This window comes from Meridianimaribacter sp. CL38, from assembly GCF_004328055.1.
GTDB classification, from domain to species: Bacteria; Bacteroidota; Bacteroidia; order Flavobacteriales; family Flavobacteriaceae; genus Gaetbulibacter_B; species Gaetbulibacter_B jejuensis.
Window position 1 is genome coordinate 115,344 of sequence record NZ_QKWS01000003.1, and the last position, 230,686, is coordinate 346,029.

201 protein-coding genes and 1 tRNA gene (2 of these 202 only partly in view) are annotated in these 230,686 nt (G+C 33.0%); 116 read left to right on the plus strand and 86 right to left on the minus strand.

Translation table 11 applies throughout. From position 1 onward, the window contains the following. Positions 1–230, minus strand: partial view of a DUF4870 domain-containing protein gene (locus tag DMZ43_RS08445; protein ID WP_131507419.1) — the 5' portion only. It extends 109 nt beyond the left edge of the window; only the first 230 of its 339 coding nucleotides appear in the window; it begins with the start codon at positions 228–230; the stop codon falls past the left edge of the window. A gap of 131 nt (positions 231–361) precedes the next feature. Here DMZ43_RS08445 and DMZ43_RS08450 point away from each other — a divergent pair, with 131 nt between their 5' ends. After that, positions 362–1,360 (plus strand): metal-dependent hydrolase, encoded by a 999-nt coding sequence (locus DMZ43_RS08450; protein WP_131507420.1) that lies wholly within the window; start codon positions 362–364, stop codon positions 1,358–1,360. Positions 1,361–1,399: 39 nt separating this feature from the next. Here DMZ43_RS08450 and DMZ43_RS08455 read toward each other — a convergent pair whose 3' ends face one another. The 16 genes from DMZ43_RS08455 to DMZ43_RS08530 form a co-directional block, all read right to left on the minus strand. Further along, positions 1,400–2,815, minus strand: coding sequence for a rhodanese-like domain-containing protein (locus DMZ43_RS08455; protein ID WP_131507422.1), 1,416 nt, complete (start codon positions 2,813–2,815; stop codon positions 1,400–1,402). A gap of 63 nt (positions 2,816–2,878) precedes the next feature. Further along, positions 2,879–3,673 carry a sulfite exporter TauE/SafE family protein gene (locus DMZ43_RS08460; RefSeq protein WP_131507424.1) on the minus strand — a complete coding sequence of 265 codons (795 nt, stop codon included), beginning with the start codon at positions 3,671–3,673 and terminating at the stop codon, positions 2,879–2,881. A 98-nt stretch (positions 3,674–3,771) separates the two neighbouring features. Then, positions 3,772–6,501, minus strand: coding sequence for a PQQ-dependent sugar dehydrogenase (locus DMZ43_RS08465; RefSeq protein ID WP_131507426.1), 2,730 nt, complete (start codon positions 6,499–6,501; stop codon positions 3,772–3,774). Between the two features lie 166 nt (positions 6,502–6,667). After that, complete coding sequence (locus tag DMZ43_RS08470; RefSeq protein WP_129760686.1) at positions 6,668–7,639, minus strand: type IX secretion system membrane protein PorP/SprF; 972 nt, start codon at positions 7,637–7,639, stop codon at positions 6,668–6,670. 41 nt (positions 7,640–7,680) lie between these two features. Then, entirely contained in the window at positions 7,681–15,900 is an 8,220-nt protein-coding gene (locus DMZ43_RS08475; protein ID WP_131507429.1) for a T9SS type B sorting domain-containing protein, read from the minus strand. Positions 15,901–15,970: 70 nt separating this feature from the next. After that, positions 15,971–18,472, minus strand: coding sequence for a PorP/SprF family type IX secretion system membrane protein (locus DMZ43_RS08480; RefSeq protein WP_131507431.1), 2,502 nt, complete (start codon positions 18,470–18,472; stop codon positions 15,971–15,973). Position 18,473: 1 nt separating this feature from the next. Next, entirely contained in the window at positions 18,474–19,937 is a 1,464-nt protein-coding gene (locus DMZ43_RS08485) for a gliding motility-associated C-terminal domain-containing protein (protein ID WP_131507433.1), read from the minus strand. Positions 19,938–20,068: 131 nt separating this feature from the next. Beyond that, complete coding sequence (locus tag DMZ43_RS08490) at positions 20,069–21,373, minus strand: hypothetical protein (protein ID WP_129760682.1); 1,305 nt, start codon at positions 21,371–21,373, stop codon at positions 20,069–20,071. Between the two features lie 279 nt (positions 21,374–21,652). Then, a complete protein-coding gene (locus DMZ43_RS08495) occupies positions 21,653–22,102 on the minus strand; it encodes a hypothetical protein (protein ID WP_129760681.1) in 450 nt (149 codons plus the stop codon). A gap of 149 nt (positions 22,103–22,251) precedes the next feature. After that, positions 22,252–23,016, minus strand: coding sequence for a family 16 glycosylhydrolase (locus DMZ43_RS08500; RefSeq protein ID WP_131507435.1), 765 nt, complete (start codon positions 23,014–23,016; stop codon positions 22,252–22,254). Next, positions 23,013–25,316 (minus strand): beta-glucosidase BglX, encoded by a 2,304-nt coding sequence (bglX, locus tag DMZ43_RS08505; RefSeq protein WP_131507437.1) that lies wholly within the window; start codon positions 25,314–25,316, stop codon positions 23,013–23,015. The genes DMZ43_RS08500 and bglX overlap by 4 nt, the downstream gene beginning before the upstream one ends. Positions 25,317–25,319: 3 nt before the next feature. Continuing rightward, complete coding sequence (locus DMZ43_RS08510; protein WP_131507439.1) at positions 25,320–26,951, minus strand: glycoside hydrolase family 16 protein; 1,632 nt, start codon at positions 26,949–26,951, stop codon at positions 25,320–25,322. A gap of 11 nt (positions 26,952–26,962) precedes the next feature. Next, positions 26,963–29,071: a PKD domain-containing protein gene (locus tag DMZ43_RS08515; protein WP_131507441.1), complete on the minus strand. Its 2,109-nt coding sequence runs from the start codon at positions 29,069–29,071 to the stop codon at positions 26,963–26,965. 11 nt (positions 29,072–29,082) lie between these two features. Beyond that, positions 29,083–30,561 carry a RagB/SusD family nutrient uptake outer membrane protein gene (locus tag DMZ43_RS08520; RefSeq protein ID WP_131507443.1) on the minus strand — a complete coding sequence of 493 codons (1,479 nt, stop codon included), beginning with the start codon at positions 30,559–30,561 and terminating at the stop codon, positions 29,083–29,085. A 12-nt stretch (positions 30,562–30,573) separates the two neighbouring features. Next, positions 30,574–33,600 carry a TonB-dependent receptor gene (locus tag DMZ43_RS08525; RefSeq protein WP_131507444.1) on the minus strand — a complete coding sequence of 1,009 codons (3,027 nt, stop codon included), beginning with the start codon at positions 33,598–33,600 and terminating at the stop codon, positions 30,574–30,576. 241 nt (positions 33,601–33,841) lie between these two features. Next, positions 33,842–36,655, minus strand: coding sequence for a LuxR C-terminal-related transcriptional regulator (locus tag DMZ43_RS08530; protein ID WP_238155802.1), 2,814 nt, complete (start codon positions 36,653–36,655; stop codon positions 33,842–33,844). 197 nt (positions 36,656–36,852) lie between these two features. On the opposite strand from DMZ43_RS08530, the gene DMZ43_RS08535 reads away from it, so the two are divergent. From DMZ43_RS08535 to DMZ43_RS08555, 5 genes are read left to right on the plus strand one after another with little or no spacing between them, the layout of a single operon-like run. Then, positions 36,853–37,353 carry a GbsR/MarR family transcriptional regulator gene (locus tag DMZ43_RS08535; protein ID WP_131507446.1) on the plus strand — a complete coding sequence of 167 codons (501 nt, stop codon included), beginning with the start codon at positions 36,853–36,855 and terminating at the stop codon, positions 37,351–37,353. 4 nt (positions 37,354–37,357) lie between these two features. Continuing rightward, positions 37,358–38,497, plus strand: a complete 1,140-nt coding sequence (locus DMZ43_RS08540; protein WP_131507447.1) for an efflux RND transporter periplasmic adaptor subunit — start codon at positions 37,358–37,360, stop codon at positions 38,495–38,497. Between the two features lie 28 nt (positions 38,498–38,525). Beyond that, a complete protein-coding gene (locus tag DMZ43_RS08545; protein ID WP_131507448.1) occupies positions 38,526–41,663 on the plus strand; it encodes an efflux RND transporter permease subunit in 3,138 nt (1,045 codons plus the stop codon). A 4-nt stretch (positions 41,664–41,667) separates the two neighbouring features. Continuing rightward, positions 41,668–43,077: an efflux transporter outer membrane subunit gene (locus DMZ43_RS08550; RefSeq protein WP_131507449.1), complete on the plus strand. Its 1,410-nt coding sequence runs from the start codon at positions 41,668–41,670 to the stop codon at positions 43,075–43,077. A 2-nt stretch (positions 43,078–43,079) separates the two neighbouring features. Continuing rightward, positions 43,080–43,682 (plus strand): TetR/AcrR family transcriptional regulator, encoded by a 603-nt coding sequence (locus DMZ43_RS08555; protein ID WP_131507451.1) that lies wholly within the window; start codon positions 43,080–43,082, stop codon positions 43,680–43,682. A 50-nt stretch (positions 43,683–43,732) separates the two neighbouring features. Here DMZ43_RS08555 and DMZ43_RS08560 read toward each other — a convergent pair whose 3' ends face one another. The 7 genes from DMZ43_RS08560 to DMZ43_RS08590 all read right to left on the minus strand — a co-directional run bounded on the left by DMZ43_RS08560 (position 43,733) and on the right by DMZ43_RS08590 (position 53,045). Further along, complete coding sequence (locus tag DMZ43_RS08560) at positions 43,733–45,166, minus strand: cell wall anchor protein (protein WP_202865198.1); 1,434 nt, start codon at positions 45,164–45,166, stop codon at positions 43,733–43,735. A gap of 2 nt (positions 45,167–45,168) precedes the next feature. After that, entirely contained in the window at positions 45,169–47,133 is a 1,965-nt protein-coding gene (locus DMZ43_RS08565) for a T9SS type A sorting domain-containing protein (protein ID WP_131507453.1), read from the minus strand. 33 nt (positions 47,134–47,166) lie between these two features. Beyond that, positions 47,167–47,640, minus strand: coding sequence for a response regulator (locus DMZ43_RS08570; protein ID WP_131507455.1), 474 nt, complete (start codon positions 47,638–47,640; stop codon positions 47,167–47,169). A gap of 32 nt (positions 47,641–47,672) precedes the next feature. After that, the gene (locus DMZ43_RS08575; RefSeq protein ID WP_161566743.1) at positions 47,673–48,476 is read right to left on the minus strand and encodes a PAS domain-containing protein; all 804 of its coding nucleotides are present in this window, start codon (positions 48,474–48,476) and stop codon (positions 47,673–47,675) included. Further along, the gene (locus DMZ43_RS08580; protein ID WP_131507458.1) at positions 48,463–48,882 is read right to left on the minus strand and encodes a hypothetical protein; all 420 of its coding nucleotides are present in this window, start codon (positions 48,880–48,882) and stop codon (positions 48,463–48,465) included. The genes DMZ43_RS08575 and DMZ43_RS08580 overlap by 14 nt, the downstream gene beginning before the upstream one ends. 3 nt (positions 48,883–48,885) lie before the next feature. Further along, complete coding sequence (locus DMZ43_RS08585; protein ID WP_131507460.1) at positions 48,886–49,299, minus strand: hypothetical protein; 414 nt, start codon at positions 49,297–49,299, stop codon at positions 48,886–48,888. Between the two features lie 191 nt (positions 49,300–49,490). Further along, a complete protein-coding gene (locus tag DMZ43_RS08590; protein WP_131507462.1) occupies positions 49,491–53,045 on the minus strand; it encodes a PAS domain S-box protein in 3,555 nt (1,184 codons plus the stop codon). A 346-nt stretch (positions 53,046–53,391) separates the two neighbouring features. Between DMZ43_RS08590 and DMZ43_RS08595 the strand changes: the two genes are divergently transcribed. The 10 genes from DMZ43_RS08595 to DMZ43_RS08640 all read left to right on the plus strand — a co-directional run bounded on the left by DMZ43_RS08595 (position 53,392) and on the right by DMZ43_RS08640 (position 60,147). Beyond that, positions 53,392–53,937: a carboxymuconolactone decarboxylase family protein gene (locus DMZ43_RS08595; RefSeq protein ID WP_131507464.1), complete on the plus strand. Its 546-nt coding sequence runs from the start codon at positions 53,392–53,394 to the stop codon at positions 53,935–53,937. Positions 53,938–54,005: 68 nt separating this feature from the next. Beyond that, entirely contained in the window at positions 54,006–54,455 is a 450-nt protein-coding gene (locus DMZ43_RS08600; RefSeq protein ID WP_187347853.1) for a hypothetical protein, read from the plus strand. Between the two features lie 87 nt (positions 54,456–54,542). Beyond that, positions 54,543–54,959, plus strand: a complete 417-nt coding sequence (locus tag DMZ43_RS08605) for a nuclear transport factor 2 family protein (protein WP_131507466.1) — start codon at positions 54,543–54,545, stop codon at positions 54,957–54,959. Between the two features lie 21 nt (positions 54,960–54,980). Further along, positions 54,981–56,009: a hypothetical protein gene (locus tag DMZ43_RS08610; RefSeq protein WP_131507468.1), complete on the plus strand. Its 1,029-nt coding sequence runs from the start codon at positions 54,981–54,983 to the stop codon at positions 56,007–56,009. 15 nt (positions 56,010–56,024) lie between these two features. Further along, positions 56,025–56,912, plus strand: a complete 888-nt coding sequence (locus DMZ43_RS08615; protein ID WP_131507470.1) for an AraC family transcriptional regulator — start codon at positions 56,025–56,027, stop codon at positions 56,910–56,912. A gap of 80 nt (positions 56,913–56,992) precedes the next feature. Beyond that, complete coding sequence (locus DMZ43_RS08620; RefSeq protein WP_131507472.1) at positions 56,993–57,844, plus strand: AraC family transcriptional regulator; 852 nt, start codon at positions 56,993–56,995, stop codon at positions 57,842–57,844. Positions 57,845–57,935: 91 nt separating this feature from the next. After that, positions 57,936–58,328 carry a DUF5367 family protein gene (locus tag DMZ43_RS08625; protein ID WP_131507474.1) on the plus strand — a complete coding sequence of 131 codons (393 nt, stop codon included), beginning with the start codon at positions 57,936–57,938 and terminating at the stop codon, positions 58,326–58,328. Further along, positions 58,325–58,810 carry a DUF1772 domain-containing protein gene (locus DMZ43_RS08630; protein ID WP_131507476.1) on the plus strand — a complete coding sequence of 162 codons (486 nt, stop codon included), beginning with the start codon at positions 58,325–58,327 and terminating at the stop codon, positions 58,808–58,810. Before DMZ43_RS08625 ends, DMZ43_RS08630 begins: the two co-directional genes overlap by 4 nt. A gap of 12 nt (positions 58,811–58,822) precedes the next feature. After that, complete coding sequence (locus tag DMZ43_RS08635; RefSeq protein WP_131507478.1) at positions 58,823–59,662, plus strand: NmrA family NAD(P)-binding protein; 840 nt, start codon at positions 58,823–58,825, stop codon at positions 59,660–59,662. A 95-nt stretch (positions 59,663–59,757) separates the two neighbouring features. Then, the gene (locus tag DMZ43_RS08640) at positions 59,758–60,147 is read left to right on the plus strand and encodes a DUF6122 family protein (protein WP_131507480.1); all 390 of its coding nucleotides are present in this window, start codon (positions 59,758–59,760) and stop codon (positions 60,145–60,147) included. A gap of 20 nt (positions 60,148–60,167) precedes the next feature. Here DMZ43_RS08640 and DMZ43_RS08645 read toward each other — a convergent pair whose 3' ends face one another. From DMZ43_RS08645 to nhaA, 10 genes are all read right to left on the minus strand, one after another. After that, positions 60,168–60,998 carry a universal stress protein gene (locus DMZ43_RS08645; RefSeq protein WP_131507482.1) on the minus strand — a complete coding sequence of 277 codons (831 nt, stop codon included), beginning with the start codon at positions 60,996–60,998 and terminating at the stop codon, positions 60,168–60,170. A 150-nt stretch (positions 60,999–61,148) separates the two neighbouring features. Then, entirely contained in the window at positions 61,149–61,535 is a 387-nt protein-coding gene (locus DMZ43_RS08650) for a hypothetical protein (protein WP_131507484.1), read from the minus strand. A gap of 16 nt (positions 61,536–61,551) precedes the next feature. Beyond that, positions 61,552–61,971: a hypothetical protein gene (locus tag DMZ43_RS08655; RefSeq protein WP_129760652.1), complete on the minus strand. Its 420-nt coding sequence runs from the start codon at positions 61,969–61,971 to the stop codon at positions 61,552–61,554. 8 nt (positions 61,972–61,979) lie between these two features. Then, positions 61,980–62,399 carry a GreA/GreB family elongation factor gene (locus tag DMZ43_RS08660; RefSeq protein WP_129760651.1) on the minus strand — a complete coding sequence of 140 codons (420 nt, stop codon included), beginning with the start codon at positions 62,397–62,399 and terminating at the stop codon, positions 61,980–61,982. A 22-nt stretch (positions 62,400–62,421) separates the two neighbouring features. After that, positions 62,422–63,726, minus strand: coding sequence for a Glu/Leu/Phe/Val dehydrogenase (locus DMZ43_RS08665; RefSeq protein WP_131507486.1), 1,305 nt, complete (start codon positions 63,724–63,726; stop codon positions 62,422–62,424). Positions 63,727–63,767: 41 nt separating this feature from the next. Further along, positions 63,768–63,899 carry a hypothetical protein gene (locus DMZ43_RS15090; RefSeq protein WP_255421387.1) on the minus strand — a complete coding sequence of 44 codons (132 nt, stop codon included), beginning with the start codon at positions 63,897–63,899 and terminating at the stop codon, positions 63,768–63,770. A 22-nt stretch (positions 63,900–63,921) separates the two neighbouring features. After that, positions 63,922–64,098, minus strand: a complete 177-nt coding sequence (locus DMZ43_RS14850; RefSeq protein ID WP_161566744.1) for a hypothetical protein — start codon at positions 64,096–64,098, stop codon at positions 63,922–63,924. A 188-nt stretch (positions 64,099–64,286) separates the two neighbouring features. Then, positions 64,287–65,612 carry a sigma-54 dependent transcriptional regulator gene (locus tag DMZ43_RS08670; RefSeq protein WP_131507488.1) on the minus strand — a complete coding sequence of 442 codons (1,326 nt, stop codon included), beginning with the start codon at positions 65,610–65,612 and terminating at the stop codon, positions 64,287–64,289. A gap of 7 nt (positions 65,613–65,619) precedes the next feature. Further along, positions 65,620–66,717 (minus strand): sensor histidine kinase, encoded by a 1,098-nt coding sequence (locus DMZ43_RS08675; RefSeq protein WP_131508003.1) that lies wholly within the window; start codon positions 66,715–66,717, stop codon positions 65,620–65,622. Positions 66,718–66,780: 63 nt separating this feature from the next. Further along, the gene (gene nhaA / locus DMZ43_RS08680) at positions 66,781–68,085 is read right to left on the minus strand and encodes a Na+/H+ antiporter NhaA (protein ID WP_131507490.1); all 1,305 of its coding nucleotides are present in this window, start codon (positions 68,083–68,085) and stop codon (positions 66,781–66,783) included. Between the two features lie 302 nt (positions 68,086–68,387). Here nhaA and DMZ43_RS08685 point away from each other — a divergent pair, with 302 nt between their 5' ends. The 12 genes from DMZ43_RS08685 to DMZ43_RS08740 all read left to right on the plus strand — a co-directional run bounded on the left by DMZ43_RS08685 (position 68,388) and on the right by DMZ43_RS08740 (position 80,622). Next, positions 68,388–68,960 carry a sugar O-acetyltransferase gene (locus tag DMZ43_RS08685; protein WP_131507492.1) on the plus strand — a complete coding sequence of 191 codons (573 nt, stop codon included), beginning with the start codon at positions 68,388–68,390 and terminating at the stop codon, positions 68,958–68,960. A gap of 80 nt (positions 68,961–69,040) precedes the next feature. Further along, positions 69,041–70,480, plus strand: a complete 1,440-nt coding sequence (locus DMZ43_RS08690; protein ID WP_131507494.1) for an SDR family oxidoreductase — start codon at positions 69,041–69,043, stop codon at positions 70,478–70,480. Between the two features lie 22 nt (positions 70,481–70,502). After that, positions 70,503–71,099, plus strand: coding sequence for a hypothetical protein (locus DMZ43_RS08695; protein WP_131507495.1), 597 nt, complete (start codon positions 70,503–70,505; stop codon positions 71,097–71,099). A 21-nt stretch (positions 71,100–71,120) separates the two neighbouring features. Further along, positions 71,121–71,525, plus strand: a complete 405-nt coding sequence (locus DMZ43_RS08700) for a hypothetical protein (RefSeq protein ID WP_131507497.1) — start codon at positions 71,121–71,123, stop codon at positions 71,523–71,525. 55 nt (positions 71,526–71,580) lie between these two features. Then, entirely contained in the window at positions 71,581–72,801 is a 1,221-nt protein-coding gene (locus tag DMZ43_RS08705) for an aspartyl protease family protein (protein ID WP_131507499.1), read from the plus strand. Between the two features lie 78 nt (positions 72,802–72,879). Further along, entirely contained in the window at positions 72,880–74,676 is a 1,797-nt protein-coding gene (locus DMZ43_RS08710) for a helix-turn-helix domain-containing protein (RefSeq protein WP_238155803.1), read from the plus strand. Between the two features lie 109 nt (positions 74,677–74,785). Beyond that, complete coding sequence (locus DMZ43_RS08715) at positions 74,786–75,868, plus strand: serine hydrolase (protein ID WP_131507501.1); 1,083 nt, start codon at positions 74,786–74,788, stop codon at positions 75,866–75,868. Positions 75,869–75,877: 9 nt separating this feature from the next. Continuing rightward, entirely contained in the window at positions 75,878–76,744 is an 867-nt protein-coding gene (locus tag DMZ43_RS08720) for an SDR family oxidoreductase (RefSeq protein ID WP_131507503.1), read from the plus strand. Further along, positions 76,741–77,358: a CatB-related O-acetyltransferase gene (locus tag DMZ43_RS08725; protein ID WP_131507505.1), complete on the plus strand. Its 618-nt coding sequence runs from the start codon at positions 76,741–76,743 to the stop codon at positions 77,356–77,358. Before DMZ43_RS08720 ends, DMZ43_RS08725 begins: the two co-directional genes overlap by 4 nt. 196 nt (positions 77,359–77,554) lie before the next feature. Further along, a complete protein-coding gene (locus DMZ43_RS08730) occupies positions 77,555–78,199 on the plus strand; it encodes a hypothetical protein (protein ID WP_131507506.1) in 645 nt (214 codons plus the stop codon). 36 nt (positions 78,200–78,235) lie between these two features. Beyond that, positions 78,236–79,360 (plus strand): serine hydrolase, encoded by a 1,125-nt coding sequence (locus DMZ43_RS08735; RefSeq protein ID WP_131507508.1) that lies wholly within the window; start codon positions 78,236–78,238, stop codon positions 79,358–79,360. 5 nt (positions 79,361–79,365) lie between these two features. Then, positions 79,366–80,622 carry a S41 family peptidase gene (locus DMZ43_RS08740; protein ID WP_238155804.1) on the plus strand — a complete coding sequence of 419 codons (1,257 nt, stop codon included), beginning with the start codon at positions 79,366–79,368 and terminating at the stop codon, positions 80,620–80,622. Here the strand turns inward: DMZ43_RS08740 and DMZ43_RS08745 are convergent, their stop codons facing one another. Beyond that, positions 80,623–80,979 carry a DUF983 domain-containing protein gene (locus DMZ43_RS08745; RefSeq protein ID WP_129760646.1) on the minus strand — a complete coding sequence of 119 codons (357 nt, stop codon included), beginning with the start codon at positions 80,977–80,979 and terminating at the stop codon, positions 80,623–80,625. 92 nt (positions 80,980–81,071) lie between these two features. On the opposite strand from DMZ43_RS08745, the gene DMZ43_RS08750 reads away from it, so the two are divergent. The 3 genes from DMZ43_RS08750 (at position 81,072) to DMZ43_RS08760 (ending at position 83,766) form a co-directional block, all read left to right on the plus strand. Beyond that, the gene (locus DMZ43_RS08750) at positions 81,072–81,944 is read left to right on the plus strand and encodes an AraC family transcriptional regulator (protein ID WP_131507510.1); all 873 of its coding nucleotides are present in this window, start codon (positions 81,072–81,074) and stop codon (positions 81,942–81,944) included. Between the two features lie 124 nt (positions 81,945–82,068). After that, positions 82,069–82,824: an SDR family NAD(P)-dependent oxidoreductase gene (locus DMZ43_RS08755; protein ID WP_131507512.1), complete on the plus strand. Its 756-nt coding sequence runs from the start codon at positions 82,069–82,071 to the stop codon at positions 82,822–82,824. A 24-nt stretch (positions 82,825–82,848) separates the two neighbouring features. After that, positions 82,849–83,766: an AraC family transcriptional regulator gene (locus DMZ43_RS08760; protein WP_131507514.1), complete on the plus strand. Its 918-nt coding sequence runs from the start codon at positions 82,849–82,851 to the stop codon at positions 83,764–83,766. Positions 83,767–83,857: 91 nt separating this feature from the next. On the opposite strand, the gene DMZ43_RS08765 is transcribed toward DMZ43_RS08760, so the two are convergent. The 9 genes from DMZ43_RS08765 to DMZ43_RS08805 all read right to left on the minus strand — a co-directional run bounded on the left by DMZ43_RS08765 (position 83,858) and on the right by DMZ43_RS08805 (position 96,668). Next, complete coding sequence (locus DMZ43_RS08765) at positions 83,858–87,034, minus strand: M1 family aminopeptidase (protein WP_238155805.1); 3,177 nt, start codon at positions 87,032–87,034, stop codon at positions 83,858–83,860. 2 nt (positions 87,035–87,036) lie between these two features. Beyond that, positions 87,037–87,909, minus strand: coding sequence for an ABC transporter ATP-binding protein (locus DMZ43_RS08770; protein ID WP_131507516.1), 873 nt, complete (start codon positions 87,907–87,909; stop codon positions 87,037–87,039). Between the two features lie 22 nt (positions 87,910–87,931). Beyond that, positions 87,932–89,167: an alpha/beta hydrolase-fold protein gene (locus DMZ43_RS08775; protein WP_131507518.1), complete on the minus strand. Its 1,236-nt coding sequence runs from the start codon at positions 89,165–89,167 to the stop codon at positions 87,932–87,934. Continuing rightward, positions 89,164–89,889 carry a DUF4386 domain-containing protein gene (locus tag DMZ43_RS08780; RefSeq protein ID WP_131507519.1) on the minus strand — a complete coding sequence of 242 codons (726 nt, stop codon included), beginning with the start codon at positions 89,887–89,889 and terminating at the stop codon, positions 89,164–89,166. The genes DMZ43_RS08775 and DMZ43_RS08780 overlap by 4 nt, the downstream gene beginning before the upstream one ends. Before the next feature lie 122 nt (positions 89,890–90,011). After that, positions 90,012–91,130 (minus strand): type 1 glutamine amidotransferase domain-containing protein, encoded by a 1,119-nt coding sequence (locus DMZ43_RS08785; protein WP_131507521.1) that lies wholly within the window; start codon positions 91,128–91,130, stop codon positions 90,012–90,014. Positions 91,131–91,291: 161 nt separating this feature from the next. After that, positions 91,292–92,269: an AraC family transcriptional regulator gene (locus DMZ43_RS08790; protein WP_131507523.1), complete on the minus strand. Its 978-nt coding sequence runs from the start codon at positions 92,267–92,269 to the stop codon at positions 91,292–91,294. A gap of 336 nt (positions 92,270–92,605) precedes the next feature. Then, positions 92,606–93,901, minus strand: a complete 1,296-nt coding sequence (locus DMZ43_RS08795) for a DUF885 domain-containing protein (protein WP_131507525.1) — start codon at positions 93,899–93,901, stop codon at positions 92,606–92,608. Positions 93,902–94,076: 175 nt separating this feature from the next. Continuing rightward, positions 94,077–95,444, minus strand: coding sequence for a serine aminopeptidase domain-containing protein (locus tag DMZ43_RS08800; protein ID WP_161566745.1), 1,368 nt, complete (start codon positions 95,442–95,444; stop codon positions 94,077–94,079). Between the two features lie 120 nt (positions 95,445–95,564). Next, positions 95,565–96,668 (minus strand): DUF2911 domain-containing protein, encoded by a 1,104-nt coding sequence (locus DMZ43_RS08805; protein WP_131507529.1) that lies wholly within the window; start codon positions 96,666–96,668, stop codon positions 95,565–95,567. Between the two features lie 142 nt (positions 96,669–96,810). On the opposite strand from DMZ43_RS08805, the gene DMZ43_RS08810 reads away from it, so the two are divergent. Beyond that, complete coding sequence (locus tag DMZ43_RS08810) at positions 96,811–97,800, plus strand: helix-turn-helix domain-containing protein (protein WP_131507530.1); 990 nt, start codon at positions 96,811–96,813, stop codon at positions 97,798–97,800. A gap of 45 nt (positions 97,801–97,845) precedes the next feature. Here the strand turns inward: DMZ43_RS08810 and mnmE are convergent, their stop codons facing one another. Further along, on the minus strand, positions 97,846–99,237 hold the full coding sequence (gene mnmE, locus DMZ43_RS08815; protein WP_131507532.1) for a tRNA uridine-5-carboxymethylaminomethyl(34) synthesis GTPase MnmE: 1,392 nt from the start codon (positions 99,235–99,237) through the stop codon (positions 97,846–97,848). A gap of 146 nt (positions 99,238–99,383) precedes the next feature. Here mnmE and DMZ43_RS08820 point away from each other — a divergent pair, with 146 nt between their 5' ends. Further along, positions 99,384–100,523 carry a TlpA disulfide reductase family protein gene (locus DMZ43_RS08820; protein WP_131507534.1) on the plus strand — a complete coding sequence of 380 codons (1,140 nt, stop codon included), beginning with the start codon at positions 99,384–99,386 and terminating at the stop codon, positions 100,521–100,523. Between the two features lie 53 nt (positions 100,524–100,576). Here the strand turns inward: DMZ43_RS08820 and DMZ43_RS08825 are convergent, their stop codons facing one another. Next, complete coding sequence (locus DMZ43_RS08825) at positions 100,577–101,227, minus strand: rhomboid family intramembrane serine protease (RefSeq protein ID WP_129760598.1); 651 nt, start codon at positions 101,225–101,227, stop codon at positions 100,577–100,579. Between the two features lie 62 nt (positions 101,228–101,289). Between DMZ43_RS08825 and DMZ43_RS08830 the strand changes: the two genes are divergently transcribed. Beyond that, positions 101,290–102,180, plus strand: a complete 891-nt coding sequence (locus DMZ43_RS08830; RefSeq protein WP_131507536.1) for a lysophospholipid acyltransferase family protein — start codon at positions 101,290–101,292, stop codon at positions 102,178–102,180. Here the strand turns inward: DMZ43_RS08830 and DMZ43_RS08835 are convergent, their stop codons facing one another. Together DMZ43_RS08835 and glmM are read right to left on the minus strand one after the other, a co-directional pair. Continuing rightward, positions 102,181–103,677 (minus strand): aminotransferase class V-fold PLP-dependent enzyme, encoded by a 1,497-nt coding sequence (locus tag DMZ43_RS08835; RefSeq protein WP_131507538.1) that lies wholly within the window; start codon positions 103,675–103,677, stop codon positions 102,181–102,183. It lies immediately after the preceding gene. A 53-nt stretch (positions 103,678–103,730) separates the two neighbouring features. Next, positions 103,731–105,119: a phosphoglucosamine mutase gene (glmM, locus tag DMZ43_RS08840; RefSeq protein ID WP_131507539.1), complete on the minus strand. Its 1,389-nt coding sequence runs from the start codon at positions 105,117–105,119 to the stop codon at positions 103,731–103,733. A gap of 75 nt (positions 105,120–105,194) precedes the next feature. Between glmM and DMZ43_RS08845 the strand changes: the two genes are divergently transcribed. The 4 genes from DMZ43_RS08845 to DMZ43_RS08860 all read left to right on the plus strand — a co-directional run bounded on the left by DMZ43_RS08845 (position 105,195) and on the right by DMZ43_RS08860 (position 108,653). After that, positions 105,195–105,800: an ACP phosphodiesterase gene (locus DMZ43_RS08845; protein ID WP_131507541.1), complete on the plus strand. Its 606-nt coding sequence runs from the start codon at positions 105,195–105,197 to the stop codon at positions 105,798–105,800. Further along, on the plus strand, positions 105,797–107,500 hold the full coding sequence (ggt, locus tag DMZ43_RS08850; RefSeq protein WP_131507543.1) for a gamma-glutamyltransferase: 1,704 nt from the start codon (positions 105,797–105,799) through the stop codon (positions 107,498–107,500). The genes DMZ43_RS08845 and ggt overlap by 4 nt, the downstream gene beginning before the upstream one ends. Positions 107,501–107,579: 79 nt before the next feature. Beyond that, positions 107,580–108,278, plus strand: a complete 699-nt coding sequence (locus DMZ43_RS08855) for a hypothetical protein (RefSeq protein ID WP_131507545.1) — start codon at positions 107,580–107,582, stop codon at positions 108,276–108,278. Next, a complete protein-coding gene (locus DMZ43_RS08860; protein ID WP_131507547.1) occupies positions 108,279–108,653 on the plus strand; it encodes a hypothetical protein in 375 nt (124 codons plus the stop codon). A gap of 7 nt (positions 108,654–108,660) precedes the next feature. Here the strand turns inward: DMZ43_RS08860 and DMZ43_RS08865 are convergent, their stop codons facing one another. The 3 genes from DMZ43_RS08865 to DMZ43_RS08875 form a co-directional block, all read right to left on the minus strand. Next, positions 108,661–109,188, minus strand: a complete 528-nt coding sequence (locus DMZ43_RS08865) for a hypothetical protein (RefSeq protein WP_131507549.1) — start codon at positions 109,186–109,188, stop codon at positions 108,661–108,663. Between the two features lie 189 nt (positions 109,189–109,377). Further along, positions 109,378–110,838, minus strand: a complete 1,461-nt coding sequence (locus DMZ43_RS08870) for a potassium/proton antiporter (RefSeq protein ID WP_131507551.1) — start codon at positions 110,836–110,838, stop codon at positions 109,378–109,380. Between the two features lie 14 nt (positions 110,839–110,852). Next, a complete protein-coding gene (locus DMZ43_RS08875; RefSeq protein ID WP_131507553.1) occupies positions 110,853–111,689 on the minus strand; it encodes a peptidylprolyl isomerase in 837 nt (278 codons plus the stop codon). Positions 111,690–111,901: 212 nt separating this feature from the next. On the opposite strand from DMZ43_RS08875, the gene uvrA reads away from it, so the two are divergent. The 8 genes from uvrA to DMZ43_RS08915 all read left to right on the plus strand — a co-directional run bounded on the left by uvrA (position 111,902) and on the right by DMZ43_RS08915 (position 127,100). After that, positions 111,902–114,733: an excinuclease ABC subunit UvrA gene (gene uvrA / locus DMZ43_RS08880; RefSeq protein ID WP_131507555.1), complete on the plus strand. Its 2,832-nt coding sequence runs from the start codon at positions 111,902–111,904 to the stop codon at positions 114,731–114,733. A 26-nt stretch (positions 114,734–114,759) separates the two neighbouring features. Beyond that, entirely contained in the window at positions 114,760–115,449 is a 690-nt protein-coding gene (locus DMZ43_RS08885; protein WP_129760586.1) for a TIGR00730 family Rossman fold protein, read from the plus strand. A 26-nt stretch (positions 115,450–115,475) separates the two neighbouring features. Beyond that, the gene (locus DMZ43_RS08890) at positions 115,476–116,747 is read left to right on the plus strand and encodes a hypothetical protein (protein WP_131507557.1); all 1,272 of its coding nucleotides are present in this window, start codon (positions 115,476–115,478) and stop codon (positions 116,745–116,747) included. Beyond that, entirely contained in the window at positions 116,744–119,575 is a 2,832-nt protein-coding gene (locus tag DMZ43_RS08895) for a metalloprotease (protein WP_131507559.1), read from the plus strand. The genes DMZ43_RS08890 and DMZ43_RS08895 overlap by 4 nt, the downstream gene beginning before the upstream one ends. A gap of 155 nt (positions 119,576–119,730) precedes the next feature. Then, positions 119,731–122,142, plus strand: a complete 2,412-nt coding sequence (locus DMZ43_RS08900) for a thiamine pyrophosphate-dependent enzyme (protein WP_131507561.1) — start codon at positions 119,731–119,733, stop codon at positions 122,140–122,142. Between the two features lie 101 nt (positions 122,143–122,243). Next, positions 122,244–124,988: a T9SS type B sorting domain-containing protein gene (locus tag DMZ43_RS08905; RefSeq protein WP_131507563.1), complete on the plus strand. Its 2,745-nt coding sequence runs from the start codon at positions 122,244–122,246 to the stop codon at positions 124,986–124,988. A gap of 31 nt (positions 124,989–125,019) precedes the next feature. Then, a complete protein-coding gene (locus DMZ43_RS08910) occupies positions 125,020–126,627 on the plus strand; it encodes a class I SAM-dependent methyltransferase (protein WP_131507565.1) in 1,608 nt (535 codons plus the stop codon). Then, on the plus strand, positions 126,624–127,100 hold the full coding sequence (locus tag DMZ43_RS08915; protein WP_131507567.1) for a hypothetical protein: 477 nt from the start codon (positions 126,624–126,626) through the stop codon (positions 127,098–127,100). Before DMZ43_RS08910 ends, DMZ43_RS08915 begins: the two co-directional genes overlap by 4 nt. Here DMZ43_RS08915 and holA read toward each other — a convergent pair. Continuing rightward, complete coding sequence (gene holA / locus DMZ43_RS08920; protein ID WP_131507569.1) at positions 127,097–128,101, minus strand: DNA polymerase III subunit delta; 1,005 nt, start codon at positions 128,099–128,101, stop codon at positions 127,097–127,099. The genes DMZ43_RS08915 and holA overlap by 4 nt on opposite strands. Positions 128,102–128,127: 26 nt before the next feature. Here holA and DMZ43_RS08925 point away from each other — a divergent pair, with 26 nt between their 5' ends. From DMZ43_RS08925 to DMZ43_RS08935, 3 genes are all read left to right on the plus strand, one after another. Beyond that, a complete protein-coding gene (locus DMZ43_RS08925; protein ID WP_131507571.1) occupies positions 128,128–128,574 on the plus strand; it encodes a type I restriction enzyme HsdR N-terminal domain-containing protein in 447 nt (148 codons plus the stop codon). Then, the gene (locus DMZ43_RS08930; protein WP_131507573.1) at positions 128,571–129,551 is read left to right on the plus strand and encodes a glycosyltransferase family 2 protein; all 981 of its coding nucleotides are present in this window, start codon (positions 128,571–128,573) and stop codon (positions 129,549–129,551) included. Before DMZ43_RS08925 ends, DMZ43_RS08930 begins: the two co-directional genes overlap by 4 nt. A 105-nt stretch (positions 129,552–129,656) precedes the next feature. After that, complete coding sequence (locus tag DMZ43_RS08935; protein ID WP_131507574.1) at positions 129,657–130,517, plus strand: OmpA family protein; 861 nt, start codon at positions 129,657–129,659, stop codon at positions 130,515–130,517. A gap of 51 nt (positions 130,518–130,568) precedes the next feature. On the opposite strand, the gene DMZ43_RS08940 is transcribed toward DMZ43_RS08935, so the two are convergent. Next, positions 130,569–131,189, minus strand: coding sequence for an L-threonylcarbamoyladenylate synthase (locus tag DMZ43_RS08940; RefSeq protein WP_131507576.1), 621 nt, complete (start codon positions 131,187–131,189; stop codon positions 130,569–130,571). A gap of 148 nt (positions 131,190–131,337) precedes the next feature. Between DMZ43_RS08940 and DMZ43_RS08945 the strand changes: the two genes are divergently transcribed. Together DMZ43_RS08945 and DMZ43_RS08950 are read left to right on the plus strand one after the other, a co-directional pair. Continuing rightward, the gene (locus tag DMZ43_RS08945; protein WP_131507578.1) at positions 131,338–132,297 is read left to right on the plus strand and encodes a hypothetical protein; all 960 of its coding nucleotides are present in this window, start codon (positions 131,338–131,340) and stop codon (positions 132,295–132,297) included. Continuing rightward, the gene (locus DMZ43_RS08950) at positions 132,294–133,253 is read left to right on the plus strand and encodes a hypothetical protein (RefSeq protein ID WP_131507580.1); all 960 of its coding nucleotides are present in this window, start codon (positions 132,294–132,296) and stop codon (positions 133,251–133,253) included. The genes DMZ43_RS08945 and DMZ43_RS08950 overlap by 4 nt, the downstream gene beginning before the upstream one ends. On the opposite strand, the gene DMZ43_RS08955 is transcribed toward DMZ43_RS08950, so the two are convergent. After that, positions 133,254–135,566 carry an ATP-dependent helicase gene (locus DMZ43_RS08955; protein ID WP_131507582.1) on the minus strand — a complete coding sequence of 771 codons (2,313 nt, stop codon included), beginning with the start codon at positions 135,564–135,566 and terminating at the stop codon, positions 133,254–133,256. Positions 135,567–135,713: 147 nt separating this feature from the next. Here DMZ43_RS08955 and DMZ43_RS08960 point away from each other — a divergent pair, with 147 nt between their 5' ends. From DMZ43_RS08960 to DMZ43_RS08970, 3 genes are read left to right on the plus strand one after another with little or no spacing between them, the layout of a single operon-like run. Beyond that, positions 135,714–136,982: an amidohydrolase gene (locus tag DMZ43_RS08960; protein WP_131507584.1), complete on the plus strand. Its 1,269-nt coding sequence runs from the start codon at positions 135,714–135,716 to the stop codon at positions 136,980–136,982. 2 nt (positions 136,983–136,984) lie between these two features. Then, a complete protein-coding gene (locus DMZ43_RS08965; protein ID WP_131507586.1) occupies positions 136,985–138,556 on the plus strand; it encodes an FMN-binding glutamate synthase family protein in 1,572 nt (523 codons plus the stop codon). Positions 138,557–138,571: 15 nt separating this feature from the next. Beyond that, on the plus strand, positions 138,572–139,093 hold the full coding sequence (locus tag DMZ43_RS08970; protein WP_129760571.1) for a hypothetical protein: 522 nt from the start codon (positions 138,572–138,574) through the stop codon (positions 139,091–139,093). A 7-nt stretch (positions 139,094–139,100) separates the two neighbouring features. Here DMZ43_RS08970 and DMZ43_RS08975 read toward each other — a convergent pair whose 3' ends face one another. After that, positions 139,101–139,985, minus strand: a complete 885-nt coding sequence (locus DMZ43_RS08975) for a patatin family protein (protein ID WP_129760569.1) — start codon at positions 139,983–139,985, stop codon at positions 139,101–139,103. A gap of 85 nt (positions 139,986–140,070) precedes the next feature. Between DMZ43_RS08975 and recG the strand changes: the two genes are divergently transcribed. The 6 genes from recG (at position 140,071) to DMZ43_RS09005 (ending at position 145,586) form a co-directional block, all read left to right on the plus strand. Then, positions 140,071–142,203 (plus strand): ATP-dependent DNA helicase RecG, encoded by a 2,133-nt coding sequence (recG, locus tag DMZ43_RS08980; RefSeq protein WP_131507588.1) that lies wholly within the window; start codon positions 140,071–140,073, stop codon positions 142,201–142,203. Between the two features lie 278 nt (positions 142,204–142,481). Continuing rightward, the gene (locus DMZ43_RS08985; RefSeq protein ID WP_131507590.1) at positions 142,482–142,985 is read left to right on the plus strand and encodes a hypothetical protein; all 504 of its coding nucleotides are present in this window, start codon (positions 142,482–142,484) and stop codon (positions 142,983–142,985) included. A gap of 110 nt (positions 142,986–143,095) precedes the next feature. Beyond that, positions 143,096–143,593 (plus strand): hypothetical protein, encoded by a 498-nt coding sequence (locus DMZ43_RS14955; RefSeq protein ID WP_187347854.1) that lies wholly within the window; start codon positions 143,096–143,098, stop codon positions 143,591–143,593. A 121-nt stretch (positions 143,594–143,714) separates the two neighbouring features. Then, positions 143,715–144,383, plus strand: coding sequence for a lysoplasmalogenase (locus DMZ43_RS08995; RefSeq protein WP_131507594.1), 669 nt, complete (start codon positions 143,715–143,717; stop codon positions 144,381–144,383). Between the two features lie 62 nt (positions 144,384–144,445). Next, on the plus strand, positions 144,446–144,940 hold the full coding sequence (locus tag DMZ43_RS09000) for an RNA polymerase sigma factor (RefSeq protein ID WP_129760564.1): 495 nt from the start codon (positions 144,446–144,448) through the stop codon (positions 144,938–144,940). A 4-nt stretch (positions 144,941–144,944) separates the two neighbouring features. Further along, on the plus strand, positions 144,945–145,586 hold the full coding sequence (locus tag DMZ43_RS09005) for a hypothetical protein (RefSeq protein ID WP_131507596.1): 642 nt from the start codon (positions 144,945–144,947) through the stop codon (positions 145,584–145,586). 40 nt (positions 145,587–145,626) lie between these two features. On the opposite strand, the gene DMZ43_RS09010 is transcribed toward DMZ43_RS09005, so the two are convergent. Both DMZ43_RS09010 and DMZ43_RS09015 read right to left on the minus strand, forming a co-directional pair. Then, complete coding sequence (locus DMZ43_RS09010) at positions 145,627–146,424, minus strand: 1-acyl-sn-glycerol-3-phosphate acyltransferase (RefSeq protein ID WP_131507598.1); 798 nt, start codon at positions 146,422–146,424, stop codon at positions 145,627–145,629. A gap of 46 nt (positions 146,425–146,470) precedes the next feature. Continuing rightward, positions 146,471–147,112 carry a CoA pyrophosphatase gene (locus DMZ43_RS09015; RefSeq protein ID WP_129760561.1) on the minus strand — a complete coding sequence of 214 codons (642 nt, stop codon included), beginning with the start codon at positions 147,110–147,112 and terminating at the stop codon, positions 146,471–146,473. Between the two features lies 1 nt (position 147,113). On the opposite strand from DMZ43_RS09015, the gene DMZ43_RS09020 reads away from it, so the two are divergent. The 4 genes from DMZ43_RS09020 to DMZ43_RS09035 all read left to right on the plus strand — a co-directional run bounded on the left by DMZ43_RS09020 (position 147,114) and on the right by DMZ43_RS09035 (position 150,974). After that, a complete protein-coding gene (locus DMZ43_RS09020; protein WP_131507600.1) occupies positions 147,114–147,824 on the plus strand; it encodes a peptidylprolyl isomerase in 711 nt (236 codons plus the stop codon). Positions 147,825–147,886: 62 nt separating this feature from the next. Beyond that, positions 147,887–150,049, plus strand: coding sequence for a M3 family metallopeptidase (locus DMZ43_RS09025; protein WP_131507602.1), 2,163 nt, complete (start codon positions 147,887–147,889; stop codon positions 150,047–150,049). A gap of 77 nt (positions 150,050–150,126) precedes the next feature. Beyond that, the gene (locus DMZ43_RS09030) at positions 150,127–150,603 is read left to right on the plus strand and encodes a hypothetical protein (RefSeq protein ID WP_131507604.1); all 477 of its coding nucleotides are present in this window, start codon (positions 150,127–150,129) and stop codon (positions 150,601–150,603) included. A gap of 14 nt (positions 150,604–150,617) precedes the next feature. After that, positions 150,618–150,974: a VOC family protein gene (locus DMZ43_RS09035; RefSeq protein WP_131507606.1), complete on the plus strand. Its 357-nt coding sequence runs from the start codon at positions 150,618–150,620 to the stop codon at positions 150,972–150,974. Positions 150,975–150,982: 8 nt separating this feature from the next. Here DMZ43_RS09035 and DMZ43_RS09040 read toward each other — a convergent pair whose 3' ends face one another. Continuing rightward, on the minus strand, positions 150,983–151,597 hold the full coding sequence (locus DMZ43_RS09040; protein ID WP_131507608.1) for a trimeric intracellular cation channel family protein: 615 nt from the start codon (positions 151,595–151,597) through the stop codon (positions 150,983–150,985). Next, positions 151,597–152,340 carry an RDD family protein gene (locus DMZ43_RS09045; RefSeq protein WP_131507609.1) on the minus strand — a complete coding sequence of 248 codons (744 nt, stop codon included), beginning with the start codon at positions 152,338–152,340 and terminating at the stop codon, positions 151,597–151,599. The genes DMZ43_RS09040 and DMZ43_RS09045 overlap by 1 nt, the downstream gene beginning before the upstream one ends. Before the next feature lie 23 nt (positions 152,341–152,363). Between DMZ43_RS09045 and DMZ43_RS09050 the strand changes: the two genes are divergently transcribed. From DMZ43_RS09050 to DMZ43_RS09075, 6 genes are read left to right on the plus strand one after another with little or no spacing between them, the layout of a single operon-like run. After that, complete coding sequence (locus DMZ43_RS09050) at positions 152,364–153,341, plus strand: stage II sporulation protein M (protein WP_131507611.1); 978 nt, start codon at positions 152,364–152,366, stop codon at positions 153,339–153,341. Further along, on the plus strand, positions 153,328–154,272 hold the full coding sequence (locus tag DMZ43_RS09055) for a hypothetical protein (RefSeq protein ID WP_131507613.1): 945 nt from the start codon (positions 153,328–153,330) through the stop codon (positions 154,270–154,272). Before DMZ43_RS09050 ends, DMZ43_RS09055 begins: the two co-directional genes overlap by 14 nt. Beyond that, positions 154,265–155,008, plus strand: coding sequence for a hypothetical protein (locus DMZ43_RS09060; RefSeq protein ID WP_131507615.1), 744 nt, complete (start codon positions 154,265–154,267; stop codon positions 155,006–155,008). The genes DMZ43_RS09055 and DMZ43_RS09060 overlap by 8 nt, the downstream gene beginning before the upstream one ends. Continuing rightward, the gene (locus DMZ43_RS09065; protein ID WP_131507617.1) at positions 155,005–156,204 is read left to right on the plus strand and encodes a DUF4350 domain-containing protein; all 1,200 of its coding nucleotides are present in this window, start codon (positions 155,005–155,007) and stop codon (positions 156,202–156,204) included. The genes DMZ43_RS09060 and DMZ43_RS09065 overlap by 4 nt, the downstream gene beginning before the upstream one ends. 2 nt (positions 156,205–156,206) lie before the next feature. Then, positions 156,207–157,277 carry a MoxR family ATPase gene (locus DMZ43_RS09070; RefSeq protein WP_131507619.1) on the plus strand — a complete coding sequence of 357 codons (1,071 nt, stop codon included), beginning with the start codon at positions 156,207–156,209 and terminating at the stop codon, positions 157,275–157,277. Beyond that, positions 157,277–158,611 carry a DUF58 domain-containing protein gene (locus DMZ43_RS09075; RefSeq protein WP_131507621.1) on the plus strand — a complete coding sequence of 445 codons (1,335 nt, stop codon included), beginning with the start codon at positions 157,277–157,279 and terminating at the stop codon, positions 158,609–158,611. The genes DMZ43_RS09070 and DMZ43_RS09075 overlap by 1 nt, the downstream gene beginning before the upstream one ends. 13 nt (positions 158,612–158,624) lie before the next feature. Here DMZ43_RS09075 and DMZ43_RS09080 read toward each other — a convergent pair whose 3' ends face one another. Genes DMZ43_RS09080 through DMZ43_RS09090 form a run of 3 tightly spaced genes read right to left on the minus strand, consistent with a single transcriptional unit; the run spans position 158,625 to position 162,419 of the window. Then, positions 158,625–160,922, minus strand: coding sequence for a TonB-dependent siderophore receptor (locus DMZ43_RS09080; protein ID WP_131507623.1), 2,298 nt, complete (start codon positions 160,920–160,922; stop codon positions 158,625–158,627). Then, on the minus strand, positions 160,919–161,848 hold the full coding sequence (locus DMZ43_RS09085; protein WP_131507624.1) for a FecR family protein: 930 nt from the start codon (positions 161,846–161,848) through the stop codon (positions 160,919–160,921). Before DMZ43_RS09085 ends, DMZ43_RS09080 begins: the two co-directional genes overlap by 4 nt. Before the next feature lie 58 nt (positions 161,849–161,906). Beyond that, complete coding sequence (locus DMZ43_RS09090; protein ID WP_131507626.1) at positions 161,907–162,419, minus strand: RNA polymerase sigma factor; 513 nt, start codon at positions 162,417–162,419, stop codon at positions 161,907–161,909. A gap of 132 nt (positions 162,420–162,551) precedes the next feature. On the opposite strand from DMZ43_RS09090, the gene DMZ43_RS09095 reads away from it, so the two are divergent. Next, complete coding sequence (locus DMZ43_RS09095) at positions 162,552–163,997, plus strand: hypothetical protein (RefSeq protein ID WP_131507628.1); 1,446 nt, start codon at positions 162,552–162,554, stop codon at positions 163,995–163,997. Positions 163,998–164,076: 79 nt separating this feature from the next. On the opposite strand, the gene DMZ43_RS09100 is transcribed toward DMZ43_RS09095, so the two are convergent. Then, complete coding sequence (locus DMZ43_RS09100) at positions 164,077–164,556, minus strand: Dps family protein (RefSeq protein ID WP_131507630.1); 480 nt, start codon at positions 164,554–164,556, stop codon at positions 164,077–164,079. A 103-nt stretch (positions 164,557–164,659) separates the two neighbouring features. Between DMZ43_RS09100 and DMZ43_RS09105 the strand changes: the two genes are divergently transcribed. Then, positions 164,660–165,619, plus strand: a complete 960-nt coding sequence (locus DMZ43_RS09105; RefSeq protein ID WP_131507632.1) for a LysR substrate-binding domain-containing protein — start codon at positions 164,660–164,662, stop codon at positions 165,617–165,619. A gap of 18 nt (positions 165,620–165,637) precedes the next feature. Here the strand turns inward: DMZ43_RS09105 and DMZ43_RS09110 are convergent, their stop codons facing one another. From DMZ43_RS09110 to DMZ43_RS09145, 8 genes are all read right to left on the minus strand, one after another. After that, the gene (locus DMZ43_RS09110) at positions 165,638–166,585 is read right to left on the minus strand and encodes a transporter (RefSeq protein ID WP_131507634.1); all 948 of its coding nucleotides are present in this window, start codon (positions 166,583–166,585) and stop codon (positions 165,638–165,640) included. Continuing rightward, entirely contained in the window at positions 166,560–167,609 is a 1,050-nt protein-coding gene (locus DMZ43_RS09115; RefSeq protein ID WP_131507636.1) for a cytochrome-c peroxidase, read from the minus strand. The genes DMZ43_RS09110 and DMZ43_RS09115 overlap by 26 nt, the downstream gene beginning before the upstream one ends. Positions 167,610–167,664: 55 nt before the next feature. Next, positions 167,665–168,465: an MbnP family protein gene (locus DMZ43_RS09120; protein ID WP_131507638.1), complete on the minus strand. Its 801-nt coding sequence runs from the start codon at positions 168,463–168,465 to the stop codon at positions 167,665–167,667. A gap of 75 nt (positions 168,466–168,540) precedes the next feature. Beyond that, positions 168,541–168,870, minus strand: a complete 330-nt coding sequence (locus DMZ43_RS09125; protein WP_131507640.1) for a hypothetical protein — start codon at positions 168,868–168,870, stop codon at positions 168,541–168,543. A gap of 141 nt (positions 168,871–169,011) precedes the next feature. Then, positions 169,012–169,209 carry a hypothetical protein gene (locus DMZ43_RS09130; RefSeq protein WP_129760530.1) on the minus strand — a complete coding sequence of 66 codons (198 nt, stop codon included), beginning with the start codon at positions 169,207–169,209 and terminating at the stop codon, positions 169,012–169,014. Between the two features lie 161 nt (positions 169,210–169,370). Beyond that, complete coding sequence (locus DMZ43_RS09135; RefSeq protein WP_129760529.1) at positions 169,371–170,171, minus strand: TIGR00266 family protein; 801 nt, start codon at positions 170,169–170,171, stop codon at positions 169,371–169,373. A gap of 185 nt (positions 170,172–170,356) precedes the next feature. Continuing rightward, entirely contained in the window at positions 170,357–171,013 is a 657-nt protein-coding gene (locus DMZ43_RS14960) for a hypothetical protein (protein ID WP_187347855.1), read from the minus strand. A gap of 11 nt (positions 171,014–171,024) precedes the next feature. After that, positions 171,025–171,480 (minus strand): DUF4442 domain-containing protein, encoded by a 456-nt coding sequence (locus tag DMZ43_RS09145; RefSeq protein WP_131507642.1) that lies wholly within the window; start codon positions 171,478–171,480, stop codon positions 171,025–171,027. 144 nt (positions 171,481–171,624) lie between these two features. Between DMZ43_RS09145 and DMZ43_RS09150 the strand changes: the two genes are divergently transcribed. The 7 genes from DMZ43_RS09150 to DMZ43_RS09180 all read left to right on the plus strand — a co-directional run bounded on the left by DMZ43_RS09150 (position 171,625) and on the right by DMZ43_RS09180 (position 178,382). Then, a complete protein-coding gene (locus DMZ43_RS09150; RefSeq protein WP_129760525.1) occupies positions 171,625–172,071 on the plus strand; it encodes a DUF4870 domain-containing protein in 447 nt (148 codons plus the stop codon). Between the two features lie 57 nt (positions 172,072–172,128). Further along, positions 172,129–172,467: a PadR family transcriptional regulator gene (locus DMZ43_RS09155; protein ID WP_129760523.1), complete on the plus strand. Its 339-nt coding sequence runs from the start codon at positions 172,129–172,131 to the stop codon at positions 172,465–172,467. Further along, a complete protein-coding gene (locus DMZ43_RS09160; protein WP_131507644.1) occupies positions 172,467–174,242 on the plus strand; it encodes a PspC domain-containing protein in 1,776 nt (591 codons plus the stop codon). Before DMZ43_RS09155 ends, DMZ43_RS09160 begins: the two co-directional genes overlap by 1 nt. A gap of 90 nt (positions 174,243–174,332) precedes the next feature. After that, positions 174,333–174,842 (plus strand): DUF4440 domain-containing protein, encoded by a 510-nt coding sequence (locus DMZ43_RS09165; RefSeq protein ID WP_131507646.1) that lies wholly within the window; start codon positions 174,333–174,335, stop codon positions 174,840–174,842. 21 nt (positions 174,843–174,863) lie between these two features. Further along, entirely contained in the window at positions 174,864–175,586 is a 723-nt protein-coding gene (locus DMZ43_RS09170; protein ID WP_131507648.1) for a head GIN domain-containing protein, read from the plus strand. 111 nt (positions 175,587–175,697) lie between these two features. Continuing rightward, positions 175,698–176,540, plus strand: coding sequence for a GIN domain-containing protein (locus tag DMZ43_RS09175; protein WP_131507650.1), 843 nt, complete (start codon positions 175,698–175,700; stop codon positions 176,538–176,540). A 21-nt stretch (positions 176,541–176,561) separates the two neighbouring features. Then, entirely contained in the window at positions 176,562–178,382 is a 1,821-nt protein-coding gene (locus DMZ43_RS09180) for a M2 family metallopeptidase (RefSeq protein WP_131507652.1), read from the plus strand. A 72-nt stretch (positions 178,383–178,454) separates the two neighbouring features. On the opposite strand, the gene trxB is transcribed toward DMZ43_RS09180, so the two are convergent. Beyond that, on the minus strand, positions 178,455–179,435 hold the full coding sequence (gene trxB, locus DMZ43_RS09185) for a thioredoxin-disulfide reductase (RefSeq protein ID WP_131507654.1): 981 nt from the start codon (positions 179,433–179,435) through the stop codon (positions 178,455–178,457). Between the two features lie 195 nt (positions 179,436–179,630). Here trxB and DMZ43_RS09190 point away from each other — a divergent pair, with 195 nt between their 5' ends. Then, positions 179,631–180,101 carry a hypothetical protein gene (locus tag DMZ43_RS09190; protein WP_131507656.1) on the plus strand — a complete coding sequence of 157 codons (471 nt, stop codon included), beginning with the start codon at positions 179,631–179,633 and terminating at the stop codon, positions 180,099–180,101. Between the two features lie 35 nt (positions 180,102–180,136). On the opposite strand, the gene DMZ43_RS09195 is transcribed toward DMZ43_RS09190, so the two are convergent. Continuing rightward, positions 180,137–180,211 (minus strand) — tRNA-Pro (locus tag DMZ43_RS09195). 94 nt (positions 180,212–180,305) lie between these two features. Here DMZ43_RS09195 and DMZ43_RS09200 point away from each other — a divergent pair. The 15 genes from DMZ43_RS09200 to DMZ43_RS09270 all read left to right on the plus strand — a co-directional run bounded on the left by DMZ43_RS09200 (position 180,306) and on the right by DMZ43_RS09270 (position 194,193). Next, the gene (locus DMZ43_RS09200) at positions 180,306–181,412 is read left to right on the plus strand and encodes a PQQ-dependent sugar dehydrogenase (RefSeq protein ID WP_131507658.1); all 1,107 of its coding nucleotides are present in this window, start codon (positions 180,306–180,308) and stop codon (positions 181,410–181,412) included. Continuing rightward, positions 181,409–181,825, plus strand: coding sequence for a cytochrome c (locus tag DMZ43_RS09205; RefSeq protein ID WP_131507660.1), 417 nt, complete (start codon positions 181,409–181,411; stop codon positions 181,823–181,825). Before DMZ43_RS09200 ends, DMZ43_RS09205 begins: the two co-directional genes overlap by 4 nt. Positions 181,826–181,871: 46 nt before the next feature. Continuing rightward, positions 181,872–182,477: a uridine kinase gene (gene udk / locus DMZ43_RS09210; protein ID WP_131507661.1), complete on the plus strand. Its 606-nt coding sequence runs from the start codon at positions 181,872–181,874 to the stop codon at positions 182,475–182,477. 6 nt (positions 182,478–182,483) lie between these two features. After that, entirely contained in the window at positions 182,484–182,813 is a 330-nt protein-coding gene (locus DMZ43_RS09215; protein WP_129760500.1) for a septum formation initiator family protein, read from the plus strand. Beyond that, complete coding sequence (locus tag DMZ43_RS09220; protein WP_131507663.1) at positions 182,803–184,176, plus strand: methylmalonyl-CoA mutase subunit beta; 1,374 nt, start codon at positions 182,803–182,805, stop codon at positions 184,174–184,176. Before DMZ43_RS09215 ends, DMZ43_RS09220 begins: the two co-directional genes overlap by 11 nt. Positions 184,177–184,186: 10 nt before the next feature. Further along, positions 184,187–184,855 (plus strand): hypothetical protein, encoded by a 669-nt coding sequence (locus tag DMZ43_RS09225; RefSeq protein ID WP_129760496.1) that lies wholly within the window; start codon positions 184,187–184,189, stop codon positions 184,853–184,855. Next, positions 184,836–185,477, plus strand: coding sequence for a hypothetical protein (locus DMZ43_RS09230; RefSeq protein WP_131507665.1), 642 nt, complete (start codon positions 184,836–184,838; stop codon positions 185,475–185,477). The genes DMZ43_RS09225 and DMZ43_RS09230 overlap by 20 nt, the downstream gene beginning before the upstream one ends. Then, positions 185,477–187,633: a methylmalonyl-CoA mutase gene (scpA, locus tag DMZ43_RS09235; protein WP_131507667.1), complete on the plus strand. Its 2,157-nt coding sequence runs from the start codon at positions 185,477–185,479 to the stop codon at positions 187,631–187,633. Before DMZ43_RS09230 ends, scpA begins: the two co-directional genes overlap by 1 nt. A 37-nt stretch (positions 187,634–187,670) precedes the next feature. Continuing rightward, on the plus strand, positions 187,671–188,828 hold the full coding sequence (locus DMZ43_RS09240; RefSeq protein WP_129760490.1) for a hypothetical protein: 1,158 nt from the start codon (positions 187,671–187,673) through the stop codon (positions 188,826–188,828). A gap of 134 nt (positions 188,829–188,962) precedes the next feature. After that, entirely contained in the window at positions 188,963–189,727 is a 765-nt protein-coding gene (locus tag DMZ43_RS09245) for a ParA family protein (protein WP_131507669.1), read from the plus strand. Beyond that, a complete protein-coding gene (locus DMZ43_RS09250) occupies positions 189,727–190,626 on the plus strand; it encodes a ParB/RepB/Spo0J family partition protein (RefSeq protein WP_131507671.1) in 900 nt (299 codons plus the stop codon). Before DMZ43_RS09245 ends, DMZ43_RS09250 begins: the two co-directional genes overlap by 1 nt. Continuing rightward, positions 190,616–191,233, plus strand: coding sequence for a DUF5683 domain-containing protein (locus tag DMZ43_RS09255; protein ID WP_131507673.1), 618 nt, complete (start codon positions 190,616–190,618; stop codon positions 191,231–191,233). The genes DMZ43_RS09250 and DMZ43_RS09255 overlap by 11 nt, the downstream gene beginning before the upstream one ends. 29 nt (positions 191,234–191,262) lie before the next feature. After that, the gene (gene dapB / locus DMZ43_RS09260; RefSeq protein ID WP_131507675.1) at positions 191,263–191,961 is read left to right on the plus strand and encodes a 4-hydroxy-tetrahydrodipicolinate reductase; all 699 of its coding nucleotides are present in this window, start codon (positions 191,263–191,265) and stop codon (positions 191,959–191,961) included. 57 nt (positions 191,962–192,018) lie between these two features. Continuing rightward, on the plus strand, positions 192,019–193,554 hold the full coding sequence (gene lepB / locus DMZ43_RS09265) for a signal peptidase I (RefSeq protein ID WP_131507677.1): 1,536 nt from the start codon (positions 192,019–192,021) through the stop codon (positions 193,552–193,554). Positions 193,555–193,569: 15 nt separating this feature from the next. Next, on the plus strand, positions 193,570–194,193 hold the full coding sequence (locus DMZ43_RS09270; RefSeq protein ID WP_131507679.1) for a WbqC family protein: 624 nt from the start codon (positions 193,570–193,572) through the stop codon (positions 194,191–194,193). 1 nt (position 194,194) lies between these two features. On the opposite strand, the gene DMZ43_RS09275 is transcribed toward DMZ43_RS09270, so the two are convergent. The 8 genes from DMZ43_RS09275 to DMZ43_RS09310 all read right to left on the minus strand — a co-directional run bounded on the left by DMZ43_RS09275 (position 194,195) and on the right by DMZ43_RS09310 (position 200,583). Beyond that, complete coding sequence (locus DMZ43_RS09275; protein ID WP_131507681.1) at positions 194,195–195,217, minus strand: endonuclease/exonuclease/phosphatase family protein; 1,023 nt, start codon at positions 195,215–195,217, stop codon at positions 194,195–194,197. A 6-nt stretch (positions 195,218–195,223) separates the two neighbouring features. Then, entirely contained in the window at positions 195,224–196,093 is an 870-nt protein-coding gene (locus DMZ43_RS09280) for a rhomboid family intramembrane serine protease (RefSeq protein WP_131507683.1), read from the minus strand. After that, positions 196,094–196,846 (minus strand): rhomboid family intramembrane serine protease, encoded by a 753-nt coding sequence (locus DMZ43_RS09285; protein WP_131507685.1) that lies wholly within the window; start codon positions 196,844–196,846, stop codon positions 196,094–196,096. Positions 196,847–196,849: 3 nt separating this feature from the next. Further along, complete coding sequence (mutL, locus tag DMZ43_RS09290; protein ID WP_131507687.1) at positions 196,850–198,712, minus strand: DNA mismatch repair endonuclease MutL; 1,863 nt, start codon at positions 198,710–198,712, stop codon at positions 196,850–196,852. Continuing rightward, on the minus strand, positions 198,712–198,993 hold the full coding sequence (locus DMZ43_RS09295) for a riboflavin synthase subunit beta (RefSeq protein WP_129760470.1): 282 nt from the start codon (positions 198,991–198,993) through the stop codon (positions 198,712–198,714). The genes mutL and DMZ43_RS09295 overlap by 1 nt, the downstream gene beginning before the upstream one ends. A 14-nt stretch (positions 198,994–199,007) precedes the next feature. After that, positions 199,008–199,226: a hypothetical protein gene (locus tag DMZ43_RS09300; protein WP_129760468.1), complete on the minus strand. Its 219-nt coding sequence runs from the start codon at positions 199,224–199,226 to the stop codon at positions 199,008–199,010. A 107-nt stretch (positions 199,227–199,333) separates the two neighbouring features. Beyond that, positions 199,334–199,813 (minus strand): 6,7-dimethyl-8-ribityllumazine synthase, encoded by a 480-nt coding sequence (gene ribH, locus DMZ43_RS09305; RefSeq protein ID WP_131507689.1) that lies wholly within the window; start codon positions 199,811–199,813, stop codon positions 199,334–199,336. Between the two features lie 5 nt (positions 199,814–199,818). Further along, complete coding sequence (locus tag DMZ43_RS09310) at positions 199,819–200,583, minus strand: tetratricopeptide repeat protein (protein WP_129760464.1); 765 nt, start codon at positions 200,581–200,583, stop codon at positions 199,819–199,821. A gap of 134 nt (positions 200,584–200,717) precedes the next feature. On the opposite strand from DMZ43_RS09310, the gene DMZ43_RS09315 reads away from it, so the two are divergent. The 3 genes from DMZ43_RS09315 to DMZ43_RS09325 are packed head-to-tail and all read left to right on the plus strand — an operon-like array spanning position 200,718 to position 202,512. Beyond that, positions 200,718–201,797 carry a DNA replication/repair protein RecF gene (locus tag DMZ43_RS09315; RefSeq protein ID WP_131507691.1) on the plus strand — a complete coding sequence of 360 codons (1,080 nt, stop codon included), beginning with the start codon at positions 200,718–200,720 and terminating at the stop codon, positions 201,795–201,797. After that, complete coding sequence (locus tag DMZ43_RS09320) at positions 201,794–202,216, plus strand: hypothetical protein (RefSeq protein WP_131507693.1); 423 nt, start codon at positions 201,794–201,796, stop codon at positions 202,214–202,216. The genes DMZ43_RS09315 and DMZ43_RS09320 overlap by 4 nt, the downstream gene beginning before the upstream one ends. After that, on the plus strand, positions 202,216–202,512 hold the full coding sequence (locus tag DMZ43_RS09325; protein WP_129760459.1) for a DUF721 domain-containing protein: 297 nt from the start codon (positions 202,216–202,218) through the stop codon (positions 202,510–202,512). The genes DMZ43_RS09320 and DMZ43_RS09325 overlap by 1 nt, the downstream gene beginning before the upstream one ends. A gap of 49 nt (positions 202,513–202,561) precedes the next feature. Here the strand turns inward: DMZ43_RS09325 and DMZ43_RS09330 are convergent, their stop codons facing one another. Next, positions 202,562–202,981, minus strand: coding sequence for a nucleoside-diphosphate kinase (locus tag DMZ43_RS09330; RefSeq protein ID WP_129760457.1), 420 nt, complete (start codon positions 202,979–202,981; stop codon positions 202,562–202,564). A gap of 88 nt (positions 202,982–203,069) precedes the next feature. Between DMZ43_RS09330 and DMZ43_RS09335 the strand changes: the two genes are divergently transcribed. The 3 genes from DMZ43_RS09335 to DMZ43_RS09345 are packed head-to-tail and all read left to right on the plus strand — an operon-like array spanning position 203,070 to position 205,861. After that, on the plus strand, positions 203,070–204,089 hold the full coding sequence (locus DMZ43_RS09335; protein WP_131507695.1) for a bifunctional oligoribonuclease/PAP phosphatase NrnA: 1,020 nt from the start codon (positions 203,070–203,072) through the stop codon (positions 204,087–204,089). Continuing rightward, positions 204,082–204,627: a gliding motility-associated peptidyl-prolyl isomerase GldI gene (gene gldI / locus DMZ43_RS09340; protein WP_131507697.1), complete on the plus strand. Its 546-nt coding sequence runs from the start codon at positions 204,082–204,084 to the stop codon at positions 204,625–204,627. Before DMZ43_RS09335 ends, gldI begins: the two co-directional genes overlap by 8 nt. Before the next feature lie 10 nt (positions 204,628–204,637). Next, on the plus strand, positions 204,638–205,861 hold the full coding sequence (locus tag DMZ43_RS09345) for a peptidylprolyl isomerase (RefSeq protein WP_131507699.1): 1,224 nt from the start codon (positions 204,638–204,640) through the stop codon (positions 205,859–205,861). A 69-nt stretch (positions 205,862–205,930) separates the two neighbouring features. Here DMZ43_RS09345 and DMZ43_RS09350 read toward each other — a convergent pair whose 3' ends face one another. Beyond that, entirely contained in the window at positions 205,931–207,394 is a 1,464-nt protein-coding gene (locus DMZ43_RS09350) for an aminoacyl-histidine dipeptidase (RefSeq protein ID WP_131507701.1), read from the minus strand. 72 nt (positions 207,395–207,466) lie between these two features. On the opposite strand from DMZ43_RS09350, the gene DMZ43_RS09355 reads away from it, so the two are divergent. From DMZ43_RS09355 to DMZ43_RS09425, 15 genes are all read left to right on the plus strand, one after another. Next, the gene (locus DMZ43_RS09355; protein WP_131507703.1) at positions 207,467–208,534 is read left to right on the plus strand and encodes a DUF3810 domain-containing protein; all 1,068 of its coding nucleotides are present in this window, start codon (positions 207,467–207,469) and stop codon (positions 208,532–208,534) included. Between the two features lie 84 nt (positions 208,535–208,618). Then, positions 208,619–211,603, plus strand: a complete 2,985-nt coding sequence (locus DMZ43_RS09360; protein ID WP_131507705.1) for an amidohydrolase family protein — start codon at positions 208,619–208,621, stop codon at positions 211,601–211,603. A 12-nt stretch (positions 211,604–211,615) separates the two neighbouring features. Continuing rightward, positions 211,616–212,926, plus strand: coding sequence for an amidohydrolase family protein (locus tag DMZ43_RS09365; protein WP_131507707.1), 1,311 nt, complete (start codon positions 211,616–211,618; stop codon positions 212,924–212,926). Positions 212,927–213,015: 89 nt separating this feature from the next. Beyond that, entirely contained in the window at positions 213,016–213,816 is an 801-nt protein-coding gene (locus tag DMZ43_RS09370) for an RNA methyltransferase (protein WP_131507709.1), read from the plus strand. Positions 213,817–213,830: 14 nt separating this feature from the next. Beyond that, positions 213,831–215,063, plus strand: coding sequence for a M48 family metallopeptidase (locus DMZ43_RS09375; protein WP_131507711.1), 1,233 nt, complete (start codon positions 213,831–213,833; stop codon positions 215,061–215,063). Between the two features lie 97 nt (positions 215,064–215,160). Next, the gene (locus DMZ43_RS09380; RefSeq protein WP_131507713.1) at positions 215,161–217,371 is read left to right on the plus strand and encodes a bifunctional (p)ppGpp synthetase/guanosine-3',5'-bis(diphosphate) 3'-pyrophosphohydrolase; all 2,211 of its coding nucleotides are present in this window, start codon (positions 215,161–215,163) and stop codon (positions 217,369–217,371) included. 25 nt (positions 217,372–217,396) lie between these two features. After that, complete coding sequence (locus DMZ43_RS09385) at positions 217,397–217,843, plus strand: Fur family transcriptional regulator (protein ID WP_129760439.1); 447 nt, start codon at positions 217,397–217,399, stop codon at positions 217,841–217,843. A 16-nt stretch (positions 217,844–217,859) separates the two neighbouring features. Continuing rightward, complete coding sequence (locus DMZ43_RS09390; RefSeq protein WP_131507715.1) at positions 217,860–219,134, plus strand: adenylosuccinate synthase; 1,275 nt, start codon at positions 217,860–217,862, stop codon at positions 219,132–219,134. A gap of 129 nt (positions 219,135–219,263) precedes the next feature. Beyond that, a complete protein-coding gene (locus DMZ43_RS09395) occupies positions 219,264–221,057 on the plus strand; it encodes an OstA-like protein (protein ID WP_370450274.1) in 1,794 nt (597 codons plus the stop codon). Between the two features lies 1 nt (position 221,058). Then, positions 221,059–222,237 carry an aspartate aminotransferase family protein gene (locus DMZ43_RS09400; protein WP_131507717.1) on the plus strand — a complete coding sequence of 393 codons (1,179 nt, stop codon included), beginning with the start codon at positions 221,059–221,061 and terminating at the stop codon, positions 222,235–222,237. 171 nt (positions 222,238–222,408) lie between these two features. Then, the gene (locus DMZ43_RS09405) at positions 222,409–223,812 is read left to right on the plus strand and encodes a tetratricopeptide repeat protein (RefSeq protein ID WP_131507719.1); all 1,404 of its coding nucleotides are present in this window, start codon (positions 222,409–222,411) and stop codon (positions 223,810–223,812) included. 46 nt (positions 223,813–223,858) lie between these two features. Then, entirely contained in the window at positions 223,859–224,779 is a 921-nt protein-coding gene (locus tag DMZ43_RS09410; RefSeq protein ID WP_131507721.1) for a DUF368 domain-containing protein, read from the plus strand. 2 nt (positions 224,780–224,781) lie between these two features. Next, on the plus strand, positions 224,782–225,801 hold the full coding sequence (locus tag DMZ43_RS09415) for a DUF368 domain-containing protein (RefSeq protein WP_131507723.1): 1,020 nt from the start codon (positions 224,782–224,784) through the stop codon (positions 225,799–225,801). Then, on the plus strand, positions 225,794–226,531 hold the full coding sequence (locus DMZ43_RS09420; RefSeq protein ID WP_131507725.1) for a shikimate dehydrogenase: 738 nt from the start codon (positions 225,794–225,796) through the stop codon (positions 226,529–226,531). Before DMZ43_RS09415 ends, DMZ43_RS09420 begins: the two co-directional genes overlap by 8 nt. 87 nt (positions 226,532–226,618) lie before the next feature. After that, entirely contained in the window at positions 226,619–228,619 is a 2,001-nt protein-coding gene (locus DMZ43_RS09425) for a DUF349 domain-containing protein (protein WP_131507727.1), read from the plus strand. Positions 228,620–228,811: 192 nt separating this feature from the next. On the opposite strand, the gene mazG is transcribed toward DMZ43_RS09425, so the two are convergent. From mazG to def, 3 genes are all read right to left on the minus strand, one after another. Then, complete coding sequence (gene mazG / locus DMZ43_RS09430; protein ID WP_131507729.1) at positions 228,812–229,585, minus strand: nucleoside triphosphate pyrophosphohydrolase; 774 nt, start codon at positions 229,583–229,585, stop codon at positions 228,812–228,814. A gap of 102 nt (positions 229,586–229,687) precedes the next feature. Further along, the gene (locus tag DMZ43_RS09435; protein WP_129760430.1) at positions 229,688–230,113 is read right to left on the minus strand and encodes a DUF5606 domain-containing protein; all 426 of its coding nucleotides are present in this window, start codon (positions 230,111–230,113) and stop codon (positions 229,688–229,690) included. A gap of 63 nt (positions 230,114–230,176) precedes the next feature. Then, a protein-coding gene (gene def / locus DMZ43_RS09440; protein ID WP_129760429.1) for a peptide deformylase crosses the window boundary here: on the minus strand, positions 230,177–230,686 show its 3' portion. The gene runs 81 nt beyond the window's last position; only the last 510 of its 591 coding nucleotides appear in the window; its start codon lies off the right edge, out of view; its stop codon occupies positions 230,177–230,179.

Genomic DNA, 230,686 nt, shown 5'->3' on the forward strand with positions numbered 1-230,686 from the left:
CCTAATATACCTAATCCGAAAGCTAAAATTAAAGGAATGCATAATAAAGCATAAAGGATCATGCTAATTTGAAAGTTTACTATGTTTTTTCCATGAGCATCCATTTGAAATACTTTCTCTTTTTGAGTTATCCAAATTACAAGCGGAACAATTAAACTTCCAAAACCAGTAATAAAACACAATAATTGACTTAAATGTGTTATCACTATAAGTTGTCTATCTTCTCTCATGATGGTGTAAATTTTGATTGATACTTATTTGACGCTGAAAAATCAAGAATGTTACACCTTTAATATAAAAAATATTATTGACCCATTTTGTATAAAGACAATCCAATTTTAAATAGTTTTGTGATAATATTATGGACTCACTTACTCAAATAGTTTTAGGTGCTGCTGTTGGTGAAGCAGTTTTAGGAAAAAAAGTTGGAAACAAAGCTATGCTTTACGGAGCAATTGCTGGCACTATTCCTGACTTGGATGTATTGGCTTCAAATTTTACCGACACAGTTTCAGCTTTAGAAATTCATAGAGGGTTTACACACTCCATAGTATTTTCTATTGTATTTGCACCTATTTTTGGTTGGCTGGTTTCAAAAATCGAATCCTTTAAAAGCTTTAAATCTTGGTCATGGTTGTTCTTTTGGGCTTTTATAACACACCCTTTACTAGATGCACATACCACTTGGGGAACCCAATTATTTTGGCCTTTTGATTTGCGGCTTGCTTATAAAAACATTTTTGTAGTAGACCCTATCTACACTTTACCTTTTTTAGTGTGTTTACTCTTAGCACTTTTCAGCAGAAGAACTAATCCTAAACGGCAATTTTTTAATAGACTTGGGTTAATTTTAAGTTCAACCTACCTTGTTATTACTTTATTCTTAAAATGGGCTGCATTTTCCCAATTTAAACAAGCATTGAACAATCAAAATATTGATTATATAGATATTGATACAAGACCGTCGCCTTTAAACACGATCCTTTGGAATGCTAATGTAGATACTAAAGATGTTTATTTATTGGGAGACTATTCGTTTTTTGACTCACAACCAATCTCGTTTTCTATATATGAAAAAAATCATCATTTAATTGATGACTTAAAACATAATGAGAAAGTACAACGAATGATTGCCATTACTGAAGGTTGGTACAGCATTTCTCAAAAAAACGGAAACTTATATTTTAATGATTTACGATTTGGACTATTGAATTTAAAACCAGAATCGGACGATTTTGTGTTTCAATTTTTAATAGAAAAACATACAGATGGGACTGTAAATTTTATTGAGCAACCAAGAGACAGAAGTGATGCTAAAGGTATGCTCAATGCATTATGGCAACGCATTAAAGGAAATTAAAATCGGTATAGCATATTACCATACCGATTTTAATTTTTTCTATTTTTTTAATGTACTAGGGCAAACCTCATCAGTTACTGGAATTCCTGATTTTTTTATTGCTCCAAATCCACCAGCTACATCAACTAAATTATGAATACCTCTACTCTTTAAAATTGAAGCTGCTATAACAGATCGATACCCTCCTGCACAATGTACATAAAAGGTCTCTTCGTTAGGAAATTCTGCTAAGTGCTGATTTAGATAATCTAAAGGTGTAAAATGTGCAGTTGGTAAATGCGATTTTAAAAATTCGCCTTCTTTTCTAACATCAAAAACAGGAATGGTATTCGCTTCCATTCTATTTTTAAATTCATCGGCAGAAATAGATTCTATAGAATCTGTTTCTTTTCCTGCTGCTTCCCAAGCTTCATAACCACCTTCTAAATAGCCTAAAGTATTATCAAAACCAACACGAGATAAACGTGTCACAGTTTCTTCTACTCTATCTTTATCAGCAACAATAAGAATTGGTTGCTCAACATCAGCAATAAGTGCTCCAACCCAAGGTGCAAAACCGCCATCAATACCTATAAAAATTGAACGTGGGATGTGGCCTTTTACAAATTCTGATTGATGACGAACATCTAAAACGATTGCTCCTGTTTCGTTTGCCAAAACTTCAAAGGCATTAGGAGACAATGCTTTTGTTCCTCTTTTTATAACCTCATCAATATCATCATAGCCTTCTTTATTCATTTTTACATTTAAAGGAAAATATTGAGGTGGAGGTAATAAACCATCAGTCACTTCAGCAATAAACTCTTCTTTAGTCATATCAGCACGTAAAGCATAGTTCATTTGCTTTTGGTTTCCTAAAGTATCAACAGTTTCTTTCATCATGTTTTTACCACATGCTGAACCTGCTCCATGAGCTGGATAAACAATAACATCATTAGCTAAAGGCATGATTTTGTTTCTTAAACTATCAAACAAGAAACCTGCTAAATCTTCTTTTGTAATATCACCTGCTTTTTGAGCTAAATCTGGTCTACCTACATCACCTAAAAATAATGTATCACCACTAAAAATCGCATGGTCTTTACCGTTTTCATCTTTTAATAAATAGGTTGTACTCTCCATGGTATGCCCTGGAGTATGTAGAGCAATTATTGAAATATCTCCTATTTTAAACTCCTGATTATCTTCAGCAATTATTGCATCAAAAGCAGGATTTGCAAGCGGTCCATAAACTATTGGAGCTCCTGTTTGTTTAGAAAGTGTAACGTGACCGCTAACAAAATCGGCATGAAAATGTGTTTCAAAAATGTACTTAATCTTTGCATTATCCTGAGCTGCCTTTTTAATATATGGACTCACTTCTCTTAAAGGGTCTATAATAGCAGCTTCACCATTACTTTCTATATAATAAGCACCTTGTGCTAAACAACCTGTATATATTTGTTCTATTTTCATAGTCTTTACGTTTTAATGTCTTTAAATATTTTACAGTTTTGCAAAAATAACATTTGCTGTCTATTACTTTGCAAACTCTTTTATAATTATATAAACAGCCATGATAAGTACAAACCAACCAAAGCTCTTTTTTAGTTTTTTATTAGATACATACTTTGAAAAATAGCCTCCAAGTAAAATTCCTGCAATAGTTACTAGAGAGAATGTAATAAGAAATTTCCAATCAATTACTAGCGTTTGCATATCTCCAAGAAAACCTATCAACGAATTTATTGCTATGATTACTAATGATGTTCCTACTGCTTTTTTCATGGACAACCCAGACCACAACACTAACGCAGGAACATATAAAAAACCTCCTCCTGCTCCTATTAATCCGGTTACAGTACCAATTACCAATCCTTGAATAAAGGTTTTATAATACGGTTGAGGCACAAATTCGGTTTGAGTATCTCTTCTATTTTTTATCATTGAAATAGCTGCAAACAACATTACCAAAGCAAAAAACACCATTATGAGCATATCTTTAGTAATTGAAAAACTACTAGTACTAAAAATAACGTCTGGAATATTAGGTACTAAAAATCTTCTAGAAACATAAACTGCCAAAAACGAAGGAAAACAAAAGAGTAATCCTGTTTTAAAATCTACTTGCTGTTTTTGATGTTTTTGTATTACACCTACTACTGAAGAAGAACCAACAACAAACAAAGAGTATGCTGTTGCTACAACTGGGTTATAGCCTAATAAATAAACTAGAAGAGGCACTGTTAATATTGAACCTCCTCCACCAATTAAGCCAAGTATAAGACCAATAACTAGTGCTCCAAAGTATTCAAAAAACAATAACAAATCCATATCTTATTAATATGAGACAAAAATAAGATAGATATATTAGTTTATTGGCAACTAATGTTACAAAAGCGAAATGATGAATATGTACTAATAGTTTTGTTTTATTCTATCACTAGTTTTTTAACACTAGTAGAGTTTTCAGTTTTTATCTTAACTAAGTAAAGACCAAGAGGAAGTTCTAATTGTATTGGAACATTATTAGCTATTTCAGACTCAAATACAGACTGACCTGTTAAGTTATATATTTCAATTTTGCCATTAGCCTTCAGTCCTTTAAAAAACAGTTTTCCGTCTGTAGGATTTGGATACATTACAACTTGCTCCTGCGCTGCAGGATTAATTGCTAAGGTCTCTTCAATTGTATACGTTGCTTGGACATTAACCGAGTTTCCGCAATCATCAGACAAAGTAAATGTTACAGTTTCAGATGCATTACAACCAAGTGTGCCATCACTATCATGAGTCACAGTTGCGCTACTACAGTTGTCGGTTCCAGAAAAACTAGCTAACCAAGATTGAAAATCAGCATTAGCACTAGCTGAACATTCTACAGTAACATTAGCTGGTGTCGAATCCCATTGAGGGTTTGTGTTATCTTCAATAGTAAAAGTCGCGTCTTTAGTTATGCTATTTCCACATTCATCAGACAATGTAAATGTAACAGTTTCTGAACCTGTTGCTCCACATAAGTCACTTAAGCTTGTACTATTATGAGTTATAGTTGCAGCTCCACAAGACACTGTACCAGAAAAACTACTAAGCCAAGTCGCAAATGCGTCTCCAGGATCTGAAGTTCCATCGCAGGCAAGTGTCATATCAGTTGGTTCATTTGTCCATTGAGGTGCAACAAATGTAATTCTACGCAACTCTCCTATGTAAATATTAACATAATACACAAAACCATCTAAAGGGTTTTGATACATATGTACAATTCCTAAACCTGTATTTAATGGTGCTAATTCTGAAATATCGCTTATCCAGTTTTGGGAGCCATCAGTTAATGTTGCAGTGTTAATCCAGTTTCTTACATAGTCCGTGAACAAAAACTTACCATTCATAGAACTCCCAAGTACGTCTCCTTGAATATAAACACCTGTTATGGCAGTATTTCCTCTAAACTGAACTCCAGTTGTAGGAGCTCCTGTAGTCCCTACTCTAGGATCAGTTGGAGTTGTTCCATTAAACCATGGCACACGTGCATCATTTGTACTACCATGTCTCCAAACTACTTCTGGTCTGTCATGTACAAAACGTCTCATTGCTGGATCAGCGTTATCAGTCCAATTGGTTGGTTGAGGGCAGTTACTTACAAAAAGAGCATTACCTTCATCAGGATTTGTAGCTCCACTATTATAATAACTATTAAGTTGTGTTTGTCCTTCATACAAAGGCCAACCACCATTTAAGCCTCCTTTATCAAAAATGTGTAACTCTTCCCATGTGTTCCAACCAACATCAGCAACAAATATGGTTCCAGGATTACCATCAGCAGAATTAGTGCTTCCGCTTCCTGGTAAAAGTGACATTCTAAATGGATGACGTAACCCCATTGCCCACATTCTAGATTCTGGTGCTCTAGGATTTGAAGCATTAAAATGAGGGTTAGAAGGCACTCCATCTCCTGTAGCAGGATCTAAACGTAATACTTTTCCGCAAAGTGAAGTAATCATTTGACTTCTGAAAGCTCCAACATTTTCTTCTGGACGCATAATACCATCATTTATAGCTTGCTGATAATATGTTTCGCTAGCACTTCCAACATCAGTATTTGAGTAACTTGCATTATCTCCTGTTGACACTAATAAAGTTCCATCATCAGCAAAAATAACTGTCCCTCCAGCATGCGACTCATGTGTTAATGGTACTCCAGTAGAAACCGATTCACCTAAAAGCACAGTTCTTGATGTATAATCAGTTGTTAATGGGTTACTTCCTATATTTAATTGATAGCGTGTTAATCGGCTTATAGTGGCTTCATAATAATCATTATCGTTTGGATCGTAACTTGGAGTTCCGAAATTCATAAGATGCTCTCTGTCTACCATATAATACATATACACTAATCCATTAGTATCAAAATCTGGATCCAAGCAAAAACTTTGAAATCCAAAATCTCTCCAATCTCCTACTTCATCTGAAATGTCTAAAACTGGGGTTGCTTGTTTTACATAAGTAGAACCATTCCAGTTAGACACATAAACATGCCCTCTTTTTTCCCAAACAAACATTTTAGTACCATCATTATTAAACACTACTCCCATAATGGTATTGTAGCCTGTTTGCACTGTCTCGTGATAGTAAGTAGGTGTTGGTGTATTTGAATACAATTGTACTTCTGATAATTGAATACTATTATCAGAACCACATTGTGTAGTGAAATTTATTCTATAGTATTGATAGTATGTTGAATTTGTAAAATTAAATGTTCTTTGATGAAATCTAGTTCCTACACAAGGAATGGATCCTGAAGCGATTTGTGTAAAGTCAGTTCCATTATTTGAACCTGAAACAGTATAATTTTGAGGATCTCTATTAGGAGAATCGTTTGCAGTAGTAATCGATATTGATGATGCAGCTTTTGGGTTTGCACCTAAATCAACTGTAAAGCCCATACCATCGGCATAATTAAAATCTAAAAACTTAGTGGATGTTGAACCATCAATAATATTTTCTACAGTTTCATTTGCTGGAGAATTTACAGAGCCTAATTCTGTAACTGTCATGGCTGGTGAAAAAATAGGCGTTTGCGAAAATGAAAAGCTAACAAGTAAGAAAAAGAAGCTTAAAAACGGAATAGTCTTAGAATAAGACTTAATATAATAGCAAAACATGTCTAGTGACTTTAAGTTAAAATAAAATGATTTGCTATTAATCTTAATCCAAATGTAGGGATAAAAAATTAAGGAAAATAAATAATCTCGATAAGTCGTTTAAATAGGCTTTAAACAACCACATTTTAACAATAATTCACTAATTTACAACACATAACACCTAACGTTAATGTACAGGGTTTTGTGCACATGGACAGTTACTAATTCCTTGTAGAAAATCAAACCCAACAGTTATACTGTGTGTCCCTGAATTATAACCAGCCAAATCATTAATTGTAAACTGATAGGAATACGCAAAATAAAACTTTGACTTCATGATACCTGCCATAGGACCAATATTTAAAGGTTTAAAAAACTGGTCGTTAAGAAACCTATAGGATGCTCCAACCCAATAATAATCTTCATTTCTATTATACTTTCGGTATTTGAAGTTAATATCAGTACTTGAACGCTTATCACTATTGAATAGTTGATAGTAAACAGACGGTTCAAACTCTACTCTTTTATTTTGCTTACTCTGAATGATTAAACCTGAATATAATTGAAAGTTTAAAAGTAAACTTGGTTCTATTCCAACAAAATCATCAATTTCTTTTTCAAGAATATTGTTAGCATTTAAGCTAAAATAAAATCCTTTATATCTATATAAAGCTCCAATATCAAAGTTATTGTTATTAATTGCTCTATCATCAGTGATACTTGGATCTACAATAGGAATTTCGTAAGTAGGTTCAAAATTTTCAATATCAATTCTAAAGCTATTAATATTATAAGAAACACCAAATGACAGGTATTGCTTAGATTTATAATCTAAAATAAGGTGATGCGCAAAAGAGAATTTAACTCCTTTTTGACGTGTATTTCCGTTTTTATCATTGTATAACGACAAACCAACTCCTGAACGATCAGCAATTCTAAAATCGGCATAAAGTGCTTGATTATCTGGAGCATCTTTAATACCAACCCATTGTGTTAATCCGTTGGCTCTAATTCTAAAGTTATCTCCAATTCCTGCATAGGTTGGTGAGATAACAAAACTATTGTCGGCTAAATACTGTGTCCAAACTGGCAAATTCAACTCTTGGCCATAACCATTTATGACTACTAAAAACAGAATGTATTTTATAATTTTTTTCATGAAGTTTCTTTTTTATTAAAAGACCATTTAGACCTTAGCCATTATCTGTAAAGTGTAAAGTGTCCTACAAAATCTCTATCATCTACTGAACTATTTAACCTAACCACATACCAATAGTCTCCTGTTGGTAACTCGGTATTATTATATCTACCATCCCAATATTGTCCTTGTCTATAGGTACCTACTTTACGACCATAGCGATCAAAAATGTCGAACTCTAGATTAGGATAATTTTGAGTACATCCTGGAGCCCAATAATCGGTAACTCCATCTCCATTTGGTGTAAAGTAATTTGGAATACATATATCTATATACTCCATTACTATAGTAGCCGTTGCAGTACATCCACTACTATCAGTTACAACTACTGTGTATTCACCAGTTTCCATAATGATAAACGTATTAACATCACCATAATCTTCATCATTAAGTGAGAATTGATAATCTCCTGTCCCTCCAGAAGCCACAGCTATTATTTCATTTATTTCTCCTTGATTTAAAACCAGAGTTAATGGCTCATAGCTTTCAATATCGAAAAGTTCAGTAGTTTGAATACATCCATTAGTGTGTCTTACATCTACATAATTACCAACTCCTGAAGGTACATCTACAAAGATGTTACTTGTTTGGTATGGTCCGTTGTTTAATGAATAGTCCAAATCAGCAGGATCAACATCTCCTGTAACTGTAACAATAACACTATTTGAAGACGCATTGTCTACACACGCATATTCAACTTCTACTGCTGGTTCAAAACTTATAGCTTCAGGGAAAGTAATATTCCATTCAGATTCGCAACCTTGACTATCTCTTACAAAAACAATATGGTCGCCTCCATTTAAATCAGTAAAATCAAATTCTGTTTGAGTTGCTGTTCCTGTAGTGTATGGACCATCATAATCATCTAAGCTCACACTGTAAGGCGCTGTACCACCTGAAATTTCAATACTGAATTCTCCATTAGCATCACCTTCACATAGTTCAGGGAACATAGAATCTGGAACAATACTAATAATTACAGGTATTGGCTCTTCAATGGTGAAATTGTAAGTTAAATAACAACCTAATTCATCTTGCACAATAACATCATAAGTTCCAGGAGCTAAATCATCAAAAATATTCGTTTCAAAAAACTGATTAAGTTGAGGCGAAATCGCATACATGATAACTCCTGTTCCTCCTGTTGCTGTTATTTCTAAAACACCATCATTTGCTCCTGTACATGTTACATCGGTCACTGTAAACGTCGCGTCTAACATTTGAGATGGTTCTGTAATTGTTATTGGTGCAGAAACTGTACTACAATCACCACTTTCAACACTAACTACATATGTTCCAGCAACAAGTTCGGTAAACACTCCTGGTGTATTTTGAGTTGCAGAAATTGGGTTACCAGAAGTATCTTGTAACGTGTATACATAGTTTCCTAGACCTCCTTGAGCAGTGGCAAAAATATTACCTGTGTTATCTCCAGCACAATTTATAGTTGGATTGGTAGAATATAAATCAATCTCTAAATCTAGAAGAGGGTCAATTGTAATTTCATTAGACACATTAGCTACACAACCATTAGCGTCCATAACATAATATTGATATGTTCCTACTGGAACTGAAAATGTTGTAGAGGTTGTAAACGTTCCTAATATTGTGGTAAAAGTACTATCGTTACTGTAGCTGTATGTTCCTGTTCCTCCTGTAGCACTTAATGTTAATGTTGACTCTATTAAACAAGTTTGAGTACTAGCTGTCACCAAACTAGCTTGTATAGGTGTTGGTTCATCAATTACTATATCTAGCGAAGTCATTTCACAATTATATCCATCGTTTATAACTATTGAATATGTACCAGCTCCTAAATTTGAAAACACATTAGACGTTTGCGGTCCTGATGAGCTTGGAGTTGGTAAAATAGTGTTTAAAGTATATGTGTAATTACTTCCTTGACCACCAGTAACATTTGTTACTGTAATTGTAGCGTTTTGATCTCCAAAACAAGACAGTACTGTTGTACTTGGCGTAAACGTTGCATTAATAGGTGTTGGTACTTCTAGTGTAATAGTTTCAGAAGCTATACAACCTCCAGCATCCATTACATTTACTGTATACGTACCTGCAGAAAGATTTTCAAACATTCCGTTTGGAGAATAGGCAACTGTTGCTGCTCCTGTTAGTTCATACTCATAACTTCCCCATCCACCAGTAGCGATAGCAGTAATAGTACCTAGGTTATCATCACAAGTTACATTTGAGGTTTCTGAAACTGTTAGTGTTAACGCTTCTGAAGGTGAAGAAATAATCACACTCTCAGTTGCACTACAAAACGGACTTTCAGTTTCTGTGATAACAACAGTGAAAGTTCCTGCAGTCATTCCTGTGACAGTTAATGGGTTTGTAGCTGTATTAGCATTAACTGCTCCAGTTACTGAAGTTCCAATGCTATCAAACACTTCATAAGTATATGTTCCTGAATATCCATTAACATTAATATCAAAACTTCCTGAAGTATCTCCAAAACAGGTTACAGCAGTTGGCGTTGTTGTAAATGTAGGTGCTATTGCTTCAGGTAACGATACTGTAACTTCTTCAGTACAAGAGGTAACTGTATCAGTTACTGTTACTGTATAAACTCCAAAAGGGAGTCCTGAAATTACATCTCCAGCAATACTCGCAGAAGCAGGATTAGGACTTATGGAATAGGTATAAGAACCTGATCCTCCTGATACTGACATTGTAATTTCACCATCATCATTATTACAGGTAGGAACCGTATTTACTGTTGGCGTTAATCCTAAAGGTGGCTCAATTGTTACTGAAACTAAGTTTCCACAACCATTGACATCGTTTATTTCAACAGTATGTGTTCCTGAGTATAAATTTGAAATTGTAAATGGAGCTGTTAGTGTTTGAAATGCACCTCCATTAATACTATAACTATAAGGAGCAATTCCTGCAGTTGTTAGTGCTACTTCTATTTCAAAATTACCTTCTTCTGTTGTACATTGATCACTTAATGTTGCTGTAATTACAGGAGAAGAATCCATAGGTAACACAACAACAGGACTTGTTACTACACAACCATAAGCATCAATAACATGTACATAGTAACTTCCTGCATCCATATTAAATGTACTTACTGAACTCCATGAAGAATCGTTAGCAGCTGGAGCAGTTGCTGTTGTTGTAATTTGATATTGATAAGGCGCTGTTCCGTCATGACCAATAGCACTAATAACACCTGAACTTGGGTTACAGTTAGCGTTTTGATCTACTGAAGTAGTTAAACTTAATGGAATTGCAGATTCAGTAATATTAAAAGGAGCAGTTACCACACTACAGCCTGCATTGACTCCTGAAGTTTCAGTAATTAACACATAGTAGTTTCCAAATGGTAAAGGCCCTAAGTTTGTAACATTTAGCGAACCTCCTGCTGTAACTGTTCCAGAACCTGTTATTCCTGTATTTTGTTGTGATAAGGCATCATATATTGTATAATCTACTGCTACATCAGTCCCATAAATACTGTTTACAGTAAACGATACATTACCATCGTCACTTCCTGTACAAGTTATATTATTAAAACTCTCAGCACTTATTGACAAGGTTGAATTTGTAGGTATAGGTGCTGTTGCAGGTTCATAATAACTACACATAGTAGAGGCATCATATACAATAAAAGTATAGGTAACTCCAGGTGTTAATCCAGTAAATGTAGCTGATTGACTTCCTGGTGAATCTTCAGGAATCCACGTTCCTGCAGGATTAGGATATACCGAAGTAGGTCCTTGGTAAATACTGAAAAAGAATGGACCAAGACTTGGTAAACTAGAACCAATACTTACTACTGCTTCTCCTCCTAATGCACAATCTACCGAAGTACTAATTACAATATCTAAATCTGTAGGTGGAGACGCTACTAATACATCTTGATGTAAAACCGAACAACCATTAGCATCGACTACATTAATTTCATATAAACCAAAATCAACCACATCAAAACTTACCGAAGTTGATCCAGTAGCATTCAATTCAGAATTTGAATAACCATTAGTTCCTGTTACAAAATAATTGTAAGGAGCTGTACCACCTACAACGCTATCAATAATAATAGAACCTTGAGACACTCCTCCTGCTGTACACGTAATATCAATGGTATGATAATCTACTACAATTGCATCAGGCTCATTTATAGTAATGGTTTCAGTGCCTGTACAAGAATTAGCATCAGTAATAGTAATAGTGTAAGTTCCTGCTTCTAATCCTGAAGTTTGCGTACCATAATCTGTAGCTGTTGTATCATTAAATACATTTATTGTAAAAGGAGGCGTTCCTACTGAAGGATCAATTGTAATATCAATTGCTCCATTAGTATCTCCATGACATAAAATAGACTGAGTTTGAACCACAGCACTTATTGCAGGAGGAACAATTGGTGCTACAGTATGAATTACAGATTGAGCTGTACATCCATTAGCATCAGTAATTTCAAATTGATAAGTTCCTGGAGTTGCAGTTGTATATGTAAATGTTGTTCCTGTTGCTCCTAAATCACTAAACGCTCCACCATCAATAGATACTGCATAAGTAAATGGAGCTACTCCACTTGATATTGTCCCTTCAATTACAGCATCAGGTGTTGCTGTACAATCAAGACCTTCAACTAAAACTGTATTTACCGAAACTACAGGTAAAGGATCTATAGTATAAGATTCTGAATATTCACAGTCATTTTCGTCTCTTACTTGAAATGTATATGTTCCTGGAGCTAAACCTGAAAATACATTTGACGTTTGGTAAGATGTTGCATAAGAAGCTGGAGCAGTAATTTGATATTCTAAAGTTCCTGTTCCACCTGTTACACTTGAAATAGTAACAGTTGATTCATTTGTTGGACAAGTTAATGGTGTATGACTAAAGGTTAAATCTGTTGGAGGATTCAACGCGTCAATTGTAATTGTATTAGTAATAAAAGTACATCCACTTGCATCTTGAATAGTTACAGTATACGTTCCACTAGTTAATCCACTAAAAGTATTACCTGACTGAAAATTAACACCATCAATACTATAAGTATAAGGTGGTGTTCCGCCTGTAACTCCTGTAACTGTAATTGTTCCGTTTGTTGTACAGGTATAAGATGCTGATAATTCTGCTGTACCATCAATAGCGTCTGCTGAAGTAATTGTTACCGTTTGAGGATCAGTTAAACAAACCGAAGTTCCTACCGTATATTGAACAACTACATCATAATCTCCTTCTGAAAGTCCTGAAAATACTGAAGAGTTAGAAAAAGTCGTTCCACCATCAATACTGTATTGTAAACTGTTACCATTAGTATTGGTCACATTTATGGTAATTGTTCCATTTGACGAACCTGAGCAAGAAATATCTGTTGTTGCAATGGTAAAATCTGGAGCAGGAATAGCATCTACAGTAATAGTTGTTTCTGCTGAACAGTTGTTAGAATCTATTACTAAAATATCATAAACTCCTGGTGAAGTCACTACAAATTCAGGTACAGTTTGGAAATCTGTTATACTATTTATAAAATAAAAATATGGAGCTGTTCCACCTTCTGGATAAATAGTTATTTCTCCATCACTACATGTTAAAGGTACGGTTACTGCTGCAGTAACAGTTAATAATGGTGGCTCGATAATTTCTATATCTTCAGTATGAAAACAACCATCTTCAGTTTCAATATTAACCGTGTAGATTCCTGGGTTTAAATTTGCAAACGTATAGTTGTTTTCGGTAATAGGACCTACACTATTTACTAATGTTCCTCCATTATATATTGAAAAGAAGTATTGAGGATCAACATCATTAGCAGCTAAGTGTACACTTCCTAAATCACCATGACACAAAGGTTGTGTTACTAAAGTTGAAACTGTAAAATCACGTTCTAAAATTTGAACATCTGGCACAGTAAACACACATGGATTTGTCGATACTCCAATTTGTCTTATATATACAGTATAAAGTCCAGGAGTTGTTACTGAAAACACATTGCTTGTTTGATAATTTACATCATCTAAACTATACTCATAACCATTTGGCACATCTAAAACCGTAATACTTCCTGGTGTTGTACAAATAATATCAGTCGCAATTACCGAAGGGCTTAAAAGATTTTGATATACATTGAAATAAAATTGCACAAAACAACCACCTTCATAATTAATAGTTAACCTAAATTGACCTGCTGTGTTTGCTGTAAAGTCTGAACCTGTTGCTACTTGATTCCAAGTACAAGCATCGTTTTCGTTAGCGCAATCGTCATCAGTTACAGGAGCACAACTCGATTCATCTAATTGTTCCCAAATTATTGAAGTGGCTCCAGCAATATCAGTTTCAATTTCTCTAAAATCATTTGCTCCACATAAAAATATATTTGGTAATAATTTTCCATCGTTTGGACAAGTCACCACCTCATCAGCATAAGGAATAACAGGGTTTGTTAAGTTATTACCTCCATAAAGCCCAACAACATATTCTTGCTCAATAGATTGACAAGGTGCTAATGCAGTATTAAAAGAATAATACGTACCTGTGTTTGTAACAGTAATGGTTTGTGTAGTGCCTATTACAGGAGTTCCTGTTGGACTTGTTGACCAAGAGTACGAATCATAACCATCAGCTGCAGTAAGTTCAACACTATCACCACATAACACTATGTTTTGTGTAAACGTACAATCTAAATCTGCTAAAAAATTTGTGGCTTGAGGAGTGATTAAACATCCTGTATTACTACTTAAACTTGGGTCATCTGTAATTGTGAAATTAGGGTTAAAAAACCCACTGTAAGACGCAAAAGCTTGATTACTTACAATGTTTGAACACGCATCAGCCAACTCATTACAAGTATCTACAACTTGAACTTCAATTCTAATTTCGTAAACTGGATCATTTTCTTCAACTAGATAGTCTTCAATATCAAATATAATTTCTCGAGTAGTAGGATCGTAACTTACAACTGTAACTCCTGGAGGTAAAACCAAATCCTCTGGGTAATTGAAAATAATATTTACCGGAAGAATATCTCTTATTTGAAAATTTGTAGCATTATCATTTCCTGTATTTTGAAAACCGATAACATAATTTAAGGACGCTCCTAAACCAACAGTTTGTCCTCCAATGTTGTTTCCTGAATTGTCCTCTACAATTTTTGTAAGTACAATATGTGGCTCAATAATTTCTACTGCAAATGCGAAAAAGTAAGGAAAATAAGTATCACCACTTGTTTCTAACCTAATTACTGCAGATGTAGCATCGTTAGCAATTACTGTATTTCCAGGATTAGGAACAGTCATTACACCTGTGTCAAATCCTAATGTATTGGTACTATTAGGAACTCTATTATTTACAGGTGTTGCATCTAGTTGCGTTACAGAACTATTAAAAAAGTTACCTACTGGTCTATCTGCAGTAGATAATGGCACACCATTAAGTAACAAACGGTCTCCTAAAATAGGCTTATCTCCTTCTAAAGTTGCAAAAGCAAAATTTGCTCTTACAGGAGCAGGTGCTGGAATAGTTCTAAATCCACTAACAGGAATATCAAGATTTGGATTACCTCCTGCAACACTAATTGCACTAAAACCGTCAAAACTGGTAATTGATTTACCAGGTAGTGTTGGGTCTTCATACACAACAAAAAGTGACCATCCAGCAGATTCTCCGGTTCCATTATATGGACTATAATCAGACGATTCTCCCTCAGCTGATGACACATTTGCTACAGTATAAGTTCCCAAATCGACACCAGTTCCAAAACTTGTTACAATACTGGTTACATCAGCAAAACAAGCATAAGAAAAGCTGTCTCCTCCATCAACCGAACTACCATTTGCATCATAAATTACTGTACCAGTAATATCATTATAACCTCCAACAGGACCTCTTAGCTTAACATTTGTAATTGGTTCGTCACCAGGATTTACTGCTCCCCAATATAAACCAGCATAAATAATTTGGTAACAGTTTGGGTTAGGAATTTCTAAATCAGCACTCGAAGAAGAAAACGTTGTTGGGTCTCCATCAATATCAATATAAGTCATATTAACATTGTGGTTATACACCGAGTTATTATTAAACGCATTATTATTTGGTCCAAGAATATTGTTACCTATAAGCACAATATCACCTTTTAAATCTTCATTGAATCTTGGTGTAAAAGGCTCGTAGTTTTGGGCATAACATTGTAGGCCTAAAAACAATAATGAAACTAAGGTTGCTAGTTTAGAAAAAGTAGGTTTTTTCATGGTATTCAATTTTTTTAATTCTGAGTTCAAAAAGGGGCATAATTGAACCTAGAATTGGCCTATTATTTTATTAGTTTTCTATTTTCAAGAGTGATGCTTTTGCTTTATATGGTTTACTTTCTTTAGCTTCCAGTGCTGCATTTGCAGCTTGAATGCTTTCAAAACTTTCGTAATAGATGTAATACTTACTTGTCTTAACATCGTAGAAGAAATTAATATTCTTCTCACCTGAAGCTACTGCTTTAGCTAAGAAATCATCTCTCTTTTCTACATCAGTATGTACTGCAACTACTAAATAATATCCATTTTCTACATTTTGAACATTCTTAAGAATTTGGATATTGCCACTTAATTCTTCTCCAAAATCAAACTCTTCTTCAGGAATTGGACTTATGCTAAGTGGTGTGTTTTGCTTAATACTATTTAACCTCGCTTTATCTTGAGCATATCTATCTTCTTCATTATCATAAAGTGCGCGTTTAATTCTTCGTTTTCTTTCAAAGTCAGTTGCTAAGTTTATATCTTCCAACCTACTTTCTAAATCAGATTTAGCTTTAATAGCAGCCGCTTGTTCGGCTTTTAAAGATTTAAGTGCTTTTTGATAGTATAAGTACACTTCATCCATTGCTACGGTTTCTATTTGCTGTCTTTGATTGTATAAAGACTCTAATTCGTTGATTTTATCACTTGTAGTTTTAATCGCATTATCTAAATCTGTTCTAATTGCTTCAAGAGCAGCATTTTCAGCAGTAATACTCTTAAATGGTTTAGGCTCCATATAAATACCTTTTTCACTTAAATCGTTTTCCTCTTTTAAGTCTTTAAGGTCTTGGTCTTTTACATCAATAGCATCTAAAAACTTCTTTAATAAAGCTTCTTGCTCTTTCTTAGACGCTTCAGTGGACTCAGATATTTCGTTCATAGACTTACCAAGATTATCAGTTGCTTCTGGCGGTGTATCTTTCTCTTCATCAACCACTTCATCCTCTTGACTTTCTTCTAATTCCTGCTGAGCTTTTGCCTTAGCTTCTGCTTCTTGTCGTGCTTGCTCTTCTGCTACTGCTTTTGCTCTTGCTTGCTCTTCTGCTGCTGCTTTGTCTCTTGCTTCTTCCTCAGCTTTTTGTTGTGCTTCAGCTTGGGCTTTTGCCTCAGCCTCTGCTTTGGCCTTAGCTTCTGCTTCTTGTCGTGCTTGTTCCTCTGCTGCTGCTTTGGCTCTAGCTTCCTCTTCAGCCTTTTGTTGTGCTTCGGCTTGGGCTTTTGCATCAGCTTCTGCTTTAGCCTTAGCTTCAGCCTCTTGTCGTGCTTGCTCTTCTGCTGCTGCTTTGGCTCTTGCTTCCTCCTCAGCTTTTTGTTGTGCTTCGGCTTGAGCTTTTGCCTCAGCCTCTGCTTTGGCCTTAGCTTCTGCTTCTTGTCGTGCTTTCTCTTCTGCTGCTGCTTTTGCTCTAGCTTCCTCTTCAGCTTTTTGTTGTGCTTCGGCTTGGGCTTTTGCATCAGCTTCAGCTTTAGCCTTAGCTTCCGCCTCTTGTCGTGCTTGTTCCTCAGCTGCTGCTTTCAATTTACGTTCGGTAGCTTCTGCTTTAGATAGTTTAACAACAGGCTTTCTTTTTCTTGTTGGAGAAATTAAAGCACTTACTTCATCTTCGCTACTATAATCATAGTTTGTGTTGTTCTTAAATTTGTAGGCCAGTGTAATTTCATGTGATGGACCAAAATCTGTTAAATCACCTAGCGCTTTTTCAAAGTTGTATTCAATTGAAATTTGATTCGTGATATTAAGTCCTAAACCTGCTGAACCACCATACAGAGTGTTATAACCAACTTGTGCCCAAATACCTTTAGGTACCATCACCATAGCTACACCAGAAATAACTGTTTTATCTTTTTTAAATTCTGAACGCAATAAACCTGTAAACTTACTTTCATCAAAAAAACCACGACTATCCATATAACCTGTATACATCATGTGTGCTTGAATAGCTTGTTCTGGATTATCTTCTATAAGTTGAGAACTATTGAGATTATATAAGACTAGGTTGTTTATTGATAACCCAAAGTCTAAAAATGCTGTTCCATAGTTTATTCCTGGATTAACGGTAAGCATAAAGTTTGAAGGAATATTGTCTAACGAAGGGTCTGGGAAATTGGTAACGACATTTCCATCGTTAACTCCACTTTTATAAGCACCAACGTTAAGACCAAACGTTAGGTTATTATCAGTATTTAGCCTAACGTTATAGGCAAAATTAGCAAGTCCACCAAAAGTAGTTAGTACTCCGTAGTTTTGTTGAAATACACCTACTCCAATACCAATATTTTCTTTAAACCTTCCTGAAAAACTCACTAAGTAGGTTTGTGGCGCGTCTTCAAACTGAACCCATTCTCTTTTATTAGTTAAACTTATGTATTTATTTTGTTCTCTAACAAAGCTAAATGTTGGATTAATAACATATCTGTTGAACTTTAAAGAGTTTCGTACTGGTAGCGCAAGAGCAACTACTCCATCATCTTCTTGAGAGTAGGACATCTGTGTAGAACAGATAAATAACGCTATTATTAGTACAAAAAGTTTCATTTCATTTTACTACTGTTATTGAACCTTTTTTGGGTTTCTGATTAGGGATTGTGATGATATAATAGTAAACTGGATTTATGCTTTTAAAATCCAATTGATTTTCAGGCCAATTGTTTTGGTAATCATTAGTTTGCAACACTACTTTTCCTTGGTTTGTCATAATAATAACTTCGGCATTTGTACCACTAACATATTGTGGTGGTATTACCCAAGTATCATTAACACCATCTCCATTAGGACTAATAAGATTAGGTATGTTTGCTACATCAGGAAATTGCTCTATTGGTGCAGAAATTGAAAACAGAAATTCGCTAGACACAATACAACCTGAAGTTTGAGAAATAACAACTCTATAATCTCCATAAGCTGTTGCTTGATAGGAGTCTTCGGTTGCTCCTGTTATTAAATTGTTATTGAAATACCATTGAAATTCTGGGTCAATAGCTGTTGTTGTTAAACTCACCCATAAGGTTTCGCCTTCTTCCATAGTATTTTCTTCAGGAACATCAATAGTGCTTGTAAAGCTTTCACTCACTAAATCTATGGAACCTGAAGCTTCACAACTTCCTAAATCTACTTGAACAGAAAACACTCCAGATTCGTTTGTTTGATACATTTGCTCTGTAGCATCTGGAATTATATTTCCATCTTTATACCATTGGTAACTATTTCCGCCAATAGTGCTTAATGTTGTCATTCCTTGATCTGGACAAAACGGATTTCCTAAACTAGATACTATTGATGCATTAGCTTCTCCTGAAGTTGCCTCACTAATAGTAACTCTGTTTGAAAATGAATTAGAGGTACAAGTACCATAATTAGTTTCAACAAAATAAGTTCCTTCTTCAGTAACCTCTAGAGAGTTTCCTTGAGCTACAAATACTGAAGTTGTTGGACCTGTTTCTTTATACCAATTAAATGTAAGAGATGGATAGTTTAAAGGAGAATCGTTTGAACCTGTTCCTGGATTATCAATAGTCAACAAATAACTACCTCCAGTACAATACGCTCCTGTAGATACTAAATTATTAATAGTAAACGGACTATCCTGTGCTTTATAATAAGCTGCAAAAGTTGCTGAGCCAGAGCTAGTAGCTACAGGAGCAGTACTTTTAATTCTTATTCTGTAACCTTCACCTGAAGTTGTTTCAGGTAAAGAAAAGCTTAATGTTGCTGGTGAAGTTGTAACTTCTCCTGCATTTGATGTAAATACAATTGTTGGATCTGAAAAGCTTCCATCAGCGTCAGACATTTCAATGATAAATTGGTTTGAAGCGCTCAAAGCAGATTCTGGTGAAAATACAAATGTTGTGTTATACGTATTGAACGACTCACTTGCGCATGCTTGACTGAATCCTAAATTTGGCGTACCAATAACTATTTGAGCGTTTGATTTTTCTGTTGAAAGAAAAGCCAACAAACAAATTCCGAAAAATAGGGCTTTAAGGATGGTAGTTTTTTGCATTCAGTTCTGTTTTTTAATTCCCTTTTTTATTCTCAATGTTAACTCTTAAAAGAGCTTCTTAATTGATTAATCAAAAAGAACACGCAATTCATTATGAATAGAGTGTTTAAAAAATTACATGAATCTATCTATTAGTCTTCGTAGGCGTTAGAAGCTATAATTTTGTTAATACGTAATCTGTAATCAGGACGTCTCGTGCTTGTTGCATCAATAAATGTTTCAGAGTCGTCTCCTTTAGAATACACATTAAAAAATACACTGTTTCCGTACCAATTCTCTAAGTCTTCGTTATTGGAGTTATTTTTAGTAAAAATGTTTCCGTTGCAGTTGTTGAAATACATTTCACTAAATCTTATCTTTTTGAGATTTTCGCTATTTACTTTGATATTGTCATCTAAAATAACCGCTGGATTAAACCCAGAAATTACACTTTTGTTCATTCTCAATGAGGCATCTTGATCGATATAAAGTGCTTCTTTTACCAAACCAACTTTTATATCAGCTTCTAAATTATCACTAATATTTACTAATGTTAAGTTTTCAGCATTAACAAAAGTTCCAGGTTTAGTAAAATCTACTTCATCTTTTTTATCATAAGAAGCAATGTGCATACATATTGAACCATCAGCTCCTGAAATATAAGGAGATCTAATTGCTAGAGAATTTGAAATATTACATAATGTTCCATAATTAAACTCATAGTCATTACTACTTGTTCTATATGAAATCATCTTATTTAAATTTACTTCACCTCCAAGAATATTGAAAGAGTTTCCTTCGCAATAGCTAACCATAACATTTTCAATAATGGTTTGGTTTCCAACTCCTGCTAAAGTAAGTGCGTTAAAATAACCAAAGTCTTTAGTTCTTTTACCTGCGAATTCAATTCTTACATATTTTAAAATACCTGAATTACTTTCAGTATTGTCACCACCATAACTAATATTTTCATAAGATGAAGGTCTTAATCCGTATTCAACTGAAGAACCATTTCCATACTTATTAATTGGTGCATCTCCCAATACAAAAACACCTCCCCAATCTCCTTGTTTTTTTACGCTTCTGTTTGAAGTGAAAATAATTGGATCGGTTTGGGTCCCTTCTGCAATAATTTTACTGCCTTTACTAATGGTAAGTGATCCATTAGTATCAAAATCTCCAAGTATTACTGTACCTGGTTCAATTGTAAGTGTAGTACTATCAGTAACAAAAACACTTCCTAATAAAAGGTAAACATCTCTTTTATTAAGTTTTGTATCTTTTGTGATGTTTCCGGTTAAAATTTGTGTTGGCTCACCATAATCAGTATGATTTGGTTTAAACTCTGTCCAATTATTCAACCAGTTATTTGCTCCTATTATTCCCTTTTCCTGTTGGGCAAAAATGTTGCCAACAACAAAAAGTAATACACATAAAATTTGAGTAGAGTTTTTCATAGTAGGTAAATTTGTAATTAGGTTTGGGGTTCATTTTTATACTATTAGACCAAACATATTAACTTTTCCTATGAAATACAAATAATATCGGCAAAATACATTTTTTTAATATAAAAGACAGTTTATTCCTACAAAAATTAAGATAATTTGACTATTTTTTAATGAAGAAGAAATACTAATTAACAAGAAAACTCCTATTTATCAGAAAAATAAAAGATTACAAATAAAAAAACCTCAACTTATTAGGTTGAGGTTTTTATAAAAACAATACCAAATTGTTTAGTTATTAAATTCGTTATAAGTATGTAGCGATTTTAGTGTTTGTTCATAAAAAAGAATGGCTGCAATTAAATTTGATTTATCTGAATAAGGCAACACCTTTTTTTGAAATTCAATTGTACTATCAAAGTAAATTTTTGAGGCGTTTTTATTATCCTCTAATGCTTTTCTATTATCCTTAGTGTCTGGAATTCCTAAAGACGTCATTGTAATACCAGGCTTCGTTGCAAAAGCAATATTAGGGAGAATGTTAACAATGACTTCTATACGTTCGGTATACAAATCCAACAACTCTCCTTTTTGCATCTTTTCTAAATCTTCACGATCATGATACTTAGTTATTGAAACTTTACCGCTTATAATATTTTGAGCCTCATCCTTTTTTTGAGCAAATCCGTTACTCATAGCTAGGAAAAAAACCATCATAAGTATAGTAAATTTAGTTTTCATAGTTTAGATTTAAGGGGTTCAATATCGCAAATTTATGTAATTAAACGAAAAAAACAAGCGTTTTGTCGATTTTTTAAGGAATTTACGAAAAAAAAATTGTAAAAAATTAACAAATAGGGCTTTAGAAGACATTTTATGATTAAACCATCTTATTTATAAACCTTTACATAATCTACAATAAACTCTTGAGGAAAAATTGAATCATCTACTTCTGGACCTCCAAAATTACCTCCAATAGCCATGTTTAGTATAATATAAAACGGTTTATCAAAAGGCCATGTTTTATCGTTTTTAACTTCTGGATTAAAAGTGTAAACCAAAGTATCATCAATAAAAAACTCAATAAAATCTTTAGTCCAATTACATTTATAGATATGAAAGCCTTCTTCTATTTTATTGTTTGTTGTAATTTTAGTGTTTTTAGATTGACCATAACTATCAGGAGTATGTAATGTTGTGTGTACTTCATGTGGTGCTTTACCAACATATTCCATAATATCAATTTCTCCACATGCTGGCCAACCTTTGTCACCAATATCAGAGCCTAACATCCAAATTGCAGGCCAAATACCTTGTCCTTGTGGCAACTTAGCTCTAACTTCAACTGTTCCGTATTGAAATTCAATCTTTTTTGCTGTAGTAATTCTTCCTGACTCGTAAAGCGTACTATCTTTTGTTGCTTTAATATATAACAAACCATCTTTTACTGAAACATTGTGCTTGGTATAAGTCTGTCGTTCATTATTGCCCCAACCACAGAGGTTAGGGCAACCATCTCCTAATTCGTAATTCCAAAATGATTCGTTTAATGAACTTCCTGTAAAGTCTTCTTCAAAAATTAATTCTTTTTTTGATGCTTTGTCACAAGATGTAAAAGCAATACACAATAATGCTATTAAAAAACTATTTCTCATTCTAACGTAAATTTAGCTTCTAATGTTGTATTTGAACTTCCTCCAACATACACTTTAAAGTCTCCTGGTTCAAGTAAAAATTTTCCTTCGTTGGAATAAAACCCTAACTCATTTTTAGACAACGTAAAGTTAATTGTTTTTGACTCGTTAGGGTTTAGCTCGACTAATTCAAAACCCTTTAACTCTTTTACTGGTCGTGTAACACTTGCAAATAAGTCTTGCATATATAATTGCACTACTTCTTTACCTTTTAGCTTACCAGTATTAGTCAGTTTAACACTTACCTCAACTGTGTTGTTAGAAACTACGTTAACCTTTAAATTGGTATAATTAAACGTAGTGTAGCTCAAACCATATCCAAAAGGATATAACGGTGTATTGCTTACATCTGTATAATGAGACCAAAATACCTCGCCTGGTGAAGGCATATTTGGTCGTCCTGTACTTTTACTGTTGTAATATAATGGTAATTGACCTACGCTTCTTGGAAAAGTCATTGGTAATTTACCACTTGGGTTATAATCTCCATACAACACTTGTGCAATAGCATTACCACTTTGTGTTCCTAAATGCCACGCTTCAACAATTGCTGGTATATGCTCATCAGCCCAATTAATGCTTAACGGTCTTCCATTATTAAGCACTAAAACAATGTTTTTATTTACTTTATAAACCTCTTCAAGTAATTCTTGCTGAACTCCAGGTAAATCAATATCTGCTCTACTTCTTCCTTCTCCACTTTGAAACCCATGCTCTCCTAATACCATAATAACAACATCTGCTTGTTTAGCAACTTGTTTAGCTTCAGTAAACCCACTTTTATCAGATACATTAATATCTAATTCTCGTGCAAAAACAGTCTGTCCATATACCAAATCTGCTCCTTTAGCATAGGTAATTTGATTTCCAGAATATGCTTTTAACCCTTCTAAAACTGAAACTGCCGTTCCATCATCGGCTCCAATTCTCCAGCTACCCAACGGACTTGTTTTATCATTAGCTAAAGCTCCAATAACTGCTATTTTTTGTCCTTCCTTTTTTAAAGGCAAAACATTGTTTTCATTTTTTAATAACACTATAGATTTTTTAGCCATATCCAACACTGCATCTTGAATTTCCTTACTACCTGTTACGCTTTGCTCTCGCTCTTCATTGCAATACTTATAAGGGTCATCAAACAATCCTAATTCAAATTTTACTCTTAAAATTCTTCTCGCAGCATCAGTGATTAATTGCTCGTCTACTTTACCTTCTTTTACTAAAGTGACTAACTCATTAACATAAAGGTTGGATTCCATATCCATATCAGAACCTGCATTAACCGCTAATTCTGTAGCATGAGTACCATCTTTAGCATGACCATGTGCAATCATTTCTGCAATTGATCCCCAATCTGATACTACAAAACCTGAAAAACCCCATTGATGTTTAAGAATTTCTCTTTGTAAATATTTATTACCAGTAGCAGGCACACCATTAAGCTCGTTAAAGGAATTCATAAAGGTTCTTACACCTGCTTCATTTGCTGCTTGAAATGGTGGGAAAATAGTATTGTAAAGTGTTGAAGTACCAACATCTACAGTATTATAATCTCTACCAGATTCGGCAAAACCATAACCAGCAAAATGCTTTGCACAAGCTGCAATAGTGTTGTGAGCTGAAAGGTCTTCGCCTTGAAACCCTTTTACACGCGCTACAGCTATTTTACTTGATAAATAGGTATCCTCTCCAGATCCTTCCATCACTCTTCCCCAACGTGCATCTCTTGAGATGTCGACCATTGGAGCAAAGGTCCAATTTATACCAGCAGCTGCAGCTTCTTCAGCTGCAACTTCTGCTGATTTTTTTATGGCTTCTAAATCCCAACTAGCTGACTCAGCTAATGGAATAGGGCTAATCGTTTTATAACCATGAATAACATCAAACCCAATAATTAACGGAATACCTAAACGTGTTTCTTCAACGGCTATTTTTTGAACAGCTCTCACATCCTTTACGCCTCTCACATTAAGCATTGACCCTACTAACCCTTTTCTTAAATCATCGTATTTTTTTGCGGCATCACCATTTTCAGGCACTGGACCAGTAACATCCCAAAACCCATTGTACTGGTTCATTTGCCCAATTTTCTCTTCTAAAGTCATTATAGCTAAAAGGCTATCTACTTTAGACTCGATGGTAGTATTAAGATTAGTATTGACAGTATTTATTGCCAATTTTTTCTCATCAGTTTGGTTGCATGAAACCAATAATAGTCCTATACAGACGAGCTGCAGATACGTTTTTATATAGTTTTTCATTTCTTACTGGTATACTCTTACATAATCAACTTCCATAGTATCTTCGGTAAATGCAGGATCAATTGTTCCTCCTAAAGTTCCTCCCATTGCAACGTTTAAAATCAAAAAGAAATCACTGTTGAAAGGTAAACCTGCATTATTACTTACAGTATGGAAGACAGTATCATCAACTAAGAAAATAATTTCGTCTGTTCTCCACTCAACAGTATAATTATGAAATTCTGTTGTTGAAGTTGGCGCACTTGTACTAGAAGAATCTCCAGCTCCAGGAGATACTGCAGGATGATGAACTGTTCCTAGAACTACATTTTTGTCTTGCCCTGTTTGTTCCATAATATCTATTTCACCACATGCTGGCCATGTATTAGTTTGGTAATCTTCTCCTAACATCCATATTGCTGGCCAAGTCCCTTGTGAAGCAGGTAGTTTTGCTCTTACTTCAACTCTACCATAAGTAAACTCATATAAGTTTTCGGTTTTTAATCTAGCAGAAGTATAACTTCCACCATCAGCTTTTGCAGTTATTTTTAGTAAACCATCTTCAACAATAACGTTATCAGATGCGTTTGTATAAGTTTGGGATTCGCCATTTCCCCAGCCACCAGCACCTAAATCATAGGTCCATTTTGTAGCATCAGGAGCTCCATTAACATCAAAAGCATCTTCCCAAACTAAATTATCAAAGTCCGTTTCGAAAGGATCTTGTCCTGCTCCTTCTTCTTCTGAAGTAATAATGAACCACCAATCGAACTCTCCATTTCCATCAGTAGTTTTTAATAAAATTTCATTTGGAACAGAGCGATCTACAATTTGATAATTATGGTTACCTCCACAGTAATAACTTATAAATGCTAATCCTGATAAGCTTAAGGTTTCTTGTCCTCCAGGAGCAATAAGCGTCCAAGTCTCAGAATAATCATTATAAGGGAAGTTTTCAACATCAGCTCCATTAATTGTTCCTGTACCACTTCCTAATTCACTTACAAGACCATCACGACCAAAAATGGTTCCTGTTGGATCGTTTGTAGGATCATCATTAGTATTATTGGTAATATGAGTGAAAGTTCCATCTGCATTAAATATAAAACGATCGTCATACATTCCTACTCCAACTTTTTCATTAGCTGCAGCTCCATACCATTCCGCTGGAATTTGTCCTCCTACTGGACCCAAGCCAAAATGTCCTGGTTGTTCAGATTTCATTCTCCAAGTTTTAGAGCCATCACCTACTAGCAGTTCTAATAAATCTTCAGGTGGCGCATAAGTTGCTAAAACTTCTACAGTAACTAATGTAGAACTTGATGTTCCGCCAGCACCATAAGCTATAACAACAATGTCATAGGTATTAATGCCTAAGTTAGAAAAATTCATTGCTACCTCTCCAATTGGTGAGTTTGCAGCAACCGAACCGTAAACAAACTTAAAGTTGATAGCATTATCTGCTGTAGCTTTAAAATTAACTACACCACTTCCATCACCATAAGGATTATCGGTATCCTGCCCTACAATTTCGGTAGTTACAACAATATTTGATGGAGCTACTATATCTCCAAAACTTGCATCATCATCTTGACAAGAAGTAGCTACAAAAGCTATTGCCAAAAGTGATGCGAAAATATATCTTAATTTCTTCATAGTCTTATTTTTTAAATTTTTACAAGCTTATACTGCCAGAAAACTCCAGCTCCAGCTTCAATAGAAACATTAATTGTATTACTGTCAATAAACGTTACACTATATGTAATTGATGATGGCGCATCTGCTGGATCGCTTAACTCACCTGAATTATTTGCTTTAGGCACTCCTATAAAAGCGCCTAAACCATTTAGTGTTACAGTTCCTGCTCCTTCATCATATGTATAAGTTGCTGGATTAGATCCATCATGAGGAGCTACTGGAGCTCCACATGCATCTCCTCCACCTTGCCAACCTTCAACCCAAGTATCTGCTCCAAGAACATTACTGAACGATCCATCAGCTCCAAAAACATATTGGTCATCATAGTAACAAGCTCTATCAGTTACACAAGCAGCATCACAATTCCACCAGCTAGTATCTCCAGGTGCTGGACCAACTCCTAAAGCTCCTGCTTCCTGAGCGACTTGCCATGTTCCTGCTAATGGAGATACTGGCTCTGATTCTTTTACTAAATGAAATTGCCAGAATACGCCTGCTCCAGCTTCAATAGATACTGTCATTTCAGTGTCGAAATTAGAAAGCTCTACATTATAAGTAATAGATGCTGGTGCATCAGCTGGATTACTCAATTCACCAGAGTTATTGGCTTTAGGCACTCCAATATAAGCTCCTACTCCATTTAATGTTATTGTACCATCTATATCATTGTAAACAAAAGTTGCAGGATTAGATCCATCATGAGGTGCTACTGGAGCTCCACATGCATCTCCTCCACCTTGCCAACCTTCAACCCAAGTATCAGCACCAAGAACATTACTAAAAGTTCCATCAGCATTAAAAATATACTCATCGTCAAAGTAACAAGCTCTATCAGTTACGCAAGCTGCATCACAGTTCCACCAGCTAGTATCTCCAGGTGCTGGACCAACTCCTAATGATCCTGGAGCAGTAGATAACTTCCAAGTTCCTAAAACACCTGTTGGTGTTGCTGATGGTGTTTTCCAGAAATAAATATTATCAATAAACACTGTTCCAGCAGCCCATGGTTCGCCTACAAACTTTAGTTGAAAAATCTCAGTTACTGTTAATCCTTGATCGATATAATCTGAAATAGGAATTTCAATACTTGTCCAGCTATTAGCATTTAATGCTACTGTTACTGGAGCTTCAGTAACTGTACCTGATGCGTTATTAATTAGTGATACTTCAATATCAGTCACTGCATCAGCAGTCCAAACATCTAAATGAAGAGATTCCATGTTAGAAACGTCTACCGAAGTTCCATCGGCTAAGGCAATACCTTGATAGCTTAAATTTACATATTGTAGCATTTGGTCTCCTCCTAAATCAAACATAGCCCAACCACTGCCTTGACCTCCTTGTCCCCAATCTGGGAAATAGTTTGTATCAGGAACGTCATTATAAACACTACTAAATATTGATATTACATCTTCTTCAGCTCTTGAAGGTGGTGTTGGTGCCGATGCTAATGGTTGTAAAATAGCTGTAACTTCAAAGTCTTCTGAATATGTAGTTGTTTCAATAGCTGCTCCCATTGCTTCAATAGTAATGGTATAAATACCGGCTTCTTGGTAAGTGTAAGAAATAGTTTCACCTATATTAGCTGAAGATGGCTCAATTGAATCATCTTCTCCAAAATCAACTTCATAAAACATTGCATAATCTGCAGTAACAGTTACGTTAACTGTTTTTGATAATGCTGGATCGTTTTCTATAATAACTTCTAAAATCTCTGGAGCTTGAAATGACACTACAATTTGTTGTGTGATAGTCGTTGATAAGCCATTAAGTCCGTTAGCAGTTATTGTTGCTTCGTAAGTTCCTTCTTCGTAAACATGGTCTACACTTCCTCCTGGTAGGATAACTCCTGAAGGTTCTGAATTATCACCAAAACCAATGTTAAAGGTTGTCACACCTTCTGCTAAAGGTGTTATGGTAACTAATCCTGTGTTGTCTTGTGTTACTCTTACAGATGCCGAAACATTTGTTGGTGCTTCAATTTGATTGACAAAATCTGTATTATCATCATCACTAGTACATCCAAATAATGTAAGGACAATGAGCGATAAGCCAAGTGTGTACTTTAAAATTTTCATAGTCTTATATTTTAGTATCCTGGGTTTTGTTCCCAATTTCCGTTTGAGAATTGAATCTCTTGTAATGGAATAGGAAATAATTCGTTCTTATTAGCTGTAAATCCTGGTATTTCAGTACCTCTTCCTGTTCTTACCAAATCAAAGAAGTGATGCCCTTCACCTATTAATTCTACGCGTCTTTCATGATAAATAGCTTGTGTTAAAGCGTCTCCTGTTGCTGTAACATTATGCTCTGTATCACCAAAGGCTCTTTGTCTTACTCTATTAAGGAAATTTTGAGCTTTAGTATCATTGATATTTCCTCTGTTAAAAGCTTCTGCAGCCATTAATAACACATCAGCAAAACGAATTGCTCTGTAATTATTAGGGTTTGTTAGGTTTAAATCTCCTGCTGCTTCAGTACTTCTAGTTCTAGGTAAATACTTTCTATTGAAATAGCCTGTATGCTCATAACCTGTACCATAAGTAGCTCCTGTTTCATCTGCCCATGCTTGGATATCTAAAATTGCAACGTCTTTTCTTAAGTCACTATCTTCAAACTCGTCAACAGCTTCTTGAACAGGAACATTAAAGCTAAATCCAGGTGTAAACAGTGGGCCACTATAGTTTCTTACTCCGCTAAAACCAACTGCTACATTACCTTCGCTACACTGTAAACAATCGAATCCTGCTCCTTCAACATCAGTATATTGAACTTCAAACACTGACTCAATTCCGTTTTCGCCTTCCATCTCAAAAATGGTATCATAGTCGGTAACCAAATCATACGGTCCATCCATAATTAAAAGGTCTAATACATTTGCTGCTTCTGGAAACTTATCTTGATATAAATACACTTTTCCTAATAATGCTTGTGCTGAACCTTTAGTTGCTCTTCCTGTTTGTGGTGCAGTGTAAGTAAGATTATTTACTGCGTAGATTAAATCGGTTTCAATAAGTGCATAGACATCTTCAACTGGTGACCTTGGTATTGTAGTTTCATCACCTAATTGAAATCTTGATTCCTTAATTGGAATGGGACCAAACCATTTTACTAATTCAAAATTGAAATAAGCTCTTAAAAATCTTGCTTCAGCAATTATTGTTTCTCTACCTTCAAAATCGGTTTTATCTTGAAATTCTAGAATATAATTTGCACGATTTACACCTGCATACATCCAGTTCCATATATCTCTTAGGTTACTGTTTACAGGTGTATGAATCATATCGTCAATTTGTTGCCACCCAACAACGTCAGTAGCACTCTCTCCTCCACATAAAGTATTATTAGAAGCTATTTCTCCTAAAATAACATTAGCATAGGTAGATTGAAGTATATCGTAAACTGCTATTAAGGCATTGTAATAATCGTCTTCTGAATTGAAATAGTTTTCAGAATCTATGTTATATGTCGATACATCTTCTAAATAGTCGTCACCACAAGCATTAATGGCTAAACCCATAACGATTAAAAGTGACAGTTTTTTAATTTTTCTTAAGTATGTTTTCATTTTAATCATTTTTTATAGTGAAAGATTTAACCCTAATAAATACTGTCTTGATATTGGGTAAAACCCGTAATCGATTCCTCCTCCAATTGCATCTCCAGAAGTAGCTGCAGGATCATACCCTGAGTATTCAGTAAATGTAAATGCATTGTTTACCGCTGCATAAATTCTGAATTTACTCATTCCTATTTTTTCTAAAACATTATCAGGTAATGAGTATCCTAATTGGATGTTTTGAATTCTCAAGAATGATGCATCTTCCACATAAAAATCAGAGAATAACCTGTTAGTTGTTGAGGCAGTTGTAACTCTAGGTACTGTATTACTAGTACCTTCACCTCTCCATCTATTAAGGTATAAATTAGAACGGTTTACATTAGGTTGAGACCTCTCATAGTTTCTAACCATTTCTTTTCCAACTTCAGCATACATATAGGTTGCAAGATCAAAATTCTTGAAGTTTACACTTAAATTCAATCCCATGTAATAGTCTGCTTGCGGTTTTCCTAAATAAGTTCTATCATCAAAATCGATAACTCCATCACCATTAACATCAGCATAACGAATATCTCCTGGAGCAGCTTCGGCTCCTAATGCCAATTGTGAAGGATGTGCTTCAACTTCAGCTTGATTTTGAAATATTCCATCTGTTTTTAATCCATAAAAATATCCTATTGGCTGTCCTACTTCCATTCTTGATGGTGCTAATTGCCCCACACCAAAAGCGCCTCCTTCAGGAATAACATCTCCATTGATTGAAATTACTTCTCCTTTTACATTAGTAAAGTTGAAATTAGCAGCAAAACTTAAGTTATCAGAAAAGTCATCTTTATAACCAATACTAAATTCAAACCCCTTACTACGTGTTGTTCCTGCATTAACCGTTGGGTTTCCTCCTCCTGGAGCAGCAGTTCCTAAAATACCTGAAACTGGTAAACCTCCTATAAGCAGATCTTCTCTATCTTCAACAAAATAATCCGCTGTAATGTCTACTTTGTTGTTAAGTAATGTAATATCAAAACCTACATCTAGCTTTTCTGCTGTTTCCCATTGTGCATTAGGATTTGGTAATCTACCATTTGCAACTCCTGTTACTAAAGCTCCATCCATTACATAAGTAGCTTCACCATTTAATAAAGCTCGGTATAAATCGGCTCCAACGTTATTACCAAGTGTACCATAACTAGCTCTTAATTTTAAGAAATCTATTACTTCAGAATCTTCCATAAATGGCTCATCAGAAATTTTCCAACCAGCAGTTACAGACTTAAAGTAGTCTACTCTATTTTCTGGAGAAAAATCTGAAGCAGCATCTCTACGAACCATTGCAGACAATAAGTATTTGCCCATATAATCGTATTGCAGTCTTCCAAAGTAAGATGTTAGCCTGTTATCGTAAACATAAGAAGCATTTGATTTTGCATCACTTAATCCTGGTGTTAAACTTATATCTGCAAATTCCCAAGAGTTATTTGGTACATCAAATCCGCTTGCGCTTAAACCATCTCCCCAATTTCTTTGAGCACTTGTACCCAATGTTACTGTTGCGTGGTGCTTATTGGCAAATGTTTTATCGTAATTAATGAATGTTTCCCAAGTATAAGAGTTGTAGTGGTTTCTCGATTGGTCAACTCTACTTCTAGGATTGTTAAATACTTTTCCTGTTCCATACTCAACAATTGGAGCAAACGATTTTCCTTTATCAGAATATACTTTGTATCCAATTCTTGAGGTTACGGTCAATTCTTTTAAAGGTTTATATTCTAACTGAAAATTACCTTCAATATTAGTTCCGTTGTAACTGTTATAAGTATTTCTTATTTGTGACAGAGGATTAATAACTTCGTTTCCTAAAGTACCATTCCAATCTTCTTCATCTACATTAAAAGTTGGCGCATAGTTTAAAGCATTGAATAATACCGAACCTAAAGCGTTCTCTGAAAACCCTCTACTTGATGCTGTAAAATAATTGGCATTAGTTGTAAACTTGAATTTTTTAGAAATATCTATTCCTAGGTTAATCTTGATATTGTTTCTAACAAAATCAGATTTATCTCTAGCTACTATACCATCTTGCTCCAAACGCGAAGCTCCAACATAGTAAGTAATTTTTTCACCACCACCAGACAAACTAACATTATGGTTAGTAATAGGTGCATTACTAAATACTTCGTCTTGCCAATCAGTTCCGGCTCCTAATCCTGAAACATTAGGATAAGGTAACGCTTGCCCATTAGCAGCATAACTTTCATTTAGTAATAAAGCATATTCTGTAGCATTTAAGTAAGGAAGTGTACGTGTTGTCTCTTGAGTTCCTGTATATGCATTATATGAAAACTTTGGTGCTGAATTTTTCTTACCAGACTTTGTAGTAATTAAAACGACACCATTTGCTCCTTTAATACCATAAATAGCTGCTTGAGCATCTTTTAACACTGTTATCGATTCAATATCATTTGGACTTATAGTGTTAAAGGATGACACCTCATAACCATCAACAATGTAAAGTGGTTTGTTACTACCATTAGAGCTAATACCTCTAATTATAATATTAAACTCAGCTCCTGGAGAACCCGAAGGCGAGTTAACAGTAACACCAGAAGATGTACCTTGAAGTGCTATTGCTGCATCTACAGGTTTTAAATCTTCTAAAGTTTCAGATGATACTAGAGACACAGCTCCTGTTACATCTTTTCTCTTTTGTGTTCCGTAACCAATAACCACTACCTCGTCTAAAGATTCGGCATCTTCAACTAAAAGGATTGAGATTTCTTGACTACTTGTTACAGTTACTTCTTGAGTTTGATACCCTAAATAAGTAATTACTAAAATTGAATTAATTGGCACATCGTTAATTGAGAAATTTCCATCAAAATCGGTCGAAGCACCTTTTGCTGTGTTTTTAACAACAATATTTACACCTGGTAGTGGTGCATTTGTTGCTACATCTTTTACATTACCTTTTACGTTAATTGTTTGCGCATAAGAAAATGCGGAAAACATAAATAAGGCAATAAAAGCAATGAAGTATGTTTTTTTCATATAGATTGAATATTAGTTGTATGGTAAAATTATCACATTACACTAATAAATTATCAAAAACGCACGCTACAAAAAACATACAAATCAAAAAAAATCACATTTTTTTACGAATTTGATAAAAAACCCTTGCTGTTGTTAGGTTTTAGAAGCATTACAAAACACCAAACTACATCGTTGTAGATTAGCTATTTGCATAAAATGTTGTGGTAATGTATAGGTATTTTAACTATTTGTTTGGGTGTTATAAATCCAAGATATAATTTGTTAAGCTCACATCATGCTCTAATTCCATTTTTTTGCGAAGCCTGTATCGTTTTACTTCTACACTTCTAGGAGAAATATTTAGTAAAGGAGCTATTTCTTTTGAACTTAAATTTAGTCGCAAATAAGCACATAATCTTAAATCGTTTGGAGTAAGTGATGGGTGTTTAGCTTTAATCTTCTTAAGAAAATCTTTATCAGCATTATTAAAGGCTTCCTGGAAGAGTTTCCAATCGTCTGTATTATTAAGGTTTTTATCAATGATTTTAATAACAGGTTTTAAACCCTTTCCTTCTTGGGCAGCTTTAAGTTCATCTTTAATACTATTTAAAAACTCATTTTTCTTTATCAAACTCATTGTAGAAATAGCCAGCTCTCGGTTTTTATTATCAATGTCTTGTTGTAGCTTTTCGTTTTCAAAAGCCATAAGCTGTTGTTCATTTTCTAATTTCTTAAGATCTAATTCGCGTTGAGTTCTTTCTAATAGTTTTTCACGTTGCTTTTTGTAATAGTTTTTATATACATTATGCATAAAGAATGAAAACAGCGCAACACCCAACACATATAAAACAATCATTGTATTGGTTATGTACCAAGGCTTTGCAATTGTAAAATTATAAGACGCTACATTAGTTGTAATAGTATTACCTACTCTTCCTCTTACATTAAAAGTATAGTTTCCGTAGGGTAAGTTTTTGAAAGACTCTTCAGAATGGTTACTCCACGAACTCCAATTATCGTAAATTCCCTTAAGCTGATATTGATACTCTGCCTCAGAATAGCGATTAAATTCAGAGATACTATACGAGAATGTTAAGTTGTTTTCTTTATTTTCAAAATTTCCTGACACAGATTTATCTATAGCACTTTGATCTCCATCAAGAGCACTCATTTTTATTGTGTTGATGTCTATTTTAAACTTTCGTTCTTTAAGCTTTTCTAAATCAACTACAATATATCCTGATGAAGACCCTAAAAGGTATTTTTGACCATACAAGTAAGATATATTCTCATAACCTGTCATTTCATTTCTCAAAGAACTTGGTAAAGCAATTGAATGTATTTCTGGGATATGACTTAATTTCCCAGGTGTAAGATAGTTAAGTTCCTTATCAGAAAAACTCCAAAGCCTATTCGTATTTTGATGCGCAATCAACTTACCTGAAGTGTAGTTTTGTTCATTAAATAACTTACTGTATATAGAATCTCTTTGAAATGTACTGTTTTCAGAATCATATTTAAAAACTCCTTTTTTGTATGCGTAAAAAATAGAATTGTTAAATTTTACTAGACTAGAATTATAGCCTTTATCTACAGTACTATCTTTTGTGAGTTTAATAACTTTAGTTAAGGCTTCGTCAACTTTTATTTTAAAAACTCCTTTGTACTCATGACTTACTAGAATCTCATTATTTTGTGATTGCTCAAAATACTTAGATGAATTATTAAATCCTTCTATTTTATTCCTGAAAGTCCAACCTAATGATGTTTTCTCTAAAATGTTCAACCCATTATAATTTCCTTGTAACAGTAGGTTTTCAGCATCTTTAATAGGTTGAATATCCCAAGTACCTTGCACATTGGAAACTAATTGTGCTGAATCATTTTCTACTACATAAGTTCCTATATTATGACCACAAAATAATTGTTCATTTACAACTCTTAAACACCAAACCTGTCCTTTAGTACCTTTAATAAATTTAAACGCTTCGCTGCTATCTTCTTTTTTGTAGAAAAGCCCTTGATTAGTTCCTAAATAAAGGTTTCCGTTGTAAACTGCAGAACAATACACTGTTCCTAAATCGCCTTTTATATCATTGTAAATTCTAAACGGAGAAGTAATATTAACACAGTTAACACCATTATCTAGACCAAGCCATATATTGTTATCCACATCTTCCATTAAAGATAATACAGTATTATTGCCCAAACCATCTTCGTGACTTATGGAATAATTAATTATACCATCTTCGGTTAAATGCAATAAACCGTTTGATATTGTTCCTAAAGCAAAACTGTTATCCTTAAGCTGAATGCTACTATAAATCGTGAAATCTGATAATTGAACGTTGGCAGGAATATTCCATTTTCTCAATTCATCATTACTGTAAACAAATAATCCTTCTGATTGCGTGTGTATCAACAATGATTGCCCTTGTTGAAATACATTTACTATCCTACTACTCTTCAATACTTCGTGATTACTTACTAATTTAGGTAAGCCGTTTTCTAACTTGAATAAACCTTTGCCATACTTCTGAAAGTAAATACTGTTACCTACCTTGTACATTTTAACAATTTCAGTTTCACATTCAATAACCTTTATTGTTTGGTTTGAAATATTATAAATATAAATTCTATTTAAAGACTGAAACAATACCCAATCATCAACTCCTATGATGTTCCAAAACTGTTCGTCTTCAATAAGTGGTTGCTGTAAGGTTTTAGATATTGAGGTATAATCTAAAGTTCCAAATTGATTATGCGACCAATAACCAAATTCCATATAACAACCAGTATAAATACGCTCATTAATAGCTTTTACTGAACGCATAACAGTTTCGTTAGGTGAATTATAAAGTGTCCATACTGCTCCATTAAACTCTAGAAGACCTTTATTATTTGCTACATATACATATCTATTATCTGCTTGGGTGATTGACCAGTTTTGGTTTCCAGCATTGTAATCTTTGGTAGTAAATACTTCAATTGGAGGCAACTCATCTTGAGAAAAGCAAACACTAAACTGTATAGCTATAAGAAAAAAAGAAAGTATATAGGTTTTAATTTTCACTCCAATTTATATTATTAGTTACACAAGTATACAAATAAAAAAACACAACTCTCAAATTACACAATCATTGGTCAATGCTATACTTGTCAAGTTATTTTAACAACTCTATAATTTATTTAACAATTGTTTAACTTCGTTTGGTTCGGATTGTTCCGAACTTAATATATTTTTGCATCATAATTTTTTAAAATAGTATTATGACGAAAGATATATGTAGCAAAAAAATGGCACTAGTTGAAAAACTTGGTGTACACTTAGAAAGTCGCGAAAAACTTGCTCCAGTTGCTGCGCGTATAATGTCGTACGTGATTTTAACTGGTAAACGAGGTTCTACTTTCGATGAGATGGTAGAAGTATTATGTGCAAGTAAAAGCACTATTTCTACTCACCTAAATCACTTACAAGATTTAAAAAAGATTGAATACTTCACTAAAACTGGTGACAGAAAAAAGTATTTCATCATTAATAAAGATTCTGTTTTACATCATATTAATGAAATGATTAAAGAATGGGAAGAAGTTGCTACACTTCATAAAGAAATGAAAGCATACAAAGAAACAATTAACGAGCATATTACAGATGAAGATGAAAAATTTGACCTAACCTTTCATAATGATTATTTAAGATTCGTTCAAGATGCTTCAGCTTCGATAGAAATTTTAAAAGAAAACCTAATTAAACATAAATTTAACCTTTAAGACAATGAAAACAAATAAAATAGCATCAATATTAACCTTAGCCAGTGTGTTTCTAGTCATGGTTAGCTGTGGTAATAAAGACAATACCCAAGCAGCTGCACCACAACAGCAACAAGCTTTACCATTTCCAGTAACGCAAATTCAAACGCAAACGGTAGAAGGCTATAATGAATACCCTGTAAACATAGAAGGTATTGTAAACAGTGATGTGCGTGCGAAAACTTCAGGTTACGTTCAAAAAGTATTGGTAGACGAAGGTTCTAGAGTACGTAAAGGTCAACCTCTTTTTAGATTAGAAACACAATCTTTAAGTCAAGATGCCGAGGCAGCAAAAGCACAAGTAAATGTAGCTCAAGTTGAAGTAGACAAACTTAAACCTTTAGTTGAAAAGAACATTATTAGCTCAGTACAATTAGAAACCGCTAAAGCCAATTTAGCTCAAGCCAAAGCTAATTATAGCAGCATTGTAGCTAATATTAGTTATGCAACCGTAAAGAGTCCAGTAGATGGTTACGTAGGTTCAATCAATTTTAGAGAAGGTGCTTTAGTAAGTGCTGCTGATGCAACACCATTAACAACGGTTAGCGATATTAGTAAAGTATATGCGTTTTTCACTTTAAACGAAGCACAATACATAGACCATTTAAAGCGAATGAAAGGTCAAACAAAAGCTGAGCGTATTAAAAATTCGCCAGATGTAAGTTTAGTATTGGCAAATGGTGATATATATTCTGAAAAAGGTCGCATTCAAACCAGTACTGGTCAAATTAGTGAAACAACAGGTACCATTAAAGTAAGAGCTGCTTTTAATAATCCAAACGAGCTATTAACCAATGGAAATAGTGGTAAAATACGTATTCCTTCAACTTATGACAATGCTATAGTTGTACCACAGTCTGCAACTTATGAGCAACAAGGAAAAGTAATGATTTACACTTTAAGTGAAGACAACAAAGTGAGCAGTAAAATTATTGAAATTGAAGCCAAAGTAGATAACTTATATGTAGTTAAATCTGGTATAGATGCTAATACAAAAATTGTAGCTTCTGGTGTTTCAAAATTACGTGATGGTATGGCAATAGCGCCACAAGAAATTCCATTTAGCGAAGCCACAAAAAAAGTAGCTACCTTATTTAAAAACTAAAATCATTTTATAAACATATTTATTAGTTATGTTAAAAACATTTATTGAAAGACCTGTCCTTTCAACAGTAATCTCTATTATTATAGTTGTGCTCGGTGTTATCAGTATAACATCCCTTCCAATAGAGGAATATCCAGATATTGCACCTCCAACTATTAAAGTTACAGCAAACTATACAGGTGCCAACGCTGAAACCGTTTTAGAGAGTGTTATTGTGCCTATTGAAGAGCAAATTAATGGTGTAGAAGGTATGACGTACATTACCTCTACAGCATCAAATAACGGTACAGCCGAAATTACTGTGTATTTCGACCAAACTATGGATGCTGACATTGCTGCGGTAAACGTTCAAAACCGTGTAGCTCGTGCAAATCCGTTATTACCATCAGAAGTTATCCAAACTGGTATTGTAACGCAAAAGCAAGAAACCAGTGCATTAATGTTTATTGCTATGTATTCTGATAGCGAAGATTACGATGCTACTTTTATTCAGAATTACTTAAAAATAAACGTAATTCCTGCTATGCAGCGTATTAAAGGTGTTGGTGATGTATCTGTATTTTCGCAACAAGATTACGCAATGCGTGTTTGGTTAAAACCTGAAAAATTAGCAGCTTATAACTTAATTCCATCAGATATTACAGCTGCTTTAAACGAGCAGAATATAGAAGCTGCAGCTGGTGCTTTAGGTGAAAATAATGGTGAATCGTTCTCTTATATTTTAAAGTATAGTGGTCGATTTAAACAAGAAAGTCAATATGCAGATATTATAATTAAAGCCTTAGGAAATGGCGAATATTTACGATTGAAAGATGTCGCAGATATTGAGTTAGATGCACAATCCTATTCATCTAACGCTACAAGTTTAGGACATCCAGCAGTATTTATGGGAATTTTCCAAACCAAAGGATCTAACGCTGCCGAAATTATTGAAAACATAAAAACCACTTTAGACGATGTTGAACAAGGTTTGCCTGAAGGTTTAAACTTCTTTGTGCCTTACGATACAAGTTTATTCCTTAACGCATCTATAGACAAGGTAATTAGCACACTTTTAGAAGCCTTTTTACTGGTGTTCTTAGTGGTGTTTATCTTCTTGCAAGATTTCCGTTCTACATTAATTCCTGCAATTGCAGTACCTGTTTCTATTATTGGTACTTTCTTTTTCTTGAATGTCTTTGGCTATTCCATAAACCTATTAACACTTTTCGCATTAGTGTTGGCTATTGGTATTGTGGTAGATGATGCTATTGTTGTGGTAGAAGCCGTACACGCCAAAATGGATGAAGGTGAGAAAAAACCAATGAACGCCACTCTTAAAGCCATGAACGAAATTTCGGGTGCTATTATTTCAATTACATTGGTAATGTCTGCTGTATTTATTCCAGTAACCTTCATAACAGGTCCTACAGGTGTATTTTACGAGCAGTTTGGTGTTACTTTAATTATAGCCATTTTAATTTCAGCAGTAAACGCCTTAACGTTAAGTCCTGCATTATGCGCATTGTTATTAAAAGAACATAAAGACGATGAAGAATTAAAAGGAAAAAACGCACTTCAAAAATTCTACACGTTATTTAACAGAGGATTTGACGCGACTGTAAATAAATATGGCAAATCATTGCAGTTTTTATATAAAAACAAGTTTGTATCTGTGATGCTATTAATCATTGCTGGTGTAGGTATTTATTGGGCTGCAACAACAACACCAACAGGATTTGTGCCAAATGAAGATAGAGGAATTATTTTTGCTAACATAGAATTACCTGCAGGTGCATCATTAGACCGTACCGATGCAGTAACTAAAGAATTATATGCAAAAATTAAAGACATTGATGGTGTTACAGATGCTAGTTTTGTTAAAGGACGAAGCTTAATTAGTGGTGCTGGTAGTAACTTTGGTATTGGTTTCGTGAAGTTAGACGATTGGTCTGAAAGAGAATCTGAAGCCTTATCTGCACAAGCCATAACCGGAAAATTATTTGGTATTGCGGCTACTATTCCAGAAGCAAAAATTATTTTCTTCTCGCCACCAAGTATTCGTGGTTTTGGTAACTCAGCTGGTTTTGAGGTGAATTTATTAGACAAGTTTGGTGGTGAGTTTACCGATTTAGATAAAGCAAACCAAGAATTTGCAGCAGCCTTAATGAGTCATCCTGAAATTCAGTATGCGCAATCAGCATTCAATACTAATTATCCGCAATACGAAATGGAAGTTAATGTGCCTTTAGCTAAAGAAAAAGGTGTGGCTATTAACAGCATTTTCGGTACGCTTCAAGGTTATATCGGTGGAATTTACGCTTCAGATTTTAGTCGATTTGGTAAACAGTATCGTGTATACATTCAATCGCTACCGGAAGATCGAGCAGATGAAAACGACCTTAACAGTATGTATGTGAGAACAAGTTCTGGTGAAATGACGCCAATTACACAGTTTGTAACCTTAAAACGTGTGTATGGTCCGCAATCGGTAACGCGTTTCAACCTATTTAATTCAACAAATATAACAGGCGCAACTAATCCTGGATTTAGTACAGGTGATGCCATTAGAGTGATTGAAGAAGAAGTAGCAAAATTACCAAGTAATTACACCGTTGCATATTCTGGTTTAACACGAGAAGAGGTAAATGCAGGTAACCAAACCACGTTTATTTTCATCTTAAGTATTCTGTTTGTGTATTTCTTATTAAGTGCGCAGTACGAGAGTTATATTTTACCATTTTCGGTGTTATTATCGTTACCATTTGGTGTATTTGGTGCGTATATAAGCACGAAATTCTTCGGGTTAGAAAACAACATTTACTTCCAAATTGCACTGATAATGCTGGTTGGTCTGTTGGCTAAAAACGCCATACTTATTGTTGAGTTTGCATTGCAACGACGCAAACAAGGCGAAGGTATTGTAGATGCAGCTATCCATGGTGCCAAAGCACGTTTACGACCAATTTTAATGACATCATTCGCCTTTATACTTGGGTTAATGCCGCTTGTATTAGCCAAAGGTGTTGGTGCCGAAGGAAACAATTCTATTGGTACAGGTGCAGCTGGTGGTATGTTAATAGGAACCATTTTAGGTGTATTTGTTATCCCAATTTTATTCATCTTTTTCCAATGGTTACAAGAAAAAGTATCGCGTAAACCAGAAGTAGAAACAATTGAAGCTTAAAAAAATGAAATCAACTATAAATAAAAATTTTAGTAAAGGCGCATTAGTTTTAATGCTGGCGTTAACACTGCAAAGTTGTTTTGTGGCAAAGGATTACACACGTCCTGAATTAGATGAAACAGAACATTTGTACAGAACTGATAACTTACCACAAGATAGTTTGTCTATGGCAGATATATCATGGAAAGATATGTTCTCTGACACTTACTTAAAACAATACATTGAAGAAGGTCTTCAAAACAACTTGGACATTCGTGTGGCTATTCAACAAATAGCTGCTGCTGAAGCTTACATGAAACAAGGTAAAGCTGGTTATTTTCCAACATTAAACGCAAATGCACAGGTAACCCATCAAGAGTTATCTGAAAACAGTCAGTTTGGTGGCTTGTTTTCTTCTTTAGATCAATATGAACTTTCAGCAAACTTATCTTGGGAAGCTGACATTTGGGGAAAAATAAGAAGTAATAAACGTGCTGGCGAAGCTAGCTATTTACAAACAGTTGCAGCTCATCAAGCTGTTAAAACACAATTAGTTTCAGCTATTGCTTCAACCTACTACCAATTGTTAGCTTTAGATGCTCAATTGGAAATTACAAATCAAACTATTGCAACAAGAGATAGTAGTGTGTACACCATAAAAGCGCTTAAAGATGCTGGACAAGTGACTCAAGTTGCAGTGGACCAAAATATAGCACAATACAATAATGCAAAAGCACTAAAAGTAGATTTGGAAGCTGCTATTTTTAAAACTGAAAATGCTTTTAATTTATTATTAGGAAGACCAGCAGAAACTGTTAACCGAAGTGCATTAACTCAACAGCAGTTAAATGCTGATATTAAATTAGGTGTTCCTGCTACTCTACTTAGCAACAGACCTGATGTTATTGCTGCCGAATACAGCTTAATTAATGCCTTTGAATTAACCAATGTTGCTAGAAGTAATTTTTACCCATCGCTAACCTTAACAGCAAGTGGCGGATTTCAAAGTTTAGAATTAGATGAACTATTTAATGCCAATTCATTGTTCGCTACTCTTGTTGGAGGATTAACACAGCCAATATTTAACAAGAGACAAATTAAAACTCAGCATGAAGTAGCTATTTCTCAACAAGAACAAGCCTTATTAAACTTTAAAAAGACTTTACTAACAGCTGGTAACGAAGTATCAAATGCATTATACGATTATGATGCTGAAACTGAAAAATTTGAATACAGACAAAATGAAGTTGAAGCGCTACGACAAGCTGAAGCAAATTCTGAGGAATTACTTAAAAATGGTTATGCAAATTACTTAGACCTATTAACTGCAAGAGAAAGCGCTTTAAATGCTGAATTGAATGTTATTGATAATAAACTACAGCAGTTATTAAGTGTTGTTAATTTGTATGAAGCACTTGGTGGTGGCTGGAAATAGTAATGATAAGTAAAGAAGAACTTTTGGAATGTTCGGTGGCTAATTTTACCACCTTTGGAAGCAAGCGTTTTACTATGGACGAGTTGGCGCACTGTTTGGGTATTTCAAAAAAAACTATTTACAAATATTACAGTAGTAAAGAGGAGCTTGTTATAGCTAGTGTTACGTGTTTGATAGACTCTTTTAATGAAAATATAAAGGAAATAATAGCTAAAGAACAAGACCCTCTTTCTTGTATTATACTATTGTACAAACGAGGGTTTGAGTATTTAAAACACTTTAAACCTTCGTTTATTTTTGGCTTAAAAAAATACTACCCTGAAGCCAATAAAGTCTTTGATGATTTTAGGGATGAGTTTGTTAACGAAATTGTTTATGGGCTACTACAAAAAGCTCAAGTATTTAAGTTTATTAGTAGTGATGTGAATATAAAATTGTTTTGCGAGTTGTATTTTAAGAGGTTTGAAGAAATTGCTTTTAAAGACAATACGCTTTTTGACACTTACAGTAATGATGAGCTTTTAAATCATTTTGTGATTTTTAGTTTAAAAGGAATTATTAATTCTAATTACGAAAATCCTCATTTTAAAAAAGCCTCCTTTTAATACAAAAAGGAGACTTCTCTACTAATCAATTCAAAAAAACACTTACTTTATTATTGAGCTATTAGGTTTAAAGAAACCACAAGCAAACTACCTCCTCCAGAGAATTTTTCTGCCCAAACCTCTATGTAATCGCCTTGAGACAATTCAACTGAACCCACAACAGACACAGCTCCTACATCATTATTTGCTCCAATTTCTCTATAAACTTTGGTATCTTCTAAAACACTTCCATTTTTTGCTATATAGAAGATATAAATTGAGTTATTGTTATCACCTTGAAAAGAAATACTAGATGATATGTGAAAGTTTCTAGTCTTAACACCATCATAAACAATTCTATTATCAACAGGAGCACTAAATCTAAATAAGTTATTAGATGTTGAGGTTCCTACAAGCTTTGTCTCAACTCCTGATCCTATTGATCCAAAATCTGTTTCAAAGCCACTACCAATTGGTGCATCTAGGTGTATATCTCCACTTGCTACATTATCAGTTTCTAATTGAATTCCTGGACAATCCACATCCCAAGCTGTAGTGAAGTTATAACCAGGATATGTTCCTACTGTATATGGGTTTACTCTTGTTCCTGCACCTGTAAAACTTATTTCAGAAAGCGAAGCAGAAATATTAATTGTAGGGTTTGCACTTAAATCAATTCCTGTTTCTCCAGAATCTGCTACAACTCTTCCATTAGCCAATTGCAAATTATCAAAAGCACCTGAAAGAGTTAAAAAAGTACCTGAATTAGTATCAGTCCAAAACACTTTATCCATATACAAAGACGTGATATTTGAAGCATCAATACCATCACTAGAGTTAATGAGCTGAAACACCTCAAAATATACTATACCTAAGTTACTTAATGTTCCTATTGAAGATGCTCCATTAATAATTACACTATATCCAACAACACTTTCTGCTCCAGACCCTGTGATATCAAAAACTTGTTGTCCATTACCACTAATCACAACATCTTTAATACGTCCACCTTTACTACCACTAAACAAAGCTGAACCTGTATTATTTACAAGAATATCTTCTCCTGTGTCATGTCCTTCAATATATGCTCCATTTAAATCTATTGGGTTATCTATTAGTATTGTTCCGTTGATTTCATATAAGTAATTTTCGTTTAAAACATATTTTCCACCTGATAATTCATCAGATAAATCAGCAACACTTTTAACCAACTTATAATTAGTTCTAGTTTCTGCTCCCTCTAATGGCAACCAACTTCCTCCATTATAAAAATAAAACACATTTTCATCGGTATCGAATACCAAAAGCCCTTCAGCTGGACTAGAAATTGCAGTTCTTTGAGTAGTGGTCATTCGTGGAGTTAACATTCCTTTTTCCGTAGAGCTTATATCTAACATTGAAGAAGGATCAGGATTGGTTGTTCCTATTCCAACTTGAGAAAAACCGTTGTAATTAAAACCTATGCTTAAGGTTATAATAGAGATTATAAATTTTATTTTTTTCATAACTAGTAGTTTAAGATTTTTTGGGTGTGTTTGCTATTAATTGTTTCTATCTGTACAATATAAACTCCATCACTTTCACTAAATGGAATTGATATGTTTGTTTTATTATTAAGGTTCTTATTTAAGGCTAATATTTCTTGACCTAATACATTAAATACTTTTATAGATTTAAGCTCTACTCTATTTGCATTGCTTATAATTATATGCTCATTACCATCATAATAAATTTTGACATTTTCAATATCGTTGTCATTATTTGATAAAGTTGCTTGCGGCATAAATACTATTGAAAATCTATCTAAATATTCGCCTATTGGTAAATTAACACTGTAGCTAGACTCGGTTAAATTATGAGTAGTGTTTAATACATTATCTTTTAAATAAACATTATCAGAAAAGTTTTCAAGAGCATCAATCATGATATTATGTGTTCCATTTTCAGAAATTAAAATACCTATAGGGAACTCTAACGTATTTTGATAATCATCTAAACCTTGAATTGCATATTTTTTAGTTAAGTCGTTATCAATAATAAAAAACATATCATCTTCTCTATGTCTATTTAGCAGTGCATCATAACCAAAGTTATAGTTTATATCAGCTGGTGAGTTTGGTAAAAAACCAAGTAGTAATTGCCTGTGAAATCCTTCTGGATCTTCGTAACCTAGTCTAATGTATTGTTTAACTGATTCTTGTTGGTTACTATCTGTTGTACTATAAAAAACAGACTCTTCAACTATTTCAGACTTAAATGCTCTTTGAGAGTTATTAAACACAATAGAACCTGTACCATAAGCTTCAACAAAAAAGCCCTGACCAACTGGCACATATTGTTTTGGAGGTGTTACACTACCTGAGCTACCTAAACCACTAATTAAAGGTGACGCTATTGAAGGAGTTGTGCCTCCTGTTAAATTTCTTATTGCATATCCTCCTAAATAATCAGTTAAAGCGTGAGAAGTTGATCCTCCATCAACCCAAAAGTAAAGTGCATCTAGAATTAAAATATTATCATTGATAAACTTTTCAGAATCTAGTGCAGAAGGATACGGATTCCCTAACAATGATTGCTCTCCTGAGTTTATTGCAAACGAATAATCTCCATTATTTGGCGCACCATAATACACATAATTTTGTTCTGACAATAGAGTGTTTGTCCCTTTCATGGTATAACCTTGTCCAGGGTTTAAAGTGCTGTTTTCATCTAAACTTACCCAATCAGAATATGCTCCTGTACCTTGCATGTATTGATACAACCAATAGGTATTAATGGTCAAAGGTGTAATTACATTATCAGATCCATCAACTACTGATGGCAAACCATTGTATGGCGAACCAGAATTAAATGAAGCTTGTTGTGGATTAAATGAATTAATACTAGAATCTGTACCATCAAACTTTCCTCCTAATAGTGAAAATGTACCACCATTATTAATTGGAGACGACCAATAGTTAAACTTATAGGCTGATGAGTATCCTTGCTGGTCAATTAACAACTTTCCTGATGTAATTGTATTAGCATCAACACCAGAGTGCGCTTGGATTAGTTGTGCTTCTCCTACAAGTCTAATATCTCCACTTGTAAAATTTACAGCATTTTCTACATTTAAAGCAAATCCATCGTTTACTGAAAGTCCTTTAGTGTTAGTTGCTGTTACATCAACTTCTAGATTATAAAAGTTAATTTCATTAGATAATCCTGAAATGCTTAACAAAGGATTACTCGCACTTTTAAAATAAGTAGTTCCTGAAGTGGAGGTTGTAGTTCCGTTGTTTACAAAGTTGTTGTTTAGGTATAAATTACCATCGTTGTTATGAGTTCCTGTTGTTTTATTAGTGTATTCATTTTCAAAATAAACATCAGTTGATGCTGAGATTTCAAATACTCCTTCATTTGAGATTTGCGAGTACCCAAACGAAAAGCAAAAAAGAGCAAGAAAACATATTTTAGTGTAGTTTTTCTTCATAAAAAAAGGCTATAGTTAATAAAGTAGATTGGGTTAAGGTGTAATTCTTAAAGCATCAGAGTTATAATTTTCTTTGTGATATTTACAGTTACTTGAATAGGTTTCAATTTTAGAAAACACCTTATATAAATGATCTTTTCTTAAAGGCTTGTAGATTAAATCTTCACAGAGTAATTCGTTTTTTGCCTTTATAACATCTTTTAGGTTAGTTGTAGCTGAGAGCATAAAAATTTTAATCTCTTTCCTTTTAGGCTTCTTTAATTTTTTAAATTCTTCTAAAAATTGAAAACCATCCATAAAAGGCATACTAATGTCTAGTAAAATGATGTCTGGTAAGGAAAGCGTTGGGTAAACAGTTTTACCGTCTAGAATTTGCAAAAACTTAAGCGCAGAATTTGCGTTAACAAAGGTTCGCACATTGCAATCTGGCACAACCTTTTCAATTGTTTTTTGACTAACAAATAAATCAATTTTATTATCGTCAATTAACATAATGTTCAACTTCATAAGTAGGGAGTTTTAAAGTTAATTATTTAGGGTTAAAGAGATGAGTACTCCTTTGGGGTTTTTAAAGTACTTACTCCTAATTTTTCTATTTCATTTATAATATTTTTTTTAAGGTTTTGTTTTATAATTAAAGTTGCCGAAACTACAATTCCTAGTTCATTAAAATTTGGAGAAACTAGTGTAGAATAGTTTATTTTTTTTCCATTTGCATCAAGGTCATAACTTTCAAATTCACTTAAAGTCTTGTTAATGAATACGTAATCAATATTTCTCTTAAAAACTTCAAAAAAATCAATGTTAATATAGTCATAAATATATGTATTTATCAAATCTTGAATGCTTTTATTGTAACATTCTTTACTAACATTTAATATTTTTCCGTGTTTAGTAATTGTAAAAACATAAACAGGCATATTGTTAAAAAGTGTTTTGCTTTTTATGTTTTCTTCTTTTAAGTTTTTATTGTCTAACTTATATTGGGTAACGTCATTATATATTGCTAAATACCTTGTATGTTTTTCTTTTTTAGTTTTAAATGGAATTATCGTTGCATCTAACCAAATTTCTTTACCATTAGATAAGGTTTCGCTTAGAGTACCTTTCCATGTTTTTCCAGTTTTTAAAGTTCGCCACAACCCTTTATACAAAGGATCTGAATGCAAATGAGACTTAAAAAGTGTATGCGATTCTCCTACTACTTTATCACTATCATACTCTAGTGTTTTACAAAAAACATTATTAGCATACTCTACTCTTCCTAAGTCGTCTGTTATGGTAACCATAGAGTTAGACTCTAATTGAGATAATATTATATTTTTAAGCTTATTCTCTCCCATAAAAATCATTTTTAGTTTCTATACAGTATTGTTTTGCTAATCTAATGTCACCGAAAATGCCATGAGGTGTAGTAGAATCGTATATTCTTTTATAGGAAGCAATTAAAAGTTTTGCTCCAATAGAATTTAGAATAAAAGCTTCAGAAATTCTTAAACTTTTTAAAATTGGGGAATTAGCCATTAAATTTCCTGCTTCAGGTGTAAAGGCTCCTTTAACACCTCTTATATCTACAACAAAAGGCATTGGGTTACCCTGACACATTTTTTCAATTGCTATTATATATTCCTCTACTCTATTCAAATCTAATTTGCTGTAATTATTAGTACTTAAAAATTGACAAAAAAGTATACCATCTTCAATCCAAAATTTAGTATTGCCTACTTTCACAACTTTATGATTATCCATACTTTAACTTAATCCGTTGAAAATAATATTGTTTTTATCGCAATGCCTTATTGCCATCCTTAACGTCTTAAATACTCTATCTGGAATTATAGGGTTATACATAAAACTATAAACAGTTAACACTCCTTTTAAAAGATAACTATCAACTAAAAATGTCTTAGAAAGCACTAAAGAATTAAGTATTGAGTTATTCACTAAAAACTTAAATATCTTAATAGCTTTAAAAAACCCTACATTTTCAATATTTATGATAATAGGCATATATTTTCCTCCTGATAATGAAGCTATTACTTTAGAGAAGATTTTTTCAACAGCAGCTTCCGTTTGGTTAGAGTCATAACTATTACTTACCTCACAATAAATAATATTGTCTTCAACCTTAAATCTAAAATCATCTATTCGTATTTCACTCGTCATTATCCTGAATTTGAATCATTTAAGACAATACCAATGCCAAAAAATGACCTCAGAAAGAAAAACAAATACAATTCATTGATTTTCAAACACTTAAAAATATTGAGCTTTTTTCAATGAAAATAAAACGTGTCGGAATACCGTGTTTTTTTTATGGAAAGAAAAGATACTCACGGAATACCGTGAGTATTACGTTAAGGTTTTTGTATTCCTAATTTGGTCATTTTATCACGTAAGGTACTAGGTTTTAGTCCCAATACATCTGAAGCGCTTTTTGGACCACTAATTTTCCAGTTACAACTTTCTAACACTTCAAGTATGTGAGCTTTTAATACAGAGTTTAAAGATAAGTCCTTACTATTGATACGTTGTTTTGATTTTTGCGTTGAAGTTTCAAAACCTGGTATCATTAAAGTTTCTGTGCTTGTTAGTATTACAGCTCTTTCTATTAAGTTTTCAAGCTCTCTAATATTCCCAGGCCAATTATAAGTCTTCATTTGAGCCATAGCTTCATCAGAAATATACTTTATTTGCTTTTCATAAGCTTTATTGAATTTATCTACAAAATGCTCTACCAATAAAGGAATATCGTCTTTACGATCTCTCAATGGCGGAATACTAATAGGGAACACGTTAAGCCTAAAATACAAGTCTTCCCTAAATTGTTTTTTCTCAATTTCTTCTTTAAGATTTCTGTTTGTAGCTGCAATAACTCTAACATCTAGCTTTTTTAAGCCAACTCCTCCTACTACCTCAATTTCGCCTTCTTGTAAGAATCTTAAAATTTTAGGTTGCATGTCTATGGGAAGTTCTCCTATTTCATCTAAAAAAAGCGTTCCACCATCAGCAAGTTCAAATTTTCCAACTTTATCACTAAACGCTCCTGTAAACGACCCTTTTTTATGTCCAAACAACTCGCTCTCAATCAACTCCCTTGGAATTGCTGAACAGTTTACTTTTATTAACGGTTTATTATTTCGGTTACTTGTATTGTGAATTGCTCTCGCTAGTAGCTCTTTACCTGTACCAGACTCTCCTAATAATAATACAGTAGCATTTGTTGGAGCAACACGCTCTACTTCTGTCAACACATTACTAAACTCAACACTACCATATACCATTTCTTCATAATTGAAGACAAGGTCTAACTCATTTCTTAAATAAACGTTCTCTTGTTCTAACTGCTTTTTTAATTCATTCAACTCTTTATTAGCCTCTAAAAGCTGAGTATTTGTTTTCGCTATTGTTTCTTCGGCTATTTTACGTTCATAACTCTCTACCATTAAGGACACCACATTAGCTATAGAACTTGCAAACTCTTGTTCTTCAATAGTCCAATCTCTAGTCTCCTCTCCAACATGCTCAAAACAAATTATACCATAATACCCAGTTGTGCTGTTTATAAACACATCCATTAACGATTTAATTTTATTAGGTTTAAGGTAGTTTTCTGAAAACTGCTTGGTGATGTTATCGTTTTGGGCATCAACCACTAAAATAGACTTATTGCTTTCTAAAGCCTTAAAATAGTTTGGGTTGTCCTCATAATTTATGGTGAAGTTTTTTTCATAAGAGTTTGATTTTAATTCGTATAATTGCTCACAATGTATCGCATTATTATTATCATTAAAACTCCAAATACTTACACGACAAACATTTAATGTTTCGGCAGATAATTTAGTAATTGTCTTTAATGAAGATTTAAAATCGTGTCCTACTAGTTCAGCTAATTTTAAAATTACATCTTTTTTTTGTGAAGACTGTATTGCACGTTCTTCTAATATTTTTTTAGCTTTTTCTTCCTCTGAAATATCTTTCATTGTTCCAAATAAAGCTGTAATTTCTCCAGTTTCGTTTTTAATAGCTCCTGTTAAAAATGATGCTAAAAACTGCTCCCCATTTTTTCTTATAATTTCATATTGAAGTGATGGAGACTCTCCTGCTTCTATTCTTTTTTTATCAACAAGAATTTTATTGTAATCCTCTTTTTTAGTAAATGAGTAAGGTAATTGCATTCCAACCAATTCTTCTTTGGAGTATCCTAGAATTTTACAAGTTGAGTCGTTAACCATTATAACTTCCCCTTCAAGATTAGTTATAATTAAACCTTCTTGCATGGACATAACAAGGTTACTAGTAAACTCTTTGGCTGCTCTTAAATCGAGTTCTGCTCTTTTTCGTTCAGTAGTATCTATTATTGTTCCAAAATAAGATTTTATAGTTCCATCAGAGTCTTCAATACTAGAAACCATTACATCAACATTAAAACGGGTTCCGTCTTTACGCATGTATATGGTTTCAAAATTATTTAGTTCTTCTCCTCTTTCTATTTGTTCGTGACGAAGGTTGGACTCATCTTCAATTTCTGGTGGCGAAAAAGGATATGGACATTGCTGACCAATCAACTCTTCTTCAGTAAAACCAGACATCTTACAAAACGAAGGATTTACTTTGGTTATTTCGGTTTCCATATTGAACACAATTAACCCTTCGTTCATTGATTCTATTAAAGACTCTGAATAATCTCTAGCTTCTTTTATTTCTAATTCAGCCTTTTTTTGTTTGGTAACATCTCTAATAATTCCAACAAGAAACTTATTACCTTCTTCATCTAAAAAGCGAGTTTTTTTAGTCGATAAATATTGTGTTTCTCCTCCTCTTAATGTTAAGGTTTCTTCATTGACGTTCTCTTCTCCTGTCTTTAAAACATGCCTATCAATTTTTAATGCTAATTCGGCCTCTTCAGGCTCAACATCTTCTACAAGTGTTTTTCCTATTATATAGTCTCTAGGTAAATCAAACATTTTACAAAACTCATTATTAGCTAAAATAACTTTACTATGCTCATCCTTAACAAAAACAGGGTCTCCTATTTTATTAATAATATTGTTTAAGTATTTTTCACTTTTGGCTATTAAACGTTCTGCAATTTTTTGTGGCGTTATATCTATAAAATACAAAGTCAATCCATCAGCATGCGGATACACCTTATTTGCAAACCATTTATTTAAAGGTTCATAATAGTCCTCAAAATATTGGGTTTCTTTTGTCTCAATAGCTTTGTAAAATGCGTTGTAAGTTGGCAAACCTACAGCTTCAGGAAATACTGTCCAAACGTGCTTTCCTATTAGTTCTTTAGGTGATTTACCTAGAATTTCTCCTGCTCTATTGTTTGCATAAGTGTAGCAAAGATTAGTATCAAACGACACTAATCCATCAGAAATATTATTTAATGTACTTTCTATTTGCGAGGATATATTTCGCTCTAGCATTAAATTGAGATATCGTTTTCTGTAATTTAAAACCGAAAAAATGTCTTTATTAGATAGCTCAAGTGACTCTATTTCATAATCAAGATCAGAAATTGATTGAAAATATTTTAGATAAGCTATTACTTTAGACTTAGTATTTTTTATGGCAGCCAAAAAAACTAAAACAGGAAATTCTTCTCCATTTTTATGCTTATAAACAGCTTCAAATTCACGTTTTAAATGATCCTCTTGAAAATCTTTAAACCTCTGGTTAAACTCATTAATATATTTTTTTGGCCAAAACGGAAATGGAGTTTTAATATTTAGTAACTCGTTTTTATTAAATCCTGTTATACTACAAGCCGCAGCATTGACCATTAAAACTTCACCTTGGGTGTCAGTAATTAAAAGTCCATCCTGTAAGGATTCAATAAAATTTTCAGAAAACCCATAGGAATTCTGTAGCTCTAGAAGTAATTTTTTCTTTGTGTTGCTCATAAAAACATATTTAATCCCTCTAATGCGCTTTGTTGAATTAACACCTGAAAAAATACTGCTTACTATATAAGAAAGTATTTAAGAAATTAAAGTACTTCTTTTATCATAAAAAAACTAATTTAATCGATAAAAGGACAAAAGAAATATTTATAGGTCTTTTTTAATCCACTCAACAGTAAGTTAGCAATTTAAAAAAACGTAAAACACTGTTAATCAAAACACAACAGTTAAAATTATCTTAAAAGAAAATTATCCATTCATAGGCGAAAATTGTCCATTTTAACACATTGTTTTCTTCTTCAAATTTGCAGTGTCAATAATGACAAGCAATTTAAAATATAAAAAAATGGAAAATTTAACTGCAACGGAATTTAAAGTTCCTACACGAGAAGAAGTATCTCAAAACAATCAAGAAATTTTTGATAATTTAAACAAAGCTCTAGGCTTTGTTCCGAATCTTTATGCTACAATAGCATATTCTGATAATGGTTTAAAACGCTTTTTAGACTACCAAAACGCTAAAACCTCTTTAAACAACAAAGAAAAAGAAGCTGTAAACCTTATTGTAAGTCAGGTAAACGAATGTGTGTATTGCCAAAGTGCACATTTAGTACTTGGTAAAATGAACGGATTTAGCGACGAGCAATTACTAGATATTAGAAAAGGAACAAGTGATAATGCTAAACTAAACGCTTTAGTAAAATTAGCAGCTGATATCACTGAAAACAGAGGAAAAGCTAGTAATGAAAATGTTGCTGATTTCTTTGCTCAAGGTTATACAAAAGAAAACCTTGTAGATGTTATTCTTCAAGTAAGTGACAAAACAGCAATGAACTATTTACACAACCTAACTAAAGTGCCAGTAGACTTTCCTATTGCTGAAAGTATTTAAAACATTCTAAAAAAACAGAGTCTTTTCTTTTAGAAGAGACTCTTTATAACTGATAAAAACAAAACACAATGAAAACACATAGTATTAATTGGCGAAATGCCATTTTAGCAGGTATCACAGGGACTTTAGCTTTTGATTTGATAGGTCTTTTATTCACAGGAACATGGTGGGACATTGCAGGAATAATAGGAGAAAAAACAGGATTAGGTTTAGCGTATGGTGTATTTGGTCATTACTCTAACGGTATATTATTAGCTGTTTTATACGCAGGAATAGCACCATCATTAATTGGCCCTAATTGGCTAAGAGCTCAAATTTTTGTAATTGCAGAAACCATAGCACTTGTTTGGTTTTTTATGTTTCCACTTTTAGGTGCTGGTGTTGCTGGTTTAGAAGCTGGAGCAATGCTACCAATACTTTCAATGGTAAGGCACTTAGCATATGGTGTTCCTTTATGGTTTTTTATTCATAAGTTTCAACAACAAGAACTAAGTAGTAAAGCCACAATAAAAGCCTAATGATAATTAATCCAATACACAAACAACCTTTTTCATTCTAAAATCAAAATGAAGAAGGTTGTTAACACAACCAAAAACACATTAAAAATGAATACAGAAATAAAACACCCAATTCCTCCATTTAATGAAGAAACTGCAAGATTAAAAGTACAAATGGCTGAAGATGCTTGGAACTCTAAAGATCCAGTAAAAGTATCTAAAGCATATACAATAGATTCTGAATGGAGAAATAGAACTCAGTTCATTAATGGAAGAACTGAAATTATTGCGTTTTTAACCAAAAAATGGAATAACGAAAGACACTACAAACTAAAAAAAGAGCTTTGGGGATTTAAAGACAATAGAATGGCTGTGAGGTTTGAGTATGAATTTCAAGATAATAACGACCAATGGTATAGAGCCTACGGAAATGAGCTTTGGGAATTTGATGAAAATGGGCTTATGCAAAAGCGTTACGCAAGCATAAATGATTTAAAAATTGAAGAAAGCGACAGACGATTATAAAACCTAACAATCAACAACACAATGAATAGAAGGCTTTTAGGAAATGTATTAATTGTTATACTCCTTGTTTTATTAGGTTCAGGTATAGCTATGTACATCATACCATTTAGCAAAGGTCTTGCTTCTTTGCATACAGTTTTTGGTTTCTTGTTTGTATTAACTATGGTATTCCATATAATCAATAACAAAAAACCACTCTTTAACTACATCACGGGAAATAGAAAACCACGTTTTCAAAAACTTCAAGCGCCATTTATTTTTAGCATTATTGTAGCTCTAGCTTTTGGTCTATATTTTAATATACCTTTATTAAATGGCGTTTATAATTTTGGTAATCAGTTAAGAAATAAAAAACTAGGGAAAGTTGAAACACCTTTTGAGTATGAAGTCATAGAACTCTCTAATGCTAATGGTCATCATAATTTTGAAATAGAATTAAAAAAAGGCAATGCTTTTCAATATCCTTTGTTCGCTATATGGTTAGAGGATAGTCTTGGTAATTATATAGAAACGCTTTATATTTCTAGAGTAATAGCATCAAGTACATTTGATTATGGTAAAAACGTTGACGGTAAATGGCAATCTGCAGTAAAAAGACGTCCTGAAGCTTTACCATATTGGTCTCATAAAAGAGGTATAAAAGCATCAGATGGTTTATATATGCCGCTTAATAACGCTACAGATATTGATGCTGTTTCGGGTGCAACACCTACAGGGAATTTTATTATTAAATCTAAAAGTGATTTGAACGATTTAAAACACCATAAAGTAATGCTAGAAGTAAATCAATCTTACGATTGGAATAACTATTACACCAAAGATAAATTTCCTGATGATGACATATATTCTGGTTCTGGTCAAGTTGGTCAACCATCATTAATTTATGCTACAGAGGTATCACCTCTCAACATTAAAGACAATACGTATAAAATAATGCAACTTATAGGTCATGGACATCATTCAGGAAAAAATGGCAACCTTTACAAGGATCTTTCGCACATTAGCACAGCAAAACAAATTATAGATAGAGTAATTCTAAAAGTACACTAACAAGCAATAATGATTATGGAACAAAGAGATAGCTTTACGCTCACAAACCCACAAACAGGTAATTTAGCATTCAAACTATGTTATTTTGAACGTAACAATCCTTTTGACCATATAGACAAACACAACTATTACTCCCTTATTTGGATACAACAAGGTAGCGGAATTATAAAAGCCGATTTTAACACTTATAATTTTACGTCAAATACGTTATTGTCGTTTTCACCTCATCAACCTTTTTTACTTGAAGCTGAAAGTCCTTTGAGTGGTTTAGTCATAAATTTTCATCCAGATTTTTTTTGTATTCATAAACACCATAAAGAAGTAGCTTGTCATGGTGTATTATTTAATAATATTTACAATCCTCCTTTTGTAGATGTAGATACTAAAGCCCAAGCCAATTTTAATATGGTAGTAGAACAAATTAAAACTGAGATGCAAAATCCTGCTCTAGCACAATATGAATTATTGGTTTCTTACTTAAAGATTTTTTTAATTACTGCATCAAGGTTAAAGACCGAGCAACAGTCTGAAATACAAAAAGAACGTAGTGATACAGAAGAACCATTTATACTTCAAAATTTAAAAAACTACATTGAAACACATTATAAAACCAAGCACTCTGCTAGTGAATATGCTGATATGCTTGCAATAACACCCAAAGCTCTTACCAAGTTAACCAAAGCCCACTTTAACAAAACACTAACCGATTTAATTTCTGAACGTATAATTATAGAAGCCAAACGAGAACTCTATTTAACCAACAAAACTGTAAAAGAAATAGCTTTTGAATTAGGTTATAATGATGAATATTACTTTAGTAGATTTTTTAAGAAAAATGCCGAAGTATCTCCTCAATTGTATAGAGACACTGTAGGATTTGATAGAATATCAGCCTTACAATAATATAACTCAAAAATAGTATCTTTATTCATTCAAACTATTTCAATTACTACTATTGGTGTTTGGGCAACCTTGAAAAGTTAATGAATCGTGAAATAATAGACATAAACGACTGCACAATTTTATTAGAAGAAGCTTCAACTAATACTACTTTAGTTGATTCCTGCTTTTTTGACGAACCAGTAATAGCTATAGCCTTTTATGGTGCTGGCGATGTTGGTTTAAACGTAAAATACAACGAAAAAACTAAAACATTTCATCATACTAAAGGTATGGTGCTTTCGTTTTATGCTGATGAAAAAGTAGAATTTGAGCACCTAGTTTCATCACAAAAACCATTACAATGCTTGGTGATAGCAACGAGTTTAAGAAATTTAGATAAGCTACCTAATGGTGAAGGTCAATTTCTAGAACAATTTTTACACCAACTAGTACATCCAAAAGATCATTATGTAGAAGGTCCTGTTTTTAAAATGAGTCCTGAAATGTTTCTATTAGTTGAACAGTTCTTTAGCAACACTTATGAAGGAGGCATTAAAATGATGTTTTACAAAAGCCACATGACGGCTTTACTTTCACATTACTTCGGACAATTAGCAAGTCAACAATCAACAAAAATAAATGTTGAACAACTTGAAAAAATTAATCTTGCGCAAGAAATCCTATTATCTAATTTAGAGAACCCACCTTCACTTACCGAACTTGCCCATAAAATAGGCGCCAACACTAACACTCTAAAAAAAGAATTTAAAGCCCAATTTGGTGTTCCTGTTTTTAAGTACTTACAAAATGAGCGTTTAAATAAGGCACACAATCTCATAAAAAAAGAGCGCACAACCATCCAAGAAGCTGCTTGGGCTGTAGGTTATGACAGCCTAGGCTCATTCTCAAATGCTTTTGAAAAAAAATTTGGCTACAGACCTAGCCAAGTCTAAAATGCTTTTCGAATAAATCTTAATGCTTTTTAAATAAATAGCTGATTTACAATAGCTATAGATTTGTATCATAATTAAAAAATCAAAAATTATGATTAGCAATCGGTTACTTAGTATTATATGCGCCATTATAGTATGGGTTTTGGGTGTTAGCTTTTATTTGACATCGTTTTACATCAACATCTTAGAAAACCCTGAGCGACAAGCCAATATTATATTAGCATTGTCAATTGTACCAAATGCTTGTCTTGGAACCTATTTGTTTTACAAAAAAGGACAAATGAAGCCCTCAACATTAGCACTAATATTTGTACTTATTGCTGTTTTACTTGATGCTTTAATTACTGTTCCTGTTTTTATAATTCCTGAAGAAGGTAGTTATTCTAGCTTTTTCTCAGACCCTGTATTTTATGCCATTGCAGTTGAACTTTACTTTATAGTATTCTATTTCGGGAGTCATTTAACTAAAAACAAAACATCATGAAAACTTCAATATTTTTTATCACAGTTTTACTAAATGCACTTTCTGTTGGATTCTTCTTTGCTTGGTCAGTTTCGGTGATTTTAGGAACAAAAAAAGTTGGTGACCTTACTTATCTAGAAACTATGCAAAGCATTAATAAAGAAATTCTTAATCCTGTATTTTTTATCGTTTTTTTCGGGAGCTTAATCACTTTAATTTTAAATGCAGCTCTACAAAACAATAATAAACTAATGTTTTGGCTCTTATTAACTTCTGCAATTATATATCTCATAGGCACTTTTGGTGTTACTGCATTTGGAAATGTGCCCTTAAACAATGAATTAGATGCATTAGACATCAAAGCATTAAATATAAACGAATTAAAAAACTTCAGAGACTATTACGAAAGTAACTGGAACCAATATCATAACATAAGAACCCTATCAAATATGATTTCATTTATTCTTTTACTCATTTCAATTTTTATTCAAAAACTATTTTAAATCAATCAAATTATGAACAGTAACATTTTAATTATCGGAGGAACAGGGAAAACTGGTCGTCGAGTAGTAGAGCAATTACAAAAGAAAGGTATACAACCTAGAATTGGATCAAGACAAGCAACACCAAGCTTTGATTGGGACGATAAAAACACTTGGATTGAATCCTTAAAAGGCATTGAAAAAATGTATATCACCTATTACCCTGATTTAGCAGTACCAGGAGCTAAAGAAGCAATAGAAAGTTTAACTTATTTAGCTAAAGAACTTGGTGTAAAAAAAATTGTTTTGCTTTCAGGAAAAGGCGAAGTTGAAGCTGAAGCTTGCGAAGCCATTGTAAAGAATTCTGGTGTAGATTATACCATTGTAAGAGCATCTTGGTTTAACCAAAATTGGAGCGAAAGCTTCTTTTTAGACCCAATACTTTCAGGAGAAGTGGCTCTACCAATGTCTAATGTTTTAATTCCGTTTGTAGATGCTAACGATATTGCTGAAGTAGCAGCAACAGTACTATTAGATAATGATTACAATGGAAAAACAATTGAAGTAACAGGTCCTGAACTAATTACTTTTAAAGACATTATTCACACAATCTCTACAGTTACAAATAGAAATTTAAACTTTCATGAGATAACTTTAGAACAGTATATTGAAGGCATGAGGCAAATGCAGTTACCTGAAGATGTAATTTGGCTAATAGAGTATTTATTTAGTAATGTACTTACTAATCCAAATAATCAAAAAATTAGCAATGATATAGAACAAGTATTAGGTAGAAAAGCTAGAACATTTTTGGAATACGCTAGAGAAACTGCTGAAACCGAAGTTTGGAGTACTGCTGAAATTATCAAATAATTTTTTTCAAAAAAAGGTATACTCTTTATTACACTATCTTTGCTTTTATAACTCACACTAAAAGCTAAAACGCTTTAATGAGCTAGCGCAAAAATATGCAACACTTTACACATTACTTTTTACACTTAGTGTTTCCGTTTTTAATAGCCTTTATATTCTTTAGGAAAGACTGGAAAAGAGTATACTTTATTTTATTAGCGACAATGCTTATTGATTTAGATCATCTTTTTGCAAACCCAATATTTCAACACAATAGATGTAGTATTAATTTTCATCCACTACACACCTACTATGCCGCTATTGGTTACTTTGTATTGCTGTTTCTTAAAAAACCACTAAATATTATAGGCATTGGTTTACTGCTGCATTTAATAACTGACTTGATTGATTGTGTCTTTACTTATAGTAGCTGCAAATCTTGTTTAAATAATGCTCCAGCTATTAAACTTATTGAGGGTATATCTAAAATAATTGGATTAAACTGAAAAACAAGATTGTTATAAAATTACTGATGCAATGTTAATACTGTGTTTGTATTTAACTGTTTTAGTTTTAAAATAACATCAGACTTAAAAAGACCTATTTTTCTAAAAAAGTTTGGTTTTTTATCTACAACACACATTATTTCATTGCGATGAGATTGTGCATAAGCCTTAAGCTGATTATTAGTTTTAGCATATTTTAAATCAACATGTGCATTTTGAAATTTACTTAAATACAGCATAAAGGCTTCTAAGTTATCCTTGATTTGCTCTGAAAGTTTATGTTCTTCTTCTAAAACCAGTATTCCTATTTCAACTTCTAAACCTCCAAGGCTTTTTCTAAATTGATCAAGTTGCTCATTGTTTAGTTTTTGCTTAAAATTTGAAGCTATGGTTAAACTTAAGCGTTTGCCTAACTTAACATTTGAAGGAATTATTAAAATTGGACAATCTCTAACACTGTTTAAAATTTCATCATTAGTTTTTTCTACTTTTTTGTTTCCTCCACTGGTTAATAAAACTAAGTCGACACCCAAATGAGCTTGATGTTTTTTTACAGCATTAACTAAACTAGAACATTCAGTTATTGCATGAAAATTATGAGACTCTACTTTACTTAAAGAAATACAACGTTCTATTAGTTTGCCTAATTTACTCTCAGACTCTTGTTTAGGTCTTTCATACCACTCTTCATCGGCATGCAGCAATTCTAAAGCATCTAATCCATTAACACTAAATGTGTAGGCATGTAAAAAATAAAATTCACATACTTCGTGCTTAAAGAGTTTTAAAATAGCGTCAATAGCTTTTTCATTTGCAGTCGAAAAATCAGTTGGGATTAAAATTTTTTTCATCTTTTCTTCAGTTTTAAATATTACTCTTTATACTTAGGCTAACCGCAAAGTCAATCTCTTTGCGGTTATAAAAACAAAACTAACAACACTATAACTCACTATTAACTAATGAATGATGTTAAAACCGCCTAAGTATTTTTCTTTTTTAACTTACCTTCTCCTATAGGTTATCAATGTTTTATAAATAGCTATTTTCAACTCATTGTAATCTTTTATCAATTGTTGATATTGCTGTCTTTTATTTTCATGCTGTTTTACTCTAACTTCATCATAAGGCACTTTACCATATTCAAACTCGGTTTTTAACGATTGCTCATATTTACACAAAGCAGCAACCATTAAGACATTTTTTCGCCTTATAGACTTTACATGATTTACAACAGCTAAGCTTTTTATTAATTGAGTACCTATAGTATTTAAGTAGGTTAAATCTTCATTGTTATTTTCTAAAACTTCAAGCCACTGCTCTATTTCTTTAATATCCTTTTTTATACAAAGCCTTCTATAGGCATCTATTATTGTTTGTTGAAATTGCATTAAACAAACGGAGGAATTAAGTCATTTTTAAAAGCGCAAACTTGCCTTTCACTTTTTTAAAAAAATCATCTTTTAAACGTCTATATTTATCTAAATGATAGAGGTAACTTCTTCGGTAACTTTCGTGTTCTGTTATATATACCATATCACATTGTGTGTCTTCACACTCAACAATATGACTTCGTGATACAGAGTATTTCACTAAAGCATTTAGAAGTGTATCGTTTTCTTTTTGTTTTTTCTTAAAATGTGCTAAAACGTTTATATTATTTATTTTATCATCCATATTGTGTGTACAAATAGACACCAGATTAGCAAGCTCTTTTTTTATGTATTCTAGATGAGCTATCCAGTTATCTAATTCTACACTATTGATTTTGTGTGTTAAATCAACATCAGTATCATGATTATAAATTTCGTTTTCTACTTTTTTCATAGTTTACCTTAAATTACTGTACCTACGTCACTAAGTGTCTCTTCTTGTTCAACTTTTACAATCTTAACTTCTTGCTTACCATTTGGAAAATCCCACAGAACCGTATCACCTTCAGAATAACCAAATAGCGCTGAACCCAAAGGCGTTAAAACAGAAATTTTATTGCTCTTAAAGTCTTTTTCTATTGGAGTAACTACTTGTATTGTTCTTTGTATGTCATTACTAAAAGCTACAGTAACCATACTGTTAAACCTTACTATATCTGTAGGCATTAATTCGTGATCAACAATATGAGCAGTCTTTAACTCTTCAGAAAAACTCATTAAGCACTTCTGTGTTTCGTGATCTTCAGCATATCCTGATATGTTGAGTATGCGCTTTAAATACACATACTCTTTTTTTTCTAGTATTAGACTTCCATATTTCATCTTCTTTTCTATTTAAAATTAATTAAGGGAAAATACCTCTTTGAACATAAGCTCTTTCTATACGCTGAATAGCAATGCAGTAAGCAGCTGTACGCATATCAATACCTTCTTGTCTTGAATAGTCATACACCTTATCAAACGACTCTTTAAGCTTTTTATCAAGTTTTGCCATAACCTCATTAAGTTGCCACAATTCTCCGTTTCGGTTTTGCAACCATTCAAAATAGCTTCCTACTACTCCACCTGAATTACATAAAATATCAGGTATTATAGTTATACCTCTTTTTAAAAGAATTTTCTCTCCTTCAACATTAGTTGGTCCATTAGCTCCTTCAGCAATTAACTGTGCTTTAATTTTTGAAGCATTGTCTTTGGTAATTTGATTGCCTAATGCAGCAGGAATACAGATGTCGCAATCAAGTCCAAAAAATTTATCGTTATCTACAGGTTGAGCTTGAGGAAAATTAACGATACTTCCTTCGTTAATTTGACTGTAGTTATACAAGTCTTCAACCTTTATTCCTTTTGGATTTTGTATACTTCCGTTTGCATCTTGTACTGCTACTAATTTTGCACCATCTTGCTCTAAAAAGTAAGCTGCCCAATAACCAACATTGCCAAAGCCTTGTACGATAAATTTTTTATCGGTTAATACTTGAGCATTTTTTTCGGCCCAAAACTTTATGGAAAGGTAAACTCCATAACCAGTTGCTCTGTCACGTCCTTCTAAGCCACCACTACCTGCAGGTTTTCCTGTTACTACATGCTGGTTTGCCGAACGTTGCGCTGGTGGACGCGTACTCATGTACGTGTCAGCCATCCACGCCATTGTTTGACTATTAGTATTTACATCTGGAGCTGGAATATCATGTTCTGGACCAATATTATCTGCTAGCGCATAAGTAAAACGTCTTGTAATACGCTCTAGTTCTGATTGGGAATATTTTGAAGGGTCTAATTTAATACCTCCTTTTCCTCCTCCATAAGGCAATCCTGCCAAAGAGGTTTTCCAGGTCATCCACATTGCTAATGCTCTAGCTGCATCAATATCAACTGTTGGATGATAACGAAGTCCGCCTTTATATGGACCTAAAGCATTATTGTGTTGTACACGGTAACCTGTAAAAACCTCAACATCACCATTATCCATCTTTACAGGGAAATTCACAATAATTTCGTTATTGGTAATGCTTAATATTTTTTTGATGTTAGGATGTAGTTTTATTTGGTTTGCAGCACTTTCAAACTGCTCCATAACATTATCCATCATGCCTCTTACAGGCACTTTCTTTTCTTCTTTTTTTATTTGTTTTGTTAATGTTGTCATTCTTTTTGCTACTTCTTTAATTGAATTTATTTTTTTAATTGTTATTTAAAATATCTGTTGCTTATGCTTCTTTCGTGATATTTCTCGTTTAAATACTTGTTAATTCTAGAGGCTTTTTTATTGCTTATTGCTTGCTTTGGAATAACAGCTGCTATTAATGTATTTAAGTTCATCTTCTCTTTCTTTTTAAAAAAATTAAACTAATTCTGTTTCGAGTTTTGCTGTCTTATTTAAAACTTCGTTCTCTGGTAAATGGTTTTCTTCAAAACCTTTTTCATCATACTCACTACAAGACCATACCTTATCCTTTTGAGTTGTTAAAACACAACTAGACATGTGTAAACAACTTGGACAAATATTAATGTGATTCATATAAAAAATGATTTAGTATTTATTATGTACCACTATAGGCAATGCATGTGCCAAACGAATTACACAGGTATATAAAAAAACCTCAAAACCCTTTATTTACAAGGTGTTTTGAGGTTTTAAAAATTGCTTTTCACTTTTTTACACTGGTACTTATTTCCCCTAATGTGTAAAAACGTATCAGCTAAATTTTAATCCATAAGTTTTTGTCGGATAGTTTTTCTATCTATTTGAAGAATCTCTGCTGCTTTAGTTTTATTGTTTCCTGTAGCTCTTAGCACTTTTTCTATGTATTTTTTCTCCATAACACGAAGTGGTACAAGCTCATCAGTTGGTGTGTCAATTGTATATTTTAACCGCTCTGGAATATGTTCAACATCAATTATTTTGTCACTCATAATTACTGCTCGTTGAACAATGTTTTCTAACTCTCTAATATTTCCTGGCCAATCGTATCGTTTTAGTATTTGTAGTGCTTCTGGAGTTATTTTTAAAAACCTATCTTTATATTCAATACCATACTTTAAAAGAAACTTATCTACCAATAAACCAATGTCATCTTTACGGTTTCTTAGAGGAGGAATACTTATTTCTACTACTGATAATCGATAAAACAAATCTTCTCTAAAGGTTTGATTTTTTATCATACTCAACAAATCATTATTTGTAGCAGCTATAATACGCACATCTATTTTTTCGGCTTTGGTTGTTCCTACTTTAATTACTTCTTTTTCTTGAAGTACGCGTAGTAATCTAGACTGAACAGCCAATGAAGCGTTACCTATTTCATCTAAAAAAATTGTACCTCCATGTGCTGCTTGAAAAAACCCGTCTTTGTTAGTTTCTGCTCCAGTAAACGCACCTTTTACATAACCAAATAACTCGGCTTCCAAAAGATTTTCAGGAATTGCACCACAGTTTACTGCTACAAAAGGTGCTCTTGAGAATTTCCCTTGATAGTGAATAGCTCTTGCGACAAGCTCTTTACCTGTTCCACTTTCACCTTGTATATAGATTGTTGCTTTATTGTTTTTAACACGATCAATAATTTCAAAAACAGTTTTTATGCTTTCAGAATTTCCTATAATATCTCCATAAGCTTTTTGCTCTGTAGTGATTGTGTTTTTTTCGTCTGTAGTGGTTTCAGAAGTCCCTATCGCTTTTTGTAAAGCTTCTTTTAATTCTTCTTTTGTAAATGGTTTAGTAAGATAATCTACAACACCAGATTTTATAGCTTGCAACGACCCTTGTACCGAAGGATAACCTGTTATTACCAATGCTGGCATTTTAGGGTAATGCTCTGAAGCAAACTTAATAAGCTCAAAACCATCAACCTCAGGCATTTTTAAATCTGTAATTAATAAATGTATATGTGTATCTCTCAAAATTATTACAGCTTCTTTTACAGACACAGCCTTAAAGACGTGGTAATTCCAAGATTGTAAATGTCGTTGTAATAATTCTAAAATATGAATATCATCATCAACTATAAGTATATTTTCCTTTCTTAATTTCATAATACTGCTACTTATTTATAGGCAATTTTATAATGAATAATGCACCTTTATCTGGATTATTGTTTTTAGCTACTATAGAACCTTTATGAGACGCAACAATACCATGCACAACACTTAGCCCTAAACCTGTTCCTTCTCCATGAGGTTTGGTCGTAAAAAAAGGCTGAAAGACTCTATCTAAATCGGTTTTTTTAAATCCGCTACCTTGGTCAGAAATTTTTAAAACTATATCGCTTTTTGTACTGTAAGCTTCTATCGTTATCATGCTATTTTTTGGTGAAAAATAAATAGCATTAATTAATAAGTTGAAAAGGATTTGAGTCATTTGAATTTGGTCTGCACGCAAAAACAGTTCGTCTTCAAAAATTTTCAATTCATAATTAACTTGTTCTTTTTTAAAAGTTGCGTCTAAAAGTTTAATGGCATTATGAATACTTGGAATTAAATCTATCAGTTTCATTTCCTGAGGCATTTCGCATGCAAAAAACATTAGCTTTTTAACTACTTCTCTCGAAAAAATAGCATTTTGAATTATTTTATCTAAGTCGGAAACCGCTTTTTTATTAGACTTTAAATCTTCTCTAAGTAACTCACCAAATCCTAGAATGTTAGCTAAAGGTGTATTGAGTTCATGTGATATTCCTGCGGTTATTTTTCCTAAAATATTTAAACGGTCAGCATGCTCCATTTGGCGCTTTAATGAAATCTCGTTTTTTTGAATTTCTATACGCTCCAAAAGGCTTCCTATTTTTAAAGCCACACTGTCTAATAGTTGTTTTTCTTCTCTTAAAAAATTAATGTGCTGTGCTTTAGACTTCTCTAAATAAACCTCTAGCTTCCCTCTTTCAGTATTAAAAATATTGATAGTTGAGCTTATCTTTAAATCTTTATCAAGAAAATCATTTGTTGCGATTTTTATAGACTCACAATCAATTAAAACATTAGTTTTTTTAGGGTATTGAAACGCTTTTTTTAAACTAAACGCTATGGCTTTTAAGGTGTCTTCAACCAATTCATAATCTGAATTTGCTATAATTGAAGACACCTCATATAGGCAAGTTAATTCTTTTATTCGCTCTTTTAAGGCTGATTCTGTTTCATTCATCATATACTACTTCTATTTTTATATCCTTCTAAATTCAACCTCTTATTACACAAACAAATTTACTCAATTTGAAGATTTAACTGTTCGTTTTCTTAAAATAAGATATCCTAAAACAGCTGAAATTAAAGAGCCTATAAGAATGCCAATTTTAGCAGACGAAATAAACTCTGGTGTTGAAGCAAATGCTAAACTAGCAATGAAAATAGCCATAGTAAACCCTATTCCTGCTATAAAAGACACACCAAAAATATGTCTTGTAGTGATATCATTTGGAATTTGTATTAAGTTAAGTTTTTGAGCTAAAAACACAACAAGCGGAATTCCAAAACCTTTACCAAGTACCAAACACAATACAATATTTACAATTAAAGGAACATCAAGTTCGACTGAACTATTTATAACCACACCAGCATTAGCAAGTGCAAATAGCGGAATGATAAAATACGCTACCCAACCATGAAGATTATGTTCTAAATGCTGTAATGGAGACTGAAATTTGCTCGACCAATCTTCTAAATCATCCATGTGTTCAATTTGTTCTTTTGATAAAATAGGTTTTTGTAAAACACTAGCTGATTTTATGTCATTGAAAATAGTTTCCAACTGAGTTAAAAACGTTGATGTATCAATCTTTTGTCTTATAGGAATTGAAAATGCTAATAAAATACCTGCTACTGTAGGATGCACTCCCGATTTTAAAAACAATAACCATATAATAACACCTGTAAAAAAGGTTACAAACCTAGAGTAAAACCCTCTAAAAGACAGTATGTATAAAAAACCAAGTAAGGCTAACCCTATTAACAATAACACAGTATTAATAGTACCACTATAGAAAATGGCAATTACCAAAACAGCTTCAATATCGTCAACAATAGCAAATGCTATTAAAAACACTTTTAAACTTAAAGGAACTCGCTTTCCTAAAGCATTTAATACTGCTAAAGAAAATGCAATATCAGTAGCCATAGGTATTCCCCAACCTGAAAATGTTTCAGGATTATTGTTAAGCAGCACAAATAACGCTACTGGTATTATTGCACCTCCTAAAGCTCCAAACAAAGGAAAAGCTAACTTTTTAAATGAGTTTAGCTCGCCTATTAATACTTCTCGTTTTATTTCTAACCCAATAAGGAAAAAGAATATTGCCATTAACCCATCATTAATCCAAAGTAACAATGGTTTTTTAAGCTCAAAATTTTCAGAAGCAATTCCAATTTTATACTCCCAAATTGACTTATACAAATCACCATAACCCGAATTGGCCCAAACCAAAGCGATTACAGTAGTTAATAACAATAAAATACCACTCAATCCTTCAATTTTTATGAATTTTTGAAATGGTGAAAGAAATACTCTTTTAAGCATAGGCAATTATATTTATAAACGATTAAATTTTGACTCTCTTTTTATCACAGATAATATACCAAATTCGTTTTAAAAACTGAACGCTTATCGTCAAATACTTTAAACTTAAGTGGTTCTTTACAAAAACTTTTTAGCTCAACTAAATCGCACTGGGTAAATTTTACCCACTAGAGTAAATTTCACTCAGTAGAACCTTAAAATTTGTTGACTATAATTATCCTCACAGCTCTTTAAGTAAAATGCCAAAAGCTGTATCTTTATTCCATAATTTTTTAGAGATCATAAAAAAACACCAATAACTCGTGACTGAAAAAGAAAAAATGCTGAATGGAGATTTTTACAACTCTAGAGATCCTGAATTAATAGAAATGTATCACAATGCCCGAAAATTATTAAAAGCATACAATAATCTAGACTCTAAATTACTTGATGAACGCAATACTATTTTAGACACGCTTTTTGAGTTTAAAGGTGCAAACGTTTGGATTGAAACTCCTTTTTTTTGTGATTATGGTGCTAATATTTCAATAGAAAAAAACACATTTGTAAACACCAACTGTATGTTTTTAGATAACAACAAAATTTCTATCGGTAAAAACGGTTTGATTGCACCTTATGTTCAAATATACACAGCTACACACCCTTTAAAAGCTTCTGATCGTATAATTGAAACTGAAGATAATTCTCGTTACCTTACCTCTACTAAACCTGTAACCATTGGAGACAATGTATGGATTGGTGGAAACTCAGTAATTTTTCCTGGAGTAACCATTGGCAATAATGTAACCATTGGAGCTGGCAGTGTTGTTACTAAAGATATTCCTGATAACGTATTAGCTTTTGGAAACCCTTGTAAAGTTGTTAAGCAACTATAGCAATTACATACAATCTGTAATAAAATTAATTACCAATCAGATTTATTATCTTTAATACCGCAACTAATCTGCTGTGATTAATGAATAAAGTATTATTAACTGGAGCTACAGGATATATTGGAAAACGGTTATTACCTGTTCTAATAGAAAAAGGATGCTTTGTTGTATGTTGTGTTAGAGACAAAAATAAATTTCATATTGAAGATTCTATTAAAGACAGCATTAAAGTAATTGAATTAGACCTCACTAAAAAAGATACCTTTAACAATATTCCTAAAGATATTGATGCTGCTTACTACTTAGTGCATTCAATGTCAACTTCAGATGATTATTTTGAATTAGAAAAGCAGTCAGCCATAAATTTTAGAGAAGCCATAAATATTACAAGTGCAAAACAAGTAATTTATTTAAGTGGTATAGTAAACTCTAACTCACTATCTAAACATTTACAATCTAGAAAAAACGTTGAGATTGAACTCAGCAAAGGCAATTATGCACAAACTACTGTACGTGCAGGAATAATTATTGGGTCTGGTAGCGCTTCTTTTGAAATTATTAGAGATTTGGTAGAAAAACTACCTATAATGGTTACACCCAAATGGCTAAAAACCAGATGTCAACCAATAGGAATTTCAGATGTTATTAAAATTTTAACTGGTGTTTTAGGGCATAACCAAACCTATAACAAAAGCTTTGATATTGCAGGTAACGAAATACTTACTTACAAAGAAATGTTATTAGGCTTTGCTAAAGTGCGTGGTTTAAAAAGAATGATTTGGACAGTGCCAGTAATGACACCTAAGCTATCTTCATACTGGTTGTATTTTATCACCTCTACATCTTACAAACTTGCTGTTTCATTAGTTGACAGTATGAAGGTTGAAGTTATTGCTAAAGATGACAGCATCATAAAATTGCTCAACATTACACCTCTTAGTTATGAAGAGGCTATCAAAAAAGCATTTAGTAAAATAGAGCAAAATGAAGTGGTTTCTAGCTGGAAAGATTCCACAGTAAGCGGAAGAATAAATTACAGAATATCTGACTATATAAAAGTACCTCAGTTTGGATGCTTTATTGATGTTCGAAAAAGACCAGTTGAAAATCAAGAAAAATGCCTTGAAAAAATATGGAAAATAGGTGGAAAAACAGGATGGTATTATGGCAATTGGTTATGGAAACTTAGAGGTTTTTTTGACAAACTATTTGGAGGTGTTGGTTTAAGAAGAGGACGCACAAATATTTACGACATAAACTCTGGTGATACTTTAGATTTTTGGAGAGTACTTTATGCTGATAAAACTGAAAAACGTCTCTTATTATTTGCTGAAATGAAATTACCAGGTGAAGCTTGGTTAGAATTTAAAATACAAAACAACACACTTATTCAAACTGCTACATTTCGCCCAAAAGGCTTATTAGGTCGACTCTATTGGTACTTAGTATTACCGTTTCACGGATTCATTTTTAAAGGCTTAATAACCGAGTTAACTAAAAATGATGCAGCAAAAAATAATTAATGATTTAATTATCTAAAACCAAATGGATTTAAACAGCATAAAAGAAAATTATAAAAATTATGATAATTGGGAAATCGAAAAAATAGCTTCAAAAGAAGCTAGCGCTCTAAAACCTGAAGTGATTGAAATCCTAAAATCCGAAATAACAAAAAGAAATTTAAACCTAAATTTAATTGATAGTATTGATTCTCAAAGACGAGAATTATCTGAATCTGAATTTATTGAATACTATACTATTTTAAGAAACCTTCCTTGTCCGAATTGTAAATCTAGAACACAAAAAATTAACGCTACTTTTATTGGACAAGTTGTTAGTATTTTAATTATTACAAACTATGAAAAATCTTTAAAAGTTTCTTGTTCCAATTGTCTTGATGAAATGCACAATAAAGCAAATACAAAATCTGCACTTTTGGGTTGGTGGGGAATTCCTTGGGGACCAATTCACACAATAAGGTCTTTTATATTTAACTCAAAAATGAAAAAAAATAATCGAACTGAAAAACCAAATGAAATTTTGACAAGTTTTATAATTAATAATATTGGAATACTAGAAAAAGCTAAAACTCAACCTGAAAAATTGACTGAATTTATTAATCAAGTAAATAATGAGATTTAAGATTTTTCAAACATTATAAACATGCCTAGAGAATTTGACTCATTTATTATAGTCCCTGAATTTGCTGAAAAACCTATTATGCATTACGATGACTATATTGGTAAAAAAACAGAAGATTATCCTGAAATGGCTTTGTTGCAATTTAAAAGTATCATCGCTTCATTTATTCATGATGCCACTGAAAAAGAGGAAAAAACAATTACTTTTTTTGAAACACCAAACACTAACATAAAAGCTCATTTTCAGAAAAAATTAAAAACCATAGACAAAACACTAAAAATAAATACTAACATTTTTTTAGACACTATTAGTATTCTACCTGAAGAAAACAACAACTATCATTTAGCAAAACTTACATTTATAGCAAACAACAAAAAAATATGTATGTATTCGTATGGTCCTGAGGTTATCAAAATTGAGAACTAACAATTACAAATACACTATCTTTAATCCTCCAACAAGAGAACACCAATAAATATCTATGAAACAAAATATTTTAATGCTCTTCGTATTAGTAGTTTTAGTAAGCTGTAGCTCGTTAAAAAAAATACAACTAATGAAATCTGGCGAAGTTAGTAATAGTAACTTTATGGAACGCATCAGTTTTGACTATGGTGCTAAACTTCCTATTGTAGAAGCCACTATAAATGGGCATAAAGGTAGATTTCTTTTTGATACAGGAGCACCAAATGTGCTATCAAAAGAGTTTTCCCAAAAACTTAATTTAAAAAAATTAGCCTATGGTAGTGTTGGCGATTCTGGAGGGAATGTTTTAAACAATCAAGCTTTTATACAAATTGAAACTATTACTTTAGGTAAGGTTACTTTTAAAAACACAGGAGCAATTATTCAAGACTTAGGAACATCACAGGCTATGAAATGCTTAAATATTGATGGAATTATTGGTGCTAATTTAATGCGAAATGCCTTTTGGAGAATTGATTACCAAAACAAAAAAATTGAAATCACTGACGATTTAAATCGTTTTGAACTAACAAACGAATATTCAATAATTAATTTTAAGACCAAAACTCAAGGCACACCTTTAATAGATTTAGATATAGATGGTGTAAAAGTCAAAAACTTAACATTTGATACAGGATCAAATGGTCAAATGTCAATACCCACAAGTGCTTTACAAGCGCTACAAAAAACTAAAACTGTGAGTTCAACGTATTCAATAGGCTCAACAACTTATGGTGTTGGCGGAAAAGCTAAAAATGACACTCTCTTTTATGGTGTTATAGATACAATTAAAATTGGAAATTTAAATCTTGAGAAGAAAATTATAAAATTTAGCACTCATAGCGATAATATTGGAAATAAGTACTTTGAGAATTATAATGTAGTTTTAGATTGGAAAAATGAAAAAATTTACATGAAAGAATTACAAAATTACCAACACGACTTCTTAATCGATTTTGGCTTTGGTATTGATTGGCAAGACAATGGCATATACATTGGCTCTATTTACACAAACTCTGATGCTACAAATAATTTACAAATAGGCGATAAAATACTAAAAATCAATAATCAAGAATTTACAAACTTAAGTAACGACACCATTTGCACCACTTTTAAAAACAATGATTGGGATTACGAAAAACAAGACAGTATTATAATAACTGTAATGCGAAATGACAAAACCCATGAGTTTAAACTTAATAAGAAACAACTATTACCAGTTGCCATAAGTGATTAAAATATTAACATATTTTTCCTCTGATTATATCAAATTATTTATTTTCGAAGTGTAAAACATTTAATTACACCATTATAGTTGAAAGCATCTTCTAAATCTATTGCTGTTCTGCCATTTGTCAATATGAGTAACGATATTGACAATGAATATTTTAGTGATGGTATAACTGAAGAAATCATTAATGCTTTATCTAATATTAAAGCACTAAAAGTGATTGCGCGAACATCTTCTTTTGCCTTTAAAGGAAAACAAGTTGATGTTAGAGAAGTTGGAAAAGAACTCAATGTTTCAACCATCTTAGAAGGCAGTGTTAGAAAAGCGAATAATAGAGTACGTATTTCAGCTCAATTGATTGACACATCAGATGGTGCGCATTATTGGTCTAAAAATTTTGATCGCGAACTTGATGATATCTTCAAGTTGCAAGATGAAATTAGTCTTTTAATTGCCGATAAAATACGAGAAAACTTTGGGCATTTCAATGTTGACGATTCTCTGGTAACACACCATACTATTTCCACAGAATCGTATCACAACTATTTAAGAGCTAAAAAACTTATTTCACGCTTTAATAAGGTCGATGTGTTTAAAGGAATTTCGATTTTAAAAGAAATTATAGAACAGCATCCTACTTTCGCATTAGCACATGTTAATATCCATTACGCATACAATATACTTGCTGCTGGTGGATTAATGCCTGTAAAAGAAGCTTTTGAAATTGGCGGGAATTATCTTGAAACAGCCCATAACCTAAAAGTAGATTTACCTGAAGTACATCATTCATTAGGTTGGGACGCCCTTAATAAAAAATGGGATTTTAAAGCGGCTGCTTGCCATCTTAAAAAAGCTTTAGAATTGAAACCCGGTTATTCCGATGCACATCAAAAGCTTTTTATAACCTTAATTTTAGAAGGAAATCTAGAAGAAGCAAACACCCATATAAATACTGCATACACACTAGATCCGCTTAACGATTTAAACAACTATTTTATGGGCTATAATGCCTATATTAATAAAGATGAAAACGCTATAAAAAGGCATTTTAAAAAGTGTTTTGAAATCAATAAAAAATTCATTGTTGGTTATGGCATTTATGCATTAGCCTTAGCGTATCACAAACAACCAGAACACATTATTGAAGTTGCCCAGAGTATTCCAGAAATGGAAGGCTCTAAAATGGAGCAATTAATAATGATATCTTTAGCGCATGCAGTAATGCAAGACAAAGCAAAAGTTGAGGCTAACATAATTAAACTAAAGCCTTTACTAAATTCTGATAGTCGTGAACGTGTACGCTTTTTCTTGATTTATATTTACACGCTTTTGAAACAGCATGAGAAGGCTTTAGATTTAATTGATGAAGGTATTACTCACAAAGAGCCTTTAATGACTTTGGTTAAAGTTGATCCCTTATTAGAGCCTTTACACAATCTTGAACGCTTCAAAAAACAGCTAGACGTCATTTTCGCTTTATCCAACGAAAGTAAACCACAAACCGAAAGTACTGAAAAACAACTACTTTCTAAAACCCAAATAACGCATTACAAAACAGCTATTTTAGATTTAATGGTCAATGAAGAATGCTTCCTAGACACCACATTGTCTTTACGAACATTAGCTGATAAAATCGATATTCACCCAAATCATTTATCATGGTTGCTTAATGCGAGTTTCAAGAAAAACTTCAACGATTTTATTAATACCTACCGTTTAGAATATTTTAAAACCATTGCACTAAAACCCGAGTTTAAACACATCACCATTCTTGGTTTGGCTTACGATAGTGGCTTTAATTCTAAAAGTGTATTTAATACTTTTTTCAAAAAAACAGAAGGTATTACACCTAGTAAATGGGTGCAACAGCATTCTAAGTAAACCTTTCTTCTTATAAATCCCGAACGTTCTAAATTATAATTTAGCACGACGCATAACTGTTTATACTTCAATTTTGCAGTATCAAATAATCAATTAAAAACGAACAGTTATGACAACTTTACACAAACTTTTAATGGCATTTATAATTGCAATTTTAATGCTTTTCACATCATGTTCAACCGATGATGACAACAACACAGCTTCCATTAATTACACAACTGCTGAAAATTTATTAACCGACATCAACTTTCAAGGTTATGCTATTATCACAAAAAATGGAAACGATTTGGTACGACAAGGTTTTGGCTTAGCCAATGAAAACACAGCACTTCCTCAAGATTACGAATTAGCCTATCGTATTGGTTCAGTATCAAAAACCTTAACTGCAGCAGCAATTATTCAGCTAAAACGCGATGGCTATATTTCTAATTACAACCAAACGTTAAACGAATTCGATCCTGAGTTTCCTTTCGGTAATCAAATTAGTATTGCACAACTGTTATCGCACCAATCCGGTATTCCAGATTATCAATTTGTTGTTGAAGACGCTACAGAACAAGGCTACTTTTTTGATGAAGAAGACATCTATGAAGTTATTATGGAACTAGTTACAGAAAACGGACTCAACTTTACACCTGGCGCAGGAAAACAATACAGTAATTCCAACTACCTTATTGCGGCTTTATTGGTTGAAGAACTTACTAATATGGCTTATCACGAGTACATTCAGCAGAATATTTTTAATCCTTTGCAAATGACAAACACATACAGAGGTACGGATATTATTGACCCAAACACACATGCCGAAGGCTACAACAATGGTAGTGCCAACAGTGTTTACCCGATGAATTTAGCGTTTGGTGCTGGCGATTTTAGTAGTACACCAAAAGATATGGAAACGTGGACAAATGCTGTAAAAACAAACTGGTTTTCAGCTACGGAAAAAGACGACATATTCGCGCAAGATGTACCAAGTGGTTACGTAGATTTTGGTTTAGGTTGGTTTACCACACAAGAAGGCAATACCACACTTTACTGGCATGGTGGCGATATAGACGGTTATTGGAGCATGATTGGTTTTGTGCCAGAACACAACGCTACCATTGTGCTATTAAGCAATCAGCAAGACGATTCTGGCATACAACGTAATACTATTATTGAACAATTATTAACAAACGAGTTTAACCAATAAATTAAAGGCATGCAACATACCAACGTTTTATTGGCAGGTGCTACTGGTTATCTTGGTAGACACTTATTAAAGGTTTTAATAGAAAAACAAAACCAGGTGGTTGCTATTGTCCGTAAGCCAAACCAACTAGATAATCCTAATGAAAACTATCTGGAAATTAAGCAAGCTGAAGTCACCAAACCAGAAACTTTAAGAGACATTTGTAAGGGCATAGATACGGTTATTTCAACCGTTGGTATTACGAGGCAAAAAGATGGTTTAACTTATATGGATGTCGATTATCAAGCAAATATGAATTTACTTGAAGAAGCTAAAAAGTCTGGTGTAAGCCACTTTGTTTATGTGTCTGCTATTAATGGCAATAAACATCGAAATTTGAAGATTTTTGAAGCCAAAGAGAAGTTTGTTGATGCTTTAAAAACTTCAGGATTAAATTATACCATTATTAGACCTAATGGCTTTTTCTCTGATATGAAAGACTTTTTACAAATGGCAAAATCGGGTCGTGTGTATTTATTTGGATCAGGCAATCAAAGATTCAATCCAATTCACGGAGAGGATTTAGCAAAAGCTATTGTCGATAACTTAGAAGATTACAACAACGAATTAACCGTTGGAGGTCCTGATATATTAAGCTTAAATGATATTAGTAAACTCGCTCTGACTTCATTAAACAAGCCAATAAAAATAACGCATTTACCAGATTGCTTAAGACGATTCACTATTTGGACTTTAAGAACATTTACCAGTGTAAAAACCTATGGACCGATTGAATTTTTCTTAACCTTAATGGCAGAAGATAATATTGCACCAACTTATGGAGATTATCATTTAAAAGACTATTTTAGAGAAGAAGCTAATACACTAGAGATATGAACATTCCAGATCCAAATACCGTTTTTCCGTTAGCCAATTACGATAAGTTATGTTTTTTGAAAAACTACATAAACAATCCTAATATTGAGGTTGGTGACTACACCTATTATGACGATTTTGAAGATGTTTCAAATTTTGAAAAAAATGTGAAATACCATTTCGATTTTATAGGTGATAAACTTATCATTGGTAAGTTTTGTATGATTGCGTCTGGTGCAACTTTTATTATGAATGGTGGTAATCATTTAACCGAAGCCACATCTGCTTACCCTTTTGCCATTTTTGGTGGTGCATGGCAACATGCTATGGATGACAAAACCTATCCAACCAAAGGGAATACTATAATTGGTAATGATGTGTGGATTGGTCACGATGCTACCATTATGCCTGGTGTAACCATTCGTGATGGCGCAATAATAGCAACAAAAGCAATTGTTACAAAAGATGTAGAACCTTACACTATTGTTGGCGGTAATCCTGCAAAACCTATTAAAGAACGTTTTTCAGAAGACACCATTTCTAAATTATTGGAACTTAAATGGTGGGACTGGGAGATTGAAAAAATCACTAAACATTTAGATAAACTTACATCGCATCCTGAGGCGTTGTTATAAATAAACCCTAAGAACTAATAAAAGGCTTAATAGTAAAACTGTTAAGCCTTTTTCTATTCATGTAAAAATTAAGGATTAGTACTAAATATCAAAAAGGTACCGAATCATAATTCAGAACGATTAGCCTTCACTTCTACTGCATCTTTGTACCATCAAAATTTCAATCAAAAAACGAACAATTTAAACATCAATCACAATGAAAAAATTAGTAATTATCTGCTTAACACTTTTCACAATTCATGGTTTTGCTCAACAGATTTCAGAACCAGAAAAACACAATAACGCTGATTTAAAATATAGAGTCAGTTTTCCTGCAATTATTTTAGGAAATATTGGAAAAGGCGGCGAAAGAACCAACACACAACACATTGAATTACATGTAAAACGTGAGCTTGACGCCAAAAACATTGTTGGTGTTAAATTTGCCACTTGGCGCTTGTTTCAACCTATGGGCATACAATGGTGGGATGGACTTACAGATAAAATAGATTCTGAAACCGAATTTTACCCTGGTTATTTACGTGAAACCGGTATTGGTATCTCTTATCAACGTATGCTTTGGAAAGGGTTGTTTGCTTCGGTTGAAGTTTTACCATTATACAAAACCTATTTAGACCTTGATGACAAAAAAATAGCCAACGGTTTTAAACTTTACAATTCGTATCATATTGGTTATCATTTCGCTTTTGGTAAAAAGAAACAATTTTTTATAGAACCACAATTTCATTGTAATGTTTGGCATTTTGACACCAATACGCCAGATTCATTTAAGCAACTCGACAACAAATGGGATTCTTATTTCTTATTTGAACCCAACCTTTATATTGGTATAAAATTTTAACTTATAAAACCATCTTAAAATTCTAAAACTAACATTATGAAACATTTATTTCTAGGTTTAATATTTTTAGTTGGATTATCAGCTATTGCTCAGCAAACAAAAGAAACAACAATTATACAACGCTTTGAAACTGAATTAGAAAGAGAGAATATAAAAAGTGGAATACTACACGTGTATTCTGAATCTCGTGGCATTAACATTCAGATTGCGGAAAATAAAGAAGATTCTATTTCAATAGATCATCCATTTTACACAGCTAGTATTACAAAACTATTTACCGCAACAGCTATTGGAATTTTAAAGGATCAGAATAAATTAAACTTTGAAGACAAAATCACTCAGTACTTACCAGATTCACTGGTGAATAACCTTCATGTATTGGATGGTAAAGACTATTCAAAAGATTTAACCATTGCACATTTATTACAACACACGTCTGGTTTACCTGATTATTTTACAGATGAAACTAAAGACGGAAGTCCGAATATCATCAATCAACTATTAATGAATCCTAATAAAATGTGGTCTGCTCAAGAACTGATTCAGTTTTCAAAAGAAAAGATGACACCTCATTTTGTTCCTGGTGAAGGTTATCATTATACCGATACTGAATATGTTCTTTTAGCTCTGATAATAGAAAACGTCAGTGGTTTATCGTTAGATGAGTTTTTTAGGCAGCATATTTTTCAACCATTAAAAATGAATAGTTCTTATGTCAACTTAAAATCGTCTTCTATAGAAAACAAACTTCCAATCGTTAAGTTTTATGCGAATCAATACGAGTTGTCATCACTTAAAAGCTTAAGTGCAGATTGGGGAGGAGGCGGTTTAGTCTCAACAACTCAAGATTTAATTACATTTTTAAAGGCTTTTAATACTAATGCCATTGTAAAGAGAGACACACGTTTAGCCATGCAAAATTGGGTAACTGAAACTAAAGGTATGGAATACGGTTTTGGGATAAGACAAGTTTCTGTTGGTGAATTAACTAATACAGAAAGCGACTTACAACTCATTGGACATTCAGGATCTACAGCGTCGTTTTTATGGTACTGCCCACAATTAGATACATATATTTCGGGTACTTTTAATCAATTAGAAGTTTCAAAAAATGCTTTACTTTTGGTTATTGATTTACTAAAAGCAGTAAAAAGAAAATAAGTTTCATGAATACATTTCAAAAAAAAACAACCTGTCTTTTAATTCTTTTTGTCTCGATGTTAAGTACAATGTTAGCTCAAACACCAAACAAAATAGATTGGAAAGAAGACTTACAAATTTACAAAGCATCTTTAGAAGACAAACATATAGACCTTTACCATTCTGTAACTGAAGAAAAATTTAATGCAGAATGGAGTAAAATTTATGACAGCATTGGTTTATTAAACGATTTTGAAATTACCTTAAAATTAATGCAATTAACAAGGCTTATAAATGATGGGCATACAGCTGTATCACTTCGTAATTATGATATCCACGACTATCCCTTAAAAATAAAACATATAGAAAATCAATGGCGCGTTGTAAAAATTAATAATACTAACAAAAACCTATTAAAATCTACACTTGTAGCTATTGATGGTGTTCCAATAGACGAGGTTATGTCTAAGGTTTCAAAAGTTGCTCAATTTGTTGAAAACCAACATTCATTATTAGTTAGAACCGGAAACTATGCAACCATAAGCGAATTGTTATATGCTCTTGGTATTACAAAAAAATCAAACTCAGCAACATTTACTTTTCAAGACATAAACCATCAAAGTATTGATATAAGACTTGACGCTTTAAATCAAACAACTTCAAACTCTGATTCTTTTCAAGAACTTGTTATTGGCATTCCTGAAATCATTAAGCCTGAAAACCTCTCTTTTGAGTATTTATGGTATGCTCCTATTCAAAACACAAATGCGGTTTATATCCGATTTGATAGTTATCCTTCTTTTGAAAAAATGCAACGTTTTAGCGAAGAACTGTTAGGCTTTATTTCTAAAAATAAAATTGAAAAAATTGTAATTGACATGCGCAATAATGGTGGTGGTGATTTGTATGTTGGTATAGCACTAGCTTATGCTCTAAATTTGTCTGATACTGTAGATTGGAAACAAGGCGTTTATGTTATGACTGACGCTGTAACATTTTCAGCAGGAACTAGTAATTCTGCTCTTTTTAAACAGTTACTAAATGCAAAAATAATTGGACAACCAACAGGTTCCAACCCAACTGGTTATCAAGACATGGATCAGTTTGAATTACCAAACTCTAAACTTGTTATTACCTATTCTAAACGAAGATTCAATTTATCAGAAACGGTAACCCAAGGTATTTATCCAGATGTAATATTAAATTACAATTGGAAAGACTATCAAAATGGTTTAGACACTATGCTGCTATGGGTTATAAAAGACATTAAAAAGAAGGAATAGTTATACCTTATCCTTGTAAAATATATAAATCCAAATAGACCTCGACAATTTAAAGTTAATTGTTCCTAATAAAACAGCTATTGTAGCAATAATAGCAAAAACTCGTAAAGGTGATAAATCAATAAAATACCAAAATACCACAAGACTCGCAATCATTTGCGCTACGGCAAGTCCGTAACTCACAAACATAGCTCCAAAAAAGAAACCAGTTTCGCGTTCAAACTTATAGTTACAAACAGGACATTTATCATTCATTTTAGGAATATTCAACAATAAGAGATTACCTCTATTATTAAAAATTTTACCGTTTTTACATTTAGGACATTTACAAGTCAACGCAGCAATTACATTACGCATAAGCAACTATTTTATTAGTAACAAAAGTAAAACCTCTAATCCTTTTCACATATATAGAATTTGCACTATTATTTGTACTTTTAAGACATATTATGCAACTTCCTGTTTTAAATATTAGTCAGTTTAAAGAATCAGCGCCTCTTAATGAAGTGTATATCAATTCATTTTCAAAACATATACAGCGTAATAAAGATTTAATAAGTAAACCACACAGTCATAATTTCTATCTGTGTGTACTATTTACCAAAGGTACTGGCACCCATGAAATAGATTTTGATTCTTATGCTATTAATCCAGGTAGAGTGTTTTTCTTAAAACCAGGACAAACTCATTTTTGGAAATTTAAGACACAACCCGAAGGGTATATCTTTTTTCATTCGCAAGAATTTTATGATCTAAAGTTTTTAAATCATACCCTACATTCATTTCCGTTTTATTATTCTTATCAGAATCCTCCTGTAGTAGATTTAACAAGCCAACAGCTCTCATTACTACAACTTAAGTTTAAAGAGGCTTACATCGAATATATGCAACCTAACCTTTTAAGAGAATTAAAAATAGTAAACTTGTTTAGTGACATTTATATTGAACTTACTAGAGCATATACCACTAATATTAATTTAGAAAAGCTTAAAACATCTCAATATTCGCAAATATTAGAGAAGCTAGAGCATTTAATAAACAACCATTTCCTTAAAGAAAAACTACCAAAGTTTTATGCACAAGAACTTAATATAACTACCAAGCATCTTAATAGAGTGGTTCAAAAAACCATTAACAAAACTACAAGTCAGCTTATCTCTGAGCGAGTCATCCTAGAAGCCAAACGATTAATTGTGCATTCTCATGATAACTTAGCTACAATTGCTTATCAGCTCGAGTTTTCAGACTATGCTTATTTTTCAAAAGTATTTAAATCCAAAACCGGACTAACTCCTTTAGAGTTTAGAAAAAATTATAACTAACATTAATAAACCATACAGAATTATATATAACAACGTAGATTTAAACAAAACAAACGTAGATTTGGAAAACTATCTCTTTTAGTATTTGCTCAACTTTGTATCATCATTAAAAAACTACAGTAATATGAAACAAAAAACAGCAATTATTACAGGTGGCAGTAGAGGTTTAGGACGCGATATGGCTCTTAATTTGGCACAAGATGGTGTCAACATCATTTTTTCATATCACAGCAACCAAAATAAAGCCAACGAAGTTATTTCTGAAATTGAAGCTATGGGTCAAAAAGCAGCTGCATTTCCTTTTGATGCCAACAACCCTAAAAGCGGACAAGATTTCATTAATAAAGCAACCAACTATTTACAACAAGAAAATGGAAGCAAAAACTTTGATTTTTTGATTAACAATGCAGGCACTGGAACGTTTAACTTAGTACCTGACACTACTGAAGTTCAATTTGACGAAATGATGAACATACACCTAAAAAGTGTCTACTTTTTAACACAAGCAGCTATACCATATCTCAATAAAGGCGGAAGAATCATTAATATATCAAGTGGTTTGACACGTTTTAGCCTACCAGGAATGTCTGCTTATGCTATGATGAAAGGAGGAATTGAGGTCTTTACACGTTACTTAGCTAAGGAACTGGGTGAACGTAACATCACTGCCAATGTAATTGCTCCTGGAGCCATCGCAACCGATTTTGCTGGAGGCAGCAACAAAGACAAAGAAAAAGCAGACTTAATCTCTAGCATTACAGCACTTGGTCGTGTAGGTGAAGCCGAAGATATTGGTGGAACTGTCGCTTTTCTTTGCTCTAAAAAAGCAGGCTGGATTAACGGACAGCGTATTGAAGTATCTGGTGGTATGTTAGTGTAAAATCTTTTCTTAATTTTATAGCTAATGAAAGACTTAAAACACTTTAAAAAGGTAAGTGATTACCATAAACAAGCCAATATAGCTGCACCTGAACATCCATTAATTAGTTTGGTGGATTACAGTCAGGTGCAGTATCCTTCAAATATTGAGTCTCTAAAATGGAAACAAGATTATTACACTATTGGCTTAAAACGCAATGTGCCTTACAAGTTCTTTTATGGTCAACAAGAATATGATTTTGATGAAGGTGTGATGACTTTCATTGCGCCTAATCAAATTATGAGCTTAGGAGAAAATCCTAACATTAAAACCAACACACCTTCGGGTTGGCTACTATTGATACATCCTGATTTTTTATGGAACTCGTCCTTAGCAAAAACCATAAAGCAATATGAGTTTTTTGGATACACCGTAAACGAAGCATTATTCCTTTCAGAAAAGGAAGAACAAATGATGTTAAATATTTTAATGCAAATTCAAGGCGAATACCAGTCTAACATAGATAAATTCAGTCAGAAAATCATAATTGCGCAAATAGAACTACTCCTCAATTATGCTGAACGTTTTTATGAAAGACAATTTATTACCCGAAACATTACTAATCATCAAGTATTAAGTCAACTAGAAAAGGTACTTGCAGAATATTTCAATGATGACCAACCAATTGAAAACGGCATACCTACAGTACAAGATGTTGCTGACCGCCTAAACTTATCACCTAACTATTTAAGCAGCATGCTCAAATCCTTAACAGGACAAAGCACACAACAACATATTCATAATACAATTATAGAAAAAGCTAAAGAGCAATTGGCAACACCTCTACTCTCTATTAGCGAAATCGCCTACAACTTAGGCTTTGAACATCCAGCTTCATTTACCAAACTTTTTAAAAATAAAACAGACATGTCTCCTTCAGAATTTAGAAAGACGTATAATTAATAACTAGAGTAAATTGCAATCAAATATTTACTTAAATAACAATTCTTAAAAAGATGCTTCTATAGCTTTTCTTTTTGGTTTCTAGTCATCATTATTTGTTAACATCCATAAACAATTGATCAACTTTAGACCTCAAGGCATCATTTGGTAGCACTTTGTAAAATTCCTCAAGTAAGTCTAAAGACGTTGGTTTTTTTGGATATTTATTATTAGCTAAAAAGCTTCTTAGCGCTTGATTGACTTTGTCTTCACCAATCAATTCAGATAATTCTACCATAGCAATCGCACCTTTTGAGTAAGCTATATGTGTAGCTCCATAAGGCACTTTGTACAACGGTGGATTTCCGTAAAGTCCTTTTTCATTATCATAAATTTGTTGATGAATTTGCACACGTTCCATCATAGGCTCTTTACCATACAGTTTTTTGTAAATCATCATTTCGGTATACATGGCTAAAGATTCTGTAAGCATGGACGCTCCTTCCCTTTCATCTGGGTTTATTTGGCTATTTCCCCACCAAATATGAGCCAACTCATGACCTGCCAATTCATTGATAACATCTTTACTTGGATCACTATCGATATTAGCATGGAAAATCATATTTTCGGTCATAAAAATGGTAGCAGGATATGCTGTAGCTGCGAATCCGCTTGTAAAAGAAGACACCTCAACAAAGCTTATTTTTTCATATGGGTAAACATTAAAATTATCGATGCAATAATCTAAACTTAAAACCGCATTTTTCAGTAGTCGGTTTACATTTTCAAAATGCCTGTCATGATAAAGCACTTCAATCTCAATATTACGATGCTTGATAGATTGCTTTTGGTATTTAGCGGAAGCTACTGCAAATCGAAATGGAATACCATCGGCTTTATATTTCGTATATGTCCGATCGTTTTCAGACCACGTTTTAACGACATCACCTATTCCCATAGGTGTTTGATTGTTTTCTGTAGACACCATCATATTTAAATCGATAAAGTCATTTTTGAAAACTTCTGGTGCTTCAAGTTTCTTTAAAGTTGTTGGATTACCAAGTTCGTAGGCTTCTCGTTTTTGCTCATCCTCTATCTCTTTATCTGGCTGATATCCCAATGAAGGATAATAATTACTAATACGCATAAACGAACCATTTTGTACAATAGCATTAAACGATTGATGTCCATTGACAGCATACCATTTGTATGATAAATTAAACTCTAAAGTCGCTGTATCATTAGGTAATAAAGGTTTATTAAGTTCAATCTCTGAAACAAACTCATCTATTGAAATGTCTTCATTATGTATTCGAAGTGTTACGTTTTCTAATTTTAAATCAGCATGAAAATTAAATAGCATCTTATGTATTGGTTCATCTGACAGGTTTTTAATTCTATACTTGCCTTGAATCCCATAAGCATTTTCGGAAGGATACAAATCTATTTTTGTGTCTACATCTGTAATTGTAGGCTGAGATATGTTTTCATAATGACGGTAATTTTTTTCATAATTAATAGCTTCAATAAGTTGAGCATCTTCGCTTTTTGGTAAATAACCATTCATAAAATTGAATCCAGTAAAAACGCTCAATCCAAAGAAAATAATGACAATAAATGATTTGATTTTTGACCATTGGTTTGATTTCAAATATGAATTAAAAATCCACAACAATCCTAAAAGGCATATTCCAAAAAGCAATCTATTTGAAAAGGCTGACAGGTAAGCGCCATAACCATTTAGGTCACTAAACACACCCTTAAACCCTGAAAAAACATGTAATAATGGATAAGGCAACAACATCTTTATTAATGGTGTTGTAAACACTAAAACCGCTAAGATTGAAACACCTAAGGCTACATATTTACTCTTGATTATACTATTGATGAGAAGTAACAATGTACCAAAAAGGAAAAGCGGAATAGTATTAAATATGATAACTCCAAAATAAGCCAACCAATCAATTTGTGAATATCCATAACCGACTTGAAACACTAATGCCAGTACTATAAGCAATGTAGTTAAGAATACTAACAATACAGCCAATGACATTAAGTGGCCTTTCAGTTTTTCTTTTGAAAAAAATGCACTGTCTTCAATTAAGTAAAAATTGGCTGAACTACTTCTCCAATACATGTCATTAATAAAATACACTAAAATGAATCCTCCTAACAAATGAAAACTTTGAGAAATAGAAGTCGCCAAAAGTCCTGAACTGGCATAATAATTTGGTAAACGTATGCCTTTATCGATATCTGAATACATTTCCATACCAACGAAGAACACCAATAGCATAGAAACGGCAACTATAGTTACGCTTTTAAACAGGTAAATTAAATCAACTTTCGCAAAGGAAATGATTGCGTTCAATTCAGACTTAAAACCAAAATCAAGAGCAGGCGTTTTGACTTCTGTTAATCTTACAATTGCTACTTTAACGTTACGTTGTTTGCGCTTCAATACCTTTTTACTTGTCGCTTTATTGAACACATAAAAACGATAAGAAATCGCCAAAAACAGCATTGACAACACCGCATAAACGATACGATTGATAGCCAAAAAGCCTTTTAATGGCACGATGAACTGATTTTTTTCAGAAACACTTAAGTCTCTAGCTTCAAAGAAATAGGCAGATGTTCCAAAAGGGTCTAACAATGATGATAGTTGTTGTACTTCAATAGATTGCGGAATACTTCCTGCCATAAATGGCGAATTAGAAAACACCAATAACACCATATAAAGCACATACAATAATAACCCTCCAATGACCACTAATAACTTCTTACGTGTTGTGTAAGCAATCATAAATAAGACGCTACAAACAAAAAGGCAGTTTAAAACTCCGAAAATTAAAAAGGGATAGAGATACGACCAAAGACTAAACCCTAACTGCATTTCGCTTCCTGTTCGTATGTTCTGACCAATAACGAAACCTATAATTAAGATTAAAAAGCTTAAAAATGTTTTTAAGGTAAATCCTGAAAACTTCCCTATCAAATAGGTTTTAAGGGAAACGGGATATGAGAATAACATGATATCAAATTTTGTATCCCATTCCTTAAACAGAATCTCTAAGGCAAATAAAATAGCCAAAAATATCATGGACAGACTCAACAAAGCCATCATAAACCCAATGGTGTATGGTGAATTAAGATAAATACCTTCACCAGCAGTTAGGTTAAATTTATAGCCACAAAACCATCCTATAACCAGTAATATAACGCTTGTTAAACCTAAAACATAACGATTACCACTATGCTTTAATTGAAATTGAAGTATAGCATTCATAATTAACTGTTTTGAGAAAGCACATTAAAGTATACGTGCTCTAATATTGGATTAACTGCTGAAAACCCTTCAGGTTGTGAAGGTGCAACTACTGTAATTTGAAGTTGACGTTCTATAAGTTGTTGACTGATAACATTGAGATTAGATTGGTACATTTCCAAGTCTTCATTAGCAATACTTTTTGACCAGATTTTACCTTCTAATTCTTTGATTAATTCTTTAGGCTTTCCTGTTTTAAGAATTCGACCTCTATTCATTACGGTCATTTCAGAACATAAATTTTTCACATCTTCAACCAAGTGAGTCGATAAAATCACTACAACCTCATTACTAATGTCACTTAAAAGTGTATTGAAGCGATTACGTTCTTCTGGATCCAGTCCTGCTGTTGGTTCATCGACAATAATGATTTTTGGATCACCAAGTAAAGCTTGAGCAACACCAAAGCGTTGTTTCATACCACCAGAAAACGTGTGCACCTCTTTATCTCTAAAATCCCAAAGATTTACCTTTTCTAACAAGTATTGAATCTGTTTTTGACGTTCAGCTTTGTTATTAATCCCTTTTAAAATGGCTATATGATTTAATAAATCATAAGCATTTACTTTGGGATAAACTCCAAAATCCTGCGGTAAGAACCCTAGATTTTTTTTGATATAATCTGCATCTTCTACAACATCAATGTCATTAAAGGCAATTGAACCTGAGGTTGGTTTTTGTAAGCCTACGATTGTTTTCATTAAAGAAGATTTACCTGCTCCATTGGGACCTAACAAACCAAACATCCCATTCTTTATTTCTAGGGAAATTCCGTTAATGGCATTGTAGCCATTTTTATAAGTTAGATTTAGGTTGTCGATTTTTAATGTATTCATAATGTTCGTTTTTGATTGATTATTAATTGGTGTTGCCTTGGATTTTACGCAATTTATCTATTTCCTTTTGCAAATCTTCTTCTTGTCCTTGTTTGTATTTTTTTGACACCTCAATACCTAAAAAATACGTTTCTATAGCTTTTTCCTTTTGATTGGTCTTTTCATATAATTTTGCCAATTGCGTCAACAACCCAATATACATTGGATAGGCTTCTGAGGCTTTTTTTAGTACAGTTATAGCTTCTAAGTCATTCTCTTTATTAACCAAAACCGAAACAAGATTAAAATAATCTTCAGCAGGTCGTCTTGCCATATTGCCATACTTGGTCTTCAATTGTTCTTCAGCATCTAAAAAGCAATCATCATTGAAATTACTGATTAACTCATCGCTTAGTTTTAAATCAGAAAACAAAAACTTTAAACCATTGTAATTCAACAGCAACCTAGATGCCATATGACCTTCATCACCTAACTCTTCATGAAGCCATCTAAAGTTTTTTGGTTGGTGTTGTTTTACAACATCAACATACCTAATTAGTTCCTGTTGCATTCCCCAACCATCTCCGCCACCAATTCCGAAGTAGACTGTTTTGTTTAGTATCCTATTGGATTTGAAGAAGGTTTTTACCTTTTCGGTCATTTCTTCTTTGTTCCACCACAATGCTGGTGCTTGTATAATAAAAGCATCAAAAAGTTCTGGGTTTTCCATGAGTGTGTAAACACTAAACAAACCTCCAAAAGAATGACCTTCTAGAATACGATAAGGGTGAGTTCTATAATTGTTATCCACAAAAGGAATTAACTCCTCACTTAAAAACTCTAGAAATTTTGGTGCACCTCCACTCTGCGGTATTCCGGAATTCCCAGTGCTTCCTTGTAAATCCTTTCCAGCTTTTGAAGGAGTAAAATCTCTATTTCTGTCCAAACTCTGAATACCAACCACAATTATAGGTGGAATTAATCCCGACTCGGTTAACAGCTCAACAGTACCAACTGTGTGTTTTATGTTTTGCAAACCATCTAAGACATATAGCACTGGATATTCTGCTTGGTTATCATGATAGCCTACAGGTAAAGAAATAATTACAGGGCGTTCTTCCTTTAAAATATCTGACTGAATTTTGTGTTGAGTTCCTAAACCCAACAATTGATAATCTTCAGTCATTTCTATTTTATTAGCTAACTGTGCGTTTGATTGATGACAAGACAAAACCACAATGGTAATAAGTATAATATGCTTAATTAATTTAGCTTTCATAATGCTAATTCTTTTAAATTCTTATAGGACGATGTTGTTCCCTTTATAATCATATAAAGTGTTAATCCTACCTCACCAAGAGCAGCTGCAACTCCTACTATTAATGCGGTATAACCTTCATAGCCTGGAACATTAAAATTTCCAAAAGTTTCAATAAGATAACCTGCTGAAGCACCTAACAACAAACCACCAAATACTTTTGGAAACACATTGGATTTGTATATAAGGATAGCGAGTAACAAGCAATGAATACCAAAAAATCCACCAGCAATTAAATATCCGTAATGATGCGCTTCCATCAACAGACTGCTCATTTCCTGAGCTTGTGCTTCACTGAATGCGCTTGACATCCCGCTTGTTTCAAGCACCTTCAAAGCCATGTAGTGATTCAATAAATTTAAACTTCCTATAGCTGGATGTGCTATAAGTCTATAGGCCGAAGACACCATGGCTAAAGTTTTATTGAAAGGTTTAAATATCTTATACAGCAGCATAGCTATTACCGCATCTAAAAGGAATGCTATTAAATCTGTGGTTAAACCTAATTGAAACAAACTTTTATTTTGAAGTATATTATTTGCGGTTTCTACAGCATTATCTGGCACAATAAGAGTTCCTCTAACATACCCTTGACTAAAACCAGCACAAATTATAACCAATAGGTAAAGAAATCCTGTAAGTCTAATCTGTTTTATACTCGCTAACGCTTTTACACTTTTCATAATTTCGATGTTTTGATTTATAAGCAAAATTCAGAAATAGGCACTTGTTTTTATTGACTGTTAGTGCCAAAGATTTGATAATTTGGGACAACGCACTTGTATTCGTTTATGTCACGCAGTAATTAGTTCAACTCTTTCAATAATTTCTCTGACTCTTCTTTCATCAAATCTTTAGAAATCAAATCGTTTGCAATGCGTCTTGCTTTATCTTTCTCGCCTAACGACACATAGGTTTTGGCTAATAAATACTGTAGATTTTCATTAAAAAAGTGAGGTGAAGTCAATTCTACTAATGCAATACCTTTCTTCAATTCCTCATTATTTTCAGTCGATGCTAAAATCTTGTAATAACCATACGCAGCTACCAATGGTAAATCGTAATTAGCATTGTTCTTAGCGAGTTCTTCTTCAGCCCAAGCTATAGTTTTGGTATTATCCAACACGTCCTGAATTAAATAGGCACTTCTTTCATCATTATAAAATTCCCTTTTTACAGGCGTAAGTCCTAAAGATTCCACAACAGCTTCTGCTGATTTTGTTGTTGAAAAAGGATTTTGACCTGTTACAAATTTCCCTGAAACAACTACTTTTGAAAGCATAAAATCGGTTTGTTTAAAAATAGCGCCTCTTGATTCTAATTTGGTTTCTAAACTAAAAGGAAACTCCTTTACCCATTTTTTTCCAAAAAGTTCTTCTTCTACGTTACAAAAACTAGTTAGTTCTACACCATTTATAATGTAATCTTTGTCATCAACCACATTTACAAAAGCTGCTGGTCCGTGACACACAGATGAAATAACAGTATGTTCTCTTTTGTATAAATTCAATATAATTTCCTGAAGAGAAGGGTCGAAAGGCAAATCAAACATAGCACCTTTACCTCCAACAATATAAATCGCGTTGTAGTCATCTGCATTTATGTTTGCCGTAGCTATGGTGTTGTCTAATAAGCTTAAAGCCTGTTTGTCTTCCAATAGTGTTTTGTTGTATAACTTTTCACTGTTATACTTATCTGGCTCTGCTTTACCGCCTTTTGGGCTAGCAACATCAATAGATAAATTATTGTTTTTAAAAATTAAATACGCTTGAGAGAATTCATCAAACTCATAACCTGGTCTTACAGATCCCATATCTTTTCCGTAACTGCTTACTACCATCAAAACCTTTTTCTTGGTATTTTTTGTTTGAGAAAGTAGGATGATTGGTAAAAAAAGGACGATACATAAAATAGTTTTTTTCATTTTTTGATTGTTTTGATTGTTTTGATTGAATAAAGAACACGAATGAAAAACTTATTTGTTACTTCAAACGTTTTTTGTTCAATGACAAATGTCAATTAATCGATGTTTTATGTATTGACTTTTTAAGCCAAAAAATTGATTATTGAGGACAGTATAACTGGCTACAGGTTTTTGCGATATTCATTAGGCGCTTGACCTGTCCACCTTTTAAACGCTCTATTAAAAGCGCTTTGTTCAGAAAAGCCTGTTAAGAAGGCAATTTCACCAACCGATTGCGATGAATTGGAAAGTAATTGAGTAGCGGTTTCGTGTTGATTTTTTTGAATAAGCTCTCTAAAAGACAAATTTCTATCTGCCAATCTTCGCTTTAAGGTTCTTGCACTCATGCCCAAATAGTCACCAACCTGTGAAATGCTTGGTATACCACTTGCCATAGATTCTTTTAGTAGTTTATTGATTTCAGAAGTGAGCACATCTTCTTGTTCGCTTAATTTTGATTTTTCCTGCTCCATACGTTCCAGCAGAAATTGATGAATAAATTTATCGGCTTTTATTGTAGATACCTCTAACACTTTAGAATTAAAAACCAAAGTATTTTCAGTTGCATTAAAATTCACAGGGCAGTCAAAATATTCAGAAAAATAATCACTATCAGAAAATGAGTGTTTAAAATTCACCTCAATAGGCTTAATGTTTTTGCCTGTTACTTCATTTAAAATTCCAACCAGCATCACAAAAGAGGCTTCATTGGCTGTTTTTATACCAGTTCTATAAACCTCTCTGTTTAAAACAAGTTTAGTTTTACCTTCACTTGCGTCCAACTCAATACTGCCGTCATCAGTAACTAGAACCATATAACGCTTTACATTGTTTAACACATCGATAGCTTTTAAACATGTTTTCCAAGATAAGCCTAACGTTCCATAATCTGTAGTATCTAGTTGCTTGCCTTGTCGTAATCCAAAACCTGCTTGTAGCTTATCTGCTGCCAACTCATACACTTCTAGCAACAGTTCCATTGGCACACGCTTATTCTCTACTTTATAATCTATGTAGTAGTTAAGATGCTCTTTAGTTAAACCTTCGGATAAGGCAAGTTGAATAGCTTTGTTATATATTGTTGAAAAAACAACTGCCATAAAAGACACTAGGTTTTTAATGACTTTAAACTACTTTATTTAAGGACATTGACAGTCCTTTATGAGTGTCTAAATATCAAAAATTGAAACCAAAAAGATAAACAATTTTTATTATCGCTAATTCTTTTAATGGATATTTTGGTTGAATTTCTTTTTAAGTGAGTTGTTTCCCGACACACAAAGTAACGCTACCTGTATTGATTTTTACAGTTAATGCACGATAAAAATTTAGTGCAACTGATAATAAGTAAGTTTAAAATTGAATAAAGAACAATAGATGATAGTACTTATCTAACCAGAGTTTAGCCTTCACCTGTAACTACAAGTATTTTAAAATCAATCACTTTTTAGGTTAAACTCTAAAAGCGAAATAGGTATGTCTCCATACATCAATAAGTCATTATGAAATTTTATATATTCAAAATCTTCTTTCCTTTTTGCTTCATTCAAAAATTTAAGAAATACATCTGAACCATACTTATAGGTAATAACTTGGGCTGGCCAACGTTTCATACGAGCTATTTCTCGCCAGCCAATAGCATCTTGATCTACGATATGCGCTTTCCAAAAGGAAATTGCCTTTTCGTCTGACCAGCCATAATAATTTATACCCACATCTAAAACAACTCTAACAGAGCGTATTAAATCCCATTCCCATTTACCGAATTCATCATATATGGTTTTATAAACACCTAACTCTTTACCAAAATGTTCCACATAAGCACCCCAACCTTCTACAAAGCCAGAGTACCAAAACAATTGCTGTATATCTGTACGTTTCATAATAGCATTAACCATGATTTGATAATGATGCCCTGGAATGCCTTCATGAATATAAATCCAATCTAACTGACGCTTATTAAAAGGCTCATTAAAATAATTAAAATAGAATGTACTATTGTTATAATATGCTGGAACTTGTGAAAGAGACTCATTAGTACCTTGAGTTATATTTACATCAGGTATACCATCAATATATGGGAAAAAATTTGTTGCTTTTTTGGCAACTTCTCTTTTGGTGTTCTCAAATGCTTGCTGAATATCCTCAACATTATGCATAAAGAATGAAGCATGGTTTAAATACTCTTGAAAGGCTTGCTCTGAAAGTCCAGACCCAACTTGCAAGTCTTTCATATTGGACTTAACTTTTTCAATCTCATCTATTCCAAATTGAAACATTTCGTCTGGTGTTACAGTTATATCAACCCATTTCTTCAATAAATAAGCATACCAATTTTTTCCATTCTTAATAGTGTAAATACTCCTTTTATCATCCAACTCAGTTGCATCATCCCATTGTTTTTCCAAAGAGATACGTTCTAAATTCGATGCGACTTCGTAATTCATAAGGTGATAATCTAGTTGCTGATATTCATTTAAGTTTTTAACATCCACATTAGTTAATTGCTTTGCAACCGTTTTAAAAAAAACCTCCTGCTGAATTATATTTTCAATTGGTTTAATAGACTTTAAATTTTGCACATAATTGGCTTGATGATAAGGTATTTGTAATGCGATATAATTCTTTACAAAATCATTGCGAACAGTTTCAAAGCTTATATTCTGAGAACATAATAGTGGTGAAACTAATAGAAGAATCACTACACTATGTAATTTACTATACGTCTTCATCTTCAATCTTCTGTATCAAATTGAACTATAATTGCTAATGCTATTAAAAGCGGGAATACTTTTCTTTCTTAATGATACAAACTTTACCTCATTAGATGAATTAGCAACCTATGTGAGTTTAATAAATATGCCATTATCAAACCATATAAAACAATTAGCATCTTTCTTTTCGTTATTATTTAACTTTTGCTTTCATCCATTTAACACTCTCTTTTCCTAACGCGACACTGTAATTGTCACGTGCATGTGTCATGTAAGTACCATTTCCTAAAGTTTCGGCATTATGCTGCATTGAGTCAAAATTCACAAAACCATGATCAGCTTTCTTAACTACAATAAATTCTCCTTTACCTCCATTTTTATTAACTATATCAGCTATTTTTTCTGCACTTTTTGGACTGATTGCCTGAATATCGAATTCTCCATACATTGCCAAAACATTGGTCTTTACTTTTGTCCAGGCTTCAGGAATATTAACATCTCCTAAATTTTGCCAAAAGTCGAAATGCCGTCCTATGTATTGGTTTTGTCTGAAATTGACTTCATTATCTCTAAAAAAATTGGCATAAGCTTCGTTCTCAAGAATTTCTGAACCTGAAAGTTTATTAATTAAAAAGTCTTCATTAAACTTTAAATTAATCTTATTATCTTCTTTAATTTGTGCATCGGAAACACCAAAATGCTTTGGTTGTATGGTATATAAATCTACCATATAATCGTACCAATTCTGAGCTATGCTTCCGTAGGTTAAAATGCCACGAGGTGATTTCATGTCGTTTAAAAGTGGAGCAATGACACCTCCCATGGAGTGACCAAACATAAAGATGTTATCAGTATCTATTGTTTCTTGTTTCAACAAGTCTTTATAACCTTCTTTAAATGCAGTAAGCTCTTCATTAAAACTTATTTGCATACAATGCTTACTGCTCTTACTATCTCCTACTCCTGGTTTTTCAACCCTATAAACTGCAAAACCAGCATTAACCCAATCAGACATTAACTTTTTTGCCGGATTATCATCGGTAGTTGTTTCAACAGTTCCGCAGGTATAACCTTGTAAAAAATACACAACAGGAGCCTTAATTTTATGTTTAGGTGTTACCAGAATACTTCTTAGTACATTACCTTCATAAACTACTTCACCATAGGTAACATCTCCATTTTCAAAAGTTTCTATAGGTCTACCCAATAAAGCAGTCGATTTAATTTTCTTTGAATTGCCTGAATAAAATTCAGCTTCAATGTAATCTCCTTCATACATCTCACCAGTAATTGCTAAAACATCTTGAATTGTTCTAACGGATGACCCATTCAATTTTGTAAGTACATCATCTTGCTTTACTCCTAAATTTGCGAATGTTGAGTTTGGCATAACAGCAGTAATATGCACTCCTGTTTTAACCTTAAAATTGTTCTGTATTGCAATACTGTCGGTTAATGTTTGCATCATAACACCTAACATACCTTTGCGTTTTAATGTTTGAGATTGTAATGTTGTTGAAGCAACTAATACAATGAGAATATATAAGTATTTAATTTTCATATTTAAACTTGTTGTTATATTGATTATCATATTAAAATGAGAGAGATTTATCTTGATGAGAAGCAACCATCAAACCTCCTTTAATCTCACAAACTCTTCCCATTTCATTCAAAGATTTCTTCAGCTTCTTGGCAATTTGTAAGTGTTATTTTCAATTTCGACAATAATTTCCTTTAATCGTGATTGAAATTGTTCTGGTGCTGTCTTTAGTGCTTTTCTGACATCTTTTAATGCAGCTTTCTTATTGTTCAAGAAATATTGACTAAGCCCTCTATTTAACTCTAAAAACCACGTATCAGGATTTGATTTAAGTGAAGCATTACAATACTCTAATGCATCCTGATAAAAACCATTTTGAAGCAAGAATCTGCTAAAACCATTAGCCTCATAAACTGTAGCATTCAATTGCTTTGCTTCTGCTATAGTCGTTTTGGCTTCTTCAGTTTTGTTCAACTTTGTTAACAATCTGATCTTTGTTGAGATATTTGTTAAATTCTTATCTGCTGCAAAACCTCCATAACCTCCATCTATTGATCGATTCACCCACTGCAGTGCTTCTTCTAAATTGGTATTATGTTCTAAACACCATGATGCAGCATCGTTCCATGACTGCCAATGATACGTGTTAATACCTCGCAATTCGCTTCTAAAACTTTCCACAACAGTTGTATTTAAATCAACTTCTACAGTAAATGGAATTCGTTTTTCGTCCCATTCTAATCCGATAACCAATGTGTTTTCAGTTCGATTTAAAAACTCGTAGTCAAGTTGTTCTGACTTCGGACAAGATTCCGATGATACAGAAACCCGAAGGCTAACATCATTTTCTACATCTAAATAATAACTTCCCCATTGGTCATAATTGTGTGCGAATAATAAATCATAGGTGTCACCTTTAGGTATTATATGAAATCCATATTTTCCAGATTTTAATAATTTACCTTCAATTTTCACATCTGTACTAAATTCAATAACAGTTGCCATGTTAGCTCCTGCTCTCCATGGAATAGGATTACCTTGCTGTGGAATGATACCTGAGTTGTTCCAAACATCCCTACCTTTTAATGCTGGACTACTATAATCTATTGTGATTTTTGTGACTCCAAGCATTTGGCTCTCTTGAATCTTAGGGCTGGTTTGAGGTATACTTAAAGTGTGAAATTGCGCATATAGACTTATGGTGCACAACAATGTAATAGCTGAAAATACAAACGATTTATTCATGTTTAGTTTTTTTTAAATTTTAAGCTAAACTATGCTGATAAAGGTTGTTTAATCTCCTAATTCGTGAAATGTGGAGATATTTTTATGAGGATTTTAACAGAATCATTTGAAATCGAATAAATATATTTGTAAAAAAGGTAGGATGGACACATCAATAGCGTTAATAGTTTTTTCAAGTATTGCAGTTACCTCTAGTATCCTTTTGGCTAGTTATTTTTTGTTTATTAGGAAAGAATCCAATCTACAAGATTTGACTTTAGGACTGTTGTTCATAGCTATTGCGCTAAGAATTTTAAAGTCTATTTTTTATTATGTCTTACCAGAAATTTCACCTATTGGAACTGCTTTAGGCTTTTTAGGGTTTGCTCTTATTGGACCTTTGGCTTTTACTTATCTTTCGCTTAATAAAAACAATCATAAAACCTTAAAGCCAATTCTATTATTACATGTTTTATTCCCAGTGATTGGTTTTGTTATCATACTCATCAATAGCAATTTTGCATATGATATGTATTTATTAGCTAACGTTAGTTTTGCTACCTATCTAGTAATATCTGCTATTACATTCATTTCAAAACCAAAAGAAAATAATTTAACTAAATGGCATAAAGCTTTGTTTTATGGTTTAGTAGCTTTATCCGCAGTATTGATTTATCAGCTTTTAGGAGAAACAATTTCAGCATATGCAACAGGTATTGCCCTTTCTTCAATAGTTATTTACTTTTTATTTTTCTATGCATTACAATCGCCTTCAGTTGTAAAAAAATCAAGTTCTAAAGTTATACCAGAAAAAATGATAAGAAAAATTACAAAGGCAATGGAAGACGACAAGATTTATTATCAACCTGGTATCACATTAGCACAATTTGCTGAAGCGATTGATGCTCCTAATTACTTAGTTTCTAGAGCTACAAAAAAAATATATAACAAAAGTTTCCCTGAAGTCATCAATAGTTTTAGAATTAAAGCTGTAAGAGATAAACTATCACAACCTGAATTCATGAACGAAAAAATTGAGGATCTCGCTTACGATGTAGGATTTAATACCTCTTCTGCTTTTTACAATGCCTTTAAAAAAGAAGTAGCTATGACACCTAGAGAATATCAAACCTCAATTATGACTAAGAATTAGAGCAAATAAAGTACTTTCAGGACTTTATAAATGTTGACAACACTATTACTTCCCGATACAGAAATTAGCAAAAATATTACCCAGCAAGTCATCATTAGTAATCTCACCTGTAATCTCACCAAAGTGGTAAAGCGTTTGTCGTATATCAATAGCCAATAAATCTCCTGAAAGCCCAGAGTCTAGTCCATACTTCACTTTTTGCACCTCTTCAAAAGCCTTTAAAAGAGCATCATAATGACGAGTGTTAGTTACAATAGTTTCGTTGTTACGAAGAGCACCTGTATTAATTAAATTCAATAACGAATCGGTTAATTGCTCTACACCAAAACCTGTTTTTGCTGAGAGTAACTGCACGCCTTCAATCTGTTGCTGTAATGTGGCAAGTTGGCTGTCATCAAGTAAATCTATCTTGTTGGCAATAATAAGCAAAGGTTTTTGAGGGTACTTATTTTTTATTTTTTCAAGTTCTATTTGTATCGATTTTAAGTCGGTAATCCCTTTTGTACTGTCAAAGAGGTAGATTGTGACTTGAGATTGTTCAATCTTTTCAAAAGTCTTTTTAATTCCAATACTTTCAACAACATCTTCTGTTTCTCTTATACCTGCAGTATCTATAAATCGAAACCCAATACCTCCTATAGATAGCTCATCCTCTATAGTATCTCTTGTAGTACCTGCAATATCACTCACAATAGCACGCTCTTCATTCAATAGCGCGTTCAATAAAGTAGATTTTCCAACATTTGGTTCACCCACAATGGCTACAGGTATTCCGTTTTTGATGACATTTCCAACAGCAAACGAGTCTATCAAACGTTTTAATACAAATACAATACGGTCAACTAAACTTTTAAACTGTGTACGATCTGCAAACTCAACATCTTCTTCAGCAAAATCAAGCTCTAATTCAATTAAAGATGCAAAATTTAAAAGCTCTTCTCTCAACTTTGCAATCTCACTCGAAAAACCACCTCGCATTTGTTGCATAGCAATTTGATGAGACGCTTCGTTATCACTAGCTATTAGGTCTGCAACAGCTTCTGCTTGACTTAAATCAAGCTTTCCATTTAAAAAGGCACGTAGCGTAAACTCACCTGCATTGGCCATTCGGCAACCTTTTCTAAGAAACAACTGAATAATCTCCTGTTGTATATAGGCTGAACCATGACAAGACACTTCAACCACGTCTTCTCCTGTGTAAGAGTTTGGATTTTTAAATACCGAAACTAATACTTCATCATACACTCGTTTATCCTCTACAATATGTCCTAAATGTATGGTATGTGTCGCTTGGTCTTTAAGTGACTTATTGTTTTTTACTGATTGAAAACAACTATCTGCTATTGCTATAGCGTCCTTTCCAGAAAGTCGTATAATAGCTATTGCACCACTCCCTGATGGTGTTGCCAAAGCTACAATAGTATCTTGATGAAACATCTTTGATATAATTTTTAACAAAAGTATTGTAAAATTACTAGTACTCACTAATTGAACCTAGTTTCTTTAGGATTTTATTAAGAAAAAACCATTGACATTCTCCTATATTCATTAGTATATTTGTGCAACTTTAAAAAGAATATAAAATGAAAAAAATACTTGGTTTTCTATTAGTAAGCTTATTACTAACTGCTTGTGAAACTACCGAAAAGCCTGATGGATATGTAGTAAACGGAACTGCCAAAGGGGTTTTAAATGGTATTAGAGTGTACTTAAAATCTAGAGATGACAAAGGAAAAGAAATGTTTAAGGACACAGCTATAATTGTAGATGAGAAATTTAAGTTTGAAGGCAAAATTGAAAACCCTCAAATGTGGTTCTTACAAGTAAATAGTGTTCCTGGAAGCAAACCTTTTATGATTGAAAATGGAGTTATAAACATACAGGTTGAAAAGGACAGTATGCATACTACTAAAGTATCAGGAACAAAGTCCAATAAAGCCTTTGAAGAATATAATCTTAAAGTAAAAGAGCTTTCTCAAAAACGCAGAACCTTAAGCATGAATCATAGACAAGCTGAAAGAGGTACAGATTCTGCAAAAACTAAACTAATCAAAGAAGATCTAGACAAGCTCACTAACGAAATGATGAGTTATCCTTTTGAGTTCATAAATAAAAACAATGACAACTTCTTCTCTTTAGTATTGATTGAATCGTTATTAGGAGGTAACAATACCGATTTAGACAAACTCAGCAATGCATTTAACAATCTTGAAAGTGACATTAAACAATCAATCTACGGAATGAGAGTTAACACTAGAATAATAACCAAAAAACAAGAAAAAGAACGTTTAGCAAACCTTGAAATAGGAAAAGCTGCTCCTGAGTTTTCAGCACCAGACCCAGATGGAAAAATGCTTGCCTTAAAAGATATGAGAGGAAAAGTAACTATTATCGACTTTTGGGCTTCATGGTGTGGACCTTGCAGAAGAGAAAACCCTAACGTGGTAAAAGTCTACGAAAAATACCACGACAAAGGTCTTGAAATTATTGGTGTGTCTTTAGATAAGCAAGGTCAAAAAGACAGATGGTTAAGCGCTATTGAAAAAGACAAATTAACTTGGCATCATGTATCTAACCTAGCTTATTTTAACGATCCTGTAGCTAAACAATATGCGATTAATTCTATTCCTGCAACTTACATTTTAGATGAAGAAGGAACAATTATAGCAAAAAACCTCAGAGGTCCAGCTTTAGAAAATAAAATTGCTGAATTATTAGATTAACAACGCACAAGCACTAAAACAAAAAAGCCTTCATAATTGAAGGCTTTTTTGTTTTATAACTTTCCTGTTTTATGCATCACAAATAAAATAAGTATTGGCACAGCTAATAAACCTACAAATAACAAATTGGTTTCAAACAACCAAGGTGCCAGCATTAGAGTTACAATATAGCCTCCTACTGCTCCACCAAAATGCGCATCGTGTCCTATATTTCCTATTCTGTTTTTCATTCCGTATATAGAATATAAAAGATACCCAATCCCAAAAATATATCCAGGTATTGGAATTGGAACAAAAAACATATAAAGTCCCATATTAGGCTCCAATAATATTGCAGAATATAACACACCAGTAACAGCTCCACTTGCTCCTACTGCACTGTAATAATATTCATCTTTATGAAAATATAAAGAGAGTAAGCTACCTAAAATTAAACTGGCAATATATACTATAATAAAGTTTAAACTGCCTAAATAAGCAATAACAACATCGGCAAAAAAGTATAGGGTAAACATATTGAAAAACAAGTGCATTGTATCTACATGTAAAAATCCAGAACTAAACATGCGTATTTGTTCTCCTCGTTTTATACTTCCTACATTAAATTTATAGCGCTCAAAAAAGCCATAATCATTAAGTCCTTTAAAAGAAATAATAACATTGGCAGCAATAATAACAATTGTAACTAAACTTAAATTACCCATAAACTGTAAACGTTTAAATAGAATATAACATATATTTGCTGATGCAAATCTAATACTAAAAAATGCAATTTCTAGTTTACATTCTGGTTTATCCCTTTTTATGGCTTATTTCTATTTTACCATTCAGACTACTGTATGCATTTTCTGATTTTGTATATCTTTTTGTCTTTCGCATTTTTGGTTACCGAAAAAAGACTGTAAAAGAAAATCTTCGATTAGTATTTCCTGATAAATCAAAAGAAGAAATTAATAGAATTACCAAAGTTTTTTACCACCACTTATGCGACATGATTGTGGAGTCTATTAAGTCCATGACCATATCTGAAGCTGAAATGAAAAAACGTTTCACCTTTACTAATATCGATGTTATAAAAGCTATTGAAGAGCAAAATAAAAGTATCATTTTAATGTGTGCGCATTATGGGAGTTGGGAGTGGATATTTATTCTTCAAACTTATGTAAAATATAGAGGAAATGCTGTCTACAAGAGATTAGCTAATAAATATTTTGACCGATTAGTAAAACGTATTCGTGCCAAATACAACAGCTACCTTATCACTACAAAAGAGACTGTACCAACGCTTATTGACTTAAAACGAAAAGGGATTTTAACGATAAACGGATTTGTATCAGACCAATCACCTAAGCCTAGTAAAGCATTTCACTGGAATGAATTTATGGGCTTAAAAGTACCTGTATATACTGGAGCTGAAATGCTAGCCAAAAAACTAGATATGGCTGTAGTATTTTTTAAAGTGAAAAAGCTAAAACGTGGATATTATGAAACCACTTTTGAAACTATTACACTAAATCCAAAAGAATATAAAGACTACGAAATCACTGATATCTTTTTAAAGCTTGTAGAACAACAAATCTATGAAGCTCCAGAGTATTACCTATGGACTCACAAACGTTGGAAACATAGAGACAAAGTGCCTGAAAAGTTTTTATAATTACAACTTAAACCAATCGTCAATTGGTGTGTTATTTGAGTTTGTCGCGTTCTTATGAATAAACTCATTGGTCATCTTATTGTAGTTGTAATCTTCTGCCCAAACCTTATGGTTTGCTACCAATGCTTTTAAGCTTTCGCAAACATAATTTACTTCTTCAGTTGTTGTTGTTGGGTGAATAGAAAGTCGTATCCAACCTGGTTTTCGCGTTAGCTCTCCCAATGAAATTTCTTGAGTTAACTCGTGAGAAGTATCATAATCTACATGCAACAAATAATGTCCATAAGTTCCTGCACAACTGCAGCCTCCACGTGTTTGAATTCCAAAACGATCATTAAGTAGTTTTACGCCTAAATTATAGTGTAAATCATCAATATAAAACGAAAATACGCCTAGTCTTTCTTCATGTTGACCTGCTAAAATATTTAAGTGTTCAACATTGCCCAATTCATTAAAAAGCGTAGTCAATAGCTCATGCTCTCGTTTTAGCATATTGTCAACTCCCATTTGCTCCTTCAATTTAATCGCTAAAGCAGTTTTAATAGTTTGAAGAAAACCTGGTGTTCCACCATCTTCTCTATCTTCAATATTATCAAAATACTTATGTTCTCCCCAAGGATTAGTCCAACTTACAGTACCTCCTCCTGGACAATCAGGAATCATATTTTTATACAATTTCTTATTGAAAATCAACACACCTGAAGTTCCTGGTCCACCCAAAAACTTATGAGGTGAAAAGAAAATAGCATCTAAGGCTTTTGCTTCGTCTTTAGGATGCATATCAATATCTACATAAGGTGCTGAACAAGCAAAATCCACAAAACAAACGCCTCCATGTTGATGCATTAATTTTGCAATATCGTGATAAGGTGTTTCAATTCCTGTAACATTAGAACCTCCAACTACCGAAGCTATTTTTAAGGTTCTGTCTTTGTATTGATGTAGTAATTTTTCAAGATTTTCTAAACTGAATAATCCTTCTTCTCCTGGTGGAATTACCTCAACCTTTGCGATGGTCTCTAACCATGATGTTTGATTAGAGTGATGTTCCATATGTGTGATAAAAACCACTGGTTTCATTTCGTCAGGAACAGCAGTGTAACTCTTAAGGTTTTCAGGCACTTTCAAACCTAAAATACGTTGAAACTTATTTACAGCATCTGTCATTCCACTACCACATACAATCAACACATCGTCTTCATTGGTGTTAACATGTTTCTTTATAATTTGACGTGCTTTATGGTACGCTTTAGTCATTGCAGTACCTGAAACAGTGGTTTCAGTATGTGTATTGGCTACAAAAGGTCCAAAATCATTAGCTATTTTGTTTTCAATAGGTCTGTACAAACGTCCTGATGCAGTCCAGTCGGTATATATGATTTTTTGAGTTCCAAAAGGCGATTGAAACTCTTGGTCAATTCCTATAATATGCTGTCTGAATTGTTGAAAATACTGTTCTAATTCAGTGGTGTTATGAGTCATTTCAGTCGTCAGCATAAGTCTGTGATTTAAAAGATAAAGTTACTAATTTTTCTACGGAAGTTCTTTTACTAATTACTAATAGCTTTAATTTCTGAAATGATTTTATCTGCTAAAGTATCAGCTTCTTCTTGTGAAGGCGCTTCAGTATAAATTCTAATAATAGGCTCAGTATTACTCTTTCTTAAATGCACCCAACTATTACTGAAATCAATTTTTACACCATCAATAGTGGTAAGTTTTTCATGGCTATACTTAGCTTCCATTTGCTTTAAAATACCATCAACATCCAATTCTGGTGTTAATTCTATTTTCTTTTTGCTCATATAATACAAAGGATAAGTTGCCTTTAACTCACTTACTCGCATCTTTTTCTTTTGTGCCAACAAGCTTAAAAACAACGCAATCCCAACTAAAGCATCACGACCATAATGTAATTCAGGATAAATGATTCCTCCATTACCTTCTCCACCTATAATGGCATTATTTTTTTTCATAAGCTCCACAACGTTCACCTCTCCTACTGCACTAGCTTCATAAGTTCCTCCATGCTTTTCAGTAACGTCACGTAATGCTCTTGTAGAACTCATATTGCTCACAGTATTTCCCGGAGTTTTGCTCAACACATAATCTGCACAAGCTACAAGGGTGTATTCTTCTCCAAACATGTCGCCATTTTCATCCATAAAGGCTAAACGGTCAACATCAGGATCTACTACTATTCCTAAATCTGCACGTTCTTTTACAACAGCTTCTGATAAGTCGGTTAAATGCTCCTTTAAAGGTTCTGGATTATGCGGAAATTGTCCGTTAGGTTCGCAATATAGTTTTACGGTATGCACTCCCAATCGGTCTAACAATAATGGAATTGCAATACCTCCTGTAGAATTTACACCATCAACTACCACTTTAAAGTTAGCCGATTCTATGGCTTTTTTATCTACCAAAGGTAAATTTAAAACCTCATCAATGTGCATATCAATATACGCTTGGTTTTTTGTGATTTTTCCTAAACTATCAACATCAGAAAAAGTCATGCTATCATTTTCAGCAATTTCTAAAATCTTAGCACCTTCAGCACCATTCAAAAATTCACCCTTAGCATTCAACAACTTTAAAGCATTCCATTGTTTTGGATTATGACTTGCGGTTAAAATGATGCCTCCATCAGCATGCTCCATAGGTACAGCAACCTCAACCGTTGGTGTTGTGGACAAGCCCAAATCTATAACATGAATTCCTAAACCTACCAAAGTGTTCATTACTAAGTTCTGTATCATTTCACCTGAAATTCTAGCATCTCTACCAACTACTACTCTGTAATTTTCTTTTTGGCGTTGTTGTTTTAACCACGTACCATAAGCCGAAGCAAATTTTACAGCATCAATAGGTGTTAAGTTTTCACCAACTTGTCCGCCAATTGTACCTCGTATTCCTGAAATAGATTTTATAAGTGTCATGAATTTATTCTTATTTTTAGCAAATATACCATTTCAAAACCGTAAACCTAAAATCGTAATTCGTAAATTCGACCTATGAATTTTCTAGCTCATATATACCTTTCTGGAGACAACGAATTTGTAACTATTGGTAATTTTATTGCTGATGGTATTAGAGGAAAATCGTATAAAAAATTCCCAGTTGATGTTCAAATAGGCATTCTACTACATCGCGAAATTGACACATATACTGATGCACATCCTATTGTAAGACAGAGCACAAAACGCTTACATAAAAACTACAGTCATTACAGTGGTGTAATAGTTGATATTTTGTACGATCATTTTTTAGCAAAAAACTGGAAAGACTATTCCAATGTTCCTTTAGAAGTTTATGTTGAACAGTTTTATGATTCGTTAGAAGCTAATTTTGAAATGCTTCCCAATCGTACACAACGAATGTTACCACACATGATAGCTGACAACTGGTTGTTAAGTTATGCTAAAATTGAAGGTATTCAACGCGTTTTGGATGGTATGAACCGTCGTACTAAAAACATTTCTGGTATGAACACTGCTACTAACGAACTTAAGCAATACTACGCTGAGTTTGAAAGTGAATTCACTTCTTTTTTTGAAGAATTAAGATCCTTTACCAAGCAAAAACGAATAGACATAACAAAAACATTTCAGCATAAATGAAAAAACTCATTCTGTTCTCACTCTTCTGTATCACTTTAATTTCTTGTAACGAAAACTCTAAGAAAAAAAACCAACCCAAAACGCAAAGAGGTTTAATCACTTCAAAAGCTATGGTAGTTTCAGCAAGAGCTGAAGCTTCAAAAATAGGAACAGATATTCTAAAAAAAGGTGGTAATGCATTTGATGCTATGATGGCTACTGAAATGGCTTTGGCTGTAACTTACCCTTATGCAGGCAACCTTGGAGGTGGCGGATTTATGGTTTACAGACTCAACGATGGCACTTTTGGCGCTTTGGATTATAGAGAAAAAGCTCCTTTAGCAGCAACAAAAAACATGTATCTTGATGAAGAAGGTAATGTTATAAAAAACAAAAGTACAGTTGGTGCTTTTGCGGTTGGAGTTCCTGGTACTATAGCAGGCATTTTTGCGGCTCACGAAAAATTTGGTTCTTTACCTGTTACTGAAATCCTTCAGCCTGTAATTGACTTAGCAAATAATGGTTTTGTCATTACTGAAAAACAGCAACAACGCTTTACAGAATATGACAGTATTTTCAAAGCTGTTAATGAAAAAGAAATACTGTTTTCAAAACACACTAAAGCTAACGACTCCATTAAAAACCTTAAACTTGCTGAAACCTTAAAACGTATAGCTAGCAAAGGAAAAGATGAGTTTTATAAAGGTGAAACAGCGAAACACTTGGTTGATTTTTTAAGTCAAAAAGGTGGAATTATAACACTTGAAGATTTAGAACTCTATGAAGCTAAATGGCGAGATCCAATTGCTTTTAACTACAAAGACATTAAAGTAGTTTCTATGTCTCCTCCTTCGAGTGGTGGTATTTGTCTAGCGCAAATTATGAAAATGATTGAGCCTTTCGACATTCAACAGCATGGACATAATTCGTTAAAAGCTATTAAAGTAATTGTTGAAGCAGAACGTCGTGCTTATGCTGACCGTAGTTTTTATTTAGGCGATCCTGATTTTGTAGATATTCCAACCAATCATTTGTTGAGTGATGTATACTTACAGGAGCGCATGAGTGATTTTTCATTTAAGAGTCCTACCATTTCCGATTCTCTATCTTATGGAATAATTCCAGGTTATGAAAGTGACCAAACCACGCACTATTCTATTGTAGATCAATTTGGGAATGCTGTATCTGTTACAACAACACTCAATGGTGCTTATGGTTCAAAACTGTATGTTGATGAACTAGGTTTTTTTCTTAATAATGAAATGGACGATTTTAGCAGCAAACCAGGAGTTCCTAATGTGTATGGCCTCATTGGTGCTAAAGCCAATAGTATTGCACCACAAAAACGCATGTTAAGCGCTATGACACCTACAATTGTTGAAAAAGAAGGCGAATTACACATGGTGCTTGGAACTCCAGGAGGATCAACCATTATTACTTCAGTATTACAAACTATATTAAATGTTGAGGAATTTGGGATGACAATGCAACAAGCTGTAGATGCTCCTCGTTTTCACCATCAATGGTTACCTGATGAAATTAGAATGGAAGTTAACCGTTTTCCTGATGAACTTAAACAACAACTTCAAAAAAACGGTTATCCTATCAATGAAGAAGCCCCTCCTATTACCGCAAGAGTAGATGCTATTTTAGTATTAGATGATGGCACCTTAGAAGCTGGAGCTGATCATCGAGGAGATGATACTGCTGATGGCTTTTAATCGAAATAATTTAATAGTCAACGTACAATTGAATAGCAATTAAAAAAATCGCCTAACTTAACCTTTCAAAAATTAATATATGTCATCTAAAAAGATATTAAAAATAGTTGCTGGAGTAATCATTTTTATTACTCTACCTAGCCTTTTGCTTTTTGGGTATCTGTATTTTAAATATGATGAAGACCTTCCTGTTGGCACACAAAATGAGCAAGCTGACGCTTTAGCAAAAAAAATGCTAACTGCTCTTGATTATGAAGCTTATAAAAACACGAAGTATATTGAATGGACCTATAAAAAACGTAGGCATTATAAATGGAAAAAGAGCGAACATTCTTGTACTGTTTATTGGGAAGAATATAAAGTTGATTTAAAACTTAATGAGCTAAACAGCAGTAAAGCTTACGTTCATAATTTTAAAGTTGAAGGCGAACAAGCTAAAAACTTGATTGCTGAAGCCTACACATATTTTAGTGAAGACTCATTTTGGTTAGTTGCACCATACAGAGTCTTTGATGAAGGTGTTACGCGTAGTGTAGTTAATGTAAACGGAAAACAAGAATTACTTGTAAACTACCAACCTGATGATACTTATTTATGGCAATTAGACACTAACGGAATGCCAACCAGTTTTAAGATGTGGAATGATAAACTCCCTTTTGATGGTGTAGAGCTCTCTTGGAAAGACTGGACAACTACCGAAAGTGGTGCAAAGCTACCAACCTTTCACAAGTTTATGTTTTTTGGGATGGAACTCCAAGATGTTAAAGGCACTAAGTAAATGCTAAAGAAAATATTCAATCTGGTTTATGATGTTCTTATTTTTATCTCAAACCTCACAGGATTTAGCTACAAAGAGGTAAACATTATTATTTGGTATATTATTATTCCTTTGTTTTGGTGCATACTTATTGATAAGATTATAAAACGTCATTACTTAAAAATTGCATTTACACTCATTGTAGTAATTGCACTATTAAGCGTTAAAAGTTTTTCAGAATTTTCAAATCAATTGTTTGATGCATCTGCAGACTTTTTAAGAAGTTTTAATGGAGTAGGAAGCAATTACACCACCTCATCAGTAGTTATATGCGTTGTTATACCAATTGCTATCAGTATTTACCTTATCAAAAAAGCATTCAAAAAAGAATCTTAGTAATTAATTAACCTCCTTTTTGACCAACAAACTGTTGTGATTTTAATTTAAATAGCACATTAAAGGTTGTTAAACTACCGTAACTTCTAGTGATGTATTGTTGTAAGTCTATTTTTTCTTGCTCATCAAGATTTTTACTGGAGTTAATTTTTTGTTCCATAACACGTAATCTATCACGTACCATTGTCATCTTATGAAAAAAAGTATCTATTGGTAACTCTTTTCCTTGTAAACTTGTATCTCCAGGTTCCATAACAAGTTTACCGCCTTTCCATTTATCAGCAATTGGCACTACTTCACTTACATCACTCCAACGTTTTAAAATTTGCACTAAGCTACTTTCAACTTCAGAAAAACTAATAGTATCAACATCGTCTTCACAAAGCTCTATAACTTCAAAATCGCTATCGATATCAATAGTTTCTAATCCGTTTTCAATAAAAGTTACCCAATAGTGTTTTGATGTAACATTAGTCACTACACCTTTTCCGTACTCGTTGTGGTTTATTCTAGAACCTATTCCTAGTAATTGCATAAATATTATAAGTTTTATGTTTAAGTAAAATGCTTGTTATTTAAAATTAAAATTTTTGGATGTATTAAGACAAACTTCAATACATTCGCAGAGTTAAAAGTAGTTATTTTTTATACGAATCCTGAAAACTTACTCATCAATTTATCATACAAAACACTGTTTCATAATTGACATTGCTATTGCAAAAAACTACCCGCTAATACAGCTATTCACTTCTATAAAATCATCTTGAGTATCTGCAATCACCATTAACACATCATTTTCTAACAGTTCCGTGGAACCTCCAGGTCTAATATATTCTTTACCTCTTTTTATCATTACTATAAATGCCGATTTAGGAAACTTAACATCAACTATTCGTTTATTAGCTGCATAAGAACGAGGTGAAATCACAAACTCTTGAAATGACGATTTAGGCAAATCTAGTATAAGCCTATCGACCTCAGTTATTTTTTTAGTTTCTTCCGGTAAAGCCACTTTTAACCAATTAGCAAATACTGAAAGTGTTGTACCTTGTATTAAAACCGATGTTACCGAAATAAAAAATACAATACTAAACATCATGTTTGCTTTATCAATTCCTGCTAGCAAAGGATATGTAGCAAACACAATAGGTACAGCTCCTCGCAATCCAACCCAAGAGATGTAAGCACGCCTTCTTAGTTTCATTTTAAAAAACATCAAACTAATAAAAACACCTATAGGTCTAGCAACAACAATAAGAAACAAAGAAATAAGTAGTCCGATACCTATATAAGGAACAATTTGAGAAGGAAATACTAATAAGCCTAAGGTAAGGAATAAAACAATTTGCATTAACCAAGCCAACCCATCAAACATCTTTAAAATTGTAGATTTATGAATTAAGTCTTGGTTTCCTAAGTAAACAGCACAAATATAAATAGCAAGAAAGCCATTACCTCCTATAAAATCGGTTGCTGAAAATGTAATAAACATTAGTGCTATTGCTAAAACTGGGTACAACCCTTCAAAGCCTAGTTTAATGGTATTTATAGTAAACTTACTCAATTTACCAAATCCAAAACCTGCTATACAGCCTATAACCATTTGTTGTAAAAATAAAGGGATGATTGACCACGCACTTTGATCTTGATTTACTACCAACGTTAAAAATGCAATAGTTAACACATAAGCCATTGGGTCGTTACTTCCGCTTTCAAGCTCTAGTGTAGGGCGAAGATTAGTGCGTAACGAAAGATTTTTAGAACGTAAAATTGAAAATACAGCAGCAGCATCAGTTGACGACACAATAGAACCTAATAATAAACTTTCATAAATCGTAAAATCGGTAACCATCCAAACAAAAACACCTAGCGAAGTAGCTGTAAGCAATACTCCTAAAGTAGACAACATTAAACCTTCTCTTAATACTGGTTTAACCGATTTCCAACTGGTATCGAGACCACCTGAAAACAAAATAAAATTAAGTGACACAATACCTATAAACTGCGCTAGCTTAGGGTCGTCAAAATAAATCCCCACAATACCATCAGAACCTGCTAACATCCCAATCACTAAGAAAAGTAGTAATGTTGGCACTCCAAATTTATAGGAAGTTTTACCCACAACAATACTCACAAAAAGCAATAACGAACCTATTAAAAGTATATTTTCAATTGTTATATCCATAAAGTTGTATCAGTCTATCTATTTTTTAGTTCTGTACTAAGAATTATTACATTTTCCAAAGGTCTGTCATTTTCATCGGTTGGCAAATTTACAATTGAATCTACTACATTCATTCCTTCAATTACTTCGCCAAAAACAGTATAATTTTGATCTAAATGCGGAATACCTCCTATGGATTTATAAACTGTTCTATGTGCTTCAGGAATAGTGTAGGCTTCAAAATCAGTATAAATTTCAGCTAATTGTTGTATACTATCATTAAGCTTAATTACGAGCTGCTCATCATTACCTTCACTTGCTATCTTTAATGCTTCAAACAAAGGCTTATGCGCTTTACTTTTAATTACATGATAACGAGCAGTCATAGTGTTAATGCGTTGTTGAGCAACATTAAGCAAGCTATCGTTATACACTTTACCATCAACTATAAAAAATTGCATAGCGCTTGATGCTCTTGTTAAATTTTCTTCTCTTGCAGTAGCCAAGGCACCTCGTTTATGAAACAAATTTGGTCTAAATTCAGCTGGTACAGTATAATCTAAATCACCTTCACCTAAAAACTTTCCTAATGGTGCATTTTTACTATCAGGATCTCCTCCTTGTATGACAAAGTCCTTTATGACACGATGAAACAACAAGCTGTCATAAGCATGCTCATTGACCAGTTTTATAAAATTATCTCTGTGCTTAGGAGTGTCATTAAAAAGCTCTAAGGTTATTTCGCCATAATTAGTTGTTAATACTACTATTGTATTACTAGTATCTTCTATTTTCTTTTTTTCTGGTTTTGAATTGCATCCTAAATACATAAGCATGCTTAACAGAACAAATGCTACGTTTTTGTTTTTCATTTTCACAAATCAAAATTTACACTCACTAATATACACTTTTATGCCTTTTAGCATCATAACATTGTACTTTTTTCCAAATTACCTTATGATCAGTTATATTTTAAAATTCAACAAAAACTAATACGCTCAGTAATATCTTTTTAACAAAACTCTAAAACAGCTTCACTTCGTTTTGTATTACTAAATCTGTACCTTTGCAACTTTGCAATTCTATGAGTCAATTTGAAGAACATATAGAGGTTCAAGGCGCAAGAGTCCATAACCTCAAAAACATAGACGTTACAATACCTCGCGAAAAGCTTGTGGTTATCACAGGTCTTTCAGGTAGTGGTAAGTCCTCTTTAGCATTCGATACTATTTATGCCGAAGGACAGCGTCGTTATATCGAAACCTTTTCGGCTTATGCGCGTCAGTTTTTAGGTGGATTAGAGCGTCCTGATGTCGATAAAATTGATGGACTATCTCCTGTAATTGCTATAGAACAAAAAACAACTAGTAAGTCGCCTCGTTCTACAGTAGGTACTATTACCGAAATATATGATTTCCTCAGACTTCTTTTTGCTCGTGCAAGTGATGCCTATAGTTACAACACTGGCGAAAAAATGGTGAGCTACAACGATGAGCAAATTAAAGCACTTATTGTAGAGTCTTTTAATGGCAAACGTATAAATATTCTTGCACCTGTTATTAGATCTCGTAAAGGTCACTATCGCGAACTCTTTGAGCAAATTGCAAAACAAGGTTTTGTAAAAGTGCGTACTGATGGTGAAATAAAAGACCTTGTAAAAGGTATGAAGTTAGACCGTTACAAAACGCATGATATAGAAATTGTAATTGACCGACTTAAAATTGATAATTCTGCCGATAACGATAAGCGCTTAACAGAAACCATAAATACAGCCATGTATCATGGAGACGATGTGTTTATGGTGTTAGACCAAGACACTAACGAGGTACGTTATTTTAGTAGAAATCTAATGTGTCCTTCTTCTGGGATTTCTTATCCAAACCCAGAACCAAACAACTTTTCGTTCAATTCACCTAAAGGAGCTTGTCCAAAGTGTAATGGTATTGGTAGACTTTATCAAATCAACGAACGTAAAATTATACCAGACGACAGTTTATCTATAAAATCAGGAGCACTTGCACCTCATGGTCCACAAAAGAACTCATGGATTTTTAAACAGTTAGAGACCATTGCGCATCGCTATGGCTTTAGTTTATCCGATCCTTACAAAAGTATTCCTGAAGACGCTAAACAAATGATTCTCTATGGTGGAAATGAAAAGTTTTCGGTAGAAAGTAAAACACTTGGTGTTACCAGAGATTATAAAATCGAGTTTGAAGGTGTTGCTAATTTTATTGAAAGCCAATACAACAATGCAGAGTCAACATCTTTAAAACGTTGGGCAAAAGACTACATGGATAAAGTAAAATGTAGCGAATGTGAAGGCTCTAGACTCAGAAAAGAATCTTTATACTTTAAAGTTAATGGTCTTAATATTTCTGAATTAGCAAACAAAGACATTGTTGATTTGGTAGATTGGTTTAAAGAATTGCCAAAACACCTGTCAAAAAAACAGTTTAAAATTTCTGAAGAAATACTAAAAGAAATTTCAACACGATTACAGTTTTTGTTAGATGTAGGACTTGATTACTTATCGCTTAACCGAAGCTCAAAATCGCTTTCTGGTGGAGAAGCACAACGTATTAGGCTTGCCACCCAAATTGGCTCGCAACTGGTTGGTGTACTTTATATTTTAGACGAACCTAGTATAGGCTTGCATCAACGCGATAATGAAAAACTTATCAATTCATTAGTATCATTGAGAGATATTGGCAACTCGGTAATTGTTGTTGAACATGACAAAGACATGATTGAACGTGCCGATTATGTTATTGATATTGGACCAAAAGCAGGAAAATATGGTGGCGAAATTATAAGTATTGGTACACCTGATGAATTAAAAACACATCATACACTAACTGCCGATTATCTTAATGGCAGTAAAGCTATTGAAGTGCCAAAAGAACGTCGTGAAGGCAATGGAAAATTCATTGAACTAAAAGGTTGTACTGGTAACAACTTAAAAAATGTTTCAGTGACTATTCCGTTAGGAAAAATGATTGGAGTTACTGGTGTTTCAGGAAGTGGAAAATCAACACTTATCAATGAAACCTTATATCCAATAATGAATGCGCACTACTTTAATGGCGTAAAAAAACCAATGCCTTACAAGAGCATTAAAGGTTTGGAGCATATTGATAAAGTTATAGACATTAACCAGTCACCTATTGGTAGAACACCTCGTAGCAATCCTGCTACTTACACTGGTACATTTAGCGAAATACGAAGCCTTTTTGCTAAAATACCTGAAGCTATGATTAGAGGTTACAAACCTGGTCGTTTTAGCTTTAACGTAAAAGGTGGTCGTTGTGAAACTTGTCAAGGTGGTGGTTTACGAGTTATTGAAATGAATTTCCTTCCAGACGTTTATGTAGAGTGCGAAACCTGTCAAGGCAAACGCTTTAATCGTGAAACCCTCGAAATTAGATATAAAGGTAAAAGCATTAGCGATGTACTCAACATGACTATTAGCGAAGCTGTAGACTTTTTTGAGCACATTCCTAAAATCCATAAAAAACTAAAAACCATAAAAGACGTTGGTTTAGGCTACATTACACTGGGTCAACAAAGTACAACGCTTTCAGGTGGTGAAGCACAACGTATTAAACTAGCTACTGAACTTAGTAAGCGAGATACAGGAAATACCTTTTACATTCTTGACGAACCTACAACAGGCTTACATTTTGAAGACATTCGTGTACTTATGCAAGTGCTTAATAAATTAGCCAACAAAGGAAATACTGTACTTATCATTGAGCACAATATGGATGTTATTAAAATGATGGATCACATTATTGATGTAGGTTATGAAGGCGGAAAAGGTGGCGGACAAATTGTTGCTGAAGGCACTCCAGAAGAAATAATAAAACACAAAAAAAGTTACACTGCGCAATTCCTTAAAAAAGAACTAAATTAGCGTGTTACAAAAATAAGATTTACACTATGAGAAACGAACAACATCACAAAAGATGGAATGAAATAAAAACAAACGACTCTTGGGCAATTTTTAAAATCATGGGAGAGTTTGTTAATGGTTATGAAAAATTAAGCAGAATTGGACCTTGTGTTTCAATTTTTGGTTCTGCAAGAACAAAACCAGACCACAAATACTACAAACTAGCTGAAGAAGTTGCTAGCAAAATTGTAGACCATGGTTATGGTGTAATTACTGGTGGTGGACCTGGTATTATGGAAGCTGGTAACAAAGGAGCTCACATTGCTGGAGGAACATCGGTAGGACTTAACATTGAGCTGCCGTTTGAACAACATGACAACCCTTATATTGATTCTGACAAGAGTTTAGATTTTGACTATTTCTTTGTAAGAAAAGTAATGTTTGTAAAATACTCTCAAGGTTTTGTTGTAATGCCTGGTGGTTTCGGAACTTTAGACGAGTTGTTTGAAGCGATTACCTTAATTCAAACCAATAAAATTGAAAAATTCCCTATTATACTTGTGGGAACAGAGTTTTGGAGCGGATTGATGGATTGGGTTAAAGCTACACTTTTAGAAACTCACAATAACATTAGCCCTAAAGACTTAGATTTAATTCATTTGGTGGATACTGCTGATGAAGTTTTAGAAATTCTTGATGCATTCTACAAAGAATTCAACTTGAGTCCTAACTTCTAAAAAAAATTGCTTTTTAAAATATAGTTATGAAAAAGAAGAACATAGCATTGCTTGTATTAGCTGGTATGCTTAATATTTATGGTCTCTTCTCGCAAGAGACCTTCAATGTTATGTTCTATAATCTTTTAAACTATCCTCTAGAGAACAATGTAGAAAATAGGTTGCAATACCTTAACACCATTGTTGATGATTACCGACCAGACTTATTTATGGTTTGTGAACTCAATAATGAAAATGGAGCTAATGACATATTAGCTATGATGCAAAGCATAAATCCTAATTATAATAGAGCTGCTTTTGTTCTTAATAATTCTGATGATAATCTTGGTAATCAAAATGACCTACAAAACCTTATCTATTTTGACACTTCAAAATTTATTTTAGAAAGTCAGAATGAAGTAATTACTATTTATAGGGATTTTAATCATTACAGATTAAAGCTAAACACTGTAAATCAAAGCACAAACCCTATTTATATTGATGTTATTGTTTGTCATTTAAAAGCTTCTAGCGGAACAGACAATCAAGCATTACGATTTCAAATGGTTCAAGATTTAACAGATTACTTGGCCACTTTTCCAGCAAACAGCAACGTTATTTTGGGAGGCGACTTAAATGTTTACACCCATTCTGAACCTGCTTTTCAAGAACTAATTAACACCTCAAATAACATTACATTTGTTGATCCTGCTAATAGAATTGGAAGTTGGCACAACAATAGTAGCTATATTGACGTTTTTACTCAGTCAACCAGAACGCAAACTGGTTTAGGAGGAACTACAGGTGGTTTTGACGACAGATTTGATTTTATTTTAGCTTCAGAAAACATGCTTACCAATACTGATATTTTTTATGTAAATGATTCTTATAAAGTATTTGGTAATAACGCTAATACCTCTTGTCATAATCAAGAAATAAATTCAGCCAATTGTTCAGGAACCGATTTTGATTTTAATATTAGAAATGCTCTGTACTATTTTAGCGATCACTTACCAGTGACTTTACAATTACAAACTACTGAGACTCTAAACACCTACACTCCTGAGTTAAAACAACCAATACGCTTTGTTGGTTCAAATATTTTGAATACTTCTTTTTTAGAATTAGAAATACATTCTGAAGCACTTTTTAACACGACTATAACTATTTATAATAGTATTGGTCAATTGGTAAAAACCATTCCTTTAAAAAATTCGATATATATTAGGGAAGATATTTCAAATCTATCAAATGGTTTATACTATATTACCTTGTCCCAATTTAACAGTAACCCTTTAAAGTTTGTGGTAGCGAATTGAAATCAGTAATAACTATATATCTACTTTTATTAGTAAACCTTTGTACATGGGCTCAAAATAAAATTGAGTTAAATGCAAAGTTTGATATTCCTAATAAAACTCTGCATATAAAGCAATACATTTCCTATCAAAACACCTCAAAAGACACTTTAAAGACCATATATTTAAACGATTGGAACAACGCCTACTCCGTTAAAACTAGTCCGTTAGCAAAACGTTTTACTGAAGAATTTAATAACAAATTCCATTTTGCTAAAAGTGATGAAAGAGGCTACACAAATATTACATCGGTTAAAGAAAATGAAGGTGATGATTTAGAGTTTACTCGTTTAAAAAACCACCCTGATGTTATTGAAATCACACTTAACAACGCTATTCCTCCAGGAGAATCGTATAATATTCTTTTAAATTACAACTTAGTTGTTCCTAATGATACATTTACCAGTTATGGAATAACCGAAACCAAAGATTTCAATTTAAAGTATTGGTATGTAACACCTGCTATTTATGATGGTGAATGGCATTACTACAGCAATAAAAATCTTGACGATTTATACCTACCTAAAACCGACTTAACGTTTGAAATTGAGCACCCAAGAAACTATGCACTCATGACAGAGTTAAACACGCTTGCGCTTAACCAAACTGATAGTACATTAATTACTATTATAAATGGAAAAGATCGTATTAATTCGTTTTTATCTCTAGCTCGATTTCCTAATTTTAAATATGTAAAAACCGATAATGTAACTGTTATTACTAATTTAAAAGAAGAAAACTTAGAAGCGCATGAAAGAGCTATTATAACTGATAAAGTACTTAGTTTTATTGATGACAACTTAGGAAAGTATCCACATGAAAGAATGTTGTTAACCGAAATTGAGTATAAAAAAGACCCTTTGTATGGCCTTAACCAGTTACCAAGTTTTATTAGGCCTTTTCCTGATAATTTTCAATACGAACTGAAGCTTTTAAGAACAGCTCTCAACAAATATCTTGAAAATACATTATTGATAAATCCTCGTAAAGACTATTGGCTAAAAGATAGTTTTCAGGTTTATTTTCTAATGAAATATATTGAAGAACATTATCCAGACATGAAGCTTCTAGGAACATTAGCTGATGTTTGGGGAGTAAGATCTTTTCATGCTGCCGATTTAAAATTCAACGACCAATACCTGTTGTTTTTTATGCAAATGACTCGTACTAACAGAGATCAACCGTTAGCAATGTCTAAAGATTCTTTATTAAAGTTCAATGCTAATATTGCAAGTAAGTATAAAGCAGGTTTGGGTTTAAAATACTTAGACGATTTTATTAATGGAAATGTACTTGAGCAGACTATCGTTCAATTCTTAAAAGAAACTAGGCTAAAACCAACTTCTTCTAAAGCATTTGAAACACTTTTAAAACAAAACACCTCAAAAGATATCGATTGGTTTTTTGATGATTATCTAACAACAAGAAAAAAGATTGATTTTAAAATTAAAAATGTTTCAAAAACCGAAGATTCAATAACATTTACTATAAAAAACAAGCGTAAAAATGCAATGCCTGTGTCGTTATTTACTTTAAATAACGATTCAATACTTTCTAAAACTTGGATAGAAAATGTTAATGGAAGTAAAACGTTAACCATACCAAGAAATGACGCTAATAAGCTGGTTTTAAATTACGATAATGCAATACCAGAAATAAACCTAAGAGATAACCAAAAATCCTTAAAAGGTTTTTTCTTCAACAATAAACCATTTCAATTTCGATTATTTAAGGATATTGAAGATCCTCATTACAACCAAGTATTTTTAATGCCAATTGTAGAGTATAAAAATATTTACGATGGTTTAAATTTAGGAGCAAAAATCTATAATAAAACATTGTTGCGTAAAAAATTAAACTACAAGTTTTCTCCACAATACTCAACAAACTCTAAGACCTTAACCGGATCTTCAACTGTTTTGTTTACTCACAACATTGAAAACAACAACCTATACAATATTACCTATGGTTTAACCGCTAGTTATTCATCTTTTGCTGAAAATGCTTTTGTAACCATAGTATCGCCTACACTTTCATTTTATTTTAGAGATGACAAAAACTTTAGGTCTAATAAGTCTAACTACATTAACTTAAGGTATTTGGATATTTCAAGAAAGCAAGAAGACAACAATCTTGTATTGACTGAAGAACCAGATTATGGTGTTTTCAATATTAGATATATAAACTCTAATCCTGGTTTGGTTGATTTTTATAAAATTTATACAGACTTTCAAATAGCCAATAAATTTGGTAAAATAGCTGTAAACTACGAGTATCGTAAGCTTTCTGAAAATAACAGACAATTTAACTTTAGGTTTTTTGCTGGTACATTTTTATACAATAAAACCAATGCCAATAACAACTACTTTAGTTTTGCTTTAGATAGACCTACTGATTATTTATTTGATTACGATTATTTAGGACGCTCTGAAGCTTCTGGTATTTTTAGTCAACAAATTATCATTGCCGAAGGTGGATTTAAATCAAAGTTAAGACCTGCTTTTGCCAACCAATGGATGACAACTATAAATACCAGTACAAGCATTTGGAAATATATTGAAGCCTATGGAGACCTTGGTCTTGTAAAAAACAAATACTCTGATGCTGAAGTCGTTTATGACTCCGGAATACGATTAAACTTAGTGCCAGATTATTTTGAAGTATTTTTCCCTGTATATTCCAATTTAGGATGGGAAATTGCTCAGCCACATTACGATCAAAAAATAAGGTTTAAATTTACAGTAGACCCACAAGCACTTTTAGGCCTATTTAGAAGGAAGTGGTATTAGGAATTTATTAACAGATTCTTAATTTTTATCGATTTAATAGAGAAATATTAAAAATATTTGCTTTTTTTTGATATATTCTTAATATTATAACAAATTTAGGCATTGTAAAGAACAGAAAGTTTCCCTAAATTTGCAACTTAAAAATACCTCTATAAATGCATACTGAACCAAACACTATAAACAACATCACTTTTGATGATTTCAAAGCCGAAGTCATAAACGATTACACAATTGCTGTTACAAGCAGAGAATGTAGTTTGTTGGGTAGACGTGAAGTTTTGACTGGTAAAGCAAAATTTGGAATTTTTGGTGACGGTAAAGAAGTCCCGCAACTTGCATGGGCAAAAGCATTTAAAAATGGAGATTTTAGATCTGGTTATTACAGAGACCAAACCTTTATGATGGCTATTGGTGAGCTAACCATTGACCAGTTTTTTGCTGGTTTATATGCACATCCTTCTATTGAAGCTGACCCTATGTCGGCAGGAAGACAAATGGGAGGTCATTTTGGTACTCACAGTTTAGACAAAGATGGTAACTGGAAAAACTTAACTCAACAAAAAAACTCAAGCGCTGACATCTCTCCTACTGCTGGTCAAATGCCTCGTTTATTAGGATTAGCTCAAGCTTCTAAAATATACCGAAATGTTAAAGGTATAGATGCTACTAAGTTTTCGGTAAATGGTGACGAAGTTGCTTGGGGAACAATTGGTAACGCGAGTACTAGTGAAGGTTTATTTTTTGAAACCATAAACGCTGCTGGTGTATTACAAGTACCAATGGTAATAAGTATTTGGGATGATGAGTATGGAATTTCAGTACATGCTAAACACCAAACTACTAAAGAAAACATATCAGAAATCTTAAAAGGATTTCAAAGAGACGATAAACATAAAGGCTACGAAATACTTAAAGTTAATGGTTGGGATTATGTAGCATTAATGGAAACCTACCAACAGGCTTCTAAAATTGCAAGAGAAGAGCACGTTCCTGTAATGATTCACGTGGTTGAACTTACACAACCTCAAGGTCACTCTACTTCTGGATCTCACGAGCGTTACAAATCTCCTGAGCGTTTAACTTGGGAAGCTGAGCACGATTGTATTTTAAAAATGCGCCAATGGATGGTTAGCAATAATATTGCTGATGAAGAAACATTAGACAGCATTGATAAAAACATAAAAAAACAAGTAAGAGAAGGTAAAAAAAGAGCTTGGGATGCTTACTTAAAACCAATCAAGCAAGAGCAAAACGAAGTTATTGATATTTTAACTAAGCTTGCATCTTCTAGTCCAAACAAGGTGTTTTTAACAAAACTTGTCAATGATTTATCTGCTATAAAAGAACCTATCAGAAAAGATGTATTTTCTTCTGCAAGAAAAGCACTTCGTTATGTGATTTCTGAAGAATCAGCAGAAAAAACAACATTACAAAACTGGATTAACACTAACTTAGACAGGGTTCAACCAAAATACAGCTCGCATTTATATAGCGAAACCAAACATTCTGTACTAAATATTAAAGAGGTTGAACCAACCTATGATGACAATGCAGAAGAAGTTGATGGACGTTTAATTTTAAGAGATAACTTTGATGCCATTTTTGGCAACTATCCTGAAACCTTAGTTTTTGGTGAAGACTCAGGAAATATTGGTGATGTTAACCAAGGCTTAGAAGGATTACAGAAAAAATATGGTGAACTTAGAGTAGCTGATGCTGGTATTAGAGAAGCAACAATTATCGGTCAAGGTATTGGAATGGCAATGAGAGGATTGCGTCCAATTGCTGAAATTCAGTATTTAGACTACCTAATGTATGCACTTCAAATCATTAGTGACGACCTTGCTACATTGTATTACAGAACTTTAGGCAAGCAAAAGGCACCATTAATTATTCGTACTCGTGGACACAGACTAGAAGGTATTTGGCATTCTGGTTCTCAAATGGGTGGAATTTTACACTTAATGCGAGGTGTTAATATTCTTGTTCCTAGAAATATGGTTAAGGCTGCAGGATTTTACAATACGCTTTTAGAAAGTGATGAACCTGCACTTATTGTAGAATGTTTAAATGGTTACCGTTTAAAAGAAAAAATGCCTAATAACTTAGGACAACTTAAAACACCTGTTGGTGTTGTTGAAACTGTTAAAGAAGGAACAGACATCACTTTGGTATCCTATGGATCAACACTTCGTATTGTTGAAGATGTTGCTAAAGAGCTTCTAGAAGTTGGTGTTGATGCAGAAGTTATTGACTTACAGTCACTGCTTCCTCTAGACATTAACCATGATATAGTGAAGAGTGTTAAAAAAACAAACCGATTAATGGTTATTGATGAAGACGTTCCAGGAGGAGCTTCGGCATATATTTTAAACGAAATATTAAATACTCAAGGCGCTTACCAATATTTAGACAGTCAACCTAAAACATTAACAGCTAAAGCACACAGACCTGCTTATGGTACTGATGGTGATTATTTCTCAAAACCTTCTTCCGAAGATATTTTTGAGGCTGTTTATAATGTTATGCATGAAGTAAACCCTTCAAGTTATCCAAAAATTAGATAATTTGACTTCATTTACTGTTTGATGTATTCAACTTAAAAATCAAATAGTTATATTTACTTATTATAAGTTCTCCTTTTTCAAGGTGAATAATTAGGTTATTCATGATAAGACGCTTTTTGTTGATTATTTTTTGTTTAACTACTATTAGCTTGTTTTCGCAAAACGAATCTGCTATTTGGTATTTTGGCTACAATGCTGGTCTTGATTTTAACACTGGAGATGATCCTTCAGTTTTATTAAATGGGCAGCTCATTACCAAAGAAGGATGCGCTACAATTTCTGATGCTAATGGTAGTTTATTGTTCTATACTGATGGTAGAACTATTTGGGATAGACAACATCAAGTTATGCCTAATGGCGAAGGACTTTTAGGACATTCTTCTAGCACAGAATCTGCACTTATTATCCCTAAACCTGGTAATTCAAACTCCTACTACATTTTTACTATTGACAAACCAAGTTATTTTTTAACAGAAGACGAGCCTATTGATGGTGTTAATTATTCTGAAGTTGACATGACACTTAACAATGGCTTAGGTGATGTTGTTGATACTCAAAAAAACATACATTTAATCACTTATGACGTTAACAATGCTACTCAAAGCGAATATAAATCTTCCGAAAAAATCACAGCTGTAACACATAGCGACGGAAGCGCTGTTTGGGTTATTACACATTTTAGAAATAAATTTTATGCGTTTTTAGTTGACTATACTGGTGTTGTTGATACTCCTGTTGTTTCTTCGGTTCAACAAATGGTAGAGCCTAGGATTAATGAAGAAGGTGCAAATGTTACTGCTATTGGGTACTTAAAAGTATCACCTGATGGAGAAAAAATTGCAATAGCACATAGCTCAACAAATCTAGGTAGCCCGAGAAACGGAACAAAAAAATCAGGAAAGGTATTATTGTACGATTTTAATAACGCTACAGGTGTTGTAAGCAATCAAAAAAACGTAATTTCAAATACCTATCCTTACGGAGTTGAATTTTCGCCTAATTCAGAGTTACTATATGTTACTACTAGCGTTTTTGATGAGGACGATTTATTTGTTACAAGTTATTTGTATCAATACCAAACCGAGGCTGCTAATGTTGAGGCTACACAGCAAACCGTTAACAGCTCTTCAAATGTTGCTGGCGCTTTACAATTAGCTATTAACGGTAAAATTTACAGAGCAGGATATCCTGTTTTTGGAGAAGGAGAATATCTATCTGTTATAAATAACCCAAATGGTATTGGCTCTGCATGTAACTATTCTCATAATTCTCTTTTTTTAGAAGGAAAAACTGCTCAACTAGGACTTCCGCCTTTTATACAATCTATATTTCTTTACACATTTGATTACGAGTTTACCTGTCTTGGTGATACCACTCATTTTTTTATAACTTCTGAAGAGCCTTATGATACTGTAGAATGGAATTTTGGAGACGGTCAAACCTCAACTAACGAAGAAGCTTATCATTTTTATGACCAACCAGGAACTTATACAGCTACATTAACACTATCAATTAATGGTGTCGAGTATGACCCAATGGTTAAGCAAATAAATATTTCAGAAGCTCCTAATGTAATGCAAAACACTTACGATTTGGTACAATGCGACTCGTATGACAACGACCCAAATGATGGTATTGCAACCTTTAATTTAGCTTTAGCCAATGGACCTTTAACCTTCAACACTTCTGAAGCTATTCAGGTTTACTATTACCATTCTGAAGCAGAAGCTCTAGCTGATGAACACAACTCAAATGCCTTAAACAATGTTTATGAAAATCAATACCAAGGCGAAATATTATATGCCAAAATATACAAAGCCAATACACAATGTTTTAATATCGCATCAATAAGACTAGAAACCACACAATCAGTTGATTTAAATAGTTTTGAACTTGAAACCTGTGATTTAGATAATTCTGGTATCGCTGAATTTGATTTAAATAATGCAGTTGAAAATATAGTAAACACACTCAACTTACCTACAAATGTTAATGTTACCTTTCATGAAACACAACAAGATGCTGCTATTGGCATAAATGCAGTACCATTAAACTATACTTCATCTTCTACTAGCCTTTATATTAGAACTGAAAGTGATAACGTATGTTATGGTGGTGGCGTTTTAGAATTAATTGTAAAAGACTTTCCTTTAATTGACGACCAAACTATTAATGTTTGTCCTTCTGAATTTCCAATAATAATTGATTCTGGTTTAAGTAATAGTGATGTTTCTAACTTTAATTATTTATGGAATACTAATGATACCACCAATCAGATTTACATAAACGAACCTGGTATTTACAATTTAACAATAATTGACCCTGCTTTAAACTGTGAAAAGCATATAACTGTTACTGTTAATCAAATTGAAACTGCTCAAGTAGAAAGCATAATTATAAACGATTATGATGTAACTATAAACCTCATCGCTACAATTGGAGATTTTGTATTTTCACTAGATGACCCTAACGGAATCTACCAACCTAGCAATGTATTTACTAATGTAGAAGCAGGATCTCATACAGTATATATTAAAGACCTTTTTAACTGCAATATTAGTTATGAAACATTTAATATTATTGGGTTTCCTAAATACTTCACACCAAATAACGACGGAAGACACGACACATGGAACATAAAAGGATTAGACCCAAACGATTATCCTGATATTACAATTTACATTTTTAACAGGTATGGTAAACTTCTAAGAGCTTTCAACCCAAACACATCAAATGGTTGGGATGGTTTATTACATGGTAAACTATTAACACCTGACGATTATTGGTATTACTTAAAACTTCCTGAAGGAAAAGAATATAGAGGTCATTTTTCGTTAAAAATATAATCAATTAATAATTTCGATTTACACCAAAACTATGCTCACAAAGCAAGACAAACAGCAATTAAGAAGTAATATTTTTAAACACCTTGATGGTATTGCTACTGCTACTACTGCTCATACTTTGAATTCAAAAGGAGTATTACAGTACCTTTTAGAAAATAAAACGTGTAGTCTAACAGAATTAACCGAAAAGTTCAATGCCAACGATGGCTACCTCAATATTGCGCTAAGAATTTTGTCTGCTCAAGGTTGGCTTACTCAGCACCTAGACAATGCCAATGACAAAGTAGATTATGAAATTAATGCTAACAGTAAAAAGGCTTTTGAACTTGTTCATTTATACGAAGATGCTGTAAAGCTTTTGGATTACTCGGTTAAATTTCCTGAAGACCGAATTGGCGCTGATGCATTTATTGCTCTTGAACGCATATTCAAAAAATTTGAGCAAAACTTTGGATTAGGCAAAGTAGAAGAAAACAGTATTGAACAACAAATTTTAAAACACATTGAAGGTGTTATTGTTGCTCCAATAATTGTGTTATTGGGAGTTAATGGTTTATTTCATAAATATTTTATGGAAGCCTCTTTTACTGCTGAAGAATACCATAAAGACCCAGAAAGTTTTAAGAAAATATTGGACTTTTTCACGCATTTAGATTGGTTTACTAAGAAAAAGAACACTTATCAATTTACCGACAAAGGGTTGTTTTTTGCTAAAAGAGCAAGTGCTTATGGCGTTACTGTATCCTATCTTCCAACCTTTGTAAAACTAGATGAGTTGATTTTTGGAAATCCTATGATTTTAAAAACCGATTCTCCCGATGAAAAGGAAAAACATGTTGACAGAGAAATGAATGTTTGGGGAAGTGGTGGTGCGCATTCAACGTATTTCAAAGTTATAGACGAAGTTATTATTGAACTCTTTAACAAACCCATAGACGAACAACCAAAAGGCATACTTGATATGGGTTGTGGAAATGGTGCGTTTATTCAGCATATATTTGACGTTATCGAGCACCAAACTTCAAGAGGAAAAGTATTAGAAGAACACCCTTTATTATTGGTTGGAGCCGATTTTAACCAAGCTGCTTTAAAAGTTACTAGAGCCAACTTAATTAAAGCTGATATTTGGGCTAAAGTAATTTGGGGAGACATAGGACGTCCAGATTTATTAGCAAAAGATTTAAAAGAAGACTATAACATCGATTTAAAAGACTTACTTAATGTACGCACATTTTTAGACCACAACCGTATTTGGGAAGCTCCAAAAACAACTACTAACAGAGTTAGTCAATCATCTGGTGCTTATGCTTATCAAGGAAAACGCATTAGTAATAATTTAGTAGAAGATTCTCTGCTAGAACATTTACAAAAATGGAAACCTTATGTAGAACGTTTTGGTTTACTCATTATTGAACTACACACCATAAACCCTAAACTCACGGCTGCTAACCTAGGGAAAACTGCTGCTACTGCTTACGACGCTACACATGGCTATAGCGACCAATACATTATTGAAGTTGATGTTTTTAATAGTATTGCTAAAGAAGCAGGTTTAGTTCCAAGTGAGCATTATTTTTCAAAATTTCCTGATAGTGAACTCGCCACAGTTAGTGTTAACCTACTAAAAGGAAACCTATGAAAGCAGCAACTGTAGTTAGTATTAAAAAAGAATTACAGCATCGTTCTTCTGAAGAATTAATAGAACTCTGCTTACGGTTATCAAAATTCAAAAAAGAAAACAAAGAGCTACTCACCTATTTACTGTTTGAATCTCATGATGAAACAGGATACATTGAAGCTATAAAATCTGAAATTGATGACTTGTTTGAACAAATTAACACCAACAGCTATTTCTACATTAAAAAAAGTGTCAGAAAAATATTGAGACTCATAAAAAAATACGCACGATACTCACTTAAAAAAGAAACCGAAGTTGAGCTTCTACTCTACTTTTGTAAGCAACTAAAAGCGTTTAAACCTTCAATAAAGCACAATGTAACGCTAACTAACATATATCAAAGACAAATTGTTGCCATTCAAAAAATAGTTGCAACACTACATGAAGATTTACAATACGATTACACTGTAGAATTAGAGCAATTAGAAGCTTAATTCATAATTCTAACCATTAATTCCTTAAGTAAATCGCTTTGTGGTATTGCATTAGCACCAACACCTTTGCTCTTTACATCAAACTCTCTTAGTGAGGCAATAACAGCACTTACTTTTTTCATTGGATAGTTACGTGCTGCTACAATATATTCGTTAGCGAAATAAGGGTTTATTTTTAATGCAGACGCAACGTTTCTGGACGACTTATCATTTAATCCATGTAACTGCAATAGTTTAGAAAAATAACTATGAAGTAATGAAACTGTAACTACCATTGGGTTATCTTTTGGGTTTTCACCAAAATACTTAATAATCTTAAAGGCTTTTTTAGTATCTCTATCTCCAATAGCCTTATGCAATTCAAAATTATTATAATCTTTGCTAATCCCAATATTTTGCTCAATATGCTCAGGAGTAATCTCAGTGCCTTCAGGAAGTACAATCTTTAGTTTTTCAAGCTCATTATTTATTTTGCTTAAATCGGTTCCTAAAAATTCAGTAAGCATCAATGCTGCTTTTGGAGTTATTGAATAGCTTTGACCAGACAACACTCTCCTAATCCAATCTGGCACTTGGTTGTCGTATAGTTTTTTACTTTCAAAGACAACACCATTTTTCTTTATGGCCTTATAAAGCGACTTTCGTTTATCAATTTTCTTGTACTTATAATTTACAACCAAAATAGTTGTTGGTTGCGGATTTGCAACGTAGGCTTCCAACTTATCAATAGTTCTAGAAAGATCTTGAGCTTCTTTTACTATAACCACTTGGTGCTCTGCCATCATAGGAAAACGCTTAGCATTACCTATAATATCCTCAACACTCACATCTCTTCCGTAAAGTACCATTTGGTTAAACCCTTTTTCTTCCTCGCTTAAAATATTGTCTTCAATAAATTCTGATAACTTATCTATATAATAAGGCTCCTCACCCATTAAAAAATAAACAGGTTTAATGTGTCCTTTTCGTATATCGCTTACTAATTCTTTGACTTCGTCCATTGAAAAATTTTCACCAAATTTGTAGTGTGCAAAAACTAAATTTTCCTACATACTCGTTTCGATTCAAAAATAACGAAAATAAAGTTTCTATTTTTGATGCTATTCGCAAAAAATTTGTGGTTTTACAACCTGAAGAATGGGTAAGACAACATTGTTTACAGTTTTTAATTGAAGAGAAAAAATATCCAAAATCTTTAATTAATGTTGAAAAAGAATTAACGGTCAACGATTTACGAAAACGCTACGATATAGTCGTTTATAACCCAAACGGACAAATACATTTGGTTGTAGAATGTAAAGCTCCAAAAATTAATATTGACCAGACCGTCTTTGATCAAATTGCACGTTATAATTTAGAGTTAAACGCAACCTATTTAATGGTTACCAACGGAATTAATCATTATTATTGCCAAATGGACTTTGAAAATGAACGCTATGTGTTTTTAAGAGACATTCCTGAATATCGAAAATGAAAATAGCTGTCGTCATACTTAATTGGAACGGAAAAGAACTTTTAGAGCAGTTCTTACCATCGGTTGTTGCTTATTCTCAAAACGCTGATATTTACGTAGCTGATAATGCTTCAACAGATAACTCCGTTGAGTTTTTAAAAACAGAATATCCTAACATTAAAGTTATTGTCAATTCTACAAATGGTGGTTATGCCAAAGGCTATAACGATGCTCTTAATACTATTGATGCTGATGTATTTTGTTTACTCAATAGCGATGTAGAAGTAACTCCTAATTGGCTTACACCCATTCAAGAGGCTTTTAGCAACGATAAAAACATTGCCATTGCACAGCCAAAAATTTTAGATTACAAACAAAAAGACCATTTTGAATATGCTGGAGCTGCAGGAGGCTATCTAGATAAGTATGGTTACCCTTTTTGTAGAGGTCGTATCTTTAACACTCTTGAAAAAGATAATGGTCAATACAATGATATTGCTACTATTTTTTGGGCAACAGGTGCTTGTTTATTTATAAAGCGATCTGTTTTTGGTGAACTCAATGGGTTTGATGAAGACTTTTTTGCCCACATGGAAGAAATTGATTTGTGCTGGCGAGCCTACAACAAAGGGTATACAACAAAATATATTGGCACATCAAGCATATACCATGTTGGTGGTGCAACACTTAAAAACTCTAATGCTAAAAAAACATATTTAAACTTTAGAAACAGTCTTTATACCTTAGTTAAAAATGCTCATGGCTCAATAATACCAAAAGTGTTTACTAGGTTACTTTTAGATGGTATAGCTGGCATCAAGTTTTTACTAGAGTTTAAGCCTCAGCATTTTTTAGCAATCATTAAAGCACATTTTGCATTTTACGCAAAACTACCTAAGCTTTTAAAATTTCGAAATTCACAAAAAAAGAAAGAAAATTACTACCATAAAAAATCTATAGTGTGGTCTTATTACGTAAATAAGAATAAAAGATTTTAATTGTTTATAAAATTGTTAAAGTTTTTGTTAACATATACCAAACGGAGTAATCTTTTATATAATTTTGGTATGTTAAATTACAAATTATTTAATCACACACTAATTATGAAAAAACTAATGTTATTAAGTGTTTCAGCCATGTTGCTTTTTGGATCATGTGTATCTAAAAAAGAATATGCAGCACTTGAAGCGAAACAACAAGAAACACAAGACCTATTAAATACTGCAACTGTTAAATTAAACAGCTGTTTATCTGATAAGGCTTCTGCAATTGCAAGAGCTGAAGCTTTAGAAGACAGAATTTCTGACTTAAAAAAATCTAACGACAACCTAATTCAAAGTAACAAGGATTTAACGATTCTTACTTCAAAAGGTGCTTCTAACGTTGAAAAAACTTTAGAAAGCATGAAAGAAAAAGACCTTAAAATCTCTCGTTTACAAGATGCTATCACTAAAAAAGATAGTGTAATGTTGGCTTTAGTAACTAGCTTGAAAAAAGAAGTTGGTATTAACGATCCTGACATTGAGGTAAACGTAGAAAAAGGAGTTGTATTTATTTCAATTGCTGACAAACTTTTATTCAAAAGCGGAAGCTATGTTGTAAACGAACGCGCTAAAGAAGTTTTAGGTAAAGTTGCTAAAGTAGTTAACAGCAAACCAAACTTTGAGTGTATGGTAGAAGCACACACTGACCCTGTTCCTTACAACAAACCACCATTGGTTGACAACTGGGATTTAAGTGTTAAACGTGCAACATCTGTGGTTCGCGTACTTGAAGATTTAGGTGTTTCTTCATCTAAACTTATTGCTGCAGGTCGTGCAGAGTTTGTTCCTGTTGCATCTAATGACACTGCTGAAGGTAAAGCAGCTAACCGTCGTACTAGAATTGTGATTTTACCAAAAATCGATGAGTTCTACGATATGATTGAAAAGGAAATGAAAAACTTAGAAGCTGGTACTAACTAATTGCTTCTTTATAAAAAAAGAAAAGCTCAACCAATGGTTGAGCTTTTTTATTTAAAATATCTCTAAACTTCCTTTACCTTCCCTAACAATGATTGGTTCTTCTTCTGAAAGATCAATAACAGTGGACGCTTCATTATCTCCATAACCTCCATCAATTACCAAATCAACTCGGTTATTCCATTTTTCCAATATAAGCTCAGGATCAGTAGTGTATTCCAAAACTTCATCTTCATCACGTATGGATGTTGAAATAATAGGGTTACCTAATTGCTTCACAATTTCTAAAGCAATAGTATTATCAGGCACACGAATACCTACTGTCTTTTTCTTTTTAAAAGCACTTGGTAAGGTCTTCGCTCCTGGTAAAATAAACGTATAAGGACCTGGTAATGCTCGTTTTAAAATCTTAAAAGTCGTAGTATCTATTTGCTTAACATAGTCACTTAAATTGCTTAAATCATGACAAATAAATGAAAAGTTAGCTTTATCTAACTTCACGTTCTTTATTTGAGCAATACGCTCTAAAGCCTTAGTGTTTGTAATATCACAACCTAAACCATAAACCGTATCTGTTGGATAAATAATCAATCCACCATTTTTAAGCACCTTAATCACTTTAGCAATTTGCTTAGGATTAGGATTCTCCGCATAAATTTTCACAAATTCAGCCATAAATATGTATCTTACAGTTACATTACAAAGTAAAGCATTTTTATGATGCAATGCATATAAACAAATTTTGATACTAATTAAAACACCTACAAAAGCACATTTACTATAAAAACATGTAACAATATTCAATTTTTAGAGTCTTAACTATATGCAAAAGATACTACTCATATTCATACTTTTTATCACTACAGGAAAAGCGTTTTCCAATTTTAAAGTAGAGTATGTATCTTTTACCGAAGCTGAAATTATAAACGATTATACTACCAGAATTCCTTTTAAGCTTATTGACCATTTAATTGTTGTTGAAGCTAAACTGTTAGGAAAAGAAGGTAATTTTATAATAGATACTGGCTCTGAAACTTTAATTTTAAATAAAGTTCATTTCCCAATAAAATACAGTCACAATAAAAAGAAAAATGAAACATCTGGTGTTGTGAATATTGTTGACGACCCTTTAGAAAGACAACTCAGTCAGTTTGTAATTCAAAATTTGATTTTGGAAAACAAAACCTCTGATGTTATTGACCTTTCTCATATTGAAAGAACAAAAAAAATGAACCTTTTAGGTGTTATTGGTTATAACATACTGAAAGACTACGAAGTATTTATAGATTTATACTTAAACCAAATTACACTTACTAAAACAGATAGGTTTGGCGAAAAACTAGATAAATATGTTTATCTAGAAAAAATAACAGATAGCATTGATTTCAAATTAAAAAACCATACTATTGTACTCAACGCAACAGTAAATGGTCAAAACTTAAAAATGGGATTGGATAGTGCTGCTGAGCTTAATCAAATAAACAAATCAGTTAGCAAAAAGGTTTTAAAATATTTCCATCCTAAAGAAAGACTCATGCTTACAGGAGCAAGTAATTCCAAAATTGAAGTTTTGGCAGGGAAATTGCATCGTGTTAAATTGAGTGAAACTATTTACTTTGGCCCAATGAACACAATATTGACCAATTTAAGTAAAATGAATGAAGCCTTCGGAACCAAGTTAGATGGTGTTTTAGGCTTTGAGTTTTTTCAGCAGAAAAGAACAATTATAAACTATAAAAAAGAAAAACTTTACTTCGTAAAGCATCCAAATATAAAGGATTGAAATCAGTCATAACATATTTATGCCTTTGCTTTTTAAGCTTAAACCTCGTAGCACAAAATGGCAACACTTTAGGCTACAAAATTGAAGGTGAAGAGGTCGTGTTTACTTTTGATGTTAGAGACTACAAAGAATACACCAATGAGCATACTGGCAGAAAGATGGATTTTAAAGACTTTGACATTGAAAATGTTGTCGTTTCTGGAGAATTCAACCTTTGGTCTAGAGACAAATGGAAAATGAACAAAGTAGGTGAATACACTTATGAATTAAGAAAAAAACTTTCTGATTTTACTGATGAATTTTCTTGGGAGTTTAAGTTTGTAATAAACAATTCGTATTGGGCAGAACCTAGCAACAAGGTATCCAATATTGCTCCAGCAGTTGATAACTACGGAAACAATTACCATACATACAATCTTAAGATTTACACTGCTGTTCCTGATCCAAACGGAAATGCATGTTTTAAATTAAATGGCTATGAGAACGCAAAAAATGTAATCTTAAGTGGAAGTTTTAACCGTTGGGATGAACACTTATTTAAAATGACCAAAACAACTAATGGCTGGGAACTTACCCTAGATTTAAAACCAGGAGAATATCAATACAAGTTTATAGTTGACGGTAACTGGATAGAAGACCCTGACAATCCTTCTAAAAAAAGAAACGAGTATGATGGTTACAACTCTGTCATCAACATACAAGTTCCTGTTACATTCAATCTTTTTGGTTTTAAAAACGCTAACACTGTGATTCTTGCTGGTTCTTTTAATGATTGGAACGAGCACGAAATAAAAATGACCAAAACCGACAAAGGATGGACATCTACCATACTTCTATCTGGCGGAAAACATCACTACAAATACATTGTTGATGGCGAGTGGATTGTTGACCCAAACAACTCTATAAAAGAATATGATGGTTATGGACACATTAATTCTGTAAAAATGGTTAGATAATTAACCCAACACTTGCAATTTAGCAAATCGTAACAACAGCTTTTTCACACCTCCATTTTCAAAATTGATTTCTGCTTTTGTATCAGCGCCTTGACCTTCAATTTTAAGCACTTCGCCTTTACCAAACCTAATATGCTCCACAATATTTCCTACAGTAAGTTTACCATCAAACAGATTCACTCCATCGCTTGTGGTTTTTGATATAGGTTTCAATTTAGGTGGAGCTACAAACTTAGGAGGCTTGTTTTCAGATTTTCGCTTAATAGGTTTCTTAAAACGAATTTTATCAGGTTCAACATCACCAAAAATATCAGGATTCAACATAGGGTTTTGCCTTGGGTCGTTTACTGGAGTTAATACCTCTAAGTACTGATCATCAATTTCTTCAATAAATCGACTTGGTTCAGCATCAATTAATTTTCCCCAACGGTACCTCGAAAGTGTATAGGTTAAGTAAGCTTGCTTTTCTGCTCTAGTTAATGCCACATAAAACAAACGTCGCTCCTCCTCTAGTTCACTACGCGTATTCATGCTCATGGCACTCGGAAATAAGTCTTCTTCCATACCTACAATATACACATAAGGGAACTCCAAACCTTTAGCCAAGTGAATGGTCATTAATGCTACTCTATCGTCGTCACCTGTGTCATTATCTAAATCGGTAGCTAGAGCAACATCTTCTAAAAACTCGGTTAAAGAACCTGTAGTGTCTGCCAATTCTTTTTGTTCTTCAACAAAATCCTTAATACCATTTAAAAGTTCTTCAATGTTCTCCATTCTAGCGATACCTTCAGGAGTACCATCTTTATTGAACTCTCTTATCAATCCGCTAGCTTTAGTGACGTGTTCAGCAAGTTCAAAAGCATTAGCATTTTGGTTCATGACCTGAAAACTCTCAATCATAGTTACAAAATCCTGAAGTTTGCCTTTTGTACCAGAGTTGATTTTTATATCAACCTTATCCAGGTTTTGTAATACTTGAAATATTGAACGGTTATAACCATTTGCCGCAACCACCAATCTATCAATAGTGGTTTGCCCAATACCTCGTGCAGGAAAATTAATCACACGTTTAAGCGCTTCCTCATCGGCTGGATTAATAATCAACCTTAAATACGAAAGTACATCTTTAATCTCTTTACGTTGGTAAAAGGATAAACCTCCATAAATTCGGTATTCAATTCCTCGTTTTCGAAGCGCATCTTCCATAGCACGCGATTGCGCATTGGTACGATACAGTATGGCAAAATCTTTATTTTTAAGCTGATTATTCATCTTATTCTCAAAAATAGAACTCGCCACATAACGACCTTCGTCACCATCGGTCATTAAACGGTTAACCTTTATTTTAGGACCTTCATCATTAGCTGTCCAAACTACTTTATCTAGCTTGGTTTGGTTTTTATCAATAATAGAGTTTGCTGCATTAACAATGTTTTTTGTAGAACGGTAATTTTGCTCTAACCTAAACACTTTTACATCATCATAATCGCGTTGAAAATTCAAGATGTTATTAATGTTTGCACCACGAAACGCATATATACTTTGCGCATCATCACCAACCACACATATATTTTGAAAACGATCAGAAAGCGCTCTTACAATCAAATACTGCGAATGGTTGGTATCCTGATACTCATCAACCAAAATATATCTAAAACGATCTTGATATTTGGCAAGCACATCAGGAAAACGAGTTAAAAGCTCATTGGTCTTCAACAATAAATCATCAAAGTCCATAGCACCTGCCTTAAAGCATCTCTCTACATAGTTTTTATAAATATCACCTAATCTTGGTCGTCGAGCAGCAGTATCAGCTTCAATAAGCTCTGGATTGTTAAAATAGGCTTTAACTGTAATTAAGCTGTTTTTATACGAAGAAATTCTAGATCTTACTTGCTTGTACTTATATACATCTTTATCAAGATTCATTTCCTTAATGATTGAAGAAATCAATCGATCAGAGTCCTGTGTGTCGTAAATTGTAAAGTTACTTGGATAACCTAACCTATCGGCTTCAAACCTTAAAATTTTAGCAAAAACCGAGTGAAATGTTCCCATCCAAAGGTTTTTAGCTTCGCTATTTCCAACTATATCTGCAATACGCGATTTCATTTCGCGAGCAGCTTTATTTGTAAAGGTTAATGACAAAATATTAAACGCATCAACGCCTTGACTCATTAAATACGCTATTCTATAAGTAAGCACACGTGTTTTCCCTGAACCTGCTCCTGCTATTACAATCATAGGTCCATCTTTTTGCAATGTAGGTGCTAATTGCGCATCATTTAACTGACTTAAATACTTCTCCAATTCAATTTCATTTTAAAATGTGAAAATAACCAATGTTACTTAGTTACATAAACAGTTTTATTAATAATTATAAACAATTAAAGTATTGTAAAAAGGCTTTGACAAATTTTAAATATATTTAGAGTTCAAAACGTAAATAGATACTTCATGAAATTTCTACCAGCTTTATGTTGCCTTATCATTTCAAGCGCATTTTCGCAAACAACTTTAGAACAAGATATTATTGATATTGAACCAAAAGTTATTGAATGGAGACATCATTTTCATCAAAATCCTGAATTATCAAACCGAGAATTTAAAACTGCTGAAAAAATTGCTGAACACTTAAAATCTTTAGGGTTTGAAGTGCAAACAGGAGTCGCAAAAACAGGAGTTGTAGGCATTTTAAAAGGTGACCTTCCAGGAAAAGTAGTGGCGCTTAGAGCTGATATTGATGCTTTACCTGTTACCGAAAGAAATGATTTACCCTTTAAATCGGAAGTTAGAGATACCTTTTTAGGTACTGAAACTGGAGTAATGCATGCTTGCGGACACGATACGCACATTTCAATTTTAATGGGAGTTGCTGAAGTATTTTCAAAACATAAAGACAAGATTAAAGGTACCATTAAATTTATTTTTCAACCTGCTGAAGAAGGTCCTCCTCCTGGAGAAGAAGGCGGAGCATCTTTAATGGTTAAAGAAGGTGTTTTAGATAACCCAAAAGTGGATGCTATTTTTGGACTTCATATTAATTCTGCTACTCCTGTTGGTACCATAAAATACAAACCTGGAGGTATGATGGCTGCTGTAGAGCGTTTTGTAGTGAATGTAAAAGGCAAGCAAACTCACGGTTCGCAGCCTTGGGGAGGAGTTGACCCTATTTACATTTCTGCTAAAATTATTGATGGCTATCAAAGTATCATCAGTAGAGAATCTAATTTATTGGTTGAACCTGCTGTTATTACTGTTGGCAAAATTACAAGTGGTGTACGTTTTAATATTATTCCTGAAAGCGCTGAACTTATTGGGACTGTTAGAACCCTAGATGCTGATATGCGAACCAAAATCATTACGCGAATGACCGAAATGACTGAAACCATCGCCAAAGCTTATGGTGGTGAAGCAACTATTGAGTTTCAAGAAAACACACTTGTTACCTATAACGACCCAGATTTAACCTCACAAATGTTACCTTCGCTGGAAAAAGCAGCAGGAAAAGATAATGTTAAACTTATGAAAGCAGTTACAGGAGGTGAAGACTTCTCTTATTTTCAAGAGGTTGTTCCTGGGCTTTACTTTTATTTAGGCGGAATGACACCAGGAAACACTGAAGCGTTTCCTCACCATACTCCAGATTTCAAAATTGATGACAATGGATTGATTTTGGGTGTTAAAGCCATGACATACTTAGCATTAGACTACTTAAACAATTAATAATGAATACGTTTTTAGATTTTATAAGCAGCATAAGCTGGTGGATGTGGATGTTAATCGTTTTAGCTTTAGTTGCTATAAGAGACATCTTTTTACAAAGAAAACACACCATAAGCCATAATTTCCCTGTTATTGGGCATTTTAGATATATTTTAGAACGCATTGGTCCTGAACTTAGACAATATCTTGTAGCAAACAATAGAGAAGAATTACCTTTTAACCGAATTGAACGAGGTTGGATTTATGCGTCTGCTAAAAAAGAAAATAACTACGAAGGGTTTGGAACTGATAGAGATATTTATTCGCATCATCACATCTTTATCAACAATGCAATGATGCCTTATAAAATTGAAAAAGACCATCCTAATGCTGTTGACAAAACGTTTTTACCTTGTGCAAAAGTTATTGGTGCTTACAACAAGCGAAAAAAACCGTTTAGACCTGCGTCTGTAATTAATGTTTCTGCTATGAGTTTTGGTTCTTTATCTGCCAAAGCAGTTGAATCTCTCAACAAAGGTGTTCATATAGCTGGAGCCTACCACAATACAGGTGAAGGTGGTTTGTCTCCTTACCACTGTAATGGTGGTGATGTCATGTTTCATTTTGGAACAGGCTATTTTGGAGTAAGAGATAGCGATGGTAACTTTTCAATGGAAAAATTAGTGCAGTTAGTTAATGATAATCCACATGTAAAAGCCATAGAAATTAAACTATCTCAAGGTGCAAAACCTGGAAAAGGTGGTGTACTTCCTGGAGCAAAAATCACTGAGGAAATTGCACGCATACGTCATGTAGAAGTTGGTAAAGACGTGTTATCACCTCCTAACCATTCAGCATTTTCTAACGTTCCTGAAATGGTTGACTTTATTGAAGCCATTGCTGAAGCAACAGGTTTGCCTGTAGGTATAAAAGCTGCTATTGGAAAACTAGACCAATGGGAAGAACTTGCTGATATAATGAAAACCAAAGGTCATGGACCAGACTTTATAACTGTTGATGGTGGCGAAGGTGGTACAGGTGCTGCTCCACCAAGTTTTGCAGACCACGTTTCATTACCTTGGGTTTATGGCTTTAGCGATTTATACAAACTATTTCAGAGAAAAGGTTTAAGTGAGCGTATTGTTTTTATTGGAAGTGGAAAACTAGGATTTCCTGCAAAAGCTGCAATGGCTTTTGCTATGGGAGTTGACTGTATTAACGTTGCCAGAGAAGCCATGATGAGTATTGGTTGTATCCAAGCACAAATTTGCCATACCAATCATTGTCCTAGTGGTGTTGCCACCCAAAGCAAATGGCTACAAAGTGGTATTGATGTAACTTTAAAGTCACATCGATTAGCACAATATTTTAAAACCTTTAGAAAAGAGTTTATAGAAATTACACATTCCGCAGGTTACGAGCATCCTTGTCAGTTTAAAATGAGTGATATTGATATAAATGTAGACGACCATAACCTGTCTAAAGAATTAGATTTAACCTATCACTACGAAAAAACTCCTGTGCCTTTTAAAAGTATGCAAGATTTAAAAGATTGCATATATTTGGGAGGTCAATATAAAAACCAAAATACCTAACCTAACTAAAACACTATGGAAGTTGAAAAAATATTTGAAGTATTATTGTATGCTGTTCCTGCCCTAATTACTGGAATGATTGCTTATTACTTTTTTAAAGAACACACTAAAAACGAAGATGGTAGAAGACGCTTTTTATTACATAAAGACATACAAGTAAACACACTTCCTATCCGCTTACAAGCCTATGAAAGAATGGCTTTGTTTTTAGAGCGTATTACACCTTCAAAACTACTAATTAGAGTTATTCCAAACTCCTCAAATAAAGAAGATTACGAATCTTTAATTATAGCAACTATCGAACAAGAGTTTGAGCATAATTTATCACAACAAATCTACATGACTGATGAATGCTGGAACATTATTGCAGCAGCAAAAAACGCCACTATTCAACTGATAAGAAAAGCAAGTCTTTTAGAAAAAACTGACACTGCCAATAAACTTAGAGAAGTTGTTTTAACCGAAATGATGGAAAAGCGAGCTCCTAGTGACGCTGCATTATCTTACATAAAACAAGAAGTAAGCGACATGTGGTAAAACTCCACTACCTTTCATTTCTTGCTTTTGCATAATCATAACCTAATTGCCACCATTTAGTCATCAAGCGCTTACTGAAAATTAAGGAGTTTTCAGTAAGGTCTGTTGGTGTATAGTACAAATTCAGCTTTACGCCTTTATTTCGTGCTGCAAGCTTGCCTATAACTATATCATTACGCTCCACTTGGTTAAGCAAATGCCCAAATAGGTTAATCATTAAGGAAAATGGGTTTTTACCCAACACCTTCAACCTATCCATTTGTTCAGCTTCTAAAACAATAGCATCAATTTCAGTTGCTCCACGCTGTATAGCCTCGCGTATTGGTACTACACAACCCAAACCACCATCAGCATATTCATAACCGTTCACTTTAGCTAAAGACATAAACGGTATATAATTGCAAGAAATCCATATCCAATTACAAAACTCTTCATACGAGTAGTCGTTAATAGACTTGTACTCTACTGTGTTTTTAGAAAGGTTAGATACAGTCACCACAACATCCTCTTTGGTGTCTTTTATCTTTAAAAACTCTTCTTTAGTAAAATTCTTCCTAATATTCCTCCTTAGTGATTTACTCTCTCCAAAGGTGCGTTTCATTCGAATAAACTGCCATAAAGAGTTCACAAAATCAATAGACACAAACTCCCTTCCATCTTTTTCACGCTGCACAAAAGGACTTACACTAAAAATATCACTCTGTTGCACATTAGTAAAAATATCATACAGCTTACCAATATCGTTGACAGCCAAATGAGGTATTAACAAACTTCCTGTAGAAGTTCCCAAATACATATCGTAAGTTTTCCCCTGACCCTCAATAAGGTACTGCGCAACTCCTCCTGCATACGCACCTTTACTTCCGCCACCTGATATAACTAATGCTCGCATTTTATTTGTTTTCTGCTCGTTTTAGACTTCCAAAATACAAAAAATCAAGTTTTATCTTTCAAGTATTAGAATTATATTCGTTACCATGAATACCAATCTTCAAACACCTATAGATTACCTTAAAGGCGTTGGACCAAATCGAGCCGATTTACTTCGTAAAGAGCTTGGTATTCACACCTATCAAGACCTAATCAACTTATTTCCAAATCGATACATAGACCGAACTCAATATTACAAAATCAACCAACTGCAACGCAACAACGCTGACGTACAGGTTATTGGAAAAGTTACTAGCTTTAAAGAAATCGCTCAAAAAAGAGGTAAACGACTAGTTGCCACGTTTCAAGATGATACTGGAGTTATGGAATTGGTTTGGTTTAGAGGTCAAAAATGGATTAGAGACAGTATAAAACCAAACACAACTTATGTGATTTTTGGAAAAACCAATTGGTTTAATGGCACATTTAGCATGCCTCACCCTGAAATGGAACTGCTTGAAGAACACGAAAAGAATTTGCGCTCTGCAATGCAACCTATTTATCCTTCAACTGAAAAGCTATCCAACAAAGGCATCACCAACAGAGTAATTAGTAAAATTATGCAGAATCTGTTCCTGGAAACCAAAGGCAGATTTTCAGAAACTTTATCTGAAAATTTACTTTCAGAACTTAAATTGCTCTCAAAAAGCGAAGCACTTTTTAACGTGCATTTTCCAAAAAACCAAGAGCTATTATCACGTGCTCAATTCCGATTAAAATTTGAAGAATTATTCTACATTCAACTGCAGCTTATTCTTAAAAATCTAATCCATAAATCAAAAATAAAAGGCTTTCCATTTGAAAAAGTTGGCGACTATTTCAACATCTTTTTTAAGGAACATTTACCCTTTGAATTAACCAATGCTCAAAAGCGAGTTCTCAAAGAAATTAGAGCCGATTTAGGCAGTAATGCACAAATGAACCGATTATTACAAGGTGATGTTGGTTCTGGGAAGACCATAGTTGCGCTAATGTCAATGTTAATCGCACTTGACAACGGTTTTCAAGCTTGTTTAATGGCTCCAACTGAAATTTTGTCAGTTCAGCACTATAACGGTTTATCAGAGTTTTGTAACAAACTGAATATCAGTATAAAATTATTAACTGGCTCAAGTAATACTTCAGAACGAAAAGAAATCCATGAAAATCTTGAAAATGGCAATTTACAGATTTTAATTGGCACTCATGCACTGCTTGAAGATAAGGTAAAATTTAAAAATTTAGGGCTTGCAATTATAGACGAGCAACATCGATTTGGAGTCGAGCAAAGAAGCAAATTATGGAGGAAAGGCCCAGAGGCATCTTCTAATAATGAAAGGGCAACTACTCCTCCACACATTTTAGTGATGACTGCAACACCAATTCCGCGAACTTTAGCAATGTCGGTTTATGGTGATTTAGACATCTCAGTAATTGACGAATTACCTCCAGGAAGACAGTCTATAAAAACAGTACATCGTTACGATAAAAACAGACTTCGTGTGTTTCAGTTTATAAGAGATGAAATTAAAAAAGGCAGACAAGTGTATGTGGTATATCCATTAATTCAGGAAAGTGAGAAAATGGATTACAAAGACCTCATGGATGGTTACGAAAGCATTTCTAGAGACTTTCCTATGCCAGAATACCAAATCTCCATTGTACACGGAAAGATGAAACCAGCCGATAAGGATTACGAAATGCAACGTTTTGCTAAAGGCGAAACACAAATTATGGTAGCCACTACAGTAATTGAGGTTGGTGTAAACGTTCCTAATGCCTCTGTTATGGTTATTGAAAGTGCTGAACGCTTTGGGTTATCGCAATTACACCAGTTAAGAGGTCGTGTTGGTCGTGGTGCCGAACAAAGCTATTGCATTTTAATGACGAGCCATAAACTAAGTAACGACAGTAAACTACGCTTAGAAACCATGACCAGAACCAGTGATGGTTTTGAAATTGCCGAAGTAGACCTTAAACTTCGTGGTCCTGGTGATATTATGGGAACCCAACAAAGCGGTGTACTCAACCTTAAAATTGCCGATATTGTTAAAGACAAAGACATCTTACAAAGCGCTCGCTTTTATGCTAAACGCGTTTTAAACAGCGACCCAACTCTAGGCTTACCAGAACACAAAGTGCTACTCCACACCTACAGGCAATTGAGCAAATACAAAAACATGTGGAATTACATTAGCTAAAAAAAGCCCAACTAAAATGCTGGACTTAAAAAACATAACTGCTCGTTTTTAATTGATTGATTGTCTTAAAATTAGACCATTACCTACCTCACTGCTGTTAGCAATTTGTTAAAGTACTGAATACAACTGTTAATTAACGCTTTTTTAAGAATACATCTGTTAATAACAATTTATAAGATAACTATATGACTGTCAGATAAAAAAACTAAATTCGTCGAGAGTTGATATGGATAGTTAAAACTATTCATATCTTTATTATTGGCTTTAATTTAAACGAAATGCCTTGCTACAAAGAATTTCCCGAACAAGTAAAAAACCTATCATCTGAATTTATGGATGATAATAAATTGTCGTTATCTGAAATTAAGAATGATTATTATGTGCGCTTTTCGAGTAATGATTGGAATGTTGTTTTCTTATGTGAATATGGAGCGATTGAGGTAAACTTAATCAATATAAAAGACGGTTATCAGTATGAATTAAGCTCAATATTCGAGGATTTAAAACCTGAATCTAATATGATTCAAGAATTCGCTAAAAATGCTTGGAGTTCCGAAGATTCTATAGAATTTTGGATTGAAGTTTTGACTGAATTCTATCCTTTTTTTATAAAACAATATAAAAATCTGAAAGAACAAATTTCTAAACACAGAACTAGAAGTTATTTGCTAATTGAATTTGCACTCAAGAACGGTTCTAAATCATTAAAATCTGAATTTACTTGGAGTAATGACAATTGGATTGAAAAAGCATCGAAAGAATATATTAAGAAAAAAAACTAAGCACAACAATGGCTATAAATAATTGCTTGGTTTTTCACATTTCTAAAAATCCTGTAACTACTCACAACCATAGCTGTTGTGGATAATTGTCCCAATCAATACCTAATGAATTGAAAAAATTCTTAATCATATCAGGAATTATAATAGTTAGTTTGGAAATAGCTATTTATTTATTTTGGTACAAGGAATTATATAATATCGAATTTTTTGTTTTAACTGGACTTTGTCATTTTGCTCTAACTTCCATAGTATTCGGAATTATGACTGAGATACGACCGAAAATCAAGAGGAAACTAATTATCAATATTTCTTTTGGCATTTTCGCATTTTTATTTTTAATTATTTTTTTGAATACCAACAGAATACAAAATCGAATTGATAAAGAAGGAATTTACATTAAAGGTATCGTTGTAAAAAAAGAATATGGCGCAAAAAGTCCGCCATGGTTAACAACAAACTTTAAATATGATGGTAAAACTTATAAGTCAAATTTGTCAATAACTGACTCAAATGAATTTGAAAAGATTGAATTAACCGATTCAGTTTTGATTAAATTCATAAAAGAGTACCCAAAAATGAATAGAACTGAAAAACTCTTAAATAAATAGTAACTATTAGCAATACGCTGTATAATTAATTTACTAATTCTAGTTTTCTTTCAAACATTCCAAATCAACCTATTCTTATTTCCATATTCAATTTAGTACCTTTAAGCATTAATTATCTGTTATGCTTACAAAAAAAGAACAAGGCTTTAGTATCTTATTTTTTATCATTGTTATTGCTGAGCTTATTTGCAGTAGTATTGAAAGCCTAAATGGGTTGCATTATGTTACCAAACCAGCTATTTTGGTGTCGCTTATCGCCTATTTTTTAACAAGCAGTAATCACCTCAACAAAACCTTAAAGCTACTTACCTTATTTGCCTTACTGTTTTCTTTGCTTGGTGATGTGTTGTTAATGTTTGTTCACAAATCAGAAGGTTATTTTATGTTTGGGCTTATCGCGTTTTTACTAGCTCATATTATGTACATCATAGTATTTTTAAAACATAAAAACCCAAACAAAAACCCTTATGTATTTACACTTATAGCTTTGCTGTATGCTGCAATACTGTTTTATATAATGTTTGATGGTCTTGGAGACATGCTGTATCCTGTAACGGTTTATATGCTAGTAATTTTAACTATGGCTGCAACTGCGTTTTTAAGACAAGGTAAAGTGCTACCTTTAAGCTATACGCTTGTATTTTTAGGCGCATTGCTGTTTATGCTTTCTGATAGCATTTTGGCACTCAATAAGTTTTACAAACCCTTACCATTATCGAACATCAGTATTATGCTAACGTATGCTTTGGCACAGTATTTCATAGTGTTAGGTTTACTAAAAAACAAATAATTTTAAACTAGTGTAACAACTCACCTTTTATAGCTACATATAGTCAACTAACTGATTGAAATTTGGACAAACAACTTGAACATAGTTTTGTAGAACAGCTTGAAAAGCATCAGAACATTGTACACAAAGTCTGCAGATTATACACCAATAATCAAGAGGCGCACAATGATTTGTTTCAAGAAATAACTATACAATTATGGAAAGCCTATCCTAAGTTTAGAGGCGACTCTAAATTTAGCACATGGATGTATAGAGTTGGCTTAAATACAGCAATAACGTTGTACCGAAAATCTAAACGCTCCATACAAACACAGGAGTTTGAGAGTATTCAGTTTAAAATAAAATCGGAAGAATACGACGACACCGAAGAACAACAACTAAAGTTATTGTACAAAGCAGTCCACCAATTAAACGACATTGAAAAGGCACTGGTGTTTTTATACTTAGAAGATAAAAATTACAGTGAAATAAGTGAAACTCTGGGAATTACTGAGGTAAATGCAAGAGTGAAGATGAACAGAGTGAAAACAAAACTAAAAACAATATTAAATCCGTAAGCTTATGGATGAGTTAGAATTATTAAAGAAAGACTGGAAAAAGGGAGAAGACAGCTACCCAAAGTTGACTTACAATGAGATTTATAAAATGATATTAAAAAAATCATCATCTATTGTCAAGTGGATTTTTATTATCAGTCTTTTAGAATTTGCATTTTGGACAGGAATAAGTTTCTTGTTAAAAGACAATAAGAACGCTAAACATTTTGACGAGTTAGAAAGCGACTTTTTACTCATACCATTTGCTATTTTAGGTTATGTGGTTTTGGCGTATTTCTTTTATCTATTCTATAGAAACTACCGCAGAATTTCTGTAACTGACAGTGCAAAAGTACTTATGGAAAACATCCTAAAAACCAGACGTACTGTAAAGCAATATGTAGCTTTTAACCTTATTTTTATGATTGCCTCAGCAGTTATAGCGTTGTATATTGAATTTAGCCAAAACGAAGATGTTATTTCTAAGGTAGAACTAGCTTCGGCAAATGGTGAAGCCTTTACATTCTACGCTAAAATTATAGGACTAACCATAGTTACTCTAGGTGGCGCAATACTAGTGTTACTTGGGTTTTACTGGCTTATTTATGGTATTTTACTCAAACGTCTTAACAACAACTACAGAGAGCTTAAAAAGCTGGAAGTATAGTTAAAAACAAGTTCAAAACAATAAAAGAGATTACCTAAAACTACCACTCACGTAGTTTGTTGAGTTCTTCTTGTGCTTGTAGTTCCTCTTGGGAAATCACCTTTAAAAACGAAGGATGTTGCTCAATAGCGTATTCTATTTTTTCAACAATTTCAGCAATACTTTCGTTATCGTAATCAATCTCCAAAGGTGCTTTTATTTCCATGCTTTGTAAGATGTTTTTCTTTTTAATACGCAATCCTTTTTTATCAAAAGAGCGTCTAAAACCATCAATTACAATAGGCACAACAACAGGTTTGTATTTTTTAATAATGTGCGCTGTTCCTTTTCTAATAGGCTTGAAAGGTGTTGTGGTTCCTTGCGGAAATGTAACAACCCAACCATCATCTAAGGCTTTTCCAATATTAGAAATATCGCTCATTTTAACCTGTCGGTTAACATCTTGTCCTTCTGCTCTCCATGTGCGCTCAATACTTACCGAACCTACATACGCCAAAATTTTTGGCAACAAACCAGATTTCATGGTTTCCTTTGCAGCAACGTAGTAAATGTTCAGCTTAGGATTCCATAAATAACCTACATTTTTAATATTGTCTATTCTTCCACTTAAACTCGCATTGAACACGTGAAACATAGCCACAACATCTGCAAAATAGGTTTGATGATTAGAAATAAACAACACATTGGCATCAGGAAGACTCTTGATAACCTCAGAGCCTTCAATTTTAAGTTCATTAAAACCTCTAAAGCGTCTGTGAGTCATTGCGCCTAAGATTCTAATGAGCCATTTTTTCAAAAAAAGAATATGTCCGAAAGGATTTTTTTTAAATAATCCCATAGATTTTTATTAGTTAGTAAGCTACAAATGTAAGAAAACTGTTATTTTATAACACTTGTTTTAACAAGTCTTTTAACTCGCTAAGCATCATCGCAGTGGCTCCCCAAACAATATGATTGTTCAATTTATAGGCAGGAACTTCAACATTTACTTTGTAAGAGGTTGGTACAGAAGTTTTAATCATTGTGCTATCATCTAAAAAATGAGACAGCTCAACTTCAATCAAATCTTCAACCTCTTCTTCTTGTTTTATAAAACTAGGCATTGTGGTAGTGATTCCAAAAAACGGAAACACAGTAAAGTTACTTGGTGGTATATACATTGGCGTTAACGCTCGCAACACTTTTATGCTCTGCTCCAAAACACCAACCTCTTCTCGTGTTTCTCTTAAAGCAGTAAATTCTAATGACGCATCGTCTTCTTCAAACTTTCCTCCAGGAAATCCTACTTGAGCCGAATGCACACCTTTGTAGGTTTTTCTTAAAATTAACAACAGTTTTGCGTTTTGCTTGGTATCAGGATAAAATAATGCCATAACACCAGCGTGCTTGGAGTTTTTCATGGCTTCTTTTTGCTTTGCCATAAGCTCCAAACGATAAGGAGGCGACATTTTAATTTGTGAAGCTTCTCCTGGTAGTGGTAGATTTTTTATTTTTGAAACAGAATCTAAAAACGCATTAAAATTCATTATGAGAATTCTTTTATTGGTTTGCCTTTGTTTTGCCTTAACGAACTGTGAAGATAAAAAATCTTCTAAAAAAAATAATACAATACCTTCAACAGATACTACAGAAACCAAAAAAGAACCTCCAAAAACCGATACTATTGTTGAGCCAGAAAGAGAATTTCCTTATCTAACCGATGAGAATGCTATGGAGTTTTTCTTGGAGTACGAAAAGCACAACAAAGAAAACAAAGTACGAATTACGACAGATTTTGGCACAATAGACATCTTATTATTTAACGAAACTAAATTCCATAGAGCCAATTTTATCTTTCTTACCAAACAAAGCTATTTTGACGACACACAATTTTACCGAGTAGTCAACAACTTTATTATACAAGGTGGAAGCACTGACGACCCTGATGTTATGAACAAACGAAAAGACATTGGTCGCTACCTCTTACCTACTGATACCAAACGTGGTTTTAGACACGACAGAGGTGTGGTGAGCATGCCAAGTAGCGAAATTGAGAATCCTTACAAATTGGCATCACCTTATGAGTTTTTTATTGTTCAAAAACCTGGTGGTTCTTACCATTTGGATGGAGACTATACCATTTTTGGAAAAGTAATAAATGGAATGGACGTAGTAGATAAAATCGCAGCACAGGAAACCGATGAAGCCGAATGGCCATTGCATAATATATACATTAAAAAGGTAGAAATTATAAAATAATTAAGACTTCATTTTATAGATTTTTAATACCTTCCGCAGCATAATACTAAACTACTTTCTAAATGAAAAAACACAATTTTTCTACGCACATTAAAACTTTGGGTTTATGTGCTTTAATCTCTTTTACAGCTTGTAAAGAAGAGAGCCAACAACAAAATGATGACGTTGCCATGAGTGATAATATTTTACTACAAGAATGGACAGGTCCTTACCAAGGCGTTCCTGCATTTGACAAAATGAAGGTTGAGGACATTAAAGAAGCTATGGAAACAGGTATGGAATTAGGTTTAAAAGACATTGAAGCTATTGCCAACAATCCTGAACCTCCAACTTTTGAAAACACTATAGTTGCTATGGAGCGTTCTGCTGAAGAGTTAGACCGAGTATCACGTTACTATGGTATTTTTAGTAGTAATGTATCTTCGCCTGAGTTTAGAGCAATTCAAGCAGAGTTAGCACCTAAACTATCAGATTACCAATCTAAAATTTCGCAAAACGAAAAGTTATTTCAACGTATTAAAGCGGTTTATGATGCGTCACAAAAAACGCCTTTAGGTGACCAAGAGCAACGTGTTGTAGATTTAACCTACAAGCAGTTTGAAATGAATGGTGCCAACCTTGATGCTGCTAAAAAAGCACGTTACGCTGAAATCAACAAAGAATTATCGTCATTGTACACCAAATTCTCTAATAATGTTTTACATGACGAAGAAAACTATGTGACTTACTTGAACAAAGACCAATTAGGAGGACTTTCGGATGGGTTTATAAAATCTGCTGCTAAAATCGCTACAGATAAAGGTCATGAAGGTAAGTATGCCATTACAAACACACGTTCGTCAATGGACCCTTTCCTTACCTACTCTACCAACCGAGAGTTACGCAAACAAGTTTGGGAAAACTACTACTCGCGTGGAGACAATGGTGACGAATACGACAACAACCAAATTATTGCTGAGATTTTAAAACTACGTAAAGAGCGTGTAGCACTTTTAGGTTATGACAATTATGCTGAGTGGAGATTACAAGATCGAATGGCAAAAACTCCTGAAAACGCTATGGATTTAATGCTAAAAGTTTGGCCTGCTGCAACAGCAAGAGTTAAAGAAGAGGTAGCAGACATGCAAGCTGTAGCTAATGAAAATGGTGATAATATTACTATTGAACCTTGGGACTACCGTTACTATGCTGAAAAAGTTCGTAAAAAGAAATACGATTTAGATAGCGATGAAGTAAAGCAATACCTTCAATTAGATAAGTTAACCGAAGCAATGTTTTTTGTAGCTGGAGAATTGTTTAATTACAAATTCACTCCTGTTGAAGAAGGCTCAGTTCCTGTATTTAACGAAGATGTAAACGTTTGGGAAGTTACTGATAAAGATTCAGGAAAGCATATTGGTCTTTGGTATTTAGACCCTTTTGCTCGTGAAGGTAAACGTTCAGGTGCTTGGGCAACTACTTACAGAAGTTACACGTCATTTGATGGAGAAACTAATGTATTAGCATCTAACAACTCTAACTTTGTAAAACCTGCTCCAGGAGAAGCAGTATTAGTGTCTTGGGATGATGCAACAACATTTTTCCATGAGTTTGGACATGCTTTACACTTCTTTGCTGCTGATGTGAAGTATCCAACCTTACAAGGTGGTGTTAGAGATTATACCGAGTTTCAATCGCAGTTGTTAGAGCGTTGGTTATCTACTGACAAGGTGATTAATCAATTCTTGGTACACCACGAAACAGGAAAACCAATGCCTGCTGAATTGGTTGAAAAAATCAAAAAAGCTTCGACGTTTAACCAAGGTTTTGGTACGACGGAATATTTAGCTTCTGCATTAATTGATATGAAATTACACTTAGCTGATCCAACCAATATAGATATTGATAAGTTTGAGCGTGAAACTTTAGACGAACTTGGTATGCCAAAAGAATTACCAATGCGTCATAGAACACCTCACTTTGGACACGTATTTTCTGGTGAAGGTTATGCTACTGCATATTATGGTTACATGTGGGCAGATGTATTAACTAGTGATGCATCAGAAGCTTTTGCTGAAGCTCCAGGTGGTTTTTATGATGAAGCAGTTGCTGAAAAATTGGTGAAGTATTTATTTGCTCCTAGAAACGCAATGGATCCTGCTGAGGCTTACAGACTATTTAGAGGTCGTGATGCTAAAATTGAAGCATTAATGCGTGATAGAGGATTTCCTGTGCCGCAAAACTAAACATTAATATAATTTCCCGTTATCCTGTTTTTCAAATAGGATAATGGGAATGTTTTAAGGTTTATATATCTAAACATATGAAAAAAATTAATCTTTTGATTATTTTTAGCTTTACATTTAATATGGTTGCTCAAGACGGCTCCGATATTAAATATGTTAAAATATCTAATCTTGACACTTCATATATTGGCAAAATAGTTCATTTGGATTTTTACAATCGTTCATTCGCTGGGTTAAAGTATTTTAGTGAAAATTTAACTGATAAAGTTACAATTGAGCTAGACAATAAAAAGATAGATTTTTTGGAGTACAGAAACGACACTGGTCACAATAATTGGTTTTCCGAACAATATCTTGAATCTATTGAATTTGTTGATGAGCTTAAAATTAGAATCACTATGTGCAAGATTGAAGATATTACACCTAACTATGTAAAAGTTATTTTGTTTTTGCAGTACAAAGAAAAAAATGGACGGTTAAATTATAAAAATCCAAATAGAATAAAATATAGTTTTCCTAGAGAAATATTGACCGAAGTATTAGTTTTAAATTAAAAACAATATCTAAAATGTTAACTAGCATCAACCCAAAACTCCCTATGCGTGACAAAAAAGCCACTAAAGTTTTTTACATAGAAAAATTAGGGTTTAAAGAATTTGGTAGTGTTGACTATGAAGGTTATCTAATATTAGAAAAAGACAATATCCAAATTCATTTTTTCGAGTTCAAAAATCTTAATCCAGAAGAAAATTATGGTCAAGTTTATATTAGAACCGAAAATATCGATAATTTTTATCAGTCGTTATTAGACAATAAAGTTAGAATACATCCAAACGGACAGTTGGAAATTAAACCATGGAAACAAAAAGAATTTTCAATACTTGATCCTGACAGTAATCTATTAACCTTTGGACAAAGCCTATAAGCATCTAACTATGCTTTATCTTCTTTATACAAACTAGGTAAGCTTATTTTCAACTTAACAGCTAAAAGCCGAATAACAATTACAACTACTCCTGCTATTACAAACACAAAGTTAGAGTCGGTTAAAAACTCACTAAGCAAGAAATAAGTGAGTCCTCCCAAAATACAAGCTGTAGCATAAATTTCTTTTCTAAAAATCACAGGTATTTCGTTACATAAAATATCTCTTATCACACCACCAAAGCAAGCTGTCATGGTTCCTAGCGCAATACAAATTATAGGATGCAAACCAATGGTTAAGCCTTTTTCAATTCCAACCACAGTGTAAAGTCCAATACCAATAGTATCAAACAAAAAAAGTGACGTTCTTAAATAGTTAATATAGTTTTTAAAAAGAATAGCAAATAAGGTTGCTCCTAAAATAACATACACGTAAGTCATATTAATCATCCAAGACACAGGAGTTTGCCCAATAAGTGTATCTCTTAAAGTTCCACCACCAACAGCAGTTACAAATGCTATAATAAGTACTCCAAATGGATCCATTCTTTTATTCATAGCGACTAAAACGCCTGAAATAGCAAAAGCAATAGTACCTAGTATGTCAATAACCTGAAAAAACATTACATGCTTTGTGTATAGTAGTTATAGTCTTTAAGTATGGTATCAATAAATTCAATATCATTACCCTGTACTTCTTTAATATCTACAACTTCAATTATTTTCTTACGCAGTTTTATAAGCGTTGTGTAGTCTTTGGCTGCTTTGGCAGTTATAAAAGTGTCTTTAATAATACGTGCATCATTGTCTGACAATTTAATAACCGAAGGATAAGTTGGTGTGTAAGTGTCTTCTAAATCTTCAAGAATAGTATGACTGATATTTACATTATTCTTTAATGAAATTACCGATGTACCAGCAGTCATATCTCCTAAACGCTGACTTTTTTTACTAGTTACGATAGAGATTAATGCCACAATCCCAGACATCATGTTAATATCTACAATCCTAAAAAACCAACGAATCACAAAATCTGCTAATGATGCTTGGTAACCGTCAATTTTTACAACCTTAATTTTCATTATACGTTTTCCTAGTGTTTGACCATCAAGTATAGTTTCAAAAATAAGAGAGTATAAAACAACAGGTAAATAAAAACATGCTTGAATGGCTATTTGAGACCAATGATCCATGTCTTCAATCATTTCATCAATTTCAAAAAGATTAAATGTTAACTGATAAATTACAACGATATAGGCTATCTTAATTATTAAATCTATAATGTATGCCAATATCCTATCTCCAACACTAGCAGCTGTGAAATTAATATTTACATTTTGAGTGGTGTTTATTTGTAACTCTACCATTTATTACTTTAATTTGATAGCTTATGAGAGAAGTTGCATTTATTAAACAAAATAAAGAAAAATGGCTCAATTTTGAAAAGGCTATTTTTGGAAAAACCCTTAAAAATCCTGATGAACTTGCATCACTTTATATACACTTAGTAAACGATCTTTCGTATGCTCAAACTTACTATCCCAAAAGTAAAACAATTCTTTATTTAAACAACTTAGCCGCCAAAGCTTTTCAAAAAATTTATAAAACCAAGCGCGAAGACACTAATCGATTTGTGCATTTTTGGAAAATTGAAGTTCCGCTAATTGTTTACCAATATAGACGCTATGTGCTTTATGCCTTTTTAATTTTTGCTGCTTTTGTAGCTATTGGAGCAATTTCTGCAGCACATGATGACACCTTTGTAAGATTAATACTTGGAGACCATTATGTAAACATGACTTTAGAAAACATTGAAGCTGGAGATCCTGTTGCTGTTTATAAAAGTGGGAGTAATTGGGGAAGTTTTATAGGCATTACCTTAAACAATCTTTATGTTGGTATTTGCTCCTTTATCTTTGGAGTTCTTGGAGGTATTGGCACTGTATACTATATGCTACATAATGGTATTATGCTTGGGTCTTTTCAATACTTTTTTTATGATAAAGGTGTGCTTTGGGAAAGCGTAAGAGGTATTTGGATTCATGGTTCTATGGAAATTTTTGCTATTGTTATTGAATGTGCCGCTGGATTAATTTTAGGAGCGAGTATTTTATTTCCAAAAACTTACTCACGAATGACTTCTTTTAAAACAGGTGTAAAAGATGGTGTAAAGATTTTAATCAGCACATTTCCGTTTACTTTTTCAGCAGGTTTTTTAGAAGGTTATGTGACTCGGTATTCTAATACTATGCCCAATTGGTTATCAGTAGGAATTATATTAGTTACCCTTTTTATAATTTCTTACTACTATTTGGTTTACCCATACATTTTAAATAAAAAACTTAAATCGACTTATGGAACTATATAAATCTAGAGGCTTTGGTGAATTCTTTCAAGACACTTTTGCATTTTTAAAGCAAAGTGGAAAACACCTTTTTAAGCATTTTTTTATAGTAAATGGAATTTTCCTCATCATACTCATGGTATTGGGCTACTTTTTTTCAAAGTTTTATACTGACATCGTTTTTGGAGGATTAATGTCTAATAATCCATCAGTGGTTGATGATTACATGAATGAAAACATGGGAATTTTTATAGTACTCATTATTTTGTTTTGTACTGTTGGTTTAATTGCTGGTGTTGTCTCCTATTCGTTTGTTCCTATTTATTTAAAATTATACAGCGAACGTGGTGGTTCTAACTTTGAAACACGTGATATTGTTGACCTATATAAAAAACATATTGGTAAAATATTCATTTTTCTGGTATGCGCTATTTTAGTTAGTATCCCTTTAATGATTGTTTGTGGAGTAGCTATGTTTCTTCTTGTAATTACAATTATTGGTATGCTGCTTTTACCACTTGCTATTGGTTTTGTAGCGTTGTTTTATCAGTCTACTTTTATAGAATATATTGAAGACAAAAAAGGCATTTGGGAATGTTTTGGATATGCTTGGACCTTAATAAGTTCAAAATTTTGGGCTGCAATAGGTAGCGTTGGTATCTTTTTCTTAATGAGCTACATTGTACAAAACATTATTGCTTTAATACCTTACATTTTTGGTATGGCAAGCTTATTTACTACCATAGAACAAGGAGACACAATGAATAACCCACAGGAAATTGCTGGTACAATGACAGTAATGATGATTGCAATTTTCTTATTAACCTTTTTAGTTAGTTCAATACTAAATGTAATTGTTCAACTTAACCAAGGGATTGTGTTTTACAGTTTAAAAGAAGACAATGAAAATATAAACACCAAAAGCGTTATTGATCAAATTGGTTCTGGTGAATAAATTCTTATTTGTACATATTATCCTTTTCTACTTTGGGTCGTTAATTACAGTGTTTGGTATTCCTGCTACTGAAACTGCTTCTGATTCTTTAGTAACTGACAATTCGCCTATTGAAAAACGTCATTTTGAAGAGTTAACCGATAAGTATTCTGGTAACGATTACATTTATGAACGCACAGTAGAACAGTCTGGTTGGTGGACTCGATTTAAACAATGGTTAAGCGATTTGTTTCAAAAACTATTCAATTTAAGTGGTGATGGACAAGCATCATCATTTACCGAGGTTGCTTTAAAAATTTTCTATGTGGTCGTTTTTCTACTGGTAGTGTATTTTATTTTTAGAGCAATTATCAACAAAGAAGGCACTTGGGTGTTTGGAAAATCTTCTGAAAAAAATATTGTTCCGGTTACTGATATTGAAAACAACATTCACGTAGCCGATTTTAAATCGCTTATTGAAATTGCTGAAAGTGAAAAGAATTACAGACTCGCTGTCCGTTATTATTACTTATGGTTGTTACGATCGTTAACCAATGCGCAACTTATTGATTACGATGTAGAAAAAACCGATAGCGACTATCTATACGAATTACAATCAAAAGACAATAGAGATCAATTTTCTTACACCTCTTACTTATATAATTACATTTGGTATGGTGAGTTTGATGTCAACACACAACAGTTTGACAAAGCTAAACATGCATTTACAACCTTTATAAACAACGTAAAAGCATGAACAAAACCATAAAAATATACATAGGTCTTTTAATTTTGCTTTTTGTAGGAGCTATAATTGTTGAGTTTTCTACTCCTCCACCAGTAAACTGGACCAAAACCTATAACGAAAATCAAAAAATACCATATGGTACTTATATTTTACACAACGAATTGGAAACCCTTTTTCCAACCAGTAAAGTGCATGATATAAAGGTTACACCTTATGAGTATTTTGACGATTACTACAGTTGGGAAGATAGCACGTACCTTACTGCTGGAAACTTTATTCAAATTAACGAGTTCTCTCCTACCGATGATGTTTCGGCTCAAGAGTTATTGGATTTTGCGTCCTTTGGAAATTCCATTTTCATGTCAACCAGTTATCCTCCAAGGACATTTTTTGACAGTTTAGGTTTTCAAACTGACAACGATTACAGTTTTAAAGGTGCTGCAAATTTAAGTTTTGCAAATCCTAGGCTTAAACAAGATTCTATATCCATACAAAAAGGTATGAGCAACATCTACTTTTCAGAATTAGACACTGTTTACACAACTGTTTTAGGCTATCAAAAGTTTGACTCATTACAACAACGTGTCAATTTTATAAAAGTAAATTGGGGAAAAGGCAACATCTTTTTACACCTACAACCTGTGGTGTTTACCAACTACCATTTACTCAAAAAAAATAATAACAAGTATGCAGCTGCTGCATTGTCTTACTTGCCTGACGACACCATTTATTTTGACTCAAAAAATAAGTTTGGTAAAGATTTAGGAAGTTCACCATTACGATTTATTTTAAGTCAACCACCTTTACGCTATGCTTGGTATTTAGCACTATTGTCTATATTTTTATTTATGATTTTTAATGCAAAACGAAAACAACGCGTTGTAAAAGTGATAAAACCATTAGAAAATACAACAGTAGCCTTTACAAAAACTATAGGAAACTTATATTACGAAACAAAAGACCATGACAACCTTGTCAATAAAAAAATAACTTACTTTTTAGAACATATAAGACGTGTGTATTATTTAGACACACAAGTATTGGATAAAAAGTTTGTAAAGTCTTTAGTCTTAAAATCAGGAAAAGACGAAAGCGAAACTCAAAAACTCATCAACCTTATTGCACATTTAAAAGCAAAACCTAGTTGCAATGAAGATGATTTACTCAATTTAAATAAAGCAATAGAAGATTTTTATACCAAATAATTATGGAGCACGAAAACGAAAATCAAGACGAGCAATTACAACCTCAACAAGAAGAGCAAACCACTCAACAATCTGTTGAAACTGCCAATACAGAAGACGAAAGCATTAGTTTTAAAAACCGAATAGACCTTAGCGAGTTACAAGAAGGTGTTGCATCAATAAAGCAAGAAATAAGTAAAGTTATTGTAGGTCAAAAAGGAATGATAGACATGCTTTTGGCGTCGTTATTAGCAAATGGACATTCGCTTATTGAAGGCGTTCCTGGTGTTGCAAAAACCATTTCTGCTAAACTATTAGCAAAGTCATTGGATATTGGGTTTAGTCGTATTCAATTTACACCAGACCTTATGCCTAGTGATATTTTAGGAACTTCGGTTTTTGATATGAAATCATCAGAATTTCAGTTTAAAGAAGGTCCTATCTTTTCGAATATGATTTTAATTGACGAAATCAATCGTGCACCAGCAAAAACACAAGCTGCGCTTTTTGAGGTCATGGAAGAACGCCAAATTACTATAGATGGTAATAAATATAAAATGGATTTACCTTTTATTGTTTTAGCAACTCAAAACCCAGTAGAACAAGAAGGGACTTACCGCTTACCAGAAGCGCAATTAGACCGTTTTTTATTTAAAATTGATGTAGATTATCCTAACCTTGATGAAGAGGTTGAAATCCTTAACAGAGAACAAGCGCTTAAAGGCGATTTAAAAACCGATAAGGTAACGTCTCATCTTAACAAAGCACAAATTAAAAAGTTTCAGGATATTGTTAACCAAATCATTATTGAAGAGCATTTGGTAAAATACATTGCCAATATTATTGTAAACACACGTAACAATCCGTTTTTATATTTAGGAGCTTCACCAAGAGCATCTATAGCAATACTAAAAGCAAGTAAAGCATTTGCTGCTATTGCTGGACGAGATTTTGTAACTCCTGAGGACATTAAAAAAGCGGCAACTCCTGTATTACAACACAGAGTAATTGTAACTCCTGAACGCGAAATGGAAGGCATTACCACAAAACAAATTATTAATCAAATTATTGAAGCTGTAGAAATACCAAGATAATGCTTAAACGCCTAAAACCGTTTTACATACAAAACCGATTTTTTTATGCCTGCTTAGGTATAATACTGCTATTTATTGTCAGTTTTATTTTCCCAAGACTGTTCAATATTGTTAAGCTTTTGGTATTGTTATTAGTGGCTTTAACCATTTTGGACGCCTTACTGTTATTTATGGCAAAACGAGGTGTTGTTGGCAACCGTTTACTTCCTGAAAAGTTCTCAAATGGAGACCAAAACGCTATTGAACTTACGTTGGAAAATTTCTACACCTTTCCTGTAAATGTTAGAGTTATTGATGAAATTCCTGTGCAATTCCAGGTTAGAAACTTTAATATTGAACGACGATTAAAAGCATCTAGCGTTTCAAAACTACAGTATGAATTGCGTCCTGTTGAACGTGGCGAATATCATTTTGGAAAACTAAACATATATGCTTCATCTGTTTTTGGTTTAGTTGTAAGACGCTTTGTAAGTGCCGAAAACAAAATGGTACCAACCTACCCTAGCTTTATGCAGTTGCGCAAATACGATTTGTTAGCAATTAGCAACAACCTGCATCAATATGGTATAAAAAAGATTAGAAAAATTGGTCATACCATGGAGTTTGAGCAGATTAAGGAATATGTTTTAGGAGACGATTTACGTACTATAAACTGGAAAGCTACAGCTAAGACCAATCAGTTAATGGTTAATCAGTTTCAAGATGAAAAATCGCAACCAGTATATTCGGTAATTGACAAAGGACGTGTTATGAAAATGCCTTTTGATGGTTTAACCTTACTGGATTATGCTATCAACGCTTCTTTGGTAATTTCTAATGTAGCTCTAAAAAAGCAAGATAAAGCAGGTATTTTGGCTTTCTCTAAAAAGGTTGAAAACATTGTTGTTGCCGAACGTAGAACGTCGCAAATGAATCTTGTTTTAGAAACTCTTTACAATGTAAGAACCGATTATTTTGAAAGTGATTACGGAAGGCTTTACGCTGATGTAAAACGAAACATTAACCAAAGAAGTTTGATGTTGTTGTATACCAATTTTGAAACTTTAGATGGATTACACAGACAACTTCCTTACTTAAAAGGTATTGCAAAAAACCATCTTTTGGTAGTTATTTTCTTTAAGAATACTGAATTAAACACGCTTATAGAAGACAAAGCAGAAACAGTACAGCAAGCGTATGACAAAGTAATAGCTGAAAAATTTGCTTACGAAAAACGACTGATTGTAAGTGAGCTTCAAAAGTATGGCATACAAAGTATACTTACAGCTCCTGAGGATTTAACCATAAACACTATTAACAAATACCTTGAGATTAAAGCGAGAGGATTATTGTAGAAAGATTACTCATTTACCAATACAAACGAAACATTAAATTAGGTGTTAATCCTAATGAAAACTTATCTATTCGTTCGATTTCATTTTCAAAATCGTTATTACCTATATATTCTCTATTAATGAGATTATTTTGGTTGTAAATATTACGAATAGACAAACCTACTTTTCCTTTAAGCTTATTTCGATTAGAAAAACTAAAATCATAAGTTGATGAAAAATCTAAACGATGGTAATTTGGTAAACGTTCAGTATTAATTCCTTCATTAAACTCATATCCATCTTCGGTTACAGTTGATGCAGTAAACGGTTTTCCTGTTTGCCAACGCCAACCTAATGCCATTTGAAAATCAGATAATTTATAGCTTACAGCAGCTGTTACAGCATGTAAAACGTTTGACCTTGATGTAAAAGCTCTTTCATCATTAAGGTTTTCATACTTGCTTCTAGAGTGATTAAACCCATAACCAACCCATGAGTTAAACTTGTTATAACGCTTTTTCAAAAAAACATCTACTCCTACCACATCACGCTCGCCAATATTGTATTGACTGTCTTCAGGATTAAGAAAACCAAAAGATAAAGCTGTAATATTATCCATAGTTTTATAGTAGCCATCAACATCAAGCATCCAACCTTTATTTTCATATATAAATCCCAAAGATGCTTGTTTACTACTTATAATTGGAAATTCCTTTCCATTAGCCAAACGCCAAAGTCGGTTTTCCAAAGACAAGTCACTTATAACCGTTTCATCTATTTCACTTAAAATTTGATGTTTAACTTCACCTGACAGTTGAAGCGTTAAGTTTTTTAGGAGTGTTTTGTAAAGCAAGAGTCTTGGTTCTAATCTAAAAGCATCCAACTCCTCATAATACGTAGCTCTTGCTCCTATGGACACATTAAAAAGCTTAGGGTTTTTATAATCGTAGTTTGTGTAAACACTATGAGTTTGAATTTTTGAATCGTCTTGATCCAGAATAAACTCAAGATTAGCTGTGTTCTTAAAAATATATCCAACATCCTTAAGCACATATTGATAACCTAAAGTTAGGTCTTGCTGAGAATTTAGTTGATATTGTATTTCTGTTGAAATCCCAGAATCGTAAATAACATTGCGTTTTTCAAAATTGGATTGTTCTTCTTCATCTTCAAAAGTGATATAATTATAATTAAGCTCATATTCTGAAAAAAAGAGATTAGTAACTTGTTTCAACTTAGGTTGCCATTGAGCTTCCCATCCTAAACCATAACCTGAATTTGAAATTTGCATTACATCGTTGAACATTTTATTATCAGTACCAGAAACCGTATAATCCAACTCATTATTTATTGAAATCATACTAGCAAAAATGCTATGTTTTGTATTGGGTTTAAAATTCAATTTTACATTGTAATCCAAAAAGCTAAAGTCGTTGTTAGAGTTTTCAACATCGCTAATTTTTGTGCTTTCAAAAACTTTTTTTGCCAATTGATCAAAAGTGTAGGATTGGTATAAATTTGTGTAACTCGATCTTATTGAGGCTTGAACAGCTAACTTATTCTCAATAAGAGGCATTTCTAAAAACGCATCGGCATGAATACCATTTAATCCTATTTGTGCTTTAGTTATATTTGCTACAGATTGGGTTGTTGACATATTAATGACACTCGAAGCGCGTTCACCATAACGTGGATGTGACCCTTTATTGATAAATTCGATTTCATCTGTAGCGTACGAATTAAAAGGTGATAACATTCCAAACAAATGTCCTTTGTGATACATATTGATACCATCCCAAATCACTCTATTTTGATCTAGTTTTCCTCCTCTTACAATAAGTCCTGAAGCTGTTTCATTAGGACTAATTACACCAGGTAATAATTGAATACTTTCTAATACATCTGGCTCAGTTAAACCTGGGAGAACACCCAAACGGTTGGGTTTAATTTTAAAAGAAGCATTCTCTTGTTTTGAAATTCCTTGCGTGAGATAACTAGTAATTATAATTCGTTCAAGTTTTTGAAGTTGCAAAGAACTTTCAATGCTATGAACTATAATGTAGCGTTCATTTATAAATTCAAAAGAAAGGGATAGTTGATTTTCAACAATAGAAAGTAAATCAGTTAGTGCTAAATACTGTGGCGTAATTGTAATACTTTTTCCTGAAGTCAATTGTGCATCATAAGACAATCTAATATTGTAAGTATGCTCTATAGTTTCAAAGGCAGATGCTAGTGGTTCTTCATTAAAACCAATGTAAAATTTAGCCTCTTCTTGCGAAAAGGCCAAATAAGACAATAGCATCATAAAGTAAACAATTATATTTTTCACTTCACTCCTAAATAGATAGTTTCTTTTTCTTTTTCATTATAAGGTATACCTAGCGATTTAAAAACAGTTTGCAATGCTATATTAATATCATTGTGCGGAAAACTTCCTGTAAATTCAATGTTGTCATTTATTTTTGAGGAATTAATAGTAACATCATATTGAGATTCTAAGGCTGAAATAACATACTTTAACGGTACATTTTTAAAGCTACTTTCACCATGAATCCAACTTGGATTAAGGTCGGCAACATTCCATTGCTCCAAATCATTTCCGTTAATGCGTCTTAGACTATTAGAAGGCAATAACACTACAGACTTCTCTTTACTCTCTACACGTACTTTACCTTCGTAACATACCACTTCAAACAAATCTAAATTTGTATTTACATTAAATTGTGTACCTAAAACTTGTACTGTTCCATTTGCGGTTTCAACGGTAAAAGTGCTTCCCTTTTGAACTTTAAAGTACGCTTCTCCATTGAGTTGAAGTGTTCTGTTTTTAGACCAATTCGTTTCGTTATAGCTTATGGTAGATTTGGAATTTAAAATAACTTCAGAACCATCTAAAAGTGCAATAGTTTTTTGTTCGCCAAAATTTGTTTCAACTAAAATTGTATCATTATCTAGCAAAAAGAAAATTCCTAATAACACCACAACAGAAGCCGCAATACCCAACCACCAACGTTGAGTTCCCAACTGCCTTACCTTAACAGGCTTTTTATGAGATATTTGCTCTTGTATTTTAGCAAAAGTTGAATCGGTTTCAGCATTCAAATCAGCATAAGTATTAATACCCTTACGCAGCTTTAAAAAGGCTTTAAAATCAGCTTCAGACACCATTTCTTTTAACTGTTCATCTGAGATGTCTCCAGCCAACCATTGTGCTAAATACGTATCGTTTGTGTTATGTAAATCTTGTTCTTTCATTATTTCAACTGTATATATGACAACTCACTTTTGTTTTACCCTACTTTTTTTAAAAAAATTAAATATTACCTATATTTTCTCGCATTACTAATAAGGCTGCGTGCATACGCTTTTCAACAGCTTTAACAGAAACACCAATTTGTTCAGCAATTTCTTTATAGGTCTTTTTTTCTATTCTATTAAGTAAAAACACTTCCTTTTGTTTCTCTGGTAATGCTTGTATAGTACGTTCTAATTTTTCCATAAACTCTTTTTCTAGTAAAATAAATTCAGGTGATTCGTTAGATTGATGACTCGACACACTATTTTGATGTTTTTGTACCACCTTATCGTGTTTTACCATATTTAAAAACGTATTTGAAGCTACTGAATAAATATAGCTTTTCACTTTTTCAATATTGACTTTACTACAATTTTCCCAAAGTTTTACAAACGTTTCCTGAACTATATCTTCAGTTTTGTCCATATCCTGAGTTTTGAAAAACACAAAGTGTCTCAAATCTTTTGCATATTTTTGGTACAGATCCTTAAAGGTATCTGACTTACAAATTGGGTGTTGGTTTTTTGACATTCACGAATAATTAAATCGATGTGTTCAAAACTAAATAAAAAAAATTTGAGTAAAAAAGTAGGGTATTTTTTTTGTGCGTTGTCTTAGGTATGATTAATCGCTAAAAAAAAATATGAACCAAAAATTTCTATGATGAAACATTTTAAATTATTATTTGTCAGTTTTGCTCTTGTTACAGGATTATTTACATCTTGTTCTAAAAACGAGCCAATTTCAGAAGAATTAAATATTCAAAAAACCGAAGCTATAACACTATCATTAAACAGGTTGTCTCAACAATTTAATAGTGATGGAAATGTAACTGCTTCAGGAAATCCTTCAGGTAACATAGTATTCGATTTCGGTTTTGATTTTGTATATCCTTTACACTTGTCTTTTAATAATAATAGTTCTGTCTATGTTAACAGTTTAGACGATTTAATTGAGATCTTAATCAATTCGTCAACCAATTTATACATTGATGGTATTCAATTTCCTTTTAATGTTGAAGTCTATGACGAAAATTCAAACTCAATAGTTGTAATTACTATTAATTCTGAAGCAGAGTTTTATGATTTGATAGAGAGCTTAGATTGGGATGACCAAGATGAGTGCGATTGTTACCAAAACTACAACCCTGTTTGTGTTGAAGTTACTGATGTTGCAGGCGTTGTTTTTACAGTAACTTACCCTAATTCTTGCTATGCAATTTGTGATGGTTTTGATGCAGATGATTTTATTGATAGTTGTGAAGGAGATTACAATGGAAATACTACTTATGAGTGCTTTACGTTCAATTTCCCAATTTCAGTTATTACAGATCAAAACCTAACTATTACTGTAAATTCACAAGAAGAATTAAACACTGCTGTTTACAACTCTTTCTACTTCGGGTTTGTATATCCTTTTAATGTAACTACTGAAGAAGGTGATGTAGAAACTATTGAAAACCAAGAGAGTTTTAATGATTTACTAGAAGACTGTTATGATGATTTTACAGATGATTGTGAGTGTTACCAAGACTATAACCCTGTTTGTGTTCAAATTGAAACACCAACTGGAAATTTAGAAATAATAGAATTTGACAATGAATGCTACGCTATTTGCGAAGGGTTTAGTGCAGAAGATTTTGTGAATTGCGAAATTGATGATGAATGCGACTGTGATGATGAAGAAAACATTACTGTTTGTGTTGAAGTGGAAGTTGATGGACAAATAGAAATATACAGTTTTTTAAATGCTTGTTTAGCTGAATGTGAAGGATATACCGAAGCGGACTTTGTAGATTGTTCAGGAAACACTGATTGCACAACAGAAAATGTTGTTATAATTCTGTTAGAATGCCCATGGACTTTAAACGGAACAACAACTTACGAGTTTAATTCTGATAATACAGTAGAAATAACTGGTTCTGGCCTTTCAACCACAGGAGAATGGTCTATAGAAATGAGCAATGATGGTTATCCTATTGTAAGTATTATTTCAGACATTGGTAACTTTAGCGATGATTGGCACTTTGTGGATTGCAATCAAGTAAATAGTTTAACCGTAACAAGCTCAGTAAATCCAGCAGCTGAAATCTTATTAAACTGTGATTAATAGCGCTGATATATTAAGTTTTAAACCAAAAAAGCCACTCTATCGAGTGGCTTTTTGCTATTAATCAATTAACAAACGGTTAGATTGATTCGTCTAACCAAGCTTTCATCATCCAAACAGTTTTTTCCTGTTCAGTAATAAAATCACTCATCATCGAGTTTGTACCTTCATCATTAGCTTCATCAGAAGCATCTAATATGTTTCTTTCAATCTTTAATAATTCGGTTAATGAATCCACAATTAATCGTACTGCTTTTTCATCTTGAGAAATATTTTTCCCAACTGGCACCTTAGCGTTCTTAGTATAATCTTCAAACGTATGTAAAGGTGTTGTCCCTAAAGTAAGAATACGCTCTGCAATTTCATCAACCTTTAAGTTGGCGTCAGTGTATAATTCTTCAAACTTAACGTGTAAATCAAAAAAGCGTTTCCCTTTAATATTCCAGTGAATTCCTCTTAAATTTTGATAATATATTTGAAAATTTGCTAGCAAAATGTTTAAATCATTAGCAATTTCTTGTGTTTTCTTGGTTTCTAAACCTATACTATTTAAAGTCATAATTTACTGTTTTTTAATTCATTACAAATTTAAATTATAATTAACACAATCAACTATAGAATTAATTGATAGTTTTTATATTTTTATAGCTAAAATTAATTAAATGACCATAACACAATTACATTACGTCTTAGCAATTGCTGAACATAAAAACTTTACTAAGGCTGCTGAAAAGTGCTTTGTAACCCAACCAACGCTTAGTACTCAAATACAAAAACTTGAAGAAGAACTTGATGTTTTAATATTTGACAGAAGTAAAAAACCTATTGAACTTACTGATGTAGGAAGAAAAATTGTGCATCAAGCCAGAAATATTGTTAACGAATCTGATAGAATACAAGATATTGTTGACCAACAAAAAGGGTTTATTGGAGGCGAATTTAAACTTGGAATGATTCCAACCATAATGCCTACATTATTACCAATGTTTTTAAAAACATTCATTAAAAAATTCCCTAAAGTAAAACTTAAAATTGAAGAGTTAACGACTGAAGAAATTATAGAGCGTATAAACGAAGGTCACCTAGATGCTGCTATTGCTGCAACACCTCTTGAGGACGAAACCATAAAAGAACGTGTACTCTATTACGAGCCTTTTGTTGGTTACATACCTAGTAGTCATAGGTTACATGAAAAGAAAAACATTGAAGTTTCTGATCTTGAAATTGACGATATGCTACTGCTAGAAGATGGTCATTGCTTTAGAGATGGTGTTATTAACCTTTGTAAAGTATTTAAAAACAATACCGATGAACATTTTCAGTTAGAAAGTGGTAGTATTGAAACCTTGATAAAACTATCAAACGAAGGTTTAGGAATGACACTTTTACCTTATTTACATACTATGGAGCTTAATGATAACCTAAAACAAAACTTACATCATTTTGTAGAGCCAAGTCCAGCAAGAGAAGTGAGCATCATTTATCATAAAAGTGAGCTTAAACTTCAAATTATTGATGCACTGCACAATGTAATTTCAGGAATTATAAGAGGTGCTATTGCATTTCAAAATGTTGAAATTATAAGTCCTTTGGCTGTTAAGGAAACAAAAAGAGCGGTTTAAAACCGCTCTTTTTTTTAATCATAGTTTGTAGTTTAAATAGACCGAAAACCTATTTTTGGCTTCTACGTTTCCACCAAAAAAATCTTGATGTATTGGTAGTGTATACTGCAACCCTAATTGAAAATCTTTTAAATTAAACTCTGACCCTAATGAGCAGTTGTACAAATGTCCATTAGTATCAGCTAAAGTTTCACCATATTGTTCAATAGAATCATAAACATCTCCTGAAATACCTACAAAAGGTGAAATATCCATTTTTTTGGTTTTCAGTTTATAAAACAAATTTGAGCTAACACTAAATTGATTACCAAACCTGTATTCATTTTTATTTTCAGATTTTAAGTAATATGCAAAAGTAGTATTAAGTCCCAAATTATTATTTCCGTAGTTATACATAACAGTCGCAATAGCATCCCAACTTCCTGTTCCTACCTGAAAACCAGGATTTACCCTATCAGTCAATTCTTCTTCAAACTTACCTGTTGGCGCTTTAACACCCAATCCAAAATTAAACGAATGTCCTGTAAGCTCTTTATTAGTACTAAAATCTATAGCTTCTTTATTTTCGCTGTTACTCTTATAGATTTTTAAATTATACCAACCTATAAGTGTCATGTCTCCTACACCATTAATCGACTCGGTATTACCTTGAAACTTTCTGCTTAAATCTTGATACGGAAGTATCGCGCTTACATAAAATGATTTTCCTAACGGAACTCTAGCCCAAAGTTGATAAGTATTAAATTGCTCTTCACTTGTAGGCGAATTATCAAAAATTCCGTTTTTAGATTCGTACGTTTGATAAATGTATCGCAACCCAACAAAACTAGTCATTTGCAAATCGCCAAACGAAGCGCTACCACTACTTGTTGTGCATCCACACAAGTCGCAACTATAACTGTTTGTAAAGCTAATAATAGCGAGTATTAAAAGTATTGTTTTAGTATTCTGAAAATCTTTCATCATTTAAAAATTCATTATCTGTGAGTGTTTTTAAGAAAGCTATTAGGCTTTCTTTTTCATAAGTATTTAGGCTTATTCCCAAAGTGCCATCATCACGTTGAAAAATAGGATCTACATTTCCATTGTCTACCATTCCTGAATCGTAAAAATTAAGCACTGCCTCTAAGGTTGAAAATCGACCATCGTGCATATAAGGGAAAGACACCTCAACGTTTCTTAAACTTGGTACCTTAAACTTATATAAATCGTCTGGGTTTTCTAACACATTAAATCGGCCTAAATCATTAAGCTGTGGGTTTACTGGCAAGCCATTATTTCTGTAGGTTTGGTCTGTAAATAAATCGGTAGCATGACATGAAGCACATTTATTTTGAAACGTAGCACGACCATCTTGTTCAATTTGAGAAAGCGTTACTCCATCTTCATTTCTAATGTATTTATCATATTTAGAATTTGATGAAATCATGGTAATCATAAACTGAGACAAAGCTTTAAGCATATTTGCGCTATTTACTTCACCATCTTGAAACGCCTTTCTAAATTGTTGTCTGTAATAAGGTTCTGCATTAAGTTTTTCAACCACATTACTCAATGTTTCACCCATTTCTAGTTCGCTGGTTAATGGAATTATAGGTTGCAAATCTAAATGAGAAGCTGCTCCATCCCACATAAATTCGTTTTGAAATGCCAAATTTTGAATAGGTTGTGCATTTCTAAATCCAATACCTCCATTAACACCATGACTTAGTGTGTGTCCATGATGCGTAAACGCAAAAGCTTGCTCATGGCAAAACGCACAAGGTATAGCATCATTTGCTGATAGTTTTCCTTCGTAAAACAAACGTTTACCCAGTTCTACTCCTGCTTCGGTTAATGGATTATTATCCAAGTTGTAAGCCATATCAGGAAAATTTGATGGCATTTCTACAACCACAGGAACAGGCACGTATGTTTCTGTACTATCGGATTTTGAGCAACTAAAAACTAGCGTACCCAAAATCACTAATACTGAAAATTTAGTCTTCATAATTAGTATTATAAATACTCAAGAAGGTTTTTTGGCCTTCTTGAGTTACTATATTTTACTCATTATGTACGTGGTGTACACTAAAAGCATTCTGAAAATTATTTGCAATAACTGTTGTAGTTGTAGCATCAGTATGAACTTGACTATAACCGTTAGACAATTCTACTGAAGTTTCGCCATCAAATACCTTAGCAATATCAGCAACAATATGTACTTGAGGTGTAGTAGTTTCTCTTACTCTTACTGTATTTGGAAACTGTAGTGTAATTTCTCTATAATTATCTAAAGAAGTACCAACACTTCCCATGTGAATATTTAATGCTTCGTCAGTTACTGTAGCTGATGAAAACGTACCATCAAACCTCATAAACCTATAACCTGTTGCCCAAGACCACATCATTCCTGCTGCTTCGGCTTGTGTTAAAAAATTACCTTGACCTTCAGCTCCTAAAGCATAACGGTCTTGATCGATACCTAAACCAAAAGTAATTTCAGTATAGTTTGCAGCATCTACATTATCTAAGTCTATATAAATTTCTCCAGCATTATTGCCTTCTGCTTCATCAACGATAAACACATTATCTGCAGAAGGATATGTAAACGTGTTACCGTTTTCGTCTTTTACCCTTACATTACTAATAATATATTTAAGAGTTTCTAACTTATATGACTCTGCACTTGACTTGTTGTAGCTAGTGCCAAAAATAAAGTCTTGATCACCTACTCCATTATCAAATTTTAGAGTTAATGTACCTGTTTGTCCTGTTAAATCTTCAGAGTTAGAATCGTCGTCAGAAGAGCATGACGATAGTGTTGCACATAAAAGTAGTGCAAATGTATATTTTAAAATTTTCATTTGTTTTAATTTAATATTCGTGTGCTGTTAATGGCAAGCACAGTTAAGCCTTGTATAAAAAACTGATATTAAACTTTAACAAATAGGAGGTTTATAGATACTGTAATCTATAAGGTGAGAATAATTATTTACGTAGTAGATGGGTTGTTTAGCTTTAAAAAACATAAGCTGTGAAGGCGTTATTTCTTCATTAGCTATTTGTTGAACAAAAACTGGATAAAACGCTTCAAACACCATTTGATGCGATTTACCTTTACCTGAATCGTTACTTGCCTTTTGAATTTGTGTAGCTAAATGACATTTACCATTACACTCTAGCTCTGGTTTGTCTTTATTAATACAATAGGTTTCAATAATGTAATCAATATTTAACTCATAGTATAATACTTGTCCAACATAATACATCGGTCGCAATGCAAACGAAAGAAGTAATATGGTTAAATATAGCTTTTTCAGGTCTTATATAATTTTCTACAAAGATAAAACCAATATTCTACTATCAAGCTCTTTTTTACAAAAATAAAGCGACCGTTTGGTCGCTTTATGTTAAGGTTTTAAATATATTAAACATTGATTTAATTCTGGGTTCTGTAGTACAAGTGATTGAATATAAATTCTTAACTCTTCAATTTCATAAGGTAATAATCGTTGAACAGCTTTTTGTACTTCTTTACAGAACAACGAAGCATCAAAACTAACTTTATTAAGTACCGTTTTGGTGTACTCAAACATTGCTCTTGCCATTTGTAATTTTAGGTTTTAGGGTTAGGTAGTTGTATTGTATAGGCTTAAAGTGTTTTTGTTTTTACATTCCTAAAGTACTAAAAAAATCGATTAGTTGTTTTAGTTAAACAAAATTTTAACACTAAAAATCCCTCATTAAATATAACTCAATACGTTAACGTTTAGAACCTATTGTCACCATCAAGTAAGTCTCCTAAACCACCAAGAATACTACCTTCTCCTTTACTTTTGCCACCAGATCTTGGTGCTGAGGCTAATACTCTACCTGCCAATCTACTAAAAGGTAAAGATTGTATGTATACTGTTCCTGGTCCTTGTAGTTTAGCAAAAAACAAACCTTCACCTCCAAATACTGTATTTTTTATACCTCCTACAAACTCAATATCATAATCTACATCTTGAGTAAAACCTACTAAGCAACCAGTATCTACTCTTAGAGATTCTCCTGCTTTTAATTCTTTTCTAGCCATAGTACCACCAGCATGAACAAATGCCATACCATCTCCTTCAAGTTTTTGCATTATAAATCCTTCGCCACCAAAAAGTCCTCTACCTAATTTCCTTGAAAACTCAATACCAACGCTTACACCTTTTGCTGCACAAAGAAAAGCGTCTTTTTGACAGATGAACTTACCTCTAAACTCGGTTAAATCTATTGGAATGATTTTACCAGGATAAGGTGATGCAAAACTCACATTGCGTTTGCCTGAAAGGTTGTTGTAAAACGCAGTCATAAACAAGCTTTCTCCTGTAAGTATGCGTTTTCCAGCTCCAAGGATTTTACCTAAAAAACCAGTGTCTTTTTGTGAACCGTCTCCAAAAATGGTTTCCATTTTAATACCATCGTCCATCATCATAAAGCTTCCTGCTTCGGCTATAACACCTTCTTGTGGATCTAATTCTATTTCTACGAATTGCATTTCTTCTCCGTAGATTCTGTAGTCTATTTCGTGTGCTGTCATTATATTGTGTTTTTTAATTGATTTATAAATTAGTTGATGTATTATCTGTTTTGTTACAAATAGTTTTATAAAGGCCTCATTACATGAAATTTACAAAAATCCTCCACTCTTAATCAAAGATACTAAAACATAACAAACTAAAAACAAACAACTTACAAGTAAGCAGTTAAAATATTGCATCTATTTTATTCTGCTTTTCTTGGATATAAAAACTCAACTTTGGCATTTATTATTCTTTCTATATCATTCAAGTTTAACTGAAACCAATATTCTTGCTTTTCTATATAATAACTGAAACAAAATTCCATTTCAGTTGTATCAAACCCACCATGATACCTTTCTGTTTGAAATTCATCTGAACTCTCAATTTCAGCCCATTGATTTATATTTAAATTTCTAGCCAAAATACTTTCGCAAATTTTTTTAAACTGTTCATCTACCTGAATTTTGATTAAGTCTGATTCATTTCCATAATAGTCATAGTAATGTTGAGCAAATTCTGTCTTCATTATTTTACTATTAATTCCGCCAAACTGAATTTCAAAATCGTTTCCTTTTTCCATTCCGCTAATTGCGCCTCCCCAACCAACTAGTTCTGTTCCGTTTTCAAGATAAACTTTCAATTTAGGGATCACCTGAGTATCAATAAATTTATATTCTTTATCGTCTTGATTTATTGTTACTTTATGCTGTTGACAATGATTTTTAAACAAGTTATATGGTGAGTCTACATTTTCAAAATTAATTTTTCCATAAACAACTCCCATTGGAGTATCAGCAAATTCAAAAGCAGTTGTTCCTATTTTAATTCCACTTAATTGTATTTCGTAAATTTTTTTCAAATTATTATCAACTAACTTTTAACTTTAATACTCCATTCAAAATTAAATACCGACACTTCTACTCCATCTTGGTTTACACCTTTTGATTGCATCCACAAGGTTTGTCCTTCACCAGTTTCAATAGCTTTGGCTATGGCATCATCAATTTTATGACCATCTGTACAACTAAATGTAATTTTTCCTGTTGCCTTTTTAGTAAAAGTAGCATTGTTATTAGCTACCAACATAGAAATAGGCTTACCGCTTTCTCTAATTTTAGCAAGTACCAGAGCACCTGTAGTTAATTCGGCAGCCATACCTTGCACTGCCCAAAACATAGATTTAAAAGGGTTTTGATTAATCCAACGGTGTTTTACAACTACTGTACAAGTGTCATTATTAATAGACTTTACACGAACTCCAGTAAAGAACACTGAAGGCAGTTTAAAAAAGTTGAAAGTGTTTATTTTATTAGGTGTAAGCTTCATTTTAAAAATTAGTTTTATCAAATCTAGACAAAATAATTCATAATTCAATTTGTTAATATTATGTTAAAATACACTACTATGCGTAACATAATACCTTTTTTTAGACATATATTTGTATAAGATAATATTATACGTTTTAAAATCATGTTAGACAACCACCAAAAAAATATTGCAACTTTTATTCATTTATCTACCTTTAGTAGGTTTATAATTCCGTTAGGAAATTTTATTGGACCTATTATATTATGGATTACTAACAAAGAAAAATCGGAGTTTGTTGATAGTCATGGAAAGCAAGCCATAAACTTTCAAATAAGTATACTACTATATACCTTAATTATAGGTACGCTAACTATCCCGTTTTTCTTTTTAAAGTTTTTTAATGGTATTGACTTTATAGACTTTCATGGGTTTAATGATTTTCACATTAACATAGGAAAACCTTCTCCTCTACTTTACATTACAGGAGGTTTGGGTGTTCTTGCTGTTTTTGGATTTATCTTAGAACTTATATTTATAGTCATTGCAAGTTTAAAAGCACGCGATGGTGAGTTGTACAACTATCCATTAACCATAAATTTCATCAAATAACCATCAATCAATCAATCAAAAAATGAACAGTTTTTCAAATTAAAATTTCTTTAGAACATGAAGATAGAAAACACAAAAGCACAAATGCGTAAAGGTGTATTAGAATACTGCATATTATCAGTCTTAAAAGACGATGATGCTTATGTAGCCGAAATTCTAGACACACTAAAAGACGCAAAACTGCTTGTTGTAGAAGGAACCATTTATCCACTACTTACAAGACTTAAAAACGCTGGTCTTCTTAACTACCGTTGGGAAGAATCAACCTCAGGTCCTCCACGAAAATATTACGGTTTAACAGAAACAGGAAAACTGTTTCTAAATGAACTTAATACCACATGGAGCGAATTACAAAATGCAGTTAACCTAGTAACAAGACAAAAAAATAAAAAATAATGAATAAAACAGTCAACATAAATTTAGCAGGTATATTCTTCCATATTGATGAAGATGCATACTTAAAATTACAACGCTATCTTGAGGCTATAAAACGTTCATTTACAGACTCTCAAGGTCGATCAGAAATCATAGCAGATATTGAAGCTCGTATTGCTGAATTGTTCAACGAGCGTGTTCAAAACGAAAAACAAGTTATCAGAATAAAAGAAGTTGATGAAGTAATCTCAATAATGGGACAACCTGAAGACTATCTTGTTGATGACGAAATTTTTGAAGACGAACCAAAAACACAATACAGAAGAACCTCAACTTCCAAAAAACTATTTAGAGATACCGACAACTCATACATTGGTGGTGTTTCATCAGGTCTTGGACACTATTTAGGTATTGATGCCATTTGGGTAAGACTACTTTGGATTTTACTTACTCTAGGTTCTGGTGGTACGTTTGTGCTTATATATGTATTGTTTTGGGTTTTAGTTCCTGAAGCAGTTTCAACCGCTGATAAACTTACAATGACTGGTGAACCTGTGAACATCAGTAACATTGAAAAAAAAATTAAAGACGGATTTGATAATGTATCACAAACGGTTTCAGACACGGTAAAAAACATTGATTTACCCAAACAAGGAAACCGAATAAAATCATCGTCAAAAACATTTTTTGACACTATAGGAGACATCATTATGTTTTGTCTTAAAGTGTTTGCAAAGTTCATTGGTATTATTTTAATACTCATTGGAGCCAGTACTTTAATAGGATTAATAATTGCATTATTTACCGTTGGAATTGCCGATTCTGTTAACGTCCCAGGAATTGAATTTATAAATGCGGCCAATGCTGCAAACACACCAGTTTGGTTAGTATCAATGTTACTATTGTTTGCCATAGGAATACCATTCTTTTTCATTTTCTATTTAGGACTCAAAATATTAATCAACAACCTAAAATCAATTGGTAACATCGCTAAGTTTTCGTTACTAGGTTTATGGTTAATGTCAATGATAGGACTATTTGTAATAGGAATAAAGCAAGCTAGTGAACATGCGTTTGATGCGAGTGTGACCGAAAACACTGAATTGTTAATGCTTAATCCATCAGATACTTTAACAATACGTATGCAAGGAAACTCGTCATACAGCAAACATTTTGGAAGACGTAGCAGCTTGTTTAAAACAGTGTATGACGATAACGACAACAAACTTATATACAATACTGATGTGCGACTTATTGTGCGTTCAACTAAAGATAGTGTAGCCTCTTTAAGTATTGAAAAAAATGCACATGCTAGCGATTATCAAAAAGCAAAATCAAGAGCACAAAACATTAATTATGATTTCAAGGTAATTGGTAATGAGCTTTTACTAGATGCTTACCTTACTACAGAGTTCAGAAACAAGTATGGTGAACAACAAATTGAAGCTACATTGTATTTACCAGAAGGTACTGTGTTTTATGCAGATCAAAACACCTATTCCTTTCACAGAAACTCTAGCTATTACAGAGACATACTAGAAAATGGTATGGAAGAGCATTATTTAAAAGTAACTCATGATGGTGTGGTGTGTTTAAACTGCGAAGACGATGAGTTTAAAGTAAGAGTTGATGTAAACGATGAACACTCTGGTCTTAAAATAGATGAAGATGGTGTTAAAATTAAAAAAGATAGTGTTGAAATAGAAATCAACGACCAAGGCATTAGAGCAAAGGACGTAGATGTTAAAGTAAGAATAGATGATAATGGTGTTGAAATAATATCAGACGACAATTAACAATTCATCAATAAAAAACAACAATTCAGATACTTAGTTTATTAATCGTATATATAAAACTAGACCTTTGAACTAGTAATCAATCAAAAAATGAAACAGTTAACACACAAACTATTAATTATTTTTTTAACACTAAGCTTTTCAACTATTACTTTTGCACAGGTAGATAAAAAATCAGAGCTTTTTAAAATTCTAAAAAATAATGATAGTTTAATTTTTAAAGTTGGCTTTAATACTTGCGATATGAGTCAGTTTGAAAACCTGATTTTTGATGACCTAGAGTTTTATCATGATAAATCAGGTGTTATCAACTCTAAACTAGACTTTATTAAGGTCATGAAAAATGGTATTTGCAATTCAAAAAACAATTCAAAGTTAAGAAGAGAACTTAAAAAAAATAGCCTAGAAGTGTTTCCGCTTTATAATGACAACAAACTCTATGGAGCTATTCAACAAGGAGAACATTTATTTTACGAAACAGTCAATAATAAAGAGACTCTAAACGGAAATGCCAAATTCTCCCATTTATGGCTATTAGAAAACAACAAGTGGAAATTAAAGCGTGTTTTAAGTTATAATCACATAGCAACAAAATATTAATCAATCAAAAAACAAACAGTTATGACAACCTTAGCAAAAGTAATTATCTCCACGGTTTTAGGACTACTTATGATGTCCTGTAACTTTGATATGAATTTTGGAGTAAACGGAAACGGAAATGTAACCACAACCGAAAGATCGCTTGATGGTAGCTTTAGCTCAATAAAAGTAAGTAGAGGTTTAGATGTTTACATTACTCAAACCAATACCGAAAGTGTAAGTGTTGAAGCCGATGAGAACTTACAAGACATTATTATGGTAGAAATTGAAGGTGATGTTTTAAACATTTATGCCGAAGAAAATATTGGCACTTCAAAATCAAAAAAAATAATGGTATCTCTTGACGATTTAACTAAAATCTCAACAACCAGTGGTAGCGATGTATTTTCAACCAATACTATTAACACAAACACTATCGAGATTAAAACCACTAGCGGAAGCGACCTTGAACTAGATATCAATGCCGAAAGTATTGACTGTAGTTCAACTAGCGGAAGCCATGTTAAGCTTTCAGGTAAAACAAATAAACTCTACGCAAGTGCTACAAGCGGAAGCGATATAAGCGCACAAGATTTAAGTGCTGTATCCTGTCAAGTAAAAGCAACTAGTGGTGCAAACATTACCGTAAACACATCAGAAGAATTAATAGCTAAAGCTAGTAGTGGTGGCGACATTAACTACTATGGTAACCCTAAAAAAGTAGAAACTAGCGATAATGTTTCTGGTAGTATAAGAAAACGCTAACCAACCTGTTTACATACAACTAACCAACCTGTTTTTCAAACCATTTCAACCTCTAGTTAGAGTTTGGGATGGTTTTTGCATATATTTGTTGTACAATTTTAAATTTATACAATGAATAAAACCCTTTTCGTTTTACTATTCAGCTTAGGTTTTACATCATCCTTTTTTGCTCAAAACAGTGAAAAAGTAAAAGGTAATAGAGATGTTACCATTGAACAAACCTATTTAGATGATTTCACTAAAATAATTGTAGGTGGCGACTTTTCAATAGAAATCATATATAACTCAAAGTCTTCAGTAGAAATTGAAACTGACAGCAATCTTCATGATATCATTAAAGTTGAAGTCGTTGATAGCACACTAACTTTCTCTACAACTCAAGAAATTTCTTCTAAAAAGAGATTGAATATAACGGTAAATTACAGCACTCCTTTAGAGTATATCGAAACTAAAGACGATGCTGAAATTCGCTCATTAACGTCTTTAGAGCTTAACGACGTTGTCTTAAAAACCACAGGAACCTCCAAAGCATACTTAAATATTAATGCCAATAACTTTGAGTACACAAGTTTAGACAAAGCAAAAGTAAAATTAAACCTTACAGCCAAAGGTACATCAACAGTTGTTTTAAGTGATAACAGTAAGTTAGACGCTCTTGTAAACAGTAAAGAAGCTAAAATTGACTTATACCAAAGAGCGACTATAAACATTGAAGGAGATACTAATAATGCAATTATTAGAACTGATAATAATTCTGATTTTAACGGAAAAAACTTTACAACCAAAACCTGTACTTTAATCTCTGAAGTTGCTAGTGATGCACACGTAAATGTATCTGAAGCTATCACTCTAGAAATTACCGGAAGCAGTGAAGTTTTCTTATACAACAACCCAAAGGTAACTATCAATAAATTTATTGATACTGCAAAATTGCTTAAAAAAGAAACTAATTAACTTTTAACCCTTTTTATTTAAATGAAAAAACTAATTGCCTTATCAATTGTTCTTTTTTCCATGGTTTCATGTAAAGAAGACACATCTAAAACTAGCAATAATTCAGCTGAATTGAAAGCTGAAGTTCAAGCGTTTTTAGATGATTACACTAATACTTTCGTAAAATTATATTACGATTCTGCACTTGCTGAGTGGGATGCCAACACACGTATTGTTGCTGGTGACACAACCAATGCTTACAATGTTCAAAAAGCAAATGAAGCCTTTGCTAAATTTACAGGAAGCACTGAAAACATTGAAAAAACAAGAAAATTTTTAGAGAATAAAGATGCTTTAGATATTGTTCAAGTAAGACAACTTAATACAATTCTTTATGCTGCTGCTAACAACCCTGAAACAGTTTCCGATTTAGTTTCAGAACGTATTGCTGCCGAAAATGCTCAAAACGAAACTTTATTTGGTTTCGATTTTAAAGTTGATGGCAAATCAGTAACAACAGGTGACATCGACAAAGTATTAAGAGAATCTAACGATTTAAACGAAAGACTTGCCAATTGGAAAACTTCAAAAGCTGTTGGTAAAGATTTAAAAGATGGTTTAGAAAATTTAAGATCGCTTCGTAACAAAACTGTACAAGCTCTAGGTTATGACGATTACTTTACTTACCAAGTATCAGATTATGGTATGTCACGTCAAGAAATGCGCGATGAAATGAACAAAATGGTTAAAGAAGTTTGGCCACTGTATAGAGAATTACACACTTGGGCTAGATATGAATTAGCTAAAAAATTCAATGCTGAAGTACCTCAGTATTTACCTGCTCACTGGTTACCAAACCGTTGGGGACAAGACTGGAGCGCTTTGGTTAATGTTGAAGGATTGGATATTGATGCTGCTTTAGCTGACAAAGAACCAGAGTGGATTGTAAAAGAAGGTGAAAACTTCTATAAGAGTATTGGTTTTGACCCATTACCTGCAAGCTTCTACGAAAAATCTAGCATGTATCCTTTACCTGCTGATGCTCCTTACAAAAAGAACAATCACGCTTCTGCATGGCATATGGATTTAGAAAACGACTTGCGTTGTCTAATGAGTGTTGAAGCAACTGCCGATTATTATGAGACTATTCATCATGAATTAGGACATATTTATTATTATCAAGCTTACACCAACCCTGATGTTCCACCTTTATTACGTGGAGGCGCAAACAGAGGATACCACGAAGCCATTGGTAGTTTATTAGGTTTAGCTGCTATGCAAAAGCCATTTTTAGCAGAAAAAGGATTAGTTGATGCTAATGTTGAAATTGATGAAACTCAAAACCTATTAAAAGAAGCTTTAAACTATGTTGTGTTTTTACCATTCTCAGCAGGTGTAATGACTGAGTTTGAAAATGCTGTTTATGCTGAAAACCTTCCTAAGGATGAGTTCAACAAAAAATGGTGGGAACTCGCTCAAAAATACCAAGGTATGGTTCCTCCTTCTGAAAGAGGTGAAGAGTTTTGTGATGCTGCTTCAAAAACACATATCAACAATGATGCTGCTCAATATTACGATTATGCAGTATCTTATATTTTATTATTCCAATTCCATGACCATATTTCTAAAAATATCTTGAAGCAAGACCCACATGCTACAAACTACTATGGTAGCAAACCTGTTGGAGATTTCCTTAAAGAAGTTTTAAAATCTGGTGCTAATAATGATTGGAGAGAGTTATTAAAAGAAAGTGTTGGTAGCGAAATGAGTGCAAAACCAATGTTAGACTATTTTGCTCCTCTTATGGATTACTTAAAAGAACAAAACAAAGGCAGAACATACACACTACCAGAAAGTTTATAATATTTAAACTTTAATACATAAAAAAAACCGAAGCTATAAACTTCGGTTTTTTTTATCTCTATTATTTATGTTCTAGTTATAGGTAGAAGTACTAACTTCAAAAGTAGTATCTTTTGCAGCTAACCAACGCTCTGCATCAAGAGCAGCCATACAACCTGTTCCAGCAGCAGTAATTGCTTGTCGGTAAACATGATCGGCAGCATCACCACTCACAAAAACACCTTCTACATTAGTTTTAGATGTTCCAGGAACATTTATAATATATCCAGTTTCATCTAAATCTAAATAATCTTTAAAAATATCAGTATTAGGCTTATGTCCAATAGCTACAAAAAATCCTGTTGCAGGAATTTCGTGCTTCTCATCAGTTTGGTTATTAAACACTTTAACACCTGTAACTACTTGTCCATCTCCTAAAACCTCTTCAGTTTCAGTATTGAATAGTATTTCAATATTTGGTGTGTTTTTAACGCGTTCAGCCATAATTTTTGAAGCTCTAAACTCATCACGTCTTACAAGCATTGTTACCTTTTTACAAAGCTTAGATAAATAATGTGCCTCTTCGCAAGCACTATCTCCTGCTCCAACAATCACTACTTCTTGATTTCGGTAGAAAAAGCCATCACAAACAGCACATGCAGAAACACCTCCACCTAATTTTAAATATTTTTGTTCAGATTCTAATCCTAAATATTTTGCTGAAGCTCCTGTAGAAATTATAACTGTATCACAGTGTATTTCCTTTGTGTCATTTACCCATACTTTGTGTACATCTCCAGAAAAATCTACTTTGGTAACCCATCCATCTCTTACGTCGGTTTCAAAGCGTTCAGCTTGCTTTTGTAACTGAATCATCATTTCAGGACCTGTTACTCCTTCAGGATAACCTGGGAAATTCTCAACCTCATTAGTAGTTGTCAGCTGTCCTCCTGGTTGTGCTCCTTGGTATAAAACTGGAGACATATTTGCTCTTGCTGCGTAAATGGCAGCTGTATAACCTGCAGGTCCAGAACCTATTATCAAACACTTTACTTTTTCAATTGTTTCAGACATAATCGTATCATTAATTTTACTAAACAAAAGTAGGTTTTTTGGGCAAATCCTTACATATAAGTTATTAACAGTTTGTATACAACTATAAGTAAAAATTATACCTAGCTGCATATTTTTTACATTGAATAATTTAAAAATACCAGTAGATTTTTGTAAATTTAGAAGACAACACATTTAAAACTAAAACATTCTGTCATGAAACATTTAGCACAAATAATACTCACTGCTCTATTAGTAATTGCTTGTAAAAACAATGCAAATCAAAACGTCCAAGACAACACTAAAACACAAGAATCAATCAACGCGTCATTAGAAGGTACTTGGGAATTGGTAGGTTTTTATAACTACATCAACAATAAAGTATCCGATTCGTTTAACCCATCTACAGGTTATCGTCAAGTAAAGATGTATACCTCAACCAAAGTAATGTGGAGTAAAAATGTACCAACCGACAGTACTGAATGGTTTGGTTATGGATATTATAATATTAATGGTGATACGCTCACCGAAGTTTTGGATTATGGCTCTAAAATGATGAAAAAAATTATTAATGAACGAAAAGAATTTAAATACGAGCTCAGCTTAAAAGAAAACACCTTTAGTCAAATTGAAGTTGATGATGAGGGTAACCGTATTTACTCAGAAAACTACAAACGTATTGAATAAAAAAAAAGCCGAACAAAACAGTTCAGCTTTTAAAGTCGGGGTGGCAGGATTCGAACCTGCGACCTCCGCGTCCCAAACGCGGCGCGATAACCGGGCTACGCTACACCCCGAATCTTGGTTATCATTTTTAGGACTGCAAATATATACCTTTTTTTAAAAACTGACACATTTTATCATTAAATTTAAGCTCAAAATCATTTTTATATGAAATTTAAAAAACAGTACATGCTTTTTATAGCATTGCTAGGTGTTTTTGCTTGCGCTCAAGATAAAAATCCCGTAAACACAAACCACGATTACGAACTAGTTGTAAAAGAACTTAATATACCTTGGGGATTTGCATTTTTACCTGATAAATCAATGTTAATTACTGAAAAAAGTGGTGAACTCATTCATTTTAAAAATGGTCAAAAAACTACTATCTCTGGTTTACCGGAAATATATGTAAGAGGTCAAGGAGGTTTATTGGACATTTGTTTACATCCTGAGTATAAAGATAACGGTTGGATTTATTTCACTTATGCATCTCCTGAAGGAGAAGAAAAAGGAGGCAATACAGCCTTAATGAGAGCAAAACTAAAAAACAACACTTTAGTTGATAAACAACTATTGTACAAAGCTAGTCCTAATACAACAAGAGGTCAACATTTTGGTTCAAGAATAGTTTTTGACAACCAAGGGTATTTATATTTTACTATTGGCGAACGTGGAGATAGAGATACAAATCCACAAGACATAACAAGAGATTGCGGAAAAGTATACCGACTAAATGATGATGGGTCAATCCCAACAGATAATCCGTTTGTAAACACACCTAACGCAAAACCTGCAATTTTTTCCTATGGTCATAGAAATCCGCAAGGTATGGTTTTACACTATGAAACTGGTGAAATATGGACTCACGAACATGGTCCTAGAGGAGGAGACGAAATCAATATTATAAAATCTGGAAAAAATTACGGATGGCCAGTTATAAGTTATGGTATCAATTATAGTGGAACAAAATTTACTGACATTACCGAAAAAGAAGGCATGGAACAACCCTTTCATTATTGGGATCCTTCAATTGCTCCTAGTGGGATGGCTTTTATAACTAGCGATAAATATCCTGATTGGAAAGGAGACCTTCTAGTTGGTTCATTAAAATTCCAATATCTTGATAAATGTGTCATCAAAAATGGCAAAGTAATTAAGGAAGAACGTCTTTTAGACAACTTAGGCCGTGTGCGTTCAATAAACCAAGGACTAGACGGTTACATTTATGTAGGCATTGAAAACTTAGGAATTGTAAAACTGTTACCAAAAAAATGATAAAAACCAAACCACTATTATTTATTATAGCTTTCGCAACATTAACGTTTTGCAATAGCAAGAAAGAAGATAAAAGCCCAGAAATACAAGAAAGTATACAACGTGGTTCTGAAGTGTACAACGACTTTTGTATGGCTTGCCATTTACCAAACGGACAAGGTGTACCACGCACATTTCCGCCTTTGGCGAAATCGGATTATTTAATTAACAAAAGAGCTGAAAGCATAAAAGCTATTAAGTACGGACAAAAAGGAAAAATAACAGTTAATGGTGTTGAATATGATAATGTGATGACACCCTTAGGACTAAGCGACCAAGAAGTTGCCGATGTAATGAATTACATTACAAACTCTTGGGGAAACACCAATAATAAAATGGTTACCGAAGATGAAGTTTCAAAAATTCAGCCTTAATTTTTCTTGTAAATACTTAAATTTGCCTAAATTCTAAACAAAAAATATGCTCATTATAGGAATCGCAGGAGGAACAGGTTGTGGAAAAACAACTGTGGTTAATCAAATATTAGCTCAACTTCCCGAAGGTGAAGTTGGGGTCATCTCTCAAGACTCATATTACAAAGACACGTCTCATTTGAGTTATGACGAACGAGTAAAAATCAATTTTGACCATCCTCGTTCTATCGATTTTGAACTTTTGGAAGAACACCTTAAAGAGTTAAAAAAAGGAAATACAATAGATCAACCTGTATACTCTTTTGTAAAACATAACAGAACAGGTGATGTTGTAAAAACCAAACCAAGAAAAGTGATGATTGTTGAGGGTATTCTTATCCTTACCAATCCTGAATTGAGAGACATGTTTGATATAAAAATATTTGTGCATGCTGATAGTGATGAACGCCTTATACGTCGTTTAAAACGAGATATTTCTGAAAGAGGAAGAGACATTGACGAAGTATTATCGCGTTACCAAAACACATTAAAACCTATGCATCAGCAATTTATAGAACCTATGAAAGAGTATGCTGACATTATCATACCAAACAATAAGTACAATACTGTAGCAGTTGATATAGTTAAAACTATTATTAATCAACGCTTGTAGCTTACAATGCCAAAAAAGAAAAACATAAAATATTTAAAACCTTTCAAAAATCTTTTTGTAATCATACTTGTGCCTTTTGCAATATGGATGCTGTTTTTTGACACTAACTCCTTTTTAATTCATCATGAATTAAATTCAGAAATGGAGGATTTAGAAAACGAAAAAGAATATTATAAAAAGGAAATTGAAAAAGACAATAAAGCTATTAAAGAGCTAAAAACCGAAGAAGGTATTGAAAAACTAGCTCGAGAAAAATACTATATGAAAAAGGAAAATGAAGAGATTTATATCATTGAGTACGAAGATAGCTTAGCAAAACAGAGTAATGAAAAATAATCCGTTATTTTCCAACTTTGATGGGGTTTCATCAAAGCAATGGAAACAAAAAATTCAAGCTGACCTTAAAGGTGCTGATTATAATGATACACTAATATGGAAATCAAACGAAGGCATTGATGTAAGACCATTTTATCATGCTGATGAGTTTGATGCACTTCCTAAAGTTTCAGATGCTAAAGCAACACAATGGTACATTTGCCAAACTATTTTTGTTGCTGATGCTAAGAAATCCAACGAAAAAGCTATTGATGCACTTTCTAGAGGAGCCGAAAGCATCAAGTTTATTATTTCTAACACTAAAATAAACTTAGAAGAACTCCTCAAATCAATTGACACCAACACTACGCTACTCTATTTTGAATTACAGTTTTTAGATACTGAATACGTTACTGAAATCCTCAGCAAAACTTCAAAAGACAAGGTTTATATCCTAACAGATATTATTGGTCAATTAGCAAGAACTGGCAATTGGTTTAAAGACTTAAAAACCGATCATTCTATTTTTGAAAGTATTGTAAAAAGTACCAATTCTTTAAGTATTGATGTTGCTTTATATCAAAATTCTGGAGCAACTATTGTGCAACAATTAGCATATGCTCTAGCACATGTTAATGAATATTTCAATCATCTTGACGCACTACTTTCAACTGAAGTAAAAAAAGAATTCAACATTGTTTTTAATGTTTCAGTAGGCACAAATTATTTCTTTGAGATTGCCAAACTTCGTGCTTTAAGATTGTTGTTTTCAACACTTGCCGAAGCTTTCAATTTTAATACACAGTGTCACATTTTTGCCACACCTACAAAGCGCAATAAAACGCTTTATGATTACAACACCAATATGCTACGTACTACAACAGAGTGTATGAGTGCAATTCTTGGTGGCGCAAATTCGGTATGCAATTTACCTTATGATGCTATTTATCATAAAGACAACGAATTCGGAGAACGAATCTCGAGAAATCAGTTATTAGTTTTAAAGCACGAAAGTTACTTTGACAAAGTTAATAATCCTGCCGATGGTAATTATTATGTAGAAACGTTAACTGAGCAAATTTCAGAAAAAGCCTTAGCATTATTTAAAGATATAGAAAGTAATGGTGGGTTTTTAAACCAACTTAAAGAAGGCACTATTCAACGTAAAATAAAAGAAAGTGCTACTAAAGAACAAGAAGATTTTAATGCTAACAAACTCATTTTATTAGGAACAAACAAGCATCCAAACCCTAACGATAAAATGAAGCACGAGCTTGAGCTATACCCTTTTGTAAAACACAATCCTGTAAAAACACTTATTGCTCCAATAATTGAAAACAGATTAGCTGAGTCAATGGAACAAGAACGAATTAATAATGAATAAACACAACATCATGAAGTTTAAATTAATTATTACATGCCTTATTGCAAGTTTAGTATTGTGGAACTGTAAGCAAGAACCAAAAACGCCTGAAGTAGATTACAAATATGCTAACAATAACGAATTAAAAGACTGTAAAAGCAAAGACTCTCTTCTACTTAACGAAGCATTAATGTCTTTTGAAAAAGATTTAATAAACGCTTACGATCCAAAAACCCAAAGTCCAAATAGGTCTTATGTTAGGTTTTTAAGCGATGTAAGAGTTAATAAAGTTAATTATATAGCTATCACATCAAAACACACAAAAGAACTGTTTGAGGCTTTAAAATCTAAATCCGATTTATGGAATACTAAAGAGGGTGATTATACTTTAAACTACGCTAACCCTTTAGTCGCTTGTATTGCTTCTAATATGCAAGAAGGTGATTTAAAAATTACTTTCAATGCATTAGTTGACACTAATAGTATGAGCTACAGAATGTATAGCGAAGAATTAAGACGAAACACCATAAGCATAACAAAAGACAAGTATTTAGCTCTTTTTGTTGCATTAGATTTATACTATGCTAAACTATTTGGTGTAGACTTTAACAAACAACCAGAAGCAAACATAGATTTCAATAAGAAACCTGTAAAAAAAGAAATTGAGTCAAAAGATTCGCATGAAGGTCACAACCATTAAAATAACAGTATTATTACTTGTTGTAGTAACATTTCAATCGTGTCTTAATGTTGCCAATGACGTCAAAAGCTGGATAGAATTAAATGCTGAAGACGAAATTTTTGGTAAATACCACATGCTTGAAGACGATGGCATAAAAATATATCTACCTGATGTTTTTAAACGTTACTCATCAGTAGAGTATCAACAATTACTAGATTCTTTAGCCACAAAAAAAGACTATGAGTACGAGTCTAAAAGACTAAAGTCTATGAGAGAATTGGAAGGTAATTTGTATTTATATTTTGATGAAACCACGCGTTCAACCTATAGTATAAATACAATGCCATATATGCCACTTTACAAAAGAGACGCTCAATATCTATTAGGAATGATACGTCTTGGCAATGAAAGAGTAGCTGAAAACACCGATTTAAAATTCACTAAAATCACAGCCAAGTATAATGCGAGTAATGGTCCGCAAATTTTCAAAGTTGTACACAGAATTGATAATGAAGCTAAACAAACATCAACCTTTAGTACAACTTATATTATTTCGTCTAATCACAAAACAGTCTTCATTAATCTAACCACACCTTTTGACGTCTATTTTGACCCATTTCTTCAAAAAATGATTTTATAATGTCCAGAAAAAACATTCAACATATTACCTTAAAGAATCAAAAGCCAAGAACCAAGAACCAAGATTCTCTTCCTTTAGGAGAGATGTCCGAAGCACAGAGAGGGCTTTTTACGACTGCGGAAGATATAAATGTTCAATCAACATACTCTAAAGATGACCTTAAAAATGTTGAACATCTAAATTTTGTGGCTGGAATAGCTCCAAACCTTCGTGGTCCATACAGTACAATGTATGTTCGTAGACCATGGACTATTCGTCAATATGCAGGATTTTCAACAGCAGAAGAAAGTAACGCTTTTTACAGACGTAATCTTGCTGCAGGTCAAAAAGGATTGTCTGTAGCCTTCGATTTGGCTACACATCGTGGTTATGATAGTGACCACGAACGTGTTGTTGGAGATGTTGGAAAAGCAGGAGTTGCTATTGATAGTGTTGAGGACATGAAAATTCTCTTTGATCAAATTCCGCTAGATAAAATGAGTGTATCTATGACCATGAATGGTGCTGTACTACCAATTATGGCATTTTATATTGTTGCTGCCGAAGAACAAGGTGTAAAACCTGAACAGTTAGCTGGTACTATTCAAAACGACATTTTAAAGGAGTTTATGGTAAGAAACACTTACATCTATCCTCCTACACCATCCATGAAAATCATTTCAGATATTTTTGAATATACCAGTAAAAACATGCCTAAGTTCAATAGTATCAGTATTTCTGGATACCACATGCAAGAAGCTGGTGCTACTTGTGATATTGAATTGGCTTACACTTTAGCTGATGGATTAGAATACATTAGAAAAGGGCTTGATGCAGGAATGGATATTGATACCTTTGCGCCACGTTTATCGTTCTTTTGGGCAATTGGGATGAACCATTTTATGGAAATTGCCAAAATGCGTGCTGCAAGAATGCTTTGGGCTAAATTGGTAAAACAATTCAATCCTAAAAATTCAAAATCTTTAGCATTACGAACCCATTGTCAAACCAGTGGCTGGAGTTTAACAGAGCAAGATCCATTTAATAATGTAGCACGAACAACTATTGAAGCTGCTGCTGCAGCTTTTGGTGGCACACAAAGTTTACATACCAATGCATTGGATGAAGCTATTGCATTACCAACAGATTTTTCGGCTAGAATTGCTCGTAACACGCAAATATTTTTACAAGAAGAAACCCATATTACAAAAACTGTTGACCCTTGGGCAGGAAGCTATTATGTTGAAAAACTAACACATGACATTGCTCAAAAGGCATGGAAACTGATTGAAGAAGTTGAAGCATTAGGCGGAATGACAAAAGCTATTGAAGCTGGTATTCCTAAAATTAGAATTGAAGAAGCTGCTGCACGAAAGCAAGCTCGAATTGATTCTGGACAAGACATTATAGTTGGTGTAAACAAATATAGATTACAAGAAGAAGATCCAATCGCTACACTTGAAGTTGACAACCAAATTGTACGCAACTCCCAAATAGAACGCTTAAAGGCCATTAAAGCAGAAAGAAACAACGAAAAAGTACAAGCAGCATTATCAAAATTAACTGAAGTTGCTAAAACAGGACAAGAAAATTTATTAGCTTTAGCTGTAGAAGCAGCTCGAGAACGAGCAACTTTAGGAGAAATAAGTGATGCTTTAGAAGCTGCTTTTGGTCGCTATAAAGCGCAAATTAAATCATTTAGTGGTGTGTATAGTAAAGAAATAAAAGATGACGAATCCTTTAAAAAAGCTAAAGAATTAGCTGATAAATTTGCTGAACAAGATGGACGACGTCCTCGTATTATGATAGCAAAAATGGGACAAGATGGACATGATCGTGGTGCAAAAGTTGTTGCTACAGGTTATGCCGATGTTGGTTTTGATGTAGATATTGGTCCACTGTTTCAAACACCTCAAGAAGCCGCTAAACAAGCTGTTGAAAATGATGTACATATTTTAGGCGTTTCATCATTAGCTGCTGGACACAAGACTCTAGTACCACAAGTTATTGAAGCACTTAAAAGTTATGGTCGTGATGATATTATGGTAATTGTTGGTGGTGTAATCCCAAAACAAGACTATCAATATTTATTTGATGCAGGAGCTGTGGCTGTTTTTGGACCTGGAACAAAAATTAGTGATGCAGCGATTAAGATTTTGGAGATTTTGATTGATTAATACTTATATTTGATTTCTAACTTATATTAATCAATTAATGAAAAACACTTTTTTATTTGCATTCCTATTATTTACGTTAATTAGTAATGCTCAAAATGAATTTAAAGATGGTAGTTATACCTCAAAAAATCAAGAAGAATTTAGCGGTTTAATCAAAATAATCTCTGAAAGAGAAATTATTTTTAAACACAGTATTGATAGCAATGAAAAAATATTAAATGCTCAAGCTATACAAACTTTTAGTTTTAAAAAACCCTATAAAAAATATATAAGCCTTTCCGAAAACAATCAACCTGCTAAATTTTTTGAATATGTTATAGAAAGTGATGTTTCCCTTTTAATCCTAGATGACACCTATTATCTCAAAAACGAAACAGAGGGATTGAACAAGCTCGAAGTAAAAAAAATTGAAACATCGACAGATCAAGGTAAATACGAAAGCACTATTAACACTTACATAGGTGTACTGAATAATTATAGTAAGAACTGTAAAGAACTTCAATCCAAAGTTAATGCTGTAAAATATAACCGTAAAAGTTTATCTAAATTTGTTAGCGAACTAAATGCCTGTACAAATAACGATATTAATGACTTTTCTATAGATGAAGAAGTAGTGAATCTCTTTGAAGCTGGAGTTACAGTTGGAGGAAATTATGCTAATTTTGAAGACACAACTACAGGAGGTTATAAAACTGAAAGTCCTAGTATGGGCTTAGGTATTGGAGGATTTGTTAGTTTTTCACCTAACATAAATAAATACAACTTATCCTTTCTTTTTGGAATTGAATACAACCAAAAGAAAGTTGATTATAGCTACAGAGAACCTAACTTTGTAAGTGATAGAAATATTGTACATGATGCAAGTGTAATTGAGCCTTATTTATTAGCTCTTTATCAACCTTTTTATAACAAAAAAGGGCTTTTTAGTCCCTATATTGGTTTAGGTACATCTTATGGTTTTACCCTATCTCATGAAATTCAAGAAAGAGATAATCTTTCTGAGGTAATTTATGAAAGAGATGTTAATCAAACTTTTTCACTTCTCTACAAATTTGGAACATTTATAAACGTAAGCAAAAATAAGTTCATGTTTGAACTAGCTTTCTCTGATTACAGCTACCAAGTTCCAGGTGAAGCAGAGGATTATGGGACAAACTTTCAACTTAAAATAGGTTATGTATTTAATTTAAAATAATTAAATAAACTCAATACTTAAAGCCACTTTAAAAAATTAAAGTGGTTTTTTTATTTATAAAACTGTTAACAACTTCCATTTTATAAACTCGTAAATAATTGTATTTTTACGGGACAAAAAACCAAATCATATTAATGGGTAAAATCATTGCAATTGCCAATCAAAAGGGAGGAGTAGGTAAAACAACTACTTCTGTTAACTTAGCCGCATCTTTAGGTGTTTTAGAAAAAAAAGTGTTGCTCATTGATGCTGACCCTCAAGCCAATGCTACTTCAGGTCTTGGTATTGATGTTGAAACTATTGAAATAGGAACCTATCAATTATTAGAGCATACTACTTCAGCTGAAGAATGTATAATGTCTACCGATTCACCAAATGTAGATATTATTCCAGCTCATATTGACCTAGTGGCTATTGAAATTGAACTAGTAGATAAAGATGAACGTGAGTACATGCTTAAAAAAGCGGTTTCTCACCTAAAATCATCTTACGATTATATTTTAATTGACTGTGCACCATCGTTAGGCTTATTAACATTAAACGCTTTAACGGCTTCAGACTCTGTGATTATTCCAATTCAATGTGAATATTTTGCTTTGGAAGGTTTAGGCAAACTACTAAACACCGTAAAAAGTGTTCAAAAAATCCATAATCAAAACTTGGATATTGAAGGTATGCTTTTAACCATGTATGACCAACGTTTACGACTTTCAAATCAAGTTGTAGAAGAAGTTCAAAAGCATTTTAGTGATATGGTTTTTGAAACCATTATTCAGCGTAATGTAAGATTAGGTGAAGCTCCTAGCTATGGTGAAAGCATTATTAACTACGATGTAAGTAGTAAAGGTGCTACAAATTACTTAAGTTTGGCAAAGGAAATTATTAAAAAGAATGGCTAATGGCGAAGGCAACAAAAAAACAAGCATTAGGTAGAGGACTTTCAGCACTGCTTAAAGACCCTTCTAATGATATCAATTCAGTTCAGGACAAAAATGCAGATAAGGTAATTGGTAATATTGTTGATTTAGATATTGAAGCTATTGAGATTAACCCTTTTCAGCCTCGTACAAACTTTAACGAAGAAGCCTTACGTGAACTAGCATCCTCAATTAAAGAGCTTGGAGTTATTCAACCTATAACAGTAAGAAAACTAGAATTCAACAAATACCAACTGGTATCTGGAGAACGTAGGTTTAGAGCTTCAAAATTAATAGGTCTTGAAACTATTCCTGCTTATATTAGAATAGCCAATGACCAAGAGTCGCTAGAAATGGCTCTTGTTGAAAACATTCAACGTCAAGATTTAGACCCAATAGAAATTGCGCTATCTTACCAACGTTTAATTGACGAAATCAATTTAACGCAAGAACAAATGAGTGATCGTGTTGGTAAAAAGCGTTCTACTATTGCCAACTATTTACGTTTACTCAAACTAGATCCAATCATCCAAACAGGAATGCGAGATGGATTTATATCAATGGGTCATGGTAGAGCAATTATTAACATTGAAGATCAAAATACTCAGTTAGCTATTTATGAAAAAATAATTACTAATAAACTTTCGGTACGAGAAACTGAAAAACTGGTAAAAAACTATCATTCTAGCAATACTGTAACTGTCCCAGAAAAGCAAGAACTTCCAAAATATATTAAAAAAGGCATAAAAGAGTTTTCAGAATACTTTGGCCATAAAATAAACGTTAAGGTATCAAAGAATGGTAAAGGTAGTATTACGATTCCTTTCCATTCTGAAGAAGATTTTAATCGTATACAAAAACTTGTTAAAAGTGCCAAATAAGACATTTTATAGTATTCTATTTTTACTTTTTATAGGTTCTACTTGCTTTTCACAAACAGAAAGCGACAGCACCAAAGTAGATACTGACCTTATGGTAGTGAACGACACCATAACTCGTGAGCCTATAAACATTCTTGCGCCTTCAAAAGCTGCATTTTATTCTGCAGTGTTACCTGGTTTAGGTCAAGCTTACAATAAAAAATATTGGAAAATCCCTATTGTTGTTGGTGCTATTACAACCGGAATTTTAATTTACGACCACAACAATAGAGAGTATCATCGTTATAGAGATGCATACAAAAGCCGATTAGCAGGCTACTCAAACGATGAATTTTGGGGAACCCAAGCCGATGGCACAACTCCTCTAGCCTCTCCAAGAGTTTCTAACGATGGACTTATTAGAGCACAAGAATCGCTAAGACGAAATAAAGAAATTTCATTATTAGTAACCATTGGTATTTATGCTTTAAATATTATTGATGCTAATGTTGACGCGCACCTACTCCAATACAACGTCGACGAAAATTTAGCTCTAAAGCCTCATTTTAAATATAATGAGCTTGAAAACACTTCTGATTTGGGTGTGACAGTAAATTTCAAGTTTTAGCTTAGCAATACACAAACGATACTTAAATTATGAAGATAGCTTTATTAGGATATGGAAAAATGGGAAAAACCATTGAAAGAATTGCTGAAGAAAGAGGCCATACCATTGTTATAAAAGCTAAATTAGACACAGCATACACCATTACTGATGCCGATGTTGCAATAGATTTTAGTATTCCTGAAGCTGCTTACAATAATATTTCAAACTGCTTACTCAATAATGTTCCAGTTATATCTGGGACAACAGGTTGGTTAAAAGATTATGACAAAGCAGTTAATTTATGCAAAGCGCAAAATGGTGCTTTTATTTATGCCTCAAATTTTAGCTTAGGTGTAAATATCTTTTTTGAAGTTAATAAAGTATTGGCAAAACTTATGAATGGGCAACCTCAATACAATGTTGCGATGGAAGAAATTCATCATACTCAAAAACTCGATGCACCAAGTGGAACTGCCATTACACTAGCTGAAGACATTATTAAAAATTCCAATTACGACAATTGGACATTAGATAACCCAAATCCAAAAGACATAAAAATAGACGCAAAACGTATTGAAAACGTCCCTGGAACACATGAAATCACTTATCAATCCAATGTAGATACTATTCAAATAAAGCATACTGCCCACAATAGAGATGGGTTTGCTTTAGGTGCTGTTGTTGCAGCCGAATGGATTATTGGGAAAAAAGGTGTATTTTCAATGAACGATGTGTTAAACATTGGTTAATTGCACTAAGGTTTGTAACGTTTTTAAATACTTTTCAACTCATAAAAAAAACATAAAATGACGAGTACACAGTGGTTAATTTTTTTATTTGCTATTCAAATAATACATGGTCTAGGCACATGGAAACTATACATTAAAGCAGGAAGAAAAGCTTGGGAAGCCTTTGTACCATTTTACAATGCTGTAGTATTAATGAAAATCATTAATCGTCCTTGGTGGTGGACCATTTTACTTTTTGTACCTATTGTTAATCTTATAATGCTTCCTGTAGTTTGGGTTGAAACAGCAAGAAGTTATGGTAAAAACTCAGCAACCGATACGTTATTAGCTGTTGTTTTACTTGGGTTTTATAATTTCTACCTCAATTATGTAGCAGATGTAAACTATATTGAAAACAGAGATTTACTCCCTAAAACCGGCTTAGGTGATTGGGTAAACTCAATTTTATTTGCCATAGTTGCGGCAACTATTGTTCACACCTATTTTATCCAACCTTTTACAATTCCAACATCATCTTTAGAAAAAACACTTTTAGTAGGTGATTTTCTCTTTGTAAGTAAAGTGCATTATGGTGCTCGTGCACCTATGACTACCTTAGCTACACCAATGGTACACGATACAATACCTGTAGCAAAAGTAAAGTCGTACATTCCAAAATTTGAATTACCATACTTTAGACTTCCTGGTTTTCAAAAAATAAAGAGAAATGATATAGTGGTTTTCAACTGGCCTGTGGACACTATGAAAAATATGCGTCATACAGACAAATTCTACTATAAGCCAATTGATAAAAGAACAAACTATGTAAAACGCTGTGTTGGTATTCCTGGTGATTCGTTGTCTTTAAAAGATGGATATGTATATATAAATGGTAAGCCAAATGATTTACCAGATAGAGCTAAACTTCAGTTTTCATATGAAATTACCTTTAAGCGTAATCTACATCCAAATGATATTATTGCTTTATTAAATAGATATGATATTACTGATAGTCCAGGATATGGCAGAACACAAGGTTCATATTTAATTCCTGCAGCAACTGACGAAGCTGTAGCACGTTTAAAGAATCATCCTGAAGTTGCTAGTGTTGTACCATTAAAAAATGAAGATGGTGTTAGAGATGCTGGTATTTTCCCTAGTAATGTGAATTACAACTGGAATAATGATTATTTCGGGTCGTTATATATTCCTGAAAAAGGAAAAACAATAGAGTTAACTTTAGAAAATTTACCGCTTTACAAACGCATTATCACTGCTTATGAAGGTCATAAACTTTCAGTAAACGGAAATCAAATTATAATTGACGACCAACCAACAACATCCTACACGTTTGCTCAAGATTACTATTGGATGATGGGAGACAATCGTCATAACTCACAAGACTCAAGAGTTTGGGGATTTGTTCCGTTTGACCACGTAGTTGGAAAACCAGTTTTTATCTGGATGAGTTGGGAGAATGGAAAACCACGTTGGGAGCGTTTCTTTACAACTGTTGGTGGTAGTGGAAAACCAACGTCATACCTTATCCCATTTTTGGTATTACTTTTAGGTTGGTTTGGGTTTAATAAATGGCGTAAACGTAAAAAGGCATAATACATTATTTTATAAATGGATACCCTTATTCATCCTACATATTTCCCTAGTATAGCTCACTTTGTTGCTATTGCTAAAGCTGATAATTTAACGTTTGAGGTTTGTGATAATTACCAAAAACAAACCTACAGAAATCGTGCATACATTTATGCTGCTAATGGAAAGCTGCTTTTAAACATTCCTATAAAGCATACACAAAAAAACCGTCAACTTTATAAGGATGTAAAAATTGCTAACGATAGTAGATGGCAGGATTTACATTGGAAATCTTTAGAATCGGCTTACAGAACGTCTCCTTTTTTTGAGTTTTATGAAGACGAATTTCAACCCTTGTTTACTGGTAATGAAACATTTCTTTTAGACTTTAATTTGAAATGTTTAGAAGTTGTTTTTGATTGCCTTCAATTACCTTTTGAGTTTTCTACTACTGAGTATTTTGAAATAGAACCAAACCACAAAACCGATTATAGGTTTTTAGCAAACAGTAGAAAAGAACAACCTCATAATTTTGACTCCTACACACAAGTCTTTGATGACAAACATGGGTTCATTCCTAATTTGAGCATATTGGATTTATTATTTAATGAAGGAACAAATGCTATGAGTTATTTAGAGTCTCAACAGCTTCAAACACCATAAACTACTTCGCTAATTTTAATTTAGCAAGTATAGGATAATGGTCAGATAATTCAACATCAAAGGTTTTAAAACCGTTTACTTCAAAAGCATCATCAGCTAAAATAAAGTCAATTCTCACAGGAAAAAACTTAAAGTTAAACGTACGTCCAAAGCCATTACCTCCTTCAACAAAAGCATCTTGTAAATCGCCTTTTATCTCTTTATACACGTAGGAATAGGCTGTATTATTGAAGTCTCCACAAATAACCATTTTATACTTACATTTTGCTTTATGCTGTAAAAACAAATCGGTTTGACTCTCCTGCATTTTAAACGTTTTACTTACACGCTTAAATAAGTTTTCAGAAGACTCATTTGCTAATTTTTCAACCGTTGGATCAATACCAAGCGATTGTAGGTGCACATTATAAATTCTTATCGTGTCCTTAGCCTTAACTATATCGACAAAAATGGCATTATTACTAGTATTTGGAAACTCAATAGAACCCGAGTTTACTATAGGGAATTTAGAAAATATTGCTTGACCATTTTTCACCTTTTTACCTGAAAGCTCTTCGTACTTATAGTATCCTTTTAAGTTAATAGCTTCATCAGGCCTGTATTCTTGCATGCTTAACACATCAGGCTGTTTTTCAGAAATAAAATCGACTATTTGAGTTTTAACGGTTTCATCAGGAATCCATTCAAATACATTAAACAACCTCACATTATAATTCATTACTGAAATATTATTTGGATCTTCAATATTCTTGGATGATGAAAATTTATACAATGAAAACAGATAGTTATACCCAATAAACAATATAATAAGTGATAGTAAAAGCTGCTTTTTCACTTTTAAAAGCCAATACACAAAAAATAGAATATTGAGTAGTATTAAGAAAGGAACTGCAAGACTTAAAACTGATAATAAAGCGAAGTTTTTAGGCGACACATAAGGTAAAATATAAGACAGCAGCAACATTGTCGCTACAATGGAATTAACGAAGAACACCAATTTATCTACCAATTTTAGTCGCTTCATAGACTTTTAATCCTTACCTGATTTAAATAAAAACGCTTTTTCTTCTTTAGTTAAACTTTCATAACCGCTTTTACTGATTTTATCTAGAATGAGGTCAATTCGTTTTTGTTTAGTAAACTCATTAAAGTCGTCTTTATTATGGCCTGCAAACGGTTTTTTCTTGCTCTTATGAACTGTTTTTAAAGGCGACTTTCGTTTAAACATACTAGCTATACTATCCATTATACGCTCAAAGCCTTTACCTATATCATTTCCTTTAGTTAATTGTTGTGCATATAAATATCCTAACAAACTTCCTCCTAAATGCGCTACATAACCGCCTTGGTTTATGGTAAACAATCCAAGAATATCAATAACCACCATTGCTACACCTATATACCAAAGTTTAATGTTTATGGTTACCAATCGTGCTTCTTTATTAGGCATATAAGCGCTTAAAAAAATAATTAAAGCCCTTACTCCTGCTGATGCTCCTACCAATGGCAACGTATAGTTAACCAAGCTTCCAGAAAAAAGTGTATGAATCAATACAAATGCAAGTCCGCCAAATAAAATTCCTAAAAAGTAAATATTCAAAGATAGTTTAACACTAAAAAGGTTAACCAGCATGTTAGAAATAAAATACAAGATAAGCATATTTAGAGCAATATGCCAAAAGCCGTAATGCACAAAACCATAGGTAAAAATAGACCAAGGTTGGTATATAAAATCGTTAAGACTCACAGGTAATTCAAACCAATGCAATACATTGGTAGTGTTTTTAACCTTAGTAAGTATAAACCCAATTATATATATAACAACATTAACACCTATAATCTTTTCAAAGGCATTAAGACGTTTTAGTTTGTCTTGTATGTCTTGTGTAAGCGTTGTCATTTAATCCCATCTATTTTTATTAAACTGATTCTTTTTCCAATACCACATAATTATAAAGCCTGTTAATGCGCCTCCAACGTGAGCAAAATGTGCAACACTAACTCCAAACATAGAATTCCCTCCTGTGAGACCTGAAATCACTTCGTAACCTAACAATAATGGAATAAAATACTTTGCTTTAATAGGAATCGGCAAAAAAATCAACATCAACTCAGCATTTGGAAAAGACATCCCAAACGCAACCAAAAGTCCCATTAAGGCTCCAGAAGCTCCTAAACTATTAGAATAAAATATTTTTTGCAAAGAGTTCCAATTACTTTCTCCTATAGTTTTTACCCAATCAGGGTTGTACTTTTCTTGATTTAAAATTGAAACTAAAGTTTCTTTATCTAATCCATCAGCAAGTAATGGACTTATTATAGAATTAAATTGTACATAGTCAATCAATAATGGAATAAGCACTGCTCCTAATCCACATGAAAAGTAAAAAAACAAAAACTTATTTCTTCCCCACATCTGCTCCAAAGGACTCCCAAACATCCATATACCCAACATATTGAAAAGAATATGTAAATAAAATGTAGGATGATGCATAAACATATGCGTAAAAATTTGCCAAACTTGAAAGTTGTCGTTTTCAGGAAACCACATAGATAAAAGAGCAAAGGCTTTATCTCCAACAACTTGACATCCTATAAAAACCAGGACATTTATAATAATAAGGTGCTTAACCGTTTCTGTAATTCTCATCATAGCTTACATAAATTTTTTGTCGATGTCATCAACACTCATGGTTATAAAAGTCGTTTTATTTGTTGGCGAAACTGTAGGTTCCTTACAAGCAAATAGTGAATTTACCAAATGCTCTTGTTCTTGTTTATTAAGCGATTGACCTGTTTTTATAGCTAAACTTTTTGCCATAGATTTTGCTAATAAATCTGTAGCACTAAAATTACTGTCTGGTACTTCTTGCTCAACATCACTTATCAGTTGTTCTAAAATTATAGACACTTCACTCTCAGGGACACCTAAAGGAACTCCAGTGATTTCTATAGTATGATCTTTAACGCTAGAAAATGCAAAACCTGTACTTTCTAAGTCTTCTTTTAACTGAATAAGTATTGGCAATTCTGTTGAGGAAAAATGCAACTGCAACGGAAATAACAACTGCTGACTAACAGCTTCTTTCACAGTCATATTTTTTAATAAATTTTCGTACAACACACGTTGATGCGCTCTATGCTGATCAATCATCAACATACCAGATTTTATAGTACTCACAATATATTTGTTGTGAAGCTGATAAGTAGCTTGTGTAGTTTCGGTTTGCGAATCATCAAACAAGGTTTCATTTTTTGAATCGCTTTCAAACTCTACTTCACTAAAATTATGGTCTTGCTGTGTACTTTTTGATTCTAATCCTACATACAAACTATCCCAACTAGATGTATTTTGTTTCTTAAAGGTAACTGCAGGTTTACTGCTTCCACCTCCATGAGATACTTTTTCCTTAAAAGGATTGAAATCTCTATCAACTTCTATTGTTGGTGGTGTAGCAACACTCTTATCTTTATAATCGTAAGGCGTGTTTAGGTTAGGATCACTATCAAAATCTAAAACTGGTGCAATGTTAAATTGCCCTAAGCTATGTTTTACTGCTGACCTTAAAATAGCATACAAAGTATGTTCATCATCAAACTTAATTTCTGTTTTTGTTGGATGAATATTGATATCAATAGTTTTTGGGTCTACAGTAAGATTTAAAAAATAGCTTGGATGCGCTCCATCTTTTATCAAACCTTCAAATGCTGAATTGATAGCATGATTAAGGTAAGGACTTTTGATAAAACGATTATTTACAAAAAAGAACTGTTCGTTCTTTGTCTTTTTAGCAAACTCAGGTTTTCCTACAAACCCTGAAATTTTTAGAACTTCGGTAATTTCTTCAACAGGAACTAACTTTTCGTTGGTTTTACCTCCAAAAATATTAACTACACGCTGTCTGTAATTACTACTTGGTAGATTAAAAATTTCGCTACCATTATGGTACATTGCAAACACAATACTTGGATGCGCTAATGCTACACGATGAAATTCATCGATAATATGTCGTAACTCTACTGCATTAGATTTTAAAAAATTGCGTCGAGCAGGAATATTAAAAAATAAATGTTTTACAGCTAAAGACGTTCCTTTAGGTGTTACCACAACATTTTGAGCTTTAAGGTCGCTACCTTCAATCTCAATTTGTGTTCCTAGTTCGTCTTGCTCTTGTTTGGTTTTAAGTTCAACATGAGCAATAGCAGCAATACTAGCTAATGCTTCGCCTCTAAACCCTTTTGTATGTAAATTGAATAAATCTTCAGCAGCGCGTATTTTGGATGTTGCATGACGCTCAAAGCTTAAACGTGCATCAGTAACACTCATGCCTTTACCATTATCAATAACCTGAATAAGTGTTTTACCTGAATCTTTTATAATGAGTTTTATTTCAGTAGACTCAGCATCTATTGCATTTTCGAGAAGCTCCTTAACCACTGAAGCAGGTCTTTGCACGACTTCGCCTGCTGCAATTTGGTTAGCAACATGGTCTGGTAATAGTTGAATAATGTCTGCCATTAGCGTTTTGAAAAGAATATTGACAGGTCAAAATCAATAAAAATCAAAAAAACCAAAATCAATACACCTATAATAATCAATACACGTCTGTTGGCTCCAGCCGTATCTTCATTATGCTTATAATCGTCAATGGCATTAACAAACTTGGTTTTTAATCCTTTATTGCTTCCTACAGTTTGCCTGTGTTCGTCAAATTTATGCTTAATTTCATAAGGACTTCCCTCACCTTTATAGTATCTAGGAGTGTATTCAAACTTTTTATTTCTTCGTAATTTAAACATGATGTAACGCTTTATTATTCGTAACGACTTAATATGTAAAGTATTACTAATACACCAATCAAAAACAAGACCAAAAAGGGTAAAGTAGTAAAAATACTTTTCTTACGTTTGTTAGCAGCTCTTACCTCTTCCCATTGTGCTTCAACACTTTTCTTGGTAGTATCATCTTGGTCTCTAAGATGCTTAGGTGTATAACTGAAACGTTTATTTTTACGTTGCTTAAAAAACTCCACTATAAAGTATAATCGTTGTTACACTTCAAATGTACTTAAAAAGCTAGGAAAATAAGCCTTTCAACTGCTAAAAATTGTTAACAGTTTTAAAATGAAGAATAGTGTTTTTAAGCTTTTCGTCTAAGCTCAGCCATTTTTATTGCAGCAACAGCAGCTTCAACACCTTTGTTACCATGTTTACCTCCAGACCTATCAATTGCTTGTTGCATATTGTTGTCGGTTAACACACAAAATATAACTGGCGTTTCACGCATCACGTTAAGGTCTTTGATACCTTGAGAAACAGCTTCACAAACAAAATCAAAATGCTTTGTTTCGCCTTGTATAACGCTACCAATAGCAATAACAGCATTTACCATTTGCTCTTGCATTTTTTTGCTTCCATAAATTAGCTCGTAGCTACCAGGAACTTGCCAATGCACAATGTTTTCAGGTAAAGCACCATGTTCAATTAATGTATCGTAAGCACCTTTAAAAAGGCCATTAGTAATGGTGTCGTTCCATTCAGAAACAACAATCCCAAACCGAAAGTCTTTCGCGTTTGGGATTGTGTTTTTATCGTATTCGGATAAATTTGCAGTTGCCATATGTATTATAAACTTGCTTCTGCTTTTCCTATAAGTACATCTATATTAGAAGCTTCATTTGAAGCAGAAAATTCTTCTTTTATTCTTGTAAAATAGTTTAATGCTTTTTGGTTTTCACCTTGAGACAATGCTAATGTACCAGCTTTGTATAAATATAATGGTGTTGTAAACTCATTATTAGAAATTGCAATAGCTTGCTCGTAGTAATCCATAGCGTCTTTTGGCTGATTCAATTGCACAAAAGCATCACCAATTCCTCCTTTTGCAAGTGGTGCTAACATGATATCATCACTTGAAAAATTGTTTAAGTAAGAAATTGCTTCAGAATATTTATTTAGGTTTAAGTAAGCCATACCTGCATAATAGTTGGCTAAATTACCTGCAGGAGTACCACTGTATTTATCAGCAATATCAACCATACCATATTTACCTTCACCTCCATTTAAAGCTAACGTATATAAAGAATCTTTTTCAACACCATTAACCGCTTGGTCAAAATATTGTTGTGCTTTATACATTTCATTCATAGCTTCTCCAGCTTTTGGTTCAGCAACAAATTTATTGTAACCTAAGTATCCAAGTATAACTGCAACAGCTACACCAACAATAATATAAATATAGTTTTGATTTTTAACAGCCCATTCTTCAGTCTTAGAAGCTGTTTCATCTAAAGTGTTAAAAACTTCAGCTGTTGTTGAGTGTTCTTCAATAGCTTCAACTTTTTCTTCTTTAGTCTTTGGTTTATATCCTCTTTTCTTATAAGTTGCCATATATTCTCTATTTATGCGCCGCAAAAATAAAATTTTTATTGGTAAATAAAAGGTAAATTATTTGTTATTTTTCAATAATTTGCACATCCTTTTCCATAATTGTTAACCAAAAACATCAATATATTGTTTGTTTTATGATTTTAAATTCCCTTTCCCTACTTAATTACAAGAATTTTGAAAGCCAATCCTTTGCTTTTGACACTAAGATAAACTGCTTTGTAGGCTCAAACGGAGTTGGGAAGACTAATGTTTTAGATGCTATTTATCATTTAGCTTTTGGAAAAAGTTATTTTAATCCTGTAGCTACACAAAACATAAAACACGATGCTGACTTTTTTGTTGTTGATGGTGTGTTTGACAAAGATGATAAAACCGAAAAGATTATCGTGTCGCTAAAACGTGGTCAAAAAAAGATGATTAAGCGCAATGGAAAAATGTACGATAAATTTAGCGACCATATTGGGTTTATTCCTTTGGTAATTATTTCGCCAGCTGATAGAGACCTTATTATTGAAGGTAGTGATACACGTCGAAAATTTATAGACAACGTTATTTCACAAAGCAACAAACAGTATTTAAGTGATTTAATTAACTATAACAAAGTACTCTCACAACGTAATGCTCTATTGAAATATTTTGCACTCAACAATACATTTAACGCGCAAACACTAGAGGTTTATAACGACCAGTTAAATACTTACGGAACCGCTATTTTTAAAACTAGAGATGCTTTTTTAAAAGCCTTTATTCCTATTTTTAAATCGCGTTACAATGCTATTAGCAATAATAATGAAGTTGTAAACCTTAGTTATAAAAGCGATTTGTTTGAAGCACAATTAAGCGAACTCCTTAGCAAAAACCTCAATAAAGACAAAGCTTTACAATATACAAGTGTAGGCACTCATAAAGACGATCTTATTTTTGAAATTGAGCAATATCCTATCAAAAAATTTGGAAGCCAAGGACAGCAAAAATCGTTTTTAATTGCATTAAAACTGGCTCAGTTTGATTTCTTAAAACAAGAAAGTGGTGTTGCTCCTATTTTGCTTTTAGATGACATTTTTGATAAACTAGACGAACAACGCGTAGCACAAATAATTGGTCTTGTTGACGATGAGCATTTTGGTCAACTCTTTATAAGCGATACGCATGCTGAACGCACCGAAAATGTTGTGAAACAAATTCATCAATCGTATAAAATATTTGAGTTATGATAAGAGCCTTTTGCGTTAGCTTAGTGTTTATGGCATTTTTTAATTGCTCTAACAATCCTGAGACATTTGTAGAACATATTGAAGGTTATTGGGAAATTGATGAAGTAACTTTAAAAGATGGTTCAAAACGCGACTACAATTTTAACAGCACTATAGATTATATTGAAATTACTGACAGCTTAACAGGTTTTAGAAAAAAGTTGAAACCTAATTTCTCAGGAACTTTTGAAACGTCCAATGATGCTGAACAACTTAAGATTGTCTTAGAAAACGATAGTTTAAACCTCTATTACAAAACACCTTTTCACAGCTGGAAAGAAACGGTTTTAAACGCTACAAAAGATGAACTTTTAATTCTTAATGCCAATAAAGATATGTATCTTTATAAACGTTACGAACCTATAAATCTTGAAGAATAATGTCCAAACGCAACAACGAACACTCACCTATTAGTGACCTCCTAAAAGAGTTTGTAGACACTAACAACCTACAACAAGGTTTAGATAAGGTAAACGTACGTAATGCTTGGGAAAACATGATGGGAAATGGTGTAAACAACTACACTACCAATATTGTTTTAAAACAAGACACACTTTATGTACAATTAAGCAGTAGTGTTTTACGAGAAGAGTTAAGTTATGGCAAAGAAAAAATTATTGCTATGCTCAATGAAAGTTTAGGTAAAGACGTTATCAAAAAACTAGTCCTTCGATAAATAAAAAAAGCAGCTCAATGAGCTGCTTTTTTATATGAATTATATGTTATTAAAACATTTCTCTTCCTGAAAAATGGAAAGCACCTTCAATAGCTGCGTTCTCATCGCTATCACTTCCGTGTACAGCGTTTTCACCAATAGAAGCAGCATACATTTTACGTATTGTACCTTCAGCAGCCTCAGCAGGATTAGTAGCTCCAATTAAAGTTCTAAAATCTTCAACAGCATTATCTTTTTCTAAGATAGCTGCTACAATTGGTCCACGAGTCATATACTCAACCAACTCACCAAAAAATGGTCTTTCACTGTGAATAGCATAAAAAGCTTTTGCATCAGCAGTAGTCATGTGAGTTAATTTCATTGCTACAATTCTAAATCCTGAAGCAGTTATTTTTTCTAATATTGCGCCAATGTGTCCTTTTTCAACAGCATCTGGCTTAAGCATTGTAAATGTTCTATTTGTTGCCATTTGTTTATTTTAATTTGGTTGCAAAAGTAATGTATTTCTTAACAAAAACAATATAAAGCAATATTAAAAAATTGTATCTTCGCCAGATATGACAAATGAAGATTACAGCAGCATAAAACAACTTTTAAGTTCCAAAAAAAACATTGTAATTGTACCTCATAAAAATCCTGATGGAGATGCTATAGGTTCAAGCTTAGGTTTATACCATTACCTTAAAAAGTACAATCATGAGGTTACAGTAATTGCACCTAATGATTATCCTGATTTTTTAAAGTGGATGCCTAGTGAAACCTCAATTTTAAAATACGAACTACAACAGGAAGATTGTGACACAGTAATTAATCAAGCAGATATTATTTTCACTTTAGATTTTAATGCGTTGAATCGAATTGGAGATATGGAAACTCCTATCCAATCTGCTACAGGTATTAAGATAATGATTGACCACCATCAGCAACCTGATGATTATGCATTGTATATGTATTCTGATGTTAGCATGTCATCAACCTGTGAAATGGTGTATAATTTCATTTGTAACTTAGGTGATGAAGATAGTATAGACCAAGACATTTCAACCTGTTTATATACAGGAATTATGACTGATACTGGTTCGTTTAGGTTTCCTTCAACCACGAGTACAACCCACAAAGTCATTGCCAATTTAATTGAAAAAGGAGCAAATAACGCTCAAATACACAATAACATTTACGACACCAATACTTATAGCAGATTACAATTATTAGGTTGTGCACTCAGCAATCTAAAAGTATTGCCAGAGTATAGAACTGCTTATATAAGTTTATCGCAACAAGAACTTAACACATTCAACTTTAAAAAAGGTGACACCGAAGGTTTTGTTAATTACGGTCTCTCGCTCGAAGGCATTGTATTTGCTGTTATTTTTATAGAAAACGAGCAAGAAAACATTGTAAAAGTGTCGCTAAGAAGTAAAGGAGCATTTTCAGTAAACGAATTTTCAAGAGCACATTTTAATGGTGGTGGACACACAAATGCTGCTGGAGGAAAAAGTGATTTGGACTTAAAAGAAACTATTGAAAAATTTATTAGTATATTACCAAGCTATAAAGAGGTCCTAAATCATGAATAAAAGCATCATTATATTACTAATAAGTTTTATGGCTTTTAGCTGTAAATCACCTGAAGCTAGACTTCCTAAGACCGTTAAATCTGGTTCATTTATTAATGCTTCAGTAGAACGAAATATTAAACTAAATAAAAAAGAGCAACAGTTTATTGAAGGTATTATTAAAGATAATCCTGAAATAGATTACATAGCTTCTGAAAGTGGTTTTTGGTACTATTACAATACAAAAATTGAACAAGATACCATTACACCACAGTTTGGTGACATTGTAAATTTTGATTACGATGTTAAAGATTTGAATGGTTCACAAATCTATTCTGAAGAAGACATAGCACCTCAAGATTATGCTATGGACAAAGAAGAATTGTTTACAGGCCTTAGAGAAGGTTTAAAACTTATGAAACCAGGAGAAACAGTAACATTCTTATTTCCTTCACAAAAAGCCTATGGCTATTATGGCGACACCAATAAAATAGGTGTTAACACACCTTTAATGTGTAAGGTAACCGTAAATACAATAACAAAAAAACAAAACAATTAATTAAAATTTTATGAAACTGATTAGTAAAGCCCTACAGTTATTTATTTTATTTATACTAGTAACTGCAACCTCATGCAAAGAAGACCTTTATCCAGATTTAGAAGATGGTCTTTATGCTGAAATAGTGACTTCTAAAGACACAATGGTTGCTAAGTTATTCTTCGAAAAAGTACCAGTTACTGTTGCCAATTTTGTGGCTTTAGCCGAAGGTACTCATCCTTTAGTAAGCGAGCAATTTAAAGGAAAGCCATTTTACGACAGCTTAACATTCCATAGAGTTATGGATAAATTCATGATTCAAGGTGGAGACCATACTGCTACTGGATCTGGTGATCCTGGTTACAGATTTGTTGCCGATTTTGACCCAAGCTTAAAACATGATAAAGCTGGTGTATTATCAATGGCAAATGGTGGAGGAATTGACACCAACGGAAGTCAGTTTTTTATTACCGAAGTACCATACCCAAGCTTAGATGCTTTTGATGCTAATGGAGACTTTAAACCTTGCGACCAACGTGGTGTAAGCTGTCATTCGGTTTTTGGACAATTGGTAAAAGGTATTGAAGTACAAGATTCAATCTCTAACGTAAAAGTTGGACGTGGTAACAAGCCTCTTGAAAATGTATACATCTACAAAGTAAACATTATCAGAAAAGGATCTGCTGCAAAATCTTTCAACGCTGCTAAGGTTTTTGAAGAGCAAATGCCTAAGGTAAAAGAAGATTTAGAAAACATGAAAGAACAAGCTCGTATAAGAGCTGAAGAAGAAAAGAAAGCTAGAGAAGCTAAAAATGCTGAAGCTGGTGCTGAAATAAAAATACAATTAGACGAATACCTAACTAAAGCTACCGAAACAGCTTCAGGTTTAAGAGTATATTACATTAACAAAGGTGATGGAGAAAAGCCTGCGCAAGGTAAAAGAGCCTACGTAAACTACGAAGGTTATTATGAAGATGGACGTTTATTTGACAGTAATGTTGAAGCTGTTGCTGAGCGTCATGGTATGTTGGACGAGCGTAGAAAAGAAGCTAACATGTACAAGCCTTTCCCAATGAAAATTAGTCCAGATGCTCAACTTATTGCAGGTATGAAAGAAGCCCTTGCTGATATGCGTGTTGGTGATAAAGTATATATGTACATTCCTTATCACTTAGCATATGGCGAACGTGATTACGGACCAATTCCTGCTAAATCAAACTTATCGTTTATTGCTGAAATGACAGGAATAGAATAGATTTCTAAATATTAAGAATAAAAAAACTCCATTTTCATTTGAAAATGGAGTTTTTTTATAGTGTTCAATTTATTTTTTCGGAATCTGCTTTAAGATTTCAAGTACATAGTTCCAATATTTTTGAGCCGAAGAAATTTGAGCACGCTCATCAGGTGAATGTGCACCTTTAATATTTGGTCCAAAACTAATCATATCCATTTCAGGATAGTTTTGTCCTAAAATACCGCACTCCAATCCTGCATGACAAGCAGCAACATGAGGTTCCTCTCCATTATTAAGTTTTTTATATAATGGCACCATTACTTTTAGTATTTCAGAGTCCATATTAGGCTGCCAACCAGGATAATCGCCACTAAATTCAACTTCACAACCTGTTAGTTCAAATGTTGCTCTTAATGTATTGGCTAAATCCCATTTAGAACTTTCTACCGAAGAACGCGTTAAACAACCTATTTTAATATTCCCTTCTTTTACAATTACACGTGCAATATTATTTGAAGTCTCAACCAAATCAGGAATATCAGCACTCATACGATACACACCATTTAACGCAGCATAAATAGCTCTTGTTAATCCCTCTTGCACACCTAAATCCATAATAGATTTTGGTGTTTCAATTTTAGAAATCACAACAGTTAAATCTGGTTCCATTGTTTTATACTCTGCTTTTATCTCTTGAGCCAACGCTTCTGTTTCGGCAACAAACGCTTCTTCATGTATCGCATCTACAACAACAGTAGCGACACTTTCACGAGGGATTGCATTACGTAAACTTCCGCCATCAATTTCACTAATTCTCAAGCCAAAGTTTTCAAATCCGTCAAACAATAAACGGTTCATTATTTTATTGGCATTACCTAAACCTTCATGGATTTGCATTCCAGAGTGTCCACCTTGTAAACCTTTTACAATTAATTTAAAACCAGTTTTAAACTCAGGAGTTTCTTCTTCTTTATAAGTTCTTGTAGCAGTAACATCAACACCACCAGCGCAACCTACTCCAATTTCGTCATCTTCTTCGGTATCTAAATTTAAAAGTATATCTCCTTGTAATAAACCGCCTTCAAGTCCCATTGCTCCTGTCATTCCTGTTTCTTCATCAATAGTAAATAAGGCTTCAATAGCAGGATGCTCAATATCTTTACTTTCCAAAATTGCCATTATAGTAGCTACTCCAAGTCCGTTGTCAGCACCAAGCGTTGTGCCTTTAGCTTTTACCCAATCACCTTCAATAAACATTTCAATTCCTTGTGTGTCAAAATCAAAAACGGTATCGTTATTTTTTTGGTGAACCATGTCTAAATGCGATTGCATTACAATGGTTTTACGGTCTTCCATACCAGCAGTTGCAGGCTTTTTTATAATGACGTTACCTACCTTATCAACAATCGTTTCTAAACCAAGTTGCTCTCCAAAATCTTTCATAAACGCGATAACACGCTCTTCTTTTTTTGATGGTCTTGGTACAGCATTTAGGTCTGCAAACTTGTTCCAAAGTTGTGTTGGTTCTAATTGTCTTATTTCTGAATTCATAGTATTTACTTTAAGTTATACAAAGGTAACCAATAGCGTATGTTTTATAAAACTATTTTCTATTTTTGATTTATGCAGAAATACCTCAAATCCATACTAGCGTTTTCAATTGTACTTCAAATTATTTTCTTGAAAATTATAGCGCGTTTTCCTGATGTTGTTGAACAATTATATAGCAATGGTCTTTATGTATACATCTCAAAACTGATGCGATACGTTTTTGGTTGGGTGCCTTTTTCTGTAGGTGATATTTTATACACCTTAGCTACTGTTTATATATTAAGATGGTTGTTTGTAAATAGAAAACGTGTAATAAAAGACACAAAAGCGTGGATTTTAGATGTATTATCAGCCGTATCTATTGGGTATTTTGCATTTCATTTACTTTGGGCTTTTAATTATTACAGGCTACCACTACACAAAGCGCTTAATATAGAAAAAGACTATACTACTGAAGCGCTTGTAGCAACCACAGAGCGTCTAATAAGTACTGTAAACACTGTTCATATAGCCATTACAAATAATGACACTGTTAAGGTTGACATGCCTTATAGCAAAACAGAATTATTACAAAAAGTCCCTAAAGGTTATGATAAACTTTCTAAAAAATTTCCTCATTTAGCTTATCAGCCTAAAAGCGTTAAACGTTCTATTTATAGCTTACCACTAACTTATATGGGTTTTTCAGGATATTTAAATCCGTTTACCAATGAAGCACAAATTGATGGGTTAATCCCAACTTTTAAATATCCAACCACTGCAAGCCACGAAGTAGCACACCAATTGGGTTATGCTGCTGAAAATGAAGCTAACTTTATAGGTAGTATGGCAGCAATGCATCATGATGATATTTATTTTAAGTATTCTGGTTATGCGTTTGCATTAAGACATTGCCTACACGAAATTTATAGACGCGACCCCAAACAGTATGAAACTTTGGTTACTAAAGTGAATAAAGGCATTTTGAAAAACTATCAAGAGGTTAGAGACTTTTGGGACAGTTATCAAAATCCAACTGAGCCTTTGTTTAAATCTACTTACGATACATTTCTAAAAGCTAACAACCAAATAGATGGTATGGAAAGCTATAGTTATGTAGTTGCACTTTTAGTAAATTACTTTGAAAATAATACATTCTAAAAAAGTTAAAAAAAGTGTATTAGTTCGTTACTAAAGGCAATATTTCTATCTTTAGCTTTCTATTTTTTAACCAACACTTACATAATGATAAGACCGTATCTCACTATCTTAACATTTTTGTGCTGTTTTTCATTTTACGCACAAGAATATTTTCCAAAAAATGATGGTGTAGTTGCAACAAACACTAACTACACTGCATTTACAAATGCTAAAATTTATGTGACTCCTACTCAAGTTATTGAAAACGGAACACTATTAATCAAAGACGGAAAAGTCGTTGCTACAGGAACTTCTGTTAGCATTCCAAAAAACACCAAAATTATTAATGTTTCAGGTAAAAGCATCTACCCTTCTTTTATTGACATCTATTCCGATTTTGGTATCAAAGCTCCTGAACGAGACTCAGGAAGTGGCAGAAGTGCACAGTATGAACCTAGCAGATCAGGCTATTACTGGAACGACCATGTAATGCCTGAAAACAAAGCAATAGACCGTTTTAGTTATGACAGCAAAAAAGCTTCAGAATACATCAAAGCAGGTTTTGGAACACTTAATGCACACATACAAGATGGAATTGTTAGAGGTAGCGGAATGCTTGTAGCGCTTGATAGTGAAGGCACAAACGCTAACCGAATATTAGATGATTATTCTGCACAATATTTCTCGTTTTCTAAAAGTGTGACTTCAAGACAATCTTATCCTTCTTCTATTATGGGAAGTATGGCTTTACTAAGACAACTTTATATTGATGCTGATTGGTATGCTAAAGGAAACTCTAAAACAAAAGATTTATCTCTTGAAGCACTAAATAAGAATAAATCCTTAATTCAAATTTTTGCTGCAGGTAGTAGAGCTAATCTATTAAGAGCTGATAAAGTTGGTGATGAGTATGATGTACAATATGTTATACTTGGAGGTGGTGATGAATACGAACGTGTAAACGAAGTAAAAAACACAAACGCGTCGTTAATTATCCCAATTAACTTCCCAGATGCTTACGATGTTGAAAATCCGTTTTTAGCTTCAGGATTATCGCTTAGCGATATGAGAGCATGGAATCAAAAACCAACAAACCCAAAGGTTTTAGCTGAAAACAATATCAAATTTGCGTTAACTACGCATTCATTAAAGTCGCCAAAAGAATTTAAACCCAACCTATTAAAAGCCATTGAACATGGACTTTCTGAAGAAAAAGCTTTGGAATCGCTTACTACTATTCCTGCTCAATTATTAGGAAAGCAAAATACTATTGGTTCTTTAAAGAATGGAACTTACGCTAACTTCTTAATTACTTCTGGAAACATTTTTGATAAAAAAACCACATTATATGAAAACTGGGTACTTGGTCAGCAAAATGTTATAGAAGACATGACTATTAAAGACATTAGAGGCGACTATGAATTTAGATTAGCTGGTGAAGACTATAAAATGTCATTAAAAGGAGAACTTAGCAAATTGAAATCTGAAATTACCAGTGGTGACAACACTTTAGGCTCTAAAGTAAGCTACAGTGATAATTGGGTTACTATTTCAATGACAACAAAAGATTCTACAAAACAAGAATTTGTTAGAATTATAGCAAATGTTGATAGTGACAACAACCTTAGAGGTACAACTACAATGCCTACAGGTAACGAAATGTCATTTTTTGCTAAATCATTAAAGAAAGAAGACGACACTAAATCTGACGACAAAAAGAAATCTAAAGACTCCACTGAAAAAGTATTTCCAGTAACATTCCCAAACAATGCGTATGGTTTTACCGAATTACCAAAAGCCGAAACATTATTATTTAAAAATGCTACAGTTTGGACTAATGAAGCTGATGGAATTTTAGAAAACACTGATGTACTTATCAAAAACGGAAAGATTGCCAAAATAGGTCAAAACCTATCAGACAATAGCGCAAAAGTTATTGATGCAACAGGAAAACATCTTACTGCTGGAGTTATTGATGAACACTCACATATTGCTGCAGCATCTATAAACGAAGGTGGACAAAACTCTTCTGCCGAAGTATCTATAGAAGATGTTGTAGAACCAGGAGACATAAGTATTTACCGTAATCTTGCTGGAGGTGTAACTTCAATACAAATCTTACATGGTTCGGCTAACCCAATTGGAGGTCGCTCAGCAATTATAAAACTAAAATGGGGAGAGTCTGCTGATAATTTAATTTATGACAACAGTCCTAAGTTTATCAAATTCGCATTAGGTGAAAACGTAAAGCAGTCTAACTGGTCTAGCTACTCAAGATTCCCACAAACACGTATGGGAGTTGAGCAACTTTATATAGATTATTTTTCAAGAGCAAAAGAATACGATGCTTTAAAGAAAAGTGGAAAGCCTTATCGAAAAGACATAGAGCTTGAAGTACTTGCAGAAATATTAAACAAAGAGCGCTTTATTTCTTGTCATTCATATGTACAAAGCGAAATAAATATGCTAATGAAAGTAGCTGAAAAGTTCAATTTCAACATCAATACGTTTACACACATTTTAGAAGGCTATAAACTTGCTGACAAAATGAAAGAACATGGTGTTGGTGGTTCTACATTTAGTGATTGGTGGGCATACAAGTATGAAGTAAATGATGCCATTCCTTACAACGCTGCAATAATGCACAACCAAGGTGTTACAGTTGCTATAAATAGTGATGATGGCGAAATGTCTCGACGTTTAAACCAAGAAGCTGCAAAATCGGTAAAATATGGTGGTGTTAGTGAAGAAGAAGCTTGGAAATTCGTAACTCTTAATCCTGCTAAATTATTGCATATCGATGATAGAGTTGGTAGTATTAAAGTAGGTAAAGATGCTGATGTGGTTTTATGGACAGACCATCCACTTTCAATATATGCAAAAGCAGAAAAAACTATTATTGAAGGTGTTACCTATTTCGATTTAAAACGAGATGAAATGATGAGAAGCAAAATTCAAAATGAAAAAAGCGAACTCATCAACTTAATGTTACAAGCAAAGAACAAAGGGTTAAAAACACAACCTATTAAGAAAAAAGAAAAAGAATTTTTGCATTGCGATTCTATGGATAACGAACACCATGAACACTAAAAAAACAGTATTATGAAACAAATTAAACAAACCCTTATAGTGTTATTCGTGTTATGCTTTTCATCAGCAATAGCACAACAAACACCTGCTCCAAAACAAACTAAAGACATTGCCATTGTAGGAGCTACAGCTCATATTGGTAATGGTAAGGTTATTGAAAATAGTATTATCATAATTAAAGATGGTAAATTACTTACAGTTGCCGATGCTGGAATTGTAAAAATCAATATCACTAACATGGAAACTATAAATGCCGAAGGCAAGCATGTGTATCCAGGATTTATAGTACCTAATACTACATTAGGATTAGTAGAAATTGATGCAGTTAGAGCAACTGATGACGATGCCGAAATTGGAACTTACAAACCACACATTAGAAGTTTAATTGCCTATAATGCCGAATCCAAAGTGGTTGAAAGCATGCGTCCAAACGGAGTGCTTATAGGACAAATAACACCAAGAGGTGGTACCATTTCAGGAACATCGTCTATCGTTCAATTTGACGCTTGGAACTGGGAAGATGCTGCTATAAAAGTTGACGATGGTATTCATGTTAATTGGCCTAATAGTTTTTCTAGAGGTCGTTGGTGGCGTGGAGAAGACCCTGGTTTAAAACCTAACAAAAACTACTCGAAGCAAGTTAAAGAACTTCAAGATTATTTAGACCAATCTAAAGCCTATAACAATGGAGACAAAAAAATCACAAACTTACCTTTTGAAGCACTTAAAGGTATTTTTGATGGTTCTAAAAAACTATATGTAAATGTAGATGACGAAAAAGGAATTACTGATGCTATCAACTTCAAAAACAAAAATGGTATTAAACACATGGTTATAGTTGGAGGTTATTCAGCTTATAAAGTAGCCGATTTACTGAAGCAAAACAATATTCCGGTTTTAGTACAACGTCTTCATAAAACACCTAGTAATGAAGATGACGATTACGATTTACCTTATAAATTAGCAAAACTATTAACCGACAAAGGTGTTACAGTTGCTTTAGAAAGTAGTGGTAGTATGGAGCGTATGAATGCTAGAAATCTTCCGTTTTTAGCAGGAACAGCTGTAGCTCATGGCGTAACAAAAGAGCAAGCATTACAAATGATAACACTTAATACTGCTAAAATTTTAGGTATTGATGATCAATATGGTTCTTTAGAAGAAGGTAAAAGTGCTACACTTTTTATTAGCGAAGGTGATGCATTAGATATGCGTACAAATGTTTTGACACACGCTTTTATTGATGGTCGCGATGTGAGTTTAGAAAGTCATCAAACTAAATTGTGGAAACGCTACTCCAATAAATTCAAAAATCAAGAATAACTTAAAGCGAACCAAATGGTTCGCTTTTTTGTTCAATAGACATTCGTTACAATAAAATTATCGACTAAAATGGCTACTTTTGTCTGGTTATGACAAAAGAAATTACAAGCATACAAAATCCTTACATTAAACAACTTGTTCAGCTAAAAGACAAATCGCGTGAGCGCAAAAAGTCTGGATTGTTTCTTATTGAAGGTAAACGAGAATTATCTTTAGCACTTAAAGGCAATTATGACGTGGATACCGTTTTGTTTTATTCTGAATTAATTTCAGAAGAAGAACTATCTTCATTAATACCATCAAACATTAAGCGTATTGAAATTTCTAAAGATGTATTTCAAAAAATTGCACATAGAGACACAACCGAAGGGATTATTGCTGTTGCCAAAACAAAATCACATCTTTTAGATGATATTATCTTTAAAAGTGAAAACCCTTTGATTTTAGTAGCCGAAGCTCCTGAAAAACCAGGTAACATAGGTGCTTTATTACGTACTGCTGATGCTGCTAATATAGAAGCTGTAATTATTGCAAACCCAAAAACCGATTTATACAACCCTAACATTATTCGTTCTAGCGTTGGCTGTGTCTTTACCAAGCAAGTGGCTACAGGCTCAACAAAAGATATCGTTTCGTTTTTAAAACAACATCACATTAACATTTTTTGTGCTGCACTACAAGCTTCAGCAAACTATCATACACAAGATTACACATTACCTACTGCTATAGTTGTAGGTACTGAAGCTACTGGATTAAGTGACGAATGGTTGCAAGAGTCTACACATAACATTATTATTCCTATGCAAGGTGAAATTGACTCTATGAATGTGTCTGTTGCTGCAGGAATACTTATTTTTGAAGCTGTTCGCCAAAGAATTTTAAACGGATAATTATTAACTCCAATATGACTGCCACTACTCTATTTTATATTATAATAGCAATAATCATTGTTAATTTTATAATTGATAAAATCCTAGATGCGCTTAACGCAAAACATTTTAACGATGCTATACCAAATGAGCTTAAAGATGTTTATGATGACGCTGAATATAAAAAATCGCAAGCCTACAAACTCACCAATTATAAGTTTGGTGTTTGGAGTTCAACTTTTTCAGTGGCTTTAACATTGGCTTTTATTTGTTTTGGTGGTTTCGAATATGTAGATGTTTTAGCAAGACGTTTCAGCGATAACTCAGTTGTAGTCGCTTTGGTGTTTTTTGGTATAATCATGTTTGGTAGTGATATCCTATCTACTCCATTTTCTTACTATAAGACTTTTGTGATTGAAGAGCATTTTGGCTTCAATAAAACTACCGTAAAGACATTTATTCTAGACAAAATAAAAGGCTTATTAATGATGGCTGTTATTGGTGGTGGAATTTTAGCTCTCATCATTTACATATTTCAACTTACCCAACAACATTTTTGGTTATACGCTTGGGCTATCATAACGATATTCTCGGTATTTATGAATATGTTCTACGCTAAGCTTATTGTACCACTATTCAACAAACAAACTCCTTTAGAAGAAAGCTCTTTACGTTATAAAATTTCAGAATACGCTCAATCAGTTGGGTTTAATCTTGAAAAAATATTTGTGATTGACGGTTCAAAACGTAGCACAAAAGCAAACGCTTACTTTTCTGGTTTTGGAAATGAAAAAAGAGTTACACTATATGATACCTTAATCAATGATTTGGAAGAAGAGGAAATTGTAGCAGTTTTAGCCCACGAAGTAGGTCATTACAAAAGAAAACACATTATTTACAACTTAGTAGCTTCAGTATTACTTACAGGACTTACTTTGTATGTGCTTTCCATTTTTATAACAAATCCATTACTTTCTAATGCTTTAGGCGTAAGCACACACAGTTTTCATGTTGGTTTAGTTGCTTTTGGACTACTCTACGCTCCTATTTCTGAAATCACAGGATTGGTAATGAATTGGCTGTCTAGAAAGTTTGAATATCAAGCTGATGATTACGCAAAAAACACTTATAAAGCGCAACCGCTTATCACAGCTTTAAAAAAACTAAACAAAAACAGCCTTAGCAATTTAACACCTCACAAAGCTTACGTATTTGTGCATTATTCACATCCAACACTGTTACAACGTATGCGAAATTTATTGGGTTAAATAGCATTTATTTTTAACAGATATGGCAACTGTTTTTCATTAAATAAAACCATAAAAAGCAATTGCACATTAAATTTCTAATGCGTACTTTAGTTTTATGACAGAAGTTGAGATAGAAAAAGAAAATGCAGCCATTGCTAAAGCTTACAAAGAACTCCTTAAAGTAAGTTACCAGACATTAACTAGTGACGATAAAAAATTAATCCGTCATGCGTTTGATGTAGCTGTTGATGCGCACAAAGATCAACGTAGAAAATCTGGTGAAGCCTATATTTTTCATCCTATAGCTGTAGCAAAAATTGTCGCTTCAGAAATAGGCTTGGATGCTATCTCTATTGCTGCTGCTCTGCTCCATGATGTTGTTGAAGACAATGAGGATTATACCAAAAATGACATTGAACAATTATTTGGAGAAACTGTTGCTCGTATTGTTGACGGACTTACTAAAATTTCGTCACTAAGTAAAGAAACCGATGTTTCCACCCAAGCGGAAAATTTCCGTAAAATGCTATTGACACTTAATGACGACATTAGAGTTATCATTATCAAAATAGCCGACCGTCTTCATAACATGCAAACCATGGATGCGATGAGACGTGATAAACAGGAAAAAATAGCTTCTGAAACACTCTACATCTATGCACCATTAGCACATCGAATTGGGCTTTACAACATAAAAACTGAACTAGAAGATCTTGGTTTAAAATATACCGAACCTGAAGTTTATCAAGACATTCATGATAAAATAAAGGAAAGTAAAGAAGAGCAAGACAAATACATTGAAACCTTTTCTAAAACCATTAAAGATGCTTTAGATGCTGAAGGCTTAAATTACGACATTAAAGGTCGACCAAAATCTATTTATTCTATCCGTAGAAAAATGATAAAACAAGGTGTCACCTTTGATGAAGTATATGACAAATTTGCTGTTCGTATCATTTACAAGTCAGATGTCGCTAACGAAAAATTCCTAGCTTGGAAAATCTACTCCATAGTAACAGACCACTTCACACCTAACCCAACACGATTAAGAGATTGGATATCCTCTCCAAAATCTACTGGTTACGAAGCGTTGCATATAACGGTTATGGGACCTAAAGGACGTTGGGTAGAAGTTCAAATTCGTAGTGAACGCATGAATGAAATTGCCGAAAAAGGCTATGCAGCACACTACAAATACAAACAAGGTAATACCGAAGATGCTCTAGACACCTGGATAAATAAACTACAAGAAGCATTAGAAACTAACGAAACCAATGCTGTTGATTTTGTTGAACAGTTTAAGCTCAACCTATATTCAAAAGAAATTTATGTCTTCTCGCCTAAAGGAGATTTAAAATCGTTACCAAAAGGCGCAACACCTTTAGATTTTGCCTTTAGTATCCATACCGAAATAGGTATGAAAACAAGAGGAGCTAAAGTAAATGGCAAACTGGTGCCTTTGAGTCAAGAATTGCAAAGTGGTGACCAAGTTGAAATTTTAACATCCGAAAATGCCAAACCTAACTCCAACTGGTTAGACTATGCTACTACTGCAAGAGCTCGAAGCAAAATTAAAGGGTCGTTAAAAGACGAGAAAAAAACAATTGCTGAAGACGGTAAAGAGATTTTAAAACGAAAACTAAAGCAACTTAAAATAAACCTTGATGAAAAGGCTGTAAACGACATGGTTGTTTACTTTAAGCTAAAAACAAGCTTAGACTTATTTTATCGTGTTGGTATTGGCACTATTGACAATAGTATGCTTAAGGACTTTGCTTCATCTAGAAGCAATGCTTTAGTTAGCTTTATCAAAAATAAAATCTCTAGAAGGCAAAACATTTCTAAGGAAGAATTAGAAAAAGATGAGATTACCTCAAAGTATGATTTATTAGTTTTTGGTAAAGAAGAAGAAAAACTAGATTATAAGTTAGCTAACTGTTGTAATCCTATTCCTGGAGATCCTGTATTTGGATTTTTAACTATTAATGAAGGTATAAAAATCCATAAAAAGAATTGCCCAAATGCCTTGAGTTTACAATCTAATTATGCCTACAGAATTATTCAGGCAAAATGGATAGATTCTTCACAACAAGAATTTTCAGCTCAAATAAAATTATCTGGTATTGATAATTTAGGATTGGTAAACAACATTACAAAAATTATTTCTTCAAATATGCACGTTAACATGAAGAGTATTAGTTTTCAAAGTGACGATGGTGTTTTCACAGGAAAAATCAACGTTGTAGTTAAAAACAATTCCATGTTAAAAAAACTTATGGATAACCTTAAAAAAATTAATGGTATAGATAAGGTTACTAGAGTGTAAAAAATGTGTAAATTTGCAACTTATTATGAGTGTAAAGACAGAACAAAGTAATCAAGAAATCGTAAAGAACGTTTTTACGGCTTTCTTAGAAGAAAAAGGACACAGAAAAACTCCTGAGCGTTATGCTATACTTCAGGAAATTTACGATAGCGAAGAACATTTTGATATTGAATCTCTATACATCAAAATGAAAAATAAAAACTATCGTGTAAGTCGTGCTACACTATACAACACTATAGAAATTCTTTTAGAGTGTGGCTTGGTAAGAAAACACCAATTTGGTCAAAACCAAGCGCATTATGAAAAATCTTACTTCGACAAACAACACGACCATGTTATTTTAACTGACACTGGTGAGGTTATTGAATTTTGCGATCCTAGAATTCAATCTATCAAAAAAACCATCGAAGAAGTTTTTGATATAAAAATCAACAATCACTCACTTTATTTTTACGGAACTAAAAACAAATAACACTAACTAAATTATAATGGCAGTAGATTTACTACTAGGTTTACAATGGGGAGACGAAGGCAAAGGAAAAATTGTTGATGTTCTCACCTCCAAATACGATATTATTGCAAGATTTCAAGGTGGTCCAAATGCTGGACATACATTGGTATTTAATGGTAAAAAACATGTATTACACACAATACCTTCTGGTATTTTTCATAAAGATACTGCAAATGTAGTTGGTAATGGTGTAGTTATTGACCCTGTAATCTTCAAAAAAGAGCTTGATAAATTAGCAGAACAAGATGTGGACTACAAAGCATCACTTCTTATTTCTAGAAAAGCTCACATTATACTGCCTACGCATCGCTTATTAGATGCTGCAAGCGAAGCTTCAAAAGGAAAAGCTAAAATAGGCTCAACCCTTAAAGGAATTGGTCCAACTTATATGGACAAAACCGGAAGAAATGGTATAAGAGTTGGTGATATAGAACTTGCCGATTGGAAAGAAAAATATAGAGCTCTTGCAGATAAGCACGAAGCTATGATAGCATTTTATAATGTTGACATTCAGTACGATTTAAAAGAACTTGAAGCTGAATTTTTTGATGCTATAGAAACCTTAAAAACACTTCAGTTTATAGATTCTGAAGAGTACTTACACCAAGCACAAAAATCGGATAAATCCATTTTAGCCGAAGGTGCTCAAGGTTCGCTTTTAGATATCGATTTTGGAACCTATCCTTTTGTAACTTCCAGTAACACTACAGCTGCAGGCGCTTGTACTGGACTAGGAATTGCTCCTAATAAAATTGGTGAAGTGTATGGCATCTTTAAAGCTTACACTACTCGTGTTGGCTCTGGACCATTCCCTACTGAATTATTTGATCAAGATGGAGAAACTATGGCTAAAGTTGGTCATGAGTTTGGAGCAACAACTGGTCGTCCACGTCGTTGCGGATGGTTAGATTTGGTAGCATTACGTTACGCATGTCAAGTAAATGGTGTTACGCAACTTATCATGATGAAAGGTGATGTCCTTTCTGGGTTTAAATCGTTAAAAGTATGTACTGCTTATAACTATAAAGGTGAAACCATACATCACTTACCGTTTAATATTGAAGAGAAAAATGTAACGCCTGTATACACAGAGTTTGAAGGTTGGAATGAAGACTTAACAGAAATGACTGAAGCTTCTCAAATGCCAAAACAACTTAATGATTACATCGCTTTCTTAGAAAAAGAACTTGAACTTCCTATCACAATTGTTTCGGTAGGACCTGACAGAAAACAAACCATTGTAAGAAAGTAATTTACAAACCTAAATACTAAGCCTGCTCATTATTTTTAAGCAGGCTTTTTTCTGTTAAAAAATGTGTTAACACATACGAAAGCCTTTAGAATATAGTTATTTTTGAAAAAAATTAATTTTATCTTGAAAATACACAACCTACTCTATTACACTATACTTATACTTTTTGTAGTCACTAAAAGTTATGCTCAAGAAGGTAAAAGAATACAAATTGAGCATGCTGGTTTTATGGTTGCTGATTCTACTGTTGGTAAAGACATTGCAACCTTTGTAAGAAATGACCAGCAACAAATTCATGTCACTCATGATGGTGTAAACATGTGGTGTGATAAAGCCATTTATTATAAAAACGAAAACTTTATTGAGGCATTCAGTAATGTAAGAATGCAGCAAGGAGATACTATAAACATGACTGCTAAGTATGTTGAATATAGCGGAACTACAAAACTAGCTTTTGCCAGTGGAGACGTTGTACTTACCGAACCGCAATCTACCTTAACAACTGACACGCTCTTTTTTGATCGAGCAAAACAACAAGCTTATTATAAGAGTAAAGGAAAAGTGGTTAGAGACTCTTCTGGTACTATTACTAGTCAAATTGGTCGTTATTACATGGACAGCAAAAAATACCGTTTTTTAAAAGACGTGGTATTGGTTAATCCTGATTACACAATTAATTCCAACCAATTAGATTTTTATTCTGAAAGTGGTCACGCTTACCTTTATGGTCCAACAACTATTAAAGGCGAAGCTTCAAACATTTATTGCGAAAGAGGATTTTATGACACTAATAATGATGTTGGTTATTTCGTAAAAAAATCAAGAATAGATTATGAAAATCGAATTTTTGAAGGTGATAGTATGTACTTTGATCGAAACCGAAGTTTTGCTTCTGCAACCAATAACATAAAAGTTACAGATACCACAAATAAAAGTATCATTAAAGGACATTATGCCGAAGTATTTAGAGAAAAAGACTCTGTGTTCATCACCAAACGTGCTTTAGCTATTACAGTACAAGAAAACGATTCCATTTACATACACAGTGACACGCTTATGGTTACTGGTAAACCCGAACATCGAATTACAAGGGCTTATTACAATGCCAAAATTTACAAAAGCGATTTAAGTGGAAAAGCAGATTCTATTCATGCTGACCATAAAACAGGTTTGACCGAGCTTATCAATTTATCACGCTTTTCATCAACCGATGCTTTTGCTACTAAGCGCAAACCTATATTATGGAACTTAGGTAATCAAATGAGTGGAGACACCATTCACTTAATTTCAAACACTGAAACCGAAGAACTAGATTCCTTAAAAGTATTTGACAATGCCTTTTTAATAAGTAAAGACACTTTAGGCACAGGATTTAATCAAATTAAGGGGCAAAAACTATATGGCTTGTTTAAAAATAACGAATTATATAATGTTGATATCATAAAAAATGCTGAAATCATCTATTTCTCTAGAGATGGAGAAAATGAACTTATTGGAATAAACAAGTCAAAGTCTGGCAGTATCAATATTCAAATTTCAGATAATACTATCAATGAAATTAGACTAATCAATCAGGTTGATGGAGACTTATTTCCTGAGTCTCAATTCCCTGAAAATGCTAGACGACTTAGAGGCTTTGATTGGCGAGAAGAAGAACGTCCAACTAGTGTTGAAGACCTTTTTAAAGACGATCCTCCACTAGAACTTCCTATCATAAAAGGACTAGGAGAGTTTGTTCCTGAAGAAGAGTTTTTTGATGAAGCATTGTTAGACCGAGTTGAAGAAGCTGAAAGCGAAGACCCTAAAAAAGTAAACAAAGCTGCTCGTAATATTCCTAAACAAGTATTGCAAAAAAGAGATTCCATTAAAGCTCAAAACACACCTCTAAAAAAGGTGGTTAAGCCTAAAAAGGATAAGCAATAACATGAAATCAGATTTTTTCACATACCAAGCGCAAACGAGTCCACATCCTTTAGCTATGGAAATTTCTCATGCTAATGGTAGTTATATTTATGATTCAAACAATAAAGCTTATTTAGATTTTGTAGCTGGTGTTTCGGCAAATAGCTTAGGTCACAATCACCCAAAAGTTGTTAACGCCATAAAAAATCAACTGGATAAGTATATGCATGTTATGGTTTATGGCGAATACATTCAAGAACCAGCAGTAGAACTCGCTAAACTTTTAGCTAAGCATTTACCTAAGCCTCTTGAAACAACGTATTTAACAAACTCTGGTACCGAAGCTATTGAAGGCGCTTTAAAACTAGCCAAACGTTTTACAGGTAGAAGTCAAATAATAGCTGCAAAACATGCTTATCATGGCAATACTATGGGTTCCATGAGTGTTATGGGTTACGAAGAACGCAAGCAAGCGTTTAGACCTTTACTACCTGATGTCCATTTTATTGAATTCAATAACGAAGTTGACATCAATACAATTACTACAAAAACTGCGGCTGTAATTTTAGAAACCATACAAGGAGGCGCAGGTTTTATTGAACCTACCAATGATTACTTACAAAAAGTTAAAGCAAAGTGTAAAGCTGTTGGTGCTGTTTTAATCCTAGACGAAATCCAACCTGGTTTTGGTAGAACTGGAAAACTATTTGGTTTTGAACACTACAACTGTATTCCTGATATTTTGGTTACAGGTAAAGGCCTTGGTGGTGGAATGCCTATTGGTGCATTTACAGCTTCTAAAGACATGATGTCTAATTTAACTGAAAACCCAAAATTAGGACACATCACTACATTTGGAGGACATCCAGTAATTGCGGCTTCAGCTTTAGCTACAGTAAAAGAAATTACTGAAAGTAATGTAATGACTGAAGCTTTAGAAAAAGAGCAATTAATACGTAAAAAACTAAAGCATCCTTTAATAAAAGAAATAAGAGGAAAAGGATTAATGCTAGCTGCAATGACACCTTCTGCAGACATAACAAATGAAGTTATTTTAAAGTGTCAAGACGAAGGATTAATACTTTTTTGGTTACTTTTTGAGCCAAAAGCCATCAGGATTACGCCTCCATTAACCATTTCAAACGAAGAAATTATTAAAGGTTGTGAGATAATACTTAAAGTTTTAGACTCAATTTCTTAATCTTATTCACTCCAAAAACACACGCTAAGCAATTGATAATAAACAAATAAAACCCATTCACATAAAATAAAAATTCACCTGTTAATTAATTTGTTAAAAACATTCATCGCAAAAACTTCAATTGCGCCAATAGAACAGTAAATTTATTACAAGTAACAATTATACCTGCCTATGGAGTTCAGTCGCAGTGACGAAAACAACTTATCGCTTACAAGATTTGAGTCAATGCTAAAAACCAACAATGTGTTGTTTTTTGATTCAAATGAGTTTGAAAACATAATCCAGCACTATCTGGAAATTGGTAAAATTGCCCTCGCAAAAAAAGCCATCAAATTAGGGTTAGAGCAACATCCAACGTCAGTTAACCTTAAACTTTTTCAGGTTGAGATTTATGTTATTGAAAACAAGCTAGAACATGCCGATAAAATTCTTGATGAACTTTATGAAATAGAACCTTCTAACGAAGAAATTTATGTTCAAAAAGCAAATGTTCTCTCTAAAAGAGATGAACACGAAATGGCAATCAACACGTTAAAGATTGCTTTAAAACTGAGTAATAATGACGAGGATGATTCCGATTTATACGCACTCATTGGTATGGAATACTTGTTTTTGGATAAGTTTGAAGAAGCAAAAGAGTATTTTATCAAGTGCCTTGAATTAGACATGCACGATTACTCTGCTTTGTATAATATTATTTACTGTTTTGACTTTCTTGACCAAAACGAAGAAGCTATCAACTTCTTAACTCAATATTTAGACAGCAATCCTTATTGCGAAGTTGCATGGCATCAATTAGGTAAACAATACTTTGCAATTAAAGACTATAAAAAAGCATTAGCAGCATTTGACTTTGCTATTATTTCAGACGACACTTTTGTAGGTGCTTATCTTGAAAAAGGAAAAGTTTTAGAAAAGCAACAACAGTACAATAATGCTATTGAAAATTATAAAATCACCTTAGCACTTGACGAGCCTACATCATTTGCACTGTTAAGAATTGGTCATTGTTATGAAAAATTAGGCAATGACGACTTAGCGGTTCAATATTTTTACAAAACTGTACACGAAGATCCGCTTTTAGATAAAGGATGGATTGCCATTACTAAGTTTTATAATAAGAAACGAAATTTCCAAAAAGCGCTTTATTACATCAACAAAGCAATAAATATTGATTGTGAAAATGTGATTTACTGGAAACTGTATGCGCAAATCAATCATCAGTTAAACTTTTTGGAAGAAGCTGAAAGAGGCTACAAAAAAACATTAGAACTTGGCAATTATGAACTTCAAACTTGGTTATCTAGGTCTGATATTCTAATCAGCTTAGGTGAGTTTGAAGCTTCAATTTACAACTTAATCCAAGCTGCAGAGTTTTACCCAGAAACACCTGAAATTGAGTTTAGATTAGCTGGTTTATATTTTACATTACACGAATCAGAAAAAGCGCATTACCATTTAAAAAATGGCTTGTTGCTAGACGATGAGTTTTATTACATACTAGAAGAACTTTTCCCAAAAGTTTATAATAAAATTTCTGTAAAAGAGATTATTTCAAATTCTAAAAAGGCTTAAAGCGAAAATTCCATACCTTTACGTTTCTTATTTTTTAAAATAACAAATGCAAAGACGCTTTTTAGATTATTTCATCCTTTCACTTAAAGGTATTGCCATGGGAGCAGCAGATGCAGTTCCTGGAGTTTCTGGCGGAACAATAGCCTTTATTTCTGGTATTTACGAAGAACTAATTACCACAATTAGCAACATTAACTTATCTTTAATTACAACTCTTAGAAAAGAAGGTTTTAAAGCCTTTTGGACTCAGCTTAATGGTAACTTTTTGGTGGCACTATTAACCGGTATTATTATTAGTTTTGTGTCCTTTATGCGATTAGCCAAATACCTTATTGAAAATCATCCTATTTTAATTTGGTCGTTCTTTTTTGGGTTAATTGTAGCTAGTATCTTCTTTGTAGGTAAGCAAATACAAAAATGGAATTTAGCAGTTATTATTTCTCTAATAGCTGGAGCCTTAATCGCTTATTATATTACAACACTACCTTCAATGGCTAATAATGATAATCCTTTGTTTTTATTTTTTGCTGGAGCTATTGCTATTTGCGCTATGATTTTACCAGGTATTTCGGGTTCATTCATTCTTGTTATTCTTGGTGCTTATAAAACTTTAAGTGATGCTTTGCATGACTTTGACATAAAAAAAATACTAATTTTTGCTGTTGGTGCAGTTGTTGGTTTATTGAGTTTTAGTCGCGTTTTAAAGTGGTTGTTCAAAAACTACCACAATATCACATTAGCTATTCTTACTGGTTTTATTTTTGGGTCTTTAAACAAAATTTGGCCTTGGAAAAAAGTGCTAACATGGAGAACAAACTCTAAAGGAGAACAAATTCCTTTATTAGAAGAAAGCATATCGCCTTTTAACTTTGATGGAGATCCTAAATTAGCAATTGCCATTGTTTTAATGATTGTAGGTTTTTCTACAATTTTTATACTTGAAAAACTAGGTTCTAAAAAACAATAACAATGCAAAGCACCAGAACTTTTAAAGACAAACTCTTTCTGGTCATTAAAGGACTAGCAATGGGAGCCGCAAATAAGGTTCCTGGTGTATCTGGTGGTGTGGTTGCTTTTGTTGCAGGGTTTTATGAAGAGTTTATATACTCACTTCAAAAGGTAAACAAAACAGCTTTTAAACTTTTATTCAACGGTAGGTTTAAGAGTTTTTACAATTACATAAACGGTCGGTTTCTTACCTTACTCCTCTTCGGGATGTTGGTAAGTTATTTTAGCGTATCTAAAATATTGGATTACTTCCTGGAGCATTATCAGCTTTTTGTATGGAGTTTGTTTTTTGGGATGATTATTGGCTCCATTTATTACATAAACAAAGATTTTAAAGACTGGAATTATAAAACAATACTCTCTTTAATTATAGGTATTGCCTTAGGTGTTGGTATTAGTTTTTTAGATCCAGCTAAAGAAAATGACAATCTTTGGTTTGTATTTTTCTGTGGAATCATTAGTGTTTCAGGAATGACACTTCCTGGATTTTCTGGTTCTTTCATATTAATTCTCTTAGGAAATTACGTATTACTTCTAGTGGACTCCGTTAATGCTTTATATGATACTTTTTCTGAAATATTTAGCGGCAATTTTGAGTTTGTTCACGATGCAAATAGAATAAGAATGCTAAAAGTTTTAGGAGTGTTCACTTTAGGCTCAGTTACTGGATTAGTAACATTTTCGCACATACTTAATTACATTTTAAAACATTATAAAAGTATTACCACAGCAACAATAATTGGTTTTATTATTGGCTCTCTTGGTGTTGTTTGGCCTTGGAAAGAGATTGTTTACAAACAAAACACTTCAGGTGATTTTATTTTAGACTCTACTGGACAAAAAATTATAGAAAACTACACACGATTTATTCCTGAACTTAACAACGAAACATACATTGCAATTTTGTTTGTTTTAATAGGAATTTTAATAGTTTTGGCGTTGGAATGGTACGGACAAAAAACCAGAAAGATAAATGCATAAATTAGGATTAGTAGGTAAGAATATCTCCTATTCATTTTCCAAAAAATATTTCACTGAAAAATTTGAAAATGAACAACTTCCGTTTGAATACGAAAATTTTGACATCAAAGCAATTTCTGAATTAAAAGATATTATTGCTTCCAATAAAAAGTTAGTAGGATTAAACGTAACTATACCTTACAAAGAGGCTGTAATCCCTCTATTAGACGATATTAACAAAAGAGCGAAAAAAATTGGAGCTGTAAATACTATAAGAATTTCTCCTAAAGGAAAACTTAAAGGTTACAACACGGATTATTACGGATTCAAAAAATCGTTACAACCTTTATTAAAACCTCATCATACTTCTGCTTTAATTTTAGGAACAGGTGGAGCTTCAAAAGCTATAGCATACACGCTAAAAAAATTAAAAATAGATTTTGATTATGTATCTAGAACTCCAAAATCTGGAGTTAAATTTTTGTATTCAGATTTAACCGATCAAATCATAAGCTCATACTCAATTATTATTAATTGTACTCCTGTTGGAACTTATCCTGACGTTAACACATGTCCTGATATTCCTTACGATGGCATCACATCAAACCACATACTTTACGATTTAATCTACAATCCTGATCAAACAAAGTTTTTAACTTGTGGTGACATAAAAGGTGCACAAACTTGTAATGGCTATAAAATGCTAGAGCTACAAGCCGAAAAAGCTTGGAAAATTTGGAATCTTAAATAAAGTACCAAAATTTCTATTCCTTTTTGTAATTCAGTGACTTGTTAGTATATTAGCTTTTTAAGTATTTAGAACTAAAAACATTGTAAAATGTCAGAGAAAGATAACCTGCAAAATGCAGATGGAAACGAAGAAACAAAAGCTACTGCAAACCAAGCTACTGAAAGTACTGGAGCTGAAACAACTCAAGATGCTACGTCATTAGAAAACCCAACAACTGATGAGAATACTAATTCTACTTCAGAACAGGTTGAAACTAATGAGGAAACCAAAACTGAGACTGTTGAAGAAAAATCCAACTCTCATGTAGATGAAATTGACGAGTCTAATGCCGAAGATGCTGAAGACGAAAGCAATAGTGAAAGACACACACTAGAAGAAAAAGACTACCACGCCATGTCAATGGAGCAGTTGGTAAAAGAATTTGACAGTTTACTTAAACAACAAAAAGTTCAAACTATAAAATCTCATGTTGATGAGATAAGATCTGAATTCAATGCTAAATTCAGTGAACTTCTTGAAGAGAAAAAAGAAGAATTCATTAACGATAGTGGTAATGAAATAGACTTCAAGTACTCTACTCCAACAAAAAAAGAGTTCAATTCACTTTATAAAGAGTATAAAAGCAACCTAAACGCTTACTACAAAAATCTAGAAAGCAGTTTAAAATCTAACCTAGAAAATCGTTTAAGAATTATTGAGGAAATTAAGGGACTTATTAATGTTGAAGAAAATATAAACACAACATACAAGCACTTTAAAGAACTACAAGAAGAATGGCGAAATGCTGGTCCGATTCCAAGAGACAAATACAATAACGCTTGGAATACATACCATCACCATGTTGAGATTTTCTATGATTTCCTGCATCTCAATCGTGATTTGAGAGATATGGATTTTAAACACAACTTGGATCAAAAACTTAAAATTATTGAGCGCGCTGAAGAACTTGCAAAAGATGACAACGTAAACAGAGCGTTTAGAGAATTGCAAGTGCTACATAAAATGTGGAAAGAAGACCTTGGTCCTGTTGCTAAAGAACATCGAGAAGACATTTGGGATCGATTTAGCAATGCAACTAAAACCATACATGATAAACGACAAGCGTATTATGCCGATTTAGATAAGGCCTATGAAGCTAACTTAGAGCGTAAAGAAGAAATTATCGCAAAGATTGATGCAGTAGCTCAAGACAACGCCAACACACATCAAGCATGGCAAAAGAAAATAAAAACTATTGAAGCCTTAAGACAAGATTTCTTTAATGCTGGAAAAGTACCAATTAAAGTTAATGAAGCTACTTGGGCAAAATTTAAAGCATCAGTTAGAGCTTTTAATAAAAAGAAAAATTCCTTTTATAAAAACTTAAAAAAGGAACAGTATGATAATCTTCAGAAAAAGCTAGACCTAATAAAAATTGCTGAAGACAATAAGGACAGTGAAGACTTTGAAACTGTAACACCTTTAATGAAGAAAATTCAAAGTGACTGGAAAAAAATTGGGCATGTTCCAAGAAAAGACAGTGACAAAATTTGGCACAAGTTTAAAGCTGCTTGTAATCATTACTTCGATAAACTTCATGCTGAGCGTAATGCTGCTAATAAAGAATTATTTGAAGCCTATGAAAAGAAGTCAAAGTTTTTAGAAGCCTTAAAAGATTTAAAATTATCAGGAACACCAGAAAGTGATATTGAAACTTTAAAAGCTAAAATAGACGAGTGGAAATCATTAGGCAATGTTCCTCACAGCAAACGTTATATTGAAGGAAAGTTCAATAAGGCTTTAGATGACATGTTCGGTAAACTTAAAATGGATAAGACCGAAATTGAAATGATTAAGTTTGAAAATAAACTTGAAGCCTTATCGCAACCTGATGATACTAGACTTCTTGATAATGAACATAATTTTATTCGTAAAAAAATAGACGAAGTAAAAGGAGAAATCAACCAACTAGAAAACAATCTTCAGTTTTTCTCTAATGTTGATGAAAGCAACCCTATGGTAAAAGATGTTTTAAACAATATTGAAAACCATAAAAACAATCTGAGCATTTGGGAAGAAAAACTTAGAAAACTTAAGGATATGTATTAAAAATCAAATCCTACCTGCTAAAAACAGGTAGGATTGTGACCCCTAACTAAACTAAATTTTGAATCTTAATCACATCCGCTTAAAATATAATTAAGACTACCTACTTATGATTATGAAACTATAATTTCAAGTTTCTATCTGTATTATATACGTATTATCTTACATGTTTGGATCACGCAAAGTGAAAAAAAATTATATTTTTTTTGCTTCTTCCCAATAAACGTCCATTTCTCTTAGGCTCATGTCCTGTAAACTTTTGTTTAGTGACTTCGCTTTTTCTTCTAAATACTGAAATCTTTTAATGAATTTTTTATTGGTTTTCTCTAAAGCATTCTCAGGATTAATTTTTAAAAACCTTGCATAGTTTATTAAAGAAAATAAAACATCTCCAAACTCGTTCTCCATATTTTCTCTATTTCCACTATCTACTTCATGCTTCAATTCTTGGATTTCTTCCTCAACTTTTTCCCAAACTTGATGAGGCTCTTCCCAGTCAAAACCTACTCCAGCAACTTTATCTTGTACTCTACTCGCTTTTACCATTGCTGGTAAACTTCTTGGGACACCTTCTAATACGCTTTTCTTTCCTTCTTTTAGTTTTAACTGTTCCCAATTGCGTTTTACATCCTCTTCATTATCGACACTTACATCTCCATAAATATGCGGATGACGATCAATAAGCTTATCGCAAATGCTATTACAAACTTCAGCAATATCAAAATGGTTGGTTTCGCTTCCTATTTTTGAATAAAATACAATATGTAAAAGTACATCACCTAGCTCCTTTTTTACTTCATCTAAATCATTATCCAAAATAGCATCACCTAACTCATAAACTTCTTCAATGGTTAGATGTCGTAAGGATTCCATAGTTTGCTTTTTATCCCATGGACATTGCTCACGCAACTCATCCATAATGATTAACAAACGCTCAAATGCTTTTAGTTGTTGGGTTTTATCTGTCATGATTTGATAATATTAAGACCCAAAAATACGATTAATAGCTATTTAATAAAGCATGTATTACTACATGTTTATTAAAACATATTAACCAAAAAATGTAAGTTGTTATTCTTCTTCTTCAGAAGTTGAATCTTCAAGAGCTTCAAGGTTTTCCAACAGGTTGTGTTGGTGAAGTAAATTGTACCATTGTACAATCTTTTTTATGTCGCTTGCATATACTCTATCTTCGTCATAGTCTGGTAAAACTTCAAAGAAATATTCTTCTAAAGCATCTTTACCATCTTTATGACTTACTGATGTAGTTTGCCCGTTTTCTTTCTCTTTTATTTTAAGAAACACTTTGTATAGTGGCAATTCTTCTGATAGTGTATAAATAGCTATTTCACTAAGTACACTTACATTGCTGTGTATGTTAACTGATAGTCTTTTTTTATCAATTAATGATTCGGCAATTAATCCTCCACGTGTTTGCGTTACTATTTTAAATAATCCAGGTTTTCCGGAAATAGAAAGAATTTTATCTAAACTCATGTGTTAAACAGGCTTTTTTTGTTGTGGGCAAATATAATTTTTTGTGAATAAGAATTAAAACTATTAACGTTTCTTTTTCATTAAAGGAAACTTCATTTTATAGTCAATCTTTATTTTTCCTTTTGATATGTTAGCTAGCTTTCCTTTTATAAGTCGCTTTTTAAATGACGATAACTTATCAGTAAATAAAACACCTTCAATATGGTCGTATTCATGCTGAATAACTCTCGCAATTAAACCATCAAACTCTTTGACATGTGTTTCAAAATTTTCGTCCTGATACTGAATCTTTATTTTTGGTTGTCTAAACACATCTTCTCTTACATCTGGAATACTTAAGCAACCTTCGTTGAAAGCCCATTCATCACCTTCTTCTTCTAAAATTTTAGCGTTTATAAAAGTTTGTTTAAAAGCTTTTAATTGTTGCTTTTCTTCTTCAGTATGCGATTCATCTTCTGAAAACGGTTCAGTATCTACCAAGAACAAACGTATTGGCAACCCTATTTGTGGTGCTGCCAAACCTACACCATACGCACCATACATAGTATCGTACATATTATCAATAAGTTCATT

Coding starts and splice junctions, on each gene's coding strand:
- DMZ43_RS08450 (WP_131507420.1), top strand. CDS start 362: ATGGACTCACTTACTCAAATAGTTTTAGGTGCTGCTGTTGGTGAAGCA.
- DMZ43_RS08455 (WP_131507422.1), bottom strand. CDS start 2,815: ATGAAAATAGAACAAATATATACAGGTTGTTTAGCACAAGGTGCTTAT.
- DMZ43_RS08460 (WP_131507424.1), bottom strand. CDS start 3,673: ATGGATTTGTTATTGTTTTTTGAATACTTTGGAGCACTAGTTATTGGT.
- DMZ43_RS08465 (WP_131507426.1), bottom strand. CDS start 6,501: ATGTTTTGCTATTATATTAAGTCTTATTCTAAGACTATTCCGTTTTTA.
- DMZ43_RS08470 (WP_129760686.1), bottom strand. CDS start 7,639: ATGAAAAAAATTATAAAATACATTCTGTTTTTAGTAGTCATAAATGGT.
- DMZ43_RS08475 (WP_131507429.1), bottom strand. CDS start 15,900: ATGAAAAAACCTACTTTTTCTAAACTAGCAACCTTAGTTTCATTATTG.
- DMZ43_RS08480 (WP_131507431.1), bottom strand. CDS start 18,472: ATGAAACTTTTTGTACTAATAATAGCGTTATTTATCTGTTCTACACAG.
- DMZ43_RS08485 (WP_131507433.1), bottom strand. CDS start 19,937: ATGCAAAAAACTACCATCCTTAAAGCCCTATTTTTCGGAATTTGTTTG.
- DMZ43_RS08490 (WP_129760682.1), bottom strand. CDS start 21,373: ATGAAAAACTCTACTCAAATTTTATGTGTATTACTTTTTGTTGTTGGC.
- DMZ43_RS08495 (WP_129760681.1), bottom strand. CDS start 22,102: ATGAAAACTAAATTTACTATACTTATGATGGTTTTTTTCCTAGCTATG.
- DMZ43_RS08500 (WP_131507435.1), bottom strand. CDS start 23,016: ATGAGAAATAGTTTTTTAATAGCATTATTGTGTATTGCTTTTACATCT.
- bglX (WP_131507437.1), bottom strand. CDS start 25,316: ATGAAAAACTATATAAAAACGTATCTGCAGCTCGTCTGTATAGGACTA.
- DMZ43_RS08510 (WP_131507439.1), bottom strand. CDS start 26,951: ATGAAGAAATTAAGATATATTTTCGCATCACTTTTGGCAATAGCTTTT.
- DMZ43_RS08515 (WP_131507441.1), bottom strand. CDS start 29,071: ATGAAAATTTTAAAGTACACACTTGGCTTATCGCTCATTGTCCTTACA.
- DMZ43_RS08520 (WP_131507443.1), bottom strand. CDS start 30,561: ATGAAAACATACTTAAGAAAAATTAAAAAACTGTCACTTTTAATCGTT.
- DMZ43_RS08525 (WP_131507444.1), bottom strand. CDS start 33,600: ATGAAAAAAACATACTTCATTGCTTTTATTGCCTTATTTATGTTTTCC.
- DMZ43_RS08535 (WP_131507446.1), top strand. CDS start 36,853: ATGACGAAAGATATATGTAGCAAAAAAATGGCACTAGTTGAAAAACTT.
- DMZ43_RS08540 (WP_131507447.1), top strand. CDS start 37,358: ATGAAAACAAATAAAATAGCATCAATATTAACCTTAGCCAGTGTGTTT.
- DMZ43_RS08545 (WP_131507448.1), top strand. CDS start 38,526: ATGTTAAAAACATTTATTGAAAGACCTGTCCTTTCAACAGTAATCTCT.
- DMZ43_RS08550 (WP_131507449.1), top strand. CDS start 41,668: ATGAAATCAACTATAAATAAAAATTTTAGTAAAGGCGCATTAGTTTTA.
- DMZ43_RS08555 (WP_131507451.1), top strand. CDS start 43,080: ATGATAAGTAAAGAAGAACTTTTGGAATGTTCGGTGGCTAATTTTACC.
- DMZ43_RS08560 (WP_202865198.1), bottom strand. CDS start 45,166: ATGAAAAAAATAAAATTTATAATCTCTATTATAACCTTAAGCATAGGT.
- DMZ43_RS08565 (WP_131507453.1), bottom strand. CDS start 47,133: ATGAAGAAAAACTACACTAAAATATGTTTTCTTGCTCTTTTTTGCTTT.
- DMZ43_RS08570 (WP_131507455.1), bottom strand. CDS start 47,640: ATGAAGTTGAACATTATGTTAATTGACGATAATAAAATTGATTTATTT.
- DMZ43_RS08575 (WP_161566743.1), bottom strand. CDS start 48,476: ATGGGAGAGAATAAGCTTAAAAATATAATATTATCTCAATTAGAGTCT.
- DMZ43_RS08580 (WP_131507458.1), bottom strand. CDS start 48,882: ATGGATAATCATAAAGTTGTGAAAGTAGGCAATACTAAATTTTGGATT.
- DMZ43_RS08585 (WP_131507460.1), bottom strand. CDS start 49,299: ATGACGAGTGAAATACGAATAGATGATTTTAGATTTAAGGTTGAAGAC.
- DMZ43_RS08590 (WP_131507462.1), bottom strand. CDS start 53,045: ATGAGCAACACAAAGAAAAAATTACTTCTAGAGCTACAGAATTCCTAT.
- DMZ43_RS08595 (WP_131507464.1), top strand. CDS start 53,392: ATGGAAAATTTAACTGCAACGGAATTTAAAGTTCCTACACGAGAAGAA.
- DMZ43_RS08600 (WP_187347853.1), top strand. CDS start 54,006: ATGAAAACACATAGTATTAATTGGCGAAATGCCATTTTAGCAGGTATC.
- DMZ43_RS08605 (WP_131507466.1), top strand. CDS start 54,543: ATGAATACAGAAATAAAACACCCAATTCCTCCATTTAATGAAGAAACT.
- DMZ43_RS08610 (WP_131507468.1), top strand. CDS start 54,981: ATGAATAGAAGGCTTTTAGGAAATGTATTAATTGTTATACTCCTTGTT.
- DMZ43_RS08615 (WP_131507470.1), top strand. CDS start 56,025: ATGGAACAAAGAGATAGCTTTACGCTCACAAACCCACAAACAGGTAAT.
- DMZ43_RS08620 (WP_131507472.1), top strand. CDS start 56,993: ATGAATCGTGAAATAATAGACATAAACGACTGCACAATTTTATTAGAA.
- DMZ43_RS08625 (WP_131507474.1), top strand. CDS start 57,936: ATGATTAGCAATCGGTTACTTAGTATTATATGCGCCATTATAGTATGG.
- DMZ43_RS08630 (WP_131507476.1), top strand. CDS start 58,325: ATGAAAACTTCAATATTTTTTATCACAGTTTTACTAAATGCACTTTCT.
- DMZ43_RS08635 (WP_131507478.1), top strand. CDS start 58,823: ATGAACAGTAACATTTTAATTATCGGAGGAACAGGGAAAACTGGTCGT.
- DMZ43_RS08640 (WP_131507480.1), top strand. CDS start 59,758: ATGCAACACTTTACACATTACTTTTTACACTTAGTGTTTCCGTTTTTA.
- DMZ43_RS08645 (WP_131507482.1), bottom strand. CDS start 60,998: ATGAAAAAAATTTTAATCCCAACTGATTTTTCGACTGCAAATGAAAAA.
- DMZ43_RS08650 (WP_131507484.1), bottom strand. CDS start 61,535: ATGCAATTTCAACAAACAATAATAGATGCCTATAGAAGGCTTTGTATA.
- DMZ43_RS08655 (WP_129760652.1), bottom strand. CDS start 61,971: ATGAAAAAAGTAGAAAACGAAATTTATAATCATGATACTGATGTTGAT.
- DMZ43_RS08660 (WP_129760651.1), bottom strand. CDS start 62,399: ATGAAATATGGAAGTCTAATACTAGAAAAAAAAGAGTATGTGTATTTA.
- DMZ43_RS08665 (WP_131507486.1), bottom strand. CDS start 63,726: ATGACAACATTAACAAAACAAATAAAAAAAGAAGAAAAGAAAGTGCCT.
- DMZ43_RS15090 (WP_255421387.1), bottom strand. CDS start 63,899: ATGAACTTAAATACATTAATAGCAGCTGTTATTCCAAAGCAAGCAATA.
- DMZ43_RS14850 (WP_161566744.1), bottom strand. CDS start 64,098: ATGAATCACATTAATATTTGTCCAAGTTGTTTACACATGTCTAGTTGT.
- DMZ43_RS08670 (WP_131507488.1), bottom strand. CDS start 65,612: ATGAAATTAAGAAAGGAAAATATACTTATAGTTGATGATGATATTCAT.
- DMZ43_RS08675 (WP_131508003.1), bottom strand. CDS start 66,717: ATGAATGAAACAGAATCAGCCTTAAAAGAGCGAATAAAAGAATTAACT.
- nhaA (WP_131507490.1), bottom strand. CDS start 68,085: ATGCTTAAAAGAGTATTTCTTTCACCATTTCAAAAATTCATAAAAATT.
- DMZ43_RS08690 (WP_131507494.1), top strand. CDS start 69,041: ATGAATAAAGTATTATTAACTGGAGCTACAGGATATATTGGAAAACGG.
- DMZ43_RS08695 (WP_131507495.1), top strand. CDS start 70,503: ATGGATTTAAACAGCATAAAAGAAAATTATAAAAATTATGATAATTGG.
- DMZ43_RS08700 (WP_131507497.1), top strand. CDS start 71,121: ATGCCTAGAGAATTTGACTCATTTATTATAGTCCCTGAATTTGCTGAA.
- DMZ43_RS08705 (WP_131507499.1), top strand. CDS start 71,581: ATGAAACAAAATATTTTAATGCTCTTCGTATTAGTAGTTTTAGTAAGC.
- DMZ43_RS08715 (WP_131507501.1), top strand. CDS start 74,786: ATGACAACTTTACACAAACTTTTAATGGCATTTATAATTGCAATTTTA.
- DMZ43_RS08720 (WP_131507503.1), top strand. CDS start 75,878: ATGCAACATACCAACGTTTTATTGGCAGGTGCTACTGGTTATCTTGGT.
- DMZ43_RS08725 (WP_131507505.1), top strand. CDS start 76,741: ATGAACATTCCAGATCCAAATACCGTTTTTCCGTTAGCCAATTACGAT.
- DMZ43_RS08730 (WP_131507506.1), top strand. CDS start 77,555: ATGAAAAAATTAGTAATTATCTGCTTAACACTTTTCACAATTCATGGT.
- DMZ43_RS08735 (WP_131507508.1), top strand. CDS start 78,236: ATGAAACATTTATTTCTAGGTTTAATATTTTTAGTTGGATTATCAGCT.
- DMZ43_RS08740 (WP_238155804.1), top strand. CDS start 79,366: ATGAATACATTTCAAAAAAAAACAACCTGTCTTTTAATTCTTTTTGTC.
- DMZ43_RS08745 (WP_129760646.1), bottom strand. CDS start 80,979: ATGCGTAATGTAATTGCTGCGTTGACTTGTAAATGTCCTAAATGTAAA.
- DMZ43_RS08750 (WP_131507510.1), top strand. CDS start 81,072: ATGCAACTTCCTGTTTTAAATATTAGTCAGTTTAAAGAATCAGCGCCT.
- DMZ43_RS08755 (WP_131507512.1), top strand. CDS start 82,069: ATGAAACAAAAAACAGCAATTATTACAGGTGGCAGTAGAGGTTTAGGA.
- DMZ43_RS08760 (WP_131507514.1), top strand. CDS start 82,849: ATGAAAGACTTAAAACACTTTAAAAAGGTAAGTGATTACCATAAACAA.
- DMZ43_RS08765 (WP_238155805.1), bottom strand. CDS start 87,034: ATGAATGCTATACTTCAATTTCAATTAAAGCATAGTGGTAATCGTTAT.
- DMZ43_RS08770 (WP_131507516.1), bottom strand. CDS start 87,909: ATGAATACATTAAAAATCGACAACCTAAATCTAACTTATAAAAATGGC.
- DMZ43_RS08775 (WP_131507518.1), bottom strand. CDS start 89,167: ATGAAAGCTAAATTAATTAAGCATATTATACTTATTACCATTGTGGTT.
- DMZ43_RS08780 (WP_131507519.1), bottom strand. CDS start 89,889: ATGAAAAGTGTAAAAGCGTTAGCGAGTATAAAACAGATTAGACTTACA.
- DMZ43_RS08785 (WP_131507521.1), bottom strand. CDS start 91,130: ATGAAAAAAACTATTTTATGTATCGTCCTTTTTTTACCAATCATCCTA.
- DMZ43_RS08790 (WP_131507523.1), bottom strand. CDS start 92,269: ATGGCAGTTGTTTTTTCAACAATATATAACAAAGCTATTCAACTTGCC.
- DMZ43_RS08795 (WP_131507525.1), bottom strand. CDS start 93,901: ATGAAGACGTATAGTAAATTACATAGTGTAGTGATTCTTCTATTAGTT.
- DMZ43_RS08800 (WP_161566745.1), bottom strand. CDS start 95,444: ATGAAAATTAAATACTTATATATTCTCATTGTATTAGTTGCTTCAACA.
- DMZ43_RS08805 (WP_131507529.1), bottom strand. CDS start 96,668: ATGAATAAATCGTTTGTATTTTCAGCTATTACATTGTTGTGCACCATA.
- DMZ43_RS08810 (WP_131507530.1), top strand. CDS start 96,811: ATGGACACATCAATAGCGTTAATAGTTTTTTCAAGTATTGCAGTTACC.
- mnmE (WP_131507532.1), bottom strand. CDS start 99,237: ATGTTTCATCAAGATACTATTGTAGCTTTGGCAACACCATCAGGGAGT.
- DMZ43_RS08820 (WP_131507534.1), top strand. CDS start 99,384: ATGAAAAAAATACTTGGTTTTCTATTAGTAAGCTTATTACTAACTGCT.
- DMZ43_RS08825 (WP_129760598.1), bottom strand. CDS start 101,227: ATGGGTAATTTAAGTTTAGTTACAATTGTTATTATTGCTGCCAATGTT.
- DMZ43_RS08830 (WP_131507536.1), top strand. CDS start 101,290: ATGCAATTTCTAGTTTACATTCTGGTTTATCCCTTTTTATGGCTTATT.
- DMZ43_RS08835 (WP_131507538.1), bottom strand. CDS start 103,677: ATGCTGACGACTGAAATGACTCATAACACCACTGAATTAGAACAGTAT.
- glmM (WP_131507539.1), bottom strand. CDS start 105,119: ATGACACTTATAAAATCTATTTCAGGAATACGAGGTACAATTGGCGGA.
- DMZ43_RS08845 (WP_131507541.1), top strand. CDS start 105,195: ATGAATTTTCTAGCTCATATATACCTTTCTGGAGACAACGAATTTGTA.
- ggt (WP_131507543.1), top strand. CDS start 105,797: ATGAAAAAACTCATTCTGTTCTCACTCTTCTGTATCACTTTAATTTCT.
- DMZ43_RS08855 (WP_131507545.1), top strand. CDS start 107,580: ATGTCATCTAAAAAGATATTAAAAATAGTTGCTGGAGTAATCATTTTT.
- DMZ43_RS08860 (WP_131507547.1), top strand. CDS start 108,279: ATGCTAAAGAAAATATTCAATCTGGTTTATGATGTTCTTATTTTTATC.
- DMZ43_RS08865 (WP_131507549.1), bottom strand. CDS start 109,188: ATGCAATTACTAGGAATAGGTTCTAGAATAAACCACAACGAGTACGGA.
- DMZ43_RS08870 (WP_131507551.1), bottom strand. CDS start 110,838: ATGGATATAACAATTGAAAATATACTTTTAATAGGTTCGTTATTGCTT.
- DMZ43_RS08875 (WP_131507553.1), bottom strand. CDS start 111,689: ATGAAAAACAAAAACGTAGCATTTGTTCTGTTAAGCATGCTTATGTAT.
- uvrA (WP_131507555.1), top strand. CDS start 111,902: ATGAGTCAATTTGAAGAACATATAGAGGTTCAAGGCGCAAGAGTCCAT.
- DMZ43_RS08885 (WP_129760586.1), top strand. CDS start 114,760: ATGAGAAACGAACAACATCACAAAAGATGGAATGAAATAAAAACAAAC.
- DMZ43_RS08890 (WP_131507557.1), top strand. CDS start 115,476: ATGAAAAAGAAGAACATAGCATTGCTTGTATTAGCTGGTATGCTTAAT.
- DMZ43_RS08900 (WP_131507561.1), top strand. CDS start 119,731: ATGCATACTGAACCAAACACTATAAACAACATCACTTTTGATGATTTC.
- DMZ43_RS08905 (WP_131507563.1), top strand. CDS start 122,244: ATGATAAGACGCTTTTTGTTGATTATTTTTTGTTTAACTACTATTAGC.
- DMZ43_RS08910 (WP_131507565.1), top strand. CDS start 125,020: ATGCTCACAAAGCAAGACAAACAGCAATTAAGAAGTAATATTTTTAAA.
- DMZ43_RS08915 (WP_131507567.1), top strand. CDS start 126,624: ATGAAAGCAGCAACTGTAGTTAGTATTAAAAAAGAATTACAGCATCGT.
- holA (WP_131507569.1), bottom strand. CDS start 128,101: ATGGACGAAGTCAAAGAATTAGTAAGCGATATACGAAAAGGACACATT.
- DMZ43_RS08930 (WP_131507573.1), top strand. CDS start 128,571: ATGAAAATAGCTGTCGTCATACTTAATTGGAACGGAAAAGAACTTTTA.
- DMZ43_RS08935 (WP_131507574.1), top strand. CDS start 129,657: ATGAAAAAACTAATGTTATTAAGTGTTTCAGCCATGTTGCTTTTTGGA.
- DMZ43_RS08940 (WP_131507576.1), bottom strand. CDS start 131,189: ATGGCTGAATTTGTGAAAATTTATGCGGAGAATCCTAATCCTAAGCAA.
- DMZ43_RS08945 (WP_131507578.1), top strand. CDS start 131,338: ATGCAAAAGATACTACTCATATTCATACTTTTTATCACTACAGGAAAA.
- DMZ43_RS08960 (WP_131507584.1), top strand. CDS start 135,714: ATGAAATTTCTACCAGCTTTATGTTGCCTTATCATTTCAAGCGCATTT.
- DMZ43_RS08965 (WP_131507586.1), top strand. CDS start 136,985: ATGAATACGTTTTTAGATTTTATAAGCAGCATAAGCTGGTGGATGTGG.
- DMZ43_RS08970 (WP_129760571.1), top strand. CDS start 138,572: ATGGAAGTTGAAAAAATATTTGAAGTATTATTGTATGCTGTTCCTGCC.
- DMZ43_RS08975 (WP_129760569.1), bottom strand. CDS start 139,985: ATGCGAGCATTAGTTATATCAGGTGGCGGAAGTAAAGGTGCGTATGCA.
- recG (WP_131507588.1), top strand. CDS start 140,071: ATGAATACCAATCTTCAAACACCTATAGATTACCTTAAAGGCGTTGGA.
- DMZ43_RS08985 (WP_131507590.1), top strand. CDS start 142,482: ATGCCTTGCTACAAAGAATTTCCCGAACAAGTAAAAAACCTATCATCT.
- DMZ43_RS08995 (WP_131507594.1), top strand. CDS start 143,715: ATGCTTACAAAAAAAGAACAAGGCTTTAGTATCTTATTTTTTATCATT.
- DMZ43_RS09005 (WP_131507596.1), top strand. CDS start 144,945: ATGGATGAGTTAGAATTATTAAAGAAAGACTGGAAAAAGGGAGAAGAC.
- DMZ43_RS09010 (WP_131507598.1), bottom strand. CDS start 146,424: ATGGGATTATTTAAAAAAAATCCTTTCGGACATATTCTTTTTTTGAAA.
- DMZ43_RS09015 (WP_129760561.1), bottom strand. CDS start 147,112: ATGAATTTTAATGCGTTTTTAGATTCTGTTTCAAAAATAAAAAATCTA.
- DMZ43_RS09020 (WP_131507600.1), top strand. CDS start 147,114: ATGAGAATTCTTTTATTGGTTTGCCTTTGTTTTGCCTTAACGAACTGT.
- DMZ43_RS09025 (WP_131507602.1), top strand. CDS start 147,887: ATGAAAAAACACAATTTTTCTACGCACATTAAAACTTTGGGTTTATGT.
- DMZ43_RS09030 (WP_131507604.1), top strand. CDS start 150,127: ATGAAAAAAATTAATCTTTTGATTATTTTTAGCTTTACATTTAATATG.
- DMZ43_RS09035 (WP_131507606.1), top strand. CDS start 150,618: ATGTTAACTAGCATCAACCCAAAACTCCCTATGCGTGACAAAAAAGCC.
- DMZ43_RS09040 (WP_131507608.1), bottom strand. CDS start 151,597: ATGTTTTTTCAGGTTATTGACATACTAGGTACTATTGCTTTTGCTATT.
- DMZ43_RS09045 (WP_131507609.1), bottom strand. CDS start 152,340: ATGGTAGAGTTACAAATAAACACCACTCAAAATGTAAATATTAATTTC.
- DMZ43_RS09050 (WP_131507611.1), top strand. CDS start 152,364: ATGAGAGAAGTTGCATTTATTAAACAAAATAAAGAAAAATGGCTCAAT.
- DMZ43_RS09055 (WP_131507613.1), top strand. CDS start 153,328: ATGGAACTATATAAATCTAGAGGCTTTGGTGAATTCTTTCAAGACACT.
- DMZ43_RS09065 (WP_131507617.1), top strand. CDS start 155,005: ATGAACAAAACCATAAAAATATACATAGGTCTTTTAATTTTGCTTTTT.
- DMZ43_RS09070 (WP_131507619.1), top strand. CDS start 156,207: ATGGAGCACGAAAACGAAAATCAAGACGAGCAATTACAACCTCAACAA.
- DMZ43_RS09075 (WP_131507621.1), top strand. CDS start 157,277: ATGCTTAAACGCCTAAAACCGTTTTACATACAAAACCGATTTTTTTAT.
- DMZ43_RS09085 (WP_131507624.1), bottom strand. CDS start 161,848: ATGAAAGAACAAGATTTACATAACACAAACGATACGTATTTAGCACAA.
- DMZ43_RS09090 (WP_131507626.1), bottom strand. CDS start 162,419: ATGTCAAAAAACCAACACCCAATTTGTAAGTCAGATACCTTTAAGGAT.
- DMZ43_RS09095 (WP_131507628.1), top strand. CDS start 162,552: ATGAAACATTTTAAATTATTATTTGTCAGTTTTGCTCTTGTTACAGGA.
- DMZ43_RS09100 (WP_131507630.1), bottom strand. CDS start 164,556: ATGACTTTAAATAGTATAGGTTTAGAAACCAAGAAAACACAAGAAATT.
- DMZ43_RS09105 (WP_131507632.1), top strand. CDS start 164,660: ATGACCATAACACAATTACATTACGTCTTAGCAATTGCTGAACATAAA.
- DMZ43_RS09110 (WP_131507634.1), bottom strand. CDS start 166,585: ATGATGAAAGATTTTCAGAATACTAAAACAATACTTTTAATACTCGCT.
- DMZ43_RS09115 (WP_131507636.1), bottom strand. CDS start 167,609: ATGAAGACTAAATTTTCAGTATTAGTGATTTTGGGTACGCTAGTTTTT.
- DMZ43_RS09120 (WP_131507638.1), bottom strand. CDS start 168,465: ATGAAAATTTTAAAATATACATTTGCACTACTTTTATGTGCAACACTA.
- DMZ43_RS09125 (WP_131507640.1), bottom strand. CDS start 168,870: ATGTATTATGTTGGACAAGTATTATACTATGAGTTAAATATTGATTAC.
- DMZ43_RS09130 (WP_129760530.1), bottom strand. CDS start 169,209: ATGGCAAGAGCAATGTTTGAGTACACCAAAACGGTACTTAATAAAGTT.
- DMZ43_RS09135 (WP_129760529.1), bottom strand. CDS start 170,171: ATGACAGCACACGAAATAGACTACAGAATCTACGGAGAAGAAATGCAA.
- DMZ43_RS09145 (WP_131507642.1), bottom strand. CDS start 171,480: ATGAAGCTTACACCTAATAAAATAAACACTTTCAACTTTTTTAAACTG.
- DMZ43_RS09150 (WP_129760525.1), top strand. CDS start 171,625: ATGTTAGACAACCACCAAAAAAATATTGCAACTTTTATTCATTTATCT.
- DMZ43_RS09155 (WP_129760523.1), top strand. CDS start 172,129: ATGAAGATAGAAAACACAAAAGCACAAATGCGTAAAGGTGTATTAGAA.
- DMZ43_RS09160 (WP_131507644.1), top strand. CDS start 172,467: ATGAATAAAACAGTCAACATAAATTTAGCAGGTATATTCTTCCATATT.
- DMZ43_RS09165 (WP_131507646.1), top strand. CDS start 174,333: ATGAAACAGTTAACACACAAACTATTAATTATTTTTTTAACACTAAGC.
- DMZ43_RS09170 (WP_131507648.1), top strand. CDS start 174,864: ATGACAACCTTAGCAAAAGTAATTATCTCCACGGTTTTAGGACTACTT.
- DMZ43_RS09175 (WP_131507650.1), top strand. CDS start 175,698: ATGAATAAAACCCTTTTCGTTTTACTATTCAGCTTAGGTTTTACATCA.
- DMZ43_RS09180 (WP_131507652.1), top strand. CDS start 176,562: ATGAAAAAACTAATTGCCTTATCAATTGTTCTTTTTTCCATGGTTTCA.
- trxB (WP_131507654.1), bottom strand. CDS start 179,435: ATGTCTGAAACAATTGAAAAAGTAAAGTGTTTGATAATAGGTTCTGGA.
- DMZ43_RS09190 (WP_131507656.1), top strand. CDS start 179,631: ATGAAACATTTAGCACAAATAATACTCACTGCTCTATTAGTAATTGCT.
- DMZ43_RS09200 (WP_131507658.1), top strand. CDS start 180,306: ATGAAATTTAAAAAACAGTACATGCTTTTTATAGCATTGCTAGGTGTT.
- DMZ43_RS09205 (WP_131507660.1), top strand. CDS start 181,409: ATGATAAAAACCAAACCACTATTATTTATTATAGCTTTCGCAACATTA.
- udk (WP_131507661.1), top strand. CDS start 181,872: ATGCTCATTATAGGAATCGCAGGAGGAACAGGTTGTGGAAAAACAACT.
- DMZ43_RS09215 (WP_129760500.1), top strand. CDS start 182,484: ATGCCAAAAAAGAAAAACATAAAATATTTAAAACCTTTCAAAAATCTT.
- DMZ43_RS09220 (WP_131507663.1), top strand. CDS start 182,803: ATGAAAAATAATCCGTTATTTTCCAACTTTGATGGGGTTTCATCAAAG.
- DMZ43_RS09225 (WP_129760496.1), top strand. CDS start 184,187: ATGAAGTTTAAATTAATTATTACATGCCTTATTGCAAGTTTAGTATTG.
- DMZ43_RS09230 (WP_131507665.1), top strand. CDS start 184,836: ATGAAGGTCACAACCATTAAAATAACAGTATTATTACTTGTTGTAGTA.
- scpA (WP_131507667.1), top strand. CDS start 185,477: ATGTCCAGAAAAAACATTCAACATATTACCTTAAAGAATCAAAAGCCA.
- DMZ43_RS09240 (WP_129760490.1), top strand. CDS start 187,671: ATGAAAAACACTTTTTTATTTGCATTCCTATTATTTACGTTAATTAGT.
- DMZ43_RS09245 (WP_131507669.1), top strand. CDS start 188,963: ATGGGTAAAATCATTGCAATTGCCAATCAAAAGGGAGGAGTAGGTAAA.
- DMZ43_RS09250 (WP_131507671.1), top strand. CDS start 189,727: ATGGCGAAGGCAACAAAAAAACAAGCATTAGGTAGAGGACTTTCAGCA.
- dapB (WP_131507675.1), top strand. CDS start 191,263: ATGAAGATAGCTTTATTAGGATATGGAAAAATGGGAAAAACCATTGAA.
- lepB (WP_131507677.1), top strand. CDS start 192,019: ATGACGAGTACACAGTGGTTAATTTTTTTATTTGCTATTCAAATAATA.
- DMZ43_RS09270 (WP_131507679.1), top strand. CDS start 193,570: ATGGATACCCTTATTCATCCTACATATTTCCCTAGTATAGCTCACTTT.
- DMZ43_RS09275 (WP_131507681.1), bottom strand. CDS start 195,217: ATGAAGCGACTAAAATTGGTAGATAAATTGGTGTTCTTCGTTAATTCC.
- DMZ43_RS09280 (WP_131507683.1), bottom strand. CDS start 196,093: ATGACAACGCTTACACAAGACATACAAGACAAACTAAAACGTCTTAAT.
- DMZ43_RS09285 (WP_131507685.1), bottom strand. CDS start 196,846: ATGATGAGAATTACAGAAACGGTTAAGCACCTTATTATTATAAATGTC.
- mutL (WP_131507687.1), bottom strand. CDS start 198,712: ATGGCAGACATTATTCAACTATTACCAGACCATGTTGCTAACCAAATT.
- DMZ43_RS09295 (WP_129760470.1), bottom strand. CDS start 198,993: ATGTTTAAATTACGAAGAAATAAAAAGTTTGAATACACTCCTAGATAC.
- ribH (WP_131507689.1), bottom strand. CDS start 199,813: ATGGCAACTGCAAATTTATCCGAATACGATAAAAACACAATCCCAAAC.
- DMZ43_RS09310 (WP_129760464.1), bottom strand. CDS start 200,583: ATGGCAACTTATAAGAAAAGAGGATATAAACCAAAGACTAAAGAAGAA.
- DMZ43_RS09315 (WP_131507691.1), top strand. CDS start 200,718: ATGATTTTAAATTCCCTTTCCCTACTTAATTACAAGAATTTTGAAAGC.
- DMZ43_RS09320 (WP_131507693.1), top strand. CDS start 201,794: ATGATAAGAGCCTTTTGCGTTAGCTTAGTGTTTATGGCATTTTTTAAT.
- DMZ43_RS09325 (WP_129760459.1), top strand. CDS start 202,216: ATGTCCAAACGCAACAACGAACACTCACCTATTAGTGACCTCCTAAAA.
- DMZ43_RS09330 (WP_129760457.1), bottom strand. CDS start 202,981: ATGGCAACAAATAGAACATTTACAATGCTTAAGCCAGATGCTGTTGAA.
- DMZ43_RS09335 (WP_131507695.1), top strand. CDS start 203,070: ATGACAAATGAAGATTACAGCAGCATAAAACAACTTTTAAGTTCCAAA.
- gldI (WP_131507697.1), top strand. CDS start 204,082: ATGAATAAAAGCATCATTATATTACTAATAAGTTTTATGGCTTTTAGC.
- DMZ43_RS09345 (WP_131507699.1), top strand. CDS start 204,638: ATGAAACTGATTAGTAAAGCCCTACAGTTATTTATTTTATTTATACTA.
- DMZ43_RS09350 (WP_131507701.1), bottom strand. CDS start 207,394: ATGAATTCAGAAATAAGACAATTAGAACCAACACAACTTTGGAACAAG.
- DMZ43_RS09355 (WP_131507703.1), top strand. CDS start 207,467: ATGCAGAAATACCTCAAATCCATACTAGCGTTTTCAATTGTACTTCAA.
- DMZ43_RS09360 (WP_131507705.1), top strand. CDS start 208,619: ATGATAAGACCGTATCTCACTATCTTAACATTTTTGTGCTGTTTTTCA.
- DMZ43_RS09365 (WP_131507707.1), top strand. CDS start 211,616: ATGAAACAAATTAAACAAACCCTTATAGTGTTATTCGTGTTATGCTTT.
- DMZ43_RS09370 (WP_131507709.1), top strand. CDS start 213,016: ATGACAAAAGAAATTACAAGCATACAAAATCCTTACATTAAACAACTT.
- DMZ43_RS09375 (WP_131507711.1), top strand. CDS start 213,831: ATGACTGCCACTACTCTATTTTATATTATAATAGCAATAATCATTGTT.
- DMZ43_RS09380 (WP_131507713.1), top strand. CDS start 215,161: ATGACAGAAGTTGAGATAGAAAAAGAAAATGCAGCCATTGCTAAAGCT.
- DMZ43_RS09385 (WP_129760439.1), top strand. CDS start 217,397: ATGAGTGTAAAGACAGAACAAAGTAATCAAGAAATCGTAAAGAACGTT.
- DMZ43_RS09390 (WP_131507715.1), top strand. CDS start 217,860: ATGGCAGTAGATTTACTACTAGGTTTACAATGGGGAGACGAAGGCAAA.
- DMZ43_RS09400 (WP_131507717.1), top strand. CDS start 221,059: ATGAAATCAGATTTTTTCACATACCAAGCGCAAACGAGTCCACATCCT.
- DMZ43_RS09405 (WP_131507719.1), top strand. CDS start 222,409: ATGGAGTTCAGTCGCAGTGACGAAAACAACTTATCGCTTACAAGATTT.
- DMZ43_RS09410 (WP_131507721.1), top strand. CDS start 223,859: ATGCAAAGACGCTTTTTAGATTATTTCATCCTTTCACTTAAAGGTATT.
- DMZ43_RS09415 (WP_131507723.1), top strand. CDS start 224,782: ATGCAAAGCACCAGAACTTTTAAAGACAAACTCTTTCTGGTCATTAAA.
- DMZ43_RS09420 (WP_131507725.1), top strand. CDS start 225,794: ATGCATAAATTAGGATTAGTAGGTAAGAATATCTCCTATTCATTTTCC.
- DMZ43_RS09425 (WP_131507727.1), top strand. CDS start 226,619: ATGTCAGAGAAAGATAACCTGCAAAATGCAGATGGAAACGAAGAAACA.
- mazG (WP_131507729.1), bottom strand. CDS start 229,585: ATGACAGATAAAACCCAACAACTAAAAGCATTTGAGCGTTTGTTAATC.
- DMZ43_RS09435 (WP_129760430.1), bottom strand. CDS start 230,113: ATGAGTTTAGATAAAATTCTTTCTATTTCCGGAAAACCTGGATTATTT.